The organism is Sphingobium sufflavum (assembly GCF_021403115.1).
In the GTDB taxonomy this organism is placed as follows: domain Bacteria; phylum Pseudomonadota; class Alphaproteobacteria; order Sphingomonadales; family Sphingomonadaceae; genus Sphingobium; species Sphingobium sufflavum.
Window position 1 is genome coordinate 1 of sequence record NZ_JAJSSH010000003.1, and the last position, 226,290, is coordinate 226,290.

General features: G+C 66.9%; 205 protein-coding genes, 2 tRNA genes, 3 pseudogenes and 3 riboswitches (1 of these 213 only partly in view). Of the genes and pseudogenes, 111 read left to right on the forward strand and 99 right to left on the reverse strand.

What is annotated here, in order from left to right; all coding sequences use genetic code 11:
• Positions 1-124: 124 nt before the first annotated feature.
• The gene (locus LWE61_RS05685) at positions 125-1,267 is read right to left on the reverse strand and encodes an NACHT domain-containing protein (protein ID WP_234149083.1); all 1,143 of its coding nucleotides are present in this window, start codon (positions 1,265-1,267) and stop codon (positions 125-127) included.
• Between the two features lie 600 nt (positions 1,268-1,867).
• Between LWE61_RS05685 and miaB the strand changes: the two genes are divergently transcribed.
• Complete coding sequence (miaB, locus tag LWE61_RS05690; protein ID WP_234149452.1) at positions 1,868-3,154, forward strand: tRNA (N6-isopentenyl adenosine(37)-C2)-methylthiotransferase MiaB; 1,287 nt, start codon at positions 1,868-1,870, stop codon at positions 3,152-3,154.
• 439 nt (positions 3,155-3,593) lie between these two features.
• Here miaB and LWE61_RS05695 read toward each other — a convergent pair whose 3' ends face one another.
• The 3 genes from LWE61_RS05695 to LWE61_RS05705 are packed head-to-tail and all read right to left on the reverse strand — an operon-like array spanning position 3,594 to position 5,760.
• Positions 3,594-4,082 carry a DUF2141 domain-containing protein gene (locus LWE61_RS05695; protein ID WP_234149084.1) on the reverse strand — a complete coding sequence of 163 codons (489 nt, stop codon included), beginning with the start codon at positions 4,080-4,082 and terminating at the stop codon, positions 3,594-3,596.
• Positions 4,009-4,800 (reverse strand): sterol desaturase family protein, encoded by a 792-nt coding sequence (locus tag LWE61_RS05700; protein WP_234149085.1) that lies wholly within the window; start codon positions 4,798-4,800, stop codon positions 4,009-4,011. Before LWE61_RS05700 ends, LWE61_RS05695 begins: the two co-directional genes overlap by 74 nt.
• A 33-nt stretch (positions 4,801-4,833) precedes the next feature.
• Entirely contained in the window at positions 4,834-5,760 is a 927-nt protein-coding gene (locus tag LWE61_RS05705) for an isopenicillin N synthase family dioxygenase (RefSeq protein WP_234149086.1), read from the reverse strand.
• Between the two features lie 426 nt (positions 5,761-6,186).
• A riboswitch (SAM-I-IV-variant riboswitch) is annotated at positions 6,187-6,294 on the forward strand.
• 94 nt (positions 6,295-6,388) lie between these two features.
• Here LWE61_RS05705 and LWE61_RS05710 point away from each other — a divergent pair.
• The 3 genes from LWE61_RS05710 (at position 6,389) to LWE61_RS05720 (ending at position 8,800) form a co-directional block, all read left to right on the forward strand.
• Positions 6,389-7,318, forward strand: a complete 930-nt coding sequence (locus tag LWE61_RS05710) for a homoserine O-succinyltransferase (RefSeq protein ID WP_234149087.1) — start codon at positions 6,389-6,391, stop codon at positions 7,316-7,318.
• 185 nt (positions 7,319-7,503) lie between these two features.
• Positions 7,504-7,911 carry an EVE domain-containing protein gene (locus LWE61_RS05715; protein WP_234149088.1) on the forward strand — a complete coding sequence of 136 codons (408 nt, stop codon included), beginning with the start codon at positions 7,504-7,506 and terminating at the stop codon, positions 7,909-7,911.
• Between the two features lie 592 nt (positions 7,912-8,503).
• Positions 8,504-8,800 carry a hypothetical protein gene (locus LWE61_RS05720; RefSeq protein ID WP_234149089.1) on the forward strand — a complete coding sequence of 99 codons (297 nt, stop codon included), beginning with the start codon at positions 8,504-8,506 and terminating at the stop codon, positions 8,798-8,800.
• 631 nt (positions 8,801-9,431) lie between these two features.
• Here the strand turns inward: LWE61_RS05720 and LWE61_RS05725 are convergent.
• Complete coding sequence (locus LWE61_RS05725) at positions 9,432-9,752, reverse strand: glycine zipper 2TM domain-containing protein (protein ID WP_234149090.1); 321 nt, start codon at positions 9,750-9,752, stop codon at positions 9,432-9,434.
• A gap of 229 nt (positions 9,753-9,981) precedes the next feature.
• Here LWE61_RS05725 and queF point away from each other — a divergent pair, with 229 nt between their 5' ends.
• Positions 9,982-10,428: a preQ(1) synthase gene (queF, locus tag LWE61_RS05730; RefSeq protein WP_234149091.1), complete on the forward strand. Its 447-nt coding sequence runs from the start codon at positions 9,982-9,984 to the stop codon at positions 10,426-10,428.
• A gap of 586 nt (positions 10,429-11,014) precedes the next feature.
• Here the strand turns inward: queF and LWE61_RS05735 are convergent.
• Together LWE61_RS05735 and sorA are read right to left on the reverse strand one after the other, a co-directional pair.
• On the reverse strand, positions 11,015-11,389 hold the full coding sequence (locus LWE61_RS05735; RefSeq protein WP_234149092.1) for a cytochrome C: 375 nt from the start codon (positions 11,387-11,389) through the stop codon (positions 11,015-11,017).
• Positions 11,386-12,597 carry a SorA family sulfite dehydrogenase catalytic subunit gene (sorA, locus tag LWE61_RS05740; RefSeq protein ID WP_407696208.1) on the reverse strand — a complete coding sequence of 404 codons (1,212 nt, stop codon included), beginning with the start codon at positions 12,595-12,597 and terminating at the stop codon, positions 11,386-11,388. The genes LWE61_RS05735 and sorA overlap by 4 nt, the downstream gene beginning before the upstream one ends.
• Positions 12,598-12,914: 317 nt before the next feature.
• On the opposite strand from sorA, the gene LWE61_RS05745 reads away from it, so the two are divergent.
• The 3 genes from LWE61_RS05745 to LWE61_RS05755 all read left to right on the forward strand — a co-directional run bounded on the left by LWE61_RS05745 (position 12,915) and on the right by LWE61_RS05755 (position 16,185).
• Positions 12,915-13,514, forward strand: a complete 600-nt coding sequence (locus tag LWE61_RS05745) for a hypothetical protein (protein ID WP_234149453.1) — start codon at positions 12,915-12,917, stop codon at positions 13,512-13,514.
• Positions 13,515-13,711: 197 nt separating this feature from the next.
• The gene (gene argS / locus LWE61_RS05750; protein WP_234149094.1) at positions 13,712-15,436 is read left to right on the forward strand and encodes an arginine--tRNA ligase; all 1,725 of its coding nucleotides are present in this window, start codon (positions 13,712-13,714) and stop codon (positions 15,434-15,436) included.
• Positions 15,436-16,185, forward strand: coding sequence for an SPOR domain-containing protein (locus LWE61_RS05755; RefSeq protein ID WP_234149095.1), 750 nt, complete (start codon positions 15,436-15,438; stop codon positions 16,183-16,185). Before argS ends, LWE61_RS05755 begins: the two co-directional genes overlap by 1 nt.
• Positions 16,186-16,386: 201 nt before the next feature.
• Here LWE61_RS05755 and LWE61_RS05760 read toward each other — a convergent pair whose 3' ends face one another.
• The 3 genes from LWE61_RS05760 to LWE61_RS05770 form a co-directional block, all read right to left on the reverse strand.
• Positions 16,387-16,800 (reverse strand): hypothetical protein, encoded by a 414-nt coding sequence (locus LWE61_RS05760; RefSeq protein WP_234149096.1) that lies wholly within the window; start codon positions 16,798-16,800, stop codon positions 16,387-16,389.
• Positions 16,801-17,298: 498 nt separating this feature from the next.
• Positions 17,299-18,726 (reverse strand): succinylglutamate-semialdehyde dehydrogenase, encoded by a 1,428-nt coding sequence (locus LWE61_RS05765; protein ID WP_234149097.1) that lies wholly within the window; start codon positions 18,724-18,726, stop codon positions 17,299-17,301.
• Positions 18,727-18,792: 66 nt separating this feature from the next.
• On the reverse strand, positions 18,793-20,211 hold the full coding sequence (locus tag LWE61_RS05770; protein ID WP_234149098.1) for a protein adenylyltransferase SelO family protein: 1,419 nt from the start codon (positions 20,209-20,211) through the stop codon (positions 18,793-18,795).
• 37 nt (positions 20,212-20,248) lie between these two features.
• Here LWE61_RS05770 and LWE61_RS05775 point away from each other — a divergent pair, with 37 nt between their 5' ends.
• From LWE61_RS05775 to LWE61_RS05790, 4 genes are all read left to right on the forward strand, one after another.
• Positions 20,249-21,145, forward strand: coding sequence for an alpha/beta fold hydrolase (locus tag LWE61_RS05775; protein WP_234149099.1), 897 nt, complete (start codon positions 20,249-20,251; stop codon positions 21,143-21,145).
• Positions 21,142-22,281: a glycosyltransferase family 4 protein gene (locus tag LWE61_RS05780; protein ID WP_234149100.1), complete on the forward strand. Its 1,140-nt coding sequence runs from the start codon at positions 21,142-21,144 to the stop codon at positions 22,279-22,281. The genes LWE61_RS05775 and LWE61_RS05780 overlap by 4 nt, the downstream gene beginning before the upstream one ends.
• Before the next feature lie 222 nt (positions 22,282-22,503).
• Positions 22,504-23,907, forward strand: a complete 1,404-nt coding sequence (locus LWE61_RS05785; protein ID WP_234149101.1) for an NAD(P)H-dependent flavin oxidoreductase — start codon at positions 22,504-22,506, stop codon at positions 23,905-23,907.
• A gap of 5 nt (positions 23,908-23,912) precedes the next feature.
• The gene (locus tag LWE61_RS05790) at positions 23,913-24,116 is read left to right on the forward strand and encodes a DUF2093 domain-containing protein (RefSeq protein WP_407696194.1); all 204 of its coding nucleotides are present in this window, start codon (positions 23,913-23,915) and stop codon (positions 24,114-24,116) included.
• 348 nt (positions 24,117-24,464) lie between these two features.
• Here the strand turns inward: LWE61_RS05790 and LWE61_RS05795 are convergent, their stop codons facing one another.
• The gene (locus tag LWE61_RS05795; RefSeq protein ID WP_234149103.1) at positions 24,465-25,619 is read right to left on the reverse strand and encodes a GGDEF domain-containing protein; all 1,155 of its coding nucleotides are present in this window, start codon (positions 25,617-25,619) and stop codon (positions 24,465-24,467) included.
• Between the two features lie 327 nt (positions 25,620-25,946).
• Here LWE61_RS05795 and LWE61_RS05800 point away from each other — a divergent pair, with 327 nt between their 5' ends.
• From LWE61_RS05800 to LWE61_RS05810, 3 genes are all read left to right on the forward strand, one after another.
• Positions 25,947-27,371 (forward strand): DEAD/DEAH box helicase, encoded by a 1,425-nt coding sequence (locus tag LWE61_RS05800; protein WP_234149104.1) that lies wholly within the window; start codon positions 25,947-25,949, stop codon positions 27,369-27,371.
• A gap of 766 nt (positions 27,372-28,137) precedes the next feature.
• On the forward strand, positions 28,138-29,859 hold the full coding sequence (locus LWE61_RS05805; RefSeq protein WP_234149105.1) for an ATP-binding protein: 1,722 nt from the start codon (positions 28,138-28,140) through the stop codon (positions 29,857-29,859).
• Positions 29,860-30,085: 226 nt separating this feature from the next.
• Positions 30,086-30,742 (forward strand): hypothetical protein, encoded by a 657-nt coding sequence (locus tag LWE61_RS05810; RefSeq protein ID WP_234149106.1) that lies wholly within the window; start codon positions 30,086-30,088, stop codon positions 30,740-30,742.
• A 146-nt stretch (positions 30,743-30,888) separates the two neighbouring features.
• On the opposite strand, the gene LWE61_RS05815 is transcribed toward LWE61_RS05810, so the two are convergent.
• The 3 genes from LWE61_RS05815 to LWE61_RS05825 all read right to left on the reverse strand — a co-directional run bounded on the left by LWE61_RS05815 (position 30,889) and on the right by LWE61_RS05825 (position 33,614).
• The gene (locus LWE61_RS05815) at positions 30,889-31,827 is read right to left on the reverse strand and encodes a hemolysin family protein (RefSeq protein ID WP_234149107.1); all 939 of its coding nucleotides are present in this window, start codon (positions 31,825-31,827) and stop codon (positions 30,889-30,891) included.
• A 69-nt stretch (positions 31,828-31,896) separates the two neighbouring features.
• Positions 31,897-32,406: an rRNA maturation RNase YbeY gene (ybeY, locus tag LWE61_RS05820; protein ID WP_234149108.1), complete on the reverse strand. Its 510-nt coding sequence runs from the start codon at positions 32,404-32,406 to the stop codon at positions 31,897-31,899.
• Between the two features lie 209 nt (positions 32,407-32,615).
• Complete coding sequence (locus LWE61_RS05825; protein WP_234149109.1) at positions 32,616-33,614, reverse strand: PhoH family protein; 999 nt, start codon at positions 33,612-33,614, stop codon at positions 32,616-32,618.
• A gap of 299 nt (positions 33,615-33,913) precedes the next feature.
• Between LWE61_RS05825 and cobA the strand changes: the two genes are divergently transcribed.
• Genes cobA through LWE61_RS05850 form a run of 5 tightly spaced genes read left to right on the forward strand, consistent with a single transcriptional unit; the run spans position 33,914 to position 37,869 of the window.
• Positions 33,914-34,759 carry a uroporphyrinogen-III C-methyltransferase gene (gene cobA, locus LWE61_RS05830; RefSeq protein WP_234149454.1) on the forward strand — a complete coding sequence of 282 codons (846 nt, stop codon included), beginning with the start codon at positions 33,914-33,916 and terminating at the stop codon, positions 34,757-34,759.
• The gene (locus LWE61_RS05835) at positions 34,756-35,043 is read left to right on the forward strand and encodes a DUF2849 domain-containing protein (protein ID WP_234149110.1); all 288 of its coding nucleotides are present in this window, start codon (positions 34,756-34,758) and stop codon (positions 35,041-35,043) included. The genes cobA and LWE61_RS05835 overlap by 4 nt, the downstream gene beginning before the upstream one ends.
• A gap of 4 nt (positions 35,044-35,047) precedes the next feature.
• Complete coding sequence (locus tag LWE61_RS05840; RefSeq protein WP_234149111.1) at positions 35,048-36,679, forward strand: nitrite/sulfite reductase; 1,632 nt, start codon at positions 35,048-35,050, stop codon at positions 36,677-36,679.
• A complete protein-coding gene (locus tag LWE61_RS05845) occupies positions 36,672-37,097 on the forward strand; it encodes a DUF934 domain-containing protein (RefSeq protein ID WP_234149112.1) in 426 nt (141 codons plus the stop codon). Before LWE61_RS05840 ends, LWE61_RS05845 begins: the two co-directional genes overlap by 8 nt.
• Positions 37,090-37,869 carry a phosphoadenylyl-sulfate reductase gene (locus LWE61_RS05850; RefSeq protein ID WP_234149113.1) on the forward strand — a complete coding sequence of 260 codons (780 nt, stop codon included), beginning with the start codon at positions 37,090-37,092 and terminating at the stop codon, positions 37,867-37,869. Before LWE61_RS05845 ends, LWE61_RS05850 begins: the two co-directional genes overlap by 8 nt.
• Positions 37,870-38,085: 216 nt before the next feature.
• On the opposite strand, the gene LWE61_RS05855 is transcribed toward LWE61_RS05850, so the two are convergent.
• From LWE61_RS05855 to LWE61_RS05865, 3 genes are all read right to left on the reverse strand, one after another.
• A complete protein-coding gene (locus LWE61_RS05855; RefSeq protein ID WP_234149114.1) occupies positions 38,086-38,895 on the reverse strand; it encodes an alpha/beta fold hydrolase in 810 nt (269 codons plus the stop codon).
• A gap of 10 nt (positions 38,896-38,905) precedes the next feature.
• Positions 38,906-41,281, reverse strand: a complete 2,376-nt coding sequence (gene clpA / locus LWE61_RS05860; RefSeq protein WP_234149115.1) for an ATP-dependent Clp protease ATP-binding subunit ClpA — start codon at positions 41,279-41,281, stop codon at positions 38,906-38,908.
• 218 nt (positions 41,282-41,499) lie between these two features.
• Positions 41,500-41,748 carry a DUF1192 domain-containing protein gene (locus LWE61_RS05865; RefSeq protein WP_267961610.1) on the reverse strand — a complete coding sequence of 83 codons (249 nt, stop codon included), beginning with the start codon at positions 41,746-41,748 and terminating at the stop codon, positions 41,500-41,502.
• Between the two features lie 62 nt (positions 41,749-41,810).
• Here LWE61_RS05865 and LWE61_RS05870 point away from each other — a divergent pair, with 62 nt between their 5' ends.
• From LWE61_RS05870 to LWE61_RS05895, 6 genes are all read left to right on the forward strand, one after another.
• Entirely contained in the window at positions 41,811-42,815 is a 1,005-nt protein-coding gene (locus tag LWE61_RS05870) for an NAD(P)H-quinone oxidoreductase (protein WP_234149116.1), read from the forward strand.
• Positions 42,816-42,818: 3 nt separating this feature from the next.
• Positions 42,819-43,442, forward strand: a complete 624-nt coding sequence (locus LWE61_RS05875) for a glutathione S-transferase family protein (protein WP_234149117.1) — start codon at positions 42,819-42,821, stop codon at positions 43,440-43,442.
• Positions 43,443-43,540: 98 nt separating this feature from the next.
• Positions 43,541-44,392 (forward strand): UDP-2,3-diacylglucosamine diphosphatase, encoded by an 852-nt coding sequence (locus LWE61_RS05880; RefSeq protein WP_234149118.1) that lies wholly within the window; start codon positions 43,541-43,543, stop codon positions 44,390-44,392.
• Positions 44,392-45,513 (forward strand): glycosyltransferase family 4 protein, encoded by a 1,122-nt coding sequence (locus LWE61_RS05885; protein WP_234149119.1) that lies wholly within the window; start codon positions 44,392-44,394, stop codon positions 45,511-45,513. Before LWE61_RS05880 ends, LWE61_RS05885 begins: the two co-directional genes overlap by 1 nt.
• A gap of 138 nt (positions 45,514-45,651) precedes the next feature.
• Positions 45,652-46,341 carry a DUF1013 domain-containing protein gene (locus LWE61_RS05890; protein WP_234149456.1) on the forward strand — a complete coding sequence of 230 codons (690 nt, stop codon included), beginning with the start codon at positions 45,652-45,654 and terminating at the stop codon, positions 46,339-46,341.
• A gap of 101 nt (positions 46,342-46,442) precedes the next feature.
• Positions 46,443-48,128: a long-chain-fatty-acid--CoA ligase gene (locus tag LWE61_RS05895; RefSeq protein ID WP_234149120.1), complete on the forward strand. Its 1,686-nt coding sequence runs from the start codon at positions 46,443-46,445 to the stop codon at positions 48,126-48,128.
• 98 nt (positions 48,129-48,226) lie between these two features.
• Here LWE61_RS05895 and LWE61_RS05900 read toward each other — a convergent pair whose 3' ends face one another.
• A complete protein-coding gene (locus tag LWE61_RS05900) occupies positions 48,227-48,436 on the reverse strand; it encodes a hypothetical protein (RefSeq protein ID WP_234149121.1) in 210 nt (69 codons plus the stop codon).
• Between the two features lie 150 nt (positions 48,437-48,586).
• Here LWE61_RS05900 and LWE61_RS05905 point away from each other — a divergent pair, with 150 nt between their 5' ends.
• Both LWE61_RS05905 and LWE61_RS05910 read left to right on the forward strand, forming a co-directional pair.
• The gene (locus tag LWE61_RS05905; protein ID WP_407696195.1) at positions 48,587-48,874 is read left to right on the forward strand and encodes a hypothetical protein; all 288 of its coding nucleotides are present in this window, start codon (positions 48,587-48,589) and stop codon (positions 48,872-48,874) included.
• A gap of 291 nt (positions 48,875-49,165) precedes the next feature.
• Complete coding sequence (locus tag LWE61_RS05910; RefSeq protein ID WP_234149122.1) at positions 49,166-50,497, forward strand: PQQ-dependent sugar dehydrogenase; 1,332 nt, start codon at positions 49,166-49,168, stop codon at positions 50,495-50,497.
• Positions 50,498-50,761: 264 nt separating this feature from the next.
• Here LWE61_RS05910 and LWE61_RS05915 read toward each other — a convergent pair whose 3' ends face one another.
• A complete protein-coding gene (locus tag LWE61_RS05915; protein ID WP_234149123.1) occupies positions 50,762-51,598 on the reverse strand; it encodes an ATP-binding protein in 837 nt (278 codons plus the stop codon).
• A 72-nt stretch (positions 51,599-51,670) separates the two neighbouring features.
• On the opposite strand from LWE61_RS05915, the gene LWE61_RS05920 reads away from it, so the two are divergent.
• The gene (locus LWE61_RS05920; protein WP_234149124.1) at positions 51,671-52,627 is read left to right on the forward strand and encodes an L-threonylcarbamoyladenylate synthase; all 957 of its coding nucleotides are present in this window, start codon (positions 51,671-51,673) and stop codon (positions 52,625-52,627) included.
• Positions 52,628-52,675: 48 nt separating this feature from the next.
• Here LWE61_RS05920 and LWE61_RS05925 read toward each other — a convergent pair whose 3' ends face one another.
• The 7 genes from LWE61_RS05925 to LWE61_RS05955 form a co-directional block, all read right to left on the reverse strand.
• On the reverse strand, positions 52,676-52,909 hold the full coding sequence (locus LWE61_RS05925) for a hypothetical protein (protein WP_234149125.1): 234 nt from the start codon (positions 52,907-52,909) through the stop codon (positions 52,676-52,678).
• A gap of 55 nt (positions 52,910-52,964) precedes the next feature.
• On the reverse strand, positions 52,965-53,498 hold the full coding sequence (gene msrA / locus LWE61_RS05930; RefSeq protein ID WP_234149126.1) for a peptide-methionine (S)-S-oxide reductase MsrA: 534 nt from the start codon (positions 53,496-53,498) through the stop codon (positions 52,965-52,967).
• 62 nt (positions 53,499-53,560) lie between these two features.
• A complete protein-coding gene (gene argC / locus LWE61_RS05935) occupies positions 53,561-54,490 on the reverse strand; it encodes an N-acetyl-gamma-glutamyl-phosphate reductase (protein WP_234149127.1) in 930 nt (309 codons plus the stop codon).
• Complete coding sequence (locus LWE61_RS05940; RefSeq protein ID WP_234149128.1) at positions 54,487-55,410, reverse strand: C40 family peptidase; 924 nt, start codon at positions 55,408-55,410, stop codon at positions 54,487-54,489. Before LWE61_RS05940 ends, argC begins: the two co-directional genes overlap by 4 nt.
• Positions 55,367-55,705 (reverse strand): MarR family transcriptional regulator, encoded by a 339-nt coding sequence (locus LWE61_RS05945; protein ID WP_234149458.1) that lies wholly within the window; start codon positions 55,703-55,705, stop codon positions 55,367-55,369. Before LWE61_RS05945 ends, LWE61_RS05940 begins: the two co-directional genes overlap by 44 nt.
• Before the next feature lie 141 nt (positions 55,706-55,846).
• A complete protein-coding gene (locus LWE61_RS05950; RefSeq protein ID WP_234149129.1) occupies positions 55,847-57,262 on the reverse strand; it encodes a leucyl aminopeptidase family protein in 1,416 nt (471 codons plus the stop codon).
• A gap of 193 nt (positions 57,263-57,455) precedes the next feature.
• Positions 57,456-59,552: a RelA/SpoT family protein gene (locus tag LWE61_RS05955; RefSeq protein ID WP_234149130.1), complete on the reverse strand. Its 2,097-nt coding sequence runs from the start codon at positions 59,550-59,552 to the stop codon at positions 57,456-57,458.
• A 154-nt stretch (positions 59,553-59,706) separates the two neighbouring features.
• On the opposite strand from LWE61_RS05955, the gene LWE61_RS05960 reads away from it, so the two are divergent.
• From LWE61_RS05960 to LWE61_RS05970, 3 genes are all read left to right on the forward strand, one after another.
• Positions 59,707-60,246 (forward strand): winged helix-turn-helix transcriptional regulator, encoded by a 540-nt coding sequence (locus LWE61_RS05960; RefSeq protein WP_234149131.1) that lies wholly within the window; start codon positions 59,707-59,709, stop codon positions 60,244-60,246.
• Positions 60,247-60,320: 74 nt separating this feature from the next.
• The gene (locus LWE61_RS05965; RefSeq protein WP_234149459.1) at positions 60,321-61,418 is read left to right on the forward strand and encodes a sensor histidine kinase; all 1,098 of its coding nucleotides are present in this window, start codon (positions 60,321-60,323) and stop codon (positions 61,416-61,418) included.
• On the forward strand, positions 61,415-62,218 hold the full coding sequence (locus tag LWE61_RS05970; RefSeq protein ID WP_234149132.1) for a LytR/AlgR family response regulator transcription factor: 804 nt from the start codon (positions 61,415-61,417) through the stop codon (positions 62,216-62,218). Before LWE61_RS05965 ends, LWE61_RS05970 begins: the two co-directional genes overlap by 4 nt.
• An 81-nt stretch (positions 62,219-62,299) precedes the next feature.
• Here LWE61_RS05970 and LWE61_RS05975 read toward each other — a convergent pair whose 3' ends face one another.
• Complete coding sequence (locus LWE61_RS05975) at positions 62,300-62,734, reverse strand: glycine zipper 2TM domain-containing protein (RefSeq protein ID WP_407696209.1); 435 nt, start codon at positions 62,732-62,734, stop codon at positions 62,300-62,302.
• A 251-nt stretch (positions 62,735-62,985) separates the two neighbouring features.
• On the opposite strand from LWE61_RS05975, the gene LWE61_RS05980 reads away from it, so the two are divergent.
• Entirely contained in the window at positions 62,986-64,086 is a 1,101-nt protein-coding gene (locus tag LWE61_RS05980) for an esterase-like activity of phytase family protein (RefSeq protein ID WP_234149133.1), read from the forward strand.
• Positions 64,087-64,121: 35 nt separating this feature from the next.
• Positions 64,122-66,827, forward strand: a complete 2,706-nt coding sequence (locus LWE61_RS05985) for an EAL domain-containing protein (RefSeq protein WP_234149134.1) — start codon at positions 64,122-64,124, stop codon at positions 66,825-66,827.
• A 374-nt stretch (positions 66,828-67,201) separates the two neighbouring features.
• On the opposite strand, the gene LWE61_RS05990 is transcribed toward LWE61_RS05985, so the two are convergent.
• Entirely contained in the window at positions 67,202-67,975 is a 774-nt protein-coding gene (locus LWE61_RS05990) for a CsgG/HfaB family protein (RefSeq protein ID WP_234149135.1), read from the reverse strand.
• Positions 67,976-68,179: 204 nt separating this feature from the next.
• Here LWE61_RS05990 and lepA point away from each other — a divergent pair, with 204 nt between their 5' ends.
• The 7 genes from lepA (at position 68,180) to LWE61_RS06025 (ending at position 73,662) form a co-directional block, all read left to right on the forward strand.
• The gene (lepA, locus tag LWE61_RS05995; RefSeq protein WP_234149136.1) at positions 68,180-69,988 is read left to right on the forward strand and encodes a translation elongation factor 4; all 1,809 of its coding nucleotides are present in this window, start codon (positions 68,180-68,182) and stop codon (positions 69,986-69,988) included.
• Positions 69,988-70,182, forward strand: a complete 195-nt coding sequence (locus LWE61_RS06000) for a hypothetical protein (protein WP_234149137.1) — start codon at positions 69,988-69,990, stop codon at positions 70,180-70,182. Before lepA ends, LWE61_RS06000 begins: the two co-directional genes overlap by 1 nt.
• A gap of 203 nt (positions 70,183-70,385) precedes the next feature.
• Positions 70,386-71,873 carry a peroxidase family protein gene (locus LWE61_RS06005; protein ID WP_234149138.1) on the forward strand — a complete coding sequence of 496 codons (1,488 nt, stop codon included), beginning with the start codon at positions 70,386-70,388 and terminating at the stop codon, positions 71,871-71,873.
• A gap of 372 nt (positions 71,874-72,245) precedes the next feature.
• Positions 72,246-72,452, forward strand: a complete 207-nt coding sequence (locus tag LWE61_RS06010; RefSeq protein ID WP_234149139.1) for a cold-shock protein — start codon at positions 72,246-72,248, stop codon at positions 72,450-72,452.
• A gap of 92 nt (positions 72,453-72,544) precedes the next feature.
• Complete coding sequence (locus tag LWE61_RS06015) at positions 72,545-72,871, forward strand: DUF6481 family protein (protein WP_234149140.1); 327 nt, start codon at positions 72,545-72,547, stop codon at positions 72,869-72,871.
• A 373-nt stretch (positions 72,872-73,244) separates the two neighbouring features.
• Positions 73,245-73,388 (forward strand): hypothetical protein, encoded by a 144-nt coding sequence (locus tag LWE61_RS06020; protein ID WP_234149141.1) that lies wholly within the window; start codon positions 73,245-73,247, stop codon positions 73,386-73,388.
• 64 nt (positions 73,389-73,452) lie between these two features.
• On the forward strand, positions 73,453-73,662 hold the full coding sequence (locus tag LWE61_RS06025; protein WP_234149142.1) for a hypothetical protein: 210 nt from the start codon (positions 73,453-73,455) through the stop codon (positions 73,660-73,662).
• A 326-nt stretch (positions 73,663-73,988) separates the two neighbouring features.
• On the opposite strand, the gene LWE61_RS06030 is transcribed toward LWE61_RS06025, so the two are convergent.
• Positions 73,989-74,660: a spermine/spermidine synthase domain-containing protein gene (locus tag LWE61_RS06030; protein ID WP_234149143.1), complete on the reverse strand. Its 672-nt coding sequence runs from the start codon at positions 74,658-74,660 to the stop codon at positions 73,989-73,991.
• Positions 74,661-74,878: 218 nt separating this feature from the next.
• Here LWE61_RS06030 and LWE61_RS06035 point away from each other — a divergent pair, with 218 nt between their 5' ends.
• Together LWE61_RS06035 and LWE61_RS06040 are read left to right on the forward strand one after the other, a co-directional pair.
• The gene (locus LWE61_RS06035; RefSeq protein WP_234149144.1) at positions 74,879-75,325 is read left to right on the forward strand and encodes a 3'-5' exoribonuclease; all 447 of its coding nucleotides are present in this window, start codon (positions 74,879-74,881) and stop codon (positions 75,323-75,325) included.
• Between the two features lie 99 nt (positions 75,326-75,424).
• Positions 75,425-76,093: a CDP-alcohol phosphatidyltransferase family protein gene (locus LWE61_RS06040; RefSeq protein ID WP_234149145.1), complete on the forward strand. Its 669-nt coding sequence runs from the start codon at positions 75,425-75,427 to the stop codon at positions 76,091-76,093.
• Between the two features lie 275 nt (positions 76,094-76,368).
• On the opposite strand, the gene LWE61_RS06045 is transcribed toward LWE61_RS06040, so the two are convergent.
• The 4 genes from LWE61_RS06045 to LWE61_RS06060 form a co-directional block, all read right to left on the reverse strand.
• Positions 76,369-77,478 carry a rhodanese-like domain-containing protein gene (locus tag LWE61_RS06045; protein WP_234149146.1) on the reverse strand — a complete coding sequence of 370 codons (1,110 nt, stop codon included), beginning with the start codon at positions 77,476-77,478 and terminating at the stop codon, positions 76,369-76,371.
• 125 nt (positions 77,479-77,603) lie between these two features.
• Positions 77,604-78,959: an MFS transporter gene (locus tag LWE61_RS06050; protein ID WP_234149147.1), complete on the reverse strand. Its 1,356-nt coding sequence runs from the start codon at positions 78,957-78,959 to the stop codon at positions 77,604-77,606.
• An 18-nt stretch (positions 78,960-78,977) separates the two neighbouring features.
• Positions 78,978-80,831 (reverse strand): ABC transporter ATP-binding protein, encoded by a 1,854-nt coding sequence (locus LWE61_RS06055; RefSeq protein WP_234149148.1) that lies wholly within the window; start codon positions 80,829-80,831, stop codon positions 78,978-78,980.
• The gene (locus LWE61_RS06060; protein WP_234149149.1) at positions 80,828-82,726 is read right to left on the reverse strand and encodes an ABC transporter ATP-binding protein; all 1,899 of its coding nucleotides are present in this window, start codon (positions 82,724-82,726) and stop codon (positions 80,828-80,830) included. Before LWE61_RS06060 ends, LWE61_RS06055 begins: the two co-directional genes overlap by 4 nt.
• A gap of 281 nt (positions 82,727-83,007) precedes the next feature.
• Between LWE61_RS06060 and LWE61_RS06065 the strand changes: the two genes are divergently transcribed.
• Together LWE61_RS06065 and LWE61_RS06070 are read left to right on the forward strand one after the other, a co-directional pair.
• The gene (locus LWE61_RS06065) at positions 83,008-84,405 is read left to right on the forward strand and encodes an FAD/NAD(P)-binding protein (RefSeq protein WP_234149150.1); all 1,398 of its coding nucleotides are present in this window, start codon (positions 83,008-83,010) and stop codon (positions 84,403-84,405) included.
• 132 nt (positions 84,406-84,537) lie between these two features.
• Entirely contained in the window at positions 84,538-85,245 is a 708-nt protein-coding gene (locus LWE61_RS06070; protein ID WP_234149151.1) for a glutathione S-transferase family protein, read from the forward strand.
• A gap of 97 nt (positions 85,246-85,342) precedes the next feature.
• On the opposite strand, the gene LWE61_RS06075 is transcribed toward LWE61_RS06070, so the two are convergent.
• The 4 genes from LWE61_RS06075 to LWE61_RS06090 all read right to left on the reverse strand — a co-directional run bounded on the left by LWE61_RS06075 (position 85,343) and on the right by LWE61_RS06090 (position 91,968).
• A complete protein-coding gene (locus LWE61_RS06075) occupies positions 85,343-87,955 on the reverse strand; it encodes a TonB-dependent receptor plug domain-containing protein (protein ID WP_234149152.1) in 2,613 nt (870 codons plus the stop codon).
• A 248-nt stretch (positions 87,956-88,203) separates the two neighbouring features.
• Positions 88,204-89,250 (reverse strand): aliphatic sulfonate ABC transporter substrate-binding protein, encoded by a 1,047-nt coding sequence (locus tag LWE61_RS06080; protein WP_234149153.1) that lies wholly within the window; start codon positions 89,248-89,250, stop codon positions 88,204-88,206.
• Positions 89,251-89,296: 46 nt separating this feature from the next.
• The gene (locus LWE61_RS06085; RefSeq protein WP_234149154.1) at positions 89,297-90,895 is read right to left on the reverse strand and encodes an ABC transporter substrate-binding protein; all 1,599 of its coding nucleotides are present in this window, start codon (positions 90,893-90,895) and stop codon (positions 89,297-89,299) included.
• Complete coding sequence (locus LWE61_RS06090; RefSeq protein ID WP_234149155.1) at positions 90,892-91,968, reverse strand: alkene reductase; 1,077 nt, start codon at positions 91,966-91,968, stop codon at positions 90,892-90,894. The genes LWE61_RS06085 and LWE61_RS06090 overlap by 4 nt, the downstream gene beginning before the upstream one ends.
• A 173-nt stretch (positions 91,969-92,141) precedes the next feature.
• On the opposite strand from LWE61_RS06090, the gene LWE61_RS06095 reads away from it, so the two are divergent.
• The 3 genes from LWE61_RS06095 to LWE61_RS06105 are packed head-to-tail and all read left to right on the forward strand — an operon-like array spanning position 92,142 to position 95,362.
• The gene (locus tag LWE61_RS06095; RefSeq protein WP_234149156.1) at positions 92,142-93,863 is read left to right on the forward strand and encodes an FAD-dependent oxidoreductase; all 1,722 of its coding nucleotides are present in this window, start codon (positions 92,142-92,144) and stop codon (positions 93,861-93,863) included.
• On the forward strand, positions 93,860-94,207 hold the full coding sequence (locus tag LWE61_RS06100) for a 2Fe-2S iron-sulfur cluster-binding protein (protein ID WP_234149157.1): 348 nt from the start codon (positions 93,860-93,862) through the stop codon (positions 94,205-94,207). The genes LWE61_RS06095 and LWE61_RS06100 overlap by 4 nt, the downstream gene beginning before the upstream one ends.
• Before the next feature lie 27 nt (positions 94,208-94,234).
• Positions 94,235-95,362, forward strand: coding sequence for an LLM class flavin-dependent oxidoreductase (locus LWE61_RS06105; RefSeq protein ID WP_234149158.1), 1,128 nt, complete (start codon positions 94,235-94,237; stop codon positions 95,360-95,362).
• Between the two features lie 288 nt (positions 95,363-95,650).
• Here LWE61_RS06105 and LWE61_RS06110 read toward each other — a convergent pair whose 3' ends face one another.
• The gene (locus LWE61_RS06110) at positions 95,651-96,118 is read right to left on the reverse strand and encodes a hypothetical protein (RefSeq protein ID WP_234149159.1); all 468 of its coding nucleotides are present in this window, start codon (positions 96,116-96,118) and stop codon (positions 95,651-95,653) included.
• A gap of 351 nt (positions 96,119-96,469) precedes the next feature.
• On the opposite strand from LWE61_RS06110, the gene LWE61_RS20590 reads away from it, so the two are divergent.
• The 8 genes from LWE61_RS20590 to LWE61_RS06145 all read left to right on the forward strand — a co-directional run bounded on the left by LWE61_RS20590 (position 96,470) and on the right by LWE61_RS06145 (position 102,887).
• Positions 96,470-96,592 carry a hypothetical protein gene (locus tag LWE61_RS20590; RefSeq protein WP_267961612.1) on the forward strand — a complete coding sequence of 41 codons (123 nt, stop codon included), beginning with the start codon at positions 96,470-96,472 and terminating at the stop codon, positions 96,590-96,592.
• Entirely contained in the window at positions 96,592-97,674 is a 1,083-nt protein-coding gene (locus tag LWE61_RS06115) for a PhnD/SsuA/transferrin family substrate-binding protein (RefSeq protein ID WP_234149160.1), read from the forward strand. Before LWE61_RS20590 ends, LWE61_RS06115 begins: the two co-directional genes overlap by 1 nt.
• Positions 97,671-98,531 (forward strand): ABC transporter permease, encoded by an 861-nt coding sequence (locus LWE61_RS06120; protein ID WP_234149161.1) that lies wholly within the window; start codon positions 97,671-97,673, stop codon positions 98,529-98,531. The genes LWE61_RS06115 and LWE61_RS06120 overlap by 4 nt, the downstream gene beginning before the upstream one ends.
• Positions 98,504-99,259, forward strand: a complete 756-nt coding sequence (locus LWE61_RS06125; protein WP_234149162.1) for an ABC transporter ATP-binding protein — start codon at positions 98,504-98,506, stop codon at positions 99,257-99,259. Before LWE61_RS06120 ends, LWE61_RS06125 begins: the two co-directional genes overlap by 28 nt.
• A 26-nt stretch (positions 99,260-99,285) precedes the next feature.
• On the forward strand, positions 99,286-99,615 hold the full coding sequence (locus LWE61_RS06130; RefSeq protein WP_234149163.1) for a hypothetical protein: 330 nt from the start codon (positions 99,286-99,288) through the stop codon (positions 99,613-99,615).
• A gap of 92 nt (positions 99,616-99,707) precedes the next feature.
• Positions 99,708-100,358: an NAD(P)-dependent oxidoreductase gene (locus LWE61_RS06135; RefSeq protein ID WP_234149164.1), complete on the forward strand. Its 651-nt coding sequence runs from the start codon at positions 99,708-99,710 to the stop codon at positions 100,356-100,358.
• A gap of 11 nt (positions 100,359-100,369) precedes the next feature.
• Positions 100,370-101,707 carry an acyl-CoA dehydrogenase family protein gene (locus tag LWE61_RS06140; protein ID WP_234149165.1) on the forward strand — a complete coding sequence of 446 codons (1,338 nt, stop codon included), beginning with the start codon at positions 100,370-100,372 and terminating at the stop codon, positions 101,705-101,707.
• A 46-nt stretch (positions 101,708-101,753) separates the two neighbouring features.
• Positions 101,754-102,887: a rhodanese-like domain-containing protein gene (locus LWE61_RS06145; protein WP_234149166.1), complete on the forward strand. Its 1,134-nt coding sequence runs from the start codon at positions 101,754-101,756 to the stop codon at positions 102,885-102,887.
• 195 nt (positions 102,888-103,082) lie between these two features.
• On the opposite strand, the gene LWE61_RS06150 is transcribed toward LWE61_RS06145, so the two are convergent.
• A complete protein-coding gene (locus LWE61_RS06150) occupies positions 103,083-103,544 on the reverse strand; it encodes an RrF2 family transcriptional regulator (RefSeq protein WP_234149167.1) in 462 nt (153 codons plus the stop codon).
• A 456-nt stretch (positions 103,545-104,000) separates the two neighbouring features.
• On the opposite strand from LWE61_RS06150, the gene LWE61_RS06155 reads away from it, so the two are divergent.
• The 10 genes from LWE61_RS06155 to LWE61_RS06200 all read left to right on the forward strand — a co-directional run bounded on the left by LWE61_RS06155 (position 104,001) and on the right by LWE61_RS06200 (position 115,682).
• Positions 104,001-104,996 (forward strand): ABC transporter permease, encoded by a 996-nt coding sequence (locus LWE61_RS06155; protein WP_234149168.1) that lies wholly within the window; start codon positions 104,001-104,003, stop codon positions 104,994-104,996.
• Positions 104,986-106,008 carry an ABC transporter permease gene (locus tag LWE61_RS06160; protein ID WP_234149169.1) on the forward strand — a complete coding sequence of 341 codons (1,023 nt, stop codon included), beginning with the start codon at positions 104,986-104,988 and terminating at the stop codon, positions 106,006-106,008. Before LWE61_RS06155 ends, LWE61_RS06160 begins: the two co-directional genes overlap by 11 nt.
• Positions 106,005-107,033, forward strand: a complete 1,029-nt coding sequence (locus tag LWE61_RS06165) for an ABC transporter ATP-binding protein (protein WP_234149170.1) — start codon at positions 106,005-106,007, stop codon at positions 107,031-107,033. Before LWE61_RS06160 ends, LWE61_RS06165 begins: the two co-directional genes overlap by 4 nt.
• Positions 107,011-107,943: an ABC transporter ATP-binding protein gene (locus tag LWE61_RS06170; protein WP_234149171.1), complete on the forward strand. Its 933-nt coding sequence runs from the start codon at positions 107,011-107,013 to the stop codon at positions 107,941-107,943. Before LWE61_RS06165 ends, LWE61_RS06170 begins: the two co-directional genes overlap by 23 nt.
• A 27-nt stretch (positions 107,944-107,970) precedes the next feature.
• Positions 107,971-109,041 carry an aldo/keto reductase gene (locus tag LWE61_RS06175; protein WP_234149172.1) on the forward strand — a complete coding sequence of 357 codons (1,071 nt, stop codon included), beginning with the start codon at positions 107,971-107,973 and terminating at the stop codon, positions 109,039-109,041.
• A 106-nt stretch (positions 109,042-109,147) separates the two neighbouring features.
• Positions 109,148-110,395 carry an FAD-dependent oxidoreductase gene (locus LWE61_RS06180; protein WP_234149173.1) on the forward strand — a complete coding sequence of 416 codons (1,248 nt, stop codon included), beginning with the start codon at positions 109,148-109,150 and terminating at the stop codon, positions 110,393-110,395.
• A gap of 36 nt (positions 110,396-110,431) precedes the next feature.
• Entirely contained in the window at positions 110,432-111,742 is a 1,311-nt protein-coding gene (locus LWE61_RS06185) for an NtaA/DmoA family FMN-dependent monooxygenase (RefSeq protein ID WP_234149174.1), read from the forward strand.
• A 182-nt stretch (positions 111,743-111,924) separates the two neighbouring features.
• Complete coding sequence (locus LWE61_RS06190) at positions 111,925-112,965, forward strand: ABC transporter substrate-binding protein (RefSeq protein WP_234149175.1); 1,041 nt, start codon at positions 111,925-111,927, stop codon at positions 112,963-112,965.
• Between the two features lie 318 nt (positions 112,966-113,283).
• The gene (locus LWE61_RS06195) at positions 113,284-114,897 is read left to right on the forward strand and encodes an ABC transporter substrate-binding protein (protein WP_234149176.1); all 1,614 of its coding nucleotides are present in this window, start codon (positions 113,284-113,286) and stop codon (positions 114,895-114,897) included.
• Positions 114,898-115,382: 485 nt separating this feature from the next.
• Positions 115,383-115,682 carry a Dabb family protein gene (locus LWE61_RS06200; protein ID WP_234149177.1) on the forward strand — a complete coding sequence of 100 codons (300 nt, stop codon included), beginning with the start codon at positions 115,383-115,385 and terminating at the stop codon, positions 115,680-115,682.
• 178 nt (positions 115,683-115,860) lie between these two features.
• Here LWE61_RS06200 and LWE61_RS06205 read toward each other — a convergent pair.
• The 8 genes from LWE61_RS06205 to LWE61_RS06240 all read right to left on the reverse strand — a co-directional run bounded on the left by LWE61_RS06205 (position 115,861) and on the right by LWE61_RS06240 (position 124,837).
• Positions 115,861-115,945: transfer RNA gene (locus LWE61_RS06205), tRNA-Leu, on the reverse strand.
• A 451-nt stretch (positions 115,946-116,396) separates the two neighbouring features.
• Positions 116,397-117,242: a TauD/TfdA dioxygenase family protein gene (locus LWE61_RS06210; RefSeq protein ID WP_234149178.1), complete on the reverse strand. Its 846-nt coding sequence runs from the start codon at positions 117,240-117,242 to the stop codon at positions 116,397-116,399.
• Positions 117,243-117,376: 134 nt separating this feature from the next.
• The gene (locus tag LWE61_RS06215) at positions 117,377-118,558 is read right to left on the reverse strand and encodes a BaiN/RdsA family NAD(P)/FAD-dependent oxidoreductase (RefSeq protein WP_234149179.1); all 1,182 of its coding nucleotides are present in this window, start codon (positions 118,556-118,558) and stop codon (positions 117,377-117,379) included.
• Positions 118,555-120,177 carry an NAD(P)/FAD-dependent oxidoreductase gene (locus LWE61_RS06220; RefSeq protein WP_234149180.1) on the reverse strand — a complete coding sequence of 541 codons (1,623 nt, stop codon included), beginning with the start codon at positions 120,175-120,177 and terminating at the stop codon, positions 118,555-118,557. Before LWE61_RS06220 ends, LWE61_RS06215 begins: the two co-directional genes overlap by 4 nt.
• A 9-nt stretch (positions 120,178-120,186) precedes the next feature.
• On the reverse strand, positions 120,187-121,119 hold the full coding sequence (locus tag LWE61_RS06225; RefSeq protein WP_234149181.1) for a beta-1,6-N-acetylglucosaminyltransferase: 933 nt from the start codon (positions 121,117-121,119) through the stop codon (positions 120,187-120,189).
• 389 nt (positions 121,120-121,508) lie between these two features.
• The gene (locus tag LWE61_RS06230) at positions 121,509-122,138 is read right to left on the reverse strand and encodes a hypothetical protein (RefSeq protein WP_234149182.1); all 630 of its coding nucleotides are present in this window, start codon (positions 122,136-122,138) and stop codon (positions 121,509-121,511) included.
• 157 nt (positions 122,139-122,295) lie between these two features.
• Positions 122,296-123,672 (reverse strand): cytochrome P450, encoded by a 1,377-nt coding sequence (locus LWE61_RS06235; protein ID WP_234149183.1) that lies wholly within the window; start codon positions 123,670-123,672, stop codon positions 122,296-122,298.
• Entirely contained in the window at positions 123,665-124,837 is a 1,173-nt protein-coding gene (locus tag LWE61_RS06240; RefSeq protein WP_234149184.1) for a hypothetical protein, read from the reverse strand. The genes LWE61_RS06235 and LWE61_RS06240 overlap by 8 nt, the downstream gene beginning before the upstream one ends.
• A 21-nt stretch (positions 124,838-124,858) precedes the next feature.
• On the opposite strand from LWE61_RS06240, the gene LWE61_RS06245 reads away from it, so the two are divergent.
• Both LWE61_RS06245 and LWE61_RS06250 read left to right on the forward strand, forming a co-directional pair.
• The gene (locus LWE61_RS06245; protein WP_234149185.1) at positions 124,859-125,143 is read left to right on the forward strand and encodes a hypothetical protein; all 285 of its coding nucleotides are present in this window, start codon (positions 124,859-124,861) and stop codon (positions 125,141-125,143) included.
• A 216-nt stretch (positions 125,144-125,359) separates the two neighbouring features.
• Entirely contained in the window at positions 125,360-127,969 is a 2,610-nt protein-coding gene (locus LWE61_RS06250) for a TonB-dependent receptor (RefSeq protein ID WP_234149186.1), read from the forward strand.
• Between the two features lie 188 nt (positions 127,970-128,157).
• Here LWE61_RS06250 and LWE61_RS06255 read toward each other — a convergent pair whose 3' ends face one another.
• From LWE61_RS06255 to glk, 3 genes are read right to left on the reverse strand one after another with little or no spacing between them, the layout of a single operon-like run.
• Positions 128,158-130,923, reverse strand: a complete 2,766-nt coding sequence (locus tag LWE61_RS06255) for a phosphoenolpyruvate carboxylase (RefSeq protein ID WP_234149187.1) — start codon at positions 130,921-130,923, stop codon at positions 128,158-128,160.
• Complete coding sequence (eda, locus tag LWE61_RS06260) at positions 130,920-131,546, reverse strand: bifunctional 4-hydroxy-2-oxoglutarate aldolase/2-dehydro-3-deoxy-phosphogluconate aldolase (RefSeq protein WP_234149188.1); 627 nt, start codon at positions 131,544-131,546, stop codon at positions 130,920-130,922. The genes LWE61_RS06255 and eda overlap by 4 nt, the downstream gene beginning before the upstream one ends.
• Positions 131,543-132,574, reverse strand: coding sequence for a glucokinase (glk, locus tag LWE61_RS06265; protein WP_234149189.1), 1,032 nt, complete (start codon positions 132,572-132,574; stop codon positions 131,543-131,545). Before glk ends, eda begins: the two co-directional genes overlap by 4 nt.
• 251 nt (positions 132,575-132,825) lie before the next feature.
• Here glk and LWE61_RS06270 point away from each other — a divergent pair, with 251 nt between their 5' ends.
• Together LWE61_RS06270 and acs are read left to right on the forward strand one after the other, a co-directional pair.
• Positions 132,826-133,305 carry a VOC family protein gene (locus LWE61_RS06270; protein ID WP_234149190.1) on the forward strand — a complete coding sequence of 160 codons (480 nt, stop codon included), beginning with the start codon at positions 132,826-132,828 and terminating at the stop codon, positions 133,303-133,305.
• Positions 133,306-133,745: 440 nt separating this feature from the next.
• Positions 133,746-135,689, forward strand: coding sequence for an acetate--CoA ligase (acs, locus tag LWE61_RS06275; RefSeq protein ID WP_234149191.1), 1,944 nt, complete (start codon positions 133,746-133,748; stop codon positions 135,687-135,689).
• A 206-nt stretch (positions 135,690-135,895) separates the two neighbouring features.
• Here the strand turns inward: acs and LWE61_RS06280 are convergent, their stop codons facing one another.
• Positions 135,896-136,474, reverse strand: a complete 579-nt coding sequence (locus LWE61_RS06280; RefSeq protein WP_234149192.1) for an outer membrane beta-barrel protein — start codon at positions 136,472-136,474, stop codon at positions 135,896-135,898.
• A gap of 548 nt (positions 136,475-137,022) precedes the next feature.
• Here LWE61_RS06280 and LWE61_RS06285 point away from each other — a divergent pair.
• Together LWE61_RS06285 and LWE61_RS06290 are read left to right on the forward strand one after the other, a co-directional pair.
• The gene (locus tag LWE61_RS06285) at positions 137,023-137,313 is read left to right on the forward strand and encodes a DUF6894 family protein (protein ID WP_234149193.1); all 291 of its coding nucleotides are present in this window, start codon (positions 137,023-137,025) and stop codon (positions 137,311-137,313) included.
• Between the two features lie 60 nt (positions 137,314-137,373).
• Positions 137,374-137,517: a hypothetical protein gene (locus LWE61_RS06290; RefSeq protein WP_234149194.1), complete on the forward strand. Its 144-nt coding sequence runs from the start codon at positions 137,374-137,376 to the stop codon at positions 137,515-137,517.
• A gap of 76 nt (positions 137,518-137,593) precedes the next feature.
• Here LWE61_RS06290 and LWE61_RS06295 read toward each other — a convergent pair whose 3' ends face one another.
• The 4 genes from LWE61_RS06295 to LWE61_RS06310 all read right to left on the reverse strand — a co-directional run bounded on the left by LWE61_RS06295 (position 137,594) and on the right by LWE61_RS06310 (position 139,942).
• Positions 137,594-138,172, reverse strand: a complete 579-nt coding sequence (locus LWE61_RS06295) for a DNA-3-methyladenine glycosylase (RefSeq protein WP_234149195.1) — start codon at positions 138,170-138,172, stop codon at positions 137,594-137,596.
• 3 nt (positions 138,173-138,175) lie between these two features.
• Entirely contained in the window at positions 138,176-138,472 is a 297-nt protein-coding gene (locus tag LWE61_RS06300) for a GNAT family N-acetyltransferase (RefSeq protein WP_234149196.1), read from the reverse strand.
• A gap of 126 nt (positions 138,473-138,598) precedes the next feature.
• Entirely contained in the window at positions 138,599-139,177 is a 579-nt protein-coding gene (locus LWE61_RS06305) for an alpha-ketoglutarate-dependent dioxygenase AlkB (RefSeq protein ID WP_234149197.1), read from the reverse strand.
• Positions 139,178-139,303: 126 nt separating this feature from the next.
• Positions 139,304-139,942 (reverse strand): YbhB/YbcL family Raf kinase inhibitor-like protein, encoded by a 639-nt coding sequence (locus LWE61_RS06310; RefSeq protein WP_234149198.1) that lies wholly within the window; start codon positions 139,940-139,942, stop codon positions 139,304-139,306.
• A 246-nt stretch (positions 139,943-140,188) separates the two neighbouring features.
• Between LWE61_RS06310 and LWE61_RS06315 the strand changes: the two genes are divergently transcribed.
• On the forward strand, positions 140,189-141,607 hold the full coding sequence (locus LWE61_RS06315) for a carboxylesterase/lipase family protein (protein WP_407696196.1): 1,419 nt from the start codon (positions 140,189-140,191) through the stop codon (positions 141,605-141,607).
• Positions 141,608-141,794: 187 nt separating this feature from the next.
• Here LWE61_RS06315 and LWE61_RS06320 read toward each other — a convergent pair whose 3' ends face one another.
• The gene (locus LWE61_RS06320) at positions 141,795-142,736 is read right to left on the reverse strand and encodes a hypothetical protein (protein WP_234149199.1); all 942 of its coding nucleotides are present in this window, start codon (positions 142,734-142,736) and stop codon (positions 141,795-141,797) included.
• A 4-nt stretch (positions 142,737-142,740) separates the two neighbouring features.
• Positions 142,741-144,165: a porin gene (locus tag LWE61_RS06325; RefSeq protein WP_234149200.1), complete on the reverse strand. Its 1,425-nt coding sequence runs from the start codon at positions 144,163-144,165 to the stop codon at positions 142,741-142,743.
• A gap of 384 nt (positions 144,166-144,549) precedes the next feature.
• Here LWE61_RS06325 and LWE61_RS06330 point away from each other — a divergent pair, with 384 nt between their 5' ends.
• Entirely contained in the window at positions 144,550-145,506 is a 957-nt protein-coding gene (locus LWE61_RS06330; RefSeq protein WP_234149201.1) for a metal-dependent hydrolase, read from the forward strand.
• 186 nt (positions 145,507-145,692) lie between these two features.
• Here LWE61_RS06330 and LWE61_RS20770 read toward each other — a convergent pair whose 3' ends face one another.
• The gene (locus LWE61_RS20770) at positions 145,693-146,844 is read right to left on the reverse strand and encodes a TonB-dependent receptor plug domain-containing protein (protein ID WP_326490610.1); all 1,152 of its coding nucleotides are present in this window, start codon (positions 146,842-146,844) and stop codon (positions 145,693-145,695) included.
• On the reverse strand, positions 146,829-147,701 hold the full coding sequence (locus tag LWE61_RS20775; RefSeq protein WP_326490611.1) for a TonB-dependent receptor: 873 nt from the start codon (positions 147,699-147,701) through the stop codon (positions 146,829-146,831). The genes LWE61_RS20770 and LWE61_RS20775 overlap by 16 nt, the downstream gene beginning before the upstream one ends.
• Positions 147,702-147,884: 183 nt before the next feature.
• A riboswitch (cobalamin riboswitch) is annotated at positions 147,885-148,126 on the reverse strand.
• Between the two features lie 231 nt (positions 148,127-148,357).
• Positions 148,358-148,614: riboswitch (cobalamin riboswitch) on the forward strand.
• 187 nt (positions 148,615-148,801) lie between these two features.
• On the opposite strand from LWE61_RS20775, the gene LWE61_RS06340 reads away from it, so the two are divergent.
• From LWE61_RS06340 to LWE61_RS06365, 6 genes are read left to right on the forward strand one after another with little or no spacing between them, the layout of a single operon-like run.
• Positions 148,802-150,994 (forward strand): TonB-dependent receptor, encoded by a 2,193-nt coding sequence (locus LWE61_RS06340; protein WP_234149202.1) that lies wholly within the window; start codon positions 148,802-148,804, stop codon positions 150,992-150,994.
• A 20-nt stretch (positions 150,995-151,014) separates the two neighbouring features.
• Positions 151,015-152,142 carry an ABC transporter substrate-binding protein gene (locus LWE61_RS06345; protein WP_234149203.1) on the forward strand — a complete coding sequence of 376 codons (1,128 nt, stop codon included), beginning with the start codon at positions 151,015-151,017 and terminating at the stop codon, positions 152,140-152,142.
• Positions 152,139-153,248 carry a FecCD family ABC transporter permease gene (locus LWE61_RS06350; RefSeq protein WP_234149204.1) on the forward strand — a complete coding sequence of 370 codons (1,110 nt, stop codon included), beginning with the start codon at positions 152,139-152,141 and terminating at the stop codon, positions 153,246-153,248. Before LWE61_RS06345 ends, LWE61_RS06350 begins: the two co-directional genes overlap by 4 nt.
• The gene (locus tag LWE61_RS06355) at positions 153,245-154,060 is read left to right on the forward strand and encodes an ABC transporter ATP-binding protein (RefSeq protein WP_234149205.1); all 816 of its coding nucleotides are present in this window, start codon (positions 153,245-153,247) and stop codon (positions 154,058-154,060) included. Before LWE61_RS06350 ends, LWE61_RS06355 begins: the two co-directional genes overlap by 4 nt.
• Positions 154,057-154,233, forward strand: coding sequence for a hypothetical protein (locus tag LWE61_RS06360; RefSeq protein ID WP_234149206.1), 177 nt, complete (start codon positions 154,057-154,059; stop codon positions 154,231-154,233). Before LWE61_RS06355 ends, LWE61_RS06360 begins: the two co-directional genes overlap by 4 nt.
• A 55-nt stretch (positions 154,234-154,288) precedes the next feature.
• Positions 154,289-155,056, forward strand: a complete 768-nt coding sequence (locus LWE61_RS06365) for a (2Fe-2S) ferredoxin domain-containing protein (RefSeq protein WP_234149207.1) — start codon at positions 154,289-154,291, stop codon at positions 155,054-155,056.
• A 157-nt stretch (positions 155,057-155,213) separates the two neighbouring features.
• Here LWE61_RS06365 and LWE61_RS06370 read toward each other — a convergent pair whose 3' ends face one another.
• Entirely contained in the window at positions 155,214-156,131 is a 918-nt protein-coding gene (locus tag LWE61_RS06370) for a LysR family transcriptional regulator (RefSeq protein ID WP_234149208.1), read from the reverse strand.
• A 98-nt stretch (positions 156,132-156,229) separates the two neighbouring features.
• Here LWE61_RS06370 and LWE61_RS06375 point away from each other — a divergent pair, with 98 nt between their 5' ends.
• Entirely contained in the window at positions 156,230-156,472 is a 243-nt protein-coding gene (locus LWE61_RS06375; protein WP_234149209.1) for a hypothetical protein, read from the forward strand.
• A 32-nt stretch (positions 156,473-156,504) separates the two neighbouring features.
• Here the strand turns inward: LWE61_RS06375 and LWE61_RS06380 are convergent, their stop codons facing one another.
• The 3 genes from LWE61_RS06380 to LWE61_RS06390 are packed head-to-tail and all read right to left on the reverse strand — an operon-like array spanning position 156,505 to position 158,213.
• Positions 156,505-157,125 (reverse strand): DUF1190 domain-containing protein, encoded by a 621-nt coding sequence (locus tag LWE61_RS06380; RefSeq protein ID WP_234149210.1) that lies wholly within the window; start codon positions 157,123-157,125, stop codon positions 156,505-156,507.
• Positions 157,126-157,132: 7 nt separating this feature from the next.
• The gene (locus LWE61_RS06385) at positions 157,133-157,552 is read right to left on the reverse strand and encodes a DUF350 domain-containing protein (protein ID WP_234149211.1); all 420 of its coding nucleotides are present in this window, start codon (positions 157,550-157,552) and stop codon (positions 157,133-157,135) included.
• A 28-nt stretch (positions 157,553-157,580) separates the two neighbouring features.
• Complete coding sequence (locus LWE61_RS06390; RefSeq protein WP_234149212.1) at positions 157,581-158,213, reverse strand: DUF2491 family protein; 633 nt, start codon at positions 158,211-158,213, stop codon at positions 157,581-157,583.
• Positions 158,214-158,351: 138 nt separating this feature from the next.
• Here LWE61_RS06390 and LWE61_RS06395 point away from each other — a divergent pair, with 138 nt between their 5' ends.
• Genes LWE61_RS06395 through LWE61_RS06405 form a run of 3 tightly spaced genes read left to right on the forward strand, consistent with a single transcriptional unit; the run spans position 158,352 to position 160,794 of the window.
• Entirely contained in the window at positions 158,352-158,789 is a 438-nt protein-coding gene (locus LWE61_RS06395; RefSeq protein WP_234149213.1) for a YjfI family protein, read from the forward strand.
• Between the two features lie 39 nt (positions 158,790-158,828).
• Complete coding sequence (locus tag LWE61_RS06400) at positions 158,829-159,569, forward strand: PspA/IM30 family protein (protein WP_234149214.1); 741 nt, start codon at positions 158,829-158,831, stop codon at positions 159,567-159,569.
• 58 nt (positions 159,570-159,627) lie between these two features.
• Positions 159,628-160,794, forward strand: coding sequence for a glutathionylspermidine synthase family protein (locus LWE61_RS06405; protein WP_234149215.1), 1,167 nt, complete (start codon positions 159,628-159,630; stop codon positions 160,792-160,794).
• Positions 160,795-161,020: 226 nt separating this feature from the next.
• Here the strand turns inward: LWE61_RS06405 and LWE61_RS06410 are convergent, their stop codons facing one another.
• Together LWE61_RS06410 and LWE61_RS06415 are read right to left on the reverse strand one after the other, a co-directional pair.
• Positions 161,021-161,932, reverse strand: coding sequence for a hypothetical protein (locus tag LWE61_RS06410; protein ID WP_234149216.1), 912 nt, complete (start codon positions 161,930-161,932; stop codon positions 161,021-161,023).
• A 74-nt stretch (positions 161,933-162,006) separates the two neighbouring features.
• Complete coding sequence (locus tag LWE61_RS06415; protein WP_234149217.1) at positions 162,007-163,302, reverse strand: S8 family serine peptidase; 1,296 nt, start codon at positions 163,300-163,302, stop codon at positions 162,007-162,009.
• 48 nt (positions 163,303-163,350) lie between these two features.
• On the opposite strand from LWE61_RS06415, the gene LWE61_RS06420 reads away from it, so the two are divergent.
• Together LWE61_RS06420 and LWE61_RS06425 are read left to right on the forward strand one after the other, a co-directional pair.
• On the forward strand, positions 163,351-163,881 hold the full coding sequence (locus tag LWE61_RS06420) for an RNA polymerase sigma factor (RefSeq protein ID WP_234149218.1): 531 nt from the start codon (positions 163,351-163,353) through the stop codon (positions 163,879-163,881).
• On the forward strand, positions 163,878-164,612 hold the full coding sequence (locus LWE61_RS06425) for an anti-sigma factor (protein ID WP_234149219.1): 735 nt from the start codon (positions 163,878-163,880) through the stop codon (positions 164,610-164,612). Before LWE61_RS06420 ends, LWE61_RS06425 begins: the two co-directional genes overlap by 4 nt.
• Positions 164,613-165,040: 428 nt before the next feature.
• Here LWE61_RS06425 and ilvD read toward each other — a convergent pair whose 3' ends face one another.
• Entirely contained in the window at positions 165,041-166,894 is a 1,854-nt protein-coding gene (gene ilvD, locus LWE61_RS06430; RefSeq protein WP_234149220.1) for a dihydroxy-acid dehydratase, read from the reverse strand.
• Positions 166,895-167,005: 111 nt separating this feature from the next.
• Here ilvD and LWE61_RS06435 point away from each other — a divergent pair, with 111 nt between their 5' ends.
• The 3 genes and pseudogenes from LWE61_RS06435 to LWE61_RS06445 form a co-directional block, all read left to right on the forward strand.
• Positions 167,006-168,022 (forward strand): LysR family transcriptional regulator, encoded by a 1,017-nt coding sequence (locus LWE61_RS06435; RefSeq protein ID WP_234149462.1) that lies wholly within the window; start codon positions 167,006-167,008, stop codon positions 168,020-168,022.
• Positions 168,023-168,302: 280 nt separating this feature from the next.
• Complete coding sequence (locus LWE61_RS06440; RefSeq protein ID WP_234149221.1) at positions 168,303-168,542, forward strand: hypothetical protein; 240 nt, start codon at positions 168,303-168,305, stop codon at positions 168,540-168,542.
• Between the two features lie 308 nt (positions 168,543-168,850).
• Positions 168,851-169,567 (forward strand): annotated as a pseudogene (locus LWE61_RS06445) (3-keto-disaccharide hydrolase); the annotation flags it as partial.
• A 278-nt stretch (positions 169,568-169,845) separates the two neighbouring features.
• Here the strand turns inward: LWE61_RS06445 and LWE61_RS06450 are convergent.
• Positions 169,846-171,564 carry a fatty acyl-AMP ligase gene (locus LWE61_RS06450; protein ID WP_234149222.1) on the reverse strand — a complete coding sequence of 573 codons (1,719 nt, stop codon included), beginning with the start codon at positions 171,562-171,564 and terminating at the stop codon, positions 169,846-169,848.
• A 114-nt stretch (positions 171,565-171,678) separates the two neighbouring features.
• Between LWE61_RS06450 and LWE61_RS06455 the strand changes: the two genes are divergently transcribed.
• The gene (locus LWE61_RS06455; RefSeq protein WP_234149223.1) at positions 171,679-172,227 is read left to right on the forward strand and encodes a regulatory protein RecX; all 549 of its coding nucleotides are present in this window, start codon (positions 171,679-171,681) and stop codon (positions 172,225-172,227) included.
• Between the two features lie 62 nt (positions 172,228-172,289).
• Here the strand turns inward: LWE61_RS06455 and LWE61_RS06460 are convergent, their stop codons facing one another.
• A complete protein-coding gene (locus LWE61_RS06460; protein WP_234149224.1) occupies positions 172,290-172,598 on the reverse strand; it encodes an SEL1-like repeat protein in 309 nt (102 codons plus the stop codon).
• A gap of 124 nt (positions 172,599-172,722) precedes the next feature.
• Between LWE61_RS06460 and LWE61_RS06465 the strand changes: the two genes are divergently transcribed.
• The 3 genes and pseudogenes from LWE61_RS06465 to LWE61_RS20780 form a co-directional block, all read left to right on the forward strand.
• Positions 172,723-173,283, forward strand: a complete 561-nt coding sequence (locus LWE61_RS06465) for a DUF192 domain-containing protein (protein ID WP_234149225.1) — start codon at positions 172,723-172,725, stop codon at positions 173,281-173,283.
• Positions 173,284-173,736: 453 nt separating this feature from the next.
• Positions 173,737-174,135 carry an NADH:ubiquinone oxidoreductase subunit NDUFA12 gene (locus tag LWE61_RS06470; RefSeq protein WP_234149463.1) on the forward strand — a complete coding sequence of 133 codons (399 nt, stop codon included), beginning with the start codon at positions 173,737-173,739 and terminating at the stop codon, positions 174,133-174,135.
• Between the two features lie 350 nt (positions 174,136-174,485).
• Positions 174,486-174,656: pseudogene (locus LWE61_RS20780) on the forward strand (DUF2155 domain-containing protein); the annotation flags it as partial.
• Between the two features lie 35 nt (positions 174,657-174,691).
• On the opposite strand, the gene aat reads toward LWE61_RS20780, so the two are convergent.
• The gene (gene aat / locus LWE61_RS06480; RefSeq protein ID WP_326490619.1) at positions 174,692-175,420 is read right to left on the reverse strand and encodes a leucyl/phenylalanyl-tRNA--protein transferase; all 729 of its coding nucleotides are present in this window, start codon (positions 175,418-175,420) and stop codon (positions 174,692-174,694) included.
• Positions 175,421-175,591: 171 nt separating this feature from the next.
• On the opposite strand from aat, the gene LWE61_RS06485 reads away from it, so the two are divergent.
• From LWE61_RS06485 to LWE61_RS06530, 10 genes are all read left to right on the forward strand, one after another.
• Positions 175,592-175,667, forward strand: a tRNA-Trp gene (locus LWE61_RS06485).
• Positions 175,668-175,816: 149 nt separating this feature from the next.
• Positions 175,817-176,020: a preprotein translocase subunit SecE gene (secE, locus tag LWE61_RS06490; RefSeq protein WP_234149226.1), complete on the forward strand. Its 204-nt coding sequence runs from the start codon at positions 175,817-175,819 to the stop codon at positions 176,018-176,020.
• A 53-nt stretch (positions 176,021-176,073) separates the two neighbouring features.
• Entirely contained in the window at positions 176,074-176,610 is a 537-nt protein-coding gene (gene nusG, locus LWE61_RS06495; RefSeq protein WP_234149227.1) for a transcription termination/antitermination protein NusG, read from the forward strand.
• A gap of 109 nt (positions 176,611-176,719) precedes the next feature.
• Complete coding sequence (locus LWE61_RS06500) at positions 176,720-176,947, forward strand: DUF4287 domain-containing protein (protein WP_234149228.1); 228 nt, start codon at positions 176,720-176,722, stop codon at positions 176,945-176,947.
• A gap of 208 nt (positions 176,948-177,155) precedes the next feature.
• Complete coding sequence (gene rplK / locus LWE61_RS06505) at positions 177,156-177,587, forward strand: 50S ribosomal protein L11 (RefSeq protein ID WP_234149229.1); 432 nt, start codon at positions 177,156-177,158, stop codon at positions 177,585-177,587.
• A gap of 3 nt (positions 177,588-177,590) precedes the next feature.
• Complete coding sequence (rplA, locus tag LWE61_RS06510) at positions 177,591-178,289, forward strand: 50S ribosomal protein L1 (protein WP_234149230.1); 699 nt, start codon at positions 177,591-177,593, stop codon at positions 178,287-178,289.
• A gap of 365 nt (positions 178,290-178,654) precedes the next feature.
• Positions 178,655-179,461: an SDR family NAD(P)-dependent oxidoreductase gene (locus LWE61_RS06515; protein ID WP_234149231.1), complete on the forward strand. Its 807-nt coding sequence runs from the start codon at positions 178,655-178,657 to the stop codon at positions 179,459-179,461.
• A 47-nt stretch (positions 179,462-179,508) separates the two neighbouring features.
• Positions 179,509-180,588, forward strand: coding sequence for an NAD(P)H-dependent amine dehydrogenase family protein (locus LWE61_RS06520; RefSeq protein ID WP_234149232.1), 1,080 nt, complete (start codon positions 179,509-179,511; stop codon positions 180,586-180,588).
• A gap of 408 nt (positions 180,589-180,996) precedes the next feature.
• On the forward strand, positions 180,997-183,456 hold the full coding sequence (locus LWE61_RS06525) for a TonB-dependent receptor (RefSeq protein WP_234149233.1): 2,460 nt from the start codon (positions 180,997-180,999) through the stop codon (positions 183,454-183,456).
• On the forward strand, positions 183,456-184,607 hold the full coding sequence (locus LWE61_RS06530) for a glycerophosphodiester phosphodiesterase family protein (protein WP_234149234.1): 1,152 nt from the start codon (positions 183,456-183,458) through the stop codon (positions 184,605-184,607). Before LWE61_RS06525 ends, LWE61_RS06530 begins: the two co-directional genes overlap by 1 nt.
• Before the next feature lie 24 nt (positions 184,608-184,631).
• Here the strand turns inward: LWE61_RS06530 and LWE61_RS06535 are convergent, their stop codons facing one another.
• The 5 genes from LWE61_RS06535 to LWE61_RS06555 form a co-directional block, all read right to left on the reverse strand.
• Positions 184,632-185,732, reverse strand: a complete 1,101-nt coding sequence (locus tag LWE61_RS06535) for an extracellular catalytic domain type 1 short-chain-length polyhydroxyalkanoate depolymerase (protein WP_234149235.1) — start codon at positions 185,730-185,732, stop codon at positions 184,632-184,634.
• 243 nt (positions 185,733-185,975) lie between these two features.
• The gene (locus tag LWE61_RS06540; protein ID WP_234149236.1) at positions 185,976-186,875 is read right to left on the reverse strand and encodes a GDSL-type esterase/lipase family protein; all 900 of its coding nucleotides are present in this window, start codon (positions 186,873-186,875) and stop codon (positions 185,976-185,978) included.
• A gap of 88 nt (positions 186,876-186,963) precedes the next feature.
• Positions 186,964-190,065 (reverse strand): efflux RND transporter permease subunit, encoded by a 3,102-nt coding sequence (locus LWE61_RS06545; RefSeq protein WP_234149237.1) that lies wholly within the window; start codon positions 190,063-190,065, stop codon positions 186,964-186,966.
• Between the two features lie 4 nt (positions 190,066-190,069).
• Entirely contained in the window at positions 190,070-191,203 is a 1,134-nt protein-coding gene (locus tag LWE61_RS06550) for an efflux RND transporter periplasmic adaptor subunit (RefSeq protein ID WP_234149238.1), read from the reverse strand.
• Positions 191,200-192,669, reverse strand: coding sequence for an efflux transporter outer membrane subunit (locus tag LWE61_RS06555; protein WP_234149239.1), 1,470 nt, complete (start codon positions 192,667-192,669; stop codon positions 191,200-191,202). The genes LWE61_RS06550 and LWE61_RS06555 overlap by 4 nt, the downstream gene beginning before the upstream one ends.
• A 168-nt stretch (positions 192,670-192,837) precedes the next feature.
• Here LWE61_RS06555 and LWE61_RS06560 point away from each other — a divergent pair, with 168 nt between their 5' ends.
• Entirely contained in the window at positions 192,838-193,515 is a 678-nt protein-coding gene (locus tag LWE61_RS06560; protein ID WP_234149240.1) for a TetR/AcrR family transcriptional regulator, read from the forward strand.
• A gap of 25 nt (positions 193,516-193,540) precedes the next feature.
• Here the strand turns inward: LWE61_RS06560 and LWE61_RS06565 are convergent, their stop codons facing one another.
• The 11 genes from LWE61_RS06565 to LWE61_RS06615 form a co-directional block, all read right to left on the reverse strand.
• The gene (locus LWE61_RS06565; protein WP_234149241.1) at positions 193,541-194,878 is read right to left on the reverse strand and encodes a HAMP domain-containing sensor histidine kinase; all 1,338 of its coding nucleotides are present in this window, start codon (positions 194,876-194,878) and stop codon (positions 193,541-193,543) included.
• Positions 194,875-195,597, reverse strand: coding sequence for a response regulator transcription factor (locus tag LWE61_RS06570; protein ID WP_234149242.1), 723 nt, complete (start codon positions 195,595-195,597; stop codon positions 194,875-194,877). The genes LWE61_RS06565 and LWE61_RS06570 overlap by 4 nt, the downstream gene beginning before the upstream one ends.
• A gap of 72 nt (positions 195,598-195,669) precedes the next feature.
• The gene (locus LWE61_RS06575; RefSeq protein WP_326490612.1) at positions 195,670-196,389 is read right to left on the reverse strand and encodes a cytochrome b/b6 domain-containing protein; all 720 of its coding nucleotides are present in this window, start codon (positions 196,387-196,389) and stop codon (positions 195,670-195,672) included.
• Positions 196,362-196,757 carry a high-potential iron-sulfur protein gene (locus tag LWE61_RS06580; RefSeq protein WP_234149243.1) on the reverse strand — a complete coding sequence of 132 codons (396 nt, stop codon included), beginning with the start codon at positions 196,755-196,757 and terminating at the stop codon, positions 196,362-196,364. The genes LWE61_RS06575 and LWE61_RS06580 overlap by 28 nt, the downstream gene beginning before the upstream one ends.
• Positions 196,729-197,316, reverse strand: coding sequence for a VOC family protein (locus LWE61_RS06585; protein ID WP_234149244.1), 588 nt, complete (start codon positions 197,314-197,316; stop codon positions 196,729-196,731). Before LWE61_RS06585 ends, LWE61_RS06580 begins: the two co-directional genes overlap by 29 nt.
• Entirely contained in the window at positions 197,313-198,653 is a 1,341-nt protein-coding gene (locus LWE61_RS06590) for a DUF1552 domain-containing protein (protein ID WP_234149245.1), read from the reverse strand. Before LWE61_RS06590 ends, LWE61_RS06585 begins: the two co-directional genes overlap by 4 nt.
• Positions 198,650-200,443, reverse strand: coding sequence for a DUF1592 domain-containing protein (locus LWE61_RS06595; RefSeq protein WP_234149246.1), 1,794 nt, complete (start codon positions 200,441-200,443; stop codon positions 198,650-198,652). Before LWE61_RS06595 ends, LWE61_RS06590 begins: the two co-directional genes overlap by 4 nt.
• A complete protein-coding gene (locus LWE61_RS06600) occupies positions 200,440-201,717 on the reverse strand; it encodes a hypothetical protein (protein WP_234149247.1) in 1,278 nt (425 codons plus the stop codon). Before LWE61_RS06600 ends, LWE61_RS06595 begins: the two co-directional genes overlap by 4 nt.
• Positions 201,718-201,813: 96 nt before the next feature.
• Entirely contained in the window at positions 201,814-202,719 is a 906-nt protein-coding gene (locus LWE61_RS06605; RefSeq protein ID WP_234149248.1) for a COG4315 family predicted lipoprotein, read from the reverse strand.
• Between the two features lie 50 nt (positions 202,720-202,769).
• Positions 202,770-203,234 (reverse strand): c-type cytochrome, encoded by a 465-nt coding sequence (locus LWE61_RS06610; RefSeq protein WP_234149249.1) that lies wholly within the window; start codon positions 203,232-203,234, stop codon positions 202,770-202,772.
• Positions 203,235-203,673: 439 nt separating this feature from the next.
• The gene (locus LWE61_RS06615) at positions 203,674-204,366 is read right to left on the reverse strand and encodes a FadR/GntR family transcriptional regulator (protein WP_234149250.1); all 693 of its coding nucleotides are present in this window, start codon (positions 204,364-204,366) and stop codon (positions 203,674-203,676) included.
• 180 nt (positions 204,367-204,546) lie between these two features.
• On the opposite strand from LWE61_RS06615, the gene LWE61_RS06620 reads away from it, so the two are divergent.
• Genes LWE61_RS06620 through LWE61_RS06640 form a run of 5 tightly spaced genes read left to right on the forward strand, consistent with a single transcriptional unit; the run spans position 204,547 to position 209,236 of the window.
• Positions 204,547-206,016: an aldehyde dehydrogenase family protein gene (locus LWE61_RS06620; RefSeq protein ID WP_234149251.1), complete on the forward strand. Its 1,470-nt coding sequence runs from the start codon at positions 204,547-204,549 to the stop codon at positions 206,014-206,016.
• A 50-nt stretch (positions 206,017-206,066) separates the two neighbouring features.
• Positions 206,067-206,849 carry a carboxymuconolactone decarboxylase family protein gene (locus tag LWE61_RS06625; RefSeq protein ID WP_234149252.1) on the forward strand — a complete coding sequence of 261 codons (783 nt, stop codon included), beginning with the start codon at positions 206,067-206,069 and terminating at the stop codon, positions 206,847-206,849.
• 11 nt (positions 206,850-206,860) lie between these two features.
• Positions 206,861-207,616 carry an SDR family NAD(P)-dependent oxidoreductase gene (locus tag LWE61_RS06630; protein ID WP_234149253.1) on the forward strand — a complete coding sequence of 252 codons (756 nt, stop codon included), beginning with the start codon at positions 206,861-206,863 and terminating at the stop codon, positions 207,614-207,616.
• A gap of 4 nt (positions 207,617-207,620) precedes the next feature.
• Positions 207,621-208,454, forward strand: coding sequence for an NAD(P)-dependent oxidoreductase (locus LWE61_RS06635; RefSeq protein WP_234149254.1), 834 nt, complete (start codon positions 207,621-207,623; stop codon positions 208,452-208,454).
• Positions 208,451-209,236, forward strand: a complete 786-nt coding sequence (locus LWE61_RS06640) for an SDR family oxidoreductase (protein ID WP_234149255.1) — start codon at positions 208,451-208,453, stop codon at positions 209,234-209,236. Before LWE61_RS06635 ends, LWE61_RS06640 begins: the two co-directional genes overlap by 4 nt.
• A 231-nt stretch (positions 209,237-209,467) precedes the next feature.
• On the opposite strand, the gene LWE61_RS06645 is transcribed toward LWE61_RS06640, so the two are convergent.
• The 3 genes and pseudogenes from LWE61_RS06645 to LWE61_RS20910 all read right to left on the reverse strand — a co-directional run.
• Positions 209,468-210,571: a Gfo/Idh/MocA family protein gene (locus tag LWE61_RS06645; RefSeq protein WP_234149256.1), complete on the reverse strand. Its 1,104-nt coding sequence runs from the start codon at positions 210,569-210,571 to the stop codon at positions 209,468-209,470.
• 174 nt (positions 210,572-210,745) lie between these two features.
• Positions 210,746-212,683 carry a TonB-dependent receptor domain-containing protein gene (locus tag LWE61_RS06650; protein WP_407696210.1) on the reverse strand — a complete coding sequence of 646 codons (1,938 nt, stop codon included), beginning with the start codon at positions 212,681-212,683 and terminating at the stop codon, positions 210,746-210,748.
• 57 nt (positions 212,684-212,740) lie between these two features.
• A pseudogene (locus LWE61_RS20910) lies at positions 212,741-213,190 on the reverse strand (TonB-dependent receptor plug domain-containing protein); the annotation flags it as partial.
• Between the two features lie 325 nt (positions 213,191-213,515).
• Between LWE61_RS20910 and LWE61_RS06655 the strand changes: the two are divergent.
• Both LWE61_RS06655 and LWE61_RS06660 read left to right on the forward strand, forming a co-directional pair.
• Positions 213,516-213,836 carry a DUF485 domain-containing protein gene (locus LWE61_RS06655; protein ID WP_234149257.1) on the forward strand — a complete coding sequence of 107 codons (321 nt, stop codon included), beginning with the start codon at positions 213,516-213,518 and terminating at the stop codon, positions 213,834-213,836.
• Positions 213,833-215,617, forward strand: a complete 1,785-nt coding sequence (locus LWE61_RS06660; protein WP_234149258.1) for a cation acetate symporter — start codon at positions 213,833-213,835, stop codon at positions 215,615-215,617. Before LWE61_RS06655 ends, LWE61_RS06660 begins: the two co-directional genes overlap by 4 nt.
• A gap of 60 nt (positions 215,618-215,677) precedes the next feature.
• Here LWE61_RS06660 and LWE61_RS06665 read toward each other — a convergent pair whose 3' ends face one another.
• The 11 genes from LWE61_RS06665 to LWE61_RS06715 form a co-directional block, all read right to left on the reverse strand.
• Positions 215,678-216,427: a cupin domain-containing protein gene (locus LWE61_RS06665; RefSeq protein ID WP_234149259.1), complete on the reverse strand. Its 750-nt coding sequence runs from the start codon at positions 216,425-216,427 to the stop codon at positions 215,678-215,680.
• Between the two features lie 226 nt (positions 216,428-216,653).
• Positions 216,654-217,280: a hypothetical protein gene (locus LWE61_RS06670; RefSeq protein ID WP_234149260.1), complete on the reverse strand. Its 627-nt coding sequence runs from the start codon at positions 217,278-217,280 to the stop codon at positions 216,654-216,656.
• Entirely contained in the window at positions 217,277-217,945 is a 669-nt protein-coding gene (locus LWE61_RS06675; protein WP_234149261.1) for a HupE/UreJ family protein, read from the reverse strand. The genes LWE61_RS06670 and LWE61_RS06675 overlap by 4 nt, the downstream gene beginning before the upstream one ends.
• Positions 217,946-218,159: 214 nt before the next feature.
• The gene (locus tag LWE61_RS06680; protein ID WP_234149262.1) at positions 218,160-218,537 is read right to left on the reverse strand and encodes a hypothetical protein; all 378 of its coding nucleotides are present in this window, start codon (positions 218,535-218,537) and stop codon (positions 218,160-218,162) included.
• 25 nt (positions 218,538-218,562) lie between these two features.
• Complete coding sequence (locus LWE61_RS06685; protein ID WP_234149263.1) at positions 218,563-219,306, reverse strand: DUF4198 domain-containing protein; 744 nt, start codon at positions 219,304-219,306, stop codon at positions 218,563-218,565.
• Positions 219,307-219,451: 145 nt separating this feature from the next.
• Positions 219,452-220,558: an alanine dehydrogenase gene (gene ald, locus LWE61_RS06690; protein ID WP_234149264.1), complete on the reverse strand. Its 1,107-nt coding sequence runs from the start codon at positions 220,556-220,558 to the stop codon at positions 219,452-219,454.
• A 593-nt stretch (positions 220,559-221,151) separates the two neighbouring features.
• Positions 221,152-221,829 carry a TetR/AcrR family transcriptional regulator gene (locus LWE61_RS06695; protein WP_234149265.1) on the reverse strand — a complete coding sequence of 226 codons (678 nt, stop codon included), beginning with the start codon at positions 221,827-221,829 and terminating at the stop codon, positions 221,152-221,154.
• 398 nt (positions 221,830-222,227) lie between these two features.
• A complete protein-coding gene (locus LWE61_RS06700; RefSeq protein WP_234149266.1) occupies positions 222,228-223,700 on the reverse strand; it encodes an aldehyde dehydrogenase family protein in 1,473 nt (490 codons plus the stop codon).
• Entirely contained in the window at positions 223,697-224,545 is an 849-nt protein-coding gene (locus tag LWE61_RS06705) for an SDR family oxidoreductase (protein WP_234149267.1), read from the reverse strand. The genes LWE61_RS06700 and LWE61_RS06705 overlap by 4 nt, the downstream gene beginning before the upstream one ends.
• Before the next feature lie 35 nt (positions 224,546-224,580).
• The gene (locus LWE61_RS06710) at positions 224,581-226,275 is read right to left on the reverse strand and encodes an amidohydrolase family protein (protein ID WP_234149268.1); all 1,695 of its coding nucleotides are present in this window, start codon (positions 226,273-226,275) and stop codon (positions 224,581-224,583) included.
• Positions 226,276-226,285: 10 nt separating this feature from the next.
• A protein-coding gene (locus LWE61_RS06715) for a nuclear transport factor 2 family protein (RefSeq protein WP_234149269.1) crosses the window boundary here: on the reverse strand, positions 226,286-226,290 show its 3' portion. It continues 1,081 nt past the right edge of the window; the window shows 5 of its 1,086 coding nt (coding positions 1,082-1,086); its start codon lies off the right edge, out of view; it ends in the stop codon at positions 226,286-226,288.

A 226,290-nucleotide genomic window follows, 5' to 3' on the forward strand; every position in this document is an offset into this window, starting at 1 on the left:
CGCCTGCCTCAGCTTCCCGCAGAACCCCGATAATCTGCTCTTCCGTAAACCGTATCCGCTTCATCAGTCCGTCCTTCCATGGGCCGGACTCTAATCGTATCTGGAGGAAAATCAGGGGGTCAGGTCAATCTCTCTGAAGCATGGATACGGATTCTATCATGTCGAGATGAAAATCAGTATGATCTATTTCTATTCCTTGTATTTCCGAAGCTTTAGATACGTATCTAACAACTTCATCTTCTGTAAAAGAAACTTTATGATCAGCAAGGGATTTATAGCAGAATGCCGCAAATATCGCTCGAAAACGATCTGCAGGTAGGTCACAAAAATGCTTTCTTCTCAAACCTTTGGTCCGGTCATGACGGCGGTAAAGTACTTCAAAAGCTTGATCATAAAATGCAGTTGTAGTTTCCCCAAGCTGTAGGTGCTCACCATAGCACATCAGAAGCAAAACGGCGAGAAGAGGAATTTGAAGGAAACTAGTCCTGTCATCGAAATCCCCTTCTTTTAATTTTTTTAGAAATTCTTCCTTAGCTTCCTCATCTTGGAATGGCACTTTCTCTATCAGGAGGATCGTTTGATCCTTGGTCAATGGTTCTATCGCCATTGTGTAGAATCCCTCCCAGCCACTAAAATCAACATCGGGGCGTGATGAGAGTATGATTTGCAGTTTCGGAAACCTGACGGTTAAGCGTTCAACTTGCTCTCTGAACGCAATCCGGTGCTGCGGAGGCACTTCATCCACACCGTCGAGGAACAGACAGAACCCTCCGGATTTCAGTGCTTCGTCAAAAACCTCACGATTTCCCCTTTGATTCTCTGGCGTAACAAGGTCGAAAATACTGTCTAGAATGGGCAAGTCTGAAGGATTTGCCATGTCGCGCAGATCAATAAAGAGTGGCACTTGAGGGATTTCGTCAGTCAGCGCTCGCAACGCCAAACTGCGCATTAGCATGGTTTTCCCAGCGCCAGCTGTTCCTTTTATTAAAATAAGACCAGTTTCTCGTAATATTTCCAAAATATCTTCGTCTCTAACAGTATTTCCATCACTCGTTACATACAAATTTACATAAATATCATTTATCTTCGTAAGATGATCAGGAAAGTTTATAGTTCTTACGGCAGAGCATTTGCGCTTTGTTGCTTCAAGATGATCCCTAAAAGTATCTGTGAAATGGATCAGGACTTTGTCACGTCCCCAAGTTAAAGCGCTAGCGACACCTTTTATAGCTTGTGGAGCGAGCATCTTAAGTATCGGCGTTGCCACCTCAATTTCCTGTCCCGTAATCATTCGCAACATCTCCGCAGCATTGATGTTGCAGTTACAGCGATTTTTGACACGCGAATACCCTTTTCCAGATCGGGCGCACCAGAATGTAGATTCGGGGCACCCGCTCATAACCATCTCTGGTTAGCTCGGAGATTTCGTATTTTGTTCCGGCAATGAACAATGAATTCTGCAGCGTAGCAGAATGCGCGCGAACATTTCCCGCCTGGAATAGCAACAATTAGTCGCCGACGACCGAACAGATATCAAGCGACCCGAAAGTTGCGAAGCCCGATAGTCGATAGCAGCTATCGGCTGATGATCGCCGCGTTCCGGACAGTCCGCTATCGGCCATTCTCTCCAAGGTCGCGCGCTCCCGGATCAGGTCCGGGATGACGATAGGAACAGGCCCGGTTCTCTTGTGCCCCACCGTCCCGCACCACCCCCGCCACGCCACCCCTTTCCGCCGACCCCGCGCGCCTGTATAGGGCCGCGATGACTGCATCCCCCCCATCCGTTCCCGAATCCGCGCCGTCCTTTGCCGGGGCGCCGGCCCGGCCCGACCCCAAAACCTATCGGGTCAAGTCGTTCGGCTGCCAGATGAACGTCTATGACGGCGAGCGCATGGCGGAGATGCTGGCCGCGCAGGGGCTGAGCGAGGCGGGCGAGGGGGCGGAGCCGGACCTGGTCATCCTGAACACCTGCCACATCCGCGAGAAGGCGGTGGACAAGGTCTATTCCGACATCGGCCGCCTGAAGCGCGAGGATGGATCGCGCCCGATGATCGCGGTCGCGGGCTGCGTGGCGCAGGCGGAGGGCGCGGAGATCATGCGCCGGGCCAGGACGGTGGACATTGTGGTGGGACCGCAGGCCTATCACCGCCTGCCCGACCTGGTGGCGAAGGCGGCGGCGGGGCAGGCGGCGCTGGACACCGACATGCCCGCCGATTCCAAGTTCGACGCGCTGCCGCGCCGGTCGAAGAATCCGCGTGTCTCCGCCTTTCTGACGGTGCAGGAAGGGTGCGACAAATTCTGCACCTATTGCGTCGTGCCCTATACGCGGGGGGCAGAGGTCAGCCGCCCATGGGCCGCGGTGATGGACGAAGCGCGGGCGCTGGTCGATGCGGGCGCGCGGGAGATCACGCTGCTGGGCCAGAACGTCAACGCGTGGACGGGCGAGGACGAGGCGGGGCGGACACAGGGGCTGGACGGCCTGATCCGCGCGCTGGATCGGCTGCCGGGGCTGGCGCGCATCCGCTACACCACCAGCCACCCCAACGACATGGCCGACGGGCTGATCGCCGCGCATGGCGACGTGGCGTCGCTGATGCCGTTCCTGCATCTGCCGGTGCAGTCGGGCAGCGACCGCATATTGAAGGCGATGAACCGCAGCCATGACAGCGCCAGCTACCTGCGCCTGATCGACAGGGTGCGGGCGGTGCGGCCCGACATCGCGCTGTCGGGCGACTTCATCGTGGGTTTCCCCGGAGAAACAGAGGCGGATTTCGAGGCGACGATGCACATCGTGCGGGAGGCGCGCTATGCCCATGCCTTCAGCTTCAAATATTCGCCGCGCCCCGGCACGCCCGCCGCCGACATGGATGGCATGATCCCGCTGGAGGTGATGGACGCACGGCTGAAGGCGTTGCAGGACGAGATCATCCAGGGGCAGGTCGCGTTCAACCGGGCGAGCGTGGGCAAGGTGACACAGGTGCTGCTGGAGCGCGCAGGCCGTCACCCCGGCCAGTTGATCGGCAAGTCGCCCTGGCTGCAATCGGTGGTGGTGGAGGAGCCGGGCGCGACCATCGGCGACCTTGTCACGGTGGAGCTGGTGTCCGCCGGGCCGAACAGCCTGGGCGGCCGGATCGTGGCGCGCGCGGCGGCGTGAGCTGACGGGCGGGTGGTTGGCAGGTTCTGACGGGTGCCGGGGGCAGGCGTTTTTTTGCCCTGACGGCCCGCAAGGGGTGGGGCGAGGTCGGTGGCTTGCTCCGGGGCGTGGCACAGGGCCATGTCCGGGGTGCCTTCGTCTGAAGCGTGATACCGCCTGGGGCCATCGCCCTTCAGACGATGACGAGCGGACAATGGTGGTTTTTCCGAGAGCCTTGAAGCGAGGCGCGTGACTCGCTTCAACGGAGCGTACCTAACGCACGGGAGCACCGGAAGATCGGACATTGAACCGAGCCACGTGCCTCCGTTCAACCATTTGCAGGCCGTCGGGGCGGCCCCAGACACCGGTGGTTGCCGCGGCGTTGTCCCACAGAGACGCGCACGCCCGGCTATCCTGATGCCGCAAGGCCCGGGCCGCCAGCGGTCCATGCGACCCCGCCCTAGAGGAAATATTGCAGCCGGACCTCCTTGGTCAGGTCGCCCGTGCCGATGTGAAAGCGGGCGGCGGCGAATTTGGGCGGGCCGAAGCGGATGCGGGGGTTTTCGGAGAAGCCGAACCCCTCCCGCGGGATGCCCAGCAGCATGTCGGCGCGGGCGTTGCCATTCTCGTCATGCAGGACGCTGAGCGCATAGTCGCCGCTGGCGACGGCGGAGAAGCTGATCCGCGCAGGGGGCGTGGCGGCGACGCTTTGCTTCAGCGCGTGCGGGTCTTTCTCGCAATTGGGGAAGAAACGCGGGTCGCGGGTCAGGCAGGCGCGCACATAGCCCTTTGCCGAGCGCAGGCCGGTGAAGCTGACGGTGAGGGTCGCGCTCTGGCCGGTCGTCTGGCCAGCGGGGCCGGAGGGCGCGGGCGCGTCATTGGCGGCGAGCAGCAGCGGCAGGGCGAGGAGGGCGGCGATCCTGCGCGTCCTGGTCCGGCGGGACGCCATCCCATCGGCCCAGCCCCTTGTCGGTGCCGCACAGCCTGTCCCAGAAGCGGAAATAGAGACCATAATTTCCCCGATAGACGTCATGATGTTTCTGGTGATGGGTCGCGGTGATGATCCAGCGGCCCATGCGGCCCTCTACGATGCGGCGGGGGAAAAGCTCCCACCCCATATGGTTGGTGACGCCCATCAGCGTCATGATCGCCAGCACGCACCCCAGCGCGGCGACATGGATAGGGACGAGGAAGACGAGAGCGGGGATGACGAGGGCGCCGGTCAGCGCCTCCCACGGGTGAAAGCTCATCGCGGCCCAGGCGGTCGGCGGGCGGCTGTCATGATGGACGGCATGGGCGACGCGGAACCACCAGGGGCGGTGCATCAGCCGGTGCGTCCAGTAGAACCATGTGTCGTGGACCGCGAGGTAGAGCAGCAGCGACAGCGGCAAATACCACAGCGGCCATGCCTGCACATCGGTGTAGATGCGGGTCCATCCGTGCGCCTGCCACCCCCATGCGACGACCCCGGCGGGGATGCCGTAGAGGAGGGCGCTGAGCAGCGACCAGCCGACCTCCCGCCGCATCTGGCGCGACAGGCCGGCATAGAGGCCGGGGCGCACCCGGCGCGTCGCCAGCGCGAAGGCGCCGCTGGTGAGGAGATAGCGGACGCCGACAATGACGCTCATCACCAGCGCGGAGGCGATCAGGCCGGGCTGGCCGGTCATGATGCCTGCACCATAGTCATGCCGTGCTCGCGCTCACGCCTTGACCAGCCCGATTTCCGCGAGCCGTTCGTGCAGATAGGCCTGCGCGGTGATCGGTGGGTGGCGGGCGGGGTTGGCGGCGTCGGTGCACTGGGGCAGCGCTTCGATCAGCCAGTCGGGGCGCAGGTGCAGAAAGAAGGGCATGGAATAGCGCGGGACGCCCGCCCGTTCCGCCGGGGGATTGACGACGCGGTGGCTGGTGGAGGGCAGGGCGTGGTTGGTCAGCCGTTGCAGCATGTCGCCGACATTGACGACCAGCGCGCCCGGCGGCGGGGCGACGTCGATCCATTGCCCGTCGCGGGACAGAAGTTGCAGCCCGGCCTCCTCCGCCCCCAGCAGCAGGGTGATGAGGTTGATGTCCTCATGCGCCTCCGCCCGGAGGCCGGCCGGGGTGGGGGCGACGGGGGGATAATGGAGCAGGCGCAGGATCGAATTGCCGTCGCGGACCGGATCGGCGAACCAGTCCGCATCGAGGCCGAGGTCGACGGCGATGGCGGAGAGGATGCGGCCCCCCACCGCGTCGAAGGCGGCGAAGAGGGCGCGGAAGGTGGGGGCAAAGCCGGGGATCTCCGCCGGCCACAGGTTGGGCGGCATGGTGCCCGCCAGCGGCGACCCGGCCGGCAGGTCGCGGCCGACATGCCAGAATTCCTTGAGGTCGCTCACCGCCGCGCCCTTGGCCGTCTCCACCCCGAAAGCGGTATAGCCGCGCTGTCCCGCGCCGCCGGGGACGATATGACGGCGTTTGGCCGCGTCGGGCAGGGCGAAGAAGGCGCGGGCCTGATCCCAGCCGCGCGCGATCAGCGCATTGTCCATGCCATGGTCGCTGACCATTGCGAAACCATAGGTGCGGAAGGACGCGCCGAGCGCCCGCGCGAAGTCCGGGGCGGGCAGGTCGCGCATCGAGAGTATGGGAATGGCCATGCGGCAACCCGTGTAGAGGCTGGCGGGGCGGGGGAGAAGGCTCTTTCGCGCCGAGCGGGCGATTGCGGCGGTGGGGTGCCCTGACGATGGGCGGGCATGATGGACGGGCCGGGGACTGCCGGCTGGCGCTTCCTGTCGGGTGCCAGTGTCTCCCCTGAAGCTGTCAGGGCAAAGCCCCCGCTACGGCGGGCAGATGATTCACCGCGTCAGCCCGTCCAGAACAGAGAATAGCAGATTATGCACGGCGAGAAAGAGCAGGCTCGCTTCCGGTAGGGCGATGGCTGGGAATGTCGGCCAACGGACGGGGCTGCCGGGCCATGGCTATGCAGCCCCTCTGCGCGCAGGGCAAGGTCACGGCAGGCCGCGTCACGACCGGCATCGCCGCGCCGGGGGCATTGCCAAAACCGGCGCGCGTTCCTAAATACACCCCTGCATCAAGAGTTGGGGCGACGCCCAACGCCAACCTGCCGTCCGGGCAAGGTGGTGCTCCCCCAACGGGGAGGATGTGGCCGACCGGCAACCAAGCGGACCAGCCACATCATCCAGCGTCCGCCGCGCCTTTTGGTGACGCGCATCGCCGACGGGCCTGACGGTTCCGGGCGGGCGATGCACCAGAGGAGATGTGTGCATGCCGATTACCATTCCCGACGACCTGCCCGCCCGCCGCACGCTGACGGCGGAAGGCGTGGTGGTGATGGGACAGGCGGACGCGGTGCGGCAGGACATACGGCCGATGCGGATCGGCCTGTTGAACCTGATGCCGGACAAGATCAGCACGGAGACGCAGATCGCCCGGCTGATCGGCGCGACGCCGTTGCAGGTGGAACTGACGCTGGTCGGCATCACCGGCCATGTGCCGCGCAACACGGCGGCGGACCATATGGCGGCTTTTTATCGGCCCTGGGCGGACGTGCGCAAGGAACAGTTCGACGGCTTCATCATCACCGGCGCGCCGGTCGAGAAGCTGCCGTTCGAGGCGGTGCTGTATTGGGACGAGATGCGGCGCATCTTTGACTGGACGCAGACGCATGTCCACCGGCTGTTCACCATCTGCTGGGCGGCGCAGGCGGCGCTGCACCATTTCCACGGCCTGCCCAAGCATGTGCTGGGCGAAAAGCTGTTCGGGGTGTTCCCTCATCGCAACCTGGCGCCCTGTTCGCCCTATCTGCGCGGCTTTTCGGACCGTTTCTCCATCCCCGTGTCGCGCTGGGCCGAAACGCGCGGGCCGGATATCGCGGCGGGCGGCGGCCTGACCGTGCTGGCGGACAGCGAGGATGCCGGGCCATGTCTGGTCCACGACCCGCGCCACGGGGCGCTGCACATGTTCAACCATGTCGAATATGACACGGGCACGCTGGCCGACGAATATGCGCGCGACGTGGTGGGCGGGGCGTCCATGCGGGTGCCCGCCCATTATTTCCCCGGCGACGACCCGGCCCGCCCGCCGGAAAACGGCTGGCGCAGCCATGCCCATCTGCTGTTCGGCAACTGGATCAACGAAATCTATCAGAGCACGCCGTTCGACCTGACCGAGGTGGGCCGGGACAGGCTGGGGTGAGCTGGGCGGGCCAGTAAGCGGTGGGCCATTACGGGGCGGGACATGGCGGGATCGCGGCACGATGAGCGCGGCACGATGAGCGGGGCCGCGCGCGCCATCCCGCCCCGCATCCCGTCTTGCATCGCGGCCGGCGGCGTGAAAGAGACGGCGCAGCACCGCATATCGCGCACGAAAGGCAGTCCTCGATGAACTATTGGCTGATGAAATCGGAACCGGACGCCTTTTCCTGGGACGAGTTCGTCGCCAAGGGCCGGGCCGAATGGGACGGCGTGCGCAACCATGCGGCGCAACTGAATATGAAGGCGATGAAGATCGGCGACCGCGCCCTCTTCTACCACAGCAATATCGGGCTGGAGTGCGTGGGCATCATGGAGATCGTGCGCGAGGCGGCGCCCGACAGCACCGACGACACGGGCCGCTGGATCGCGGTGGAGGTCGCACCGGTCGAACCGCTGAAGAAACCGGTGACGCTCAAGACGGTGAAAGCTGACACATTATTGTCACAGATGGCGATGGTTCGGCAGTCGCGCCTGTCCGTCTCCCCCGTCACGGCGCAGGAATATGCCCGGATTCTGGAGCTTGCGGGCCACTGAGCGGTACGATTGCAAAAACTGCAATAACCCCGGTTAGCTTTGCACTTGTCGCTTTGTGCGTTGCAACATATCTGGCCTCCAACGAGCCAAGAGACTCGCTGCTTTCCGTTGGAGTTTGACATGAAGATGGTCCCGATGCTCAGCGCCGTTGCGCTGTCGTCCATGCTCACGCTGGTTCCTGTCGCCGGTTATCTGTTCGGCGGTATCTGATCCCAGCCTGATTTCAGGATGTATCAAAACCGGGGGTGTCCACATTGTGGGCGCCCCTGTTTTGTGTCCGGCGCCGATGGATTGTGGTGCGGGCGGGTTGGGTAGCCGGAATCCGCTGCGTCACCACTGCCGTGACGGGTGAGGGACGCGCGACCCATGGATCGGTCCGGGATGGCGATGGCGGATTGAGTTCCTGTGGCCGGGCAGGGCGGGGCTGTCGCCCTCTGGCGACGAGGCGGCGGCAAGTGCCGGCCCCGGTTGCAAAATCTGCAAGTTTACCGGTTCACTTTGCATTTGCTGCGTTGCACCAAATGATCCAGTCTCGGTTTTGCGAATAGGACCGAGGAAAAACTGAAACGGCTTCTCAAAAGGGAGATCGTTCATGACATCGCCAATTTTCAAGCTTGTTCTCGCCGCCGCTGCAATCGCTGTCTCCGTTCCGGCCCTGGCCAAGACGGAAGAAACCAGCTTCCAGCGTGACGGTTACACCTATGTCTATAGCGTGACCGAGAAGGGCAGCACGAAGCATATCCGTGGCAAATATTATCCGGGCGGCCGCTCGTTCGCACTGGAAGTGCGCAACGGCCGGGTCGAGGGTACGGTCGCCGAATCCGGCGTGTCCTTCCCGCTCAGCGCCATCGCACGCCCGACCGGCGATGCGCTGGCCAGCGCCGACTGATCCGGTCCTGACGGACCCGGCCCGGCGGTTCGGCTGAGAGGCCGATCCGCGGGTCGATCGGTCCGCAGGGTGACAGGCAGGAAAGGGCGGAGGCTTCGGCGCCCGCCCTTTTTGCTGGGGTTTGGGTGGTGGCCGTGTGGGGTGTGGCAGTGTCGGGCCGCCTGACGGGTGGTCAGGTCGCATCCCTTACGCTGGCGGCGCGTTGGGGGCGGCTGGCCGCTCAGTTCCGGCCGCGCCCTATCGCTCCTCCAGATCAACCGCCATTCAGCGGATGGTGTGGCGAAAAGGTTGGTTTGCCGCAATCGTTGACGCAAGGGGGTGGCGCGCGCTGCGAGGGCGCGTGCTCAAGGGCCATGCGTAGCGGAAGCTGGGAAATGGGGCGGAGGCCCGCGCCTCGGGTCCGCCATTCGCAGGGCGGAATGGCGATTAGCCCTTGTACATCCGTTCGCCGCGCTGTTCGGGCGCACCCGCCATCCCGCGCCCAAAGGGCAGGGGGTGCGCCGACTTAGCGGCGCCAAAGGGGCGAGGCGGTCGATGCCCGGGGGGGCGGGTTGATCAGGCCGCCGAATGAAACGGCCGGCCAAACCCGGCGGGGGGCGCGGCGGGGGCGCCCGCCCCCCGGCCGCCCCGCTCAGCGGCCGCTGCGCGTGGAGTGGATCGACTTGCCGATCAGCGCGCCCGCCGCCGCGCCCAGCAGGGTGCCGGTGGTGCGCTCGCCGCGCGTGTCGATGGCGCGGCCCGCCAGTGCGCCGCCGACGCCACCGATGATGAGGCCGGTCGTGCCGTCCGACTTCTTGCAATATTGGCGACCGTCGCGGCCCCGCCATTCGCTGCGATAATTATCGTCGCGCCAGTCGCGGTCGCGGCGGGCCTGCGCGCCCTCGACGGGCAGCGCCATGCTGGCGGGAACGGCGAGGGTGGCGGCGGCAAGGCCGAGAATGAGATTACGCATGATGGCTCCTCCATAGTCAGGTCGGGTCGCTGTTCAGGCCGGGTGGTCCATGGCCCGAACGGCGATGTGTGATCTGATGTTTGATCTGGGTTGGTAATGCCCCTATCATGGCGCAGGTTGCATGAACCTGATACAACGAACCAAGGTGTTGATAAAACAGGGGATAAATTGGACCGCGGTATGCGCTGGACGGTTGGCCCGGCGCGACAAACAGGCTATTCGGGGCGACATGACACCCAAATTCCTCGGTCAATCGACGGGCCTGCCCGCCGCCCCGGAGCAGGCGGAACTGGACTATGTGCCCAATCCGCGCCCCGGATCGCCCTATCTGGTCCGCTTCACCGCGCCGGAATTCACGTCGCTGTGCCCCGTCACCGGCCAGCCGGACTTCGCCCATATCGTCATCGACTATGCGCCGGGCGAGACGATCGTGGAGTCCAAGTCGCTCAAGCTGTTCCTCGGTTCCTTTCGCAACCATGCCGCCTTTCACGAGGATTGCACGGTGGGCATCGCGCAGCGGCTGGTGGCGGAGATGAAGCCGCTGTGGCTGCGCATCGGCGGCTATTGGTATCCGCGCGGCGGCATCCCCATCGACGTGTTCTGGCAGACCGACGAACCGCCACGGGGGCTGTGGGTGCCCGCGCAGGATGTGCCGGGGTATCGCGGTCGGGGGTGAGGGGAGACGGGGGCGACCAGTTGTGCTGGGGTGGTCGAGCCGAAGGATGGGCAGGTTCTGGCGGCTGACGACCAGTTGCGGATGTTTACTTCTTACGCTGCGTCGTCCGAAAGCAATCTATCGACTAACAAATCGACGCCGGAGTTTCCCCACGACTGAAACGATCAAAGCGGCAGGCAATCCGCCGACAAGACAGCCTATCGCAACCCAGAGCGCGAGCATGACAAGCATGACAGCGAACATACCTAGATGCTCCCACGTTGATATTCTCCATGGTTCCATGAAGATCACGCCCAATCCATAGGAGAGCAGAAACGGCGAGCGAAAGCCGGGGCTAGGTTTTGACAGAATGCTAGCACCAATAATCCACACGGCCGTAATGACCGCAGCGAGTGGGATCAGGAGTAGGCCGGAGAAATCCATAGCCTCGATCTAGCGTCCACTTTCTCGACTTTCCAGCATGTAAGCAGCCAGTCCGCTTCCCACCCAATCCGGTCATTGCGCGTGCAGCGAACCGCAGGCAGGCGCAGTATGCCCCCGAAAATATAGACCGAGGGGGCTGCCACCACACCCCCATCCTCCACCCCTACCCCGCCTTCCCCAGCCGCGCGTCGAGCAGGGCGGTGAGGGCGTCGATGTCGGCGGGGGCGATGGGGGCGCCATAGACGGCGATCATTTTGTTCACCGAATCCCGCCAGAATTGCGCGCCCTTGCCGCGCGGCTGGGTGGTGAGATAGTCGAGCGAATGGCAGCCGGAACATTGGGCTACCACCGCCTGCGCGCCCTCGTCGGACAGGATGGCGGGCACGGTTTCGGGCGCGGGGGTATAGGTCAGCGACCACGCCGCGCCGCTCGCACCGAGGCTGCCCGCGCAGAGGATGAGCGCGGCGGCGAGGGGGGCGAGGCGATGGGCGCGGTGGGAGAGGGGGCGAAGGTGGCGGCGGGCGGCGGCGCGCATCATGCGACCTCCAGCCGGATCGTCTCGACATTGTTGCGCATATAGCCGGCGGGCTGCCAGCGGGGCTGGAGCGGCTGCGCCTCCCCATCCGTGCCGATGGCGCGCACCATCACGGCCTGAGTCCCGCTGGGCAGGGTCAGCGGCAGGCGCCATTCGCGGAAGGAATAGCGGCCCAGATCCTGGCCCAGCTGGGCCTCCTGCCAGTGTTGCCCGCCGTCCGACGATAGCAGCACTTTGGCGATGCCGCCGCCGCCGTTGAAGGCGATGCCGCCCAGCGCCACGGGCCGCCCGGCGCGCACCGCCTGGCCGTCGCGGTGGCTGGTGAGGAAGGCGCGGATGTTGAGGCGGCCGATGGGGCGGGTCTTGTCCGGCTTTGCCCCCGGCTCCACGCAGGCGCAGTCATTGTCCGGTATGCGATAGGCGGTCTTCATCCAGTAACCGTCATAGCGGGCGTCCACCACATTGATCTCGCTGAGATGCTTGATCCAGTAGGTGCCATAATGGCCGGGCACGACGAGGCGCAGCGGATAGCCGTTGAGGAAGGGCAGGTCCGCGCCGTTCATCGCCCAGGCGACCATCACATCGCCGTCGCGGGCATGGTCGATGTCCAGCGCCTTGATGAAATCGGGGATGCTGTCGACCGGCGGGTTGTCGAGACCGTTGAAGGTGACCTGCCGCGCGCCCGCCCGGACGCCCGCCCTGTCCAGCAGCGCGCGCAGCGGCACGCCGCGCCAGCGGGCATTGCCCATCGCGCCATGGCCGAGTTGCCCGCCGCCGACGCGCGGGGTGGAGAAGCCGCGGCTATTGCCGGAGCATTGGTTGACGGCGACAATCTCCTGCACCGGGAAATCGCGCTTCAGCTCGGCCAGCGACAGGGACAGCGGCGTGCCGACATGCCCGCCCAGCGACAGGCGATAGGTGGCCGGGTCGATGGCGGTGGGCAGGCCCGACAGATGATAGCGCACGAAAAAGGCGTCGTTGGGCGTGACCGGCCCATCGGCGAAGACCGCGAACGGGGTTTCCAGTTGCGGCGGGCGGCTCGTCAGCCCGATCAGCGGGCGCTTTTGCGGCAGGCGGACGAGGGGCCGCTCACCATTGTCGAAGGGCAGGCGCAGCCGGTCGGCGCGGGCCAGCGCGGGCGTAGTCGCCAGCGCGCTCGCCACCCCCGCCACGGTCCCCGCCGCCGCCGTCAGAAAATCCCGCCGGGCCATCACCACCATGTCGCACCATCCCACGCCGCCATCACCCGACCCATATCATAATCGGATCGGTAGAGAAGGGGTGTCGCGTCCCGATGCGTCGAAGGGGTTGCCTGCCCCGTCGTGGCGGTCACGCACCCGTGCCACCCGTGCCACCCGTGCCACCCCATGGCATCGGGCGATCAGGCAGCGGTTGCCACCTTTCATCCCCCTCTCTAATGAAACATGCGACTGTGCCGCGTCGTGCGGCAAGAGGGTAAGGACACGCACAGGTGCTCAATCGTACAATCGTCGGCCGCACAACGATCGGCCTGGGCCTGGTGCTGGCCATGCTGTCGGGCTGTTCGCGCAAGGGAGAGGTCGATGAAACCGGCGGTATCGTGCAGATCCGATCCGCCTGCCCCTCTGCCGCGATCCCGGCCGGGACCGGCGACATCACCCTGTTCAACCCGGCGGGCAGCAGTGATTCGCGCGCGATCGACGTGGTCGGCGTCATCTCCAACCTGACGTCCACCTGTTCCGACGCGGGCGAGCAGCTTGCCACGCAGGCGACCTTCACCGTGACCGCGACCCGGACGGACACCGGCGCGGCGCGCGAGGTGGTGCTGCCCTATTTCTCCGTCGTGGTGCGCGGCGCGACGTCCGTCATCGCCAAGCGCGTCGGGCAGGTCCGCCTGAACTTTGCGCCCGGCGAGGCGCGGGCCAGCGTGACGGCCAGCGCGGCCAGCTATGTCGACAAGAGCGCGGCGACGCTGCCACCGGAGATCGACAAGGAAATCCGCCGCAACCGCAAGCCGGGCGACGAGGATGCCGCGACCGATCCGATGGCGCGCCCCGACGTGCGCGACGCGATCACCCGCACCAGCTTCGAACTGTTGGTGGGGTTCAACCTGACGGCGGCGCAGTTGCAGTATAACGCGACGCGATAAGCCTATCGCCCGTTCGCGCCACCCCGCCGCGACCCGCTCCATTCCGTGAAGGGAGGAGCGGCGGCAGGACCGGCCCGGACGGGACAGACCGGAGCATTGCCGGGCGGGCCATGGTGATGGCCAGCGACCCGGCCATGCCGCATGGAAAGACCGAGCGTTTCCGCCCATCGGACACGCTCCAGGTTCGGGAATTCACAGTGACCCTTTACGCACGTTTCGCCGCCCATCTGGACAGCATCCTCGACGGAATGGAGGAGCGGGGGCAGTTGCCCGCCGCGCTGGACCGCCGCGCCATCGCCATCGAACCGCCGCGCGACGCCAGCCATGGCGACATGGCGATCAACGCCGCGATGGTGCTGGCGAAGCCCGCGAAGACCAACCCCCGCGCGTTGGCGGAGCTGCTGGTCGCGGAGCTGGAGAAACTGGACGAGGTGGAATCGGTGGCGATCGCCGGGCCGGGCTTCCTGAACCTGACGCTGACCCGCGCGACATGGGAGGCGGAGCTTAACGCGATACAGGCGGCGGGCGAGGATTTCGGCCGGTCGGACCTGGGCGCGGGCCTGCGCGTCAATGTCGAATATGTCTCCGCCAACCCGACCGGCCCGATGCATATGGGCCATTGCCGGGGCGCGGTGGTGGGCGACGCGCTCGCCACGCTGCTGGCCTATACCGGCCATCAGGTGACGCGCGAATATTATGTGAACGACGCGGGCGGGCAGGTGCAGGTGCTGGGCCGATCCGCTCATGTGCGCTATCGCGAGGCGCTGGGCGAAACCGTCGAAGTGCCGGAGGGCCTGTATCCGGGCGACTATCTGGTGCCGGTGGGTCAGGCGCTGGCGAAGGAATTTGGCGATCGCTATGTCGGCGCGCCGGAGGCGGAATGGCTGGCGCTGTTCCGCACCCGCGCGGTCGCGGCGATGATGGACATGATCCGCGACGACCTCGCGCTGCTGGGCATCCACCACGACCTGTTCTCGTCCGAGGCGCAATTGCAGGCGGCGGGCAAGCCGGAGGAGGCGGAGGCGACGCTGCGCGCCCGCGACCTCATCTATGACGGCGTGCTGGAAAAGCCCAAGGGTCAGGCGGACGAGGAGTGGGAGCCGGTCGAGCTGCCGCTGTTCCGCTCCACCCAGTTCGGCGACGACCAGGACCGGCCGATCAAGAAGTCCGACGGCACATGGACCTATTTCGGCGCGGACATGGCCTATCATTACCAGAAGGCGGCCACGGCGGACCAGCTGATCGACATCTGGGGTGCGGATCATGCGGGCACGGTCAAGCGCATCACGGCGGCGGTCGCGGCGCTGACCGGGGGCAAGGTGCCGCTGGACGTCAAGCTGATCCAGATGGTTCGCCTGCTGCGCGACGGCGAGCCGGTGAAAATGTCCAAGCGGTCCGGCAATTTCGTGACCCTGGCCGAGGTGGTGCAGGAAGTGGGCAAGGATGTCGTCCGCTTCACCATGCTGACCCGCAAGCCGGACGCGCAGATGGATTTCGACTTCGCCAAGGTGGTGGAGGCGTCGAAGGACAATCCCGTCTTCTACGTCCAATATGCCCATGCGCGGATCAGCTCGCTGGGGCGGCGCGCGGCGGAGACGTTCGGCGAACTTCCTGCCGTGGACCTGTCCCACCTTGGCACGGACGAGATCGCCTTGGTTAAGGCGGCTGCCAATTTCCCCAGAATCGTTGAATCTGCGGCCAAGAACCGTGAACCGCACCGCGTCGCCTTTTATCTTTACGATCTGGCGGCGGCGTTTCATGCTTGGTGGAACATGGGGAATGACGACCCGGCAAAACGGGTCATCGTGGCAGAGGCACCGGAGGTCAGCGCAGCGCGGCTCTATCTGGGCCGGGCCGTCGGGCAGATCATTCGGAACGGCCTGATGCTGATGGGTGTGGCAGCGTTGACGGAGATGACGTGATGACGAACGGCGAGGGGGGCGGCCTCAATCTGGAGGATGGCGATCGTCTGCCATGGCTCGAACCCGCGGATGTCGCGGATGACGGGCAAGTCGTGTCCCCCGCCAAGATCATCGGGCTGGTGCTGATCGGCCTTCTGCTGCTGGGCGTGATCGTCGGCGGCGGCTACTGGCTCAAGAACCGCGCGCCCGGCGATGCGGGCGGCGAGGCCCGGCTGATCCCCGCGCAGGGCGGCGATTACAAGATCGCGGCGAACGAGAGCGCGGGCAAGGATTTCAAGGGCACCGGCGACACCAGCTACGCCACCAGCGAGGGCGTGGACACCGACGGCAAGGTCGACGCCAGCCGGATGCCGGAAGCGCCGCTGGAAGGCATGTCGCGCGGCTCCATCGCCAAGGAGGACGCGCCGCGCGTGCAGACCGCCAGCGCCAAGCCCGCCGCGCAGGTCAGCGCGCCGGTGAAGGACGAAACGAAGCGGCCCGCCGCCGCAGCCCCTGCCGCAGGGTCGGCGGGCGGCGGTGCGCTGATCCAGCTCGGCGCCTATGGCAGCGATGCGGTCGCCAAGGATGCGTGGAAGAAGCTGTCCAAGCGGTTCGACTATCTGGCCAGCCTGTCCAGCGCCGTGGAAAAGGCCGAAGTGGGCGGCGCGACCGTCTATCGCCTGCGCGCCGGTGCGGGCAGCGCGAGCAATGCGACCACCCTGTGCGGCCGGTTGAAGGTCGCGGGCGAGAATTGCATCGTCGTGAAGTGATGCGGGCGGCCATGGCCGGGGGCGAGCGGGTCGGTCGGTGAAGGGACGCATGTCCGGCGGTGTGGTGGCATCGCCTGGGGATTGCCCGTTTCACGCGTGGGCCGGGGCCGCTCAAACAATCCTACAGGGTTCATGTCAGGGGCAGAAAGCGGACGGTCGGAAAACGACCATTTGTGGCCACTCAGCCACAAAGTTCTGTTATCAGAAGCCGACTGTCCGGTCCGGCATCCTTGCTCCTATCAACTTGCGTGCCGACTCAAAATTCTGCTTCACCTCCTGAGAAAGTGGGCTTTCATCCTCATCGCGCGCCAACTTTCGCATAATTTGCGCCGACCGATCGTCAATTAGCACAGCGATGCTCTCGAATCCGGCTGTTTGGCCATCGTGGATGCCGAAGCCTAAAAAGGCCGAAGCCAGTTTCTGCCGGTCCCATCCACAACTGTCTGGAAGGCTGGTACTCAACACGGCCTGCTTGCGCTTCTTCTGCTCCGCTTCGGACATCAGCTTTTTCTCTGTCAGCCACGGCTTCATCTTCATGAAGCGAGGGCTCTCTATAAAGCTATCATAGACGCGCTGAAGGCCGATTTGCTCGCCCAAGCTGTACAGCGACTGCATGAAGGCCTGACCGTGAAGCGTGCAGGAGTTACTTACGAACGGAGCAGGCGAAGTAGACGGCATCACGCCCTGGGCCCGGGCTGTTGGCACGCTTATGGCAAGGCAGAGTACCATCATACATCTCGCCAGATTCTGGAATAAAGGCACGTTGGTAATAGGGGCATTGTTGGCCAACAAGGCATACTCCTGCAATATGTACGTAAGCTGTGGCAGCTTCAGAATTTGGGCAAGGTCTATTGCGCCGCCACGCATCTGATTAGGAACTGTTTACGCGTAATGCCAATAGCCGAGGCTATAAGATTTCCAAGTGTCCTGCGGAAATAGACTACATCTCAAAGTCAGCTTTGTTTAAACCCACACCGTACACCCGACAGTCCGCAATCCACCCAAGCCAGCCCTCACGCGATCCGCAAAGGATTTCAGCGGAAAACGTCGGCATTTTCCGTCCTACAACCGGTTCACATTGCTCGTTGAAAACCCCCGGCCCATCGCGGCGGATCAACGGTCGGCGATGACTTCGACCGAGCGCAGGCCGACCCCCACGGAGGCGCGGGCCTGTGCGATCTCCGCCGAGGCGACGGGATAGGCGCAATAGTCGGCGGCATAGGCGCCGCCCGCGCGGTGATTGCCCGACAGGCCGACCCCGCCCGCCGGAAAGCCGGGAGCCGATCCGGTCAGCGGTCGGTTCCAGTTGACCAGCCCCGCGCGGCTCGCCGCCCAGAAACGATCATATTGCTCCTCCGACCCGCCGAACAGCGCGGCGGACAGGCCAAAGCGCGTCGCGTTCGCCTCCGCTATCGCCCGGTCGAAATCGTCGACCCGCACGATCTGGAGGATGGGACCGAACAATTCGATGTCGATGCGCTTTTCCATCGCCGTCACGTCGATGATGCCGGGCGTGACGAAGGGCAGGTCGTCCTTGGGCCGGCGCATATGGGTGATCGGCCTGCCGCCGTTGCTCATCAGATAGAGGAAGCTCTCGGTCAGCCCGTCCGCCATCTCCATGTCGATGATCGGTCCCATATAGGGCGAGGGGTCGGCGTGGGGCGCGTCGATGACGAGGCGGTTGGTCGTCTCGCGCAGATTTTCGATGATCGCGTCGGCCATGCTGTCGCGCACGATCAGCCGCCGCCCGCTGGTGCAATTCTGCCCGGTCGACAGGAAACTGGACTGGATGATGAGCGCGGTGGCGGTGCGGATGTCGGCCATGTCCCACAGGATCATGGGGTTGTTGCCGCCCATGTGCAGCGCCGCGATCCGGTCCGGCCGGGTGGCCAGCGCGCGGTTGATCGACAGGCCGACATGGGCCGATCCGGTGAAGACGATGCCCGCCACGCCATCATGCGCGACCAGCGCCTGCCCGGCGGCGGCGTCCCCGATGATGCAGGACAGCACGTCCTGCGGCACGCCCGCCTCGTGCATCAGCGTGGCGATGAACTGGCCGGTGGCGGGCACTTTTTCCGACGGTTTGAACAGCACGCCATTGCCCGCGATCAAGGCGGGCGCGATCTGCGCGACGGGCAGCAGCGCGGGGGTGCAATGGGGGGTGATGATCGCCATCACGCCATGCGGTTTGTGCCGCAGCGCGGCGCGCGCGCCCATGGTGCCGTCCAGCCGCTTCTGCCCGGTGCGGGCGCTATAGGCGGTGATGCTCTGTTCGACGGATTCGAGGAGGGTGGCGACCTCCCCCTTGGCGTCCCACACCGGCTTGCCGGTTTCGCGCGCGATCAGGTCGGCCAGATCCACCTCCCGCCCGCGCACCAGATTGGCGAAGCGGCGCATCGCCTCGATGCGGTAGGAGAAGGGACGGGCGGCCCATTGCGGCCATGCGGCGGCGACACGGGCCACCGCTGCGCCGACGTCGCTCTCCTCCCCCTGCCAGAGCGGGAGGCCCGTTGCGGGTTCGGTGGACGTCAGCGTGGCCATGGCCGGTTGCGGCGCCCTCCATGGCGCGAAAGGATAAGGGTAACAGCCCCTTATCCTTGAAAGGGCTTAATATTGCATTGCCCGCGGCCCCGGTCCATGCGCCGCCCCCATGGCGCGGATCGCCGCGACCTTCGCCGCGACGGGCGCCCAGTCGTCCTGCGTGTCGATGGCGGACCAGAGCGCCTCCACCTCCTCGATCAGCATGGAGCAGGGGTCGCCGGACCAATAGGGATGGTCCAGCGCGCCCGGCACCGGGGTGCAGCGGTCGACCAGTTCGCGCAGCCCGTCCCAGCCCGCGCCCGCATACAGGTCGCCGGACACCGCGCGGCCACCGCGCCAGTCGAAGAAGAAACGGTCGATGGGCGATCCACCCTGCGCCAGCGCGTTCACCGCCGCACCGGTCAGCGCGCGGGCCAGCACGCCATCGTCGGTGGCCAGCCCCAGCCGCCAGAGGAAACGATGGTCCAGCCGGGCGCGGAAGCGGTCGGGGTAGCTGTGGAAGGCGGCGACCAGCGTTTCCTCCGTCGCGATGCCGGACAGGGCGACCGCCAACTGCGCGAGATTCCAGTGGATCGCCTCCGCCTGCCGCCCGAAGGCGTAGAGGCCCTGATGATCGAAATAGGCGGCGGTGAACCCCTCGTCCCAGCGCGGCGCGAACCGCCACGGGCCATAGTCGAAGCTCTCCCCCGTGATCGCGATATTGTCCGTATTGAGGACGCCGTGGACGAAGCCGGCCACCATATAGCTGGCGGCGAGGTCGGCGCAGCGCGCCACCACCTGTCCGAACAATTGCACGGCGGGATCGTCGCCCGGCTCCTGCCCGTACAGGTCGCGCAGGCTGTAATCGACGAGACGGCGAAGATGGTCCGGCTCCTCCAGCACCATCAGCCGCTGGAAGCTGCCGATGCGGATATGGCCATGGCTGAGCCGCACCAGCACCGCCGCGCGGGTGGGCGACGGTTCGTCGTTGCGCTCCAGCGCCTCCCCCGTCTCGATGATGGAGAAGGTGCGCGAGGTGGGCACGCCCAGCGCCTCCAGCATCTCCGACGCCAATATCTCCCGCATACCGCCTTTCAGGGTCAGGCGGCCATCCCCGAAGCGGCTGTAGGGCGTCTGGCCGGACCCCTTTGTGCCGAGGTCGAGCAGGCGGCCGCCCGCCTCTTCCCGCTCCCGCACCTGCGCGTAGAGGAAGCCGCGCCCGTCGCCGATGTCGGGGTTGTAGTTGCGGAACTGGTGGCCGTGATAGCGCAGCGCCAGCGGCTGCGGCAGCGATCCGTCGAACGGGACGAAGCGCCCGAAGCGTTCGATCCACGCGGCATCGTCCAGCCCGTCCAGCCCGACCGTCGACGCCGCCCGGTCGTTACGGAACCGGATGGTGTGATCGGGAAAGGACGCCGCCCGGACAGGCTCTGCGATGAAGTCGGCGATAGTGGCTATCGCGTTGACGGGCCGGGGGAAACTGGCCGCTTGCGGTGACAGGGTCATGGGGCGATAGTGGGGCCGGGTTGCCAAAGGATCAAGTGTGGCGGGTTATGAAGACAGATATTGGTGGTCGCGCGACGGCCTGCGCCTGCATTTTCGCGACTATGGCGTTCGCGACCATGGCGCCGCATCGACCGAGCAGCCGCCCATCCTGTGCATCCCCGGCCTGACCCGCAACGCCCGCGATTTCCATCCCCTGGCGCAGGGGCTGGCGGAGCAGGGGCGGCGCGTGCTGTGCGCCGAATTGCGCGGACGCGGCGAAAGCGCCTTTGCCAAAGACCCGATGACCTATGTGCCGCTGACCTATTTGCAGGATCTGGAGGCGTTGCTGGAGGAGACGGGGATCGACCGCTTCATCGGCATCGGCACGTCGCTGGGCGGGATCATGCTGATGCTGCTGGCGGCGACCGGGCCGACGCGGCTCGCGGGCGCGCTGCTCAACGACATCGGCCCGGCGATCGAGGAGGCGGGGCTGGACCGCATCCGCCAGACGGTAGGCACCGGCGGCGGCTATCCCACATGGGTCCATGCCGCCCGCGCCCTGTCGGAGGTGCAGGGCGCGCTCTACCCCGACTATGGGCTGGAGGAGTGGCTGGCCTATGCCAAGCGCCTCTATCGCCTGAACAGCAAGGGGCGGGTCGTGCTGGACTATGACGCGCGGCTGGCCGAGCCGTTCAAGGTGCCGGGCGGCGAATCCGGCGTGGACCTGTGGCCCGCCTTCGACGCGCTGAAAGCCTGCCCGACGGTGCTGGTGCGGGGCGCGATGTCCGACATATTGTCGGAGGAGACGGCGCAGGCCATGCAGGCGCGCCATCCCGACCTGGAGCGGGTGACGGTGCCGCGCACCGGCCATGCCCCGACCCTGTTCGAGCCGGAATGCGTCGCCGCCATCGACCGGCTGCTGGAGCGGGTCGCCGCGTCCCAGCCCGTCCTGTGAGCGCGCCGCTTAACATCCTGCACATTCAGGGCAGTTTCGACCTGGGCGGCAAGGAAGCCCGCACCGCCCGGCTGATGAACATCTGGGACGGACGCGCCCGGCACAGCCTGCTGATCGGCAACCCGGCCATGCGCGGGGCCTGCGCCGCGATCGACGCGGAGGTGGACGCGCAGGTGGTGGAGGACGGCCCGTCGATCATGGGCGCGCCCTCCTATGCCCGGCTGTCCGCCATCGCCCGCTACATGCGCCGGTTCGACCTGATCCTGACCTATAACTGGGGCGCGATGAACGCGGTGATGGCGCACCGCCTGTTCGGGCGCGCGATGCGTCTGCCCGCGCTGATCCATCATGAGGATGGCTTCAACGCGGACGAGGCGGCCCGGCTCAGCCCCAAGCGCAACCTGTTCCGCCGCATCGCGCTGGGCCGGGCGCAGGGGCTGGTGGTGCCGTCCTGTCAACTGGAGCGGATCGCGGTCTGCGCCTGGGGCCAGCCGACGCGCAGGGTGCATAATATCCCCAATGGCATCGACGCCGCCGCCTATGCCCGCCGTCCTTTTCCCGATGCGATTCCCGGCCTCCACACATCCGCCGACCGGGTCGTGGTCGGCACGCTGGCGGGGCTGCGCGCGGTCAAGAACCTCAGCCGCCTCGTCCGCATCGCCGCGCCGCTGGCCGACCGCATCACGCTGGTCATCGTGGGCGAGGGGCCGGAGCGGGAGCGAATCGCGGCGGAAGCGCGGACGCTGGGGCTGGATTCGCTGGTCATGCCCGGATTCATGGCGCGGCCGCAGGATTTCATCGGCCTGTTCGACATTTTCGCCCTGACGTCGGACAGCGAGCAATTCCCCATCTCCCTGGTGGAGGCGATGGCGGCGGGCCTGCCCGTGCTGTCCACCGATGTCGGCGACGTGAACCAGATGCTGTCGCCCGGCAACCGCCCCTATCTGTTCGCGCCGGATGACGAGGCGGGACTGGCGCGGGGGCTGGCCGAACTGGTTGCGGACCCGGTGCTGCGCGCCCGGCTGGGCGCGGCGAACCAGCAGCGGGCGATGGACGCTTTTGACGAGCGCGGCATGGTCGCCCGCTATGCCGCCCTCTATGGCGCGGCCGCCGGGAGCGTCGCGCTGAGTCGCTGATGCGGCGCGCTCCCACGGGCGGCCCCTCCACCATGAGCGGTTCGACGTCCGGTTCGTTGACCCGTCCCATGGCCCTCCCGCGCCACGGCCCGTCGCCCTGTGCCGCGACGATGGCCGCATGGAGGAAAAACAGGCGCGTGCTGAACAATTTCTTGCTATGGGCCGGCTTTCGATGGGCGTAGTACGGTGGGGTACGCGCGTTTTCGCACTAGGGGATATGGATTGTTCAAGGGTTTGAAGCCGATCGTATATGGCGGGCATGAGGTCTGGCCGTTGATCGAAGGCGGCAAGGGCGTTGCAGTGTCCAACCATCAGAGCAGCGGCGCATGGGCCGCCGCCGGCGGCATCGGCACGGTGTCGGCGGTCAACGCCGACAGCTATGACGCGGATGGTAATCCCATACCCCAGGTCTATCATGGCCGCACCCGTCCGCTGCGCCATCAGGAACTGATCCAGTATGCCATCGACGGCGCGGTCGAGCAGGTGAAGCGGGCCTTCGAAATCTCCGGCGGCAAGGGCGCGATCAACATCAACGTCCTGTGGGAAATGGGTGGCGCGCAGCCGATCCTTCAGGAGGTGCTTTCCCGCACCAAGGGCATGATCGCGGGCGTCACCTGCGGCGCGGGCATGCCGTACAAGCTGAGCGAGATCGCCGCCCAGCATGGCGTGAGCTACCTCCCCATCGTCAGCTCCGGCCGCGCCTTCCGCGCGCTGTGGAAGCGCGCCTATTCCAAGGCGGCGGAGTGGCTGGCGGCCGTGGTCTATGAAGACCCGTGGCTGGCGGGCGGCCACAACGGCCTGTCCAACGCCGAAGACCCCAACAAGCCCGAAGCCCCCTATGCCCGCGTCAAGGCGTTACGCGACGTGATGCGCGAGGGCGGTATTCCCGATACCACGCCCATCGTGATGGCGGGCGGTGTCTGGCACCTGCGCGACTGGAACGACTGGATCGACAATCCCGAACTCGGCTCCATCGCCTTCCAGTTCGGCACGCGCCCCCTGCTGACGCAGGAAAGCCCGATCCCGCAGGCGTGGAAGGACGAGCTGACCAAGCTGGAGGAAGGCGACATCCTCCTCCACAAATTCTCGCCCACGGGATTCTACTCCTCCGCCATCCGCAACCCCTTCCTGCGCGATCTGGAAAGCCGGTCGGAACGTCAGATCGCCTTCAGCCTCGAACATGCGGGCGATCATACGCACCAGCTGGACGTGGGCGTGAAGGGCAAGAATTTCTGGGTCACGCGCGGCGACCTGCTGCGCGCGCGCGAATGGTTCGGCCATGGCTACACCAGCGCGCTCAAGACGCCCGACAACACGCTGATCTTCGTCACGGACGAGGACCGGGCGATCATCCGCAAGGATCAGGCCGATTGCATGGGCTGCCTGTCGCACTGCGGTTTCTCCGCATGGAAGGACCATGACGATTATTCGACGGGCCGCCTCGCCGACCCGCGCAGCTTCTGCATCCAGAAGACGTTGCAGGACGCGGTCCATGGCGGCGACGTGGACAAGAACCTGCTGTTCGCGGGCCATGGCGCCTATAAGTTCAAGAAAGACCCCTTCTACTCCAACGGCTTCGTGCCCACCGTCGGCCAGCTCGTCGACCGCATCCTGACCGGCGATTGATGGACATGCGCGCCCCCGACCAGCCCGGCCTCGCCATCCTGCACTATCGCGCGTCCGATTATGAGATCGTGCGGCCGGGGCGCTTCGTGCTCTGCGCCGTCAGCGGCGCGACCATCCCGCTGGGCGAACTCACCTATTGGAGCGGCGCGCGGCAGGAAGCCTATCGCGGGCCGGAAGAAGCGACCAAGGCGCTGCTGCCCACGCCCTGAGCGGGGCGGCCGTGCGGGTGGCCGGATGGAACGGGGGTGCTGAACGGCACAGCCTGAATGGCACGGCCGGAGCGTGACGCGGCGTTGTGGCGGGAACGGAAAGGGCGGCGCGCCGGCCGATCCGGCTCGGCCGGATGCTGCTTCGGCCTGACGCTGCTTCGGTAGAGCGTGATGCCGTCACATTCACCCACCTCGTCATTGCGAGTGCAGCGAAGCGGACGAATAGGTGTCACGTCCAGAGCGGGTTCCGATCCGACGGCATTGGGTAGGCTGCTCCCGTCCTTCGATTTTCCGCGTTTTTTCGAGTCAGCCGATAAGTCCATCGGCTTCGAAAACGCTCCGGAAGCGTCAGTCGCTCTCCCGCGCGATATAGACGCGGTTGCGGCCATGCTCCTTGGCGAGGTAGAGCGCGCGGTCGGCGGCCTTCAGCGCGTCGCGCGGTTCGGGATAGCCGAACACATCCGCCACGCCGCCGGAGAAGGTGACCTGCTCCATGCGCTCGCCGGTCTTGCGGTCGACCAGATTGCGTTCGGACATGTCCTGCCGCGCCTCGTCCACCACGACGCACGCTTCCGCGACGGTCTTGCCCCGGAACAGCATCACGAACTCCTCGCCGCCATGGCGGGCGACATGGCACCGGTCGTCGGACACACGGGCCAGCAGGCCCGCCACGAATTTCAGCACGCGGTCGCCCGCGTCATGGCCGTGCGTGTCGTTGATCGTCTTGAAATGGTCGATATCGCAGAAGGCGACGCTGAGCGTCTCATTCTGCTCGCGCGCGACCTGCGTCTCCTCGCGCAGCACCGTCTCGAACGCGCGGCGGTTGGGCAGGCCGGTCAGATGGTCCTGCTCCGCCGCCTTGCGCGCGGTTTCCAGATTCTTTTGCAGCAGGCGGGTCTGCTTCTGCCCGTCGCGCAGCTTGCTCTCCACCTCGCGCGTATGCTCGATCATGGTGCGGGTGACGGCGACCAGCTTGGCGATCACGTCGCCGCCGCTGGCATCGCTCGCCAGCTCGCTGGCCTCCCGTTGCAGGGCCGCGCCATAATCCTTGGCGGAGGAGGTGGACTGGTCCGCGATGACGCTCAACGCCTCGACGTTCGCCTCCACCTGGTCCAGCATCTCGGCCAGGCCGTCGGCGGTGATCTCGTCCACCCGCTGCTGCGCGATGATATTCTCCGCCAGCCCGTTGGTCAGCGTGCCCCGGTCCTGAAGGATCGCGCGCACGGCCTTCTCGATCTGGAGGTCGTTGCCGGTGATATAGTCATGCGCCAGCCCGAAATTGAGCGGCGTGAGGTCGAGGTCGTGGGAAAAGAGGAACTGGCCGATGTCGTCGTACAGCGCGCGGCGGCGATCCACCTCGCGGCGCAGGCGGCCATTCCCCTGGTCGCGCGGGGGCGCGGGCAGCGGCTCCGGGGCCACGGCGCCGTCGCGTCCCAGAAGGCCAAAGCTCCATTTCGCGAGCTTGCCTCCCAGGCCATCTTCATTCGCTTGCACAGCAGGCATGTCGTGACTTTCCCTATGTCCCGCGGCCACCCTACAGACGGCCGGTAAAGCGTGCGTAAAGATTTCGCAGATGCAATAGACTTTCGTCGCCCTTGCGTATCGAACGGAAATGGCCTAGGGGCACTTCCACGCATGACAGTGTTGGCGGCGTGATCATCCATCCTCGACTCGACCGGGCGAATACCGGCAGACGAAGTGAATGGAGCGCCAACCATGCGATTGACATATCGGACCTTCCCTCGTCACGCGGATCGTCTCCATCACCCGGATGGAGTATCGCGCGCCCTGTCGGCTGTGCTCTCCGTCCTTGACGAGGACTAAAACTCAATGACCGAATTCTCCACGCTCGGCCTGGCCGAGCCTGTGCTGAAGGCGCTCGTCGCCAAGAAATATGTGACCGCCAGCCCGATTCAGGCGCAGGCGATCCCGCCGCTGATGGAAGGCCGCGACCTGTGCGGTATCGCCCAGACCGGCACCGGCAAGACGGCGGCGTTCGCGCTGCCCACGCTGCATTATCTCCACAACAACCCCGGCCCGCGCAAGAGCGGGTCGTGCCGCGTCCTCATCCTCTCGCCCACGCGCGAACTGGCGGCGCAGATCGCGCAGAGCTTCCGCGACTATGGCCGTTTCCTGCCCTTCACCGTGGACGCGGTGTTCGGCGGCGTGCCGATCAACCGCCAGATCCAGAAGCTTAAGGAAGGCCTCGACATCGTCGTCGCCACGCCGGGCCGCCTGATCGACCTGCTGGAACAGCGCGCGCTCAAGCTCGACGATGTCGAGATCTTCGTGCTGGACGAGGCCGACCAGATGATGGACCTGGGCTTCATCGTGCCCTTGAAGCGCATCGCCAAGCTGCTGCCGAAAAAGCGCCAGAACCTGTTCTTCTCCGCCACCATGCCCAAGGCGATCAAGGATCTGTCGACCCAGTTCATCACCGATCCGGTGCATGTCGAGGTCGCGCCCCAGTCCACCACGGCGGAGCGGGTCAAGCAGTTCGCGACCTTTGTAAACCAGAAGGAGAAGCAGGCGCTGCTGACCCTGACCATCCAGTCGGAGACGATCGAGCGCGCGCTGATCTTCACCCGCACCAAGCATGGCGCGGACCGGGTCGTGCGCCATCTGGTTGGCGCGGGCATCCAGGCGATGGCGATCCATGGCAACAAGAGCCAGGCGCAGCGCACCACCGCGTTGCAGGCCTTCCGCTCCGGCCAGATCAAGCTGCTGGTCGCGACGGACATCGCGGCGCGCGGTATCGACGTGCCGGGCGTCAGCCATGTCTTCAACTTCGAACTGCCCAATGTGGCGGAGCAATATGTCCACCGGATCGGCCGCACCGCCCGTGCGGGCGCGGACGGCCTCTCCATCAGCTTCGTGGCGGATGACGAGCGTCCCTTCCTCAAGGCTATCGAGCGCGCGACGCGCATCAAGCTGGAGGTCGTGCCCCTGCCGGAGAATTTCGTGGAGAATGCGGCCAAGCTGCCCGCTCCCGCCGCCGTGCGCCATGCGGAGCCGGGTCGCGGCGAAGGCGGCCGGGGTCGTCCCGGCGGCGGTGGTCGCCAGGGCAGCGGCGGCGGTCGTGGTGGCGAGCAGCGTTCGGGCGGCCAGCGCCCCGGCGGGCAGGGTCATGCCGCAGGCCACGCGCAGAATGAGGATGAGAATCGCGCGCACCGCCCGCGTCGCCGCAGCGGCGGCCCGGTCGGCGCCCACCGCAATGCGGTGCAGCGCACCGGCGGCAGCAAGGCGGGCCGCTAAGGCTTTCCCGACTACGGGAGCAGGGGACGCCCGAGTGTGTCGGTCCCCCGCTCCGGTGGTTTGGTTGCCGGAGTTTCGACTGACCGCGTTTTCCGGGTTGGCAGAGGGTCGCTTCCGCTTCGGAGACACTCTGGACATGGACAAGAGCCGCCATGCCGCGCGACAGCGGGCGTGGCGGCTTTTTTCGTGCGGGATTGTAGGGGTGGAAAGGGGAGGGTTGCATCCGGGCTTCTCCCACCCCTCCTATCGCAGGGTTTAGGACGACTGGGCCGGAAGGGTGGTGCGAGTGGACTCTCCCATCTCCCCCCTCATCCCGACCCGGACTTGATCCGGGATGGCGCTTTGTATCGTGATGCCTCCGCTGGAGCATGTACGCATCATCCGTTCGCCCTGGGCGTGCCGAAGGGCAACAACAGCCCTTCGGCACGCTTAGGACGAACGCTGTTTCTATCTCGCATGCACAAGCGGGATAATGGCTGATTTGGTCCGGGGTGACGATGATCGGGACGACAGGGGATGGCCCTGACGCTGCACCTCCCCCCCCCCCCCGTCACCCGCAAACGCCTCCCCCGCCGTCCGGCCACAGCAACGGACGCCCCGCGGAACCCGGCGATCCCGGCCCGCACCAGTGGAGTGCGGCCCCACCCATGCCTCCAATATGGAGGATTTCCTGTAACATGCTGGCGATGTTGAACTATTCAAACCCGCCGTCTCTGCGATAGGATGCGCTCCACCAGTCGCACAGCGACGATTCGAGAGGCGCAGCATGGCACAGGATCGGCTCAGGGAGGTGCAGGACGGCCGATCGTTGCAGGCGGCGCGCTGGGCCGATGCCGCCAACGCCATCGAACGGCTGGCGCAGGCGCGCTCCATCGACGATGTGGTGGAATTGCTGCGCGCTTCCGCCCGCCGCGTGGTCGGCGCGGACGGCATCGCGGTGGTCCTGCGCGAAGGCGACCAATGCCATTATGTCGCGGAGGACGCGCGGGAGCCATTGTGGGCGGGGCAGCGTTTCGCCGCCGAATTCTGCGTCTCCGGCTGGGCGATGGCGCACCGGCAGACGGTCGCCATCCGCAACGTGCTGCTCGACCCCCGCGTGCCGCAGGACGCCTATCGCGCGACCTTCGTGCGCAGCATGTTGATGGTGCCTATCGGCGCGGGCGACCCGGTGGCGGCGGTCGGCGCCTATTGGTCGGACACCGGCCAGCCCAGCGGCACCGAGATCGCCCTGCTGGAAAGCCTGGCCCGCGCGGCGTCGACGGCGCTGGAGAATGGCCGGCTGCTCTCGTCGCTCGAACGGCTGAACGGGGAGCTGGAGCAGCGGGTGGTGGACCGCACCGCCGAACTGGAACGCACGCAGGAAAAATTGCGCCAGACCCAGAAGATGGAGGTGATCGGCCAGCTGACCGGCAATGTCGCCCATGACTTCAACAATCTGCTGGCGCCCATCATGGCCGCGCTGGACCGGGTGCTGGCCGCCGATGCCCTGTCCCCGTCGATCGTGCGCAGCGCCGCGCTGGGCATGCAGGCGGCGGAAAATGCCAAGACGCTGGTGCAGCGCCTGCTGGCCTTTGCACGCCGCCAGCCGCTGATTTCCACGGCGGTCGATCTGGGCGCGCTGGTCGAGAATATGCGCAGCCTGCTGGCCAGCACCATCGGCCCTTGCGTGACGCTGGACCTGTCGGTCGCGCCCGACCTGTCCGCCGTCCGCGCCGACCGGCACCAGCTGGAGATGGCGATCCTGAACCTGGCGGTGAACGCGCGCGACGCGATGACCGGCAGCGGCGATTTCGCCATCGCGGCGGAGGCGGCGCGCGGCCCTCTGCCCGACGGCCTCGCGCCCGGCCACTATGTCCTGCTGACGGTGCGCGACAGCGGGTGCGGGATGGACGCGGCGACGCTGCGGCTGGCGACGGAGCCGTTCTTCACCACCAAGGATGCGGGCAGCGGCACCGGCCTCGGCCTGTCGATGGTCGACGGGCTTATCAGCCAGCTGGGCGGCGCGATCCGCATCGACAGCGCGCCGGGGCAAGGCACGAGCGTCCGGCTGTGGTTGCCGGTGGTCAAGGCGGCGGCCGCGCCCGCCACGCTGGCCAGCCCCGATTCCGACGCGGAGACGGCGCAGGGCACGCTGCTGCTGGTCGATGACGATGCGCTGGTGCGGATGGGCACGAACGACATATTGACCGACATCGGCTATCGCGTGACGGAGGCGGAGGACGCGCAGCAGGCGCTGGCGCTGATCGAGGACGGCTTCCACCCCGATGTGGTGGTGACGGACCATGTCATGCCCGGCATGACCGGCGCGGAATTCGCCCTGCGCCTGCGGTCCGACCATCCCGACATGGCGGTGATGATTATCTCCGGCTATCAGGGCATCGACCTGATCGCGCCGGACATCGTGCGCCTGTCGAAGCCATTCCGGCAGGTGCATCTGAAAACCAGCCTCGCCGCCGCACGGGCGCAGGTGGAGTCTGCGCGGCTGTAGGGTGCGGGAGATGTGTGGGGAGCGGGACAGTTTGCCACCGTCTTACGTTGCTGCGCTCGCAATGACGAATTGGGGTGGTTAGCGGAAAGTCCGCTATTGTGCCGCTAAGCCTCAGGTGGGCAGCAATATACAAACGATAATCGCTGAACAAGCCCGAAATGCGGTTACTCGACAGGATCAGGCTCGGCAATTATTCAGCATGAAGCATTGCCGCGAGGGGCCGTTCATGTCGCGATATCAAGTAACGTTCTCCATACTGTGCCTCGCGGCAATTCCAATCGGTCTTTTCGGTCTCATTAGCAAGTTTCTGAACGGCATGAATGACCGGGTATTTTGGGCGTATTTGCTGGCGACATTGCTAGCAGCGGCTGCGATGTACGTTAAGCGCAAGCAGTCCATGGCTGACGAGGCGATTTTTCGTTTGGCCAGTGCGCCGAAATGGCTTGCGCTTTCTCCTGTGCGCCGCATGCAGATGATGTGGCTTGATTGGCCGCTTTTCTCGAAAGTACGTGAAGCGGAAGCGCAACGTCTCAAGGTCGAACCTTTGACCAGAGTCTCGTTTGAAGCGGACAGTTTGAAGCTCATTCCCGTCCATGCCCAGCATCGCCGCCGATATTTTTTGAAGAGGATCGCGGAGATGACCCGGGTTCGGGGAATACAAGTCCGCAGTTCGACAAACGGCGTCTTTGGGCCCGGATTTTTTGCGGATAAAGTAGAGTTACACTGGCAAGGGGGCGATAAGCGTATCTGGAGGCACATCCGAACCCAGATAATCGATGGAGAGCCTATATCCCTCAGGCATTTCTACGACACACTTGCAAGCGGATATCTTTTGACGCTGTCGGATGAAGAGCGGCATAATTACATGATAGGCACGAGGTAATTCATAGTCTGCTCTTGGGAAAGAAGAAACGGCGACCGAACGTCCAAAGAGCTCGCTTTCAGACCCTCTGCACCCGATGCGATCGGCACCCCGGATGGTGTCCGCGGTGCCCATGCAGGCCAGCCTCCACACACCCCGCCGCGCGGCTATTCCTCGTCATCCTCCGCCACTTCGACGGGTGGGTGGAGGCGCAGGCGGGTGACGCGGCGGGTGTCGCCTTCCAGTATCTCCAGCCGCCAGCCGCTTTCCGGGTGGAGCAGGATCTCGCCCTTCGCCGGGACATGGCCCGCGATAACGAAGGCCAGACCGCCCAGCGTGTCGATGTCTTCCTCGACCTCCGCCAGGCGCGCGTCGCCCACGTCGCGGGCCACATCGTCCAGCTCGGCGCGGGCGTCCGCGTCCCAGCAGCCCGCATCGCCATGCGCGACGAGCAGCGCCTCCGGCTCCTCGTCATGTTCGTCCTCGATCTCGCCGACGATCTCCTCCATCAGATCCTCGATGGTCAGCAGGCCGTCGGTGCCCGAATATTCATCGACCACGATGGCGAGATGGGTGCGCTTGGCCCGCATTTCGGCCAGCAGGTCCAGCACGCCCATGCTTTGCGGCACATAGAGCGGCTGGCGGATCAGGCCCTCCAGCGTCTCCGGGTGGGCCTGTCCCTGCGCCAGGATGGCGAAGGCGTCGCGGATGTGGATCATACCGGTGACGGTGTCGAGGCTGTCCTTGTACACCGGCACGCGGCTGTGCCCCGCCTCCACGAACAGCGCCATCAACTGGGCGAAGCTGGCGTCCTGCGAGATGGCGATGATCTCGCCGCGCGGCACGGCCACGTCATCGACGGTATGTTCGCCGAAGTGGAGGAGATTCTTGAACATCTGCCGCTCGACGAGGGAGAGGTCGCCCTTGGCCGGCGCGGCGCCCGCCTCGTCCTCATATTCGTCAATCGTATGTTCCAGCTCTTCGCGGAGGCTGGTCTCCGGCTCCTCGCCAAACAACAGGGCGCGAAGCCCGCGCCATATTCGGCCGCCTTCGTTGCTACTGTCCGCTTCCTTCGACGTTGAGGAGGCGTTGCCGGCTTCAGCCATCGGTCGTCTGGTCCCTGTTTGCGGGGCAGATGCGCCCCCGATATTCCATGTCAGAGCGCAAAGACGCCCTTAATGATCCGCATATGGATCAGCGATGCCCAGAGATGCAAGGGCCGCCGTCTCCATCGCCTCCATCGCCTCGGCCTCCGCCTCGTCCTCGACATGGTCGTAACCCAAGAGGTGGAGGACGCCATGCACCATCAGATGCACGGCATGATCCGTCACGCTGACGCCCTTTTCCGCCGCCTCGCGCGCGCAGGTCTCCTGCGCCAGCACGATGTCGCCGACCAGTATCTCGCCATCGTCGGCCATCGCCGTGGCTTCCATGAAATCCGGCTGGAGCATGGGAAAGGACAGGACGTTGGTCGGCTTGTCCTTGTTGCGATAGGCGGCGTTGAGAGCCTGCACCTCCGCATCGTCGGCCAGCTTGACGGAGAGTTCGAAGGTGGCGGGATGGGTCAGTATCTCGCCATGGGGCGTCTGCGCGATGGCGGCGCGGGCGGCCTTTTCCGCCAGCACGGTCCATTCCTCCACCGGGCCGTCCCACAGGGGGATGGAATCGACGATGACGTCAAGCATGGCGAAGACCGGCCCTGTCATGGGGGAAGCGATGCGGCAAAGCGAAATCCCTGAGCGCGTCGTGCCGGTGACGGTCGGGACGCCCTGTCATGGCGCAGCGGCGGAACCGCGACGCAGCGACAGGCCGTCCCTTCCCGCGCCGGGAGGACGAGAAAATATGAAGGCTGGCCCTAGGGCGTGGATGTGACCGGCGCAAGACGCTGGCCCGGTCAGGCATCCGGCCCCTCATAGGCTTGCACGATACGACCCACGATGGGATGGCGCACCACGTCCGCCGCGCTGAAGCGGACGGTGCCGAAACCCTCGATCCCCTCCAGCTTGTGCACCGCGTCGTTCAGGCCGGAAGCGCCCATTCCGCCGGGAAGGTCGGTCTGGTTGGGATCGCCGCACACCACCATGCGGCTCTTCTCGCCGAAACGCGTGAGGAACATCTTCATCTGCATGGGCGTGGTGTTCTGCGCCTCGTCCAGGATGATGAAGGCGTCGGCCAGCGTGCGGCCGCGCATGAAGGCGATGGGCGCAATCTCTATCTCGCCCGACGCGATGCGCCGTTCCACCTGTTCGGGCGGCATGCAGTCGTTCAGCGCGTCATAGAGGGGGCGAAGGTACGGATCGACCTTCTCCTTCATGTCGCCGGGCAGGAAGCCCAGCTTCTCCCCCGCCTCCACCGCCGGGCGGGAGAGGATGAGGCGCTGGACGGAGCCGCTCATCAACTGCGACACGGCCTGCGCGACGGCGATATAGGTCTTGCCCGTGCCCGCCGGCCCGAGGGCGAAGATGATGTCGTCGCGGATCAGCGCTTCCATATAGGTGGCCTGCGTCGGGGTGCGCGGGACGATCGTCTTCTTGCGCGTGCGGATCATGATGGACGGGGGGGTATGGACGTCGTGGCGGATGATGCCGTCCAGCGTGGGTTCGTTCGACATGCCGATCAGCGCCTCCACCACGCCGGAGTCGATATCCTGCCCCTGCACGATGCGGTTGTAGAGGCCGGTCAGCACGTCGCGGGCGCGCGCGGCGGCGGAGGCCTCCCCCTCTATCTGTATCTTGTTGCCACGGGCGAGGATGTACACGCCCAGCCTGTTCTCGATGCTGACCAGATTCTGGTCATATTGGCCGAAAAGCGTGCCGAGAAGTTGAGGACGGTCGAAGACGACCTCTATCCGGCTGCGGTCGCCCGATTGGGCGGGTACAGGCTTGCGGCTCATCTGGTCCTTTCGAGGTTGCTCGACTCGGACAGAGGATGGAGCGGCTTGGCCGGGATTGCCAGAGCTATTGTGGGGTATGCGGCGGGTTGCGGCGGATATGTTGCCCCCATGCCATCGGAGGAGGACGGGGCACAGGGGGGAGGCGCGTGGCGAAGGGGCGTCTGACCCGATGGCGAGGGGGCCTGCTGGTCCCGTGGATCGCCCGGCGGATGGTGCCGGAGGGGCGCACAAGTTTAGCTAGGGCTGGCCCAAGACTTGATGGCTTGGCCTTTTCCGGCACCATCGCCATATCGCGCATCATGAGCGATTCCTCCCCTTTTTCGCCCGCTGCCGGACCCTCCGCCGCTGGACCCGATGCGGGGACGGTCTATCTGGTCGGCGCCGGTCCCGGCGACCCGGACCTGCTGACCGTGCGCGCGGCGCGGCTGATCGCGACCGCCGATGTCATCGTGCATGACGGGCTGGTCGGTGACGGCGTGCTGGCGCTGGCTCCGGCGGGTGCCGAACTGATCTCCGTCGCCAAGAAGCGCGACCGGCACAGCGTCCCGCAGGAGGGCATCAACGCCCTGCTGGTCGAACATGCGAAGGCGGGCCGTGACGTGGTGCGGCTCAAGGGTGGCGACCCCTTCATCTTTGGGCGCGGCGGTGAGGAACTGGAAGCCTGCCGCGTGGCGGGCATCATGGTCGAGGTCGTGCCGGGCATCAGCGCGGCCATGGGCTGCGCGGCGGCGGCCAACCTGCCGCTGACCCATCGCGACGTCGCCAGCGCCGTGACCTTTGTCGCGGGCCAGTGCAAGGGCCTGTCCGACCAGAATTGGGCGGGGCTGGCCGGGGCCGGCCGCACCCTCGTCATCTATATGGGCGTCGCGACGGCGGACGATATTGCGGACAAGCTGATGGCCGACGGCCTGTCGCCCGACACGCCCGTCGTCGTGCTGGAGAATGGCACGCTGCCGGAGCAGCGCGCGCTCCGCACGCTGCTTGCCGATCTGGGCGACATGGTTCATCGGGAGGACGTACGCAGCCCGGCTGTGATCGTCGTGGGGAATGTGGCGGGTCTGGCTGACGCATCCGACAGACTCGGCAATCGTGCGGGCGGGTTGCAGATGCTCGATATATTGAGGGGTAAAGAGGGACTGTCATGATTATTGCGACAGGTAATGACCTGGGCAGCGGCGACGTCATCTGGTGGACCGGCAACGGCTGGTCGCGCCATGTGGGCGAGGCCGTCGACGTGGGCGACGAGGGCGAGGCGATCATCGCGCGGGAAAGCGCCGCGCGCCGCGTGAACGTGGCCTATCTGGTGGAGGCGGACGCCGGTCCCAACGGACCGCTGCCGCAGCATATCAAGGAGCGCATCCGTGCGTCCGGTCCCACGGTGCGGACCGACCTTGCCATCAACACCGATATTCCGATCGTGAAGGCCTGACGCCATGTATCAATATGACCAGTATGACCAGGCGATGGTCGATGCGCGCGTCGCGGATTTCCGCGACCAGACGCAGCGCCGCCTGTCGGGCGAGATGACGGAGGAGCAGTTCCGCCCGCTCCGCCTGATGAACGGCCTGTATCTGCAATTGCACGCCTATATGCTGCGCGTCGCCATCCCCTATGGCACGCTGAGCGCGAAGCAGATGAAGATGCTCGCCCATATCGCGCGCAAATATGACAAGGATTACGGGCATTTCACCACCCGCCAGAACATCCAGTACAACTGGATCAAGCTGGAGGATGCGCCCGACATCCTGGCCGACCTGGCCAGCGTGGAGATGCACGCCATCCAGACCAGCGGCAATTGCATCCGCAACATCAGTTCGGACCAATATGCCGGTGTCGCCGCCGACGAAGTGTCGGACCCGCGCCCCTGGGCCGAACTGCTGCGCCAATGGTCGAGCTTCCACCCGGAGTTCACCTATCTGCCGCGCAAGTTCAAGATTTGCGTGATCGCGTCGGAGGAAGACCGCGCCGCGATGCGCCTGCACGACATCGGCATCGAGCTGGTGAAGCGGGACGGTGTCGTCGGTGCGAAGGTCTTTGCCGGTGGCGGCATGGGCCGTACGCCGATCGTCGGCCCGGAGATCAAGGATTTCGTGGCCGAGGACGAGATCATCTCCTACGTCGAGGCCGCGCTGCGCGTCTACAATCGCTACGGCCGCCGCGACAATAAGTATAAGGCGCGGATCAAGATCCTCGTCTCCGAGATCGGCGTCGAGGAATATAAGCGGCAGGTCGAGGAAGAATGGGCGCATATGAAGACGCTCGGCATCGACCCGCCACGGGCCGAGCTGGACCGCATCCGCGCCCATTTCGTCGATCCCGCCTATGAAACCGGCCTGTCGGACGACATCGACCGCAGCAACCGGGACTTTGCCCTGTGGGTCGACAGCCAGGTCATCGCGCACAAGCGGCCGGGCTATGCCATCGTCAATATCTCGCTGAAGCCCATCACCGGCATACCCGGCGATGCGTCCTCCGCGCAGATCGACCTGATCGCGGATCTGGCGGAGCGGTATAGCTTCGACGAACTGCGCATCACCCATGCGCAGAATGTAGTGCTGCCGTCGGTGAAGAAGGCGGACCTGCCCGTCCTGTGGCAAAAGCTGGTCGAGGCGGGTCTGGCCGAGGCGAACCTCGACCTCATCACCGACATCATCGCCTGCCCCGGCCTGGACTATTGCAGTCTGGCCAATGCGCGGTCGATCCCGCTGTCGCAGAAGATCGCCAAGCGGTTCGCCGATCCGGTGCGCCAGCGCGACATTGGCGAGCTGAAGCTGAAAATCTCCGGCTGCATCAATGCCTGCGGTCATCATCATGCCGGGCACATCGGTATCCTTGGCGTGGATCGGCGCGGCAAGGAGAATTACCAGTTGCTGTTCGGCGGATCGGGCGCGCAGGATGCGAGTCTGGGCAAGATCGTCGGCCCTGGCTTTGACGAGGACGGCGTGGTCGACGCCATCGAAAAGGCGACGAACCTGTATCTGGACAAGCGCGAAGAGGGCGAGCGTTTCCTCGACACCTATCGCCGGATCGGCATGGAGCCGTTCAAGGAGGCTATCTATGGCTGACATCATCAGCTTTCGCGACGACGCCGCCAGCCAGGAGCCGGCGGTCAGCGTCGAGAGCTTTGCCGGGCAGAACAACGCCACCGCCGTCCGTATCGAGCCGGGCGAGGATGCGCGCGCGCTGATCCCCGATCTCGACCGGTTGTCGCTGGTCGAGGTGAATTTCCCGGCGTTCGGCGACGGGCGCGGTTATTCGGCGGCGGCCATCCTGCGGGAGGCAGGGTACACCGGCGAATTGCGTGCGGTGGGCGATGTACTGGTCGACCAGATCCTCGCCATGCGCCGCTGCGGCTTCGACACTTTCGCTCCCAAGGCACCGGTCGACCGGGCGGTTCTCGATGCGGCACTGGCCCGCTATCCGCAGGTTTATCAGAAAGTCGCCGTGTCCGAGCGGCCGATCTGGTCCCTGCGTCATGGCTGAGCCGGCGCGCAGGATCGACATCATCGACACGAAGCCCCGCTTTACGCAGGCGGACGCCGACGCGCTGAACGCGCGGTTCGAGGGCGTGGATACCGCGACCATGCTCCGCACGGTGTTCGCCGAACGGCTGCTGGGCCGGGTCGGCGTCGTCTCCTCCTTCGGGACGGAGAGCGCGGTGCTGCTCCACCTGATCGCCACGGCGGACAAGAGCGTGCCGGTGATCTTCGTGGACACGCTCAAGATGTTCCCGGAGACGCTGGAGTATCGCGATACGCTGGTCGCGCGGCTGGGCTTTACCGACAGCCAGACGATCACGCCCGATCCGGTGGTGCTGGAGAAGAAGGATGCGACCGGCCTGCGCTGGTCCTTCGACCCTGATGGCTGCTGCGAAATCCGCAAGGTCGAGCCGCTGGCCCGCGCCAAGGCGGGGCTGGACAGCTGGATTTCGGGGCGCAAGGCGTTCCAGTCGCAGACCCGCGCCAACCTGCCCCGGTTCGAGGTCGAGGATGGCCGGATCAAGCTGAACCCGCTGGGCGATTGGGACAAGGCGCGGCTGGAAGCCTATTTCGCGGAGCATGACCTGCCACGCCATGCGCTGGAGGCGCAGGGCTATCTGTCGGTCGGCTGCGAGCCGTGCACGTCCAAGGTGCTGCCGGGCGAAGACCCGCGCGCGGGCCGCTGGCGCGGGTGGGACAAGGTGGAATGTGGCATCCACACCATTTCGACGCCCATCGGCGATCCCGACGATCCGGCGAACGAACCGGTGTTCTGACGACTGTCGGATTGCGGGTCATGGGTCATGCGCCGGATGGGAAACCGTCCGGCGTTTTGTTTGGGGCGGTGGGTTTTGGGGTGATGCGGCCTGTCGAGGGCGGTGCGACGGATGTCGGGTCGATGGGCCTGCGCGGGCCGTTCTGGTCGGCTGGAGTGCGATGACGTTGGATTGACCCGCCTCGCAAATGACGATTCGAGGAAAAGTCATCATGCCCTATCGCAGGAAGCGGCCGTCGGTCAGGAAATGCGCGGTCTGTCGCTGGACGGCGGGGCTGAACGGCATGATCGCGTGGGAGACGGGGAGGGTGACATGGTCCGCTTCCCCAGCCAGATGGGTGGAGGCCACGCTGACCTTTCCATCATGGGGATGGGGCATGACGCGCAGCGGCGTGGGCAGGGGGCTGTCGCCCGCGATTACGCCGACCGGATAGGTGGGCAGGTCCAGCCCGTCGAGCGCGGGCAGCCTGCGCTGCGTGACCAGCGCCGGACCCGCCCGGCCCAGTAAGGGACGGAGCAGGCGTTGACCGGTGCAGAAATCCGCCAGCTCGCTGCCGCCATTGGGCGTGCCGATCATCACCATATGGCCCATGCCGGCGGGCTGGAGCCGTTCCACCACCGAACGGGCGATCAGGCCACCCATGGAATGGCCCACGAAATGCACCGGGCCTGCGTGGCCGATGCCGCGCTTCTCCAGCGCGGCGGCGACGCGCGCGACGATGGTGTCGAAGGGCGCGGCCCAGCTTTCATACCAGGGGCAGAAGGGCCGGAATCCCTGCGCCCGGAGCGCGCGGCCCATGGCGCGCATCGTCCAGGGCGCGCCCATGAAGCCGTGCAACAGGACGACAGCGCCACGATCCGGTGGCGGGGTGGGATCATCATCGGGGCTGAGATCCGGGCCACGATCCGGGGCACGGTTTGGACCATGGTCGGGGCGTTGCGCCGTCCCGTGCCCCTGTGCCGGATAGGACAAACCGGGCGGAGCATGGCCCCGCCCGGTTTCCTCCTGATCGTCGATCCTACCCAAAGGGGTGCGATCAATCCTTGGCGGCATCGGTCCCGGACGTGTCCTCACCCGATACGCCGTCCTTGGCAGGCTTTGCCTTGGGCGTGCGGGGGGCCTTGGGCACGTTCTTCGCCTTGGCCTTCTTGGGCGCGGAGGGCGCGATCTCGAAGGCCAGCACCTCGTCCTTCAGCCGGACCGTAACCTCGCCGCCGTGGACCAGCTTGCCGAACAACAGTTCCTCGGCCAGCGGCTGCTTGATCTTCTCCTGCATCAGGCGGCCCATCGGGCGCGCGCCATACATGCGATCATAGCCACGGTTGGTCAGCCATTTGCGGGCGTCCGCCTCCAGCGTGATGTGGACGTCGCGGTCGGCCAGTTGCAGCTCCAGCTGGAGGATGAACTTGTCGACGACGCGTTCCACCACTTCCGGCGGCAGATAGCCGAAGGGGACGATGGCATCGAGACGGTTGCGGAATTCGGGGGTGAAGAGATTCTTCACCGCTTCTTCCTGCGCATCCTCGCGGGTCAGCTCGCCGAAGCCGATGCTTTCCTTCGCCATGTCGGAGGCGCCCGCATTGGTCGTCATGATGAGGATGACGTTGCGGAAGTCCACCGTCTTGCCATGATGATCGGTCAGGCGGCCATTATCCATCACCTGCAACAGGATGTTGAACAGGTCGGGATGCGCCTTCTCGATCTCGTCCAGCAGCAGCACGCAATGCGGTTGCTGGTCGATGGCGTCGGTCAGCAGGCCGCCCTGGTCATAGCCGACATAGCCCGGAGGGGCGCCGATCAGACGGCTGACCGAATGACGCTCCATATATTCGGACATGTCGAACCGCTGGAGCGGGATGCCGAGCAGGGTCGCCAACTGGCGCGCCACCTCCGTCTTGCCGACGCCCGTGGGGCCGGAGAAGAGATAGTTGCCGATCGGCTTGTCGGGATCGCGCAGGCCAGCCCGCGACAGCTTGATCGCGGACGACAGCACCTCGATCGCCTTGTCCTGGCCGAAGACGACACGCTTCAGGTCCGTGGTCAGCGATTCCAGCACCGACTTGTCGTCGCTGGACACCGACTTGGGAGGGATGCGGGCCATGGTCGCGATGACCTGCTCGATCTCCTTGGGCGTGATGACCTTCTTGCGCTTCGACGGCACCACCAGCATCTGCATCGCGCCGACCTCGTCGATCACGTCGATCGCCTTGTCCGGCAGCTTGCGGTCGTTGATGTAGCGGGCCGACAATTCGACGGCGGCCTTGATCGCCTCCGGCGTGTAGCGCACCGAATGATGGTTTTCGAAGGCGGACCGCAGGCCGGTGAGGATCTTGATCGTATCCTCGATGGTCGGCTCGTTCACGTCGATCTTCTGGAACCGGCGCAGCAGGGCGCGGTCCTTCTCGAAGTGATTGCGGAACTCCTTGTAGGTGGTCGAGCCGATGCAGCGGATCGTGCCGCCGGACAGGGCGGGCTTGAGCAGGTTCGATGCATCCATCGCGCCGCCGGACGTCGCGCCCGCACCGATGACGGTGTGGATTTCGTCGATGAAGAGGACCGCGTGGGGCAGCTTCTCCAGCTCCGTGACGACCGCCTTCAGACGCTCCTCGAAATCGCCGCGATAGCGGGTGCCGGCCAGCAAAGCGCCCATGTCGAGCGAGTAGATGACGGCTTCCTTGAGCACTTCGGGCACTTCGCCCTCGATGATCTTGCGGGCCAGACCCTCCGCGATGGCGGTCTTGCCAACGCCCGGATCGCCCACATAGAGCGGGTTGTTCTTGGACCGGCGGCACAGGATCTGGATGGTGCGGTCGACTTCCGACGCGCGGCCGATCAGCGGATCGACCTTACCCTCCATCGCTTTTTCGTTGAGGTTCACGGTGAACTGGTCGAGGGCGCCATCCTTCTTCTTTTCCACCTTGGGTTTTTCCTCGCTGCTCTCGCTCTTGGGCGTTTCCGGCGCGGAGGCCGTGGCACCCTTGCCGACGCCGTGGCTGAGATAGCTGACGGCATCGAGGCGGCTCATGTCCTGCTGTTGCAGGAAATAGACGGCATAGCTGTCCCGTTCGGAGAAGAGCGCGACCAGGACGTTGGCGCCCGTCACCTCTTCCTTGCCGGAGGACTGCACATGCAGGATGGCGCGTTGCACGACACGCTGAAAACCGCTGGTGGGGGAGGGATCGACCGTCCCCTCGACCTTCAGGCTCTCCAGCTCCGTATCGAGATAATGGGTGACGGCATCGCCCAGCTCACCCAGTTCGACGCCGCACGCCTGCATCACCTTGGACGCATGTTCGTCATCAATCAGAGCGAGAAGCAGATGTTCGAGCGTGGCATATTCATGGTGCCGATCCGACGCATGGGTCAGCGCGTTATGGAGGGTGGATTCCAGGGCGGAGGCAAATGACGGCATATTCTTATACTCCAACAACCCGTACCGGGCTGAATACAACCCGATATCCTGCGGGTTGAGACCAACCCCATGTCGGCATGCCGTCCTGTCCCTTCAAGGGCTTGAGCACCCTTTGCAGAGCATGGCCGACGAGCGACCGCGACAAGTTTCGGTTCCGGCGGATTGACGATCCGCCGTCTCCTCGACCCCATCTCTCCTATATCCAGCCTTTTTGCAGGCTATTGTTTCCTGAATAACGCATCAGCGCTTGCTTTATGGTTAACGGCCTTAAAGATTTTCTGTTGCGTCCGTTCGATTTCGGCCGTCAACGCGGTAATCCTTTCCTCCAGTTCCGCAACCGAGAAAGGATCGAGATCCTGCCGCGCCAGCAGGCCGATGATGTCGCTATTGTCGCGACGGGGCAGAAAGTCGTCCGCATCCACGGCTTGAATGTTGACCCATAAGGTTCCGCTGTCAATAAGCGACATAGGTATGGGATCGGGGTATGAGGCCGGGGGCATGAAGCCGGTCGCCACGGCGGGGGGATAGTATGAACGGCACGGCCAGCATCCCGGCGGACATGACCGCGATCGGCATCAGCCAGCCCGGCGGGCCGGAGGTGCTGACGCCGGTCACCCTGCCCACGCCCGTCCCCGCCAGCGGCGAAGTGCTGATCCGCGTGGCCGCCGCGGGGGTCAACCGGCCGGACGTCATGCAGCGGCAGGGCAAATATCCGCCGCCGCCGGGCGCGCCGGTCACGCCGGGGCTGGAGGTCGCGGGCGACATCGTGGCCATCGGCCCGGACGTGGACGCCGCGCTGATCGGCCGGCGGGTCTGCGCGCTGCTGCCGGGGGGCGGCTATGCCGGCTATGCGCTGGCCCATGCGGACCATTGCCTGCCGCTGCCCGACAGCCTGTCCTATGTCGAGGGCGCGGCGATCCCGGAGACGCTGTTCACCGTCTGGTCCAACCTGTTCGAGCGTGCCTATATCGTGGATGGCGACAGCGTGCTGGTCCATGGCGGCACCAGCGGCATCGGCACCATGGCCATCGCGCTGTGCCGCCTGTTCGACATCCGCATCTTCGTCACCTGCGGCACCGAGGAGAAATGCGCCGTCGCGCGGGATCTGGGCGCGGTCGCGATCAATTACAGGACACAGGATTTCGTCGAGGTCGTCCGGGCGGAGACGCAGGGCAAGGGCGTCAATGCGGTGCTGGACATGGTCGGCGGCGACTATGTGCCGCGCAACCTGCAATGCCTGGGCGAGGATGGCCGTCATGTGTCCATCGCCGTGCTGGCCGGGCCGAAGACGACGCTGTTCCTGCCGGAGGTGATGCAACGGCGGCTGACCCTGACCGGGTCGACCCTGCGGCCGCGATCCGCCGGGTTCAAGGCGATGCTGGCGCTGGAGATCGGCCGGACGGTGTGGCCGATGGTGGAGTCGGGCGAATTGCGCCCCGTCATCGACCGGGTCTTTCCGCTGGCCGATGCCGCCGCCGCCCATGCGCGGATGGACGCGGGCGAGCATGTCGGCAAGATCGTGTTGCAGGTCTGAACGATGGCGGAGCGGCTGATCCTGCATGAAGATGCCGTGTCGGGCAATTGCTACAAGATCCGGCTGACCGCGGCGTTGCTGACCATCCCGCTGGAGCGGCGCGGCTATGACATATTGGCCGGGGAGACGCGCACGCCAGCCTTCCTCGCCACGGTCAATCCCAATGGCCGAATCCCCGTGCTCCAGATCGGCGACAGGTTCCTGCCGGAGAGCAATGCGGCCTGCCACTGGCTGGCCAGCGAATCGGCGCTGATCCCGTCCGACCGGTTCGACCGGGCGGACATGCTGCGCTGGATGTTCTGGGAGCAATATAATCATGAGCCGAACATCGCGACCCTGCGCTTCTGGCGGTCCATCGTCGGGGAAGCGCGGCTGACCGAGGTGCAGCGCGCGCTGGTGCCGGGCAAGGAGGCGGCCGGTGCGGACGCGCTGGCGCTGATGGAGCGGCACCTGGCCGGGCAGGACTGGTTCGTGGGGGAGGGGGCCAGCCTCGCGGACATCTGCCTGTTCGCCTATACCCATGTCGCGGGGGAGGGTGGTTTCGCGATGGCGGCCTATCCCGCGATCGGCGCATGGCTGGACCGGGTGCGGCATTTACCCGGTTTCGTGGCGCTGGACGCGCGCTGACCGGCCGGCCCGGCGTCTCGCAACCGTCATATTCCGCAAAAAACTGTCACACTCCGGGGTTATGAACCTGTCTCCAGGAACAGGAACCGGGGGCTTGGATGAACGCGATCAGCGCGATACCGATGCGGTCGATGCAGACCGCAGAACCGAAGCGGTCACAGGACCGTCGCCGCTTCCGCACCATCTGGATCAGCGACATTCACCTTGGCACGCGCGGGTGCAACGCGCAGATGCTGATCGACTTCCTGGACAGCGTGGACAGCGACACGCTCTACCTCGTCGGGGACATCATCGACGGCTGGGCGCTGAAAAAGCGGCTGTACTGGCCGACCGCGCATAATGACGTGGTGTGGCGCATCATGAAGCGCGCCCGGCGGGGCACGCGCGTCATCTATATCCCCGGCAACCATGACGAGATGTTCCGCCAGTTCACCGGCCTGAATTTTGGCGGGGTGGAGGTGCGGCGCAAGAAGATTCACATCACCGCCGACGGGCGCAAGCTGCTGGTCCTGCACGGCGACGAGTTCGACGCGATCATGCTGGCCCACCGCTGGCTGGCGGTGGTGGGCGACGCGGCCTATACGGCGCTGATGGCGCTCAACCGCCATGTGAACCGGGTGCGACGCTGGATGGGGATGCCTTATTGGTCGCTGTCCAAGATGGCCAAGCACAAGGTCAAGAACGCCGTCGCCTTCATCTCCCGCTTCGAGGAGATCGTGGCGCATGAAGCGGAGCGGCGGCACATCGACGGCGTCGTGTGCGGCCATATCCACACCGCCGAAATCCGCCAGTTCGGCGACATCACCTATTATAACGACGGCGACTGGGTGGAGGGTTGCACCGCGCTGGTCGAACAGGCGGACGGCAGCATGGAAGTGCTGCACTGGGCCGAGGAAATGGCGGCCCGCGCGGGTGTGACGCTGCAGGGCGCGATGGAGATGGCGGCCTGATGCGCGGCCGGCCTGCACCGCCGTTTTTCGGGCAGCTTGCCGGGCGCATCGCCCCCCACGCCATCACCGCCCGTCCTGTCCCGTCCCGCATCGTGGTGGTGACGGACGCCTGGACGCCGCAGGTCAACGGGGTGGTCCGCACGCTCTGCGCGGTCCGCAAGGAGCTGGAGTCGCGCGGGCATGCGATGATCGTCATCTCGCCCGACCGCTTCACGACGCTGCCCTGCCCGACCTACCCGGAAATTCGGCTGGCCATGTCCACCCCGCGCAGCGTCGGGCGGATGATCGCCCAACTGGCGCCGGACGCGATCCATCTGGCGACGGAAGGGCCGCTGTGCCTGGCCGCGCGCTATTGGTGCCTGCGGCAAGGGCTGCCCTTCACCACCGCCTTCCACACCAATTTCCCGGACTATATGGCGAGCCGGACGGGTCTGCCCGCGCGCCTGTTCTGGCCCTATTTCCGCTGGTTCCATGGCGCGGCCAGCGTCGTCCTCGCCTCCACTCCCTCGATTCGCGAGGCGCTGGCGGAGGCGGGCATCCGCCAGACCCAGCATTGGGGGCGCGGCGTCGACCTCGCCCAGTTCTCGCCCGATGGTCCCCGCCATCCGCGCATGGCGGGGCCGGCGGACGGGGCGGGACCGGTCCTGCTCTATGTCGGCCGGGTGGCGGTGGAGAAGAATGTGGAGGCGTTCCTGGCGCTGGACCATCCGGGCGCCAAGGTGGTGGTTGGCGACGGCCCGGCGCGGGAATCGCTGCAGGCCCGCTTTCCCGATGCGCTGTTCCTGGGCGTGCTGGGTGGGCAGGAACTGGCGAGCGCCTATCGTGCGGCCGACGCCCTTGTCTTCCCCAGCCTGACGGACACGTTCGGACTGGTGATGATAGAGGCGATGGCGTGCGGAACGCCCGTCGCCGCCTATCCGGTGACAGGCCCGAAGGACATCGTCACCGAACCGGTGGGTTGCCTCGACGAGGATCTGGCCCGTGCCGTGGCGGGCGCATTGACGCGCGACCGGGCGGCCTGCGCCGACTATGGCAGCGCCTTTACCTGGGACCGTAGCGCCAGCGAATTTCTGGCGGGGCTGCACCCCATCGTGCCGATGGACCTGCGGCAGGCGGCCTGATCCCGCTCCTGTCGGGGGCCTCTTGCCCTCTGCGTTGGGATTCATTAGATAAGACAGAACCGGCCGCTCCTCAAAGGGGCGGCCCTTATTGTTTCTGTCCTTACGTTCGTCAGGAGACGCTCCGTGGCCCAGCCGCTCATGCCCCATGCTACCGCCAGCTGGCTGGTCGATAATACCGCTCTCGGTTTCGACCAGATCGCGGAGTTCTGCGGTCTGCACATCCTCGAAGTCCAGGCGATCGCCGACGATACGGCGGCGACCAAATATACCGGCCGCGATCCCGTCCGCGCGCATGAACTGACGCAGGAGGAAATCCAGCGGGGCGAGAAGAATTCCGACTATCGCCTCAAGATTCTGGCTGGCCCGGAGCCGGTGCGCCGCACCAAGGGGCCGCGCTACACCCCGGTCAGCAAGCGTCAGGACAAGCCGGACGGCATCGCGTGGATCCTGCGCAACCACCCCGAAATCTCCGACGGTGCGATCGGCAAGCTGATCGGCACCACGCGCACGACCATCGCTGCGCTGCGCGAGCGGACGCACTGGAACATCGCCAATATCGTGCCGAAAGACCCGGTGACGCTGGGCCTGTGCTCGCAGCGGGAGCTGGACGGGCTGGTCGCCAAGGCCGCCAAGAAGGCGGGCATCGAGGCGCCGACCGACAATCGCCTGGCGGGCGACCGCGAGGCGCTGATCACCGAACTGCGCCGCGAGCGTGACGACGCACAGCGCCGCGCGGACGAGGCCCATCTGGCCGAGGCGCAGGCGATCAACCAGGTCGCGACGCTGATCGACCCGTTCAGCAACAACAAGGGCCATGTCGGCAACTGAGGCGCGATAGTCCCGCCGTGGCGCGGGACGGCCGAAGGATTGTAGGGCCGCTGGCATCCACCGGGATTGTCAGCGGCCTTTTCCATGCCTAGCTTGCAGGGATGGAGAGTGATGCAGCCACGGTCTGGCGCGAGCAATATCGTCATCCCGTGCCGTGGGAGACGGAATTTCCGGTCCTTTCGGTCCCCGACATGCTGGCGCGGAGCGTGGCGCGCGATCCCCATGCGCCGATGCTGGATTTCTATGGCCGCCTCTACAGCTATGAGGCGGTGCAGGGCGCGGCGCGGCGGCTGGCGCGCGGGCTGATCGACCATGGCATCCGGCCCGGCGACCGGGTCGGCCTGTTCCTGCCCAACGTCCCCCATTATGTCGCGGCCTATTATGGGGCGATGATGGCGGGCGCGGTGGTCGTCAATTTCTCCCCCCTCTACAGCGTCGAGGAACTGGCGCATCAGGTGGAGGACAGCGGCACGCGGCTGCTCTTCACCCTGACGGCGAAGGCGTTGTTGCCCACCGCGCTGGCGGTGCTGGATCGCAGCGGGCTGGAGACGCTGGTGCTGGGGTCGGTGGCGGGCGCGCTGCCGTTGGGCAAGGCCATCGGCTATCGCCTGTTCAAGCGCAACGAGGATGCGGCGCGGCCCGCCGACCCCCGCGCGCTGGCGATGTCCGACCTGCTCCACAATGACGGCGTGCTGCCGGAGCGGACCATCGACCCGGTCCGGGAACTGGCCCTGCTGCAATATACCGGCGGCACCACGGGGCGGCCCAAGGGCGCGATGCTGACCCACCAGAACCTGACCGCCAATGCGCGCCAGTCCAACGCCATCGACCCGCTGGCGGACCAGCCGGAACGGGTGATCGGCGTGCTGCCCTTCTTCCATGTCTTTGCGAACACCACCGTCCTGAACCGCACCATCGCGCGCGGCGGGGAGATTGTGATGCTGCCGCGTTTCGACGCCGGGCAGACGCTGGCCGCGATTCGCCGGACGCGGGCGACGAGTATGCCGGGCGTGCCGACCATGTATCAGGCGTTGCTCGACCACCCCCACATCGCCCGCACCGATTTTTCGGGACTGCGCGTCTGCGTGTCGGGCGGCGCCCCGCTGGCCCCCGCACTGAAGGAGCGGTTCGAGGGTGTGACGGGCGCGAAGCTGGTGGAGGGTTATGGCCTGACCGAGACGAGCGGCGTCGTCTCCGCCAATCCTTACGCCGCCGAGGGGAAGGCAGGAACCATCGGCCAGCCGGTGCCGGGCACGGACGTGCGCCTGGCCGACAAGGGCGACCCGCATCGCCCCGCGCCGCCGGGTGAACCGGGCGAGATACTGGTGGCAGGCCCGCAGATCATGCAGGGCTATTGGCGGCGGCCCGATGCCACGGCGGATTGCATGGTCGATGGCTGGCTGCGCACCGGCGACGTCGGCGCGATCGACGCGGACGGCTTCATCCGGGTGGTGGACCGGATCAAGGATATGATCGCCGTGGGCGGTTTCAAGGTCTTTCCCAGCGAGGTGGAGGCGGTGCTCTATCGCCATCCCGCCGTGCGCGACGCCCTGGTGATCGGCGTGCCCGACGCCTATCATGGCGAGATGCCCAAGGCGTTCGTCACCCTCCAGCCCGATGCGGAGGAGACGGCGGAGGGGTTGAGGGCGTGGCTCAATCCGCAACTGGGCAAGCATGAACGGGTGATCGCCGTGGAAATCCGGGACAGCCTGCCGCGCACGCTGATCGGCAAGCTGTCGCGCAAGGAACTGGTGGCGGAGGAGCGGGGGAAGGCCCGTCCGGTCTGATTTCGCCCGCCTCTATAGCGGGATGACGTCAGATTGACCCACCGCGCCATGACGATTCAGGGAAAGGTCCAGACTCCAGCAGGCCCGGCCTCAGCCGATCAGTGGACGGTGCCCAGCGCCCGGTCCACGCCGAGCAGCAGGATCATCCGTTCAATCTGTCGCCAGTGGCAGAAATGGATGTGGTTGCCGACGTCGCGGCTGGCATCGGCGCGGTTCGCGGCCTCCGTCCCGGCTTCCTCGCCGAACAGTTCGATCAACGCCCGCGCATCCTCATAGCTTTTCCGGTCGGGAAGAATGGGCAGGTGCATCGGCGACTCCTTGTCGTCGGGCTTGCAGGATCCCGACATTTTCGATGGCCGATCCTTAGGGCGTCATTCCCCATTATGTGTGGAGGAGAGCAGTGAAGAGGGCGTTAGCTATCTTGCCCCGCCCGGACCCCCGCATGGAGGACGGGCGGCATGGACGAAGGGTGGCATGGGGAAGGGGACCGGGAGAGGGACGATGCGGGCGGGTGGCATATGGACGTGAAGCATGGCATGAGGGCGCGCATGAGCATCGACCAGCCTGACCCACATTCCGACAAGCCCGGCAGCCCCATCGGCGTGGGCGCGCCCATCGCCATCCTCATCGTCGGCGGCGTTATCGTGGGCGGGCTGCTGGGCCAGCCGAGCATCGGCCTGCTGGCCGGGGTCGTGCTGGGCATAGCGGTCGCGCTGATCGCCTGGCGCGCGGGTACGCGCAAATAGGCTGAACGCGCGGGTACGCCCAGATAAGCGGAGCGCGCGGGCACGCGTAGACAGGCTTGGCACGCCGGGAAGCCCGGATCAGGTCCGCGCATCGGCAGGCGCACATGGGGTCGTGCGGCGGCCCGCGCAAACAGGGCAACTTAAACAGGACAATATGGTGGGGCGCGGTCGGTCTGGCTGCGTGGGTGGCGTCGCTGCGGTCGCCGCGCCTGCACGGAATCGCGCCGTCGACCCGTCGCAGCCATCATCTCGACCGTTGCCCAAGGCGGGCACACAGCCTAGACCGGGCGCATGAAAAAATATGCGCTCATCGCCATCGCATCCCTGCTGCTCGCGCTGGGCGGCACCTATTTCTTTCTGTCGCGGGGGCAGGTCGCCCAACTGCCGGAAAGCGCGCTGGAAGGGCGGGAGCCGAAGTTCACCGACCCGCGCAAGGAAATCTTGCCGACCGTGCGGATCGCGGACGCGGTGGGCTGGGCCGCCGGAACCGCACCCACGGCGGCCAAGGGGCTGGCCGTCACCCGCTTCGTCGAGGGGCTGGACCACCCCCGGTCGCTCTATCGCCTGCCCAATGGCGATGTGCTGGTGGCGGAAAGCCGCGCGCCGTCGCGTCCCTCCACCGGTGTCACGGACTGGATCCAGTCGAAGCTTATGGCGCAGGCCGGGGCGGGGGGCGTGTCCGCCAACCGCATCACTTTGCTGCGCGACGCCGATGGCGACGGGCGGGCGGAGGTGCGGTCGGCCTTTCTCACCGGTCTCAATTCCCCCTATGGCATGGCGCTGGTCGGTGACACGCTCTACGTCGCCAACACCGACAGCCTGATGGCCTTTCCCTACAAGAGCGGCGATACGCGCATCACCGCAAAGGGCCGCAAGATCATCAACCTGCCCGCCAACGCGCCCAATAATCACTGGGCGCGGCCGCTGGTGGCGAGCAAGAATGGCAGGCTGCTCTATGTCGGCATCGGGTCCGCCACGAACATCGCGGACGAGGGGCTGGACGCCGAGAATACGCGCGCGGTGATCCTGGAGGTCGAGCCGAAGACGCGCCAGTATAATATCTACGCCAGCGGCCTGCGCAATCCGTCCGGGCTGGCGATCAACCCAGTCGATGGCGCGCTGTGGGCGACGGTGAACGAGCGGGACATGCTCGGCCCCGACCTGGTGCCCGACTATGTGACGCAGGTGGAGTTTGCGGCCTTCTATGGCTGGCCCTGGAATTATTGGGGCGGTTATGAGGACAGGCGGGTGCAGCCGCAGCGGCCGGACCTGCGCGAATATACGCGCCGTCCCGACTTCGGGCTGGGCGCGCATGTCGCCCCACTCGGCCTGGCCTTCGGCACGGACAGCGCGCTGGGCAAGGCGTGGACGCAGGGCGTCTTCATCGCCCTCCACGGTAGCTGGAATCGCGACCCGCCGGGCGGATACAAGCTGGTGTTCGTTGATGTGGACGCGAAGGGCAAGGCGCAGGGCAAGCCCCGCGACGTGCTGACCGGCTTCCTTGATGCCGCGAAGGGAGAGGCGCATGGCCGCCCGGTCGACGTGACCGTTGCGGGTGACGGCGCGCTGCTGGTCAGCGACGATGTCGGCAATATCGTCTGGCGCGTCGCCGCCGTGAAATAGCGCGGCGACGGGTGACGGGGCCGGCCGCCATTCAGAAGATGACGGGCTGAAAAGGGTCGAACCGGGCCATGTGCTCCAGTTCGACCCTTTTCAGGCCATCAGGGCGGACTGTCCATCGGGGCTAGAGCATGAAGACCTTAGATTACCCCCTCGTCATTGTGAGTGTAGCCAAGCAATCCATGGACGCCGAGTGGATTGGTTGGGCTTCGCCCGCCTGCGGCTCGCTACGCTCGCAATGACGATTCACGGAAAAGTCATCCCACCCTAGTCGATCAGCGCCGTGCCCGTCCGCCCCGCCAGCTCGACGATATATTGCCAGGCGACCCGACCCGACCGGCTGCCGCGCTGGGTGGCCCATTGCACGGCCTCGTCCGGCTGGAACGGCAGGCCGAAGCGCGCGGCATAGGCACTGACGATGCCGACATAGGTGTCCTGATCGAGGGTGTGGAAGCCCAGCGACAGGCCGAATCGGTCGGCCAGCGCCAGCCGGTCGTCCACCACGTCGCGCGGGTTGATCGGGTCATTCTGCTCCGACAGGCTGCGCGGCACGATATGGCGGCGATTGGACGTGGCGTAGAGGCGCACCAGCCCGCCCCGCGCCGTCGCCCCGCCTTGCAGGATGGAGCGCAGCGTACGCGCGTCCGCCACATAATTTTCGTCGAAGCCCAGATCGTCGAGGAACAGGACGAAAGGTCGCCCCGCGCCGCGTAACTGGCCCAGCAGCAGCGGCAGGCTGTGCAGGTCGCTGCTGGCGAAATCGACCAGCGCCACCGTGCCGCCCTCGCCGCGCACCTTGCCGATGCAGGCCGCGACCGTGGCGGACTTGCCCGTGCCCCGCGCGCCCCACAGCAGCACGTCATGCGACGGCAACCCCGCTGACAGGCGGCGTGTGTTGTCGAGGCAGGCGGTCTTTTGCGCGTCGATGCCGGTCAGCAGGTCATAGTCCGGCGGGGTGAAATCCGCGATCACCTCTATCGCTGTGCCGTTCCAGCGATAGGCGGCATGGGCGCCAAGGTCGGCGGAGGGCAGGGGCGGCGGCGCGATACGCTCCAGCGCCTGCGCGATGCGGGTGAGGAGGCTGTGCGTGTCAGTGTCGGTCATGGCGACGGCTCTAGAGCGATTGCGCGCTTTTGGGAACTTCCCGCGCGCGGCCATCGCCGGTATAGGCCGCGCATGTCCGCCCGATGCCTGCCTTTCGACGATGATGGAGTGGCCGAGGCCGCGCGCCTGATCCGCGCGGGCGAGCCGGTCGCCCTGCCGAGCGAGACGGTCTATGGCCTCGCCGCCGACGCCACCGATGCGCGCGCCGTCGCGGCCATCTATGCGGCGAAGGGACGGCCCAGCTTCAACCCGCTGATCGTCCATGTCGCGGACCGGGCGATGGCGGAGACGATTGCCGATTTTTCGGCGGAGGCGCGGCGGCTGGCCGATGCCTTCTGGCCGGGGCCGCTGACGCTGGTGCTGCCCCGGCGCAGCGATGGCCCGGTGTGCGATCTGGTCGCGGCGGGCCTGTCCACCATCGCCATCCGCATGCCGTCGCACCCCGCCATGCTGGCGGTGATCCGGGCGAGCGGGCGGCCCCTCGCCGCGCCGTCCGCCAATCGCAGCGGCGCGATCAGCCCGACCCGCGCGCAGCATGTGCTGGTCAGCCTGGGGGATCGCATCGCGCTGGTCCTCGACGCCGGGCCGACGGTGGCGGGGATCGAATCGACTATCGTCGCGCCGGGAGCGAGCGGCATCCGTATCCTGCGCCCCGGTCCCGTGACCGCCGCGCAACTGGAGGCGCTGTCCGGCCTGACCGTGGTCGGGGCCGTGACCGGTACGGAGGCTGGTGCGGGCGGGGGCATCGAATCCCCCGGCCAGCTCGCCAGCCATTATTGCCCGGACAAGCCGGTGCGGCTGGCGGCCGAGCGGGCGGAGGCGGATGAATATCTCATCGGATTCGGCGCGATGGCGGCGGATTTCAACCTCAGCCCGGCGGGCGATCTGGTGGAGGCGGCCGCCCATCTGTTCGCGGCCCTGCATGAGGCGGACGCCAGCCCGGCGCGCGCCATCGCCGTGGCGGCGATCCCGCACGAGGGGATAGGCATCGCCATCAACGACCGGCTGGCCCGCGCCGCCGTCCGCTGACGGGGCGGGTCGGGCTGGCCGATCAGATTGCCGGGTCAGGCTGGCGCCTCAGTCCCGGTCGCAATAGTTGGGGTCATAATCCTTCTTGCACCGCTTGCGCAGGTCGCGGCCATGGTTGCGGTCCGCCTCGTCCTGACTGGTGGTGGCCCAGTCGGCGGCCTTCGCCCCCGCCTTCACCGGTAGAGTGACGACATTGAACGCCGTCTTCGCCACGCATCCGGGCAGCAGCAGCGCCATGGCGCCGACCGCCGCCAGCGTTCCGGTCCTGATCGAATCTCGCATGTCCTGTCCCCTCACAAAGTCCGCCGGACCATAGGCTGTCCCGGTGAACGGCGCATTACGCGCGTACGCGGTCGCCGAACGTCTTGCGGAGCTTCTGGAGCTTGGGCGGGATGGACGCCACGCAATAGGGATTGCGCGTGCCGACCCGGGCCCAATATTTCTGGTGATAATCCTCGGCGGGATACCAGGGCGCGTCGGCTTCGACGCTGGTCACGATGGGATGGGGCCAGTCGGCCTGTGCCCGCGCGATCGCTGCGCGCGCAGCGGCTTCCTGCGCCGGGTCGTGCGGGAAGATGGCGGAGCGATACTGGGTGCCCGTGTCGTTGCCCTGCCGGTTCAGCGTCGTCGGGTCGTGGGTCGCGAAGAATATGTCGAGCAGGTCGCCATAGCTGACGATATCGGGGTCGAAGACCACGCGGATCGCCTCCGCATGGCCGGTCGTGCCGCTGCACACCTGCTCATAGGTCGGATTCGCGCCGGCACCGCCGATATAGCCGCTCTCGACCGATTCGACGCCCTTCAGATCCTGATAGACCGCTTCGGTACACCAGAAGCAGCCGCCCGCCAGCGTCGCCGTTTCACTTGCCATATACGCTCGATCCTTCCGTTGGCCGAAGCCCTAGATAGGAAGCGCAAGGGGCGAACGCCAGCCTAGAGGCGCAGCCCCTCGGTCTCCGGCCTGCCGGTCAACAGGTTCAGCGACTGCACCGCCGCGCCGGACGCGCCCTTGCCCAGATTGTCGAGCGCCGCGACGAGGCGGACCTGCGTGCCGTCCTTGTCGCCGAACACGAACAGGCGCAGGGCGTCGGTGTCCGTCATCAGTTCGACGGGCAGGGTGGCACCATCATGATCGGCCACGCTGACGATGGGCGATCCGGCATAATGGGCGGCCAGCCGGTCGCGCAGGGAAGTCGTCGTCTCGCCCTGTGCAAGCTGGGCGATGTGCAGCGGGACATCCACGATCATGCCGGAATAGAGCGGCGCGACGGAGGGGGCGAAGATGGGGCTGTGGGCCAGGCCCGCATGTTTGCGCATTTCCGGCACATGCTTGTGCGCCAGCGTGAGGGCGTAGGTGTTCCACGCCGAAGGCGATGCCCCCTCGCCCTCATAATCCGCGATCATCGCCTTGCCGCCGCCCGAATAGCCGGAGACGGCGTTGCAGTTGAGAAGCGCGTCCGCCGGGATCGCGCCCGTCGCGACCAGGGGCGCGACGAGGGCCAGAAAGCCGGTGGGATAGCAGCCGGGATTGCTGATCCGCCGGGCCGCCGCCACCCGGTCCCGCCCGATCACTTCGGGCAGGCCATAGGTCCAGTCGTCCGCCGTGCGAAAGGCGGTGGAGGCGTCGATCACCCGCGTCCGCTCGTTGCGGATCAGCGCGACCGATTCGCGCGCCGCATCGTCGGGCAGGCACAGGATCACCACGTCCGCGTCGTTGAGCGCTTGCGCCTTCGCCGCCGGATCCTTGCGCTGGGCATCGTCCAGCGTGATGAGGCGGAAGCCCGACCGGCCTTCCAGCCGATCACGAATCTGGAGGCCCGTGGTGCCTGCTGCCCCGTCGATGAAGATGCTGCTGTCGCTCATGGTTCGATCCGCCGCCGTGCTGTGATGGGTTGAGGATGGGTGGGGACCAGCCGCGCCACCACGTCCGCCAGCGGTTCCTCGACCACCCGCATCCAGTGGGCATTGGCATGCAGCAGGGTCTGCGCATCGCTCATGATGCCGACATGGCCCGGAAAGAAGAGGATGTCACCCCTCGCCAGAGGCTCGCCCTCGTCCAGCGCGCGGCCGATGGTGCCGGCCTGCTGGTCGGTGTCGCGGGCGACCGCCACGCCGCACTGGGCCAGGGCTATCTGGACGAGGCCGGAGCAGTCGATGCCGCCGTCGCCGCGGCCGCCCCACAGATAGGGCATGCCGAGGCAGGCGCGGGCCGCATCGACCCAGTCGATTTCAACATGACCCACCAAAGCGATGTGGCGGTTATGAATATAACCGTTTGAAATCGCAAGAAAATCATCTTCAAAAACGCCTTTTACCCGTGCATTGCCAGGCAGCCGGGCGACCAGCGGCGATTTGATGTCGGGGCGCGAGAAGAGGAGGGCGCCGCCCCCCTGCGGCAGGACGCGGTGCGTCGCCGCGCCGCCGTCATCCCGGTGCAGCGCGTCGATGGCGACATAGCCGACATAATGGTCGTGCGCGCAATAGCCCCACGCCCAGCCGGCCCGCACGTCGAGGACGTGAAAACCCTCGCCATGCAAAATCTGCGTCACCGCGCTGTCGCTGTCGACCGGCTTGCCGCGCACGATGGCGGACGGCGCGGCGCAGACATAGGGCACGGCGGCGGCATAATGGGGCGAGAAATATTGCGTGGCCTCCGCCACATCAGCGAGGTCGACGCGAATCGCCGTAGTGCGCGCGTCATAGGCGTGCGACGGGCCGCTGAGATGCAGGCGAATACGGTTATGCGGCTGGCTGAACACCTCGGCCGTGCTGTGCTGGTTCATCGCGGACGGTCCCTGCGACGAATCCGGCGAAGGCGTCAAGAAATTCCGCACCCTTTGCCGTGCGCTGCACAAATATGTTGCGGCGGTCGGCCGAATCCCGCTCCCGTCGAACGAAGTCCATGGTGCCCAGCTTGTTGAGCGCGCGGGTGATGACCGGTTTCGACACGTTCAACCGTTCGGCGAGACCGCGCACCGTATGCGGGCCGTTGCTGCGGTGGACCAGCATCATCAGCGCCATCTGGCGGTTGGTCAGGTCGGGCTGGCCGGACCGGACATAGCTTATCAGGGCGTTCATCCAGCGATTGACGTTGTCGCCCGCCGCCTGTGCATGTGTATCGTCGAGGATGATCGCTGATGCCCTTGCCATGTCCAGATGAACACACAACCGCGATGTTGGTTGCGTGGTCGTTCCGGCGGCTGGCATTTTTGTTCGCGATCAGAGCGTTTGCCGACCATATCGGTCGCGCAGGACCGCCGCGACAGCCCGCAATCCCAGCGCATCGCCGCCCTTTGGCCGCCCCGGTTTCGCCGCCGGTCGCCATGCGAAGGTATCGAGATGCGCCCATGCCACCCCGTCGGGGACGAAGCGTTGCAGGAACAGCGCCGCCGTGATCGCGCCGCCGAAGCCGCCCTCCGCACTGTTGACCATGTCCGCGATGTCGGACTTCAGCATATCCTCATAATGGGGCCACAGCGGGAGACGCCACAGCGGGTCGTCGCCCGCGGTGCCCGCGTCGGTCAGGGCGGTCGCCAGCGCATCGTCATTGGCGAACAGCGCCGGCAGGTCCGGCCCCAGCGCCGCGCGCGCCGCCCCGGTCAGCGTGGCGAAATCGACGATCAGTTCCGGCTGCTCCTCCCCCGCGCGGATCAGCGCATCGGCCAGCAGCAGGCGGCCCTCCGCATCGGTGTTGCTGATCTCCACATGGGTGCCGTCGCGCGCGGTCAGCACGTCGCCGGGGCGAAAGGCGTGCGCGCCCACCGCATTTTCCGCGATGGGCAGCAGCAGGTGCAGCCGCACCGGCAGCGCGCCCGCCATCAGCAGGTCCGCCAGCGCCAGCGCATGGGCCGCCCCACCCATGTCCTTCTTCATCAGGCGCATCCCCGACGATGGCTTGATGTCCAGCCCGCCGCTGTCGAAGGTCACGCCCTTGCCGACGATGGCGACGCGCGGATGATCCTCCCGCCCCCAGCGCAATTCGACAAAGCGGGGCGCGTGGGCGCGCCCGGCGGCGCGGCCCACCGCATGGACCATGGGATAGTCCCGCTCCAGCGCGTCGCCGCGCACCACCTCTATCGTCGCGCCATGGCGGGTGGCGATGGCGCGCGCCACATCCTCCAGCGCGTCCGGCCCCATGTCCTCCGCCGGTGTGTTGACGAGGGTGCGGACCAGCGCGGTCGCCTGCGCCTGCGCGCCAAGGGCGTCGCGCAGGTGCGGCTGGCGGGTGAGCAGGATGCGCGGTCCCTTGGTCGAGGGCGTCTTGCGGTAGCGGTCGAAGCGATACTGGTCGGTCATCCAGCCGAACAGGGCGGGTCCGGCGTCGCCGTCTGCAAGGCGATAGGTGCCCTCCGGCAATATCTCCGCCAGCTTGGCGAGGCACCAACTGGACAGGCTGTCCACATTCGCGACGCTGGTGACGACGGACCAGTCCTCCGGCGCATCACCGGGCAGGATGGCGTGGGCGAAGGGACGGGGGCCGAAGCCCTGCGCTTCGATGGCGGCGCGATGGCGGGCGGGCTGCGCGGCCAGCCATGCGTCATAGCCCGCCGCGTCGATCAGGTGGATGTCGCGGGCGGCCTGTCCCCGGTCGATCTGGAGAAGGTCGATCTGGAGGCGGTCGGCGGGGTGGGGCATGGTCTACTCCAGACGGATCGGGGAAGGGGGCGGTGCCGGGTCGGGGTGTTCAGAGCGGGGTGTTTGGGGCCGAACGCTCAGTCGGGACGGGGCGGTCGGCGCGTCATGGGCACCGTGGAAGAGGCGCCATAAGGCAGGCGGGCGGGCAAGAGCGGGCGGGGCAAGGCGGGGGAACGGCCATCGGCGGCTGCCCCTATACCCGTTCCGCCTGCACCACCGTCTCCACCGCGCGCAGCGCCGACAGGATGCGGGCAAGATGGGCCGTGTCGTCCACCTCTATGTCGATGATGTCGGTGTGGAACGGCCCGTCGCGGTTGACCAGTTGCAGGTTGAGGATGTTCGCCTTGTTGGTGGCAAAGATATGCGCGACCGTCGCCAGCGCGCCCGGCTGGTTCTTGACGATGACCGACAGGCGGGCGGTGCCGCCGCTGGACTTGCTGTCCCACGACAGGTCCACCCAGTCGGCATCCTGCCCACCCTCCAGCGCGAGGCAGTCGATGGTGTGGACCTCGATCGGTTCACCGGGGCGGCGCAGGCCGACGATGCGGTCGCCGGGCACGGGATGGCAGCACTCGCCCAGCCGGAAGGCGATGCCCGGCGTGAGGCCGAGGATGGAGACGGCCTCCACCTGGTGCGTGCGGTTGCGGCCGCCCTTGCCCCCTTCGTTGCTGCTGCCGGGGACGAGCGCCTCCATCACCTCCGCATCGCTGATGCGGTTGGTGCCGATGGCGATCATCAGCGCGGCTTCATCGTCCACCTTTAGCCGCTTGAGAGCGCCCTTCAGCGCCTTGTCGCCCACTTCGCCGGGAAAACGGCCGACGATCTCCGCATAGAGCTTGCGCCCCAGCGCGATGGTCTCGCCCCGCTGTTTCTGGCGGATGTAGCGGCGGATGGCGGCGCGGGCCTTGCCGGTGATGGCGAAGCTGAGCCAGCCGGGCTGCGGCTCCTGCGCGTCCGACTTGAGGATCTCCACCTGATCGCCATTGTCGAGCTGGGTGCGCAGCGGCACCACGCGCCCGTTGACCTTTGCCCCCACCGTCTGGTTGCCGAGGTTGGTGTGCACCGCATAGGCGAAATCGACCGGCGTCGATCCCTTGGGCAACTGGTGCAGCTCGCCCTTGGGCGTAAAGGCGAAGATGCGATCCTGATACATCGCCATGCGGGTATGTTCGAGCAGCTCGTCCGCGTCCTGGCTCTGCTCCAGGATTTCGATCAGGTCGCGCAGCCAGCCGGCCTGGCTGTCCGGTGCGGCCTCATGCTGCTTGTACGCCCAGTGCGCGGCCAGCCCATATTCGCTGTCGCGGTGCATCCGGTCCGACCGGATCTGGATCTCGATGCGGGCATTTTCCTCATGCACCACGGTCGTGTGCAGCGACTGGTAGCCGTTGCGTTTGGGCGTGGAGATGTAATCCTTGAAGCGGCCTGGCACCATCTTGTACCGCTGGTGGATCACGCCCAGCCCGCGATAGCAATCCTCCGTACTGTCGGTCACGACGCGGAAAGCCATGATGTCGGAGAGCTGCTCGAAGCTGATGTGCCGCTCCTGCATCTTGCGCCAGATGCTGTAGGGATGCTTTTCCCGCCCCGACACGGTGACATGCATCCCCGCCGAGGCCATGAGCTTGCTTAGGCTCTCCGCGATGCGCGTGACCTTGTCGTCGCCATCCTCCTTCAGCAGGGCGAGGCGGCGCGTGATGGTGGCATAGGCTTCGGGTTCGAGCTGTTCGAAGGCGAGAAGCTGCATCTCGCGCATGAAGTCGTACATGCCGATCCGCTCCGCCAGCGGGGCATAGATGTCCATCGTCTCCCGCGCGATGCGGCGGCGTTTGTCCGGGTTCTTGATGAAATGCAGCGTGCGCATATTGTGCAGCCGGTCGGCCAGCTTGACCAGCAGCACCCGGATGTCGTCCGACATGGCGAGCAGAAATTTGCGCAGGTTCTCCGCGGCGCGCTCATTCTCCGTCTGCGCCTCGATTTTGCTCAGCTTGGTGACGCCGTCGACCAGCCGCATCACCTCCGGCCCGAACAGTCGCTCGATCTCCTCCGGCGTGGTGAGCGTGTCCTCCAGCGTGTCGTGCAGCAGGGCGGTCACGATGCTGGTGTCGTCCAGCAACAGGTCGGTCAATATGCCCGCCACCTCGATCGGGTGGCTGAAATAGGGGTCGCCGCTGGCCCGCTTCTGGCTGCCATGTTTGGCCACCGAAAACACATAGGCGCGATTGATCAGCGCCTCGTCGGCGTCTGGATCGTAACGGCGGACCTTCTCAACCAGTTCATATTGTCGCAACATCGTCGGGCAGGATGTGGGTTTTGTGATGCACAGCGCAACAAAAAACAGGCCTGCGCGAAGAAAAACGCCATTTTGGGGGCGCGGTGATGCGCGAAAGCCCATTTTTACCCTTCGCTCTTTTGCGTATCCTGCGCTTTTGGGCTAGCAATGGATCATGGGTCCAAGACAGGAAATCACGGGTTTCGAGGGATGCTCTCTCCCGTCCGCGCTGGAGGTGATGGGAGAACGCTGGTCGTTCCTGATCCTGCGCGCGGCGGTGAACGGCATCGTCCATTTCGAGGATTTCCAGGCCGCGCTGGGCATTGCGCGCAACATATTGTCCAACCGGCTGGTCAAGCTGGTCGAGCATGGCATCCTGTCCCGCGAGCCGGTGGAGGAGGACAAGCGCAAGGTCGCCTATCGCCTGACGTGCAAGGGCCGGGGGCTGCTGCCCGCGATGATCGCGCTGCGCCAGTGGGGCGAGAAATGGGGCAGCGGCGTGCCCTGCACCCCGATCCTGACCGACAAGCGGGACCAACTGCCCATCCGCCCCATCGCGATCCTGTCGGCCGACGGGCGCGAGCTGGAACTGGACGATCTGTGCTGGGTCGAGATCGACGGTGCGGATGGCGGGCGCGAGAGCGGACGCGGGTGTGGGGGCGATCCTGCGGTCGGGACGGCTGACGGCAGGTGCGGTAAAGCGACTGTGGTTTGAGGGGCAGGTTGACGGGCATGCAGCAGAGAATCGCGCGGGACGCCGGGGGCGGCGACACGCATAAGGTGCATGGCATCCCGGTCATCCACATCCAGCCCAAGCCGTTTTTCGAGGACAAGAGCCGCGCCTTCTGGAACCTCCAGACGCTGGGCTGGCTGGGCGCGTTCATCCTGCGCGCGCTGTCCAGCATCGCCAATGGCCAGCCGGCCGTATTCCTGGTGCCGGTCTTCATCTCGACGGTCAGCGGCTATTCGCTGACCCTGCTGATGGGCGTCGGTTATCGCTATCTGTTGTCGCAGCGGCCGCTGATTACGTGGACCACGTCGATCCTCGTCACCTTCGTCGCGGCGATGGCGTCGGCGTTCATCGACGCCTGGGTGTTCACTACGCTGAACCCGATGATCGAGGCGCCGGGGGTGAAGCTGTTCCTGGGCGCCTTCTACCTGACCTTCACCCTGCTCGCGGCCTGGTCGGCGCTCTATTATGCGATCAACTTCTTCCTGACGGTGGAGGAGCAGCAGGACCAGCTCCAGCGGTTGGAATTGCAGGCGTCGAGCGCGCAACTGGCGATGCTGCGCTATCAGCTCAACCCGCATTTCCTGTTCAACACGCTCAACTCCATCTCCACGCTGGTGCTGCTGAAGCAGACGGAGCGGGCCAATGCGATGCTGTCGCGCCTGTCCGCCTTCCTGCGCTACACCCTCATCAACGAGCCGACCGCGCAGGTGAGCCTGGAGCAGGAGGTGGAGACGCTGAAACTCTATCTCGACATCGAGAAGATGCGCTTCGAGGACCGGCTGCGCCCCGCCTTCATCATCGACCCGGCGGTGGCGAAGGCGCGTCTGCCCTCCCTGCTGCTCCAGCCGCTGGTCGAAAACAGCATCAAATATGCGGTCACGCCGCTGGAGGAAGGGGCCGACATCACCATCAGCGCGCATCCTGTCGGTGAAAACGTCCGCATCATCGTTTCGGACACGGGTCCGGGATTGCAAGATGGGCAGGTCCGGGAACATCTATCCACCGGGGTCGGGCTGGCCAACATCCGCGACCGTCTCGCCCAGGCCTATGGGGAACGGCAGAGCATGGATGTGCGTTCGACACCTGAAGGCGGTTTTTCGGTCATCATCGAAATGCCGTTCGTCCTGGAAGAACAACCGAAGGTAGCCGCATGACAATTCGTACCATTCTCGTCGATGACGAGAGTTTGGCGATCCAGGGTCTCCAGCTCAGGCTGGAGCCGTTTGACGATGTTGAAATAATCGATACCTGCACCAATGGTCGCGAGGCGATCCGGTCCATCAAGACCCACAAGCCCGACCTTGTCTTCCTCGATATTCAGATGCCCGGTTTCGACGGATTTTCCGTCGTGCAGGGGATGATGGACGTGGAGCCGCCGCTGTTCGTCTTCGTCACCGCCTATCATGACCATGCGCTGCGCGCGTTCGAGGCGCAGGCGGTGGACTATCTGGTCAAGCCGGTGGAGCCGCAGCGACTGGCCGATGCGCTGGAGCGGGTGCGCCAGCGCCTGTCCGAAAAGCGCAACGGCGCGGAAGTGGAGCGGCTGCGCGAGGTGCTGGCCGAGGTCGCGCCCGACGCGATGGACGATTTCGTGCCGGACGACAATGCGCCGGCCGCCTCCAACCGTTATGAGAAGCTCATCAACATCAAGGATCGCGGCCAGATTTTCCGCGTCGATGTGGACAGCATCGAGCGGATCGACGCGGCGGGCGACTATATGTGCATCTACACCGCCGACAACAGCCTGATCCTGCGCGAGACGATGAAGGATCTGGAGAAGCGGCTGGACCCGCGCAATTTCCAGCGGGTGCATCGCTCCACCATCGTCAACCTGAGCCAGGTGAAGCAGGTCAAGCCGCACACCAATGGCGAGTGTTTCCTGGTGCTGGAATCGGGCACGCAGGTGAAGGTCAGCCGGTCCTATCGCGATGTGGTGGCGCGCTTCGTGCATTGAGCGGCGCGCTTTTATTCCCTGATACGGAAAGGGGCCGGGATCGTTGCTGATCCCGGCCCCTTTTTGTCGTCACTGCCCGGTTCAGCAGCGGCCATCGCCCTTGTCGATCGCACGGCCCGCCAGAGCGCCGACCGCGCCGCCGACGATGGTGCCCGCGGTGCGGTCGCCCCGGCGGCCCACCACGCTGTTGCCGAGCAGGCCGCCCGCGATGGCGCCGATGATAGTGCCGGTCGTGCCGTCGTTGCGGCAGCGATAATATTGGCGGCCCCGGTTGTAACTGTTGCCATTATAATAGGCGCGCGAGCCGTTATAATAACCGGAGTCGCCGCTGCGGTAATAATCGCCGCGCTGATGGCCACGGTTATAGTCACCGCGATAATAATCGCCCCGGCCATAATCGCCGCGACCATAATAATCGCCACGTCCATAGTCGCCCCGCGCCATGGCGGGGGCCGCGCCGAACGATCCGATGACCATGGCCGCGACGGCGGCGGCGCTCACTATCTTTGCCTTCATCATAAATCCTCCTCGATCCCGCCGATGGCCCCGGTTGGGGGGCGGGCGGCCGATCATGAGGAATGGTGTGCCATGCCGGGCTTGAGCCGGGCCTGAACATCGCTGACAGCCGCCGTTCAGCAAGCGAGGGAGGGGCAGGACGGGGCGGGTTTCGGGCGGGGTGCGCGCCGGAATGGCGCGATTTTCCGGCGGATCTGCACAGAATCCGCATTTTCCCCCGGCGCGGATTTTCCTTGTATAGGGGTGGGGCAATGCAGCGTGCCGTCCTGATCCTCTTCCTCTTCATAGCGTTGATGAACGGGCGTCACCCGGTCCTGCGCAAGCCCCAGAAGCCCGAAACGATGCAGATCGTGGCGACGCCGCTGGTGCCGGTCGCGCCGATTCCGGCGATTCCCGGCGGGCTGCGCTATCTGGGCGGCTGGTCGCTGGTCGCGAATCATGCGAGCTTCGGCGGCCTCTCCGCCATGCGGATGGACGCGGACGGCACCATCATCGCGCAGAGCGATGCGGGGGAGGTCTTCACCTTCCGCCCCGGTCCCGACCCGTCCACCACCCCCTTTCGCGCGCATATGCGGCTGCTGCCGGTCCTGCCGGAGGAGAAGGAGGCGCCGCGCCATTATTGGGACACCGAATCGCTGGCCTGGGATCCGGCCAGCGGGCGCTATTGGGCGGGCTTCGAGGGGCGCAACCGCATCTGCCGCTACGCCGCCGGGTTCAGCCGGGTCGAACGATGCGCCCGGCCCCCCGCGATCCGCGAATGGCCGGGCAAGACAGGGATGGAATCGCTGGCCCGGCTGCCCGACCGGCGCTTCGTCGCGGTGGCGGAGGATGCGCCGGGACCGGGCGGCGTGGGCGACGACATGCTGTTGTTCGCGGGCGACCCGGTCGACGATGCGACCCCACCGCCGCTGCGTATCGGCTATCGCCGGCCACAGGGCTATCGCCCCACCGACGTGCTGGCCATCGGCGGCGAGCGGCTGCTGATCCTGCATCGCCGCCTGACGCTGGCCGATGGATTCACGGCGGTGGTGACGCTGGTCGACCTGCGCCACCGGCGGCCGGGGCGGTTGCTGGAGGGGCGCGTCGTCGCGCGCATCGCCGCGCCGGTGCCGCAGGATAATTTCGAGGCGATGGCGATACACTGGGAACGGTGCGGGGACGAGCGCGGCGGGAGTCTGCGCCCCATTTTGTGGATCGCGTCGGACGATAATCACCTCTTCTTCCAACGCACACTGCTGCTCAAATATGCGATGCCGCCCGGCTGGTTCGACGGCGCGCACGGTGGCGGGGACGGTCGCGTAACCCCATCCCATTCCCCATCCCCTGCGCCATCCTTTTCGGGGCGACCGTAACGCTTTTTCAAGCAGGGGAATGGCATGAGGGGCGCATGCGCGTGTCCCATGATCTTTCCGCCCGCGACGCCACGCCCTCCCTGCTCGTCGCGATGGGTCTGGTGGAGTCTCCATCGGGCCGTCCGCCTGCATGGCTGGTGCGGGCCTTGTCCACCATATCGCTGATGTGGCCGCTGGTCGTCATCGCGCGGATGAGCATCTTTCTGGCGCTGGCCGGTCCCGCCATCGGCATCTGGCTGGCGCAGGAGATGATCGTCGGCACCGCGCTGACCGCCCTGCTGTTCGCGGTCGATGGCGCGATCATCGTGGTGCCGAGGCTTGGCCTGCTGCAATGCCGCCCGCCGCATATCCAGTTGCGCTGGCTGATGCCGCTGATCTTCGCGTCGGCGGCGCTGTACGGCATGTTGGGCCATGCCGTTTTCTCCGCCACGGGACAGGGAAACAGCGCCGCCCTGCTGTTCGCCATGGTGCTGCCCGCCACGGTCGCGGTGAGCATATTCGGCGCGCAGCGTATCCTGGGCTTCCTCTATTGCCTCGCCACCATGGCGCCCTTCCTGCTCTCCGTCCCCGAAGGATTGCCGCAGGTCGTCCCCGTCGCGGGCCTGCTGGGCCTGTTGCTGGCCGCCGTGATGCAGGCGCGGGCGGATCAGGAGAATTTGCAGGACAAGCAGCTCAACCAGATGCGCGGGGAACAGGCGCTGGCGCTGCTGACCGATTTCGAGGAGGCCGGGCAGGGCTGGTTCTGGGAAAGCGACCGGGCGGGCCGCCTGACCTATGTGTCGGAGACGCTGGCCGCGAAGCTGGGCCGGACGGTGGCGGAGCTGATCGGCCAGCCGGTGGCCGTGATGATCGATCAGGATGCGGACAGCCGGAGTGCGGGCCGGGCGGGCATAGGCGCAGGCGGCCATGCGGGCGACGGCCAGCGGACGGTGGGGTTCCACCTGTCGGCGCGCGCCTCCTTCGCCGACATGCCGGTCCGCGCGGCCACGGCGGAGGAATGTTGGTGGTCGCTGTCCGGGCGGCCCGTCATCAATGAATTCGACCAGTTCATGGGATTCCGGGGCAGCGTCGCCGACCTGACCGCCATGCGCCGGTCGCAGGCGGAGATCGCCCGGCTCGCCCGCTTCGATTCGCTTACCGGGCTGGCCAACCGGGCGCAGATGGCGACCACGCTGGAACAGGCGATAGACGGGCAGAAGGGGCGGCGGGGCGATTGCGCGCTGTTCCTCCTCGACCTCGACCGGTTCAAGGCGGTGAACGACAGCATGGGCCATCCGGCGGGCGACGCGCTGTTGCGGCAGGTCGCGCAGCGGTTGCAGCGTTCGGTCGGCACGCTGGGCACCGTGGGCCGTCTGGGCGGGGATGAATTCCAGGTCGTGTTGCCCGCGATGATCGACCGCGCCGACCTGGCCAAGCTGGCCGAGACGATCATCCACAGCGTGTCGCAGCCCTATGCCGTGGAGAGCGCGCAACTGGTCATCGGCGTGTCTATCGGCATCGCGATCGCGCCGTTCGACGGCACCGACGCCGACACGCTGATCCGCAACGCCGACCTTGCCCTGTATGACGCCAAGGATGCGGGGCGGGGCGTCTGCCGCTTCTACTCGCAGGAAATGCACGCCGATGCGGAGGATCGCCGCCGTCTGGAGCAGGATTTGCGCCATGCGATCAGCACCGGCGGCCTGCATGTCGAATATCAGCCGGTCGTCTCCACCGCGACGGAGAAGATCAGCGGGTTCGAGGCGCTGGTCCGATGGGACCATGCCCAGCGCGGCGCGATTTCCCCCGCCGTCTTCATCCCCATCGCGGAGGAGGCGGGCCTGATCGCGCAGATCGGCGAATGGGTGCTGCGCACCGCTTGCGATGATGCCATCGGCTGGCCGGAGGGCACGCGGGTCGCGGTCAATGTCTCGCCGATCCAGTTCCGCAGCCCCGCCTTTCCGTCGCGCGTGTTGCAGGCGCTGGCCCGATCCGGCCTCAGCCCGGAACGGCTGGAGCTGGAGATCACCGAGAGCGTCTTCCTGGACGAGGGAACGGACAGCGACGCGATGTTCGCGCAGTTGAAGGGGCTGGGCGTGCGGCTGGCGCTCGACGATTTCGGGACCGGCTATTCGGCGCTGCGCTATCTGCGGACCGCGCCGTTCGACAAGATCAAGATCGACCAGAGCTTCGTGCGCGGCGCGGCGATCAAGGGCAGCCGCAATGGCGCCATCGTGAAAGCCATCGTCAGCCTGGCGGAGGCGCTGTCCATGGAAACCACGGCGGAGGGCGCGGAGACGCTGGACGAGCTGGACCTGATCCGCTCGCTGGGGTGCAGCCATATGCAGGGCTATGTCTATGGCCGCCCGACGCGCAACGCATTCGTGATGGAACGGTTCGCGACCCATGGCGTCTATGCGACCGCCAGCGGGCCGAAGGCGAGCCGCGAACCGCGCCGCGTCACCCTGCGCTCGGTCAAGCTGGGCCATGGCGGCCACAACTATGACGCGCGCATCCGCAACATCTCGCGCGGCGGGGCGATGGTTGTGGGGCTGGCCGACGTGCCGGTGGGCACGGTGTTCGACGTGCAGTTCGCCAACAGCGTGGCGGTGCGCGCGACCTGCCGATGGTCGTCGGAGGACAAGATGGGCATCGAGTTCGAACAGGCGCCCGACATCGACCTGCTGCTGTCGCCCGCGGATGTGCAGCGCCCGCCGCTGGCGATTGCGGCGCAGGGCGAGGGATGGCGACGCGCGGGGTGAGCGGGGTGAGCGGGGTGCCGCGAGGGTGGGGTCATCCCTGCCCGTTACCGTGCACCTGATCCGGGATATGGCTTTCTGTCTCGATGCTGTGCCCGAAGGAACAGCGCGACGCCGGGTCTCGTCCGGGGTGATGTGTGGGCTTCGTCCGCCTGCGGCTCGCTGCGTTCGCAATGACGCGATGGATCAATCTAACGTCGCGCATCACCCGGACGCAGAACGGTCCTTCGACAGGCTCAGGACGAACGGACCTCTGTTGCCTTGAAGGTCTTCATGCCCCGCTAACGGCTGCCGACAGCTCGCCCCCGACCGACACGAAAAAGGGCGCGGCAGGTGTCCCGCCGCGCCCCCGGATCGCCGCTATGGCGTGGGGTGTTTTACTTCGTCGCCTTGGGCGCGGCGGCGGCCGCGTTGACCGGCAGGCCGCCGAGCTGGGTGACGAGCTTGGTATAGGCGTCGAGGTAGCTCAGCACGATGATCTGGCCGATCGCCGTGTCCTGATAGCCGCCCGCGCCCGCCGCGCCGAAGGCTCCGCCACCGAACAGGCCGCCGCCACCGCCGAAGCTGATGTCCGACTTGCGGGCATAGCCCTCCGTCATCGCCTCTTCCTCGGTCGTGCGGGCGTTGACGATGCTGAGCGTCGTCTTGGCCTCGCCCTTCTTGACGCTGATCGCGCCGGCCAGCGCGCCGAGCGTGCCGCCCATGAAGCCGCCCAGCACGCCGCCGATGCCGCCACCGCCGCTGTTGCGGTTGGCAGTCACGATGTCAGGCTGGAGGAAATAGTCGGCGGCCTTGACCTGGCCCTTGCCGAGGTTCGACCCGCGCTGCAATTCACCGGAGTCCGCCATGGCGCGTTCCAGATTGCGGCTCTGGAGCGAGCGGCCACGGTTGACGATGCCGAAGCAGCCGGATTTCTGCACGAAAATCTTGATGATCGCTTCCGGGCTGCCGAGGTTGAACTCCCGCCACCACTGATTGTCCGGCTCCACGATCGCGACGGTGCCGAGACGACGGGTGCAAACGGGAATCTCCGCTTCACCCTTCTGCTGCTTCTGGTGGGCGGAACTGCCCTTGTCGGCGGCGAACGCCACCGGCGCGCCCAGCGGCGCAAGCATCGAAGCCAGAGCAACGAGCGAAACAAACTTACGCATTCTGTCATTCCCCCGAACAGGACTGTTGGACTTGCTATGTCCCGGAACCTTGCCTCAATCCACAGGGCTTCCGGTCTTTCTTGTGCGCCCGAGCCTTATATATGCTCCGATCATTATCACGGCTTTTGCCCTTTGCCTACAGGCGGCGGGGCACGATGGCGCTGCGGTGCTGACAGAGGCCGCATCCCCTGCTATCGGCGCGGGATGACCGATCTCTCCCTCATCCGCAATTTCTCCATCATCGCCCATATCGACCATGGCAAGTCCACGCTGGCCGACCGGCTGATCCAGCGCACCGGCGGCCTGTCCGACCGGGAGATGACCGCGCAAGTCCTTGATAACATGGACATCGAGAAGGAGCGGGGCATCACCATCAAGGCGCAGACCGTGCGTCTGGATTATAAGGCCAGCGACGGGCTGACCTATGAGCTGAACCTGATGGACACGCCGGGCCATGTCGACTTCGCCTATGAGGTCAGCCGGAGTCTCGCGGCGTGCGAGGGGGCGCTGCTGGTCGTGGACGCGGCGCAGGGGGTGGAAGCGCAGACCCTCGCCAATGTGTACCAGTCCATCGAGCATGACCATGAGATCGTGCCGGTCATCAACAAGATCGACCTGCCCGCCGCCGAACCGGAGAAGGTCCGGGCGGAGATCGAGGAAGTCATCGGCATCGACGCCAGCGAGGCCGTGCTGGCCAGCGCCAAGTCGGGCATCGGCATCGACGACATCCTGGAAGCCATCGTCAAGAAGATCCCGCCGCCCAAGGGGGACCGCGACGCGCCGTTGAAGGCGATGCTGGTCGACAGTTGGTACGACCCTTACCTGGGCGTCGTCATTCTGGTGCGCGTCATCAACGGCGTCATCAAGAAGGGCCAGCAGGTCAAGTTCATGATCGGCGGCACCGAGCATCTGATCGACCGGGTCGGCTGCATGCGGCCCAAGATCGAGCAGCTGGCCGAACTCGGCCCCGGCGAGATCGGTTTCATCACCGCGCAGATCAAGGACATCAGCCAGACCCGCGTCGGTGACACCATCACCACGGTCAAGGGCGGCGCGACGGAACCGCTCGACGGCTTCAAGGAAGTGCAGCCGGTGGTGTTCTGCGGCCTGTTCCCGGTCGACGCCAACGACTTCGAAAAGCTGCGCGAATCGATCAGCAAGCTGCGCCTGAACGACGCCAGCTTTAGCTTCGAGATGGAGAGCAGCGCGGCGCTGGGCTTTGGTTTCCGCTGCGGCTTTCTGGGCCTGCTGCATCTGGAGATTATTCAGGAGCGGCTGACCCGCGAATATGACCTCGACCTCATCACCACCGCGCCGTCGGTGGTGTACAAGATCCAGCTGACCCACGGGAATGGCGAGATCGAGCTGCACAATCCCGCCGACATGCCCGACCCCACCCGTATCGCGGACATTGAGGAGCCGTGGATCGAGGCGGTCATCTATTGCCCGGACGAATATCTCGGCTCCATCCTGAAACTGTGTCAGGATCGGCGCGGTATCCAGAAGAACCTGACCTATGTCGGCGGCCGTGCGCAGGCGACCTATGAACTGCCGCTCAACGAGGTGGTGTTCGACTTCTACGACCGGCTCAAGAGCATCAGCCGGGGCTATGCCAGCTTCGACTATCACCAGATCGGATACCGGGAGGGCGATCTGGTCAAGATGAGCATCATGGTGAACGCCGAACCCGTGGACGCGCTGTCCATGATCGTCCACCGCGGCACGGCGGAAACGCGCGGGCGCGGCATGTGCGAGCGGCTGAAAGACCTGATCCCCCGCCACCTGTTCAAAATCCCCATTCAGGCGGCGATCGGCGGCAAGGTGATCGCGCGCGAGACGATCGCGGCGATGCGCAAGGACGTGACCGCCAAATGCTATGGCGGCGACATCAGCCGCAAGAAGAAGCTGCTGGACAAGCAGAAGGAAGGCAAGAAGCGGATGCGCGAATATGGCAGCGTGCAGATTCCGCAGGAAGCCTTCATCGCGGCGCTGCGCATGGGTGACGACAACTGATGGCCAAGGGCGGCGGGTCCGAACGGTTCGAACGGCACAAGCAGCCGTGGACGGGCGACGAGGTGCAGAAGCTGCACACGCTCGCCGCCAAGGGCATGGCGTTGAAGGCCATCGCCAAGGCGCTGACCCGCAGCGAGGAATCGGTCAAGGATCGCGCCAAGGCGGACGGGCTGAAGATCGCCAAGTTGCGGTAAGTCGTTGGACAGGTGGAACCATAGTCGATCCGCCCTGAATTTGCGCATTTCATCCCGATCCTGTCACCGTCCATCGTCCGATGGGCGGGCGGACTTATTCCCAGTCCGAAACATACTATGACGGATAATTGCCGTCCTCTACCCCGATCATCGGGCCGTACATTGAAAACATAAGAAAATCACAATGTTGCTTAGGAGGACTTATGGCTCGTCACGGTATCTATCCGCACGATATTATCCCCCCGCGTTCGAAATATTTCGATTCCGGGCGGTTCGGCCGGATATTCGCGGAACTCCCGGCCTTTTCATCGGACACGCCGGAAATACGGGAGGCGCTGATCGACATCGGCAAGGCCGGCGGCATCATGGACGCCAAGGACAAGCTGTCCGAAGGGCCGATCAAGCTCATCACCGAACCGGCGCTGTCCGCCAAGAACCCCAATAATCCGCAACTGACCGCAGGCTTCACCTTCCTCGGGCAGTTCCTGGACCATGACATGACGTTCGACCCCACCTCCAGCCTGGAGCGGCAGGCGGACCCAGAGCATATCTCCAACTTCCGCACGCCCTCGCTGGCGCTGGACAATGTCTATGGCGCTGGGCCGGGCGGCAGCCCCCACCTCTACGATCAGGGCGCGGGCAAGGGGATCAAGTTCCTGCTGGAGCCGACCGGCACGGCGGGCAAGTTCGACGTGCCGCGCAACAGCCAGAATGTCGCGCTGATCGGCGACCCGCGCGACGACGAGAACCTCATCATCTCCCAATTGCAGGTGGCCTTTCTCAAATTCCACAACGAGGCGGTCGATTATGTGAAGGCGAAGATCAAGCTGACCAACCCCGACCAGATATTCGGGGAGGCGCAGCGTCTGGTCCGTTGGCATTATCAGTGGATCATCATCCATGAATTCCTGAAGAAGACGTGCGGCGCGGAGATTGTGGACGACATTCTCGCCAACGGCCGCAAACATTATAAATGGCATAATGAGCCGTTCATCCCGGTCGAATTCTCCGTCGCGGCCTATCGGTTCGGGCATAGTCAGGTGCGCCCGTCCTACCGGGCCAATTTCACGGGCAATCCGGGCGGGCAGCCGTTCTTCGGCATGATCTTCACCCCCAACCCGTCCGACCCCAACGATCCGGACGACCTGTCCGGCGGCCATCGTGCGCCGCGCCGGTTCATCGACTGGCCGACCTTCTTCGACTTTGGCGACGGTAATGTGCGGCCGAACAAGGCGATCGACACGATCCTGTCCACCGCCATGTTCAAGCTGCCGGGATCGGTGGTGCCCAATGCGGCGGCGAAGACCAACCCGTCCTCGCTGGCGCAGCGCAACCTGCTGCGCCACCTGACCTTCTCCCTGCCGTCCGGGCAGCGCGTGGCCAAGGCGATGGAACTGCCGGTCCTGTCCAAGGGCGATCTGGCCGACCTCCAGCCCTATGGGCTGGATGACCGCACACCCCTGTGGTTCTATATCCTGCGCGAGGCGGCGGTGCTGGCGGGCGGGCAGAGGCTCGGCCCGGTCGGCGGGCGAATCATCGCGGAGGTGTTTATCGGTCTGCTCCAGGGCGACGGCACATCCTATCTGTCGCAAGACCCGGAGTGGCAGCCGTCCCTGCCGACCATCGACCCGGCGCACAAGGGTGACGATTTCAGGATCATCGACCTGTTGCGGTTCGCGCAGGTCGCCTGAACGGTGCGACTGCGGCATCGCCCGGCGCGGCTTTGCGCCGGCGCCGGGCGATGCCGCGAATCGGCGGGGTCGACAGGGAAGCGCCTGTGGTCGGGGCGGCGGGCATCGGGGCTGGCGAAGCGGGCCGTGGCGACCCGATGCACGGCCGCTGGAGCCAGCATCTGCGGCCTTTCCGCCGGTCGTTCCGGCACCGGACGGGAAGGGGGGCTTTCCATTTGGCGGCGATAGGCCTATATACGCCCTGCTTACGTCGACTTTTGACGGATATCGGGCCGCCTCGGCTCACCCCTTGTCCCCCATCAGACTTACGAAGCCGGGATGTGCGACCGTCGTGCATGCCCGTCAACCATGCGGACTAAAGGATATCCGATCATGATCACTGGCACAGTCAAGTTTTTCAATGCCGACAAGGGCTATGGTTTCATCGCGCCTGAGAGCGGTGGCGACGATGCGTTCGTTCACATCTCCGCCGTCGAGCGTGCAGGCATGTCGACGCTCCAGAAGGAGCAGCGCGTGTCTTACGAGCTGGAAACCGACCGTCGTGGCAAGACCTCGGCCGTCAACCTTCAGTCGGCCTGAAGTTGAATGATGCACCGGGCGGGGGTTGCCTCGCCCGGTGCTTTTCGGCGAATATGCCGGAACTGGTTTGAATAGACGTATGGCGAGACATTTTGGCAAAATATCAGGCACCTGATTTTCAAGAGCGCGTTTCCGCAGCGAGCCGCGCCCGTGGCGAGGCCCTGGCAGGCTACAAGGCCAAGCCCCCTGTGGACGAAGCCGTCGTGGCCGCTCGTGCCGCTGCCCGCGCCGCCAAGGAAGCCGCGCACCGCGAGAAGGTCGAGCAGAAGCGGATCGCCCGCGCAGAGGAGCAGGCCGCCAAGGCCGCCGCTCGCGCAGAGGCGGACGCCAAGGCTGCGGCCAAGGTCGAACTGACCGAGGAAGAACGCAAGGCCGCGCGCGATGCGCGTTACGCCGCGCGCAAAAATCGCAAGAAGTGACCGCTGCACGATAATAGGGCGGATCGCCGCGCGAACTCATGGGGCTGTGGTCCGAATGGGGTGCGGCGGCCGCTACAGGACCGGGACTATCCCGGAACCCGCATCGGGCGTTTGGCCCGGTGTGACATTAGGGTCGGGTAGCAGCCGCTATCCTGCAAGCCGGGAATCGCCCGGTGACAGGAAAAGCCGGGCATATCCGGCATCATCAAGAGCCGGGCACGACCCGGTATCAAAACAAAGCCGGATATATCCGGCAAGGACGGGCGGGACATTCGGTTCTGCCCGACGGAATGGAGAGGTCCCTTGCGCACTATCATGCGCCCTGACGGCCGCCATTCCCATCAGAGAAGTGGCGACGATCGCCAGGAACAACATGCAGACTATGATTGATATTACCCACCGCCCCACCCTGTCCCTGTCGTTCGACAGGAAGGCACGGCGGTCCCACGACACCCTACCCACCGGCACATTGTCGCGCTCCGAACTGAAGCGTATCGTGGCCGAGATGGTCGGGTAAAGAAAAAAAGCCGGTCCCGGCGGGCAGGAGTCCCACCGGATTATCCATTGAGCGAGGTCCACCCATGAGTAAGTCCGAAATCCGCCCCTTCCTGATCACCAAGGACGAAGAGGGCAATTTCCGCCTGACCGTGCGCGAGACCCGTTATAATTCGCAGGGCTATCCGCTGGTCAAGAGCAGCCTCCAGGAGGAATTGTTCAAGACCGCGACCGCCGCAAAGGCGTTTGCCCGCGACCAGTTCAAGGCCGAACCCGGCCAGTACGCCACCAAGTAAGGCGGCGTCAGGACAGGAAGAGAGAGGCCGGGCATTGTCCCGGCCTTTTTTGTTGGTTGGAGGGGGAAGGCGCCGGGCTGTCGCTCTTCCCTCTTCGTCACGCCGGAGCTGATCCAGGCTTCCGCTTGCGTCGAGCCGGTGGGTTGCCAAGGAAAAGCGGGATCACGGATCCAGGTCCGGGAGGACGTGTGGTGGGGGTCGTCGCCGCCCCCATCGGGGCGCATGAAGATAGGGGCAGTCGCTGGGCTTCGCCTGCCCTGCGGGTCGACAGGCCCAGGACGAACGGTGGGGATCGGCGCTGCCGCCCACACCGAAGAACCTGCGCCTCAACGCATCTGCGCGAACCAGATGACATGGCGCGGCCCCTTGCCGTTGGAGCGGGCGCGCACGGCGACCTCGTCCACCAGGAAGCCCGCCGAACCCAGCCGCCGCTTGAAGACATCGTCCTGCCCCGCCGACCAGATGGCCAGTATGCCGCCGGTCTTGAGCGCCTGCTTCGCCGCCGACAGCCCCTCGCGCGAATAGAGGCGGTTGTTGGCCCGCCGCACCAGGCCGTCCGGGCCATTGTCAACGTCGAGCAGGATGGCGTCATAGCTTTGCCGCGCGTCGGCGATGACATTGGCGACATCGTCCATCTCCAGCGTCAGCCGCGCGTCGTCGAGGCAGCCGTTGGTCAGGTCCGCCATCGGGCCGCACGCCCATTCGATGATCTCCGGCACCAGTTCCGCCACGGTGATCCGCGCGTCGGCGGCGAGGCGGGCCTGCGCCGCGCGCAGGGTGAAGCCCATGCCATAGCCGCCGATCAGCATGTGCGGCGCCTTGCGCCCGCGCAGCCGGTCGCAGGTCATCTCGGCCAGCGCCTCCTCCGACCCGCTCATCCGGCTGTTCATCAACTCGTTGCGGTCGAGCACGATCATATGGTCGTTGCCCCGGCGGTACAGGCGCAAATCCTCGCCACCGGGCACATGGGCGGTTCCGATCAGTTCGCGCGGTTGCATGGGCGGTCTTTCTGGCTGGCGGGGGCAGGGAGGACGGCGGTGCGCCCCTTTCTGCGCGCCATGCCGCAAGCGGCCCGCGCCGTAAAGTCGCGTGGTTGGGGGAAAGGCCAACGCCGCGCGAGGACGGTTTACGAGCGGGCGCGGGGACGGCATAGGGGCGGCCTGCCACGTCCGGGTCTTTCCAGTCTCGGCCCCCCGACAGGACGAGTCCCACCGCCATGCGCTATTTCCTCGACACAGAATTCAACGGTTTCGGCGGCGCGCTCATCAGCATCGCGCTGGTGCCGGAGGAGGGGGATCAGGAATTCTACACCTCCCTGCCGCTGCCCGACGAGATTCATCCGTGGGTGGAGCAGAAGGTGGTGCCCTATCTGCGCCATGTGCCGCAGGGCGTGGACTATCATCTGACGCGCGAGGATGCGGCCTTTCATGTCGCCAAATATCTGGAAGGCGACAGCGACCCGGTCATCATCGCGGACTGGCCGGAGGATGTCGCGCAATTCTGCATGTTGCTGCTGACCGGTCCGGGCGAGATGGTGAATGTGGAGGGGCTGCGGTTCGAACTGCTCCGCACGCCGGGGTTCAGCTCCGCCGCGAACAGCCGGGTGCCGCATAATGCGCTGCACGATGCGCGGGCGCTGAAGGTGTTTTATTGCGGGGAATGAGCCAACTCGCTCGATAACGAGCAAAAATTGCGTCGCATCGGCACGGCGGCAACTCTATTCCGCTGGACTTTCCGTTCGCGGATGTCACAGAGACGTCACATGTCACGCACTACGAAGCCGGTCAACCGCATCCAGCAAAATCTCCTCGCATCCGCCGAACGGCGGTTGCTGAACTGGATGTGCGCGCGCCTCCCGGCATCCATCAGCCCGGACGACCTGACCACGCTGGGCTTTGTCGGCGCGATCATCATCTCGGCGGGCTATATCTTCAGCCTGTGGAACGTGCATTGGCTGTGGTTGTCCATCGCGGGCTATTTCGTGCACTGGCTGGGCGACTCGCTGGACGGCAGCATCGCGCGCTATCGCAAGATCGAACGGCCCAAGTTCGGCTATTTCATCGACCATAGCACCGACGCGCTGGCCAATATGATCTTCCTGATCGGGCTGGGCGTTAGCCCGTTCGTGCGGCTCGACGTTTCGCTGTTCGCGCTGGCCGGCTATTTCATGCTGTCGATCCACGCCTTTCTGGCCGCGCGGGTGGTGAGCGAGATGCGCCTGTCCTACCTTGCGGGCGGGCCGACCGAATTGCGGCTGATCCTCATCACCATGACGCTGCTGATGATCTTCGTGGGCAAGGCCCCGTCCTTCGTTGCGGAATTTTCCTCCTACGACCTGTTCGTGGGCGGGGTGGGCATATTGATGGTCGTGCTGTTCATCATCCAGACGACCAAGACGGCGCGCGACCTGCTGCGACATGGCGAACTGTAAGGGCCGCTGACCGGGGCCGGGTCTTTGGGCCTGTGTTGCCCATGCCCCGGAATGGTTGGGTACTCCTCAATCCCTTCCTAAAAAGAGAGCCGCTGCCGAATGATCGGGAGCGGCTCTTTCAGTTGGGCAGGAGAGGGTCAGGCTGGATCGACGGTCCAGACAAGCGAATGGCGGGGAAGGGGTTTTCCCATGCTCTGTTCGAAAGTCGGATCGTCGATGTCGATTAGTCCACGCCGGTTCCCCGGAGAGAAGGAGGGAACCGGCGTGGTGCTCCGTCAGGCGGCGGCTTCTGCGGGTTCGGCCGCGACGTCTGACTGGGAGAAGGCATGGCGAAGGATGACGATCTCGAAATTGCGGCGGGACAGCCAGTGCGCGACCGTCTGCGCGCGGATGCCATCGCTGTCGTCGATCAGGACGAGGCGCGCCCCGCGCGTGGCGATGGTGCGGCTGGAGAGGCCGAGGAGCTGGCCACCCTCCGACGAAATGGAACCGGGGATATGCTCCGCAGCGAATTCATCGGGCGTGCGGACGTCGAGCAGATAGGTGGTGCGCTCTTCATCGGCGGCCCATTTCTGTGCGGTTTCCAGGTCGATCTCCGGGAAGCGCCCGGCGGTGGAGAAGCGGGCGGCATGGTCGCGGCCAAAGGCGCGGCTGTCCTCCGTCGTGTCGCCGTAGCGGGCGGTGAGGCCCTCCTCCAGATCCCATCCGGCGCGCCGCCATGCGCCGGTGCCATCCTCCAGATAGGCGACCTTGTTCGGTACGCCCGCGTCGATCAGCGTCTGCGCGCCGAGGATGGCGCGGGGCAGGCCGGCGCAGGAGACGATGACATGGGTGTCGGGCGAGGGCACGACATTGGTGAAGTGGCGCAGCAGTTCCGCACCGGGGACGCTGACCGCGCCGGGGACGTGGTTTCGCTCGAACTCCGGCAGGGTGCGGGTGTCGATGACGATCAGGTCGTCGCCCTTCTCGCGCCGTTCCTTGAGTTCCTGCACGGTGACGACGGGGGTGCCGCGCTCTTCCTTCACGCCCAGCGAGAAGTCGCGGCCGGGAATGTCGAAGGAGCGGTTCGCGGACTCGCTGCTGGCGGTCCAGGCGGGGAAGCCGCCGTCGAGGGCGTGGATATGCTCCCAGCCCTGCGCATGCAGCGTGCCCGCCAGTTCGACGCCGCGCCCGTCGCCGCCATCGACCAGCACGGTGCGGACGAGACGACGGGGAACATGGCGACCGATCTGCTCCAGCAGCGTGTCGGCGGGGGCATTGGTGCCGAACAGCGGCTGGCCATAGCCGGTGACATCCTCCTTTGCGCGGAGGTCGAGGATGGCGAGTTCGGCGCCGTCGTCGAGCCATTGGCCAAGGGTGCGGCTATCAATGCTGCGATCAGTCATGATGGGGTCTCCTGCGAACGATGGGGAGAGCCTATCGGATTGCGCGGCCGGTTCCACATATAAATCCTACTGATATAGTAGAGATTATCTTTAGGGGGTGGCGGACGGCGCGGAGCGGAGGCGGTTCAGGCTTTTTCCTCCAGCAATTCCTCGATCACGACGGCGGTGGTCAGGCGCGTCGGCTGGATCGGGGCGGGCGGGGAGCCGTCGGCTTTCTGCGGCAGGTCGGCAAAGGCGTCGTCGAATCGGTTGGCGTTGCGCAGCGCCGGGAACAGCCAGGCCCATAGCCCGGCCACGACCAGCGTGCAGGCTCCGCCCAGCACGACGGCGGGCACGACCCCGATCAGGGATGCGACGAAACCCGACTGCACGTCGCCCAGCTCGTTGCGGGCGCTGCCGAACATCATGTTGATGGAGGTGACGCGCCCGCGCATGTCGTCATGCGTGGAAAGCTGGACCAGCGTCTGGCGGATGAAGCCGCCGATCATCTCCGCCGCGCCCAGCAGGATCAATACCAGCACCGAGAGGATGAAGATACGGGAGATGCCGAACAGGATGACCGTCCCGCCATAGAGGGTGACGGACGCGAACAGCCATGTGCCGACCTTGTCGCGCAGGGGGCGGTGGGCGAGCAGCAGGCCGGTCGCCGCCGCGCCGATCGCGGGGGCGCTCCGCAAGATGCCAAAGCCGCCCTCGCCGACGTGCAGAACTTCATGCGCGTAGACCGGCAGCATCGCGGTTGCGCCGCCGAGCAGCAGCGCGAACAGGTCGAGCGTGGTCGCGCCGAAGATCAGGCGGTTGCGCCAGATATAGCTGAGACCGCTGAACAGATGGGCGATGCTGGCCTGCCGGTTGTCCGCCCCCCTGCTGCGCGTCCGCACCAGCGCGGCGAAGAGGAAGGAGGCGAAATAGCAGGCGGCGGCGAGCGCATAGGTCGGCGCCTCGCCAAAGGCATAGAGGGTGAAGCCGACGATGGCCGGGCCGACGACGTTGGAAATCTGGAAGGCGGAGGAGGTCCAGGCGACGCCATTGGGGAAATGGGCGCGGGGCAGCAGGTGCGGCATCCACGCCATGGCGGTGGGCATGGAGAAGGTCTTGCCCGCGCCGAACACCGCCGCGGCCAGATAGAAATAGAGGGGCGTCGTCGCATGGCCGAGCGACAGGCCGACAAAGCTGAGCGCGGAGAGCACCAGCACGAGCTGCGACATCTGGTAGACGCGCCGCCGCTCCAGCCGGTCGGCGGCCTGTCCGGCGGGCAGGGTGGACAGCACCACCGGGATGAACACCGCCATGCCGATCAGGCCGAGCGCCAGCGGATCGCGGGTCAGCGTGTAGATCTGCCACCCCAGCGCCGGCATCATGATGTTGGTGCCGAAATTATTGGTGATCCGCGCCAGGAAGAACATCCGGTAATCGCGAAAGGCAAAGGCGGCGTAGGGATGGTCGACGGGGGGAAGGGCGGCGGTCGCCGGGCTGGTCATGGTAACGGGGATTCCCGGTCAGAGTTCGTCGAAGGACGAGAAATTATGGCGATGCAGGCTGGCGTAGAGGCCGCCCTGCGCCAGCAATTGCGCGGGCGAGCCTTCTTCCAGTATCGCGCCGTCCTTCAGCACGATGATGCGGTCGGCGTCCTTCACCGTGGCGAGGCGGTGGGCGATCAGGATGCTGGTGCGCCCCTCCATCAGGACGCGCAGCGCCTCCTGTATCTGCGCCTCGACGAAACTGTCGATGCTGGCGGTCGCCTCGTCCAGGATCAGGATCGCCGGGTCGGCGACCAGCGCGCGCGCGAAGCTGAGCAACTGGCGCTGGCCGATGGAGAGATTCTGGCCGCGCTGGTCGAGCAGCGTGTCATAGCCGTCGGGCAGCCGCTCGATGAACTCATGCGCGCGCACGGCCTTCGCGGCGCGCACGATGTCCGCCAGACTAGCCCCGGCGGTGGTGAAGCGGATATTCTCCTCGATCGTGCCGGTGAAGAGGAAGGGTTCCTGCAACACCATCACCACCTTGCGGCTGATCGACTGTTGCGCCACGTCGCGCACATCCTGCCTGCCGATCAGCAGTTCGCCCGACCATATGTCGTAGAGGCGGCAGATGAGGGCGGCGATGCTGCTCTTGCCCGATCCGGTCGGCCCGACCAGCGCCACCACCTCCCGCGGGGCGATGGAGAGGTTGAAATTGCGCAGGATCGGCTGGCCACTGCGATAGCCGAAGGTGACGTCGCGCAGGTCGATGGAAGGTTCATGGGCGTCGAGCGCGGGCGCGCCGGGCTTGTCCACGATCTCCACCGGCACGTCGATCACCGCGAAGATGCGATGGGCGGCGGTCGTGGCGCGCTGCGCCATCGTATATTGCTGCGACAGGGTGCGGATCGGCTCGAAGAAGCGTTGCACATAGAAGAGGAAGGCGACCATCACGCCGACGTCGGTGCGCCCGTCCAGCACCAGCCATGCACTGCCCAGCGCGACGATGCCCATGGCGAAGCCGGTCAATATGTCGATGGTCGGCACCATGATCTGCGCCGCCCAGGCGGATGCGATCTGCGCGTCGCGATTCTCCGTCGCCTTGCGCTCGAAATCGGCGAGGTTCGTCTCCTCCCGCCGGGTCGCCTGCACCACGCGCACGCCGCCGATATTCTCCGCCAGCGCGCCGTTGACGATGGAGCTGGTGTCGCGCGCCCGCGCAAAGACGAGGCGGGCATGGGGCAGCCACAGCGCGCGCACGCCGAACAGGACGGGCAGCAGCAGCAGGGTCAGGCAGGCCAGCCGCCATTCCAGCGCGAACAATACGCCGATGATGCCGATCAGCAGGGCGAGGTCGCCGACCGCCGTGACGGAGGTTTCGAAAAACTCCTGAAGCGCGTTCACGTCACCCTGAAGCCGGGACATGATCCGCCCGACATGGCTGCGGTCCATGAAACCCTGCGACAGGCGTTGCAAATGCGCGAACATGGCGCGGCGCAGGTCGAAGATGATGCGCTGCGCCAGCCGGGCGGCGGTGAAGTCGCTGGCATAGTTGGCGGCGCTGTTGAGCAGGATCACCCCGCCGAACGCGATCAGGATGAGGGGCAGGCCGAGGCTGCCCGGCTTGTCCATCAGGCTGTCCACCGCGCCCTTGATGAGCAGCGGGATGGCGATCTGCGCCGCGACAAAGGCGAGGATGGCGGCGATGGCGGCAAAGGCGAGGCGACGGTGCGGCCGGATGAAGGGCATCAGGCGCGAGACGGCGCCGGAGTCCATCTCCACAAATTGTTCGTCGCGGTCGTCCCGTTCGGCGATCGCGTCCGGGTCATGCTCCGCGCCGTCGGGGATGGGCAGGCGGCTGTCGTCCGGTTGCAGGGCGGCGGCGATGTTCATGCGACCTCCTCATGATGCTGGTCGGCCTCCGGGCCGGCGGATGTTGTCTGGAGCGCGTAGAGCAGGGCGTAATAGCCGTCCGCCGCCACCAGAGCGGCATGGCTGCCCCGTTCTATGATCCGCCCGGCGTCGAGCACGATGATCTCGTCCGCGTGCATCAGTGAGGAGAGGCGATGCGAGATGATGATCGTCGCCTTGTCCGCCGTCGCCGCGCGCAGGGCGTGGCGCAGGCGATGCTCGGTCGCGGCGTCGACGGCGGAAGTGGCGTCGTCGAAGATCAGCACCGCGCTGTCGGGCAGCAGGCTGCGCGCGATGGCGGCGCGTTGCCGCTGGCCGCCGGACAGGCGCGAGCCGCGCTCCCCGATGGCGGTCTGGTAGCCGCGCGGCAGGCCCGCGACATGATCGTGCAACTGCGCCGTCACCGATGCCTGTTGCACGGTGGAGCGGCGCGTCGTGGGTTCGGCATAGGCGATGTTGCGCTCCACGCTGTCGTCGAACAGGAAGATGTCCTGCGCGACGAGGCTGACGGCGGTGCGCAGCGAGTGCAGCGTGGTGGTGCGGATGTCCTGCCCGTCGATCAGGATGCGGCCCTGTTGCGGGTCGTAGAAGCGCGCGGCGAGATGGGCGAGGGTGGACTTGCCCGACCCCGCCGGGCCGACGATGCCCAAAGTGCGGCCCCGCTCCACCGCAAAGCTGACATCGCGGACCGCCCAGGGCGCATCCGGGTCATGGCGGAAGGCGACATTCTCGAACCGCAGCGTGCCCGCGCGCAGGGCGAGGGGCCGCGCGCCGGGGGCATCGACGATGTCGGCGGGCCGGTCCAGTATCTCGAACAGGCGGCTGCCGGAGGAGACGGCGCGCGCGCCCGCGTTCATGACCATGCTGATCTGCCGCACGGGCATTTGCAGGATGGTCATGAAGGCCAGGAACTCGGCAAGCTGGCCGATGGTGATGGCCCCTGCGGCGATCCGGTACGATCCCAGCCACAGCACCACCAGCATGGCGGCATAATAGGTGCCGTTGATCTGCGCCATGGAGCGCGCGCGGATGCGGATGCGCTGGTTGGCGTGGTGCAGGGCGGCGTTGCCCGCCTGATCGAAGGCGTCCATCTGGTGCGCGCGCGCGGGGAAGGCGCGCACGACGCGGGCGCCCTGCAAATTCTCCTCCATCACGCGGGTCAGCACGGCCATCCGTTCCTGAAGCCGGGTCCAGGCGAGGCGCAGGCGGATGCCCATGCGGCCCGCCAACATCCCCACGACGGGCAGGAACAGCAGGGTCACGGACGCCAGCAGGGGGTCGCGGGTAAAGAGGAGCCACCCGCCCACGCCCGCCAGCAACACGAGCTGGACGATGCGTTGCAGGCCGACCTCCAGAAAGCCGCGCACCCCCTCCAGATCCAGCATACCGCGCGTGATGAGGTCACCGGAATGGATGCGGTCGTGAAAGCCGAAGTCGAGCCGTTGCAGCTTTTCGAAGAAGGTCAGGCGCAGGTCGCGGCCGACGCTCTGGCCGACATGCTCCGCATTATAACCCGCCGTCATCTGGAACAGGCCGCGCAGCACGCTGGCCCCGACCAGCAGCAGCGCGGTCCAGGCGACCGGCGTCAGCGCGACCGTCCATGGCTCGTGGCGATGCTGGGTCACGGCCACGGCCTGATCGACGGCATGGCCTAGCAGCCGGGGCAACATCAGATTGGCCAATGTCCCGCCGAGGCAGGCGCCCATCGCCAGCGCAAAACGCCAGCGATAGCGAAACGCCTGCTGGATCACCCGCCACAATATCTGCGGCGCGCGCGCAGTGTCGATCCCCAGCGCGGCAACGGCCTCGCTGGCGGTGTAGGCGCGCAATTCCTTGTCGCGCGCGCTTGCCGATTTTGCGCCTTCCACTGGCGCCATAACCCGTCCCCAAATTCCCTTAATTCATACCAGTATTATAGACATATATTGGATGCAAATGTCCCCTGCCCTTTTCCCTTTGTGAAAATTTTATAAAAATCCTTTTTGTGCAATATGTTGGGATGGTGGTTCGGGTGTGTGCGATCATGGCTTGAGAATTTTCTATCAAATCGGTAGTGAATTTGGATCGTGACAAGGACGGCAAGGTCCGGGGCGGGAATCAGGCAGAGCGATTCCCGCGTTCCGGGCGCGTCGATCCCGGAGACTCTGGAATTTTGACTATGTATCAGGACAGCCATCATGCGGGCCGGGAGCGGACCATTGCCGTCATCGGCGGGGGATTCAGCGGCACGCTGCTGGCGATCAACCTGTTGCGCCATTGCCGCGGCCGGGTGCTGCTGATCGAGCGGGAGCCGGACCGGCTGGGCCGGGGACTGGCCTATGGCACCGACAATCCCGAACATATGCTCAACGTGCGCGCGTCCAACATGAGCGCCTTTCCCGACGACCTCGACCATTTTTCGCGCTGGCTGAGCGCGGATGGCCGGGAGGGGGAGAAAGAGGGCACCAACCGTTTCGTGCCGCGCCGCGTCTATGGTCGTTATCTGGCGGAGCAACTGCATGCCGCGCGGGCCGAGGCGCCGGGTCGGCTGGAGTTGGTCGACGGGCAAGTGGTGTCCGCGAATCCGCAGGGGAATGGGCAGGGGGAGGGCTGGTCGCTGGGGCTGGCCGACGGCACGGTGCGGGCGAGCGACATTGTCGTACTGGCGCAGGGCAATTTCGCGCCGGGCGACCTGGCGGTCTTCGACACGCTCGGCCCCGACATTTATTTCCCTAGTCCCTGGGGCCAGCGACTGACCAACCGGCTGGGGCGGGAGGACAGCGTGCTGCTGATCGGCAGCGGGCTGACCGCGATCGACGCGGCGCTTTCCATGGAGGCGGACGGGTTCGACGGGCGGATCACCGCGCTGTCGCGGCGTGGATTGCGGCCCCGCCCCCATGCGCTGGTCGGGCCGCATGTCGACCGGGTGGACCGCCCGCGCGAGACGGGGACGGCGCTGCTCCGCGCGGTCCGCAACCGGGCTGGCGTCATCGGCTGGCGCGGCGCGGTGGACGAGCTGCGCCCCTATACGCAGGACATATGGCGCGGCATGTCGCTGGACGACCGGCGGCGCTTCCTGCGCCATCTGCGCCCCTATTGGGACGCGCATCGCCACCGGCTGGCCCCCGCCGTGGACCGCAAGATCTGCACGTTGCAGATGGAAGGGAGGTTGAACTTCGTCGCGGGCAAGATCGTCAGCGCCACGCGCAAGGGTGACAGCGCGCGTATCGAGTGGCGCGTGCGCGGCACCGACCTGATCCGGGTGGAGACGGTGCGCCGGGTCATCAACTGCACCGGGCCGTCCGGCGACATCGCGCAGAACAAGGATGCGCTGCTCGACCATCTTCGCCGGCGCGGGCTGGTGCGGCAAGACCCGCTGCGGCTGGGGGTGGACGTCGACCGGCAAAGCCATGTCGTGGATGCGGAGGGCAAGGCCCATCGCAGCCTGTTGGCGGTAGGCCCGATGACCCGTGCGGAAAGCTGGGAGATCATGGCGGTGCCGGACATCCGGCGGCAGGTGTGGGAGGTCGCGCGGCGGCTGGGCAACGCCCATTGGGTGGCGGGCGAGGGCCTCTGACAGTAATTCCTACCAATATGATAGAATATATGTTGATCGGGGCCATGCAGGCCGGTTAGAGCCGATGGCGGAACGGCCATTCCGCCCACGCGATATGGGATCGCGGCGGCAGGAATGGCGTGGAGAGTCTTCATGGCACGCTATCGTCTCATCAGTTTCAAGGCCTGCCCCTGGGTGCAGCGCGCCGCCATCGTGCTGCGCGAAAAGCAGGTGGAGTTTGACTTCGTCCATATCGAGTCCGGCAACCGGCCCGACTGGTTCAGCGGCATCTCCCCCCATGGCAAGGTGCCGGTCCTCCAGATCGACGATGGCATCGCCCTGTTCGAATCCAACGCCATCGCGGAACATCTGGATGAGGCGGCCGGAACGCGCCTGCACCCGGAAGATCCGGTAACGCGCGCGATCAACCGGGCATGGACCGACTATATCCCCAGCTTCTCCGCCGCGACCGGCGCGGTCGTGGGTGCGCCCGATGCGGAGGCGCATGGCAAGGCGCGGGCGGCGCTCGCCACCATCTTCGGTCGGCTGGAAGAGGCGCTGGTGCGGCAGCAGGGCGATGGCGGCCCCTTCTTCAACGGTGAACGCTATTCGCTGGTCGATGCGGGCTATGCGCCCTTCCTTCAGCGGTATCTGATTGTCGAAGATCTGTCCGGCGACCGGCTGATCGCGGACTATCCGCGCCTTCAGGCCTGGGCCACCGCGCTGGTCGAGCGGGCGAGCACGCATACATTCCCGCCGGAGGAGTTCCGTGGTCTCTATACCGAGAATCTGAAGAAGCGCGGCGGCTATCTGTTGCAGGAGGCATTGCAGGCCACGGTCAGCGCTGACATGACAGGCTGATACAAAAAGGGGCCGGGCGCTGATTGCAGCGCCCGGCCCCTTTTTTGTGTGCGGAAGAGGGGGACGCAGCGTGCCGCGTGCCTCCCCCGTCGCTGTCTTACCAGCTCAGTCCGATGCGGGCGTAGTAGAAGCCGCCGTTATAGCCATAGGGCGAGGTGAGATTGTACACTGGGTTCTGCGCCCACCAGCCATAATAGAGTTGGGCGTCCGGGTTGATCTGGCTCGGCATCTTGTTGAACAGATTGTTCGCGCCAACCGTCAGGCGGATATTGCTGGTCGCCTGATAATTGACGTCGAGGTCGGTGATGAAGGCCGGGCTGTTGCGGCTGTCGCGGCCCGGCGTCGTGGTGTCGGTGGACCATGTCGCGCTATAATAGGCCTCCCGCACCGTGGCCGAGAATTTGCCCACCTGCCAGTTGGCGCTCAGGATGGTGCGGTTCTTTGGATAGGCCTTGGTCAGGTCGCCGATGCGGCCCCGGTCGAATAGGGACAGGCCGGAGCCGGACAGGACGGCGGGGGTGGGGGCGAGCTTGCGGATCGTCGTTTCGTTGAACGCACTGGCCAGCGACCAGTTGATCTTGCCCGCGTTGCCCAGATCCTGCTGATACTCCACCACCAGGTCGAGGCCGCGCGTGCGCGTGTCGGCGGCGTTGGTGAAGTAGGAGAAGGTATCGCCGGGATTGGCGCCCGCCGCGACCAGCGCCTGCTGGAGCGGGGAACCCGCCGTCAGCGAGAGCAACTGACCCGTTGCGAGGATGCGGTCGTTGATGTCGATCTGATAGGCGTCCAGCGAGACGGACAGGTTGCGCAGCGGCTGGAGCACGATGCCCGCCGTCAGGTCCAGCGACTTTTCGGGGCGCAGGGCAGAAGCGCCGATGGCGCGCGCCACCGTGCTGTCCGCCGGGATGTAGCGCACGATGGACAGAACCTGCGCCGTGCCCTGCGTCACATAATTGGGCAGCAGGGAGGTGTAGGTCTGCTGTTGCAGCGACGGCGCGCGGAAGCCGTTGCTGACCGATCCGCGCAGGGCCACGCCCGGCAGGACTTCGACGCGGGTGGAGAATTTGCCGCTCCAGGTCGAACCGAAATCGCTATAATGTTCATAGCGCCCGGCAAAGCCGACTTCCCAGCCCTGCGTCAGCTTCTGCGCCAGGTCGAGATAGAGCGAGACGTTGCTGCGCGAACGATTGCCCAGCGCCGCCGGATCGAAACCGCCGAGGCCCGACGCGCCGCCGCTGGGCCGCTTGCCCGCATTGGCCGCCGAATAATTGGGATCGGTGGGATCGGTCGGGAAGACATAGGTGCCGATCTGGTAGGAGGCGGGTTCGCCCGCCTGCTGTTCGAAATGGTTGCGCCGATATTCCGCGCCGATGGCGAAGTTCAACGGCTCCGCGAACAGCCCGGTCTCGATCTGGCGCTTCAGGTCGAGGTTGGTCGTCCATTCGGTGAACAGCGTGTTGCCGAGGAAGATATCGCGCGGGCTGGTCGGGCCGAGCGAGGGGTTGAGCGAGGCGTTATTCTCCAGCCGCGCCTTGTTGTTGGCGTAGCTGGTGCTGAAATCCCAGTCCCAGCCGAGCAGGTCGCTGCCCTTCAGCCCGAACACGCCCTGCCATGCCTGGGTGTTGACGGTGAACTGCGGCAGATAGCCCTCCGGGTAGACTGACGGCAGGTTTTGCAGCGATGCGGGCGGACGGTAGATGCCGAAATTATAGCTGTTCTGGTCGGAGAAGGTCGCGAAGGAATAGGCGGTGATGTCGCTGCCCAGCGCCACCTCCGCATTATAGCCGACGTTGATCGTCTGCGTCTGCGGCAGGCCCTGCTTGCCGCGATAACGGCTGGCGGTCTGCTCGCGAGGGTCGCCCGCGGGATAGAGGCAGGTGCGCGCCCGGTCAGCGGTGGTGCAGGCGGCGGTTGCCCCCAGCCGGTTGGTGTAATTCTGGTGGTTGTAATTGCCGAAGACGCGCAGGAAGCCCTGCTCACCCAGATTGAAGCCCTGGTCGAAGTTGATCTGGATCGTCTCGCCCAGCTTGTCACTCACCCCGTCATGCTTGGTGTACTGGCCAGCGGTGGCGCTGAACGATCCACCCTCGCCCTTGTCCTTCAGGATGATGTTGATGACGCCCGCGATCGCGTCCGATCCATATTGGGCGGCGGCACCATCGCGCAGCACCTCGATCCGGGAGACGGAGGAGGAGGGAATATAGTCGAGGTCGACCGGCGATGCGCCAAGGTTGCCGCGCGCCGTCACGAAGACGATGGAGTGGCCCGCCCGGCGCTTGCCATTGACCAGCACCAGCGTCTGGTCGGAATTGAGGCCGCGCAGGCTGGCGGACTTGACCGCCTCGCCCGTGCCGCCGGTCCAGCCGGAAGCGTTGTTGTAGGAGGGGACGAGCTGCTGGAGGATGTCGCGGACATTGACCTTGCCGGTTGCCTGCAACTGCTTTTCGCCGATCACGTCGATGGGCACGACGCTTTCCGCCACGGTGCGGCTGACGCGCGATCCGGTGACGATGATGTCGCCGGGACCGGCGTCTGACGCTGCGTCAGCGGCTGCGGTATCGCTGGCTGCTGCGGCCGCGTCGGCGGCATGGGCCGACAGGGGGGCGAAGGCGGCGAGGGCGGCCAGCGCCAGCCAGCCGGTTCCCGCCAGCAAAGAAGGCGCCCGCCGCGCCCGTGCATCCCCCGAAACACTGCTAATCTGAGTCGTCATGATATTCCCTGCTTAATATATGCAATCTCCATAGAAGCAGTAGAGATTATCGCAAGGGCCTATCCGGGTAGATGTTGTTTAGGACGCCAAAGCCAGGCTGTGGGGCTTTGGCTGGCGATAGCGTGTCGGACCGCTGTGTGGATGGGTAGAGGAAAGGGGGTCCGCCTCGCGAGGGAAGGATCGCGAGGCGGACAACACGGACGGGCCGGAGGGGGGAGGCCGTCCGTGAGGGGTATGCCGTGAAAGGATCAGGCGTCGGCGCTTTCCAGCGACGGGATCGTATCCAATAGGATGCCGGGCGCGATGTCCGCCGCCAGCGCCAGCGGCGCGGGGTCGATCCAGTTGTCGAAGTCGAAGTCCTGGATGAAGCCTTCGGCGACGAGGAAGTCCTTCTGCTGGCGCAGGCCCTGCACGTTCAGCGGGGACAGGGCGACGGTGAAGCGTTCGTGCAGGTGCGGGCCGAAGCCGCGACGGACGGCCGCCTCGCTGGCATGGGTTTCCGCCGCGATGGCGCGAACGACCTCTTCGGGATGGGTGGCGGCCCATTCGGCCGTTTTTTGCAAGACGGCGAGATAGCGGGCGACGATTTCCGGGTGTTCGCGCGCCAGCGTGCCATCGACGGTGATGGGGCGGGGCGTCCCGGCGTTGACGCGGGCGAGCGGATTGTCCTGCGCGTTGATGTCGAGAATGGCGCGGAAGCCATGTTTCTCGATCAGGGTCGCGCTGACCGCGCCCTTGGCATAGATGGCGTCGGCCTTGCCGGACAACAGCGCCTCTGCGCCGAGGTGGACGCGCTCGCCGTCGCGCTGCTCGCGCAGGTCGAAGTCGCCGCCCCCTAGATCGACGATGGTCACTTCGTCGCGACCGATGCCGCCAATCTCCAGCGCGGTGAGCAGGCCGCGCAGATCCTGCGCGCGGCCGATGTCGACGATCTCGCTGTCATGGAGCGGCAGGCCGAGGCGCGCGCCGCGCAACTGCTCGACGGTTTCGATGGCGCTGTCGGCACGCACGAGGATCAACTGCTCCTCATCGACCCAGGTGATGCCCACGACCACCGTGTCGCGGCCCAGCCCCCGCGCCCAGAGCGGCGGCACATTGCCACCCTCCCGGAACATGTTGGGATGGGTATGGTCGTAATGCGAACGGCGGACAGCCTTGTTCTCCGCCGCGCGGATGGATTCCAGCGCAATGCCCGCCTGCGCAAATTCCGCATGCAGCCAGCGGAAATGCTGGGCGATGCCGGATGTCGTTGGCACGGGGCAGCGCGTGTACCAGAGGGCGTTGGGTTGGGTCATGACAGTCTCCTGACGCTTTCGGAAGAGGGAGAGAGAGGGGCGGCGATCAGGCCGGGGCAAGGGATACCCCCGCGAAATTGTCCAGCGTGGCATAGGCCGTGTCGGGCAGGTTGCGGACGCGCGGGCTGGCCAGCGTGACGATCGCGCCGGAGATCAGCGGGATGCGGGGCAGATCCTGATTCACCTGCTGCTGGAACGTGCGATAGAGGGTGTGGCGCACCTGTGGATCACTCTCCTGCTGCGCCTGTTCGAGCAGCCGGTCCACGGTGCGGTTCGCGTAATGCGAGCCATTGGAGAAGGCGACGCCCGGCTTGAAATTGGGCGACCAGTAGAAACGCTGCGTGCCGATGGCCGGGTCGGGACCGGAGCTGGCGGAATATTGGATCGTGTCGAAATCCCGGTCGGTATAGACACGCTTGAGGAAGCCGGGGAAATCGGATGCACGGATTTGCAGGTCGATGCCGACGCGACGGAGCTGGTCGCGGATCGCCAGTGCCGACTGGCGCAGCATGTCGCCGGTCGGGGCCGGATCATGGTTCAGGCGCAGGCGGATGCCCTGCGCGTCGGGCTTCAGCCCCGCCGCGTCGAGCAGCGCAATCGCTTTAGCCGGATCATAGGCATAGCCATGGACGGACGGGTCGGTGAAATCGGCCATCGCCTGCGGAATCGCCGAATTTTCGATGGTGCCGAAACCGTGCCAGACCTTGTCGAGCAGGAACCGCTTGTCGATGGCATGGGCAAAGGCCTGCCGCACGCGGGGGTCGCGCAGCGCGGGGCGGTCGAGGTTGAATTCGAAGACGGTCAGCGTCGCGGTGAAGCCGCTGGGCCGTTCCAGCGTCTGGATGCCGGGCAGGGCCTTCAGCCGCTTGACGTCGTTCAGCGCGATCTGGCTGTTGGTGACGAGATGGACCTCGCCGGTTTCCAGCGCCGCCGCCGCCGATGCGGGGTCAGCCGCCAGCCGATAGATGATGCCGTCCAGCTTGGGCGCACCCGCGAGCCAATAGTCGGGGTTGCGCTCCAGCCGGATGAACTCGCCCCGCCGCCATTCGGCGAAGCGGAACGGGCCGGTGCCGATGGGCGCGTTGTTGGCGGGGTTGGAGAGGAAATCCTTGCCCGCATAGATATGGCGCGGGACGATCTGCGATTCCGGCGATCCCAGTGCCGACAGCAGATAGGGGGCCGGAGTCGAGAGGCGGATGACGACGGTCAGCGGATCGGGTGTCTCCACCGCGGAGACGGGAGCGAAGGTCGAGCGACCGCGCCCATGCAGTTTCTTCCACACCTCCAGCAGCGAATAGGCGACATCGGCGGAGGTGAAAGGCTGGCCGTCATGCCATTTGACGTTGGGGCGCAGCTTGAAGGTCAGGCTGTGGCCGTCCGCTGCCGTTTCCCAGCTCAGCGCCAGTTGCGGTTGCGGCTTGCCAGCCGCGTCGAAAGTGACGAGGCCGTCGAAAATCTTGGTCGAGACGGATTGCGTCGGCCCGGCGGTGGTGGCGGCGCTGGTGAGCGTGGGCGGTTCCGGGCTGAACCCGATGACCAGCGTGCCGCGCTCACCCTCCTGCGCTGACGGGGAACAGCCGGCGAGACCAAGAAGGCCCAACGCGCCACCGGCGAGCAGCGCATTGCGGCGGGAAATGTGAATCACAGAACTACCTCTTGTGCACCAAGCGTCGGATAATCGGTATAGCCGGCCGCGCCGCCGCCGTAGAAAGTCGAGCGGATCGCGGGGTTGAGTGGCGCGCCCTGGCGAAAGCGTTCGGGCAGGTCGGGATTGGCGATATAGCTTTCCCCGAAGGCGACGAGGTCCGCCGTGCCATCGGCGATCACCGCTTCCGCCCGATCCCGGTCATAGCTGCCCGCCACGATCAGCGCGCCGCCGAAGATGCGCCGAAGCCGGGGGGCGAGCGCCCGCTTCTGCCCGACGGGTTCGATGAGGTGGAGATAGGCGATGCCGAGCTGGTCCAGCGCCTCCGCCGCATATTGGAACGTCTCGACCGGGTTGGCGTCGGCCATGCCGTTGAAGTCGTTCCATGGGGAAAGGCGCACGCCGACACGCTCCACGCCCCAGATGGCGGCAATCGCCTCGGTCACTTCGAGGAGGAAGCGGATGCGGTTCTGGATCGGGCCGCCATAATCGTCGGTGCGCTGGTTGGAGCCGGAGCGCAGGAACTGGTCGATCAGATAGCCATTGGCGCCATGCACCTCCACCCCGTCGAACCCGGCCTCACGCGCGAGGATGGCGGCATGGGCGAACTGGTCCACGATTTGGGGGATTTCGGCCAGCGTCAGCGCGCGCGGTACGGGAAAGGGCAGGGGGCCTTCGCGGGTGAAGGCGTTGCCTTGCCCTGCGATGGCGGAGGGAGCGACAGGCTCCGCCCCTTCGGCGAGCAGCAGCGGATGGGATGCGCGGCCGAGGTGGGAGAGTTGCACGAAGATGCGGCCACCGGCGAGATGGACGTGGTCGGTGACGCGGCGCCATCCCGCCACCTGATCCGCGTTGAACAGGCCGGGCCGGGTCGGCACGTCGATGGCGCTGCGCGGGTCGACCTCCGTCGATTCGGAGATGATGAGGCCCGCGCTGGCGCGTTGTGCATAATGATCGGCCATCAGGCTGGTCGCAATCTTGCCATGCCCCGCGCGACGGCGCGTCAGCGGCGCCATCACGACGCGGCTCGGCAGCGTCAGTGCGCCCAGATTGAATGGCTCAAGCAATTTCATTCACGCCTCCCAGAACGTGGGTCGAGCTTAGGGGCGGCTTATCGACAAGCAAATAAATAAAACCTATAGGGTCAGTAGAATATTCTTTCGCGCCCGTGACGAGCCTCTACCCTAGGGGGGGACGGCCCGACCGGGCCGCTGGCCGGACGCAAGGCGCGTGATCGGGGAGATATATGGGCAGTTCGCGAATCTGGGACGTTGTGGTGGTCGGGGCCGGCGGTGCCGGGCTGACGGCGGCCCGGCGTGCGCGCGAGTCCGGGGCGGACGTGCTGGTCCTGAACAAGGGGCTGGTCGGACGCACGGGTGCGACCATCACCTCCGGCGGTGGCATTTCCGTATCGGGCAATGTGCTGGCCGGATTGGGGCTGGACGTCGATCCCACCGACACGGAGCAGGATTTCGCGGAGGACACGATTCGGTCCGGCCGCTTCATCAGCGACCAGTCGCTGGTCCAGTCGATGGTGGAGGATGTCGGCGCGGAACTGGGCGCGCTGATGGCCATGGGCGTGAAGCCGCGCGTGTCCAAGCGCGCGCCCGGCCATAGCAGCGGCCGGGGCGTTCATGTCACCGGGCCGGACATGCAAAAGGCCGTGACGACGGGCGCGACGCGCGCGGGCGTGCTGTTCCGCGAGGATTTCCTGTCCGCCGGGCTGCTGCGCGATGCGGAAGGCGCGGTGGTCGGCGTCACTGGCCTCGACCGGCGCACAGGCGAGGTGGCGGAGATTGATGCGCGCGCTGTCGTGATCGCGACGGGCGGCACCACATCCAACTGGCGGCTGCGCACCGCGCCGGAGGAACTGGCGGGCGAGGGCCATGCCATGGCGCTGGAAGCGGGGGCGGCGCTGATCGAGTCGGAAATGCTCCAGTTCCTGCCCTGCTGCGTCATCGCGCCAGAGATATGGAAGGGCATCCAGTTTCCCTGGACCATCGGGCCGCAGGCGGGCGTGCGAGCCTGGCTGCTGAACCGCTATGGCGAACGCTTCCTGCAACGCTGGGATCCGGTGAACATCGAACTGGCAACGCGCGACGTTGTCGCGGCGGGCAGCGCGGCGGAAGTCGCGGCGGGCCGGGGCAGCCCCAATGGCGGCGTCTATCTGTCCTGGGCGCATCTGCCGCGCGACATCATCGACAATATGCCGCTGTGGTCCAAGAGCCTGTCGCGCGACGGGCGCTATCAGGGGTTCGACTTCACTCCACTGATCGAGCGGATCAAGGCCGGCTATGCGATCGAGGTCGCGCCCGCCGCCCATTTCTCGCTGGGTGGCATCCACATCGACGTGGACGGGGATACCGGGGTGCCTGGCCTCTATGCCTGCGGCGAGGCGGCTGGCGGCGTGCATGGCAGCAATCGTCTGTCGGGTAATGCGGGCGCGCAGATGCTGGTGCAGGGCGCGCGCGCGGGGCTGGCCGCCGCGCGGGCATCGCGTCGCAACGGCCTGCCCGCACCGGCGGTCAATCGCGCCGAATTGCAGGAGAGGGTGCGCGCGCCGATGGAGCGGGAGGCGGGCATCGCCCCGCTGGAGGTGGCCGAGCGGTTGGGCGCGTTGACCGATAGCGCGCTGTCCCCGGTGCGGGACGGCACGCGCATCGACGCGGCCATCGTGGAGATTGGCGACATTCGCCGTTCCGTCCTGCCGCAACTGGCGGTCCGGCAACGCGATCCCGGCTATAACCGCGACTGGAGCACGGCCATCGAATGCCGGGCGGCGGTCGATGTGCTGGAGGCGGCCCTGCTGGGCGCCCGTGCTCGCGGCCATTCGCTGGGCGCGCATCAACGGACGGACAGCCTGGACGAGGCGGCGCGGCCTGCACCCTTTCACGGGCTGGTCCGCGCGACCGGCGGTGCGCTGGTCCATGAGACGCGCGCGGTGGCTTTCCCCGTGCTGGCGCCATGACCCATATCCGCTTGCGCCTGAACCGCGACGGTTCGGAGGAGATCGCCCGTTTCGACCTGCCGGACGATCCAGCGGAATCGGGGATCAGCGGCACATGGGAGGGGGCGAGCGTCAGCACTGCGCTCCAATATCTCCAGCGCAAGGTCGACCCCTCGCTGGCCTATGTGCTGTCGTGCCGCCGGGGCCTGTGTGACCTGTGCGCGGTGCGGATCGACGGCAAGGTGGAGACAGCCTGCACCACGCCGCTGCGCGACGGGATGCTGATCGAGCCGACCCGCGCCTCCCTCCAGCTCCGCGATACGGTGGTCGAGCTGAGCCTCGTGCGCCGTCACCGGGTCGCCTGATTTTTTGGATAGAGAAGGAATAAAGACATGCCAGTGGAATTTGTCGGTCATGTCGGCAGCCGCGCCGGATCGGACGTGGTGCCCGCCAGCGGTCCCGTCGTCGACAAGGAGTATATCCGCCGGATCGCCCGTGCGGCCGAGGATCATGACTTCGACCGCCTGCTGATCGGCTCCTTCTCGACCATCGCCGACAATAACCAGATCGCGGCCTTCGTCCTGCACGAGACGCAGCGGCTGGGCGTGATGCTGGCCCATCGCACCGGCTTCGTACCGCCGACGATCGGCGCGCGGCAACTCGCCACGCTGGACCATTTCAGCGATGGGCGGCTGGGCGTCCATATCATCACCGGCGGCACGGACGAGGACCAGCAGCGCGATGGCGACTTCCTGAACAAGGACGACCGCTATACCCGGACCGATGAATATCTGGACGTGCTCAAGCGGGTCTGGTCGTCCGACACGCCGTTCGATCATGAGGGGCGCTTCTATAAGTTCAAGGGCGCTTTCTCGACGGTGAAGCCGTTCCAGCAGCCGCGCATCCCCATCTATTTCGGCGGGTCGTCGGATGCGGCGATAGAGGTCGCGGGCAAGCATGCCGATGTCTATGCGCTGTGGGGTGAGCCGCTGGACGGGACGCGCGAGACGATTGCGCGGGTGCGGGCCGCCGCCGCGAAGCATGGCCGGGCGGACCAGATCCGCTTCGTCCTGGCCTTCCGCCCGGTGGTGGCGGAGACGGAGGCGAAGGCGTGGGAGCGGGCCGACCGGATATTGGAGGCGGTGAAGGCGCGGGGCGGCGTGGACTCGCCCAACGCCCGGACGCAGGGCCTGCCGATGAATGTCGGATCGGTGCGGCTGCGCGAGGCGGCTGCGCGGGGCCGGGTGCTGGACAAGCGACTGTGGACGGAGGTTGCGGCGGTGTCCGGCGCGGGCGGCAATTCGACCGCGCTGGTCGGCACCGGCGAGCAGGTCGCGGAGTCGCTGCTCGACTATTATGATCTGGGCGTGACCACCTTCCTCGTCCGCTGCTTCTACCCGGAGGAGGACACGGTGACCTATGGCCGGGAGGTGATCGGGCTGGTGCGGCAGGAGGTCGCCCGGCGCGAGGCGCAGGCGGCGGTTCATCAGGCGGCGGGACAGAGTGTCGCCGCCGAATAAGCGGAGCGCCCCCAAAGGACAGCATAGCCCCGCCGGTCAGATCGACCGGCGGGGTTTTTCATGATGGGACTTTTGGGGAGATGGGAATCGCAGGTCCAGTTTCCGGGGGTTTGGGAGGGGTGGCTTTTCAACATGACCGACCGAAAGGGTGTTTTGTAAAAGCGGCGGGTTAGGCGGCGGGGCCGGGCGGGGTTATTTGTGGAATGTATGGTTTTTACGGAAAATGTATAATTTCAAAGGGATGGGATAGATGGGCGGGGTGAGGGATGGGGTTCGGAAGGCGGGCTTTCACCCGCTGTAGAAAATATGAATGTCTATCGAACTAATAGGGATATAGGGTAAGGTCTCTCCATGAGGGATGCCATGCCTGTTCAGCCGCCGTTTCCACTGTTTTTGCGCCGCCCGGAGTCGGGGCGCGGCCATGGCTGTCCTGTCCATCGGCTGGCATCCCCCGGCACAGCCTTCCATGACGTTGTCTTCCCTGACGCCCCAGTCCCTGACGCCCCAGTCCCTGACGTCGCAGTCCCTGACGTCGCAGTCCTTGGCGCCGGGTGCCATGACGTCCGGCACGATGATCCCGCGGCCCTTGATGCCGCCTGCTCTGGCGTCGCTCGCGCTGATGCCGCAGTCTCTGATGCCGCAGTCCCTGACGCCGAGTGCTTTGATGCCGCACGCAGTGACGCCGGGCGCGCTGGCCGCGCGCACCTGCCGTCCGCGCAGCCTGATGCCGCGCGCGGTGCGCGTCCTGTCGATCACCGCAGGGGTGAGGCCGATCCGTTTCTTTCGCAGTCGCCCCGTGCGGGCGCTGTCGCATGGCGCCGGTCGGCCGGGCGCGGGTCGCGGTTTGCCGTCGAAGGGGCTGTGTTTTTGCGCGGCCGGGGCGGCGGCTTGCGGTTTGGGGCTGGTCTGCGCCGGGGTGGCGATGGGGCGTCGGGCCTCCGTTCGCTTGGTCCTGACCTTCGCCCTGCCGACCTTCGCGCGCCCGATCTGCGCGTCATGGCGCAGGACTTTGATGGCGACGCGCCGGTCCGCTCCGGTTCGGACGGTGGTTTTGGCGCAAGCGCAGGGCCGTGCCTGCCCGGCGTCGGGACACGGAGGGATATGCCCATGGCCAGCGCGGTTGTGCGAGGGAGCGTGAAGGCTCGCGCGATTTCCCCAACTCCAGCGATCCAGCCGGGGCGCCCCGTGCGCGCCATCCCCTCCGCCGTCGCCATCCGGGGTCTGCGCTGATGGCCGTGCTGTCCACGGGCGGGCGTCGCGGGCTGATCGCGCTGGGGACCGTGCTGCTGTTGGCGCTGGCGGGCTGGGCCTTGCTGCGCCCCGCGGGGAGCACGGCGGTCGGCGACCCCGATGACCTGTCCGACGTGGTGATCGTGGTCGGCACGCCCAACAAGACGGGCCTGCGCCGCCAGTTGATCGCATCGGGCGAGGCGGAGAATCTGCCCTACACGGTCAAATGGGCGGTGTTCGATTCCACCCCGCCGCTGACCGAGGCGCTGAAGGCCGGGCAGGTCGACATCGGCGGCGGCGGCGAGACGGGCGTGCTGTTCGCGCTGGCCAATGGCGCGCGGATCAGCCCGCTGGCCGGGACCATATCCGATTCGGCGGACAGCAAGAGCGACCTGCTGGTCCCCAAGGACAGCCCGGCGCGCAGTCTGGCCGACCTGCGCGGGCGCAAGATCGCCATCTCCTATCGCACCGCGCAATATTATCAGCTCGCCAAGGCGTTCGACCAACTGGGCCTGGAACGGGACCGCAAGCTGTTGCTGAACCTCAACACGGTCGACGGGCTGTCCGCGCTGCTGAACCATCAGGTCGATGCCGTGGTGCTGTGGGATCCCAATGCGGCGATTGCGGAGGTGCAGTTCGGGGCGCGTGGCATCGCGTCGCTGCGCAGCGTCGTGCCCACGGCGGGTATGCTCTATGCCGCGACCGCATCCGTGCAGGATCCGCGCAAGAATCGCGCGCTGAAGGATCTGGTGCGCCGCATCGTGCGGGCGCAGCACTGGGTCGATACGCATCCCGACCAATGGGCGCAGGAAATGGCGAAGCAGGCGCAGATTCCGCTGGCTGCCGCCCAGCTCGCCATCTCGCGCGGGCGCACCCATTATGTGCCCGCGACCGACGCGGACGTGCAGCAACGCTGGCAGCGGGAAATCGACTATTTCCACGAACAGGGCGAATTTCGCCATCCTTTCCTGATCCGTGACCATATCGCGCCCGGCTTTGACAGGGTGGTGGCCGATGAAGTGGCGCGGTTGCGCGCGGGTGGGACGGTGGCCGGGCAGGCCGCCGGAAAGGCTGCGTCATGACACAGGCTCTGGCCGCCACGGGCGCCACCGTCACCCCCCTGCATCCCGGCAGCGCGCTGGTGCAGATCGAGGCGCAGAGCGCGGCGCACAGGCGCGGCGTGCCGCGCACGGTGCGGCGGCTGAGCGGGGTGCTGCTGCTGCTCGCCATCTGGTCGTTGGCCGCCGTCCAGCAATGGCTGTCGCCGGACCTGCTGCCCGGACCGCTCACGGTGATCGCCGCGCTGCGCGAACTGGTGGTGACGGGGCAGTTGGGCGACGCGCTGCGCGCCTCCCTGCTGCGGGTCGTGGTCGGCGCGAGCATCGGGATGAGCGCGGGCGTGGCGGCGGCGCTGTTCGCGGGCCTGTTGCGGCTGGGCGAGGATCTGATCGATGCGCCGATCCAGATGGTGCGGACGCTGCCCTGGGCCGGGCTGGTGCCGTTGCTGCTGATCTGGCTGGGTATCGACGAGGGGTCGAAGGTGGCGCTGGTCGCGCTGGCGTCCTTCTTTCCCATCTACCTCAACCTGTTCGCGGGCATTCGCAACGTGGACGAGACGCTGGTGGAGGCCGCGCGCACCATGGGCCTCCGCCCGGCGGCGGTGATCCGCCATGTCGTGCTGCCCGGTGCGCTGCCCAATGCGCTGGTCGGGTTGCGCTATGCGTTGGGGTCGTCCTGGCTGGCGCTGGTCTTTGCTGAGACGGTGAACAGCCAGACCGGCATCGGCTACCTCACCACCTACGCCCGCGAGACGTACCGGACGGACATCATCTTTGTCTGCCTGCTGATCTATGCCGCGCTCGGCCTGTCCGCCGACATTGTCGTCCGCACGCTCGAAGGGAGGCTCCTGTCATGGCGACCCAGTTTCAAGGCCGCCTGACCCCGGCGGTCCAGCCCGCCGCCCAGCCCGCCACACGGTCGCTGGCGGTGCGGGTGCGCGACCTGACGCGGCGGTTCGGTGAGCGGGCGGTGATCGACGGGCTGAACGTCGATATTCATGCGGGCGAGTTCGTCGCGCTGCTGGGCGCGAGCGGGTGCGGCAAGAGCAGCCTGCTGCGCGTGCTGGCCGGTCTGGACCGGGAGATTACAGGCGAGGTGATGGTGTCGTCGCGCCGGGGCGTGGCCTTTCAGGCGCCGCGCCTGCTGCCGTGGAAGCGGCTGAGCGAGAATGTCGGGCTGGGCTATGCGGGCGAAAAGCCGGCGGAGCGGGTCGCCGCCGCGCTGGCCGAGGTCGGCCTGTCGCATCGGGCGGGGGCGTGGCCCAAGGAATTGTCCGGCGGGGAGGCGCAGCGGGGATCGCTGGCGCGCGCGCTGATCCGCGATCCCGAACTGCTGCTGCTGGACGAGCCGTTCGGCGCGCTGGACGCGCTGACCCGGATGAAGGCGCAGGCGCTGGTGGGGGAATTATGGGCCGCGCGCGGCTGCGCCGTGTTGCTGGTGACGCATGATGTGGAGGAGGCGGTGCTGCTGGCCGACCGCATCCTGATCATGCGCGACGGGCGCATCCGGCATGACATTGCAAACGACACGCCCCGCCCGCGCGACCCCGCCGATGCGGAATCGGTGCGGCGGCGGCGGGACATATTGTCGCTGATCGGGGTCGCGTGACGATGCGGGGCTTGATGCGGGCGGCCATGGCTTTGGAGGATGAGAGGGTGACGATGGAGCGTATGTTCATGAGGCCGGTCGTCCGCCGGGCTGCCGCCGCGCTGCTGATGCTGGGCGTGGCGGGCGCGCCGCTGCCCGCGGGCGCGCGGACGATCGCGATCGCCGCCGACGAGGGAGACTCCAGCGGCTGGGCCAGCCAGGATTCGGGCGATGCCGCCCGGGACATCGCCGACGCCCGCGCGCAGGAGGTGCGGGCGGAGCCGCGTCCGGTGGTGGTCGATCCCCATCCGCTGGCCGACCTGCCGTCCCACCCGAAGGTCGCCGCCGCCGGTCCCCGGTCGCTGTCCCCGGCATAGGGGCAGCCCGCGCCACCCCGCTTTTTTCAATCCCGCCTTTTTTCAATCCCCTGTTTTGACCCAATCCCCTGTTTTGACGGAGTCGTCCGATTATGAGCATTGCACTGTTGGGAGCCGCCGGTCGCATCGGTTCCGAAATTCGCCAGGAGGCGCTGCGGCGCGGGCATGACGTCACCGCCATCGTCCGCACACCCGGCCGGATCGAGGCGGCGGACGGCCTGAGCGAGGCGGTCGCGGACGCCTATGACGCGGACTCCATCGCGGCGGCGCTGGCGGGGCAGGAGGCGCTGATCAGCGCGTTCAGCCCCGACCCGTCCGAACCGATCGAGGGCAAGCCCGAACGGCTGCGCCAGTCCCATGCCGCCATATTGGCGGGCGCGCGCAAGGCGGGGGTCAAGCGGGTCATCCTGGTCGGCGGCGTCGGCAGCCTGTGGGCCGCCCCCGGCCTGCTGGTCGTCGACTCGCCGGAATATCCGCAGGCCAACCGGGGCCACACGCTGGCCAATATCGAGATTTTGCGCGGCTTGCGGGAGGAGGGCGACGATCTGGACTGGACCTATGTCTCGCCCCCGCGCCGGATCGAGGCGGGCGAGCGCACCGGCATTTTCCGCCTGTCCAAGAACGATCTGCTGCGCGACGACGCCGGGGAAAGCCGCATCTCCCGCGCCGACTTCGCCATTGCGGTGATCGATGAGCTGGAAAAGGGCGCGCATGTCCGCGGCCGCTTCACCGTAGCCTATTGAACGGACGCCCCATGACCCAGCATCAATCCGTCGCCACCCATATCGACGCGGGCAAGGTGGAGCGGCCCGATCAGGCCGCCACCCAGATCGCGCAGGGGTGGGGGCAGGGGCCGAGCGCCCGATACGAGGAACTGGCCGCGCCCTTTCGCCCGATCTTTCGCCGTATCCGGGAGGATGCGGTGGTCCGCGACGCGGAACGCCGCCTGCCGTTCGAGGAGGTGGGGTGGCTGAAGCAGGCGGGCTTCACCACGTTGCGCGTGCCGGTGGAACTGGGCGGCTATGGCGTCACCCTGCCCGAACTGCTCAACCTGCTGATCGAACTGTCGGAGGCGGACCCCAATATCACCAACATCCTGCGTCCCCATCTGGGCGTGACGGAGGATCTGCTGAACAGCGGCAATGCGGCGCACCGCACCCACTGGCTGACGCGGATCGCGGCGCGGGAAACCTTCGGCAACGGCTTTTCGGAGACGACCGGCAATGTCGGCGCGATCAGCACCAGCCTGGTGCAGGACGGCGACGAGTGGGTGCTGAACGGCAAGAAATATTACACCACCGGCACGCTGTTCGCGGACTGGATCAACCTGGGCGCGGTGGATGAGAAGGGCGAGTCCACCGGCGGCATCATCCCGCGCCACGCGCCGGGGGTTGAGGTGATCGACGACTGGAACGGCTTTGGCCAGATGCTGACCGGCAGCGGCACGACCCTGTTCGACAATGTCCGCATCCCCGCCGCGCTGGTGAACCCGGAGAAGGGCCGCGCCCGCTATGTCGGCGGCCTGTTCCAGCTCATCCACCTCGCCACGCTGGCGGGGATCGGGCGGGCGGCGGCCAATGATGTCGCGCGCCTCGTCGCGGAACGATCCCGCGCCTATGGCCATGGCAACGCCGCAGAGGCGCGGCACGACCCGCAGATACTGGCCGTCGTCGGGCGGGTGCGCGGCGCGGCCTATGCGGCGGGCGCCACCGTGCTGAAGGTCGCGGAGGCGCTGGAGCGTGTCCATGAGCATAATCGTTCGGGCGACAAGGCGGCGGAGGAGCTGGCGGGCGCGCTGGCCGATGTCGAGATCAACGAGACGGTGACGGTCATCAGCGAGCTGATCCTGAACGCCACCACCGCCCTGTTCGATGCGCTGGGCGCGTCGGGGACGGACCGCAACCATGGCCTCGACCGGCACTGGCGCAACGCCCGCACTATCACCTCGCACAATCCGCGCATCTACCGCGACCGGATCGTGGGCGCGTTCGCGGTGAATGGCGCGCTGCCCGCCCTCGTCCGGCGCAACGTCAAAGATGACGGCGCGGCCCCCGGCGGCAGCGACAACAGCGCATCGCCGCCGATCCTGTGACCCGCCGCCGCCGCTTCACACCCTTTCCTGCACCGGGAGTCCTGCCATGACCATACGCACCATCCACCGCGCCACGCTCCAGACGTGGCTGACCACCGGCACCCCCGGCCAGAGCGCGGAGTTCGCGTTGCTGGACCTGCGCGATGAGCAGGATTTCGCCAAGGGCCAGCCGCTGTTCGCCACCAACCTGCCGCTGCGTCGGCTGGAGGCGGACGTCGCCCGCTTCGTGCCGCGCAGGAGCGTGCGGACCGTGCTGGTCGATGACGGCAATGGCGATGCCGCCAAGGGCGCGGCGATCCTCGACGCGCTGGGTTATGACGATGTCGCCATCCTGTCCGGCGGCGTGCCGGGCTGGCTGTCGGACAGCCCCAATGGCCTGCCCACGTTCGATATTGCGGGCAATATCTTCACCGTCGCGGTGGCCGACCAGCGCGGCACCCCGGCGCTGACCGTGGCGGCGCTGAAGGCCGCGCAGGATGCGGGCGAGGATATTCTCGTCCTCGACACGCGCACGCCGGAAGAGTTCGCCCGGTCGCACATCCCCGGTTCGCGCAGCCTGCCGGGCGGGGAATTGCTGCAACGCTATCTCGACTATGTGCCGTCGGCGCAGACGCATGTCGTCGTGACCTGCGCCTGGCTGGCGCGCGCGATCATCGGGGCGCAGACGCTGATTTCGGCGCGGGTGCCGAACCGCGTCTCCTATCTGGTGGAGGGCACGCAGGCCTGGTCCCGCGCCGGTTATGCGCTGGAGACGGGGATCAGCGACAGCTTCGACGGCTATAGCGAGGCGGCGGCGGCCTTTGGAGCGGCTCATGCGCGCAATCTGGCGGACGAGGCGGGCGTGCAATGGATCGACGCGGCGGCGGTCGGCCAGTGGCAGGGCGAGGCGGACCGGACGACCTATCTGCTCGACGTGCGGCTGCCCGCGCCGTTCGAGGCGGGGCATCTGGCGGGGTCGATCTCCGCCCCCGGCGGCCAGTTGCTGGCGGTGTCGCATCGCACCGTGGCGGTGCGTGGCGCGCGCATCGTGCTGATCGACGACAGCGAGGGCGATGTGCGGGCGATCACCACCGCCTATTGGCTCAAGCAGCGCGGATGGGATGCGCGCGTTTTCGACGGGACGATTCAGGACCGGTTGCCGGGAGCGGATGCGCGGGAGCGGATCGCCCAGCCGGCATGAGGGCGCGATAACGGACGCCCCGTGCCGGGAAAGCGGTATGGGGCGGTCGTTGGCGGGTTGCGTGGGGCGCTGGCTGGCGCGGGTTTGGCTCGCGTGGCCTTGGAACGTGATGACGTTGGACTGACGCACCTCGTCATTGCTTCGCTGCGCTCGCAATGACGATTGAGGGGGAGGTCCGCTCCGGTTTGCGCGGCCTTAACTGGCGCGGGAGGTCAGCAGGCCCGTGTCGTCTTCCGGCGCGAATTCGGCGGAGAGCGCATCCGCGATGGTGCGGTTGTCGAGCACGGCGGAGAGCTGCTCGCGCGCCTCGATCATGATGCTGCGCAGGTTGCACGCCTGCTCGTCCGGGCAGTCGAGGCAGCGGCGGTAGAATTTCTTGCTGGCGCAGTGAATGAGGGCCAGCGGGCCGTCGGTCACGCGGATCACGTCGCCAAAGGTGATCTCCTTCGCCGTGCGGGCCAGCGCATAGCCGCCCGCCTTGCCGCGCGTGCTGTGGACGATCCCGGCGATCTTGAGGTCGAGGAGGATCGCCTCCAGAAATTTGCGCGGGACATTGGCCGCCGCCGCAATTTCTGCCGTCGGATGGGGCTTGTCGGGATTTTGTGTGGCGAGATGGATGAGCGCCTTCAGAGCATAACGCGATTGCTGCGACAGCATGATAAAGCCCTAACCACCCGAAACACGCCCTCTGGCGCGATATTGCTGCACCCCAAGTAGAGGAGAGCCGCCAACTATTCAAGGTCGGCGGGTGGCGGCGCGCGCGGGGACGGCGGGGCGTCGATGCCCTAGGGTCGACAAGCTCAGGGCGAACGATGTTCTATCCTGGATGCTCAAGCGCGATCCCGGATCAGGTCCGGGGTGATGGGAATGGGGTGCCAAGGACGGACCGCAGGCACCGGGCGCGGGGGGAGCGCCCGGACAGGCCGCCCAGGCTGTGCCGGGATGGGGCGGATAAGCTGGCGTTGGGCGGCTGAAATTTCTTCTTCGCCGTCGCCCCCGTCGACTCATCATTGACAATCTCTATCGTTTTAATCAAGTTTATGGATATTCAACAACAGCACGCCCATTGCCGTTCCCCGGCGCATGGCCGTTGCCCCGGAACCCAACTCAGGCATGCCCACCCTTTCGCGTACAGCCCGCATCGCGGTCCGAACCGGACTGCACGCCTTGCCGACGGCGCTGGGAATCGTCATCATCAGCTTCCTGCTGCTCCAGTTCGCGCCCGGCGACGCCGTGGACGTACTGGCGGGGGAGGCCGGCTCTGCGACGGCGGAGGGCATGGCGGAGATGCGCGCCCGCTATGGTCTCGACCAGCCGGTGCTGACCCAGTTGTGGGCTTATCTGTCCAATCTGGTGCATGGCAATCTGGGCTGGTCGCCGCGCTACAACATGCCGGTCACGCAACTCATCTGGGACCGGGTGCCGGAATCGCTGGTGCTGACCGGTGCGGCGCTGGTGCTGGCGCTGATCGTCGGCATCGGGCTGGGCGCGGTGATGGCGGCGCGGGAAGGGCGGCTGACCGACCGGCTGCTGTCGGTGCTGTCGCTGGTCTTCTACTCCGTGCCCGCCTTCTGGATCGGCCTGATGCTGATCGTCCTCTTCTCCATCAAGCTCGGCTGGCTGCCCAGCGGCGGGGCGGGGACTATCGGTTCCTCCGCCACCGGCGTCGCGGCGTTGCTCGACAAGTTGCGCTACATGGTGCTGCCGACCATCTCGCTCTCGCTCTTCTACATCGCCATCTACGCCCGGCTGGCCCGCGTCTCCATGATCGAGGCGAAGGGGCAGGATTTCGTGCGGACCGCGCGGGCCAAGGGGCTGAGCGAGCGGCGCATCCTGTTCCGCCATGTGCTGCGCAACGCGCTGCTGCCCGTGACCACGGTCGCGGGCATGCATGTCGGCGGGATGCTGGGCGGGTCGGTGGTGATCGAGACCATCTATGGCTGGCCGGGTCTCGGCCGGCTTGCCTATGAGGCGGTGATGGGGCGGGACTTCACCGTCCTGCTCGGCATCCTCCTCTTCTCATCCTTGCTGGTGATCGTCGCCAATGCGCTGGTCGACGTCCTGCACAGTATATTGGACCCACGGGTCGGGGGTAGCGATGCAGCCTGAGAGTGTGACCCAGTTCCAGCCGGTCCCCGCCAAGCCATCCGGCGAGCCGCCGCTGGTCGCGGTGCCGGTCGAGGCGACGCCCGCCCCGTCCATAATAGTGCCGCTGCCGGGCCTGTCCGTGCCCGCCATTCCCGTGCCCGCCATCCCCCTGTCCGGGCCGCGCCCGCGCGGGGCGAAGCGGGCGCTGGCGACGGTGCGGCGCAACCCGCTGGCGCTGGCGGGCGGCACGATCCTGATCCTGATGGCGCTGATCGGCCTGTTCGCGCCATTGTTGTTCCCCGGCGACCCGCTGGCCATCGTGGCGGAGCCGTTCATCTGGCCGGGCAGCGATGCGGCCCATCCGCTGGGCACGGACTCGCTGGGCCGCGACCTGCTGTCCGGCATCGCCCATGGCGCGGGGGTGTCGCTGCGCGTCGGCCTGTCGGCCACGGCGCTCGGCCTCGTGATCGGCGTGGGTATTGGCGCTGTCGCGGGCTATTTCGGCGGCTGGACCGATGCGGTGCTGTCCCGCCTGATCGAGATTTTCCAGACGCTGCCCAATTTCGTGATGCTGGTCGTGCTGGTCGCCATCGCGCAGCCGAGCGTCACCACCCTGTCCATCGCCATCGCGGTCGTCACCTGGCCCACCGTGGCGCGGCTGGCGCGGGCGGAGTTCCGCTCCATCCGCGAAAAGGATTTCGTGATGGCGGCGCGCAGCCTGGGTTTCGGCCATGGCCGCATCATCCTGTCCGAAATTCTGCCCAGCGCATTGCCGCCGCTGATCGTCACCGCGTCGGTCATGGTCGCGTCCGCCATCCTGATGGAATCGGCCCTGTCCTTCATGGGGCTGGGCGATCCCAATGTGGTGAGCTGGGGCAGCATGATCGGGTCGGGCCGCGAATATCTGCGCACCGCCTGGTATATGTGCGCGCTGCCCGGTTTCGCGATCATGCTGACCGTGCTGGCGCTGAACCTGATCGGCGACGCGCTGAACGAGATCCTCAATCCGCGCAGCCATGAGGACCGGCGATGAACGGTCCCATCGTGCAGCCGCGCGTGCCCGCCGTACCCCTGCTGGCGGTCGAGGATCTGCGCATCGGGTTCGGCGCGCACCAGCCGGTGAGCGGCGTGGGATTCGACGTGCGCGAGGGCGAGACGCTGGCCATCGTCGGGGAATCCGGGTCCGGCAAGTCGCTGACGGCGCTGTCGATCATGGGTCTGTTGCCGTCCTCCGCGCGGATCGCGCCGGGCAGCAGCATAAGGTTCGAGGGGCGGGAGATCAGCGCCCTGTCGGTCAAGGACGCGCGGGCACTGCGCGGCGGGTCGATCGGCATGATCTTTCAGGAACCGATGACCTGCCTCAACCCGGTCATGACCATCGGGGACCAGGTGGCGGAGGCGCTGCGCCAGCACCAGCCGCTGACGCGCAAGGCGGCGAAGGCGCGGGCGGTCGAGCTGCTCGACCTCGTCCGCATCCCCGACCCGCACCGGCGCGTGGCGGACTATCCGCACCAGTTGTCGGGCGGGATGCGCCAGCGGGTGATGATCGCCATCGCCGTCGCCTGCGGCCCGCGCCTGTTGATCGCGGACGAGCCGACGACCGCGCTGGACGTGACCATCCAGGCGCAGGTGCTGGACCTGATCGACCGGTTGCGCCGCGAACTGTCGATGGCGGTGCTGCTCATCACCCATGACCTGGGCGTCGTCGCGCAATGGGCGGACCGGGTGGTGGTGATGTACGCGGGCCGCAAGGTGGAGCAGGGCGAACCGGACCCGCTCTTCGCCCGGCCGCTGCACCCCTATACGCAGGGCCTGCTGACCGCCTCGCCCCGGCTCGACGACAATTTCCATTACAGCGACGGGCCGCTGAACGAGATTCCGGGGTCGATCAGCTCCGTCGCGGGGCAGGTCGGCTGCGCCTTTGCGCCGCGCTGCGCCCATGCGTGCACCGCCTGCCGGGAAACCATTCCCGTGCTCCACCACCTCACCGACGGGCGGCAGGTCGCCTGCCCCGTCCTCATTACGGAAGAGCATCGTGTCGCTGCTTTCCATCGCTGATCTCAGCACCCATTTCCGCCTGCCCAACGGGGCGCTGCGCGCGCTGGACGGCGTGTCCCTCGACCTTCAGGCGGAAGAGACGCTGGGCATCGTGGGCGAATCCGGGTGCGGCAAGTCCACGCTGGGCAAGACCATCCTGCGCCTCGTCCAGCCGACATCCGGGTCGATCCGGTTCGCGGGCGAGGATGTGACGACGGTCCCCACGCGCAAGCTGGCCCAGTTCCGCCGCCGCGCGCAGATGGTGTTCCAAGACCCGTTCGCCTCGCTCAACCCGCGCCACACGATCCGCAAGATCCTGACCGATCCGCTGGTCGTCCATGGCATCGGCGACAAGCCGGAACGGGCGCGGCGGGTGGAGGACATCGTGCAGCGGGTCGGCCTCGACGCTGGTGCGCTCGACCGCTATCCGCATGAATTCTCCGGCGGCCAGCGGCAGCGGGTCGGCATCGCCCGCGCGCTGATCCTCGAACCCGATCTGGTGATCTGCGACGAGCCGGTGTCCGCGCTCGACCTGTCCATCCAGGCGCAGACGCTGAACCTGCTCAGCCGGATGAAGGCGGACCTCAACCTCTCCTATATCTTCATCTCGCACGACCTGTCGGTGGTCCGCTATTTCACCGACCGGGTGCTGGTCATGTATCTGGGCCGGGTGGTGGAGAGCGCGCCGACGCGGGCGCTGTGGTCCGCGCCGCGCCATCCCTATACCCGCGCGCTGATGGACGCGGTGCCCGATCCGGCCCGCCGCCGCCATGCCGCGCCGATCAAGGGCGACCTGCCCAGTCCGCAGGATGTGCCGACCGGTTGCCGCTTTCACCCGCGCTGCCCGCTGGCGACGGAGATTTGCACGCGGGTCGAGCCGACGCTCGACCGGCTGGGCGACGGCCATAGCGCCGCCTGCCACCACGCCTGACCCCCCTTTATTTCCACAGGAGCATATATGGTAGACTATAGCTATCTCGGCCGTTCGGGCCTCAAGGTATCGCCGCTGACGCTGGGCACGATGATGTTCGGCGGCGAGACGGACGAGGCCACGTCGCACCGCATCATCGACAAGGCGCGCGAGCAAGGCATCAACGCCATCGACACCGCCGACGGCTATGCCAAGGGCGCGTCGGAAGAGGTCGTCGGGCGCGGCATCAAGGCGAACCGCGACCATTGGGTGCTGTCCACCAAGTTCGCCAATCCGCGCGGCCCCGGCCCGAACCAGCGCGGCCAGTCGCGCAAGTGGATCATCGAGAGCGTCGAGGCCAGCCTGAAGCGTCTGGGCACCGACTATATCGACCTGCTCTATTTCCACCGGTCGGTCTTCGACGCGCCGCTAGGCGAGGCCGTGCGCGCGCTGGGCGACCTGATCCAGCAGGGCAAGCTGCGCTATTTCGGTGTGTCCAACTTCCGCGGCTGGCGCATTGCGGAGGTGTCGCAACTGGCCGACCAGTTCAACATCGACCGGCCCATCGCCAGCCAGCCGCTGTATAATATCTTCAACCGTCAGGCGGAGGCGGAGCAGTTGCCCGCCGCCAACTATTATGGCCTGGGCGTCGTCTCCTACAGCCCGCTGGCGCGCGGCGTGCTGACCGGCAAATATGCACCGGGTCAGGCCGCGGCGGCGGACACCCGCGCGGGCCGCGCCGACAAGCGCATCCTGGAGACGGAATGGCGCCCGGAATCGATCGCGCTGGGCCAGAAGGTCGCGGACTATGCGCGCGGTCGCGGCGTCGACCCGGTCCACTTCGCCATCGCGTGGGTGCTGAACAACCGGCTGCTGACCTCCACCATCACCGGCCCGCGCACCGAAGCGCACTGGGACAGCTATATCGGCGCGCTGGACGTCAAGCTGACGGCGGAGGACGAGGCGTTCATCAATGATCTGGTGCCGACCGGCCATCCGTCCACCCATGGCTTCAACGATCCGAGCCACCCGGTCGAGGGCCGCGTGCCCTATTCGGTGCCGGGCGTCGTGCCGGCCCTGCCGATCGAGCGCGCGGTGCGCGAGGCGGTCGTCGCCTGATGATCCGTCCCGGCCCGCGCCCCGGCCCGACCGGACGCGCGGGCCGGGACGCCCGTCTTCTCCCCATGCGGCCCGGGCCGCTGCCGTTCCCTGCCGAGATGCTGCCATGACCATCCCCTTTGTAGATATTGCGATCATCGGCGGCGGACCGGGCGGGCTGGCGCTGGCGCAGGGGCTGCGCAAGCATGGCATCGACGTGGCGGTGTATGAGCGTGATCCTGTCCGCGCCGATTATGTGCAGGGTTTCCGCCTCGGCCTGCGCCAGCGCGGGCTGGATGCGCTGGAGGCGAACCTGCCGCCGCACCTGCTGGAGGCGTTTCTGGGCACGCTGGGCTATGCCCCTTCGGAAAGCCTGATCTTCGACGAATATTTCCATCCGCTGGCCGCGCCGGAATGGGCGCGCGGGCCGGAGGACCGGCATGGCGAGAAATCGGTCAGCCGGATCACGCTGCGCCAGATATTGCTGTCCGGCCTTGACGACATCGTCCATGTCGGCCGCGTCTTCGACCATTATGCGGAACAGGCGGACGGCACGGTCGTCGCTCATTTCACGGACGGTTCGGCGGTGCGCGCCAATGTGCTGGTTGGCGCGGATGGCGCGAATTCGGCGGTGCGCCGGCAACTGCTGCCCGATTTTCGCATCGTGGACACCGGTATGCGGCGGCTAGCGGGCAAGATGACGCTGGACGCCGCCGCGCGGCACGCCATTTCGCCGCTGCTCCTCGACTATCGCACCTCCATCCGGCCGACGGCGGGGCGGCGGATCATGTTCTCGGCGCATCGGGTCGATCCCGCCGCCTATGCCCGGTTCGGCCTGATCGGGCAGGACGACGCCACCCACCGCGACATCGCCGGTTTCCATTTCGACAACACCACCAGCTATGTCTGGTGGAACACCGCCTATGCGCTGAACGAACTGGCGACGGACGCGGAGCTGGCGCGGCTGGACGGGGCGGGGCTGATCGAGCTGCTGCTGCGCCATGTCGGCCATTGGGACGAGCGGATCGTGACGCTGATCCGCAACAGCGACCCGTCGACCGTCGCGATGCTGAAGGTCCGCACGTCCGAACCGGGCGCGGTGTGGGAGACAGGCCCCGTCACCCTGCTGGGCGATGCGATCCACAGCATGACCTATTTCCAGGCGCTGGGCGGCAACAGCGCGCTGCATGACGCGGGGCTGCTCGCCGCACAATTGGTCGCGGCGCGCAATGGCGGCAAGCCGCTGCTCCCCGCTCTCCACGACTATGAGGAGGCGATGCGCGAGCATGGTTATGAGGCGGTGCGAACCTCCCTCTCCGCCATGCTGCGCAACGCCGCCGCCGATCCCGTTTCCGGCAGCGTCGCGGCCGCGTAGCCGCGTCTGCCCTGCGATCTTTCAAGAAGGCCCATCATGACCGACACCACCCGCCGACTGAATCTGAACGTCGGGATCAACACCACCGGCTATCTGGGCGCGGCCTGGACGCATCGCAGGGACGGCACGCGGCAGGACGTGTATGACCCCGCTTATTATCTGCGGATCGCCCGGCTGGCGCATCGCGGGGTCTTCGACGCGCTGTTCCTGTCCGACATGCCGTTGCTGCGCCCCGAACCGGGCAGCCGACCGCTGCACACGCTGGACCCGCTGATCCTGCTGACGTCGCTGGCGGCGCAGGTGCCGGACATCGGGCTGGTCGCCACCGTCTCCTCCACCTATAACTCGCCCTATAATCTGGCGCGGCGGGCGCAGTCGCTGGATATATTGTCGGGCGGTCGGCTGGTCCTGAACATCGTGTCCAACTTCGTGCCGGAAGTGGCGGCGAATTTCGGCAACGACCCGCTGCCCCCGCGCGAGATCCGCTATCCGCGCGCCGACGAATTCCTCCAGGTCGCCAAGAAACTGTGGGCAAGCTGGGATCCGCGCCGTGACGGCGATATCGACCCCGGCCAGTTCTGGGGACCGGATTCGGCCCATCCGATCGAGCATGACGGCGATTATTTCGCGGTGCGCGGCGCGTTGAACGTGCCGCGCGGGCCGCAGGGCCACCCCGTCATCGCGCAGGCGGGCGCGTCCGACTGGGGGCTGGACCTCGCCGCCAAGCATGGCGAGATCATCTATTGCAACATCCTGTCCCGCGCCGCCGGGCAATCCTTTCGCCAGAAGGTCAATGAACGGGCGGTGCGGTTCGGGCGTGATCCGTCGACCATCAAGCTGGTCCCCGGACTGGTCGCGATCATCGGGGAGAGCCGGGAGGAGGCGCTGCGCAAGCATGAGCTGTTCAGCGGCGCGGGATCGGAGGACGGCCTGCTCGCCCGGTTCGCGCGGGAGCATGGCATCGACCCCGCCGATTTCGACCCGGATGCGCCGCTGGACGGCGAGGATTTCATCCCCGACGGCGACCGCATCCAGGCGGTGGGCATGGGGCGCGGCTGGGCCGAACTGCTGACGCATGAGCGGCTGACCGCGCGGCAGGCGGTGCGGCGGGCGGAAGGGAACCATCGCCTCGTCCTCGGCACGGCGGAGGAGGTGGCCGACCAGATCATCGACCTGTGGGCGGATGGCACGGTGGACGGATACACTTACCAGCCGCCACGCGCGCCGGACGACATCGAGGAGTTCGTCGACAAGGTGGTGCCCATCCTTCAGGATCGCGGCGTCTATCCGCGCGCCTATGAAGGGCGCACCGTGCGCGACCGCTATGGCCTGCCCTATCCCGACTGACAGGCGCCGTCCGGTGGGGGCGGGGTAGCAGGGCTTGGCCGGGGCATAGATAATCTAAATTCCTATGGATATTATAGGAGATATAGCTGTCCTCCTGTTATCTGGTCCCGTCAGTGGGAGTCGCCCGGCCCGCATCGTCGCGGACGGAGGCTTCGGCGGCGGGTCTGCTCCGGGAGGGCGGCATGGCGATCAAGAATGATGTTTCCGAAATCTGGTACACCCGTTGCCCGGTGCCGACGCCGGTCGGGCTGGCGGTGCAGCTCGGCTATCTGGACGAGGCGTTCGGGAAGGAGGGGGTGACCCTCAATTCGATCATCGACAGCCAGGATCGGAGCATCCGCACCAGCCATTTCGACCATCATCTGGCCTACAGCTTCCGCCATGGCGGCAATGTGCCGCCGATCCGCGCCCGGTCGGAGGGTGCGCGCACCCGGCTGGTCGGCATCACCTGGACCGACGAGTTTCAGGCGATCATCACCCTGCCGCACACCGGCATCCGCACCACCCGCGATTTGATCGGCCGCCGTTTCGGCGTCGCGCGCCGTCCGGCGGGCATCGTCGATTTCATGGCGGCCACCGCGCTGAAGGGGCTGGTCTCCGCCCTCTCGCTGGAGGGGCTGACGACCAGCGACGTGGAGATCGTGGATATTCCGCTGACCCTGTCGGTGCTGGACGAGCGCGAAGGGCCGCAACTGCACGGCCTGCGGTCGCGCCATCCCTATGGCGCGGAGGTCGCCGCGCTGATCCGGGGCGATGTGGACGCGATTTATGTGAAGGGCACCGGCGGCGTCACCGTCGCCAACCTGCTGGCGGCCCATGCGGTGGCGGAGTTCGGCTTCCACCCCGACCCCAAGATCCGCATCAACAGCGGATCGCCGCGCGTGCTGACGGTGGACGAGGCGCTGGCGGAGGATCGCCCCGACCTCGTCACCACCATCCTTGCCACGCTGCACCGCGCCAGCGCGTGGGCGGAGGCGCATCCTGACGAGGTTCGCCGCTTCGTTGCGCGGGAGGTGAATGCGTCGGAGGAGGTGGTGGCCGCCGCCAACGGTCCCGACCTGCACCGCCATCTGGGCATCGGGCTGGAGCCGGAGTTGCTGGACGCGATCAGCCACTACAAGGATTTCCTCCACGAATGGGGCTTTCTGGCGGAGAATTTCGACGTGGCCGAATGGGTGGATCATCGCCCCTGGGCCGGGCTGGACGCGCGCGCGGTCGCCTGATCCCGCCGCACCGCGTCCGCCGTACGCGGTGCGGCATGGTTGCCCCCGTCTGGCGGGTGAGCGGCAGGGCCGGGGGCGGCGGACGCTGACGGGTGGCAGGAGCGTTCCGTTCTCGTCCGGCCTCCGCCCTTGCCGTCCTGTCCGGCGACCCTGACTTTTGCGGGGCGTGGCGCTTCATTGGCCTGTGGGTGGCGGATCGCTGTCCACTCCTCCATCGGGCCGGTCCTTCACCAGCCTAGCCCTCCACCAGCCTAGCCCTCCACCAGCCCGGTTCTCGACCGGTCTGGTCCTGCACCAGCCTATCTTTGGGATTATGCCATGACCCGTGACCCCCGCCATGCGATCAGCCGCCGCGCCCTCCTGGCCGCAGGGGGCGTGTTGCTGACCCTGCCGCTGCTGGAGGCCTGCGCCGGCGGTGGGGCGGGCGGGGCGGACGCCGATACGCTGATCGTGGGCATCACCGCCGACCCGACCACGCTGACCGCCGCGACGACATCCGCCGGCACCGCGCAGACGGTGTCGACCAAGATTTTCGACGGGCTGCTGGGCTATGCCACCGACCTGAAGCCCGTGCCCCGGCTGGCGCAGTCCTGGCAATTGAACGCGGACAATCGCGAACTGACGCTGAAGCTGCGGCCCGGCGTCAAATGGCATGACGGGCGGGATTTCACCTCCGCCGACGTCGCCTTCTCCGCCTTGAAGGTGTGGCGCGTCTATCATAGCCGGGGCCGGTCGACCTTCGCCAATCTGGTCGCGGTGGACACGCCCGATCCGCTGACGGCGGTGCTGCGCTTCTCCAAGCCCACGCCCTATATCGTCAGCGCGCTGGCCTCCAATGAATCGCAGGTCATCCCGCGCCATGTCTATGAAGGGCAGGATATTCTCAGCAATCCCGCCAATATCAAGCCGGTGGGGACGGGGCCGTTTCGCTTCGTGGAGTGGGAGCGGGGGCAATATGTCCGACTGGAGCGCAACCCCGATTATTGGGACGAGGGCAAGCCGCGGCTGTCCGGCATCATCTTTCGCGTGCTGGGCGACAGCGCCAGCCATGCCGTCGCGCTGGAGACGGGGGAGATCCATTTCACCAACGCCATCGCGCCGGGCGACCGCAACCGCATCGCCAAGCTGGCGAATGTCCGCGTCGACGAGCGCAATTATGGGCTGGTGACGTCCGCGTCCGGGCTGGAGTTCAACCTGGACTTGCCCAAGTTGCAGGATGTGCGCGTGCGCCGCGCCATCGCCCATGCCATCGACCGCGATTTCGTGCTCAAGAATATCCTGTACGGTGACGGGGTGATCGACACTGGCCCGATCCCGGCGGTGTACAAGGCGTTCCATTCCGACGACGTGCCGCTGTATCCCTATGATCCGGCAAAGGCGACGGCGCTGCTGGACGAGGCGGGGTTGAAGCCCGACGCCAGCGGGACGCGGCTGAGCTTCATTCTCGATCCCACGCCGGGCACCGACCGGTCGATCAAGCTGAGCGAATATATCCGCAGCGCGCTGGCCAAGGTGGGCATCAAGGTGCAGTTGCGGAACCAGGATTTCGCGACCTTCGTCAAGCGCGTCTACACCGACCGCGACTTCGAGGTGGTAATCGCGGGCGGGCAGGTGGGACCGGACCCGGCCATCGGCGTGCAGCGGTTCTTCTGGTCCAAGAATTTCCAGAAGGGCGTCGCCTTCTCCAACGCGTCCCACTACGCCAGCCCGGAGGCGGACCGCTTTCTGGAGGACGCGCAGACGGAGATCGACCCGGCCACTCGCCGCGCCCTGTATGCGGGGTTCCAGAAGGTGGTGCAGACCGACCTGCCGCGCATCCCGCTGTTCACCAGCAGCAGCACCGTCTTCTACAGCGCGCGCCTGTCGCCCATGCCGGACAATGCGGAGGGGACGTTCGGCAATTTCGGGACTTTGCAGCTGACGCCTGCCTGATTTTGGAGGCCTGATTGGGAGCCTGATCGGCGGGCGGGGTGCCGGGGTGTGTCCGGTTGCCTGACGGGTTGGCAGAGGCTGCCTGCGTCGGTTGCCGTTGGTGCAAAGAGGGGTTGAGGAGGGCGCTTGCCTTCGGTTGTGCCCCGGTGGACGCGCGTGGGTGGGTCACCCGGTCGCCTGGCACAGGATAGCGCAGGATCGCAACGGGTGCGGGCTGGCTGGCCGGTTGCGTGCCGATGGGCAATCGGGTGAAGGGCGGGGGTGGGGGCCGATTGCGCGCCCTGCCCGTCCATTCCCATCGCGGGATCGGCGTGCGGGTCGGCGCTGGCCGCGTGGCGTTGTGCTCCCTCCATGGCCGCAGCCGTGCGGGAGCGTGTGGGCGGCGTTCTTTTGCCCACCGGCCTCTCCACCGGGGCTGGTCATGGCGCGCGGACTGCGGCAGTCAGCATGGCATCGGATCATCGAGACAGCGGGAAAGGCCCATCATGTTCGTGCATATTTTCTCCTTCATCTGGAAGGCCGAGGCGACCGCGGCGGACAAGGCGCGCGCGGTGGAGGCGATTGCAGCCTTTGGCGGCGCCATCGACGGGCTGGACAGCGTGCTGGTCGGCGACAATGTCTCGCCCAAGGCGGCTGGCTATACCACGACGGGGGTGATGAGCTTCACCAGCGAAGCGGCGTTCGACGCCTATGCGACCCATCCGCTCCACCTTGCGCTGCTGGACTGGCTGGTGCCGCTGATCGACGCGCTGGAGATTGATTTTACGGTCGCGGCACGGGGGTAGCGCCGGGGGGCGGCAGGGCGGTGATAGGGTGAGCGTCTGAGGGGCCAGCCTGAAGGGTGAGAGCGTGATCGGGAAAGGCGCTGATCGTGGCAATGCGATTGCGCCGACCGCGCCGCTGGCCCGGAGCGATCGGGCCGTCGTCCGGGGTGGGAGCGGCCTGAAAAGTGCAGGGGGAAAGTGGTGCGGGCGGTCGGAATCGAACCGACACTCCTTGCGGAACCGGATTTTGAGTCCGGCGCGTCTACCAGTTCCACCACGCCCGCATCCGGGGACAGCCTATAGCCGCTCGTCGGGCGGGTGCAACAGAAATGACGCGGGCGGAACAGGCTTGTTACGGCGGGCGGTTCGAGGGTGGCGTGGCTGCTCCGTCGTGCGGGCCTTGGAGCGAGTGTTTGGGGCGGGCATCGTCAGCGGGCATGGTCAGCGGGCAGGGGGGGGGCGTGGGCAGGCGCGCGGCATGGGCGGGCGATGCCGCTACCCTCTCGGTCCCGAAGCTGCATGGCCCTGGCGAAAGATGGTCTTTCCGTGAATCGTCATTGCGGCGTAGCGAATCGAAGGCGGTGGAAGACCAGCCAATCCATGAGCGCGCCGTTGATTGTTTCGCTGCGCTCGCAATGACGAAGCCGGTCAAGCCAAGGTCATCACGCCCCAAAACGCAAAAGGCCCGGCCTGATCGACAGGCCGGGCCTTTTCATGGGGGTCAGCGCGAGGCGCTTATGCCCAGGGCTCCTCGCCCTCCAGCTTGGTGCGCAGCATCATGCGGCCGCAGTCGGGATCATAGGCCTCCGCGCGGTGCATCGTGCCGGTGTTGTCCCAGATCACGAGATCGCCGACCGACCATTCATGGCTGTAGCTGAATTCCTCGCTGGTCGCCCATTCGCGCAGGCCGACGATGATCCGCGCGCTTTCCGCATGGTCGACGCCGATGACATGATGCGCGGTGCAGCCGAGGACCAGCGACTTGCGGCCGGACTTATGCTTCCAGACGAGGGGCAGTTCCTTCTCGCCGATGGACTGCATCATCTTGAGCTTGGCGAAGCTCGGCTCCGGCTCATAATAGAAGAGCGATGCCCAGGGGGCGTGCAGCACGTTGAGCGACTCATAGCGTGCCTTGTCCTCGTCGGACAGTGCCTCATAGGCGGCATAGGTGTTGCAGAAGCCGGTGTTGCCGGTGCCCTTGGGGCTGGGCACCTTGCAGGTCAGCAGCGAGGCCAGGATCGGCACGTCGTTGCGCGTGCCGTCGATGTGCCAGTAGAGCGAACCCTTCAGATATTCGGCGGCGGACGGGTTTTCCTTCACGTCCAGCGTGATCTTGGACACGTTGCGGCCATCGGCGCCTTCCGGCGCGAAGGTGCCGAGCGTCTCGGTGAAGGCCACCTGCTCCTCATTGGTGAAATTGATCTGCGGAAAGATCAGGATGCCGCGCTGCTCCAGCCGTTCACGGATCTCGCTGGCGAAGGTGCCGGCGAGCAGATCGGCCTTGTTGTTGAGGATGCGGCTGCCGATGTTAGGCTTGACGTCTTCGTAGAGGAACTGGGTGGTTTTGGCGGCGGTGGCCATCGGGAAATCCTTTGAAACAAAGGGGAGAACATGGTTCTATTTTCGCGCGAATAGCTATGCAGGTCAAGCGCATGATTTCGCCATATCGAATATCGCATGGACGCTGAACGGGGCCTGACCTGTTCCGGGACGGTTCAGATCGCCTCGCCGGCCGCCCGTCCGCTGGCCCAGGCCCATTGGAAATTATAGCCGCCGAGCCAGCCGGTGACGTCCACCGCCTCGCCAATGGCATGGAGGCCCGGAACCCGGTTCGCGGCCATGGTGCGGGAGGAAAGCTGGGTGGTTGCGATGCCGCCCGCCGTCACTTCCGCCTTGGCATAGCCCTCCGTCCCATTGGGGGTGAAGGGCCAGTCGGCAAGGCGGCCCTGCACGCCGCGCAGCACCTTGTCGGTCAGCGCGCCCAGTTCGCCCGCCACGCCCAACTGTTCCAGCAGCGCGTCGGCCAGACGTTCGGGCAGATGCTGCGCCAGCACGCGGCGGATGGGGGTGCGGGGGCGGACCTTCTTCTCGTCCAGCAGCCAGTCGGCCCAGCCGTCGGGCAGGAAATTGACGCCGATGGCGGTGCGATGCTCCCAATAGGAGGAGATTTGCAGCATCGCCGGGCCGGACAGGCCGCGATGGGTGAAGAGGGCGGCCTCGCGGAATTTCACCTTGTTCCAGCGCACGATCACCTCCGCCGACACGCCGGACAGCGACTGGAAAAGGGCGTCCTCCGCGCCGAGGGTGAAGGGGACGAGGGCGGGGCGGGGCTGCACCACGGACAGGCCGAACTGGCGCGCCAGGTCATAGGCGAGGCCGGTCGCGCCCATCTTTGGAATGGAGGGGCCGCCGGTCGCGAGGACCAGCGCGGGCGCGATCGCCTCCTGCACGCCGATGCTGACGCGGTACAGGCCATCGGCATGGGTGACGGCGTCGACGGAGCGGCCCAGCGACCACTCGACGCCGCCCTTGGCGCATTCCTCCACCATCATGTCCACGATCTGGCGCGCGGGACCGTCGCAGAAGAGTTGGCCCAGCGTTTTCTCATGATGGGCGATGCCATAGCTGTCGACCAGCGCGATGAAGTCGCGGGGCTTGTAGCGGCCCAAGGCCGACTTGGCGAAATGGGGGTTGGCGGACAGGAAACGGTCCGCCGCCGTGTTGACGTTGGTGAAATTGCACCGACCGCCGCCGGAAATCAGGATCTTCTTGCCCGGTGCATCGGCATGGTCGACCAGCAGCACGCGCCGGCCGCGCTGTGCCGCCGTCGCCGCGCACATCATGCCGGCCGCGCCCGCACCCAGGATGATCGCGTCGAAGCTGTTGGTGTCGGTCATCGGGTCATGATGCTCTGTGCTACGGCTTCCGCCAGTTTGATGCCGTCGATGGCGGCGGACAGGATACCGCCCGCATAGCCCGCGCCCTCCCCGCCGGGAAACAGGCGGGCGACGTTGAGGCTCTGCAAATCCTTGCCGCGCGTGATGCGAAGCGGGGAGGAGGTGCGCGTCTCCACGCCCGTCATCACCACGTCGGGATGGTCGTAATGTTTGATCTGGCGGCCAAAGGCGGGCAGCGCCTCGCGCATCGCCTCCACCGCGAAGGCGGGCAGGCATTGGGCAAGGTCGGTCGGCGTGACGCCGGGCTTGTAGGAGGGTTCGACCTGCCCCAGCGTGGTGGAAGCGCGGCCCGCCATGAAGTCGCCCACCGTCTGCCCCGGCGCGGCATAGCTGGAGCCGCCCGCGACATAGGCCAGGCTTTCCCATTTGCGCTGAAACTCGATGCCGGCCAGCGGCCCGCCGGGATAGTCCCGCTCCGGCTCGATGCTGACGACGAGGCCGGAGTTGGCGTTGAACTCAGCGCGGCTATATTGGCTCATGCCGTTGGTGACGACGCGCCCCTCCTCCGACGTGGCGGCGACAACGCGGCCGCCGGGGCACATGCAGAAGCTGTACACCGTGCGCCCGGAGTCGCAATGGTGAGTGAGGGAATAGGCGGCGGCGCCCAGCACCGGATGTTTGGCATATTTGCCATAGCGTGCCTCGTCCACCCACGCTTGCGGATGTTCGATACGGACGCCGATGGAGAAGGGCTTGGCCTCCATATGCACGCCGCGCGCGTGCAGCATCTCAAAGGTCGGGCGAGCGGAGTGGCCGATGGCGAGGACGACATGGTCCGCCTCCAGAAAGCTGCCGTCGGCCATGTGCAGGCCGCGCATGGCGAACGTGCCGTCGGGCCGCCGGTCCATCGCGACATCGTCCACGCGCGTCTGCCAGCGATATTCGCCGCCGAGCGCCTCGATGGTCTGGCGCATGGACTCGACCATGGTGACGAGGCGGAAGGTGCCGATATGGGGGTGCGCCTCGGTCAATATGTCTTCCGGCGCGCCCGCCTTGACGAATTCGGTGAGAACCTTGCGCCCCAGGAAGCGGGGATCCTTGATGCGGCAATAGAGCTTGCCGTCCGAGAAAGTGCCCGCGCCCCCCTCGCCAAACTGCACATTGGAGTCGGGGTTGAGTTCGGAGCGACGCCACAGGCCCCATGTGTCGCGCGTCCGCTCCCGCACCACCTTGCCCCGGTCGATGATGATCGGGCGGAACCCCATCTGCGCGAGGATGAGGCCCGCGAACAGGCCGCACGGCCCCGCGCCGATGACGACGGGGCGCAGGCCGGACCAGCCCTCCGGCGCGTGGGCTACCGGATGATAACCGGTGTCCGGGCGCGGGCGGACGTCATGGTCCTTGGCGAACCGGGCCAGCGCCTCCGCCTCGTCACGCAGGGTCAGGTCGAGCGTATAGACCAGCAGGATCGCGCTCTTGCGCCGGGCGTCATTGCCGCGCCGCACGACCTCCCAGTCCAGCAGGTCGTCGCGGTCTATCGCCAGCCGCGCACAAATGGCGAGGGGGATCGCCTCGTCCGCATGGTCGAGGGGCAGGGTCAGTCCGGAAAGGCGCAGCATACGCTGCCCTTATAGGGGATCGCCGCTCACGCCAACCGCTTCTCCATCACGGGCGATACTATCGGCCCGCGCCGGTTCGGTGTAGGAACTGCGCTGGAACAGCCGCGCCTTTGGCGTTTCCAGATGGGCCTCCAATATGTCGAGGATTTCCGCATCCTCCGTCGCGTCGAACTTGCGCGCGAACAGGTCGGGGCTGAGCGTCAGGCGCATCGTGTCGTCGGCGGTGAATGTGCGGGGGCGCAGCTTGATGTCGCCGTCGGGCACCCAGTCGATGGTGCGCAAGTCGTCGTTCGCGGCAGATTCGTGGGGAAAGGCGTTCTTCATCACGGTCTGGAAAAAGCCTTCGTCGGCGATCAGCGTGCCGCGATAATAGCGTTTGTAGCGATTGATGGCGGGATCGTTGCAGACGAACGCGCAGAAATCGCGCGTGACCGCCTTCCATTGGGTGCCGATGAAGGGGGTGACGCCTCTCATATATTTGCGTGGAATACCCGTGCGCCAGATGCGGCTGAAGGCTTCGAGGAAATAATGGCTGAGGCGGTTCATCGTGTCGGGCCGGATCAATCGCTGGTCCACGGCGCGGATGAACTGGGTGCCGTCATGCTCGGTCAGGAAGTCGGCGATATAGGCCTGCGATTTCAGCGGAAAATCCTGGCCGCTGAGGTTGATGAAATATTTCCAGTCCGCCCCCATCGCCAGCAATTGCTGCATCCCGCGCAGCTCCGCATCGACGAGGCTGTAGCCGCCCCACACGGCCTTCTTCGCAGGAAGGATGGCGGCGTTCTGATAGGGGGCCAGAAATTGCGTGATGCTGGCGGCAAAGGCCGGACCGGAGCTTTTGTCGATATGGATCAGATAGTGGTTGCCGGGGACATAGATCGCCCGGAACATGCGTTTGAACTGTTCGGGATAGCGATGGACGAGGATGAGATAGGCGATCACAGGACGTACTCCAGCGAGCGCGCGCCGGGTCTCTTCCCTGGCGCAACGCGGGTGTTTCCAGCCTCTGGAAATTCGGGCGGGCGATCCGACCGGATAGATTGTGCAGGGAAGCGACGAGGAGTCGTGACGAAGGGTCCGCTCTCACCCTGATATGGGGTGAGGGCGTGGCATTTGTAAGGAGCGTGTCACAAAAGGTTTCTGCGGGTCCGGCCACAGGGGCATGGACTGCGTTCGTCAGGCGGGGGGCAGGCAGGCCGCCGCCGCCCCGGCATCACAGGTCAGGGCGGGGGATCAGGGCCGGGGGATCAGGATCGGTATCTCAGGGTCGGGAGTTCAGGGTCGGGAGTTCAGGGTCGGGAGTTCAGGGCCGGGAGTTCAGGGCCGGGAGTTCAGGGTTGGGTTGGGGCCTGCGGCGTCTCGAAGCGGATCAGGACGGTCTGGACGGAGCGCGCCGCCTCGCCCGCCGCGTTGTGGGCGGGCGCGGGGCGATAGTCCTTCACCGCCTTCTCGCACGCCGCCGGGACCAGCGTACCGACATTCTGCGCGGAACGCCGCCGTTCTGCCGCCGCAGCGGTGCAGTCGCTGATCGCGCCCGTGCCGTCGACCAGGAAGGCGACCTTCACGAAGGCGGGGCTGTTGACGCCATCCGGCAGCCGGTCGACGGTCACCGCCAGTTTCGAACGGTCCCGCCACTGGCTCTTACCGGGGAAGGCGAAGTTGGCGAATCCGTCATGCACGCCCAGGATCGGATTGCCCTGATCGTCCTTTGCGGGGAGGAAACGGGCATTACGCATCAATATCCGGCAGACATCGCGGTCGATGCGGTTCGTCTTCTCCGTCTCGCAGCGCAGCAGCGCGCCATCCGGCCCGACGGCAATCGTGTAGCCGACGCCGCCCCGTTGCGAGACCTCCAGCGTCAGTTCCTGATGTTCCGGCGCGAGGATCCATTTATTCGCCCCGACCGGTGCGGGGGCGGTGACGGCTGCGGTCGCAAGGATGATGGAGATAAGCCCGGACATTGCAAACGCCTCTCAATTTCATTACGCTGACGTCGCCCATGGCACAGGAGCCGTGGCGATGACAACGGCGATTTGCGCGATGGTGTGCGGATGACATGTGGTCGGCGTGCGAGGGAGCGGGGAGGGGAATGGAATGGCTGCCCCTGCGCCCCGGACTTCACCCCCGCGGGGAGAGGCGCAGGCGGATGCCCTTTTTGGGCCGCAGGGTCAGGCGGCTCACCGGTTCCGGCTTTGGCCCCGCCGGATAGTCCAGCCGGAAGGCGCGGATGATGGCGGCGAGGACCAGCATCGCCTCCTGCTGGGCGAAGCCCGCGCCGACGCAGATGCGCGGCCCCTTGCCGAACGGCATATAGGCGCTCTTCACCGCCTCCGCCTCTTCCGGCCGGGTAAAACGGTCCGGGTCGAAGCTGTGCGGGCAGGTGAAATTCTCCTTGTTCCGCTGGATCAGCCAGGGGGAGATGACGATCATCGCGCCGGGCTTCATCCGCTTCTCGCGCATCACGGTCGGCCGGGTGATGGTGCGCGCGAAAAAGCCGATGGGCGGGTAGAGGCGCAATGTCTCGCGGAACAGGTTGCGGACGCCGTCCAGCCCCCGGAGATGCTCGAAACCGATGGGGCCGTCGCCCGCCGCCGCCACGATCTCGGCATGGAGCCGGTCCTGGAGGTCGGGGCTTTCGGAGAGGAGGTAGAGCGCCCAGCTCAGCGCGCTGGCGGAGGTTTCATGGCCCGCGAGGAAGATGAGGGCGATCTGGTCGATCAGTTCCTCAAAGCTGAAGGGCGCGCCCGTCTCCGGGTGGCGGGCCTCCAGCAGCGACTGGAGGATGTCCGGCTGGGCGGGCGTCGCGCCGCGATGATAGGCGTCGTAGCGGGTGCGGACGAGGGGCGCGAACACCGCATGAATTTGCGCCGAGGCGCGGAGTGCGCGGCGGGGAAAGCCGAAGCTGGGCAGGCCATAGACGCGCAGCATCGCGCCGGGCTGCGCGTTTTTCTGGAAGCGGGTGAAGGCGTGGTGGATCTGGAGCGCCTCGTCCCGGTCGAGACTGACCGAGAACATGGTGCGGAAGATGACGTCCGCCGTCACATGGGTCATCACCGGGTCGATGTCGATGGCGGCGTCATGATCCTGCGCGCGCAGATGCGCCAGCATGTCCGCCACCGCGTTGCTCATCAGTTCATAGACGCGCTTGAGGTTGGTGTGGGCGAAGGCGGGGTTTATCATCCGCCGCTGGTCGTCCCACACCTTGCCATTGGTGTTGAACACGCTCTGTCCGATCAGCGGTTCGACAAGGTCGCTCAGAAACTGGTGCTTGGGAAACTCCCGGTCGGCGTCGGTCATCACCCGGTCTACGATGGACAGTTCGTTGGCGATGTAGAAGTCCAGTTTGGGCAGGTGAATCTCGCCCATCTTCATCGTGTAGCTGCGTTTGAACAGCGTGTGGATCCAGCTCGACCAGCCGGTGAAGAAGCGTTTGACGAGCGACGCCTTGCTGCGGTGTGGGACCGGATAGGGCGGGGTGAAGGGGCATTCAGACATGGGCGAGGACCGTCTTTACCGGGCGGACGTCCACGCCATTTTCCGCCTGAAAAGCCGCGATGGACAGGGGGAGCGGCCGCGCGCCGCAGGTGATGCCGATATAGTCCAGCGGCGACGGCCGGTCGAGACGGCGCAGATAGTTGAAATGCGTCTCATATTTGTCGCGGCGCTTGGCGGCGTAGGTGGCGGGATCGCTGTAGCGGAACCAGCGCGGGCTGACCTGCACCAGCCCCGCCGGGCGGGTGACGGGCCGGGTCAGGCAGGGATCGACCAGCGGGATGCACGCCCCGTCGGTCAGCGAGCCGATGTCGAGCCAGCGATAGCGCCCGGCCGCCACCACATCCAGCATTGCGCCATAGGCACGGGCATCCCGGCGGCAGGCGATCAACTGGATCGTGCCGCCCAGCGTCACCGTGCTGAACCGGTCGGGCAGCGTGCCGCCGCGCCGGGCGAGCAGGTCGGCCATGATGGGCACGGACAGGACGGAACCGTTGCTGTGCGTCAGGAAGACGATCTCGTCCCACTCCTCCTCGTCCAGCGTGGCGTGGATGCGGTCGGCGAAGCTGGCCAGCCGGGCGGTGAGCGCATCGCCCGCCGCATCGCGCGCGAGCAGGTCGTTGAAGACGATGAAGCGCAACAGCCAGAGGCTGTGCACCCGTTTCAGCAGGGTCGGCGTCACCGCGACCCCGGCGGCCAGCGCGACGGGAAAGGCGAGCCATGCCGGGATCAGCAGCGACAGCAGCGTGCCCAGCACCGCCATGACGAGCAGCGGCGCGAGCAGCATCGACGCGCCGGGGTAGAAGAGGGTGACCTTGCTGCCGCCGGGCACGGCGCGCGCGGCGCGCCAGTCGATCTGGCTGATAAACCAGCCATAGGCGCGCAGGCCATGGGAGAGGAGGGTGAAGGCGCCCTTGATCCAGTGATGCCGGACAAGATCGTCCCAGACCAGACATTCGAAGTCGGTGCGATAGGCGGTGCCGTCCGCCGCGCACCCGCCCTCGACCCGCCAGTGGATGTTGCCGCCGCGCCGTTTGGGATCGGTGATCGTCGCGGCATCGTCGCCCGCCAGCGCCGTGACCTGCTCCGCGCACAGCCAGTGATAGAAGCGCGCGCCCCGCGGATCGAAGCCGCCCAGATACAGCACTTTGCGCTTGAACATTTGCATCGCGCGATGCTTAGCGGGGCCATGTCTGAAAAGGAACGTCAATATTGCCTGTTCATGGACGGGCGGAAGTATAACCGCAACGCCGGGTGTCGGCGCCACGACAATGCCTATGGCATCAATGGCGGCGGGCGGGAGCGGGACCGGCTGAGCGCGGACATGGCGCTGTTCCGCCACATGCGGGCGCAGCGCGACCCGATGGCCCCGGTCGTGCTGTATTTCACCCGCGTCTATGGCTGGTTCTTCTTCAACTATCATGGCTTTCCATGGCGGGGGCAATTGGTGCGGAAGGTGTTCCCGCGCTATTGACGGCGGCGGCGCAGAAGAGGCCGCCGCAGAAGATTGGGGGCCTCCTCTACATTTTGCGACAAATTCGCATTATGGCGACAAGCCCATGATACAATCGCGGCGTAGAGCCGCGGGGTGAAAGCCGGACCGTGCCCCTGTGGCCGGCCGGAACTGTGGCGGATGCACGCGCAAAGAGGCGGCATCCGGCCATCGGGGGCAATCGGGGAAGGGGTTCAGGTGAACAAGCTATCGTTTACGGGCGCATTGCTGGCGTCCGCCGCGCTGATGCCGCATATGGCCGTCGCGCAGGAGGGGGAGCAGCCGCTGCGCCGCGACACGTTGTCGGCGTCGGAGGATGAGGAGATCGTGGTCCAGGGCCAGCGTCCGCGCGGGTCCGTGGTCGGCGATTTCCAGCCGGAATTGACCATGAACCCCGGCGACGTCCGCGCGCTGGGCGTCAGCGATATTTCGGAACTGGTGTCCGAACTGACGCCGCAGTTGACCAGCGGCCGGGGCGGGCAGCCCGTCGTGCTGCTGGAGGGCCGCCGCGTCTCCAGCTTCCGCGAAATCGCGACCATCCCGACCGAGGCCATCCAGCGGGTCGAGATATTGCCGGAGGAGGTCGCCCTGAAATATGGCTACCCCGCCGACCAGAAGGTGATGAACATCGTGCTGCGCCGCCGTTTCCGCGCCTTCACGCTGGAGGGCAAGGACCGGATCGCGACCGCCGGCGGCGCGAACCAGGCGGAGGGGGAGGTCGGCTTCCTCGCCATCCGCCGCAATGGCCGACTGAACCTCAACGCCGAATATCAGCGGACCGAGAGCCTGCTGGAATCGGAACGGGGTGTCGTCAACCCCGTCACCGGGGCGGACACGCGCCGCACCTCCATCCCGTCCGGCAAGCAACTGACCATCACGGGCACCTATGCCCGGCCGCTGGCGCCGTGGCTGAACAGCTCGCTCAACCTCGAACTCGTCACCGATCAGTCGGCGGCGCTGACCGGACCGTCCCGGTTCACGGACAGCGGCGCCCTGGCGCGCAGCGGCAGCGCGCAGACCGCGCGGGTCGGCTCCACCCTGAACGCCGACGGCAAGGCGTGGCGCGGGACGCTGACCACCACTTACACCCATGATGAATCGCGCACGCTGACGCAGCGCGACTATCTATTGAACAATATGACCGATGTTGGGCGCAGCCGTACCGATCTGGCCGCGACCGACCTGACGGTGAACGGCAATCTGCATCGCCTGCCCGCGGGCGAAATCTCGCTGACCGCGCGGATCGGCGGCAGCTATAATGGCTTCGAGTCCGAATCCACCCGCGCCACCGTCTATAATATGGCGACGCTGGACCGCTCCATCGGCGTCGGCTCGCTCAGCCTCGACCTGCCACTGGTCAAAAGCTCGTCGCCCTTCATCGGCAAGCTGTCCGCCAACGGCAATGTGGAGGTGCAGTCGCTGTCCGACTTCGGCACGATCAAGGGCTATGGCTTCGGCCTCAACTGGCGGCCGCGCAACGGGGTGGCGCTCATCGCGTCCTTCAAGGGCGCGGAGACGGCGCCGACCGTGCAGCAACTGGGCAACCCGACCATCGTCACGCAAAATGTGCAGGTGTTCGATTACCAGAAGGGCGAGACGGTCAACATTACCCAGACCAGCGGCGGCAATCGCGGTCTGCGCGAGGCGGAGCAGAACGACATGCGGCTGGGCCTGACGCTCAAGCCGTTCGGGACGAAGACCGACCTGACCTTCAGCCTTGACTATAACCGCCGGGTGGCGCGCAACGGCGTCGGCTCCCTGCCAGGCACGACCGATGCGTCGGAAGCGGCCTTTGGCACTCGGTTCTCCGACGAGCCAAACCTGGGCCAGCGGTTCGAGCGTAACCGGGCGACGGGCGAGCTGGTCAGCATCGATACCCGTTCGATCAACATCGCCCGGCGCGAGAACAGCTCGATCCGCTGGGGCCTGAACTTCACCAAGACGCTCAAGACGCCGCAGTCGCTGATCGACGCGATGCGGGCGGAGCGGGAAAAGCGGTTCCCCAATGGCATGCCGCCCAATTTCGGGCGCGGCGGCGAGGGTGGCCCGCCCCCCGGTGAGGGCGGCGGCGAGGGCGGTCCCCGTCCCGACGGCAATCCGGGCGGCCAGCAAGGCGGGCAGCAGGGTGGCCAGTCCGGCGGCGGCACAGGCGGTTCCGCGACCAGCGCGGTCGCGGGCAGCCTGGGCGGCGGGGCGAACACTGGTGGTGCGCGGACAGGTGGCGGTGCCGGTGGTCCGGGCGGCGGCTTTGGCGGCGGACCGGGTGGCCCCGGCGGCGGTGGCGGCTTCGGCCGCGGCCCCGGTGGCGGTCCCGGTGGGGGCGGGCGCATCCAGTTCGCCGTCTATCATACCGTCAACCTGACCGACAAAGTGCGGCTGGCCGCGATGTTGCCGGAACTCAACCTGCTGAACGGCGATACGCTGGGCGAGCGGGCGGGCCAGCCCCGGCACGAGATCGAGGTGCAGAGCGGCTTCTCACAGGCCGGGTTCGGCGCGCGGCTGACCGGCAAATGGGAGGGCGCGACGCGGGTGGTCGGCACGGCGGGCACGCCCACGTCGAACCTGCGCTTCTCCAGCCTGGCGACGTTCAACCTGCGCCTGTTCGCCAATCTGGGCGCGCGGCCGGAGCTGGTCGGCAAGATGCCGTGGCTGCGCGGTGCGCGGATACAGCTGGGCGTGAACAATATCTTCAACACGCGCCAGAGTGTGACGGACGGGACCGGCGCGACGCCGCTGGCCTATCGTCCGGGGCTGGTCGACCCGCTGGGCCGCACGATCACCCTGTCGCTGCGCAAGCAATTGTTCTGATGGGGCATCCCCTCTCCGGCTCTGGTCGGGGAGGGGGTTTTGCTGGATATTGGTCACCCGTCACCCGGATTAGGTCCGGCGTGATGGCAGGGGCGGTTGTCCGCCCCGCCCGCTTCAGCGGCGCGGCGGCGGGCGGAAACGACAGGGGAATTCTCCCCCGCGTCCGTCCCGATCAGCCCTGACGGTCCCTAGCCGAAGGCCCCGAACACATTGGCCACCGCGCTGGTGATCTGGCGGACCAGCATGTCGGCCTGCTCGATGGGGTCGATCAGGCGGGCGCGGATGTCGGAATAGGGCTGGCCGGGGCGGTCGGGATAGTCGCTCGGCTCCTCCACCGAGAAATCGCCCTGTTCCGGCGCGGAGATGGGATAGGCGCGGCGCAACTGCGCCACCGCTTCCTCCGTCCGCAGCGCGAAGACCATGTTGATGACGTCGTCGCGGCTGATGTCGTTGGAGCGGGCGAAGGCGGGCACCTGCACCACATGCAGGAACATATGCTGGATCAGCGCGACGCGCAGCGAATGGAGCACGCCCAGCGACCGCCGCACCGCCTCGCGCCGGTCGTCCGGCTCATAGACGGGCAGCAGAGCGAGCAGGCTGTGCAGTTTCGTCCCGTCCACCCGCAAGCGCGAGGCGAGGCGGCGATATTCGCCCGCCCGGTCGTCCGACTCCAGCCGCTCCGCCAGCGCCAGGCAGGCGGCGGACAGATGCGGCTCCATGTCGCGATAGGGGCGGCTGGCCCAATAGGCGGAGTTGAACAATTCGCCATAGGCCGCAACCGTCTTGATGCTGGACAGGCGGTTGGCGGCGCGCAGCAGGCCGATGATCTGCCGCCCGCGCACGGATTCGCCCAGCAGGGAGGCGATCAGTTCCGTCTCCTCGCCCGACGCCGTGCCGACGCCCGCGATGATGTTGATCGGATAGCCGAGTTGCTGGAGGATGGCGTTGTGCGGGATAGCCCGGATCTGGCGCAGGCCCATCTCCCGCTCCGCCGCGAGGTCGGACTGGCGGCGGGACTTGCGCGAGCCGGTCTGGGGCAGCAGCGACAGGCCGAACGCCGTGATCGAACGGGCATAGCTGCGCCATTCGAGGAAAGTCGTCTGCACCGTGCGGATTGAGCGGTAGAAGTCGAGGGAGACGTCGGTCCGTTCGTAGAAGGGGTCGGACTCCGGCGCCTTGATGGCGAAATGCGCCTCTGCGATGCGGGTCAGCGTCGCCAGCGCAATCTCCGGCGCCTTGAAATAGAGGAAGCCGTCGCCGCCCTGGAAACTGACCTCCGTTTCCAGCGGTACCGCGCGCCGGGCGAACTGGTCGCGCGCCCAATGGCTCATCGGCCAGGTCAGCCGGTCGGCGATGCTGCCGGGATAGCCGCCGCGCCCCATGCTCTCGCCATGGGTGTTGAAGATGAGGGCGGAGACGCGCTCCAGCCCGTTCTTCTCCATCGCGCGGGCCAGCCGCCCCTGCAACCGTTCCAGCGCCAGCGCGGCCGGTATCTGCCCCACGAAACGCCCGGCGTCCGAATAGCCGGTCTGGATCGCCACGCGCCCGCGCAGGCGGGCATAGTCGCGATAGACAGGTTCCGCGAGGAGGGCGTCGAGGAAGCGGCCGCCATGTTCCAGTGCGGTCTGCGTCTCGAACAGGGGGGACACGTCCACCTTGTCGTCGATGCCGAACAGCTTGGCGAAATAGAGGGCCGCCATGACCGTCTGCGGGTCTTCGCACTCCGCGATCAGCAGGCGGATCGGCGCGTCGCCGTCAATATGGTGCAGGATCTGCGCCATGGTGATGAACTGGCGCAGCGCGGTCGTCGTCTCGATCGCCAGCGCGGCGAAATTGGTGCGAAGCGGCTTCGCCTTCTTGATCTCGTCGCGCAGCAGGCTGAGCGCGGTGCCGCTGGCGAGGTCCAGCGTGCCGTCCGGGTCGATGCGGGTGCGGATCGCGTTATGCAGTTGCGATGCGTTCATGCGGAAATGAATCCAGCCCATGCCCAGCCCGTCCGCGCGCATGGAGGCGGCGAGGGTCAGCAGGCCCTTGGCATCGTGCAGATCGGCGCGCTTGGAGCGTTCCTCCAGCAGGTCGATGATCGGGTCGAGCGACAGCAGCTTGTCGGGATGGGCGGCGGTCAGCGCGTTGGCGGCGGTGGACAGGTCGCGCGGGTCGTCGAGGTTCCCCTCGAAATGGGCGGCCATGGTGAGGCTGTAGGTGGCGGCGGCCTCCAGCCGGCCCGTGATCTCCGCCAGCCCCAGCGCGCGGGCGCCGTCGGCATAGCCGGTCAGGCGCATCGCCTTTTCACGCAGGCGAAACAGCGTGTTGGTCTGCCAGTTGAGGTCGGTGCGCCCGTCCATGTCATAGCCGATCCAGGTCGCGAAGCGGAAGGGCATGGGTTTCAGGTCGCGCCAGTCCTGCGGCCATTTTGTGGCGGCGACGTCGAACAGGACGCGGAGCAGGGCGTCGCGGCCCTTGTGCGCGTTGGTCAGCGCGGCCATCGCCTGGCGATGTTCATCCTCCAGCGCGATGGCGGGGCGCGGACCGTCGGAGGCGGGGATGGCGGCGTCGGGCGCGCCGGACAGGACGGCGGCGGCGACGCCGTCGCTCTGCGCCTCGGTCAATAGGAAGGTGGGATGGCCGGTATAGACGGCGTGCAATATGGGGTGCGCCCATTTGCGCGCGAAGGCGGAAAAGCCGTTGGCGTCCTTTTCCGCGACGGTGCGGAAGGCGGCGAGATTATCGTCCCAACCGATCGGCGAGAGTTTCTCGCGCAAGGTGGCGGCCCTGTCGCGCAACGTCTCCTGCTCCAGAACATTGACCAGTTCGCCGAGCTGGGCGAGGGTAATCTTGCCCGCTTCCAGATCGCGCGACAGCTCCAGCCCCAGTTGGAAAACCGGGTTATAGAGCGGTGTCTGCGTTGTCAGCGCATGGAGTTGCTGGAGACGATCGCGCAGGGCCGCGATCATCGGGCCAGCCCCGCGGCGGCGCGGGCCGCAACCTCGATACGGATCGGGTCCGGCGGTCCCTTGGGCACCAGCCAGCTGCCGCCGACGCACAGCACGGGTTCGACGGCCAGCCAGTCCGGCGCCGTTTCCGGGGTGATGCCGCCGGTCGGGCAGAATTTGATGTTGCCGAACGGCCCGGCCAGCGCCTTGAGCGCCGGGATGCCGCCGCTGGTCGATGCGGGAAAGAATTTGAAGTGGGTGAGGCCGAGGTCGAGGCCAAGCATGATGTCGCTGGCGTTGGCCGTGCCGGGCAGGAAGGGGATGCCGCTGGCGACCGCTTCCTTGCCCAGCGAGGGGGTCAGGCCGGGGGAGACGATGAACTCCGCCCCCGCCTCCAGCGAGGCGTCGAGGTCGGCCGCGTTCAGCACGGTGCCCGCGCCGACGATGGCGCCGGGCACATCCTTCATCAACCGGATCGCCTCCAGCCCGGCGGGGGTGCGCAGAGTGACCTCCAGCACCTTAAGCCCGCCCGCGACCAGCGCCTGCGCCATGGGGATGGCATGGGCCACATCCTCGATCACGATGACCGGGATGACGGGCGCGGTGCGCATGATGGTTTCGATTGGCTTGATGGCGGCGGTCATGCCGTTTCCCTTGCAAAGGCGGCAGCGGCGCCGAACAGGCCCGGTTGCGGATGGGTGATGAGTTTGACGGGCATCGCGGCCATCATGGCCTCGAACCGGCCCTTGGCGCGAAAACGGTCGGCAAAGCCGGAGCGGACGAGATTGTCGCGGATGCGCTGGCCGAGGCCGCCCGCGATGACGACGGCCGATCCGCCCTGCGCCAGCGCGATGTCGCCCGCGGCGCTGCCCAGCGAGAGGCAGAAGCGTTCGACGGCGGCGGCGGCAAGGCTGTCCTCGCCGGTCATACCCAGCTTCCAGATCGTCTTGTCATCCCGCAGTTGCACAGGGCGCCCCTCAATGACTGCCAACGCCTCGTAAATCTCCACTATTCCTGGTCCCGAAACAACCCGTTCGACCGACACGCGGCGATATTTTTTTCGCAGTCGCGAAAGGATTGAATCTTCAATGGGATCGAGCGGCGGGAAGTCGAGATGGCCGCCCTCTGTCGCCTGAACCCGATACTGGTCGCCATCGCGCCAGATGTGCGCGACGCCCAGGCCGGTGCCAGGACCGACGATGCTGATCGTGCCGGTTTCGGGCAGCGGCACGTCCGGCCCGCACAGGGTCGCGAAGTGGGAAGGGTCCGCCTGCGCCACGGCATGGCCGATCGCCTCGAAATCATTGACCAGCGTGAAACGGTCGATGTCCAGCTCCTCGCGCAGGGAGGCGGGGCGGATCACCCAGGGGTTGTTGGTGAAGCGGATCGTCTCGCCGCGCACCGGCCCGGCGATGGCGATGGCGACCGCGCGGGGCAGGGGCGTGCCCACCGTCTCCGCGAATTTCTCCCACGCGGTGCGGAAGGTCGCATGGTCGGCGGTGTGCAGCGTGACCGGATCGTCGAGCGAGACGACGCGGCCGCCCTTTACCGCCGCCAGCGCAAAGCGGGCGTTGGTGCCACCGATGTCGAGCGCGACGAGGGGCGTCGCGCCGTCCGTCCCTGATGCCGTACCCGGTGCTGCCCCCGATGCCGTCCGTTGTGAATCTGTCATTGAAACCCGTTCTGCATGATCGTGCCTGTCCTCTATGCCGCGTGTCGGGCGTCCGGTCAGTTGGAAAATAGAGTTCCGGGTGCAACGTTCCGTCGGAGGGGAAGGGCGCGCCGGTGCAGGGGCGGGTGATAACGCCGGCCAATGGTCCCTCGCTGCGTGGCGACAATGCTGTACCGGCAAGCGCGTGCGCCCGATATTGCCCTGCCCCGGCGGCCACGCCATCCTGCCGCAAAAGCTGACGGGAGAGAGCGATGATCCGGGGTATCCACCATGTGTCGGTCCATGTCCGCGACCTCGACCGCATGGCGCGTTTCTATCGCGAGGCGTTCGGGTTCGAGGAGGTGGGCGAACGCTTTGCGTGGGAGGCGGGGCAGGAGAAGCTGGACCAGATCCTCGACGTACCGGAATCGGCGGCGCAGGGCGTGATGCTGCGCGCGGGGACATGCTATATCGAATTGTTCCAGTTTGCCGCGCCGCAGCCGGAATCGACCCGTCCCCTGCGGCCCTATGACAGGGGCTACACCCATTTCTGCGTCGATGTTACGGACATAGAGGCGGAATATGTGCGGCTGAAATCGGTCGGCATGACGTTCGGCCATCCCGAGCCGGTGGACATGGGCCATGTGAAGACCGTCTATGGCCGCGACCCCGAAGGCAATGTCATCGAGGTGCAGCAATGCGCGCCCGACAATGGCATGACGCTGGAGGATCTGAAGACCGCGGCGCTTTAAGTGTCATCGGCATCCTGTCCTGACGGTCTGCGAATGGTCAACCGAGGCTGGTGGCTCGTCTTCAAGACTCTCGAAGCACCGCCATTTCGGCCCGGGCATCTCCGAAATGGCGTTCGGCCCCGTGCGAGGGCGGCTGCGGCAAGGACAGGGTGCCCTGCCAAACCTTCGTTCGGGACATCCTGCCGAACCCGGCGGTGACACGGGTGCAGTAGGGCAGGCGGCGCCCCGTTTTCGCGCACCGATTGCCCCGATCCGGACTATGATCCCGCTGATCCGGGACAGCTTTTCCACACAGGCCGGTTGCGATTGCGTTTTGTGCAATCATGGTTGTGAATTTGCTTGTTTTCGGAAGCGTGCGCCCGACGTAGACAGGGCGCCATAAGGCAAGCAGGCCGGAAACCGGGACACGGCACGACGGCGAGACGACCGAGAGGATGTGGATGACCAACAGCTACCCCGTGCCCGCCGAATGGGCTGCCCGCGCGACGATCACATCGGATCGTTATGAGGAGATGTATTCGCGTTCGGTGGCGGACCCGGAGGGGTTCTGGCGGCAGGAGGCGCAGCGGCTGGACTGGATCAAGCCGTTCACCACGGTCAAGCAGACCAGCTTTCATGAGGCCGATTTCGGCATCCGGTGGTTCGCGGATGGCGAACTCAACGTCTCGGTCAACTGCCTCGACCGGCATCTGAAGGATCGCGGGCAGGAAACGGCGCTGATCTGGGAAGGGGACGAGCCGGGCGAGGGCCGCCGCTTCACCTATGCACAACTGCATGAAGAAGTGTGCCGTTTCGCCAATGTGCTGAAGGGGCAGGGCGTCAGGAAGGGCGACCGTGTCACCCTCTACATGCCCAACATGCCCGAAGCGGCCATGGCGATGCTGGCCTGTACGCGCATCGGCGCGGTCCATTCGGTGGTGTTCGGCGGCTTTTCGCCCGACAGCCTCGCGGGGCGCATCCAGGATTGCGACAGCGTGTGCGTGGTCACGGCGGACGAGGGCGTGCGTGGCGGCAGGAAGATCCCGCTCAAGGCCAATGTCGATGCGGCGCTGCACCGCTGCACCAGCGTCAAGTCTGTGATCGTGGTGGCGCGCACCGGTGGCGCGGTGCCGATGGTGGAGGGGCGCGACCATGCCTATGCGGACCTGCGCGCCGCCGCCGCCCCGGATTGCGCGCCGGAGGCGATGAACGCGGAAGACCCGCTGTTCATCCTCTACACCAGCGGTTCGACGGGCAAGCCCAAGGGTGTGCTGCACACCACCGGCGGCTATCTGCTGTGGGTCGCGATGACCTTCGACTATATCTTCGACTATAAGCCGGGTGAGGTTTTCTGGTGCACCGCCGACATCGGCTGGATTACCGGGCACAGCTATCTGATCTATGGACCGCTCGCCAATGGCGGGGCGACGGTGATGTTCGACGGCGTTCCCAACTATCCCGACCATGGCCGCTTCTGGGAGACGTGCGACCGGCTGGGCGTCAATATCTTCTACACCGCCCCCACGGCCCTTCGCGCGCTGATGCGCGAGGGCGACGCGTGGGTGAAGAAATATGACCGCTCCTCCATCCGCCTGCTGGGGTCGGTGGGCGAGCCGATCAACCCGGAGGCGTGGGAATGGTATCATCGCGTCGTCGGTGACGGGCGCTGTCCCATCGTCGATACCTGGTGGCAGACGGAGACGGGCGGTGCGCTCATCTCCCCCCTGCCCGGCGCGACGGCGCTGAAACCGGGCAGCGCGACGAAGCCGCTGTTCGGTGTGCAACTGCAACTGGTCGATGGCGAGGGGCAGGTGCTGGACGGCGCGACCGAGGGAAATCTGGTCATCACCGATAGCTGGCCGGGCCAGATGCGCGGCGTGTGGGGTGACAGCGAACGATTCTTCCAGACCTATTTCACCACCTACCCCGGCAAATATTTCACCGGCGACGGCTGCCGCCGGGACGAGGATGGCTATTACTGGATCACGGGCCGGGTCGATGACGTCATCAACGTGTCGGGCCATCGCATGGGCACGGCGGAGGTGGAGAGCGCCCTCGTCGCCCATGCCAAGGTGGCGGAAGCGGCGGTGGTCGGCATGCCCCATGCGGTGAAGGGGCAGGGCATCTACGCCTATGTCACGCTGAACGTGGGTGAGGCGGAGAGCGAGGAGCTGCGGCAGGAATTGCGCAAATGGGTGCGGATGGAAATCGGCCCCATCGCCACCCCCGACGCCATCCAGTTCGCGCCGGGCCTGCCCAAGACGCGGTCGGGCAAGATCATGCGCCGCATCCTGCGCAAGATCGCGGAGAATGAGGTGGAGGCGCTGGGCGACACGTCGACGCTGGCGGACCCGTCGGTCGTCGACAGCCTCGTCGCGAACCGGGTGATCGCTGCGGACGCCTGACCGGGGCTGAGCGCCGGGCTGGTGCCGAGGCAGATGGAAACGTCGGCTGGCCTGGAAACGCCCTGGTCTTTCGAGCCGATGCGATCGGTTCGGACGCTGTCCAAACCAAAAAGAAGGGGGCATCCCGTGCGTTGCCCGGATGCCCCCTTCTTTATTCCGGTCCGTCCGGCGCACCCTGTCAGGCGCGCCGGACCTGCCCTATCCTATCAGAAACGATAGCCGAGGACCGCGGCGACCTGATGACGGTTCAGGTTCACGCCCTGATACTTGCCATAGTCGGAATAGCGATATTCGACACGGCCGGTCAGGCCGCGATAGGTGGTTTCCACACCCGCGCCCAGACGATAGCCGTCGAGGTTCTGGCCGGTCTTGGTGAAGGTGCCGCCGGTCGAGTCATGCAACTCGAAACGGGCGTTGGTGTAGCCGCCCTTGGCATAGAGCAGCACATTCTGCGTCACCTGGCCGCCGAGACGTGCGCCGGCATACAGGTCGCGGTCGGTGCGCAGCGAGGCGGCGCCGACGTTATACTTGGTGTCGCTGTCGGTGAATTCACCTTCCACGCCGATGACCGCGCCGTTCAGATTGACGTCATAGCCCAGCACGCCGCCGTACAGCAGGCCCTCGCGCTTGGCCGACGGGCCAGCGGGGATCGCGCCGCGCACATTGTCATAGCCGAGGATCGCACCGACGAAGGGTCCGTTGAACGGGGTCTTTTCCCCATCCTGAGCAAAAGCAGGCGTGGCGAGAGAGACCGCCAAAGCAGCCGTTGCGATAATAAACTTCATGATATTCTTCCCTTGGTAATGTTCCTGAGAACGGGTGCTAGCTAGGGATTGATTAATTCACAGGGAAGGGGGAAGGTCCATTTGTCATAAAGTTGTAGGATTGATGTGACATGATTGCATCATATCTGCCTGTTATCGCAGGCATTGTTACGATTTATTTCCAACCTGAACAGAATATGAATCGCATAGTGACCTGCGACGAACCGAGGCTAATGAGAGCTTTGTTTCGGACGGGTTAAGGTTGCGTTGCGATGAGGCCCCATAGCTCCGCTCTTCGCGTATCGGGCGGATTCCTGCCCCCGGCGTCGTGCAGGGAAAGAGCATCGCTCCCCTCTGTGGCGCGATGGGAAAGCGATGCCGTGCGACGGTTCTAACAGGGGCCTCGCGGCGGAAAGGGGCAATTGCCGGAAGGGCAATCGGTCCGGCTTTTTCCCCGAAGGTCCGCCACCCGGCGCGGAATGTCCTGCGCCAGCGCGTTGCCTTCCTGCATTTCGTCCGATTGTGCCGAACCGCCGGGAACGCCGCGCCCGCAACGACATTTCTCCTTCATGGCGCATTATTATATCCATATCGACAATGGCATGGGCTTTGTGGCCGACGACACCGGGCAGGAGTTCCCCGATTTCGAGGCCGCCCGCCTCTATGCCATCCGCAGCGGCGCGGAGATCATCGGCGAGGAACTGGTCGGGCAGGCGCAGCGCGTGGCCCTCACCCTCTATATCGAGGATGCCGATCATGTGCCGCTGGCGACATTGCCCATCCATGCCGCCATAGACTGTCGATCGCCGCCGGATGATGGTTTGGAGGGCGACATAGGCACCGTGCCGCTCTATCCTTGAAACCCGGCCCGGACGAAAGCATGGCGCAGTGGCAGGCCCCTTCTGGCCGAAAGGATCGACATGGACGACAGGATGATCGACACGCCCGACGGGCCGATAAGCTGGGCGGAATGGAAGAAGAAAAATCCCGTCCAGATCCCGTCGCGCCGGACCAAGGGCAAGAAGCTGCCCAACAAGGTCAAATTGCGCACGGATGAGGCGTGATCCCGCGCCGGTAAGCCGACGGTCTGTGATGGGAAAGCCACTCCGCAGGGCCGGATGTGGCGACGGGCCAGCCCCATCAGGCGACGGGAACGGCGCGGACCGGCTTGCTAAGATAGAGTGATCCGGTCCGGCAGAAGCGCCAGAGGACGTCCGTCGCGACGCGAATCCCGATGCGGGGGGCGGTGGTGACGGGCACATCCTGCGCCCCGGCGCGCAGGTCGAATGGCGGGCGGTCCAGTGGCAGGCCATCGAAGCCGCCGTCGATGCCCAGCGCCTGACACAGCCGCCCCGGTCCCGCGCACCACAGCCGCCGCACGGACGTGCCCCGCCGCGCCGCCATTTCCTCCAGACCCGCCACCGGCTCGATGGCGCGGATCAGCACGGCGGAGCCAGGAGCGCAGACGATGTTGACGCACCAGTGCAGGCCATAGCTGCGATAGACATAGGCATGGCCAGGCGGTCCGAACATGGCGGCGTTGCGCGCGGTAGGACCACGGAAACTGTGGCTGGCCGGGTCGTGCGCGGCATAGGCTTCCGTCTCCACGATCGGGCCGCCGACCCCCGCGACCAGCAGGCGGCAGCCGATCAGGTCGTGCGCCACCCGGTCGACATCGCGGGAGAAGAACGCCCTGTCGAGGCGCGTCCCCGGCTCCATGGATCAGCCGGGCGCGCCGGTTGCCAACAGATCCTGATCCTCCGGGTGGCGGTCGATATAGGCGGCGACGAAGGAGCAGAGCGGAATGACCTTCAGCCCGCGCGCCCGCACATCGGCCAGCGCCCCGGCGATCAGGCGGCTGCCATATCCCTTGCCCTCCAGCGACGGCGGGACTTCGCTGTGGGTGAAGGCGAGGGCACCCCCGCGCGCGTCATAGGCGGCAAGGCAGAGCGCATCCCCCACCGCCAGCTCATACCGGCTGCGGTCGGGATTATCGTGGACGGTGAGCGTGTCGGCCATGGGAGGACATCCTTATAGAATGGAGGGCTTATCCCATGGAGAGGGGAAGCCTTTGCGAAGGGGAACGCGGCGGGGCGGCTTTGGCTCCCGTGCCTGGTTCCGGTGGTGGAGTCCGCGCGCGCTCCCTTAGCGCAGGGTGCGAAAGGTGATAGACCAGCGTGTCACATCCATTTCCGCGATGCTATGCTCCCAGTCTCGCCGCGCCTCACCGCCGAGATGATAGACGGAGCGCGGCGCCAGCGGCAGCGCGGCCCGGTCGAACCCGCGATCGCGGCGGCGGCGCAGGCGCAGCACGGCGGGCACGCCCAGCGACACGCCGATCACGTCCCCGAACACCGGCCTGTCCCGATGCCAGCCGATCCCCGCACCGGGATCGTAGCGGATTAGCAGGCACTGGACGAGGGCGGCGTCGGGCAGGCCCGCAAAGGCGGCCGCCCGCGCCTTGACCGGGGCCAGCCAGTCCGGGATCGGCTCCGCCGCGTCGAAATCGCCGTTGTCGAAATCATAGCGCCAGCCGAAACTATGGGTCAGCCGCTTGCCCAGCCACCCCTGAAAACGAAAGGGGGTGAGCGGCTGTGCGTCGATATGGCCGATCAGCGCCCGTTCCTCGTCCGGGGTGATGAGGGCGTCGGTATGGGTGAGGCCGGGCGGGAAGGCCGCGGGCCGGCCAGCATCGGCCGGGGCGAACAGATCAGGCTGCGACATGGGGTGAACACTCTTGGCAGGCACGGGTGTGGAAGGGGCTGGCGTGGACGATGCGGGGTTGCCCCTCATATGGGGACGATCCCGCACAATCGCACCCGCCCGGTCCGCGCGTCCGTCGTCAGGGTATCAGGCCATAGTCCCCGCGCCATAATCCCCCGCCCGCTGTTCTGCGGCGATGGGGGCGTCCTCCCCGCGCGAATAGGTGCCGACGAGCATACCCGCCGCCAGCACCCGCCCGGCAAGCGCGCCGACCAGTTCGCTGCGCCCCGGATTGCTGCCCAGCCGCGCGGTTTCGGACAGGGCGAACAATTGAAACACATAGTCATGGCGGCCATGGCCGGTGGGTGGATCGGGGGGCAGCCAGCCTTCGAAGAAATAGCTGTTGCGGCCCACGTCGCGGCCATCGCGCGCGCCGCCGTCGTCGACCGCGATGGCGCCCTCCGCCAGTCGCCTCTCGTCGGCGGGCAGGTTCCACACGATGGCATGGACGAGCGGGCTGGCCGCCGGAGCGTCCGGGTCTTCCACGATTAGCGCCAGGCTTGCCGTGCCCGCGGGCGGCTCCCCCCACAGCAGCGGCGGGGAAACCCCCTCGCCATCGGCGGTGAAGCGTTCGGGCAGGCGCGCGCCGTTGGCAAAGGCGGGGCTGCTGAGCGCCAGATAGGCGTCGGTACGCACCACCTCCTCCTGCACGATCACCAGCTTGCTGTGGCCCGCCCGGACATTGTGCAACATATGGCCGAGCCAGTTGGGGACATGTTCGAGCATCGCGGCCTCCGCCTCCATCATGGTCCGGCGGGTTGCCGGCCTCTCCCCGGTACAACGCATGGCCCCCCATTCGTTGCCCGATCCGCTGCGGTAACGGCAAGTTTCGGCGCGCCGTCGCCGCGCCGTGCGCCTTTCCGGTTGCGGGGCGGTGATTTTGGGGTGAACATGGTTGTGCGGTGAACCGGGAGGAGCGTCCAGAGAGGCGCTGGTCCCGCGCGGACCATGGCCAGTCGGAGAGGAAGAAATATGCCGGGCAGGATGATGCGGATGATGGCGGCGGCGACCTGTCTGGCGGTGGCGGCCCTGCCGGCGATGGCGCAGACCGTCGCCACGGACGCAGGATCGGTGCGCGGGGCGGTGGACCAGGATGTGGAAAGCTGGAAGGCGATCCCCTTTGCCGCGCCGCCGGTCGGCCCGCTGCGCTGGCGCGCGCCGCAGCCGGTCGCGAGGTGGACGGGCGTGCGCGATGCGACCGCTTATGGTCCCGACTGCATGCAGAAACCCTTTGGCGGGGATGCCGCCCCGCTGGGCACGACCCCGGCGGAGGATTGCCTGCTGCTCAACGTCTGGCGGCCGGCCGGGACCGCGAAGGCCGCCCGGCTGCCGGTGATCGTCTGGATCTATGGCGGCGGTTTCGTCAATGGCGGGTCTTCGCCGCCCACCTATGCTGGCGCGGCGCTGGCGCGGCAGGGGGTGGTGCTGGTCAGCTTCAACTATCGGCTGGGCCGCTTCGGCACCTTTGGCCATCCCGCGCTGACCCGCGCCGGGGCGGACGGCGGCCTGATCGGCAATTATGGCTATCTGGACCAGATCGCCGCGCTGAAATGGGTGCAGCGCAATGTCGCGGCGTTTGGTGGCGACCCGCGCAACGTCACGATCATGGGGGAGAGCGCGGGCGGGATGAGCGTCCATGCGCTGACCACCTCTCCGCTGGCAAAGGGTCTGTTCCAGCGCGGCATCATCCTATCCGGCGCGGATGGCACCGCGCATGACCCCGTGACGCTGTCGCAGGTGGAAAAGACCGGCGCGGACTTCCTCCAGGGCAAGGGCATAGCGCCCGACGATCCGCAGGCGCTGGCGAAGATGCGCGCGCTCCCGGCGGAGCAGGTGGTCGATGGCCTGAATCTGGCGGGGCTGTTCGCCAAGGGGCCGCGCACCTTCTCCAGCCCCTTCCCGGACGGGCGGATCGCGGTGGACAATGGCGCGGCCTATGCCAGTGGGCGCTTTGCCCATGTGCCGGTGATGATCGGCGCGACCAGCGACGACATCGGCGGCAAGGCGGGCTTCATGGTCGCGGGCGCACGGCGCAGCGCGGTGGCGCTGGCCGGGGCGAAGCTGCCCGTCTTCTATTATCGTTTCTCCTATGTGGCGGAATCGATCGGCAAGCGGGGCGCCCCCCATGCCAGCGACATCCCCTTCTTCTTCGACACCGCCGGGATCAAATATGGCGCGGCGACGACGGAGCGGGACCGGGCGGTGGCGCGCACGATCAGCCGCTATGTCGTCAACTTCGCGCGCAGCGGCAATCCCAATGGCGCGGGCCTGCCCGACTGGCCTCGCTATGACCCCGCCGCTGACCGCCTCATGGACTTCACCGCCGATGGACAGGCGGTGGTGGGCAAAGACCCGTGGACGGCGGGCGGCGGCGCGAGCGCCGCGCCATAGGGGGGTCTCGGGGGGCTAGGCTCCTTTCGTCCACGCCCGCCCTGCTGGCGTTCGTTGGGATGACGGGTGTGGAAAGGCTCTCCCCGATACGATCCGGGTCGCACCCTGCTGCACGCCGGGACAACGGCCGCTGAGCCGCAGAATATGCGAGCAGCGATCAGCGCATCCTGCCCCGGCTGTTACCGGATCATCGCCCGTCGTGCCGGAGTTCGATGCGCAATCCGCCGACCCGCCACAGCCGCCTGTCCCCGGTGGCCACATAGAGGGGCAGGCGCAGGGCGTAGGATGCAAAGACGTGGATTTCCGTCGGGACCGCCTCCTGCCCGTCGGTGGCAAACAGGGCGACAGGCCTCGTCGCGTCGGACCTCGCTCCGCCGGCTTTCATGTCATCGGGCATGGTCGGCACCGCGATGTTCAGGCAGGCGGCGCCGAAGGTGCGGCTCGACAGTATGGCACCGTCCGGGCCGACGACGATGCGGTAATGGCCGCCGACCGGATAATGCGTGGGCGTCGTCGGCACGGTCATCAGATAGACGGCGATCGACCCACTGGACGACGCGATGGCGACGCTGTTGAATGGCGATGCGGTGCAGGGCCGGTAGCCCTTCGCGAAGGCGGCCCCGATCGCCGTCTCACGGGCGCGGGCCAGCGCGGCCTGACCGGTGGTGAGCGGGGCGGGCGTCGGCAGCCATTGGGCGCGGACCACCGCATCCTTCTCCACATCGGTCACGAAATAGGCCCGCGCGCCCGCGTCCACCCCCCGATAGAAGGTGACGCGAAGCCGCTGTCCCGCCGTCATTTCGACCACATGTCTACCGCCCGTCTCTGCGGTGGGTGATCCATCCGCCTGTGCCGCCAACGTCCGGCGGCTCACCCATGCCGCCCGGTCGTGGGCATGGAGGAGCATCCCGATCGACGCCGACTGGCGCAGCCGCTGGTGATCGGCGGGGGATATGGTCGTCACTTCGGGAACCCTGGCGTTGGCCGATGGCGCGAGTGCGAGCAGCGCCAACAGGGTCGCGAGCAGCCCTGTCGTCCGCACCTTCTGTGGCCGGATCATCTGTGGGGCACGGGCGGCGGCCCGGCGAGAGGGCGTCGCCGCCTGTACCGCCGCCCGTGCCGCCGCCATCACCTCAATAGTTGAACTGGACCTGCGTGCGGATCAGGTCGCCCTTCGCCTGTCCAAAGCGGCGCTCATCCGCCTCGCGCCGTTTCATATTGGCATAGGCGACGGTGAACTCCAGCGCGCTGGACACCTGCCATTCGACGCCCAGCTCGATCTCCTCCGTCTCCAGCCGCGGCGCGTTGGTGCTCGCCTTCCAGCCGCCGCGATAATGCTGCCACCGGCCATAGGGGATGATCTTGCCGAGGCCCACGTCACCCACATTATACATGGCCTGCACATAGCCGCCCTGCGCCTTCGTCGAGCGGATCGCGAGGCGGCTGTTGTCATATTGCGGCGCGCGGCCCCAGTTCCATTCCGCCTGGAAACCGAACGGCTGGGGATAGAGCATCGCATGCACCCCGTAGCGATCGTCCGTGAAGTCGATGGGGGTGACGCCGCCCGCGCGGATTTCCGGACGCACCTTGTTGAGCATGGCGGAGCCGCCCAGTTCGAACACCTGCCCTTTGAACGCGCCGCCCAGACCGTCCAGCTCGAACGGCCAGGTCGCCATGGCGACCTTCATCAGGCCCTTGTTCTGCTCCGGTCGATTGACGCCCTGCCCGTTATAGACGGCCACGCCGAACGCGCCATAATTGCCGAACAGCTTCTGCCCGTCCCTCGCGAGCCGGTCCCAGACCTTCTGCACGCGGGTGGGGGTGTAGAAGGCGACGATGCCGAGGTCGCGCTCGCTGGGCACCGCGCTGTTGACAGCGTCCGACCGATCCAGCGTCAGACGGTTGGAGGATGACTGGAGATTCTCCCAGCCGAACGGCACCTTCGACTGGCCGAAGCGCAGCTTGAACTCATGGTCGCGGTCCAGGAAGACATCGACATAGGCGTCGCGCAACTGGCCGAAATGCTCACGCCGTTCGCCGTTCGACTGGGCATTGACCGCCGATGCGAAATCCGTCTGGAAATAGAGCGCGACATTGTCGGTGACATTGCCCTGAAGGATCAGGCGGGCGCGGCGCAGCGTGAAGGCGCTGTTTTCCGTGATCGACCCGTCATGGACGGAGCGCAGGCGGGACCGGCCGGCCGGGGCGACATCGTCGCCGCTCAACAGGCCATTATAGCGCATCTGGGTGTAGCCGCGCAGTTGCAGGCGGTCGTACCACGCCTTCTTCTTCGCTTCGGCCATGACCACGGGCTTGGTGGGCGCGGCGGGGGTGCCGCCGGCAGTCGCGGCGGGTGCGGTCGTGCTGCTCGCCAGCGGAGAGGGCGCGAGCGTGGCGGGCGGGATGGCGGCCTGCGGGGCCTGTGCGGACCGGAGTGCCTGGATTTCCGCCTTGAGCTGGTTGATCTGGCTCTGCAAATCCGCGACGGTTTGCGCCATGGCCAATGATGGGGCGAATAGAGCGGTGGTGCCCGCCAATAATGTTGCGATTTTCTGCATTAATGCCCCCGGAATTCAGAATTACGGGGCGCGGTACAGGCCGGTTATGGTAGCTATGTTACAGTTTTGCTTCTGATTATTTCCCAATTTTTTTATAATATTGCTAAAAGCCATGTTTCCTGTCTTTCCGGTAATGCCATCGCCCGATGGAAAGACCGGGCTGATCCATTTTCTCAGGGATGGATTGCCCCGCACAATGTCTGTGCTGGCAGGGGCGGTCGGGACAGGGGAATGGAATGGCTTGAAACTTGCGGGCCGATGGGGATGTATCGGCCTTTCGGGCCGCGCCGGATGGCCCAAGGGACAATGAACGGGGAGGCGGTCCTGTGATGCGGATTTTTGGGACGGATATTTCCGGGTGTGCGGATGCGCGGAGCGTGTGCCTTGGATAATCTGGCCCATACGCTGGCGGGGGCTGCGCTGGGACAGGCGGGGCTGAAACGCCGGACCGGGCTGGGCATGGCGACGCTGATGATCGCCGCGAACCTGCCCGATCTGGACGGCATCACCATGCTGACCGGGCGCAGCCTGATCTGGCGGCGCGGATGGACGCATGGGCCGATCAGCATGGTGTTGATGCCGGTGCTGCTGACCGCGGTCATGCTGCTGTTCGATCGCTGGCAGGCGCGGCGGGGAACGCGCCCGGCGGATCGGCTGCCGGTTCGCCCCGGCTGGGTGCTGGTGCTGGCCGGGATCGGCATGTTGTCCCATGTGCTGATGGACCTGCTCAACACCTATGGCGTGCGCTGTCTGATGCCCTTTGCCGATCGCTGGTTTTATGGCGACATGCTGTTCATCGTCGATGTGTGGCTGTGGAGTATGCTGGCCATCGGCATCTGGCTGTCGCGGCGGCGGGAGCGGCGGGGAGGCGCAAGGGCGGCGCGGCCCGCGCTGGTCGCCCTGATCCTGACCACGGCTTATGTCGGCGCGATGGGCGTCGCGGGGCGCGCGGCGGAACGATACGCCACGCAGCAGATCGTGGCGCAGGGGCTGCCCGTCCCGACGCGGGTACTGGCCAGCCCTGTACCGATCGACCCGTTCCGCCGTCAGATTTTGTTCGAGGTGGGTGACGCCTATGGCTTTGGCGATGTGCGCTGGACACCGGGGCCGCATTTCACGCGCGCGCCGGGACTGGTGCCGACGAACATGGGCGATCCGGCCATTGCGCGGGCACGGGCGCAGGATACTGCGGTCGCGGACTTCCTCTACTGGTCGCGTTTCCCCTTTGCGACCGTGCGAAAGGACGCCAAGGGCACGGAGGTCGTCATCGGCGACGCGCGCTATAACCAGAATCTGGGGGGTAGCCAGTTTGTGGTGCGGAGCCGGGTGGCGGGGAAGTAGGGCGCTATCCGGCGGGACGCGTCCCAGGCCGGTTTGCGCGAGGCCCCTGGCTGTTCGGCGGGCAGGAGGCGGGGATAGTCCGCATAGAGCATCACGAAACCGGACAGGCACCAGAGCGTCATGATCGCGCCCACGACCACGCCCAGCCAGCGATGCAGGATGATGAGGACCATCGTCAGCATCGGATCAGAAACCGACGCCATAGCTGACGCGCAGCGTCCGGGGCGTGCCGCGCCAGTAATAGAGGAACTGGCTGTTCGATCCGTCCACGCGGCCCGCGTCGCTGACCGTGCGGCCATAGCCGCGCGAGGCATAGTCGATGTCGAACAGCTTTTCGACATTGACGCCCAGCCGGTGCCGCCGCGCGGCGTCCGGGTAGACATGCAGCCCGGTATCGACCAGCGCATAATTGCGCCGTGCGAACGCGCCGCCGGGGGTGGACCATGTATCGCCGGTCCACTCGACCGAGACATTGGCCCCGAATGGCCTGTCGGCGGGTGCAAAGCCGATGGTGCCGCGCGCACGCTGTTCCGGCGTGCGGTCGAGCTGGAGGTCGCTGCCCTGCCGGCGCAGGCGCGAATAGGTGTAGTTCGCGCCCAGCGACCAGCCGCCGCGCAGGGTGGCGGCCAGTTCCAGATCGACACCGCTGGCGTTCACCCTGTCCCGCACATTGATGAACGTACCGAAATAGGTGACGCCCTTATAGTCGATCTCCGCTTCCGCATCGACGGCGATCAGGTTGGTGATGCGGCGGCGGAAATAGGTCGCCTTCCACTGCACGCCATTCTCGCCAAAGCGCAGGTTGCCGCCCAGCGAGGCGTTGATGTTCAGGCTTTCCTCCGGCCGGAGGTTGGGATTGCCCAGTTCGCAGCACGGATCGACCTGATAGAGGGAGGACGCGTCCGGCAACAGGAAGGACGTGCCGCCATTGGCCTGCACGAACAAAGCGTCGGAAAAGTCGTAGCGGCCGGAGACGGTCCAGGCCGTCTTTTTCGCCCCGCCGGTGCTGTTGTGGCGCAGGCCCGCGGTGAGCCGCCCCTTTTCCGACAGTTCGTCGGTGGTGCGGACCTGAAAGATAGCGGCATGCACCGGCTCGTTCGTCGGTGCGATCAGCAGCACGTCGTCGCGCCCGCTGAACTGCTGGAAATCATAGCCCGCCAGATATTCCAGATAGGGGTGCAGGTGCAGCTTCACGACCGCCGTGCCGCCATAATCCCTGTACCCCCAGAAGGTGCCGGGGGCGTAGACGGTGACGGGCGCGGTCGCGGGGACGGTGTTGCGGATGCTGAAATATTCCGTCTTCCAGTCGTGGAAATAGCCCTTCAGGAAGAATTGCACCGCGTCGCTGCGCGTATAGTCGAGGCGGACGCTGCCGATCTCTTCGTTCCGGTCGTTGCGGCTCTAGTTGATGAGTGAGGGGGAGAGATTGTCGATCTTCGCCTCGGTATGCTGCCAGAAGGCGTTGAGGGTGAGGTCGGGGGCGAGTTCGACCTGATATTCAGGCCCGCCGACCACAGGTCGTAGCCACGCCTGCGATCCGTGGCGCTGGGTTCCTGACGGCTGAACGGCTGGAAGCCGAGCGACTGGTTATGGGTGGCATAGGCGACGAAATGATGGTCGCCGATGCTGCCCCGCGCATAGCCATCCACCGCATTGCCGCCAAAGCTGTCGACGGCGGCGTTGACCTGTCCGTTCAAGTTGTCGGTGAAGCCGCGCGTCACCACATTGATGACGCCCGCCGCCGCCTGCGTGCCGTAGAAGAGGCTCTCGCCGCCCTTGAGCACCTCGATCCGCTCGATCATGCTGGCGGGCAGCGTGTCCGTGGGCGGGGTGGTGCTATAGAGGCGGTTGTTGAGGCGGATGCCGTCCCACTCCCACAGCACGTCCTGCCGCCGCGACCCTTGGAGGGACAGGTCCACATAGCTGAACGGGCCGCTGCTGTTGCGGATGTAGAGGCCGGGCACGGCCTGTAGCGCGGTGGCGAGGTCGACCGCGCCGCCATCCTTGATCTGCGCGGCGGAGATGGTGACGAGATCGCTGCCGTAGCGGGCCAACTCCTGCGGCTGCGTCTCCTCCAGGCTCTTGCCCACCACGATGATGGCGTCGGCACCGGAATCGTCGGCGACGAGGGCGGGCGTGGTGGCCGCCGCAGACAGGGCCACGGCGAGCGCGGCGGATGAAATGCGTGTCTTCACGATATTCCCCTTCGAGCGCCTCAACGACAGGAAGGCAGGGGCGTACCGCACACGAACGGTCGGCGCAGGGGGACGTTCGGGCGCCCATCGGCAACCGACCCCATGCAACCGTGCGGCTCCCGCTGCTTCGTTCGTCGCTCAGACGGAGAATTGCCGTGCCGCAGCCATCCTCTGGACCAAGGCAAGAGCGACCAGACGCTGGCAGGTCTCCTGGCTCACGGGTCACCGCTCGATGCACGGCCTTCCCAGGCCTCGCAGGATTTAGCGTCCGGCCCAGTGGCTGGCGGCTCAGGTATAATCCTGTCCGCGCATGTTCATCTCACTCACCGCTTACAGTTGCAGGGACAGCCGTGGATTTGGGCCAAGGCCCGCACCACATTCCTATTTTAAGCCCCTTTCGGGGCACCAGCGCGATCATGAACGCAGGATGTTTCCTCCGTTCGCCGCCGCCCATAGGGAAAGGGGACGGGTTGCCAAGATGGTGCGATGGAAGGGCTTTCGGGTGATGGAAAGGGTTGCGGGCCGGGAAGGGGGGCGGCCGTCCGCCGGTCCTGCGACGCCCTGTGCGAGGGGGCTTGCGACGGGCCGCGTGCGGGCGGGAGTTGCAAACCCGGCCCGCTGCGCCTAGACAGCGCCCGCCCGGCCGACCACCATTGGCCGGGCAAGATCGCGCCGGTGCCCCGAAAGGGGCTTAAAATGGGAATGCGGTGCGGGGGCCGGACTTGTCGAAAGTCTCCTCCAAATCCGCAGCTGTCCCTGCAACTGTAAGCGGTGAGCGCGATGCATATGCGCGGCGGACAGAGGTCCAGCCGCCAGCCACTGGGCCGGACGCTAAATCCTGCGAGGCCTGGGAAGGCCGTGCATCGAGCGGTGACCCGTGAGCCAGGAGACCTGCCAGCGTCTGGTCGCTCTTGCCTTGGTCCAGGGGATGGCCGCGGCACGGTGAGTTTTCCGTCGAGCGACGAAGCCATGCGGCCGGGGCCGCAGGATCATGCACGGCCGACGCCTGTCCGGGCGTCCGTCGGTCGTGCGTGCGCCGTCGATCGCTCATGCGCGCGACAGGCCCCGCCGTGAATCGCAGACGCAAGCGGGGACTTATCATGACCAAGACCATTCTGAACTCTCTGGCCGCTGTCCATCTGGCGGGTGTGGCCGGGACCGCCATCGCGATGGCGCTGGCGACGGGCGCATCGGCGCAGCAGACATCCACCACCACCATCCAGAACGACGCCGCCGACATCCTGGTCACCGGCCAGCGGATCGGCGGCATCAGCCTCGATACGCCGTCCACGGCGGGAACGCGCCTTGGCCTGACGGCGCTGGAGACGCCCGCCAGCGTGGCCGTGCTGTCCGGCGACATGATCCGCGATTTCGGTTATCAGACCATCGCGGACGCCACCAGCCGCGCGCCCGGCATATCGTCGGTACCCTTCCCCGGTACGGGCAATAATGCGCTCAGCACGCGTGGCTTCTATGGCGTCAATTCGATCACTCAGACCTATGACGGGATGCAGTTGTACAATGCGGGCGGTGTCATCACCTTCCCCTTTGACCCATGGAATGTGGAGCGGGTCGAAATCCTCTACGGTCCCGCCTCCGTCCTCTATGGGGCGGGTGCGATCGGCGGTGCGGTCAATGTGGTGTCCAAGAAGCCGGATACCCAGAACAGCCGGATGCAGAGCCAGTTCTCACTGGGGTCGTGGAACAGCGTCCGCGTGGCCGCCGATGTCACCGGGCCGCTGTCCGACCGGATCGCCTATCGCGCGAACGTCAGCTACAACCGCAGCGACGGCTGGATGGACCGGGGCCGCAGCCGCAGTTTCGCCGCGTCCGCCGCGCTGCGCTTCCAGCTCACCGACACGCTTTCGCTCAGCATCGTGGACGATTATGGCGACAACCGTCCGACCACCTATGAGGGCACACCGCTGGTCAACGGCGCCATCGACGAGCGTTTCCGCCGCCAGAACTACAATGCCGCCGACGCGCGCATCCGGTTCGAGGAGAACCGGGCGCGGGTGAATGTGGAATGGACGCCGTCGGACAGCTTCTCGTTCCGCAGCGACGCCTATGCCATCCATCAGTATCGCGAATATTTCGAAACCTACACCTATGCCTATGTCCCGGCGGCGGGCCTGTTGCCGGAGCGGGTGCGGCGCACCCAGTATCGCGACATCGTCGGCTATCAGCATCAGTTCGGCGACCATGGCTTCGCCACGCTGAAGAGCGGGCTGGGCCGGGGCGTGGACAATGCGCTGGTCGTCGGGTTCGATATCAACCACAACCGTTATGACCGGCGCGACAATGGCAGTTTCCCCGGATCGTCCACCGTCCCGGCCTTTGGCTTCAACCCCGGCAGCTATGCCGACGGGACGGGCATCGCCTATCTCCGCCCGCAATATATTGCACAGGTGGACCAGCTCGGCTTCTTCGCGCAGGACCGGGTGACGTTCGGCGAGACGCTATCGCTGGTCGCGGGCGTGCGCTGGGACCAGTATCGCATGAAGCGGACCAGCCAGCCCGCATCCCCGTCCGACCCGGCACCCAACACGGTCAGCGGCGCGGGCTGGAATGTCGGCATCGTCTATAATCCGGTGCCGACGATTTCTCTCTACGCCCAATATGCGACCGCCAACGATCCGGTGACGTCGCTGGCCAGCATTTCCGCGTCGCAGATCCTGTTCGACCTGTCGCCCGGCCGCCAGTTCGAGGTGGGGGCGAAGGGATCGCATGCCCATGGCGCGCTGGAGTGGACGCTGGCGGCCTATCGCATCGTCAAGAAAGACCTGCTGGTGCCGGTGCTGGGCAATCTGTCGCTGACCGAACAGGTCGGGCAGCAGTCGTCGAAGGGTATTGAGGCGTCGGTCGCGGTGCGGCCGGTCAAGGCATGGACCATCGTCGCCAATGGCGCGATCCTGAACGCGAAGTTCGACGATTTCTTCGCCAGCGTCGGCGGCGTCCGCACCTCCCTGGCCGGGTTGCAGCCGCAGTTCGTGCCGGAGGAGATGGCGAACGTCCGCAGCACCATCGACCTGACCCCCGCCCTGCAACTGCGCGGCGAATGGCAATATGTGGGGCGGCGCTTCACCGACAACAGCAACACATTCCCGCTGCCCGCCTATGACGTGACGGCGGTGGGTGCGCGCTGGCTGGTCGCGCCGCAGTTGAAGCTGGACCTGCGCGTCGACAATGTCTTCGACACCACCTACGCCGTGTCCAGCTATGCCGGAAACGGGACGCAGGTGATATTGGGCGCGCCGCGCAGCGTCACCGGCACGCTCAGCGTCGCCTTCTGATCCAGCGGGAGGCCGGTCCGATGCGATACAGATCATGGTCGTTCCGCCTCGCCATCGTCGCGCTGCTCCTGATCGGGGGCGGCGCGATCTGGTGGAGTGGGGGCTGGTGGAGCGGGAGCCGATGGCGCACCGGCGATCCGGCGGCGACCGTTGCCGCCGGGCGGGCCGACTTTCGCTTTACCGACGATGTGGGCCGCACGGTCGCCATTCGAAAGCCGGTCCGGCGCGTCGTCATCTTCAACCGCTATGATGTCGAGTTCGTGCGCGCCATCGCCGGGACCGGTCCCATCATGGGCATCGACGCGGGAACGGCGAAGGAACGGGCCTATTGGCCCGGACTGGAGAGGGTGGCCGTGGTGGGGCAGGGGCAATCCACCCCCAATTATGACGCCATCGTCGATCTGGCCCCCGACCTGGTGCTGATCCCGCGCAACGGCAGCTGGGCGGAGGCGGACAGGATACTCGCGCCGCTGGGCATCCCGGTGGCGGTGATGACGGCGTGGGACGTGTTGAAGCATGAGGAGAATGTGACCCTGCTGGGCCGCATCTTCGACCGGCCGGACGAGGCCGCGCGGCTCAACGCTTTCTATCGCAAGTGGCGCGACCTGCTGGCCGTGCGGCTGAAGGGCGTGGAGCGCAAACGCGTCTATCTGGAGGAGGTGGGTGAGTATCGCACCCTGCTGCCTGGTTCCGGCTGGCACGACATGATCGAGACGGGCGGGGGCCTGAACATCTTTCGCGACGTAGCGATCACCGGCGCGAACCGGTCGCGCGGCACTGTGCAGGGCTTTACCGTGGACCCGGAGGAGGTGATCGCGCGTGCGCCCGATGCGATACTGAAGCTCCAGCCGGGGCAATATGAACCCCATCCGCGCGCTTTCTCCGCGGGCGTTCTGGAGAGGATCGCCGCCCGGCCCGGTTTCGACGCCATTCCCGCCGTGCGGAGCGGGCAGGTCTATCATATCTCCTATTATCTGGCGGGCGGCTGTTCCAAGATCGTCGGCGCGCTTCAGATCGCCAAATGGCTGTACCCCGACCGGTTCCGCGATGTGGAGCCGGAGGCGGTGATGGCCGAATGGCTGACCCGCTTCCAGCACGTGCCCGCGCGCCATGGCTATAACGTCAGCCTGGCGGAGGTGCGGCGATGAGCCTGTCGGGCCAAGGGCCGGATGGCCTTCCGGGTGGTCTGTGGGGACGCCTGCCGAATATCCGGCGTGGCGCCGCCGCGCGGAGGGCCGCGACCTTTGCGATCCTGGGCCTGTTGCTGGTCGTGGTGGCGCTTTATTCGACATTCCATGGCGTCGCCCGTATCCCGGTCGGGACCGGCGTGGCGGCGCTGCTGTCGCCCCTGCTGCCCGCAGGGTGGCGGCCCGATGTCCCCGCCGCCTCTGTCGCGATCCTCACCACCTTGCGCTTGCCGCGCACCCTGCTGGCGCTGATCGCCGGGGCCGGGCTGGCGGTCGCGGGGGCGGCGATGCAGGGGATCACGCGCAATCCGCTCGTCAGCCCCTACACCATCGGCATATCCCCCGCCGCCAGTTTTGGCGCGTCGGTGGCGATATTGATGGCGGCCGACCATGGCATGGCCAGCTATGCCCCCGTCGTGGTCGCGGCCTTTCTGGCGGCGCTCGCCTGCGCGGCGTTCGTGCTGGGCCTGTCCGCGCTGCGGGGCGTGACGGGCACCGTCCTGGTGCTGGCGGGCGTGGGGCTGTCCTATCTGTTCGGCGCGCTGGCCGCGACGCTCCAGTTCATCGCGACGGAGCAGCAACTGGCGGTCATCGTCCACTGGGCGTTCGGGTCGGTGAACGGCGCCACATGGCCCGCCGTGCAGGTCACGGGGGTCGTGCTGGCCATCGTGCTGCCGGTGCTGGCGGCCCATGCCTGGGCGCTCAACGCCTTTGCGGCGGGGGGTGACGAGGTGGCCAGCTCGCTGGGCTTTGCGGTGGCGCGCACGCGGATCGTCGTGACGGTCTGCGCGGTGCTCATCACCGCCGCGATCGTCAGCTATGCCGGGGTGATCGGCTTTGTCGGGCTGGTCGCGCCGCATATCGGGCGGCTGATGGTGGGGGGCGACCATCGCGTGCTGCTGCCCTTCTCGGCCATGGCGGGGGCGTTGCTGTTGCTGCTGGCGGACCTGACCGGGCGGCTGCTGTTCGCGCCGGTCGTGGTGCCCGCTGGCATCGTCGTCGCCTATCTGGGCGTGCCGGTCTTCCTCCATCTGCTGCTGGGCCGGACGCGGGGGGCATCGTCATGACGACCCCTGACATTGTCCCTGACATTGCCGCTGCCGCTGCCGCCGCCGGTCTGGCCTGCACCGCCCTGTCGCTGCGCCGACGCGGGCGCGCCATCTTGTCCGATGTCACCCTGTCGCTGCGGCAGGGCGAGCTGGTCTGCCTGGTCGGTCCCAATGGCGCGGGCAAGAGCAGCCTGATCCGCTGCCTCGACGGGCTGTGGCGGCCCGGCGGGGGGACGGTGGCGGTGGAGGGCAGGCCGCTGCACAGCCTGTCGCGCGAAGCCGTCGCCCGCCTGATCGCCTATGTCCCGCAGGCGGCGGGGGAGACGATGGCGCTGTCTGTGGCGGAGATGGTCGCGCTGGGCCGTGCGCCGCACCGCCATCGCGAAAGCGCCACCGAGCGGGCCGGGCGCGTGGCGGCCGCGCTGGCGCGTTTCGGCCTGGGCGCGATGGCGGAGCGGGCCTTCGACGAACTGAGCGGTGGGGAGCGGCAGCGCGTCCTCCTCGCCCGCGCCTTCGTGCAGGATGCGCGCTACCTGCTGCTGGACGAGCCGACCAGCGCGCTCGACCTGCGGCACCAGCTCGACGCGCTCCAGATCGTGCGGGGGCTGGTCGACGAGCTGGGCGTGGGCGTGATGGTGGCGATCCACGACCTCGCCGCCGCCGCGCGCTTTGCCGACCGGATCGTGCTGCTGTCGGCGGGGCAGGTGCAGACGGAGGGGGCGTGGCAGGATGTGCTGACCCCCGACCATATCCGCACCGCCTTCGGGGTGGAGGTGACGGTCGGGTCGGCGGACGGCCTGCCCTATATCATCCCGGCGGCGGTGGCATGATGGCGCTGCTCCGCCCGGACCTGTCCCCCGCCCTGCGCGGCCTGTGGGGCAGCATCGCCCGGCGGATCGGTAGGGACGAGCAGGGGCCGATGACGGGCGCGCAGGGCATGATGGAACGGGCATGGCCCTGCGCCACGATCTTTACGGAAGTGGAGCGATTGCAGCATGGATGACAGGTCGGATAGGAGCAGGCCAGACGAGGGCGGGTCGGACGGGGATAGGCCCGACGTGATTATCATCGCCCGGTCGGCCATCGCCGCCGCACCGATCGAGGAGATGCGCGCCGCCGCCGCCCATGTGCTGGCGGCGGGGGTAGCGAGCCATGCCAGCCATGCCAGCCATGCCTTTACCGAGCAGGGCGAACCGGCGCTGAAGGAACGGCTGTGGGAGCGGATCGCGTCGGGTGCGCGGAGCATCGTGCTGGTGCCGCTGATCGTGCCGATGGAGCCGAGCTTCGCCATCTGGATCGGCAAGATCCTGGCGCGCTGGGAGCGGGAGTGGAGCCGGGAGCATGAACAGGAACCAGGACAGCCTTGGCCGGAGATACGGCTGGCGCCAGCGCCCTTCGCCCTACCGCAGGCGCGCGACCTCCTCGCCGCCGCGGTGAGCGCGGCGGGCAGCCATCCCCAGCCCGCCCGGCCCCCGGCCAAGCGCGAGGGGTCGATCATCCCCGCGCAGAAGCGGCGGGTGCTGGTGTGCCATGGTGCGCCCTGCACGGCGGCGGGGGCGTCGCTGATCTGGGGCCATTTGCGCAACGTGCAGGCGCGGCGGTCGCTGCGGACGCAGGGCGAGGGAATGATGAGCGCGAAGGCGAGCTGCCTCGGCCCCTGCAATCTGGCGCCGGTGGTGCAGGTATGGCCGGAAGGGACCAGCTATGGCGGGGTCGATGAGGCGGGGATCGACGCGATCATCGACGCGCATGTGCTGAACGGGGCGATTGCGGAGGACTATGCCTATCCGGCGGACGGTCGCAAACATGTGCTGCGGGATCGCTGAGGGGCAGGGCGCGGCACGCAAGGTGCAGGGCCGGGCGGAGGTGGGCGCGGAGGCCGGCCATGCCAGCGAACCGGGCCTGCAACGGCCTTGCGCCTGATCTGCGCCGGGATCGGACAGGGAGCGTCACGGGCAACGGGGCCGCGTCGCCAGTCCTGTTTTACGGGTGCGGCGTCGGTGGCGAGGAGGGTGTGCCGTCCGCGTCCTCCTGCCCGCCCGCCAGCTTGAGCCAGGCGAGGGCGGCGTGGGAGAGATAGCCGCTTTTGCGCCACGCCATCGCCATATGCCATGCGGCATCCTGTTGCCGCAGCGGAATACAGCGCACATTGGCGCGCTTGCGCGAGCGGGCAATGGACAGGGGTAGGAAGGAAATGCCCAGCCCGGTGCCGACCAGTTCCACGACAAAGTCGATCTGGTTGGACGTGGCGACGATCGACGGTTCGAACTTCTCGCGCCGGCAGGCCGCGACGATCAGGTGGTGGATGGCGAAACTGTCGTCGAACAGGATGAAGGCATCCTCCCGCAATTCCCCGATGCCGATCTCCTTCGCGCCCGCCAGCCGATGGCCGCGTGGCAGCAGCACGGTCAGCGGTTCATGCTGGACCTCGATGAAGTCGAACTCCTTGGACACGGGGAGCAGCAGCCCGGCCAGATCGACCTCGCCCGTGCGCAGCGCCTGTTCCAGCCGGTCGCTGCCATGCTCCACCAGTTCCACCGTAATGGCCGGGAATTTGCGGCGATAGGCCGCGAAGACGGGCGCGAACAGGATATGGCTGCCGATGGGGGGCAGGCCGAGCCGCAGAACGCCCTGCCGGATGCCTTGCACGTCGGCCACTTCGGCCAGCAGGTCGTCCCGCTCGATCAACAGGGTGGTGCCGCGCCGGAACACGACCTCCCCGATGGCGGTCAGCAGGTTTTTCTGCCCGACCCGGTGGAGCAGGCGGGCACCGATTTGCTCCTCCAGCAGTTGAACGGACTTGCTGACCGTGGACTGGGTCGAGTGAAGGGCGCGCGCGGCTTTGGTGAAGCTGCCCTGGCGGACGACCTCGATGAACACGCGAAGGGGGCGATATTCCATGGCCATTCCATAATCGAATGGCAGTTATCCGATCAATTCATTTTCCGCATGACCGGCGATTGGCTAAGACTGCGCGCAACAAGGATCAGGAGTGGACGATGCCGATCAAACGGGCCGTGGCGCCGGATGCGAAATATAAGGGCTGTTCCGTTCCGCCCGCATCGCTGACCCACAAGGTCGAGGCATTGACGCATATCCGCACGGAAAAGGCCGTGCGCGACCGTTTCGGCATCAGCTATTATACGTGGCGGCGGATTTGCGAGGGCGCGCCGGTGCGGACCTCGCTGCTCCACCGGCTCCAGATCCGGGTGGACAAGCTGGAACGGCCGGCCGCCGGTTGAACAGGCAGGCGTTATTCGGCAGGCGGGGCAGCTCAGCCGCCCCAGCCACCGCCGAACGAACGACCGCCAAAGCCGCCGCGCGAGATAACGGAACTGCGCGATTGCACGCGCGGCGTTGCGCGGGGCACCTCCATCGCACGGCTGCCCGCATAATAGCGGTTCGCGCCATAGCCATAGTTCAGCCGGACGCCGCCGCCGGTGTAATAGCTGCCATCGTCCTGCCGCCGATAAAGCGGCGCATAGCGATAGCCACCCCCGCCGCCATTGAGCAGTTGCCCGACCAGAAAGCCGGTGAGCAGCGGCGAGAAATAGCTCTGGTTGTTGGCGGTGGCGGGCACGCATTTGCCGACGCCGAATTCCTCCTCGCAGGTCTTGCTATCCTCGAAGCGGGGCGCCTCGCTGGCGCTGGCCTTGGCGGCGGTGTCCTGCGCCGTGCGGCACTGGACCTCCGTGAAATTCTGCGAGCGGACACATTCGCCCACGTCGGAGAAGGCGGCGACCTCCACCGGCGGCCCGTCGTCCACGGCATAGTCGGCCGGGCCGTCGCACCCGGCGAGCAGGGTCGCGCCGCCCGCCACGGCGGTCATGGTGGTCAGGCGGACCAGTCGCGAGCGCTTCCGGCGTCCGGCGGAGGGGAGGAGGGTGTCGGTCATGCCGCCCTCAATAGCTCATGCTGACGGCATTTATCATGCCGACCGCCACGGATGTCGCGGCCAGATAGAGGGCGGTGGCGACATTGCCATCGACGATGCGCTGCGACAGGTCGCGGATGACGAAGCGGCGCACGAACAGCGAGGCCAGAATCTGGATGATGCCCGCGATGACGGCCCAGATGGCGAATTCCAGCGGCGATGCGGTGTTGGCGATGGCCGACGCCAGCGGCAGGGCGAAACCGATGATCGCGCCGCCCAGCGCGGTCGCCGCCGCGACATTGCCCTGTGCCACCAGTTGCGCCTCGTCATAGGGCGTCGATAGCTGGTAGAGCCGCTTGAACAGCGCCAGCAGCGCGCAGCCCAGCACGAAGGCGAGGAGGAACCAGCCTGCGCCGATGGCCAGCAATTGCCAATCCGTATGCGTCATTTCACCCTCGTTTCAGCCAGTGACCGCGTCAGGCGGACAATTCGCCGGGGGCCAGCGGCACCCCGATCATGATTTCATGCGTCAGCTCGCCGCGCTCCGGCTTCATGGCGATGGCGAGCAGCAGCTCGCTGTCCTCGCCCAGATCGCGGCTGTAGAGCATGCACGCCTGCTCGATATGGCGGGCGGGCGGGCCGCTGCGCGCCTCATGCACCGCTTCCCACAGGCGCACCGGGGGTTGCGGGCCGTCGTCGCCGGGATACCAGAAGCGCCCGAACGTCCCCACGTCCGGCTCGTCCCACCGCGCCTGTTGCAGCCGATCCTCGAACCCCGCCCGCTCCCCGGCGCGCGGATAGGCGCTGGACCAGGGGATGAAGAGGGTGAAATCATCCGCGTCATGCCCGTCCGCCGACGCGCTGACCGCTTGCAGCATGATGTCGTCCTGCGTGTAGAAGCGGTGGACATGGCCGCCGCCGTCATCCAGCGTGATGCGGCCCTGCGCGACGATTTCCAGCGTGTCGCGGTCCAGCGTGAAGGCCGTGCCCTGCAACCGCCGCCATGCCAGCGTATCCAGTTGCACGCCGCGCCCGATGGTGATGTTGCGCACCACCGGCAGTTCGGGCGCGGGCGGATCGCCGCCGCCGAAAAGACGCCGCAGGATCATGATGTGCGCCCGCCCCGGCCGCCCCGGTCGTTATGACCATGGCGGCTCATCACCTGTGGATGCGGATGCAGCCTCTTCCCCATGGGCGGGAGAAGTGCGATATGCGCGCCGGACAAGTCAAGGACGAAAGGCTGCCCTATGAGCGAAGCACAACCCGGCGCATGGACAACGACCAGCCTGCTGGCCGCGCTGTCCGGTCCCGATTATGCCGAGGAGTTCCAGGTCGAGCGGCTGGACGGCAGCGATCCGGTGCTGGTCGTACGGATGATCGAGCATGGCGACCTGTCCATCCTGCTGAACGTGGGCGAGGAGCAGATCGTCGCCGCGACGCTGCTGTGGCCCGTCGACGAGCAGCCCGACGCCGCCGCCTTCAACATCTTCATCCTGAAGGCGCAGAAGCTGGTCCCCCTCTCCAACTTCGCGATCACCGAGGTGGGCGGGCGCGATTATTATGAACTGATGGGCGAGCTTTCCACCGAATCCCGGCTGAGCACGATCGTGCTGGAGTTGAAGGTGCTGGCCGAAAACGCCATCTCCGCCGCCGGAGAATTGCGCGAAGCCTTCGCCGCCGCCTGACCGACCCCGAAAGACTATCAAGACAGGAACTGACGCATCATGTGGAAGCAACTCGTCACTCTGATCCGTGGCACCGCGCATGAGGCGGGGCAGGCGGTCGTCGATGCCAAGGCGATGACGATCCTCGACCAGCAGATTCGCGACGCGGCGACGGCGCAGGCAAAGGCGCGCGACGACCTCGCCACGCTGACCGCGCGCCGCCGCCTGCTGGAGAAGGATGTGGACGCGCTGGCCGCGCAGCGCAGCAAATATGAGAATAGCGCCCGCGCCGCCATCGCCAAGGGCGACATGGCGCTGGCCCGTGAAGTCGCGGAACGGCTGGCCAGCATCGAGGCGGAGGGCAGCGCCAAGCAGCCGCAGGCGGAGGAGATGAAGGCCGCCGAGGACCGCATCCGCGCCATCATCAAGCAGGGCGACACCAAGATCGACGCGTTGCGCCGCGAGGTGGAGATGGTGCGCGCCAACGAGAGCCTGCAAAAGGCGCAGGCGGCGGTGACCAGCAGCTATAATGGCAGCGTCTCCTCGCTGGGTTCGGCGGCGGACAGCATCAAGCGGATCAAGGAACGGCAGGCGATCCAGGACGAGAAGTTCAAGGCGTCGGCGGAGCTGGAGGATATGCGCACCGGGGCCGACCTCGACGCCAAGCTGCGCGATGCGGGCCTGTTGGAAGGGCATACCAGCGCCGACGATATTCTCGCCCGCCTGTCCGCGCCGCCCGCCGGCCAGCCCATCGCCCTGCCCGACGGGTCGCGCGACGCGCCCTTCCTGCCGCGCAAGTGACCCGCACCGGCGGTCGTCGTGATGCGCGTCCGGTGGCGCAACCTGTGAAGCGCGTCCCATGAAGCGCGTGGCCATCGCCCCGCGACCCGACTGGGAGGAGATTGCGCGCGCCAGCGGCTTTACCTTCCACCATGTCGCGGGGGAGCGATATTGGGACGAGAGCGCCTATTGGCAGTTCACGCTGGAGGAGGTCGAGCGGGACATAGAGTCGCCCGCGGCGGAGCTGCATGAAATGTGCCTGAACCTGTGCGACGAGGTCGTCGGGTCGGAGGCGCTGATGGACCGGATCGCCATCCCGCCCGCGATGCGCGACATCGTCGCCCGGTCGTGGCGGGAGGGCGCGCCGTCGCTCTATGGCCGTTTCGATTTCGCCTATGACGGCACCGGCCCGGCCAAGCTGCTGGAATATAACGCCGACACGCCGACCAGTATCTACGAAACCGCCTATTTCCAGTGGGAATGGCTGGAGGATATGGTGGCCCGCGGCAACCTCCCCGCCGGGACGGACCAGTTCAACCGCCTGCATGAGGCGTTGATGGAACGGTTCGGCACGCTGCTGACGCCGGGCAGCCTGATCCATTTCTCCTCCTCCGCCGATCATGTCGAGGATCGGCAGACGGTCGCCTATCTGCAGGATCTGGCCGGGCAGGCGGGACTGGATACGGAATTTGTGGCGATCGACCGGATCGGGCTGGATGGCGACGGGCGGTTCGTGGACGAGCGGCAGACGGTGATCGGCGCCTTGTTCAAGCTCTACCCGTGGGAGGACATGCTGCGCGAACCCTATGCCGCCGCCGTGCCGGGGTCGAAGACGCTGTTCCTGGAACCGGCGTGGAAGGCGATCTTGTCGAACAAGGCGATCCTGCCGCTGCTGTGGGAGCGGCACAAGGGCCATCCCAACCTCCTCCCCGCCGCCTTTGTGGGCGATGGGCAGGCGGACGCGATAGAGGCGGGCGCGCATGTGGTGAAGCCCTTCTTCTCGCGCGAGGGGGCGGATGTCGTGCTGGTTGACGGCGCGACGCGCCTGACCGGGACGCAGCAGGGCTATGGCGCGGAAGGGCGCATCGTGCAGGCGCATGCGGCGCTGGCGCAGGGCGGCGGGCAACATGCGGTGATCGGCGCGTGGATCGTGGGGAATGAGCCGGTCGCGCTGTCCGTGCGCGAGGACGATCATCGCATCACGCGCGACCTTGCCCGCTTCGTGCCCCATGTGATCGCGCCGTAGCGGGTGAGGGGCATTGAGAAAATGACGTGCCGGGAATGATGGTGTTCCGAGGCGCTTGAGGCGAGGCGGGAGACTCGCTTCAAGCGGGTACGCGAGCACCGTAGGATCGGACAAGCGCGATTGGCGACCGTCAGGGGCTGCATCTCGATAGGCTCTGGCGCGCGGACATGAAAGATCCGCCGGACGATCATCCGGCGGACCCGTCATGGTTCAATCGGCGGGGGTGTCAGTGGGTGCTGGCCGCCGCATTGCCCGCACCCTGCGCGGTGCCGGACCCCTGCGCCTTCTTCGCAATCTTGCCGATCTGGCCCACACCCATGGCGGAGACCAGCGCGCCGCCCTGCCCGGAGAAATTGGCGGCGGGCAGGGTGGCGGTGCGGCCTTTCACATCGACCAGCAGCGACTGCACCCGGCCCCGGCTGTCCGCGACGACCTGCCGCACGCGGCCGATGGTCTGGCCCCTGACCGACTGGACCGCCATGCCAGGTTCGATGGCGAACGCGCCGGAGGCATTGGCCGCCGCGCTGTTGGCTAGGGCGAGCTGATTGCCGGTCGCGTTCAGCGCGCCGCTGTCGCTGCCGGTCGCACTGCCGCTGGCCGCGCCGGATGCGCTGCCCGCCGCATTGCCGACGGTGCGGGTCACCGCGCCGCTGGTGCCGCGCACGGTGTCGGAGGCGGTGGAGCGCACCGCGCCCGTGGTCGACGCGGCGGACGAGCGTGCCGAGGAGACGGCGCCGCGCACCGCGTCCGTGCCCACCAGTTGCGCGTCGCCGGAGGCATTGACGCTGCCCGCCGCATTGCCGGACGCCGTGCCGTTGACCGTGCGGGCCGGCGTGTCGAGCGTCTGGCCGACGTTGCCGCCGACCGCGCCATCGACCGAACGGTCGACCGCGACGGAGCCGCTGCGACGATCCACGCGGGTCTGGCCGGTGGTGCTGCCTGCGCCGGACAGGCCGCCCTGCGTCGTGCCGCGCACGCTGTCCATCGTGCCGCCGACGCCGCCGACGCCGCCGATGCCACCGCCCAGACCGCCGCCGACACCGCCAGCGAGGCCGCCGCCGCCGCCCAGAAGCTGTGCGGACGCCGGCGTCGTCGCCGCGAGGATCAGAGCGCCGGTTGCGAGGAGAATCTTGTTCATGACATGTCCTTCCTTGTATCTTGAGCGCCTTTTCCCGGCACTCTCATCAAGGCAAACGGACCCTCTTTCCGATTTCATCCATCGGGCGGAAATTTTTCAGCACGGGGCCGGCAATCGCCGCACAGCAGCCCGCGCCCATACAGCGCATCCGGCCCTTTGGGACCGAGATCGCGGGCCTGCGCGTCCAATGCGGCGCGCAAGGCCGCCCCGTCCCGCCCGGCATCCTTCATCGCGGCGACGCGGGCGGCGACCAGCGGGACGGCGAAGGATGTGCCCCGCACCCTGTGCCAGCGACGGCGCGCATCCATCGCGGCCATGTCCGCCGCCGGGGCGGCATAGTCGAGATGCGCGGCGCGCCCCGCCTCGATCAGCGCGCGGTTGCGGCCATCCACTCCGGTCACGGCCAGCACGGCGGGATAGGAGGCGGGATAGGCCGGCGGCGCGGCGGGACCGTCATTGCCCACCGCCGCGACAATCACCATGCCGCGCGCGGCGCATAGGCCGACCGCGCGGGCGAGCAGCGGGTTGCTCGGCCCGGTCAGGCTGATCGAAACGACGGGCACGCTCTGCCCCTGCATCCAGTCGAGCGCCCGCACAATGGCCAGCGCGCTGCCGCCCGCCGGATCGCGGCCAAAGACATCGGCGGAGACGATGGCCTGCACACCGGCATAGCGCAGCAGGGAGGCGATGGCGGTGCCATGGTCGCTGGCGTTGGGTGCGCCGGTCGCGAAACCGCGCGCGGCGCGCACGGCAACCGCCGATCCCACGCCGCCGTCGATCAGGCCGACGGGGGTGCGGATCGCGCCCTTCCCCGCGGCGGTTGCGAGCGGGGCGGCCCCGGCTCCTTCGCCGCTGGGGAACAGCAACTGGTCGGCGGTGAATGTCCGGTCCGGCAGCGCGGCCCGCAATCGGGCGAGCGCGGCGGGCAGGGCCAGCCCCTGCGGCACGGTCAGTTGCGTGGCGGAGAGGCCGAGATTGCCGAAATCCTCCGCGCCCTGCGTCAGGAAGCCCAGCGTCCGCACTTTGTCCAGCGCCGCCGCGTCCCCATCCAGCATCAGCACGACCCCGCGCCGGGCCGGTTCGCCCTGTTCGTCGGCCTCGACGCTGGCCCGGTTGAGGCGCAGGAAATCGCGCAGGCGCTCGATCCGGTCGCGCGCCATGCCCGCGACGGAGCGGACGGGCGCGGTCACGCTCTCCACCGGGGCTATGCGGCCCAGCGTGTCGCCCGTGCGGTCCAGCGTCGACCCCACCGTCCCGCCCACCGCTTCCCCCACGTCGGGCACGCCGATCTGCGCGACGGCAGGCCCGTCGGCGACAAGGGCCGGGGCGGTGCAGAGGAGCAGGGCGGGGATCAGGCGGCGCGTCATCATTCTTCATCCTGTCACGCGAAAAAACGCGCTATGCAATGGATGAAACGGATGACCCGGCCCGTTGCATCCCCAGACAGGAAGGCATTTGTTCTGAGCACGCAATTCGAGGATGGCATAGTGGCCCTGCTGCCCCGGCTCCGCCGGTTTGCGGCGAGCCTGTCCCGCGACCTCGCCACGGGCGACGACCTTTGCCAGATGACCATAGAGCGCGCGCTCAAGGCCCGGCAGCAATGGGCCGAGGGAACGCGGCTCGACAGCTGGATGTACCGGATCATGCGCAATCTGTGGATCGACGAAGTCCGCGCGACCAACCGCCGCCGGCAGACCTTTGCCGAGGCGGCGGCGGGCCTCGCCGTGGGAGCGCCCGGCCAGCAGGAAGCGCGCACGGAGCTGGCCTTCGTCGACCGCGCGCTGGCGCAACTGCCCGACGAACAGCGCGAGGCGGTGCTGCTGGTGATGGTGGAGGGATATGGGTATCAGGAGGCGGCCGACATCATCGGTTGCCCGGTGGGCACGCTGAGTTCGCGGTTCGCGCGGGGTCGCGATGCCCTGTATTCGCTGTTGGAGGGCCAACAATGACGATCGATCGGGACACGCTCGCCGCCTATGCGGAGGGGCAACTGGACGAGGCGGACCGGGCACGGGTGGAGGCTGCCATGGCCGCCGACCCGGCCCTGGCGGAGGATGTGGCGCGGCACCGGGCGTTGCGCGCGCGGTTGCAGGCGCGCTTTGCGCCCGTGCTGGACATGCCGGTGCCGGACAGGCTGCTGGATGCCGTGCGCGCGCCCGTCGCGACGGCGCAGGTGGTCGATCTGAACGCGGTCCGGGTGGCGCGCGCCGAAACGGTGAGTCGCGCGGCACCCGCGCGCCGCATCACCGGCTGGATCACGGGCGGGGCCATCGCGGCGTCGCTCGCCATCGGCCTGATCCTGGGGGGGCAGATTCCGGGGGGCGGTCCCGTCGGCACGGTGGGCGGGCGACTGGTGGCGCAGGGTGCGCTCGACACGGCGCTGACCACGCAACTGGCCTCCGCCGATCCGCAGCCCGTGCAGATCCTCCTGTCCCTGCGCAATGGTGAGGGCCGCTATTGCCGCGTGTTCCAGACCGATGGCCTGTCCGGTCTCGCCTGCCGGGACGAGGGGCGCTGGGCCGTCGAGCGCTTGCAAAACAGTGGCGCGGCGACGGGCGGCCAGTATCGGCAGGCGGGCAGCGCGATCGGTGAGATCATGGCGGCGGCGCAGGCGATGGCCCCGGATGGCGCGCTGGACCGGCAGCGGGAGCAGATCGCGCTGGAAATGGGCTGGCGCTAGGGCGGGGCCGAGTCAGGGCCTCGGCTTCAAAAGGGCAGGGAAGACCCATTTTCGGCAGCGTCTGGCCTGCATGTCGATTGCGGGACCGGGCTGTCTGACGCGGGTGGCTCCGTTCCGGCAGGGCGAGGGAAGGCGGAGCATCAGCGTGGAATGTGGCGCGGCCAGAGCCGGATGGCATGAGATCACCCATCGCGTCATGGCGAGCGCAGCGAAGCAATCCATCGCGGCCCGATGCCCTCTGCATTGCTTCGCTACGCTCGCAATGACGGTCCCAAGGGAAGGTATCACGCTCTAAGGCAGGGTCATGTTCTGTGCCCCGGCCACATGCGGGCGCGCAAGATGGGATGCTGGACAGCCTATCCCCCGGCCGATCCGCCGGAAGTCGCGTCCGGACCGGATAGGGCGCCCCCGCAGAAGCGCCCTGCCGTTCAGTCCTTTTCGACCTGGCTGACGTCGCGCACCGCACCGCGCGCGGCGTTGGTGGTCAGGGCGGCATAGGCGCGCAGGGCGGGCGAGACGGCGCGGACCCGGCCGAACGGCTTCCACGCCTTCTTGCCGCGCTCCACCATCGCCTCATGCCGGTGCGCCAGTTCGGCATCGTCCACGTCCAGCCGGATGACGCGGTTAGGGATGTCGATGACGATGGGGTCGCCAGTGTTGACCAGCGCGATCAGGCCGCCCTCGGCAGCTTCGGGCGAGACATGGCCGATGGAGAGGCCCGACGTACCGCCGGAAAAACGCCCGTCGGTGATGAGCGCGCACGCCTTGCCCAGCCCCTTCGACTTCAGATAGCTGGTGGGGTAGAGCATTTCCTGCATGCCCGGCCCGCCCTTCGGCCCTTCGTAGCGGATGACGACCACGTCGCCCTCCACCACCTCGTTGCCGAGGATGCCCGCGACCGCCGCGTCCTGGCTTTCATAGACGCGGGCGGTGCCATGGAAGGTCAGGTTGGAATCGTCCACGCCCGCCGTCTTTACGATGCAGCCTTCCGGCGCGATATTGCCGAACAGGACGGCCAGTCCACCATCCTTGGAGAAGGGATGCTCAGCGCTGCGGATCACGCCCGCCTCCCGGTCGGTGTCCAGTTCCTTCCAGCGGTTGCTGGTGCTGAACGCGACCGTGGTGCGGACGCCGCCCGGCGCGGCCTTGAAGAACTCGCGCACGCTCTCGCTTTCCGTCCGGCTGATGTCCCAGCGGTCGAGCGCGTCGCCCAGCGTGGGGGCATGGACGGTGGGCAGCGATGTGTCGAGCAGGCCCGCCTTGTCGAGCTGGCCCAGGATCGCCATGATGCCGCCCGCGCGGTGAACGTCCTCCATATGCACGTCCTGCTTAGCGGGCGCGACCTTGCACAGGCAGGGCACGCGGCGCGACAGCCGGTCGATGTCGGCCATGGTGAAATGCACCTCCCCCTCATGCGCGGCGGCGAGGAGGTGGAGGACGGTGTTGGTCGACCCGCCCATCGCAATGTCGAGGCTCATCGCATTTTCGAACGCGGCGAAGCTGGCGATGGAGCGGGGGAGGGCAGTGGCGTCGTCCTGCTCATACCAGCGCTTGGCGAGGTCGACGATGGTGCGGCCCGCCTCCCGGAACAGTTTTTCGCGGTCGGCGTGCGTGGCGAGGACGGAGCCGTTGCCGGGCAGCGAGAGGCCCAATGCCTCCGTCAGGCAGTTCATCGAATTGGCGGTGAACATGCCGGAACAACTGCCGCAGGTCGGGCAGGCGGAGCGTTCGATGACGGCGACTTCCTCGTCCGTATATTTGTCGTCGGCGGCGACGACCATGGCGTCGACCAGGTCGAGGGCGAGCGTCTGGCCGCGAATGTCCGCCTTGCCCGCCTCCATCGGCCCGCCGGACACGAAGATGGCGGGGATGTTCAGGCGCATCGCGGCCATCAGCATGCCGGGCGTGATCTTGTCGCAGTTGGAGATGCACACCAGCGCGTCGGCGCAGTGCGCGTTGGCCATATATTCGACGCTGTCGGCGATGAGGTCGCGGCTGGGCAGCGAATAGAGCATGCCGCCATGGCCCATGGCGATGCCGTCGTCGACCGCGATGGTGTTGAATTCCTTGGCGACGCCGCCCGCCGCCTCAATCTCCCGCGCGACGAGCTGGCCGAGATCCTTGAGGTGGACATGGCCGGGCACGAACTGGGTAAAGCTGTTGACGACCGCGATGATCGGCTTGCCGAAATCCTCGTCCGTCATGCCTGTGGCGCGCCACAGGCCGCGCGCGCCGGCCATGTTGCGGCCATGGGTGCTGGTGCGTGAACGATAATGGGGCATGTCCGCGGTCCTTGGTCATTTCTGGTTTAACAACCGAAATAGGCTTTCCGTCAAAGGTTGTGAAATATATTATGGAGCCATCATTAAGTCGTTAGGAGACTTTGTTCGATGCTGGACCTGCGCCCGTTGCGCCATTTCATCGCGGTGGCCGACACGCTGCATTTCGGCCGCGCCGCCGAACGGCTGGGCATGACGCAGCCGCCGCTGAGCCAGTCGATCCTGGCGCTGGAGCGGGCGGTGGGCGCGCCCCTGTTCGTCCGGTCGAAGCGCAGCGTGGCACTGACCCCCTTTGGCCGCCAGTGGCTGGCGCATGTCCGCCCTGCGGTGGAGGGGATCGACGCGCTGCCCACGCTGGCGCAGCGGTTGCAGACGGGGCTGCTGGGCCGCCTCTCGCTCGCCTTCGTCAGCACCGCCGACTACAGCCTGCTGCCCCGTCTGGTGCAGCACTATTCGGCGGCCTTTCCCGATGTGGAGCTGGAACTGGTCGAGGCGACGAGCGACATACAGGTCGCGGCGCTGGTGGCGGGGGAGATTGACGCGGGCATCGTGATTTCCGCCCGCGCCACCCTGCCGTCAGCGCTGGACTATCGGCCGCTGCTGCGCGAGCCACTGGTCGCCGCCGTGCCGGAAAGCTGGATTGCGGACGGATTGCTGGACGTGGCGGGCGCGGGGGGCGGAACCAGCGCAAAGGACAAGGATGGCTCCGGCGCCGATGACAGGGCGGCGCGCGTCATCGCACCCGGAGGCGGAGGCGGAGGCGGGGACGGCGGTGGCGAGGCGCTGTTGCTGCACGGCGATGGCTGGATGACGCGGCCGCTCATCATCTTTCCGGCGCGGGTGTCGCCCGATTTCCATGAGCTGGTGCTGGGCTATTATCGGTCGCGCGGGCACGAGCCGGTGATCCGGCAGGAGGCGATCCAGATGCAGACGATCATCAGCCTGGTCTCCGCAGGGCTGGGCATGGCGCTTGTCCCCGCGTCGCTGCGGCATCTGGCGCGGACGGGCGTGCGCTACATCGCCTTTGCCGAGGGCGCGCCGGAACTGGAAACCGGGCTGGCGTGGCGCCGGGAGGATGACGCGCCGACCGTGGCGGCGCTGGTCGCCATCGCGATGGGGCTGGAGGGGTAGGGTCGGCGGAATGGGCGCGCAGGGACAGAGGGGCAGAGACGGGGGGCAGGGGGCAGGGGCAGAGGCGTGCGACTCCTGTCCCCGGATTCTTCGGAGGGGGGTGGAGGCGCGGCTGTCCTTTCCGCGCCGCCTATGATAGGGTCGGGCATCACGTCGGCGGATGCGACCGCCCATGACCATGGCTGTGACAGGGAGGCAGGCGTTTTGAAAGCGCCGCGCCGCCCGGTTGACGGAGGGTATTGGCGCTGCGGCCCTCTCCCTTTTCGAAAAGGACAGGCCCATGCAATTGTCATCCGAATTCTGCGGTCTTCAGGAAAAGGCCCATCTGGAAAAGGCGGCCCGGGCCACGTTGCCCAATGTGCGCGACATTGCGGAAAAGGCGGCGCTGGTGTGGCGCGCCGAGGCGGAACTGGCGCGCAAGCGCGAAGGGCGGCGGCTGGCGGCGGAAGTCGGCACCGGCTTGCCGGAGGACGACATGTCCGGCCCCGATCCCGATGAATATGTACCGCGCGAGCGGTGAGGGGCGGGAGGCGTCCCAGACATGGGACCGACGATCAGGGACGCCCTTTGACGCCTGCAACCGCCGCACGACCCGCGCATAGTCTCTGACAGAGATACGACTGACATGCCATGGTGAGGTAGAAAAGCACTGCGCCACGGCATGAAATAGAATGATAATTATAAGTATAACGTGATCGAGAGGATGTCCTGAATCCGCGTGATAGGCTGTGCGGCTCACTGTCCCTTGCTGCGCTGACGGCATTGTCTTTTCAGGCTTCCTCAGCGGCTGTCGATGAAGGATGACGGCCCCGTTCTGACGGCAATTCGCTCAACGACTGGCACTTCTACCAGGAGGGTGTCGGCACCGTAGATACAAGACATGCTGTCTCCATCGAGGATGGGATTCTGTCATTTCTTGGCCCGGGATATGTTGGTGACGATGCGCCTCCCGGACATATTTCCACGAAGGCGGCATGGCAAAATTACCATCTCCGGCTGCAATTTCGATATGGCAGCCGGAGATGGTCCCCGCGAAAGCTGCAACGACGGAACAGCGGCATTTTATACCATATGGGTCAGGAGACGGACCGGCTCTTCCCCGATTGCGTGGAATTCCAACTGGAAGAGGGGGATGTCGGTGACGCGATCATGGTCAACACGCTTGCGTTGCAAGGGCCGCTTCTCGGCGGCACGCCGCTTTGGCCCAATGGGATACCGGCGTTTCCCGCTGTCTATCAGGAGCCGGTTCAGGCGGGGCCATATCGGCGGCAATGGCACCGCCACGCGGGTGAGTTCGCACGCCTGGACGACTGGAATGAGGTCGATCTCTATGTGTTCGATGATCAGGCCGCACAGCTGGTCAACGGCAGGATCGTCAACACCTTGTTCAAGATGCGCAAGGATGAACGCGGCAAGCAAGTGCCCCTGACCGGCGGCAGAATAGCGTTAGAGCTGGAGATGGCCGAAATCATGTTCAGGAATGTGCAAATCCGGCCGCTGTCTCCAGCTTCGATCGCGCAATTGAAACAATATGGATCGGATTAGCGCCTTGTGGGCCGTTGCCTGTTAGCGGGATTGCCGCGACTGGCGATGCGTGGACTGGCCGGACGGCTGTCCCTGAACCGGCTGCCCGCCGGGCGGTCTATAGTTCGGAGCGCAAGAAGGTTGGCCCAATGACCGGCAGGCTGATGAGATCACAGCCCGTCCGGCCCAGACGTACAACGCCCGATCCGGCCAGGCGGACCGGACCCGACAGCGTCCTCTTCGCTGGCTCTCGTCGCCGGCCGACACTCCGGGGCCGCGAACGCCGCCCCGGCGCGGCGTCAGGCCGCGATGGCGTAGGGGACGATCTCACCCTCAAGATACAGCTTGCGCGCCTTTGAACGGCTGAGTTTGCCGCTGCTGGTGCGCGGCAGGGTGCGCGGGGGAACCAGTTCGACGACGCAATGCATGCCGGTAATCGCCCGGACACGCTCGCGAATATCGTCGCGCAGGCGGGTGCGCTCGGCATCGTCCGACGTGCGGCAATGGACCAGCACGGCGGGCGTTTCCTCACCGCCCGGCGTGGTGATCGCAAAGGCCGCGATGTCGCCCTGCTTGAAGCCGGGGAGCTGCTCCACCGCCCATTCGATGTCCTGCGGCCAGTGATTCTTGCCGTTGATGATGATCATGTCCTTGGCGCGGCCGACGATGTAGAGATAGCCGTCGGACAGATAGCCCATGTCGCCGGTGTCCAGCCAGCCATCGAACATGCAGGCGTCGGTCGCCTCCTGATCGCGGAAATAGCCGGTCATGAGCGAGGTGCCGGTGGTCCAGACCTTGCCGATCTGCTTTTCGGGCAGGACGCCGCCATCCTCGTCGCGGATTTCCACGACCATGCCCTGCACCGGCTTGCCGCAGTTGACGATGGCGCGGAACCGCTGCGGCCGCTCGCCATTGACTTCGCCGCCGCTGAGGTCGGTTTCCTCGACCAGTTCGACCACAATGCCCTCGCCCGGCGGCATGATGGTGACGGCCAGCGTGGTTTCGGCAAGGCCATAGCTGGGCAGGAAGGCACCGGGGCTGAACCCCGCCTCCGCAAAGGCGTCGACGAAGCTCTGCATCACGTCAGGGCGGATCATGTCCGCGCCATTGCCTGCGATGCGCCAGCGCGACAGGTCGAAACGGTCGGACGCCTTCGTCTGGCTCGACATGCGGCGCGCGCAGATGTCGTAGCCGAAGGTGGGGGAATAGCTGGCGCTGGTCCCCTCGTTCCGGCTGATCATGTCCAGCCAGGCGAGCGGACGGCGGGCGAAATCCTCCGTCTTGAGATAGTCGGTCGAAATCTGGTTGGCGACGATGGACAGGAAGCAGCCGACCAGCCCCATGTCATGATACCAGGGCAGCCAGCTGATGCAGCGATCCGTCTCGATCACCTGCATCGCATGGCTGTGCGCGGCGAGGTTGGCGAGGAGGGCGCGGTGCGTGACCGCGACGCCATGCGGGAAACGGGTCGAGCCGCTGCTGTACTGGAGGTAGCAGACATCGTCCGGCTCCGCCTGCGGCAGGGCGCCGGGCACGACGGGCCGTGCGAGGAAGCTGGTGTAGTCGACACCCTCGACGTTGCACTGGCGCGCGGCCTCGCCCGCCATTTCGGACAGTTCTTCGGGGTAGAAGAGCATCAGCGGGTCGCTCGACTGCAACTGCACCGCCAGCTGGTCGATATAGCTTTCCTTGCCGCCGAAGCTGGTCGGCAGCGGCAGCGGCACCGGCCATGCGCCCGCATAAATGGCGCCGAAGAACGCCTGCGCGAACTGCTCGCCCGTCTCCGCGACCAGCGCGATGCGGTCGCCCGGCTTCACGCCATGGGCGATCATGCGGTGGGCGCAGCCGATCGCGTCCGCCCGCATTTCCGCGAAAGGATAGGCGCGGCGCAGGTTGCCGCGCGGATCATGGAAATTCAGGCCGCGCTGGCCCGCCGCCGCATAGTCCAGTGCTTCGCCCAGCGTGCCGAAATCGGCAAAGCGGCGTGGCAGGCTATCGTGGGTGGGCGTGGCAAGCATTTGCGTCATTTTCCTTATGAACCTGTCGTCCGGCCCCCAATCAATCCGGGTGCGACCCAGGGGCGGAATACGACCCCTGCACATATACGGCCGAAAGTGGCATAAAGATGGCGCATGACCCCAAACCGTCAAAAACCCGCGCCCAAACCGCTGGATTCCACCCGCCTGGAGGAGCTGGCGCTGCATTATGCCGCCCGCTACGCCACCAGCCGGGCGAAACTGTCCACCTATCTGCGGCGCAAGCTGCGTGAGCGGGGATGGGCGGGGGAGGATGCGCCCGACGTGGCGGCGCTGGTCGGGCGGCTGGCGGATCTGCGCTATGTCGATGACGGGGCGTTCGCGACGATGCGGGGCACGGCGCTGGCCCGGCGCGGCTATGGCACGCGGCGCATCGCGGCGGCGCTGGACGAGGCGGGCATAGCGGAGGAGGACCGGGGCGAGGCGATGGCCCGTTCGGCGGGGGAGGGCTGGCAGGCGGCCAATATATTGGCCCGGCGCAAGCGGATCGGCCCCTATGCCGGGGAGCGGGTGGCGCGGGAGGACCGGCAGAAGCAGATCGCGGCCTTCATCCGCGCGGGCCATGATTTTGCGACGGCGGCCCGCTGGGTCGATGCCGCGCCGGGGGAAATGCCGCCCGGCGGGGAGGATGGTGACGAGGACTGAGGGTGCAGGGCTGTCCGGCTCAGGCCCGGTCGAAATTCAGGCCCCCAGCTCAGGCCCCCAGCTCAGGCAAAGACGGAGGCGGAGAAGCGGGCGACCTGACGGACGTGCGACAGTTCGATCAGGCGCAGGCGGCGGCGCGCCTCCGCAATCTCGCGCCGGGACATGTTGCGGGCGACCTGCGCCCGATATTTCTCGGCGGAGGAAAAACCGCCGATCGCGGCCAGATCGAACCATTTATGCGCCTCGACCAGATTGGTTTCGGCCAACGTCCCGCAACTGTGCGCGACGCCCAGGTCGAAACAGGCGCCGGGATCGCCACCCAGGGCATCCTGCATACGGCTTTCGATCAGTAGTTGGGCACTCATGGCCATGTCGGCCTCCTGTTGTATCCCCTGCGGGATCACTATCCGCCTGCCCCCGCTAAAGGATGGTTAACGGCAGCGGGGCATGGTTATCAAGCGCGACCAAAGTCTTAGGGGATGGTAGGACGCGGCGATGCGCGCGCTTTCCCTGCCTCTTTCGGCCCTCGCCCTCTCGCTCCTCCTGTGCGGTTGCCGGGGGGCGTCCGGGCCGCAGGAGGATGGAGCGAATGGCGCGGCGGCGCAGTCCGGCGCGACCGCGCGATCCACGGTGCCGCTGCGCGTCGCCACCACCGGCGGCACCCGCGCCTTCACCATGGAGGTGGCGGTGACGGCGGCGGAGCAGGAGCAGGGGCTGATGCACCGCGCCGACCTGCCGCAGGGGCATGGCATGTTGTTCCCCTTCACCCTGCCGCGCACCGCCAGTTTCTGGATGAAGGACACGCCGCTGCCGCTCGACCTGCTGTTCATCCGCCCGGACGGGACGGTCGCGGCGGTCCTGCATGGCAAGCCGCAGGATCTGCACCCCCTGTCGGCGGGCGAGCCGGTCAGCGCGGTGGCGGAGATCGGCGCGGGGGAGGCGGCGCGGCTGGGCATCGCGGCGAACGACCGGGTCGAATGGGGCGATTGCCGGGAAGGGCGCGGGCAACCGGGCGCGCCGATCAACCCGCTGGCCTTCTGCCCCGCCGCACCTTGAGTCTGGTCGCTCGCTCGCTGAAGGCAGGAGCGTCATCCCGGCCATCACGCCCCGGAGCCAGGCCAATGTCGAGACGGAATCAGAGCGTTTTCGCAGCAGGTGGCATCCTCTGCTGGCGCGGAAAACGCGGTAAATCATAAGGCTGGGGCAGCCGACGCGATGCAATCGGACGAGGGCCTGCTGTCTCGTCCAACGGTCCGGCAAATCGGATGACGATCCCGCGCCATCTTCGTCCTGTCCATCGCCCCGCTCCCACGATAGCCGCAATCTGCGGCGGCATCGCCGCTGTCCTGCTCGTTCGCCCCCGATCTGGCTCGTGCGGTCAGGCCTGTGGATCCTGGTCGTGTCATCAGGACCACGCGTCAGCGTTGCAGCCCTCTTTCCCCGCCGCGCGCTATTCCCCCCCCCATAGCGTCTTGCCAATGCCCCCCCCGAACGGCTAAGCGCGTGGCCATGGGAATCCTCGGCAAGATCTTCACCTGGTGGGACGGCGCCACCATTGGCACGTCGCTTTTCAGCGCCCGGAACGGCAGCAAGGTGGGCGAGGACCATCAGGGCAACGTCTATTTCGAGGGCGGCAAGGACGTCCATGGCAATCCGCGCCGCTGGGTGATCTACAATGGTCCCAACGACGCCAGCCGCGTGCCCGCCGAATGGCATGGCTGGCTGCACGGCACCATCGAGGGCGCGCCGGAGAGCAACCTGCCGCCGCCGCGCATCTGGGAAACCGAATTCACCCCTAACCTGACCGGCACGGACCGGGCCTATCGCCCGTCCGGCGCGCTGGAGCAGGGTGGTCGCCGCCAGGCCGCGACCGGCGATTATGAGGCATGGGCGCCCGACGGCCAATGAGCCATGCTGTTCCGGGCCGTTTGACGGACGGCGTTCCGGTGGGGATTCTGGGGCCGGTCGGGATTCTTGGCCCGGTCGCGCTCCTGAAACCGGTCGATGCTTCCGGGCGCGCCAGAGCTTCCGCGCCGATTTGCGCCGCCGGTGCGTTGCTCGCGCTCGCCCTGCTGAGCGGCTGCGGCGACAGGAAAGATCCGATTCAGGGCGATCCCGCCGCCAACCGGGTGACGGCGGTCCAGTCCGGCCCGTCCACCGCCCCCATCGCCGAATCGCTGCCCGGCACGCCCATGGCGGAGCGGGTGGCGGTCGTCGGGCTGCTGAACAAGCGCAACGGCCTGACCCGCGACCTGACCATGAAGCCGGGGCAGGCGCTGCGCGTCGGCGCGGCCATCGTGCGGCTGCGCGCTTGCGAGCAGACCGCGCCATGGGAAGACCCGCCGGAGACGGGCGCCTTCGTCCAGCTCGACGTGCAGGAAACGCGCGACAATAAATGGCATCGCGTCTTTTCGGGCTGGCTGTTCCGCGAACGGCCCGACCGCAACGCCGTGCAGCACCCGATCTATGACGTCTGGGTCAAGAGCTGCACGATGAGCTGGCCCGAAACCGGCCCCGATACGGTGAAGGCGTCCGGCGACGGCAAGCCATCCGGCAGGAAGCCCGGCACGGACGGCGCGGCCAGCCCGTCCAGCGCGGAAAAATCGCCCGCGCCGACATCCGGCAGCCCCGGCACCGATTCGGCCACCGCGGGCGCCAGCAGCGCGGAATAGGCCCGCCCGCTGATCTCGCGGGCGCCCATCGACGCCAGATGATCCGTCATGAACTGGCAGTCGAGCAGGGCGAATCCACCCGCCTTCAACCGCGCGACCAGCCACGCCAGCGCCACTTTCGACGCATCCGTCCGGCGCGAGAACATGCTCTCGCCGAAGAAGGCGCGGCCCAGCGATATGCCATAGAGGCCGCCGACCAGCTCGTCCCCCTCCCAGCATTCGATGCTGTGGGCGTGGCCCATGGCGTGGAGGCGTCGGCACGCTTCGAAGATCGGTTCGTTGATCCATGTGTCCTGCCGGTCGCCGGTGATTGCGGCGCATCCCTGCACCACCTGCGCAAAGGCCCGGTCCGCCGTGACCCGGAAACGGTCGGCGCGGATCGTCTTGCGCAGCGAGCGGGAGACATGGAGCGCGTCCAGCGGCAGAATCGCCCGCCGCCGTGGCTCCACCCAGAAAATATCGGGATCGTCGGCCGAATGGGACATCGGGAAAATGCCGATGCCATAGGCTCTGAGGAGCATGATGGGGTCGATGACGGTATGATGCACGGCGGCGGGCAGGCTAGCCCGGCCCGGCCGCGCCAGCAAGCCGTCGCAGGATGCGCGACCATGCTTTTGCAAACATCGCCGCCGAATGGCGACTCACCCCTTGCACCGTGCGGCAGGTCCGGCTAATGGGCGCTCGTCGGCCGGAGGAGTGTAGCTCAGCTGGTAGAGCGTCGGTCTCCAAAACCGAATGCCGTGGGTTCGAGTCCCTCCACTCCTGCCAGACCTTGCGCCCCGTTATGTTCCCGCGTATGGGGCGACTTCCATATTCAGACGGATATGATGGGCTGATCCGGCGCGGGCCGGAATCGGCCTGCCGATTCGTCCGTCAATCGTTTTAGCCGTCCATCGTTTTAGAAGGTGCAAGTCATCGTGGCGAAGACATCCCCCGGCGAGTTCATCCGGCAGGTCCAGACCGAGCGGAAGAAGATCGCATGGCCGAGCAATCGGGAAACCATGATGACGACGGTGATGGTGGTCATCATGACGACGACGCTGGCCCTGTTCTTCTTTGGCGTGGACAGCTTCTTCGGCTGGATCGTCAAGGGCCTTCTGAAGCTCGCCGCGGGTCAGTAATCCGGCCCGTTACCTATGGTGGGCGATTATCAATTGGAGTTGCAGGGACAATAATGGCGCGCTGGTACATCATCCACGCCTATTCAGGCTTTGAGAACAAGGTGCGTGATTCGATCACGTCGGAGGCGACCCGTCTGGGCCTTGACCAGCTCGTGGAGGCCGTCGAGGTTCCCACCGAGACCGTCACGGAAGTGCGGCGCGGCAAGAAGGTGCAGTCGGAGCGGAAGTTCTTCCCCGGCTATGTCCTCGCCAAGCTGAACATGAACGACGACGTCTATCACCTCGTCAAGAACACGCCCAAGGTGACGGGCTTCCTCGGCTCCTCCGGCAAGCCGCAGGCGATCACCGAGGCAGAGGCCGCGCGCATTCTGAACACCAAGGAAGAGGCCGCCGCCGCGCCCCGCCACAAGGTCAATGTGGACTATGAAATCGGCGATTCGGTCAAGGTTCTCGGCGGACCCTTCGCCAGCTTCGTCGGCACGGTCGAGGAACTGGATTTCGAGAAGAGCAAGGTCAAGGTGTCGGTGTCGATCTTCGGTCGCGCTACCCCGGTCGAGCTGGACTTCGAGGAAGTCGAACTGTCGAAGTAACGACGGTCCGACGACAGAATTTGAAAAAGGGGATCGGGCGAGCGCTCTGGTCCCCTTTTTCGTGGTCAGAAAAGATTGTAGCCAGACGAGTGTGTGGAAGGAGAGGATCATGTCGTTTCAGGCCTATCTCGATACGATCCAGGCAAAGACCGGGCATGATGCGGATGGTCTGAAACGCGCGGCGGACGCCGCGAACCTTTCCGATGGCGGAGTCCTGAAACCGGGCGTCAAGGCGGGGGCGGTGGTGGAATGGGCCAGGGCCGATCTGGCGCTGGGGCATGGCCATGCCATGGCGATCTACGCGCTGCTGTCCGGCAAGAAGAAACCGGGCGACTGACCATAGGCATTGGGCGCGACGATGGGCGCGAAAGGCCCGTGATTCACGGCTTTCCTTTTGACCCCAACGCCGCTATAGGCGCCGCTTCGCTCGCGTCTTCACGCGGGCGATTCTGTCGCGGGAGGCCCTTCGCCGGGCCGTCTGACCGCTAAACTTGAACCGGGCCGAAGCTGAAACAGGCAACGGCCCATCTATAGAGTGAGTGACAATGGCCAAGAAGATTACCGGCTATATCAAGCTCCAGGTGCCGGCTGGAGCCGCCAACCCTTCGCCGCCGATCGGCCCGGCGCTGGGTCAGCGCGGTGTGAACATCATGGAATTCTGCAAGGCGTTCAACGCGCAGACGGGTGAACTGGAGAAGGGCACGCCGCTGCCCACCATCATCACCGTCTATGCCGACCGCAGCTTCTCGTTCATCACCAAGCAGCCGCCCGCCACCTTCCTCATCAAGAAGGCGATCAACCTGAAGTCCGGTTCCAAGGAACCCGGCAAGGTGTCGGCCGGAGAGATCAAGCGTTCGCAGCTCAGCGCGATCGCCGAGTCCAAGATGAAGGATCTGAACGCCAACGACATCGATGCCGCGACGCGCATCATCGAAGGCAGCGCCCGCGCAATGGGCCTCACCGTGGTGGAGGGCTAACACATGGCCAAGATCAGCAAGAAGGCGAAAGCCCTGTCGGCAGCCGTCGACGCGAACAAGCTGCATGGCGTTGACGAGGCGATCGCCCTCATCAAGACCCATGCGACCGCCAAGTTCGACGAGACGGTCGAAGTCGCGCTGAACCTGGGCGTCGATCCGCGCCACGCCGACCAGATGGTCCGTGGTGTCGTCACGCTGCCCGCCGGCACCGGCAAGGACGTTCGCGTCGCCGTGTTCGCCCGCAACGACAAGGCTGCCGAGGCGACGGCCGCCGGTGCCGAGATCGTCGGTGCGGAAGACCTGCTGGAGAGCATCCAGGCTGGCAACTTCAACTTCGACCGCGTCATCGCGACGCCCGACATGATGGGCCTCGTCGGCCGTCTCGGTAAGGTTCTCGGTCCCAAGGGCCTGATGCCGAATCCGAAGCTGGGCACCGTGACCCCGAACGTCGCCGACGCCGTGAAGGCCGCCAAGGGTGGCCAGATCGAGTTCCGCGTCGAGAAGGCCGGCATCATCCACGCGGGTCTGGGCAAGGCCAGCTTCTCCGAAGCCGACTTGCGCAAGAACTTCGACGCCTTCGTCGATGCGATCGTCAAGGCGAAGCCTTCGGGCAGCAAGGGCAAATATGTCCGCAAGATCGCCCTGTCGTCCTCGATGGGTCCGGGCGTGAAGGTCGATGTGGCGGAAGTCGCTTCGATCTGATCCGACACTGCGTTCGATCCAAACGCTGCAGAAGCCCCCGCCCGGTTCGCCGCGCGGGGGTTTTCTTTTGGGTGCTGTGTTGCGGTGGATGAGGGGCAGCGGGGATGGTGCGTTTTCAGGCCCGCCCTCTTCATGCAGATGAACATCCGCATCCATCCAGAGCGATGATCGCGATGGAACTCTGCGTGGCGCGCGACTGTGGTAAGCATGACTGGAAGTAGAAGCGCCCCTCCGCTCCCATACCCGTGTCCCCATATGGGAAGCGAGGCCGGACGCGAGCTGTGCGAGAAGTCGGCAACGTCCTGCCCCCGCGTACAGCGGGCAACATTGCGCAGGCCAGAGATTCGACGGGAAGGGGATGCCGCATGGACCTGCAACTGAGCGGAAGACGGGCGTTGGTGACGGGCAGCAGCAGCGGCATCGGCGAGGGGATCGCGCGCACGCTGGCGGCGGAGGGCGCGCGGGTCGTGGTCCATGGCCGCAACCGCGAACGGGCCGAAAAAGTGGCGGCGGAGATTCAGGCGGCGGGCGTGGCCATCGGCGATCTGTCGACCGATGAAGGCGCGGCCAGCGTGCACGCCGAGGCCGTGGCCGCACTGGGCGGTCCCATCGAAATCCTCATCAACAATGCGGGCGGCAGTTCGACCGGCAATACGACGAAGACGCCGATCGAGATCGACCTGCCCGACTGGATTTCCAACTATCATGCCAACATGCTGGGGTCGGTGCGCCTGTGCCGCCTGTCCGTGCCGGACATGGTCGCGGCCCGCTTTGGCCGGGTCATCAACGTGTCCAGCGCGGTGGCGGTGCAGCCCAACAACATGGGCGCGGACTATTCGGGCGCGAAGTCGGCGCTGAACAATTTCACCGTCAGCCTGGCGGGATCGCTCAAGGGGGTGGGGGTCACGGTCAACACCGTCTCGCCCGGCATCATCGCGGTCGATGGCCTGTTGCGGTTCGGTCGGGGCAAATATGGCAACCCCGACCTGACCATTGAGGAGGTCACGCACAAGCTGGCCGCCGATGGCGCGTTCGACCTGCCGCCCGCCGGTCGGCTGGGCACGCCGCAGGATCTGGCGATCATCATCTGCACGCTGGCCAGCCCGCTGTCCGGCTTTGTCACCGGCGCCAATTATCGGGTGGATGGCGGGCAGGTGCGCAGCCTGAACTGACGGTTGCCGCCGTCCCCGACCCGCCCCCCGCGAACAGGAAACTCCCCATGTCCGATCAGAAGTCCGAGCAGAAATATCGCGTCATCCAATGGGCGACCGGCGTCGTCGGGTCGGCCGCGCTGAAGCATTTCATCCGCAATCCCGCCATCGACCTGGTCGGCGTGCTGGTGTTCAACCCGGACAAGGTGGGCAAGGATGCGGGTGATCTGGTCGGCCTGCCCGCCACGGGCGTGCTGGCGACGGACGATCAGGAGGCGATCATCGCGGCGGAGGCGGACTGCGTCTTCTTCTCGCCGCTGAACATGGTGGACACGACGCTGGACACCGTCTGCCGCCTGCTGGAATCGGGCAAGAATGTCGTGTCCCCCGCCGGGCCGTTCCTGCCCAACCGATGGTTCCCGAACGAGACGGCGCGGATCGAGGCGGCCTGTGCGAAGGGCGGCAGTTCTTTCCACGGATGCGGCGTGCATCCGGGCTTTGCGGGCGACATATTGCCGCTGACGCTGGTGCGCCTGTGCGACCGGATCGACACGATCGAGGTGACGGAGATCATCGACAAGGTGCGCAGCCCGATGATCTACACCAATGTCGCGGGGTTCGGCATGGACCCGGCGGAACTGCTCGCCAATCCCAAGCGGTCGCCCGAAACCTATAAATATTTCTATGCCTCCATGAACATGCTGGCGCAGGGGCTGGGCAAGGCGATCGACGAGGTTACCGTCCAGTTCGAGGTCGCGACCGCGAAGCGCGACATCGTCCATGAATTCGGCGAGGTGAAGGCGGGAACCGTCGGCGGCCAGCATTATGAATGGACCGGCTGGTGCGAGGGCGCGCCGCTCATCATCTATCGTTTCTACTGGCAGTTGGGCGAGGACATCGAGCCGCGCTGGGAGGTGGGCGAGGATTGCTATCGCGTCCGCATCATCGGCGATCCGGGGCTGGAGGTGAAGCTGATGGGCGCAGAGGCGGCGGACGGTCGGCGGCCTTTCCTGGGCCTGCCCTGGACCGGGCTGGTCGGCGCGACGGCGGTGCAGGCGGTGTGCGACGCCGCGCCGGGCGTGGTCTCCCACCTCGACCTGGGGATCGTGCAGCCCAAGGGGATGGTGCGCCGCCCGGTCGCGGGCTGACCCATGGCTGAGCCGGGCGGGCCGGGACGAGTCGCCGCGGCCCGCCGTCCAGCGGGGCGCAGGCGGCCTCCCACGCGGCGGGGTTGCATCGTCTCCGGTCCGGCGATGTCCTGTGACACAGGGTCGCGGGGTGTCTCTCGCGCAGCCCTACCTCCGGCGGCGTCGCGCTTTGGGGGGGCGCCAAGGATGACATGACGGGCGGGGTCGCCGCGACAGGCTTTGCCCCCGTGTCGCCCCGCTGCCCATGCCAGACGCAACCCAGCCGGATCGACGCATGAGGCAACCCCCTCATCAAACTGCGCGCCCGTAACAAAACTGCCAACGCCACGCCCATAAAGCGTCATGGACCCCCGCTAACGCCGCGCTGCACGTGCGAAGGCGCACGGCATCCTAGGGGAATTTCAGACTATGAACGCTCACTCGCTTTCGCGGGCTTTTTGGCTTGCCGGTGCCGGACTTCTGTCGCTCGCCATCAGTGCGCCCGCCTTTTCGCAGACGGCGGCCCCCGCCGATGACAGCGCCGCCGAAGCGGACGCGCCGCATGGCGACGCCGCCACCATCGTCGTGACCGGCGTCAAGGCGACCCGTTCGGCCACCGCCATCCCCGCCGCTGAAATCCAGAAGATCCTGCCCGGCGTCGCGCCGTTCAAGGCGATCCAGACCCTGCCCGGCGTCATGTATGTGACCGCCGATCCATGGGGCAATAATGAGCAGAACGCCTCGCTCTTCATCCATGGTTTCAGCGCGCAGCAACTCGGCCATACGCTCGACGGCGTGCCGCTGGGCGACCAGAGCTATGGCAATTTCAACGGCCTGTCGCCGCAGCGCGCGATCATTTCGGAGAATGTCGGCAGCGTCGTCGTCGCCACCGGCGCGGCGGAACTGGGCATCGCGGCCACCAGCAACCTCGGCGGCGCAATCGAGAATTTCTCCAGCGATCCGCGCAAGGAGCGGAGCGTGCAGATCAACCATACGGCGGGCAGCTATGGCACCGCCCGCACCTTTGTCCGCGTGGACAGCGGCGAATTTGGCAGCGGCAATTCGGGCTATGTCTCCGTCGTGCGCCAGCGCGCGCGGGCGTGGGACTTCAACGGCCGTCAGGGTGGCTGGGCCGCCAACGCCAAGTTCGTCCATGACGACAGCAACGGCAAGCTGAGCGCCTATTTCGCCTATTCGGACAAGCAGGAGCCGAACGAGGACGCGACGGTCGTGTACAAGACGCCCGCCAACGCGGCGCAGGCGTACCAGCCCTATGTCCGCCCCTTCTTCTACCCGGATTTCAACGCGGCGGTCGCCTATCTCGACGCCAGCGGTAACGTCCCCTCCGCCGAATCCCAGAATTACCGCAATTTCTACAGCGCCGCGCTGCGCACCGACTATCTGGGCTATATCAAATATCAGGCGCATCTGACCGACGCGATCGACTGGTCCAACCAGGTCTATTATCACCATAATGACGGCGCGGGCATCGTGGCGGGGCCGATCACGGTCGCGTCGCTGCCGACCCTGTTCGCGCTCTATTTCCCCGGCCAGAATTTGAAGGCCGCGACCGGCAATTCCGGCTATGCGATCCGCACCACCGAATATCGCATCGACCGGGGCGGCATGATCTCCACCCTGGACGTGCATCTGGGCGACCACACCATCCAGGCGGGCGCATGGTATGAGTATAACAGCTCCGCCGCCTATCGCCGCTGGTACGGCCTCGACGTGACCCGGCCGCAGGACTACAGCCCCTATGCGGTGCCGTCGAACCCGCTGTTCACCCAATATGGCAGCGAGATGCGGACCAACACGGTGCAATTCCATGTGCAGGATGCCTGGCAGGTGACGCCCAGCCTGCTGGTGCAGGGCGGTTTCAAGTCCAGCCTGCAATTCGCCAGCGGCAATTTCACCGTGCAGCCGATCATCGGGTCGCTGGCCGGTTCGTCCAGCGCGCTGCCCAATGGCGAGATCAACACGAAACGCTGGTTCCTGCCCGCCATCGGCGCAAAATGGGACGTGACCGGCAGCGAGCAGCTGTACGTCAACGTCCAGAAGAACCTGCGCCATTTCCAGCCCTATGGCGCGGGCGGCGTCACCCCATGGAGCACGGGCAGCCAGGCGGCGTTCGACAATCTGAAAAACTATGGCCGCCCGGAAACCGCATGGACCTATGAAATCGGTTTCCGCACCCGCCGCACCATCGACAGCTCGTTCCTGACGGGCATCGAGGCGCAGGTAAACTATTATCATGTCGATTTCCGCAACCGCCTGCTGGGCATCACGGCGGCGGTCGGCGGTATCGGCGGCGGCTCCATCTCCGGCGGCACGCCGGCGGTGTTCAACGTCGGCAGCGTCAAGACGGACGGCGTAGACGCGGCGGTCACCTTCCGCTTCGGCTCCATCTTCTCGCTCTATAACGCGCTGTCGTACAACAACAGCCGCTATGACAGCGACTATAGCACCGTCACCGGTCAGGCGACCGGCACGCGCATCGGCGGCATCGCCACCGTGGGCGGCGTGGTGCCGACCGGCGGCAAGCAGGTGCCGGTCAGCCCGAAATGGATGAACAAGACGGTCGCGACGCTGACGCTGGGCGATTTCGACGCGCAGGTCATCGGTGACTATGTCGGTCGCCGCTTCACCACCTTCACCAATGACGCGTCGGTCAAGCGGGTGTTCCAGGCGAGCGCGCGCATCGGCTATCGCCTGCCCACCGAGTTCATCGGGCTGGCGGTGCAGAAGGCGGAGATCAGCCTGAACGTCAGCAACCTGTTCGACGTGACGGGCGCATCGACGGTGCAGGCAAGCTCCAACACCAACAGCTTCAACGCCTATCCGATCCCGCCGCGCCAGTGGTTCGGCACCTTGTCGGTGACGTTCTGATGCGCGCGGGGCCAGTATCGCGCCGGAGCCTGCTGCGTGCGGGTGCTGGCCTCGCCGTTGCAGGGGCGACGGCCAACATGGGAACGGGGGCGGCGGTGTTTGCCGCCCCCGCACCTGCCCCCACCCCGATCACGCCGCCGCGCCGGGCGCTGCTGATCGCGCACCGGGGCTGTTCGGCGCTGCGGCCCGAACATACGTTCGCCGCCTATGCCAAAGCGATCGAGGATGGCGCGGACTTTATCGAGCCAGATCTGGTCGTGACGCGGGATGGCGTGCTGGTCGCCCGGCACGAGAATAATATCGCGGACACCACCGATGTCGCCGCCCGCCCGGAGTTTGCGGGGCGCCGGACGGTGAAGACCATCGACGGTGAACGGCAGGAAGGCTGGTTCACCGAGGATTTCACCTTTGCCGAGTTGAAGACCCTGCGCGCGAAGGAGCGGCTGGGCGCGATGCGCCCCGAAAGCCGCCGCCATGACGGCGCGTTCCAGATCGTCTCGCTGGAGGAAATCGCGGATTTCACCGCGGCGGAGGCCAGTGCGCGCGGCCGCACCATCGGCCTGATCCCGGAGATCAAGCATGGCGGCTATTTCGCGTCCATCGGCCTGCCGCAGGAGGGGCGGCTGCTCGACCTGATCGGCCGGAGCGCCTGGCTGCGTCGTGCGCCGCTCATCATCCAGTCTTTCGAGACGGCCAATCTGCGTGCGCTGCGGCCGCGTATCGCCGCGTTCGGCAATATCCAGCTGATGCAGTTGATCGGCGATCCGTCGCGCCCGCCCGCCGATGTGGCGGCGGCGGGCGGCACGCGCACCTATGGCGCGATGATCGCGACCGGGCTGGCCGACATCGCCAGCTATGCCGATTATCTCGCGCCACCGACACGCATGGTCATCCCGCTGGGACCGGACGGGCGGCTGGGCCGGCCGACGGGTCTGGTCGAGGCGGCGCACAGGGCCGGGCTGCGGGTCGGCGTCTGGACGTTCCGGCCTGAAAATCATTTCCTCGCCGCCGACTTTCGCGATGACAAGGGCGATGCCGCGCGCAACCCGGCGGGCAGCGTGGCGGAAATGCGGCGCTATCTGGCGACGGGGCTGGACGCGATCTTCACCGACGATCCGGCGCTGGGGCGACAGGCGCTGGCGGGCGGCTGACGGGTCTTTCCCCCTTCATCCGCGTCAGGCGCCCCGGCGGTAGGAGAGGAAGAAGCGCAGCATCTCGCGCGACGCGCTCGGCCCGGCGGGGTCGGTGTGCGACCCGGTGGCGCGCCCGCCCGACCAGCTATGGCCGCTGCCATGGATCGTCCAGTCCTCCAGCAGCACTTGCCCGGTGCCGGTGCGATAAAGTTTCCGCGTGAAATCCCGCCCGCCCTCCGACCGGCCCGATATGGATTGGGAGAGGAGCGGACCGGCGCGCGACCGCTCCAGATTGCTCAGGAATCCGCCCGCGTTGGACGGGTGGACCACCCGGTCGCTGTCGCCATGGAAGACGATGGTGGGCAGCGGACGCGGCAGGCCGCCGGTCGGACGGGGACCGGCCCTGCCGCGCATGGCGGACAGCGCGGCCCCCAGCGAGCGGATGTCGCCCCGCGCCACCCCGGAATGGACGCCCACCGCGACATAAAGGTCGGGATAGGCCGCCCCGACGATCGCCGCCGCCGCACCCCCGGCGGACAGGCCCGCGATATAGATGCGGGCGGGGTTGGCCCGCGTGAGGGCGATGGCGTGGCGGGTCAGCGCCGCGATCATCGCCGGTTCGCCCCGGCCACGCGCCTGATTGTCGGGATCGTGCCAGTTCCAGCAGCGCGCCAGATTGGCCGCCTGCGATTGCTGCGGATAAAGTATGACGATGCCTAATTCGTCCGCCAGCCGGTTCATGTCGGTGCCCGCCGCGAAATCCTCCGCCGATTGGGAACAGCCATGCAGCATCACGACCAGCGGCAGCCGCTGCCGCGCCGACCCTCGCGGCACATAGAGGCGGTAGCGCACGAGGCCTTGCGGGCACGCCAGTTCATCGCTGGTGAAGCTGCCCGGTGCGGGACGCTTGGCGATACCCGGCGGTTTCTTTGGGCGGATGGGCCGGGCTGCGGCGGGTTTGGAGCGGGGTTTTAGCTGGGGTTTTAGCTGGGCCGGGGCCTTGGCCGCTGGCTTGCGCCGCGATTTGGCCTTGGGCTTGCCCAGGCTCGCCAGGCCATCGCCCAGCGCAAAGGCGGCGGAGAGCGGGCGTCGTCTGCGCGCCAGCCGCGTCGCCTTCAGGAACGAAGTGATGAAATCGGCCATGGAGTCCCACCGCGCACAGGGTCATCCCTCCCAAACGATGGATGGCGCGCTTCGATCCTGCCGGCGATGGCGAATCCGGGAAGGGGCGGAATGCGCGCGCCATCCGCCGGGTGGGGCGGTGCAGCCGGAAAGGGTCGGGGCGAGGCATCCGGTCGATCCGGGCGCAGGCCAGCGGAGGTTCCGTCCCGACCCGCCAACACCCGATTCAGTCGTGCCGGACGTTGGCCGCCATCGCCCCGCCGGTCACCGCTCCGCCTGCGCGATCGCCTTCTGCGTCACCGGGCGCATCACCGCATAGCCGTCGCGGTTGGGGTGCAGGCCGTCATTGGCGAGACCCGCGCGCAGGCCGCCCTGTGCATCGGCCATCGGCGCATGATAGTCGGCAAAGGTCACGCCCTGCTCCGCCGCCAGTTGCCGCAGCAGGCCGTTGACGCGCATGATGCGGGTGGCGGGGTTGGCGCCGGGGCGCATGGTGAAGCCGCTCGACGGGGTGATGCTGCCCAGCACCACCTTGATCCGGTTCGCCTTGGCCAGAACGATCATCGCGCGCAGATTGTCGACGATGGTGCGGTCGGTGGTCGGGCCGGTGTTGCCGCTGATGTCGTTGGTGCCCGCCATGATATGCACGACGCGGGGATGCAGGGCGATGACGTCGGGATAGAAGCGCAGCAGCATCTGCGGCGTCGTCTGGCCGCTGATCCCGCGCCCGGCGTTGCCGCCGCCCAGCAGGACGGGATCGCCCTTCACCCAGTTTTCGGTGATGGAATCGCCCATAAAGACGACATGCGGCCGCTGCCCGCTGGCGACCAGCCGGGCATTGTCGGCGGCATAGCGGCACAGATAGGGCCAGTCCTGACTCTTGCGTTTCTGCTCCTCCGCCATCCACGCGCCCGCCTGCTGGCGCACGGCGGGGGAGAGGCGGGCGGGGCTGAAGCTTTCGCCGGGCTTCAGGAACATCTCCGCCCATTCGTCGCTCGCCTGCGGGGAGGGCGGGAGCGGCGCGCAGACCGGCTCCGCCGTCGGGTCCGCCGGTTGGGCATGGGCGAGCGGCGGCGCGGCCATCGCCAGCGCGGCGAGCAGGGCCATGGCCGATAAGGAGAGGGCGGGCATCCTCATGGTCGCCATGCGGGCGTTCGGCATCATCGTCTCTCCTCATCCTGTCTTTGCGGGGCCTTTGTCGCCTTCGTGCCCGTCATCTTCTGTATCACGCGCCAGCCCGCGCCCTTCACGCTCAAATCCCGCTGACCTCGCCGGGCAGCGGATCGTCGTCGCCCGGCTGCTTCTGCGTCACGAAGCGGCTGAGCTTCGGCAGGATGCGCCGCTCGATCTTGTCGACGATCTCATAGATCACCGGCACCAGGATCAGCGACAGCAGGGTGGAGCTGAGCATGCCGCCGATGACCGCCGCCGCCATCGGCTGGCGCGTTTCGGAACCTTCGCCCAGCGCCAGCGCGGTGGGGACCATGCCCGCGATCATCGCGACGGAGGTCATGATGATCGGCCGGGTCCGCTGGACGCAGGCGTCGCGCAGCGCCTGCCGCATCGGCACGCCCGCCCGCTCCTCCTCGATCGCATATTCGACCAGCAGGATGCTGTTCTTGGCGCACAGTCCCATCAGCATCAGCAGGCCGATCAGCACCGGCAGGTCCAGCGCAAAGCCGCACAGCTTGAGGGAAGCGAATGCGCCCAGCATGCTGAGCGGCAGCGCGCCCATGATGACCGCAGGCTTGAAGAAGCCCCGGAACAGCAGCACCAGCACGGTATAGGTCAGCGCGATACCCGCGATCAGCGCCAGGATGAAGCCGACGAACAGGTCGCCGATCATCTCGCTCTGCCCTTCCTGCGCCTGATGGATGCCGGCGGGCAGGTTCTTCATCGTGGGCAGCGCGCGCACATCGGCAAGGGCGGAGCCGACCGCCGAGCCGACCGCCAGATCACCCTCCACCGCGACGCGCCGTTCGCGATTATAGCGGATGATCTTGCCCGGACCGGCCTGGAAACGGATGTCCGCCACGCTCGACAGCGGCGTGGTGCGCCCGTCCAGCGTCGGCACGCGCAGCGCGGCGATGGTGTCGAGGTCGTCGAGGCTGTCCTCCGCCACGCGCACGCGGATCGGCACCCGCTGCTCGCCCGCCGAATATTTGGCGACCGATGCGTCGATGTCGCCGATGGTCGCGATGCGCAGCACATTGGCGAGGGATCGGCTGTCCACGTTCAGGCGCGCGGCCTCCGCCGGGCGGGGGGTGATGATGAGTTCCGGGCCGGGGGCCGCGGGCGTGGCGCGGGGGTCGGAGATGGACCGCACGCCGCGCATCTCGCGCAGCAGCTTCATCTGCACCCGCTCCAGTTGCGCGCCATCCTGCCCGGCCAGCACGACGGAGACCGCCGCCTGCCCGAAATTGCCCTGATTATAGAAGCGCGCTTCGGGGATGGCGCGCAGTTTCGGCCCGATCATCGCCTGGAATTTTTCCGACGACATCGACCGCTTATGCTTCAGGACGACGGTGATCGTCCCCGCGCGCAAATCGCCGCCGCCGCCGGAGAAGGAGCCGCTGGTCGATCCCGCCTGCGTGAAGACATGCTCGACATCCGGTTCGCGCAGGATGAGCTTCGCGGCCTTCTGCACCGCCTCGTCCATCACCGCGCGGCCGCTGCCCGGCGCGCCCTCCACCGCCACATAGACATAGTTGCGGTCCGGGGTCGCCTGAAAGCCGACCTGCAACGTGCCCGCGATGATGATGGCGAGGACGAACATTCCGGCGCCCAGTCCCGCGCACAGCCAGGGCCGGTCGAGCGCCCAGTCCATCACCTTCGCCTGTGTCGGGCTGAAGGCCGGGCTTTCATGCTTGGTCGTGCGCTCGTGCCGGGGCTTCAGGAAATAGGCGGCCATCAGCGGCGTGAGCAGGCGCGCGACGACGAGGGAGAAGGAGACCGCGGCGGCCACGGTCAGGCCGAATTCCTTGAAGAACTGCCCCACCTCGCCCGGCATGACGGACACGGGCGCGAACACGGCGATGATCGTCGCGGTGGTGGCGATGACCGCCAGCCCGATGGCGTCCGCACCGATCAGCGCGGCGCGATAGGGGGATTCGCCCGCCTCGATCCGCTTCTCGATATTCTCGATCTCCACGATGGCGTCATCGACCAATATGCCGATGACCAGCGTGAGCGCGAGCAGGGTGATACCGTTCAGGCTGAACCCCATCGCCGCCATGAAGATGAAGGTCGGGATCAGCGACAGCGGCATGGCGGCGGCGGCGATGGCGGTCGCCCGCCAGTCGCGCAGGAACAGGAAGACGACGATGATCGCCAGCAGCACGCCCTCGATCAGCACATGCACGGTCGCGCGGAAACTGCGCTGCGTCAGGTCGGCGGTCGACATGATGGGGGTGAAGGACACGGCCGGATGCGCGACGACCAGCTGGTCGATGGCGCGCTGCACGTTGCGCGCGACGGCGACGTCGCTGGCCGCGCTGGTCTTGGAAATCTGGATGGCGACGACGGGACGGCCGTCGAGGCGCGCGAAACCGCGCACGCTGCTCTGCCCGTCGCCCACCTCCGCCACGTCGGACAGGCGGACATAGCGGCCCTGCACCGGGATGGTCAGGTCGCGGATCGCCGCCACGTCCTGCGCCGATCCGATGACGCGGATGGTCTGTTCCACCGCGCCGACGGTCGCCCGGCCGCCGGGGTTGTCGCTGTTGAAGGCGAAGAGCGCGCTGTTGACCTGCGCGGCGGTGATGTTGAGCGCGGCCATGCGTTCGGGGTCGAGGACGACGTTGATCTCCCGGTCCGCGCCGCCGATGCGCAGCACCTGCGCGACGCCGCCCTCCGCCTGCAACGCGCGGGCCACGTCATTGTCGATGAACCAGGCGAGCTGCGTCGCGGTCATCGACGGCGCGGCGACGGCGTAGGTGATGACCGGCGCGCTGTCGAGGTCGAGCCGCTGCACGGTCGGCGGGTCGATGCCGGGCGGCAATTGCACGCGCGTCCGCTCGACCAGCGTCCGCACGTCGTCGGTCGCCTTTTGCAGGTCGGTGCCCAGCTCGAACTGGACCGTGGTGTTGGACACGCCCAGCGTGACGTTGGAACTGATCGACTTGATGCCCGCCACGCCGGTCAGCGCGTTTTCGATGGGCCGGGTGATCTGGTTCTCCACCTCGCTCGGCGCGGCGCCATTCTGGCTGACGGTCACGTTGACGATGGGCAGGGCGATGTTGGGGAACTGCTTCACCGGCATCTTCAGATAGGCGATGCCGCCCGCGAAGGTGAGCAGGATGAAGAGTAGCGCAACCGGGATCGGGTTGCGGATGGCCCAGGCGGAAATGCGCATCGCGTTACCGTCCCGCGCCGGTGCTGGCGGGCGCGGTGGAGGAGGAGGCAGCGGCCCCCCGGCTCATGGCGGCGTCCGTCACGATACGCACCACGTCATTGTCCAGCGTGAAGGCGCTGCCCTTGACCGCGATTATGGTGCCGGTGGGCGGTCCCTCGACCAGTTCGACCCAGCCGTTCGCGCGCCGCCCGGTGCGGACATGGACGCGGTGGACGCGGTTGTTGCGGTCGACGGTCTTGACCGACGCGCCATCGGCGTCGAACTGCACCGCTGCCTCCGGCACCGCCTGCACCGTCGCGGTGCGCAGGAAGCGGGCGCGGGCAAAGCCGCCCTGCCGCAGCGCATCGTTGCGGGGCAGGGCGATGCGCGCGATGACCAGCCCGGTCTGGTTGTCCACCCGTTCGCCCAGCAGGCGCACGGTGCCGCGCACGGTCTGGCCGGACGCCAGCAGCACGTCCGCCGGATCGCCGATGGCGATCTGCGCCACGTCGGCCTCCGGCATTTCGGCGTAGAGTTCGATCAGGCTGTCACGGGCGAGGCGAAAGAGGATGGTGCCGCTGCTCGACGTTTCGCCGGGGCGGGCGGCGCGTTCCAGCACCACGCCGTCCATCGGCGCGCGGATCGCCATATGGTCGCGTCGGACCAGCAGGTCGCGCAACTGCGCGCGTGTCACCGCCACCGCCGCCTCCGATGATTTGACGGCGATGCGGCGGTTCTGGATGGCTTCCTCCGACAGGACGCCCTGCCCGTCCAGCCCGCTGACCCGGCCCGCCTGCTGGCGCGCCTGTTCGGCGGCGATCTGCTGTTGCGACAGGGCCGCCTGCAACTGGTCGACCTGCGATCGGAGCAGGCTGTCGTCCAGCGTCGCCAGGATCTGGCCCCGACGCACCACCGCGCCTTCCTCCACCAGCACCCGCGCGATGCGATAGCCGTTGAGGTCGGAGGCGATGGCCACCTCCTCGCGCGGGGTCAGGCGGCCCGACGCGGTGAGCGCGCCGGACAGCGCATGGGGCGCGACGCGGGTGACGGTGACGGCGGGCGGGGGCAGTTCCTGCCGGCCCTTGTCGGCGCCGCCGCAGGCCGCCAGCAGCAGCACCGATACCAGGATCGTGGAGGAGGCGAGAGAGAGGCGCATCATGGGTTTCCGGCGGTTGCGGGCTGGGACGGGGCGGGCTGGGGCGCCGCCTGAATGGCGGGGTCGGTGATCCGGGCGGGGTTCCACCCGCCGCCCAGCGCGCGGATCGCCGCGACGCTGTTGGTCAGCAGGCCGACGCGCGCGCCGTTGAGCGTGGTGCGGTTCTGCCGCCATGTCCGCTCCGACTGGAGCAGGGTGGTAAGATCGGTCAGCCCCGCGCGATAGCCGCGCCGCGCGGCGTCCAGTGCGATGCGGCTCTCCCGCTCCGCCCGGTTGAGCTGTTCGCTGCGCCGGGCATCGGCGGCGACGCTGGTCAGGCTGTTCTCCGCCTCGCCAAAGGCGGTCTGCACCGCCTTCTCATAGGTGACGACGGCCTGTTGCCCGCGCGCCTCGCTGACCCGCAGCGTGGCGAGCAGCCGGGCGCGATCGAGGATCGGCAGCGTGGCCCCGGCGACGATGGACCACAGGCCCACGCCGGTCGGCCCGCCGGTCGCGGTCAGGCCGACGCCGGGCGTCAGGGTGAAGCGGGGGAAGAGGCCCAGCCGGTCGATCGTCACCGTGGACGCGGCGGATTGCAGCTTCAGCTCCGCCGATCGCACGTCCGGCCGCCGCATCAGCAGTTCGCCCGGCGTGGCGACGGGCAGCGACGGGGGCGGGTCGAGCGTGTCGGCGACGGGCAGGCTGTCGGTCGTGGCGGCGGGCGTGCCGATCAGGATCAGCAGTGACCGTTTGGCGACCTGCAATTCCCCGGTCAGGCGCGTGACCTCCGCTTCCCGGCTCGCCGCGTCGGCGCGCAGGCGGGCGACATCCTGCGCGGCGGTCAGGCCGCGCGTCGCGCCGATCGCGCTATTGTCCGCCAGTTCCTGCGCGATGCGCAGATTGTCGCGCGCGTCGGTCAATTGGGTGGCGAGGAAGCGCGCGCGGAACAGCGATGTGGCGACATCGGCGGCCAGCGCCAGCCGCACGGCGTAGAAATCCAGCGTGGCGGCGTCATTGTCCAGCGCGGCCCGGTCGCGGATTTCCGCCAGCCGGCCGAACAGGTCGACCTCCCAACTGGGCGCGAAATTGGCGAGATAGCTGTCGTTGCCGGGGATGGTGACGCCCGGTCCCCACACGGGGCCGCTGCCCTGTTCCGTCGCGCTGCCGGTCAGGCTGCCCGACGGCAGGGTGGCGGCGGTGGACTGGCGGCGCACCGCCCGCGCCTCCGCGATGCGGGCATAGGCCATGCGGATGGTTGTGCTGCGCTCCAGCGCGGTGGTGACGAGGCCGCTGAGCTGCGGATCGCCAAAATCGTCCCACCAGCGGTCGAGGGTGAGGGCGGCGGGAGTGGCCGGGGAAGGGGAAATCGCGGGCCGTGGTTCAAAGGCGGCGGGCAGCCCCACCTCCGGCGTCGGCAGGCGGACGGAGGGCGCGCAGGCTCCCAGAACCGCGACGGCGGCAAGGGGCAGGAGGCGGAGGGTGGGTTCCAAATCGGCTCTCGTTCGCGTGCGGTTCTGAGACAGGAGGCTCTAGCAGCGCCGAATTTAATATACAATCATGTCCCTTTATTTAATATACAAAAATGTATCTTATTTTCGATGCCGGGCGTTAGCGAAAAACTTGCAGCGCCCACGCAGGCCGTTCAGGACGGATTTGGTATGGATGAACCGACACATTCGGCGGGTGGCGACGCCGGGGCCGCCCCGCCCGCCGACGCCCGGAGCCGGGGCCGCCCCCGCCTGCGCGAGGCGGCGGCGATCGACGCCGCGATTCGGGCCGCCGCGCTCGACATGCTGCTGGAACATGGTGAGGCGGCGACGCTGAACGCCGTGGCGCAGGCGGCGGGCCTGTCGCGCAAGAGCGTCTATGCGCGCTTTTCCAACAAGGCGGACCTGTTCATCAGCGTGATCCGCGACGACCTGCTCCAGGACAAGCAACCTGTCGAATATAGTACGACCGGCACGGCGGAGGATCGGTTGGCCAGCTATGTCGAGGCGGCCTTCCTTCTCGTCAATGCGCCCAAGGCGCGGGCCATCCAGCGACTGCTGGCGGTCAATCCCAATTATATCGCCGCGCTGAAGGTGCAGATGCACAAGGCGACGCGCCGCCATTTCTTCGAACCGCTGATCGCCCTGCTGGAGGAGGCGCGGCGCACCGGCGCGCTGGCCATCGTCGATGTGGAGGCGACCGCGACGGTCATCATCACGCTGATCTTTGCCGAAACGGTGCACCGCAGTCATGAGGACGCCTTCTTCCCGCCGCGCCGCACCCTGACGGAGCAGGCGCGGTTCATCACCGAGCTGATGCTGCGGGGCCTGCGCCCGCGCGCGGAGTAGGGCCGGCGCGAGCGGGACAGGCCGACTATCCATCCCGTTCCGCCTCTCTCTCTCCTTCCACAGTGTCGAACATCTGCTCGCAGGGCAGGCAGATGGTGACGCACAGGCCGGTGGGGTCGCGGTTTTCGGCGGAGATGCGACCGCGATGGGCCTGCACCGCGCGGCGGGCGATGGCGAGGCCCAGGCCATATCCGCCCGTCTCCCCCCGCACGAAGGGTTCGAACATGCGCTTGAGCTGGCCCTGCGGGATGCCGGGGCCTTCATCCTCGATCATGATCCAGTCCTCCACGCCCTTATGGGTCAGGGTGACGCGGATGCGGCCCTCCGGCGGCGAGTGGCGCAGCGCGTTGCGCACCACATTCTCCACCGCGCGGCCGATCAGCCGGGCGTCGCCCCGGATGCCCTTCGCCCCCGGCCGGTCGCCATCCTCCACCCCCGCCAGCAGGATGCGCGCCTCGCCCCCTTCGAACCGGGCGTCGGCGACGATGGTGCGCAGCAGTTCGGGCAGGTCGAAATAGCCCTGCGGGTCGGTCACGTCGCTTTCCAGCCGGGACAGGGTGAGCAGTTCGCCGACCAGCTCGTCCAGCCGCTTCGCCTCCGCTTCCACCCGGTCCAGCGCGGCGGGCACGCGGTCGCTCTTCTGCCGGGCCAGCGCGATGGCCAGTTGCAGCCGGGTAAGGGGGGAGCGCAGTTCGTGCGACACATCGTCGATCAACTGGTCGCGCACCCGCACCAGTTGTTCGATCCGGTCGGCCATGCCGTTGAAGTCCTGCGCCAGATCGGCGATCTCGTCCCGCCCCCGGTCGTCCAGCCGGGTGGTCAGGTCGCCTTTCGCAAAGGCGCGCATGCCGTCGCTGAGCAGCCGGATGCGGCGGGCGAGGTAGAAGGCGAGGCCGGTGGCGAAGATCAGGCCGCAGATCATGCTGGCCGTGACCGATATGACGCGGGTGTCGAGCGAGAAGAAGCGGCTCTTGGCGGCGGGCGGTGCGTGCAGCGCGACGCGATAGCCGACGCCCGCCGGGTCGCGCGCGGTGACGCTGTGCAGCATCTCCCCCTGCGCGGTGGCGTCGACGGCGGCGGATGAATCGGCGGCGGACGGGAGCGCGGCGGGCGACAGGCGCTGGATCGACACCGGCGCATGTGGCCCGTCGATCAGCGTCCGGTCGACGCTGTCGATCCGCCCCGCCTCTATCGCGCGCACGACCAGGTGCAGCGTGCCCCGGTGCAGCCGCGTATAATGTTCCTGCGGCACCGACGGCACGCTGGGATAATAATAGACGAAGAAACGCGTCACCGCGAGCGACTGGATATTCAGCACGATCAGGAAGGCGATGAAGATCTTCCAGAACAGCCGGCCCTTCATGACGGCAGCTCCATCTTCCAGCCGATGCCGCGCACCGTCGCGATTTTCAGCCGGTCGCCGGACACCTGCGCCAGTTTGTGGCGCAACTTGCTGATATGCACGTCCATGCTGCGGTCATAGCTTTCGTAGCGGCGGCCAAAGAGCTGCACGGAAATATCCTCCTTGGCCGACACCCGGTCGCCACTGTCGAGCAGGAGGACCAGCAGGTTGAATTCCGTCGCGGTCAGTTCCACTGGCTGGTCGTCCCACCGCACTTCGCGCCGCGCCGGGTCGCAGGACAATCGGTCGAGGCGCAGCACGCCTGCGGGCCGCTCGTCGCGCAGCGGGCGGCGCAGCACGGCGCGCAGCCGCGCGACCAGTTCGGGCGGAAAATAGGGCTTGCTGACATAATCGTCCGCGCCCAGCTCCAGCCCCAGCACCCGGTCGGTGCCGCCCCCCTTGGCGGTCAGCATGATGACCGGCACGTCGCTCTTGGCGCGGATGGCGCGCAGCGCGTCGATCCCGCTGCTGCCGGGCAGCATCACGTCCAGCACCACCACGTCATACTGCCCGGTCAGCGCGGCGGCGACGCCGGTGGCGGCGTCATGACGCCGGTCCGCGACGAACCCCTCGCCAGACAGATATTCGGTGAGCATCGCGGTCAGGTCATGGTCGTCATCGACCAGCAATATCTTCACCGCGCCGCTCCCTGCGGCCATCAGCGGCCGTGCGTCGATCATAGGGTCATGCCGGGTCGCCGTCGATTGGCCCGTTCGGTTTGCCCGGTTCCGGTCGTCCGTCCGTTCGTGCGTTCAGGGCGCAAGCGGGCCGGGCAGGCCGTTATAGACCAGCGCCACCACCCCCGCCCCGACCGCCACCGCGACGATCAGGCCGATGCGCGACGCCGGGGCGACCGCCGCCTGCGCCGTCATGACCCGCCGGTATCCGGTGAGCATGGGCGTGATGAGGTTCCGCCGCTTGACGACCAGGTAGAAGAGGATGGCCGCGACATGCAGCGCCGCGACCAGCTTCAGCAGGGCGAAGGCCGCGCCATGAATCGCCGCCGCCTGCCGTCCCCGGTCGAAATCGACGAGGTAGGAGAGGGGGCCGCTCTCGATCCCGTCGATGTCCACCGCGAACAGGCCGGAGAGGGTCTGCACCGTCAGCAGCAGCAGCAGCAGCGCGACGCTCCACCCGCCCAGCGGATTGTGCCCGGCGACGCTCTCGTCATGGCCCTTGCTCCGCAGATAGGCGAGGGCGGCGCGCGGTCCTTTCAGGAAGCCGCCAAAGCGGGCGGTGCCGGACCCGACAAAGCCCCAGACGATGCGAAAGGCGACCAGCCCCAATATCGCCAGCCCGCTATAGCGGTGCCATTCCATCTGGTACGTCTCCGCGCTGTACCAACTGAAACCGAGCAGGCCGACCAGCAGCCAGTGGAACAGGCGCGTCGGCGCGTCCCACACATACTGGCGCAGCCGGGCGATGCGGGTGTCGGCCACCGCCATCAGCCCTTCGGCGCCCAGCTGTCGCACACGCCCGCCGCGGGCACCGCCCCGCCGCTGAGCAGCGCGCACTTGCCGCAATCGCTGCCCTTGGCCCCGGTGAAGAACATGCAGGTGCCGCATGTCTTCTTGGGATCGGTCGACGCCATTTTAAAGCCGAGCGAGCGGCGCATACTTGTCTGGCTGGCGGGCAGCTTGGTGGGGTCGATGCACACCTCCCCCGTCGCTCCCGCCGCCGCCCCGGCCGCCATGGCCGCGCCGCCGCACGACAGGCCGATGGCCAGCGCGGGCAGGGTGGCGAGCAGGCCCAGCATCCGGCGACGACCCGGATTGCCCGGCAGGTCGTCCGTCGCGTCGGGAATCAGGGCGTCAACGGGCAGGGCGCTGGACGATTTCATACGCATATCCATCAGGGTCTTTGATCCAGAAGTTCTTGGTTTTCGTCAGGGCGTCGGCATGGACCGCGCCGGGCGCATATCCCGCCGCCGTCAGCCGCGCGACCAGCGCGTCGGCATCGGTCACGGACAGCATGACATGGCCATAGTCGGGCGCGACGGGCTTTGCCACCGCGCTATCCTTCGGCAGGTTCAGCAAGATTGCCGGACCCGGCGACCCGAAGGTGAAGATGAGTTCCGCGCCATCCGGCCGGTCGATCCGCCGGGCCAGCGTCATGCCCAGCCCCTGCGTGTAGAAACGGGTGGAGCGCGCGCCGTCGGTGATGCGCAGCGCGGTCCCGATGACTCCCATGCCCGCCGGGGTTGTGGTGGCGGATGTGGCTGGTGCTGTGGATGCCGCTCCCGATGCGGGCGCGCCCACGCCCACGCCCACGGCCACGGATGCTGCCGTACCCATGGCGGTCCGTGCCCCGTTGGGGCCGGGCGCGGCCAGCGCAGGCTGCGCGCCCATGCCCAACAGCAGGGGCAGCAGGCTCCACGCCAGCCGCAGGGGCCGGATCATATCAGCAATTCCTTGATGGTCTTGTTCGTTTCCATGCTGTTGGTGCCCCAGCGGTCGACCGAAACGCCCATCGCCTGTTGCAGGGTCAGGCCGACGCGGCTGACCGGCGTGCCGTCGCCCGCGACATGGATGCCGGTCCGGATTCGTCCGCCCGCGCTGCCCGCCGTCATCATCGGGATATTGTCGATGGTGTGGAACTTGGCGAATTCCGTCTCGCTGTGGGCAAAGACCAGGCTGTTGTCGAGCATCGTGCCATTGCCCTCCTTCACGCTGTCCAGCGCGTTCACGAAATAATGCCAGGCCTCCATGCATTTGGCGACGAAGAAGGTGGCGTCGGGCTGGTATCCCAGCATGCTGTCCAGCGGTTCCTCATGGGTCAGCTGGTGGTGGGTGATGGTGCTGCCGATGCGGGTCAGCGACGATGCGCCATTGTTGAAGTTCATGTTGAACACGCGCGTATTGTCGCACGCCATGGCCATGACGAGCAGGTCGGTCATCAACTGGTGATTGACCATGACATTCTCGATCTCCGCGTTGACCGGCCGTTCCGCCACGCCCTTGGGCAGGATGCACGCCTGCATCGGTTCCGGCTTGGTCAGTTCCACGTCGAGCTGTTTTTCGAGCTGGCGCAGCGAGGTGAAATACTGGTCCAGCCGCTGCCGGTCCGCCGTGCCCAGCCGCGCGGCCAGCGCTTGCCGCTGGTCGGTGATGCCGGACAGGACGCTGCGCCGCGCCATCGCCAGCGTGTCGGGGGTGAAGGTCGCGCTGTTCGGGTCGCGGAAGCCGGGGCCAAAGATGCGGGTGTAGAGCGACGCGGCGGACACTTCGGCGGGGTTGAGGTTGCCGTTGCCCCGGCCGCTCAGCGAATTGCGCGGGTCGCCGGTGGCGGACAGTTCCAGCGAGCGGAAGCGCGAGCGGGTGCCGATCTGGTCGCTGATGAGCACGTCGAAGGACGGGCCGGGCAAGCCGCGCTCCGCATCCAGCGCCATGCCGGTGCGGATGCCCACGCCGCCGCTGGTGTGCGGCAGGTTGGGCTTGCCGTCCAGCGGCACGGAAAAATCGCTGAGGATGTTGATCTTGTGCTTCAGCGCGCGGATCGGCTCCAGCTCGACCTTCAGGTCATAGTCCGCGCCAACCTTGTCCGGGAACCAGCGCGGGGGATTGACGCCCAGGCCCCAGAACCATGTGCCGAAACGGATGGGCAGCGGTGCGCCGGTCGCGGCCATCGCCTCGCCATGATTGTCGAGGAAGATGTCGAGCAGCGGCAGGCCGACGGCGACCATGCTGCCGTGGACGAATCCCCTGAGCGCGGTGCGGCGATCCAGTCTGAAGGTCATGGCTGTGCTCCAATCTTGGTGGGTCCGCCGGGCGTTGCGCCCAGGGCTGCGATGGCGGCGGGGGTGGTGCCCATGGCGGGCGCCTTTATGCGATAGGCCTGCGGCAGGGTGGCGATCTGAAGGAACAGGGACCGCATGCGATAGCCCTGCTTCTCGAACCCCTGCTCGATGCCGGTAATCAGGTCCGTCTCCTCGCCGGGATGGCGGCCGGTGGCATATTCCAGCGCGCGGCTGGCGACGCATTCGGTGGTGGACTTGCTGGCGGCCAGCGCCTTGCCCAGCCCCACTGCGCCGCTGAAGGCCACGCCCTCGAACACGCCATTGGTGTCGATGGGGGCCTTGTTCTCCGTGTAACGGAACGCGCCGATGCCGTCGAACTTCTCCAGCGGCAGGCCCAGCGGGTCGGTGATCTTGTGGCAGGCGGCGCACACCGGGTCGGTGTTATGCGCGTTCAGCCGCATGCGGGCGGTGTGCAGGGTCTTGCTGTTCACATCCTGCACGGCGGTGAAATTGACGTTGCCCGGCGGGTTGGGCACTGGCTGGCACAACAACAGCTCGCGCACCGCACGGCCGCGCAATGTCGGCGAACTGCGGCCCGAATGGGAATAGAGCGCCAGGAAGCCCGCCTGCCCCAATATGCCCGCCCGCTCGTCCGCCGCGGGCAGTTCCAGCGGAACCCAGCCCTGCGATTGGCTGACCGGCACCTGATACAGCGGGCCGAGCGCCCGGTTGACGAAGGTGTGGCGGGTGGTGAACAGGTCGCGATAGTCGCCGTCGCGGAAGATCAGATGGTCGACGATGGTGCGCAGCATCTGCTCCGGCAGGGCCTGCGCCACATCGGCGTTGAAGCGCGGATAGACGACATTGTCCTTCGCCATCTCGTCGAACTTCTCGAACAGCAGCATGTCCTCGAAGAAGGCGCGCACGCCCGCCTCGATGCGCGGCGATTGCACCATCTTCTGCGCGATGGCGGCCATCTGAACCGCGTCGGTCAGGCGACCCTCGGCGGCGGCGGTCAACAGAGCCTCGCCGGGCGTGCTGTTCCACAGGAAGAAGCTGAGCCGCGCCGCGCGCGAATAATTGTCCAGGCGCAGGTCGCCGGGGCTGGCCGGGTCGTCCTCCCCGCTCTCCACGATGAACAGGAAATTGGGGGAGGTCAGCATGGCGGACAGCGCCAGTTGCAGGCCCATGTGGAAATCGCCGGTCTGGGTCGCGGCGGCGTCGGCCATCTTGACATAGGCGGCCAGCTCGCCGCCGGTCATCGGGCGACGGAAAAGGTAGCGGCCCAGCGGGGTCAGCGCCTCCGCCGCGCACGCGCTGTCGGCCAGCTTCGGGTTGCGCGGCGTGCATTTGACGAACCAGCCGCGATGGTCGGCGTCGAACACCTGCGCCGCGATGCCGCGCGCCATGGCGTCGAACTGCTCCAGCCCGGCGGGGGAGATGGTCGATGCGCTGCCGCCGGTCGCGATCAGTTCATGCACCGGGCGCACGATCGGTTCGAACCGGCCCGCGACCTTGATGTCCGTGCCGAATATGTCCGCGATGCTGTTGCGATATTGCGATTCGGTGATGCGGCGCATCGCCACGACCTGCGCCAGCGCGCCGGTGAAGAGCGGCGCGGGCGGGGCGGACAGCGCGCTGGCCTGCGCGCCGCCGGGGGCCTTGTCCGCCGTGCAGGCGGCCAGGGCGAGGGGGGAGGCGATCAGGGCCAGCGCCGCCAGCCAGCGCGCGGGGGAACGGCGGCCGGAGGGGGAAGGCGAGAGCGAGCGGGAGGAGAGGGCGCGGCTCATCGTTCGGCCACTTTCTGCCCGGCGGGGCGGTCGTTGATGAAGGCGGGGATGGCGCTGGCCTCGATCGCGGTGGAGATGGTGGTGCACTGGCCGCCCGCGTCGCGGTCGCCATCCGCCGCCAGCTTCAACGCCTTGTAGATTCCCGCGCAGTTGATCCCGGCGGCGGTGGCCGCGCCGATGCCGCCGATGGACGGGCTTTGGATGACGTTCAGCAGCGGTTGATAACCCGCCACGATGCCATGGAGCGACCCGTCCGGCTGGAAGGTCAGGCGCAGTTGCGACCGGCGCAACGCCCATTCGGACCGCGCGCCGCGAATGTCGCGCCCGCCGCCCTGCCCCCATGTCTGCCGCAACCGGATGTCGACCGGCTGCGTTGTCAGCACGCCGTTGACGATCCGACCGCGCAGCACGTTGCGATACTGCGGCGTCCGGGTCACGCTATAGCTCGCGCCGGGCAGGAATTTCTGGTTGCTGTCCACGATGGCCCGGTCTTCGGTGTTGGCGTAGATGATCTCGACATCGTCGTCGCGCACCAGGCTGTCGACGCCGCGCAGGATCAGCACCTGCGAATGTTCGCCCGACAGCAGGAACTGGTTGAGGCCGCGCGTCGTCTCGCCCGGTGCGTCGTTGACGCCGCGCACGCCCTCGGCGCAGCCCTGCACCCGCCAATATTGGTTATCCACGCCCGGCTCGCCGTCGGGACCAAAGAAATTCTCGTGCGCGCAGCCATTGGGGACGCCCGCGCCATTGCCGCTGTCGCCGTCCAGGTTGATGCCCTGCGCGACCTTGCCCTTCAGGAAGCGGGTCGGCGGACGGTCGAACAGTTGCGGCTGGGAACAGATATTGGTGTCGTCCGGGCCGACCGCATATTTCTTCCAGCGGCTGGTCAGCTCCTCCTCATTCACCTTCAGGCGCAGGCGGGTCGCTTCGGGCGCGGGCAGCGTCTCCAGATAATGGTCGCGCAGCACGCCCTGCGGTCCTTCCGGGCAATCATCCTTGCCGATATGCACGGCGGGGGAGAAGGATGTCATGACAAAGCCCATGATGCCGTCGGCGGGCGGAGCGGGCAGGGGTGCGGGGGTGGCGGCCTTCGCAGCGGCGGGAGCCTTCGTCGCGGATACCTTGGTGCCCGACACCTTGGGCCCCACCTTGGCCATCACGGCATGGGGCGCGGCGATGGTCAGGAACCCCGCCGCCAGCAGCGCGGCGGCACGGCGCGCGTGTCGCCTGCTCCGGGCGGGGTCGCCCTCTCCGATGGTCGACGATGGGATCATGTCATCCTCACATGCTGGTGCTGGCCGTGGCATCGTGCCTTATCCTTCGATCTTCTCTCGCCCGTCGCCGCGCCCGTGGGGCGGCAGCGTGCGCGGTCAGGGTCGCAACACCGACCCGCCCGTGGGAATGGCGCTCATCGCATCGCTATCGCCGCCGACGGGCGGAGCGTCCGCGACAAAGACCGGCTTGCCCCGGTACAGCCATTGCGCCTGCTCGCCCGTGCGCCCGACCGACCAGTCGCCCGACCCGCCATTGGCGAAACCCGCCGGGAAGGGGGACCAGCCGCCTTGCGCCGGTGCGTCGCCGGTGAACAGCAGGCGGCCCTTGCGGTCGGCCATCACATAGCCGTCACCCAGGAAACGGGCCGTCACCGCGCCGGGCGTCGACAGTTTCGGCGCGGGCGGTACATATTTCAGGCTGTTCCACGCAAAATCCTCCGCCCCGTCAAAGGCGGCGGTGCCCGGCGCCTCGCCCCGGCGGGTGAAGACCAGATGGACCTTCTTGTAGATCCACTGGAGGCCCTGCGCGCCTTCGACAATGGCCCAGTCGCCGTTCCACGAGTCCTTGCGCGCCGCAGAGGCAGCGGGAGCTTCCGCCTTCTCTTCCGCCTTGCCTGCGCCCGCCGGGTCCGGCCGGGTGCGGCGCTCCGTGCCCGGCACGACGATGCCCGGCGTCGCCTTTGCGCCCGCGGGGGCGAGCAGGGGCTGCCACATCTCCGCACAGGCATCCTTGCAATAGGTGAAGGGCGTGCCCGTCTTGCCCGCCAGCGCGCGCGGGTCCATGCCATACAGGGTCTGCCCCCGCGCATCGACATAGACCATCCTGTCACCGACCCGCCGGGTCGTGATGCCGGCGGGGAAATGGTCGGCCGCCACCGCCGCCGGAATCGGCAGGTCCGATGCCTGCCCCCAGGCCGGGGCCGACAGGCCGGACAGGGCGATCATCGCCAGTCCGGGAATGGCAACGCCGGGAATGGCAAGGACGCACCTCTGCCTGTTCATCCGATCAGCTCCTCTTCCAGTCACTCTGCGCGCCCGGCCAGTCGGTCGGGTCAATCGCGGCTTTCCGTGCGGAACGCGCGGTGGCACGCGCCACAGCTTTGCCCCAGCAGCTTGGCCTGCGCCCGGATATTGGCTGTGTCGCCGGTGCCCGCGACCTTGGCAAAGGCGTCGGCCTGCTTGGCGAAATTGTCCTGCGCGGCCTTGAACTCCGCACCCTTGGCCCAGATGTCGGGCTTGGCGGCGGTCTTGACGCCAGCCTGCGGCCCGCTGCCCTGCGGGAACCAGCTATATTGCTGGCGCGCAAAGTCACGGATCTGGCGGGCGGAAAGCTGCATCACATAGGTTTGCGGCGCGCTGCCCTTCAGTTCGTCGTTCACATTCTTGAAGGCCGCGCCCAGCTCGCGAAAGCCCGCGATGCGCGTCTTGACGACATCGCCGGGGGCGGCGGCCACCGGGGCTGCCAGCGCTGCCAATGCCAATGCGGGAATCGCAAACCGTCGCGTTGCGCCTGTCATGTCCATCGTCCTCGGTCAGTTCTGTTCTGTTCGGGACAATCATCCCGTCTGATGAGGCTGTTTTAGGGCGTGGGTCGGCGGCGGGACAATCGCTTTTACGCAATGCTTACATTGGGGCGGCGGGGGCGGTGGCGGGCCGTGCGGTCAGGCGGGCCGGGCTTTTCGGGGAAGGAAGCCCTCGCCCGACCCAGCGGCCGGTTGCGCGATAAAGGGCCACTGGTTGCATTTCATGCAATCGTCCTGACGTTGTTCGCAGTTGCACAATTTCCGGGTGCGGCGCACAAAGCCAGTGCCTTTCAGGCATCCTCTCCTAAAACTCTCAAGGGCTGGTCCAACGACCGGCCCTTTTTTTTGTCCTCCGCCGTTCGGGGTTGCGGCCGCCCCTCTTTCCGTCCGCGCATCCGCCTTGGTCGGCCCCGCCCCTCTCAGGACGCGCCCGTCAGCCCGCCTCCCGCAGTCCGTTCATCACGGCCCGCCGGTTGCTGCGATCCGCCTCGAACCGGGCCAGTTCCCGGTCGCCGGTCAGGATGGCGGCGATGATCCGCTCCCGCCCCCCGCGCCATTCCGACACTGCCGCCCCGCCGCCGCGCATCAGCCGCGCCTGCTTGGACACGCCGACTCGCAACGTCACCACGGTCAGCAGCTTGAACAGCGGCGAATCGACCATGCGGAACAACAGGTCCTGGAACTTCTCCTCGAACGCGCCGCAATCCTGTTCCGTGACGCAATCGGGCAGCGTCGCGGACAATTGCACCAGTTCCTCCCGCTTGGCCGCGTCGGAGCACTCGGCGGCGGCGGGCACCAGCTCGTTGAACAACAGGGAGGTGATGTTCACCGCTTCCTCATAGGACGACGGGTGGGACCGCAGATAGGCGCCCAGCGACCGGGCGACCGCCGCCGGGCCGGGGCGCGTGCCATAAAATCCGCCGCCCGGCCCGCGTCGTCCTTCCAGCAGCCCTTCATGCTCCAGGATGCGCGCGGCCTGTTGCAGGGTGACGATCCCCACCTCCAATGTGCGGGCCAGATCCTGCAACGACCCGATCAGGCTGTCGGGTTCGGCCGCGAACACCCTGTCGCGCAGGCGGTCGGCGGTGATGCTGACGAGATTTTTCTTCTGAGGCTCCAGGTCCATAGGTCCAGCTTTTTCCTGATTTCGGCTAATTCATAGCATATAATTATCCGATGAAAAACGAATATCCGCCGTAAATCGCATTGACCTGCCATTACTATGCATATTACTGTCCGCCATCACAAAAGGGTTTGCGGCAGCGCCAGATCAGGATGCGCGCCGTCCCGGCAAGGAGGCGATGCCATGACTTTCCAGCAGCCCGTGGGCGATACGCTGCCCCGTTATCCCGTCATCATCGGCGATTCGCTGGAAGAGCAGGGCAGCGGTGAAACCGCCGCGCATATCTATCCCGCCACCGGCGCGGTAACGCGGGAGATCCGCTTCGCCAGCCCCGCCGACGTCGATCGGGCGGTCGCCGCGGCGCAGGCCGCCTATCCCGCATGGCGCGCGCTGCCGGGTGACAAGCGCCGCGACCTGATGTTCAAGCTGGCCAGCCTGTTCGAGGCGCAGGCGCAGGAGATGGCGCCGATCCTGGTCTCCGAAAATGGCTCGCTGTCGCTGGCCGCGCCCTATATCTCCTATGATGCGGCGCAGAAGTTCCGCTATTATGGCGGCTGGGCGGATAAGATCGAGGGGCGCACCGTCGCCACATGGGGCGGCCCGGCGCATGACTATGTGTCCTACGAACCCTATGGCGTCGTCGGCGTCATCGTGCCGTGGAACGGTCCCTTGTTCGCCGCGACCATGGTGCTGGCCCCCGCGCTGGCGGCGGGCAACTGCATCGTCATCAAGGCGCCCGACTTGGCCCCGTACAGCGTCATGCGGCTGGTCGAGCTGATCCGCCAGGCCGGTTTCCCGCCCGGTGTCGTCAACCTCGTCACCGGCGGCGCGGATGTGGGTGCGGCGATGGTCGCCCATCCCGGCATCGGCAAGATCGAATTCATCGGCAGCGGCGCGACCGCGCAAAAGATCCTCGCCAATGCGGCGCAGACGCTCAAGCCCGTCGGGCTGGAGCTGGGCGGCAAGTCGGCGGTGCTGGTGTTTGGCGATGCGGACCTCCAGTCGGCGGCCAAGCGCGGCCTGACCGGCGCGGTCAGCGCCAATGGGCAGGGCTGCGTCAACGGCACGCGCCTGTTGGTCGAACGGACGATCTACGAACCCTATCTCCAGATGCTGACCGCCATGGCGGGCCATATCAAGGCGGGCGATCCCTTCGCGGGCGACACCATGCTCGGCCCGGTGATTTCGGAGGCGTCGCTGAACCGCATTTCCGGCCTTGTCGACCGCGGCGTGGCGGCGGGCGGCCGGCTGGTGACGGGCGGCGGCCGCATGGGCGGCGATTTCAGCGACGGCTATTATCTGCCGATCACCGTGCTGGCGGACGTGGACCCGGCGAGCGAGATCAGCCGCACCGAGGTGTTCGGTCCCGTGCTGGTCGTCACCCCCTTCGACAGCGAGGAGGAGGCGGTCGCGCTGGCCAATGACAGCGATTTCGGCCTCGGCGCCTATGTCCACACCACCAACCTCGCCCGCGCGCACCGCGTCGCCGGGCAGATGCAGGCCGGTCAGGTGCAGGTCAACGGCTCCGGCGAGGCGATGACGCCCTGCGTGCCCTTCGGCGGGATGAAGCACAGCGGTCATGGCCGCCTCGGCGGGATCGAGGGGATGCGCGAGTTCCAGCAGGTCAAGAATGTGTGGGTCAACCTCGCCTGACCGCCAGAGCCGCCGACACTGCAAAAGCATAAGAGACTTAGGAGAATCGCATGAGCCTGCTCGACCCCGCAGACCGTTCCGCGCGCGGCGCCGCCATCGGGGGACAGGTGACCGGCGCCCCGTTGCCCGCGCCCGTCACCCCCTATCAGGAAAGCTGGCGCGATTTCATCTTTGCGGAAGTCTGGTCGCGCGAGGGGCTGGACCGGCGCGCGCGCTATCTGGTCGCCATCGCGGGATCGTCGCTCACCAACGGCGCGGCGGAGCATCTCGACGGCTATGTGCGCGGCGCGCTGACCGGCGGTGAGCTGAGCCTGTCGGAACTGCGCGAGGCTGCGCTGCACCTGTCCGTCTATGGCGGCTGGACGAAGGGGGCGGAGCTGGACCGCGCGGTCACCCGCGTCGCCGCCGACCTGGGCCTTGCCGAACCCGCGCACCCGCCGATCCGCGCCGGTGCATGGGATCCGGCGGTGCGCAGCGAGGAGGGCGCGGCGGAATTCATCCATGTCATGACCTTCCCCGGCGGCCCGCCCGCGACCCCCTATCTGGAGGCGATTCGCAACTTCGTGTTCGGGGAGATGTGGTGTCGTCCCGGCCTCGACCAGCGGTCGCGCCGCTGGCTGACCCTCGTCGGCGTGTGCGAGTCCGCCGCCGAGACGCCGATCAAGAGCCATATCCATGCGGCGATGGCCAGCGGCAACTGCCAGCCGGACGAGATGCAGGAATTTGTACTGGCCTATGGCATCCATGCGGGATGGCCAAAGGCGTCGGTGATTCAGGGCGTGGTCTTCGAAATGTCGAAGAAATTCGCCGCCGGATTGCCCTGGAACGGATGAGGGATGCAAGCATGAGCAAGACCGACATGACCGGCAAGGTCGCCATTGTCACCGGCGCGGCATCGGGGCTGGGCCGCGCCACCGCGCTGAAACTGGCGGAAGCCGGTGCGAAGTTGGCGCTGGTGGACCTGAACGAGGCCGGACTGGCCGAAACCGCCGCCCTTCTGGGGGCGGGGGTGGAGGCTCTGATCCATCCCGCCGACCTGTCCGACGCGGCGGCCAGCGCGGGCGTGGTGCAGGCGGCTGTGGCGCGCTTCGGCCGTCTCGACGCGCTGTGCAACGTGGCGGGACTGATCTATCTCGCCAACACGCCGGAGATGCCGCTCGACCAGTTCCAGCGCACCTTGAACGTCAATCTCCATGCGCCCTTCCTGCTCTCGCAGGTCGCGATCCCGCACCTGCTCGAAACCAATGGCGCGATCGTCAATGTCGCCTCCTCCGCCGCCTTCATCGGGGAGGCCTATGCCGCCGCCTATTGCGCCAGCAAATGGGGCCTGCTGGGCATGACCAAGGCAATGGCGATGGAATATTCGAAAAAGCCGATCCGCATCAACGCCGTCGCGCCGGGCGGCATGGTGACGAACATCGCCGCCAATTTCGTCCCGCCCGAAAATTGCGATTTCGAGCTTATCACGCGCTTCTCCGGTATGCGCGGCGTCGTGGAGGTGGACGATGTGGCCGACATGATCCTGCTCCTCTCGTCGGAGGCGGGGCGTGGCTATCATGGCGCCTGCATCAACATCGACGCCGGCATCACGGCGGGTTGATCGGATGACGGACAAGAGCATCCGCGCGGGCTTCATCGGCCTGGGCAGTCAGGGCGGCCCGATGGCCGAACGCATCCTCGCCAACGGCTATCCGCTCGCCCTCTGGGCGCGGCGGCCGGAGGCGCTGGAGCCATTCGTGGCGCAGGGCGCGACCGTCGCCGCTTCCGTGGCGGACCTGGGCGCGACCTGCGATTTTGTCGGCGTCTGCGTCGTGGACGATGCCGGCGTGGCGGCGGTGTGCGCGGATCTGATCCCCGCGCTGCGCCCCGGCAGCCTGCTTGTCATCCACTCGACCATCCTGCCGGAAAGCTGCGCCGCTCTGGCGGAGCAGTGCGCGGACAGGGGCGTGCATTTCCTCGACGCGCCGGTCAGCGGCGGCGGTCCTGCTGCGGCGGCGGGCACGCTGACCGTCATGTGCGGCGGCAGCGAGGACGCCTTTACGCAGGCGCGGCCGGTGCTGGAAAGTTTCGCGGGCGCGCTCGTCCATCTCGGCCCGGCCGGGGCGGGGCAGCGGGCCAAGATCGTCAATAACGCGCTGATGGCGGCCAACATGGGTCTGGCCCATGCCGCCCTGTCGGCGGGTGAGGCGCTGGGCATCGATCGCAAGGCGCTGGCCGACCTTATCAAGGTCAGCAGCGGGCGCAGCTTCGGGTTCGAGGTGTATGCCCGCCTGCCGACCCCGGCGGCCTTTGCCCATGGCGCGCCGCTGCTGATCAAGGACGTCAATCTGCTCGGCGCGATCGCGCCGGGCAACCGGGGCACGGACACATTGCGCGAGGCGGCCTCCGGCTTCCTCGCCGCCGCCACCGGCGGTTTAGCTGAGGAGCACAAGGCATGACATTTTCCATCGACCAGTTCCGCCTGGACGGCAAGGTCGCCATCGTCACCGGTGCGGGCGGGCGCGGCAACAGCATCGGGCGCGCCTATGCGGTCGGCCTCGCCGCCGCCGGGGCCGCGGTCGTGGTGGCGGACATCAACGAGGAGGGCGCGAAAGCCGTCGCGGACGAGATCGTCGCATCGGGTGGCAAGGCCATCGGCGTGCGCGTCGACATCACCGACCCGGCCTCCGCCGCCGCCATGGTGGACGCGGCAAAGACCAGCTTTGGCGGCCTCGACATCCTCGTCAACAACGCCGCGCTGATGGCCGAACTGGGTTATCAGAATATTGTCGACGTGCCGCTCGAAAGCTGGAACCGCACGCTGAACGTCAACCTGACCGGCGCGCTGATCTGCGCGCAGGCGGCGGTTCCCGCGATGCGCGAGCGTGGCGGCGGCCGCATCGTCAACCAGACGTCCGGCGGCGCTTTCCCGGCGACCGGCGTCTATGGCATCGGCAAGCTGGCGCTGGTCGGCCTGACCACCACCCTCGCCAAGACGCTGGGCAAGGAGAACATCACCGCCAACGCCATCGCGCCCGGCAATGTGAAGTCGGACGCGGGCAAGCAGTTGGTGCCCGACGATTCCCCTTTCCTCCAGTTCCTCAACATGACCGTCGCCAGCCGCGCGCAGGGTGAGCCGGATGAGCTGGTCGGCGCGCTGCTGCTGCTGTGCTCCGACGCGGGTGCGTGGATCAGTGGCCAGACGCTGCATGTCGATGGCGGCTGGGTGCTGCGCCCCTGATGCCGTGTCCCCGGCGGGTGTTCTCATCCGCCGGGGGTCGCGGGGTCTGAACTCTGCCGCGGGATGCGGTGGATCGCGCGGGATCGACATAGTCCGCATGGATGGCACAGCCTCCCATCGCGCCGGCCCTCATGGTCCCGCGATGCGCCGGCGCGCGCCATAGTCTCTTCCTGTCGTCCTGGGCGTGTCGAACGGCGGCCCGCCTCCCGCGCGCGCCGCCACGCCCACCCGTCACAGCGTCTGCAACGCGCCCCCGCTGGCGGAGGAGGCGCGCATCGCGTCCATGACCCGCATCGTCGCCAGCCCGTCCTGAAAGCGGGGCGGGGGGATCGCACCGGGGACGGGCGCGCCCTCTATCGCGGCCTTCATCGCCTCGCACAGCCGGATGAAGGGACCGGTCTCGAACGCGGCCGGTCGGCTCACCCCCTTGGCGTCGGTGACGGCGGGCGCGGGCGGCAGGCGCAGATCGTCGTCGATCGCCAGTTCCCGCGTCCCATCCCGGTCCGCGACAAAGACCTTGCCCGCGTCGATCCACACCGTCCCGGTCGATCCGGCGCAGCGGGTCAGGCTGGCGGGCGGCCCCCAAGCCCCGGCGCTCTGCTGCATCGACCCCTCCACGCCATTCTTCAGCCGAAAGCGCATGGAATAGCTGTCCTCCGCGCCGCCCTGCCGGTCCGAAACGGTCAGCAGGCTGGCGCTGATCGAGTGGAAATCACCCAGCCAGCACCGGATCTGGTCGATCAGATGCGATCCCCCCGCGCCCAGCCAGCCACCGCCCGCCGTCGGGTCAAACCACCAGTGGGGCAGGCGCGCGGCGGGGTCCGCGCAAAAGGGGATGAACTGGTCCAGCGCCAGGAAGCGCGGTTCCCCGATCAGCCCCCCGGCGATGGCCCGGCCGAACATCGCCCGTTCGGGCAGCCAGCGGAACTCGTGCGACAGCATATGGACGACGCCCGCCCGCTCCGCCGCCTCGACCAGCCGCTCCCCCTCCGCCGCGTCGAGCGCGAATGGCTTTTCGCACAGCACATGGCAGCCGCGCGCTATGGCGCGTTGGGAGAGGGCGGCGTGCGTGTCCGGCGTGGTGGCGACCGTGACCAGCGTCGCGTTGGCCCCGCCGCTGGCGGCATCACCCGCGCCGCTGGCGGCGTCAATCGCCGCGTCCAGATCGGTGAAGCTGGCGGGGATGCCCTGTTCCGCCGCCTTGCGCGCCAGCCGGTCCGGGTCGCGCCCGACCAGCGCCACCACCTCGAACCCCGCCGCGCGCAGTGCGGGCACATGGACGCGACACCCAAAGCCCGTGCCCACGACGATTGCCGCTATCGTGCCAGTTGCCATCCGCCGATCCTCTCGCCTGTTTGGCCGACACTGGCATAGATAGTATATACTATCAAGAGAAGCTGGCGGAACGGCCGTCAGGCAAGGGATCGACACCGCAAAGCCAAAAAAAAAGGGGGCGCCCGATCATCCCGACCGGACACCCCCGCTTGGCGTGTCAGCGACAAACCGGCGTCAGAAATTATAGCGCAGCGACGCCGACACGGTTCGCCCGTTGATCGCCCGGCCTGAACCGATGCCATTGGTCGGCACCGTGCTCTGCGAGATTTCGAACAGACCCACGGCGTTGAACAGGTTGTTGGCGTTCACCATCAACTGCACCCGCGGGATCGGCCGATACTGGACAAAGGCGTTGACCACGGTGAAGCCCGGCATCTTGAGCAGGTTGCTGTCCTGCGCATAGCTGCTGGTGATGGTCACGATGTTCGCGCCCACGGTCGCCTGCTCCGTCTCGATCTGCGGCGTCGCCTCGAACGTCCAGGCGGGCTGGTGGCGCGGTTCCTTGCCGGTCAGCGTCGGGTCCAGCTTGTCCTGCGTGATCTTCGCCTTGGTGTAAGTCGCGCCGCCGGTGATGCTGAAGATGCCCCGGCGATAGCTGCCCTCCAGTTCCAGGCCCGACGCGCGATAGGCGCGGATGGTCTGGTTGGCGGAGCCGTTCAGCACATTATGATCGTCGGCATGGGCCAGAAAGGCGGTGGCGTTCAGCGTCGCATTGCCGGTGCGCAGCTTGATGCCGCCTTCGAGCTGGCGCACCTCGTCATAGGTGTCGCTGTTGCTGGCGACGCTGCCGTCCACGGCGCTGACGATGGGGGTGAACAGGATTTTGTCGGCATTGGCCCGCCCGCCCCGGCTGTATCGGGCAAAGGCCGACAGCGCTTGCGCGATGCGATAGTTCACGCCCGCCGAGTAGCTGACATAATGATAGTTGTAGTTGACCGGTGCGGGCTGGGACAGCGGCAGGAAGGCCACCGCCGCCTCCGGTGCGGAGATCAGGCCGTCGCCATTCACGTCATAGGCGACCTGCCCGACCCGGCCACCGCCCAGGTCCGCGCCATAGAGCGAACCGCGCACCCGCCCGCTGTCATAGCGCAGGCTGCCGCCGATCGCGATCTTGCCGACATGATAGTTGATCGATCCATAGGGGGCCGTGATGTCATAATCGACGTCGAAGATGCGGCGGAACTTGCTGGTCCGCCCACGTCCGAAGGCATAATAGCCGTCCAGCGTCTGCGCCACGCCGCCCGCGCTGGTGATGTTGACCATCGCGGTCTGGCCATTGCCCGCCACATCCACGTCGATGGCGGAATGGAGCCACTCGGCGCGCAGCTTCTGGATCGCCTTGTACAGGCCGGCGGTGACGGTCAGGTTGCCGCCGCCGATCGGCCACACCCTGGTGGCGCGGAAATCATTGGTGAAATTGTCGAGCGACCGGGCGCGCGTCTCCGCCATATAATAGAGGGCGAGCAGGCCGTTGCCGTTGATCGGCGATCCCGCCGCGATCGGCCGTCCGGCGTTGGGGCCGCTGGCATAGCTGGCGGTCGCGCCCGCCCCGGCCTGCGACGCGGCGAAGGCGGCGACCGTATCCGCGCTGTTGGCGAACACGCGCAGGAAATCGCCCGAATTGATCGAATAGCGGACACGGTCGCTCAGCGTCCATCCCGCGATGTCGAACTGCGCCTCCAGCCCGACCGACTTCGACACCGCATGTTGCCCGTCGGATGTCGGGAAACGGGTGAGCTGGTTCTGGCCGTTCAGCGTCGTGACCGGGCCGATATAGGGGGACAGGACGGAGTCCGTGCGAATGTCGAAATTGGGCAGGTTGGCGATGACCGGCTTGTCGTTGGTCCCGGTCAGGCTGAAGAAATAGGGCGCAAAGGTGGGCGAGCGGTCGTCCAGATATTTGCCATAGACGCGCACATAGCCATTGCTGAACTGTTTGGTGATGTTCAGCTTGATCTGGCCGCCCTTATAGCCGTCGAAGCCGATGTTGCGCGGCCCTTCGCCCCAGCGATAGAAGCCGCCGACATGAAAGCGCAGGCTGTCGCTCAGCTTGCCGCCATAATCGGCGTCGAGCCGGTTCTCGCCATAGTCGATGCCGCGCGTGATCTGCACCGCGCCGCCCTGCGTCTCGCCGGTCTTGGACAGGATGTTGATGAGGCCGCCGGGCGAATCCGACGCAAAGGTGGAGGCGGAACCGCCGCGGATGGACTCGATCTGCGCCACGTTGAAATCGGTGCGCAGGAAGACGTCGCCGCCAAAGTTGAAGAAGTCGCCGAATTCGAGGGCGGGCAGGCCGTCCTCTTGCAACTGCATATATTTGGAGCCACCGGCGGCCAGTGGCAGGCCGCGCACGGTGTAGTTGGCGTTCCCCTCGCCAATGCCGGATTCCACGCGCAGGCCGGGCATGGTGCGCAATATGTCGGCCAGCGGGCGGGGGCCGAGCTTTTCATATTCGCTGGCCCTGATCGCGCTGGTGGAGGTCGCGCTGTCGAGCCGGTCGCGGCCCTTGGCGACGCCAGTGGAGAAAATCTCCTTCTGCGGCGCCTGCGGCTTTGCCTTGCCCTTGGCGGCGGTGTCGCCCTGCGCCCATGCGGGGGCGGCGACGGCCAGCAATTCCATTCCGACGAGTAGGTACGCGGCCTTCTTCACCCCAGCTCTCCCTGATTATGTGCGCCTGTTCCGGTGTCCTGTTGGCGATCTATAAGACAGCTATCGCAGACTTGCCTAAAGATAGGATTAAGCAAGAAACACACCGCTATCCGGCCAAGCATCGGACCAGCCTATTTTGCTTGATTTCAAGATATTGGACGAACCGCCACAGTATCGCCGCCGCGCCGCCGCCGAACAGAATCAGGCCGGCCGACCGCATAAAGCGCGTCCCATCCCTTGCAATCGCCGCCGCTGGCTCTAGCGTCGCGGCAGGATAGTGGGGGAGAATGACGGGATGAGCGACCGGGATGAAGACGCATTGGTCGCCGCCGTCGCGGCGGACCCGCGCTATGCGGCGCTGGTGCGGCAGCGGTCGCGGCTGGGCTGGAGCCTGTCCGCGCTGATCTTCATCGCTTTCGTCGGCTATCTGCTGCTGATCGCGTTCGACAAATCCCTGCTGGCGACGCCCATCGGGGCGGGCGTGACCTCGCTCGGCATCCCGGTGGGGCTGGGCCTCATCCTGCTCGCCATCGCGCTGACCGGCGTTTACGTCGCCCGCGCCAACAGCGATTATGACGCCCGGATGGCCGCGATCCTGAAGGACCATGGCGCATGACCGCCCGCGCCTCCGCCGCCACTCCAGCCGCGAGCCGCACGCCAGTTGCTGCCCCCGTGGCGGCGCTCGCCTCCACCGCTCCCGCTGCGGCCCTCGCTTTTGCCGCTGCCGCCCTGCTCGTCCCCATGCCCGCCCTCGCGGCGGCGCTGGAGGGGCAGGCGCAGCAACAGCCGCTCAACTGGGCCGCGATCCTGATGTTCGTCGCCTTCGTCGGGCTGACTCTGTGGATTACCAAGCTGGCGGCGGCGCGCACCCGCACCGCGTCCGACTTCTACACCGCGGGTGGCGGGATCAGCGGTTTTCAGAACGGCCTCGCCATGGCGGGCGACTATATGTCCGCCGCCTCCTTCCTCGGCATTTCGGCGCAGATCTTCACCGATGGCTATGACGGCCTCATCTATTCCACCGGCTTTCTGGTCGGCTGGCCGATCCTGCTGTTCCTGATGGCGGAGCGGCTGCGCAATCTGGGCCGTTTCACCTTTGCGGATGTCGCCTCCTATCGCTTTGCCCAGCCGCCGGTGCGCACCTTCTCGGCGGTCAGCACGCTGCTGGTCGTCTCCTTCTATCTGATCGCGCAGATGGTCGGCGCGGGACAGCTCATCAAGCTGCTGTTCGGCCTGCCCTATGGCGTGGCGCTGGCCATCGTCGGCGTGCTGATGATGCTTTACGTCCTGTTCGGCGGGATGCGCGCCACGACATGGGTTCAGATCATCAAGGCGGTGCTGCTGCTGGGCGGCGCGACCTTCATGGCGCTGATGGTGCTGGCGCACATGGGCTTTTCGTTCGAGGCGCTGTTCGCCCGCGCGGTGGCGGTCAAGACGGACGCGGCTCTCTCCGGCGGGGCGGGCGTGGCGGAGGCGGCGGAGCGGGGCCGGTCGATCATGGCCCCCGGCAATTTCATCAAGGATCCGGTGTCCGCCATCTCCTTCGGCCTTGCGCTGATGCTCGGCACCGCCGGCCTGCCGCATATCCTGATGCGCTTCTTCACCGTCCCCGACGCGAAGGAGGCGGGCAAGTCCGTGCTGTGGGCGACCGGCTGGATCGGCTATTTCTATATCCTCACCTTCATCATCGGCTTTGGCGCGATCGTGCTGGTGGGGACGGATGGCCACTATCTGGACGGGGAGGGCGCGTTGCGCGGCGGCGGCAACATGGCGGCGATCCATCTCGCCCATGCCATCGGCGGGGACGCCTTCCTGGGCTTCATCTCGGCGGTGGCCTTTGCCACCATCCTTGCGGTGGTGGCCGGGCTGACCCTGTCGGGCGCGTCGGCGGTCAGCCATGATCTTTATGCGACGCTGTTCAAGAAGGGGCAGGCGAATTCGGCGGACGAACTGCGCGTCTCCCGGCTGACCACGCTGGCGCTGGGCGCGCTGGCGGTGGTGCTGGGGCTGGTGTTCGAGAAGCAGAATGTCGCCTTCATGGTCAGTCTGGCGTTCGCGCTGGCGGCGTCGGGCAATTTCCCGGTGCTGGTCATGTCGCTGCTGTGGAGCGGCTGCACCACGCGCGGCGCGGCATGGGGCGGGGCGATCGGCCTGCTGACCGCCTTCGTGCTGACGATGCTGTCCCCCACGGTGTGGACCAACAGCCTCCATCTGGGGGATGCGCCCTTCCCCTACAGCTCGGCGGCGATCTTCTCCGTCCCGGCGGGTTTCCTCGCGATCTGGCTGATCTCCTTGCTGGACCGTTCCCCGCGCGCGGCGGTGGACAAGGCGGGCTATCCGGCGCAGCGGGTGCGGGCGGAAACCGGGATCGGGGCCTTCGGCGCATCCGACCATTAGGGTCATCATGGAACGGAGGAAGGCCGCCCTATGGGGACAGCCTTCCTCCGATAGCGGGTTTCAGCCCAGCCGATAGATGGCGAACGCCTTGGCGACATGCTCCCGGCTTTCCCAGCCGCAGTGCGATCCGCGCTCGGCCAGCACCACGTCGCCCGTGGCAAAGCTCTGCGCCCGGCCATTCTCGTCGCTGAAGGTGACGCTGCCGGTCAGGATATGCATGATCTCATGATGGCCATAGAGGAAGCCGTGCCGGTGGTAGGGCGTGCTGTCCCAGGTGCCGCACACGAACTTCCCGTCATCGACGCGATAGTCGTTGAAGTTGCGGCAATCGGGCGCGGGGCCGATCAAGATGTCGGCGGCGGGCTTGGCGGAGGGTTCCAGCGGCGGGTTCTTCGTGATCGGGGTGATCGCCGCGCCGCTCGGCTGGCTGTCGGCATAGGTCATGACGATGGCCACCGTGCCCGCATCGGCGCTCCACGCAAAGGCCGCGCCATGGGGGATGACCGCCGCGTCGCCATCGGCCAGAACATGCGCCCCGGCCGCATCGCTCAGGCGCAGCGCGCCGGCGACGACGATCAGGAACTCATCATTCGGCAGCGCGTCGACCCGGCCCTCGCCCGCGTCCAGCGTCAGGGCGCTCACCGGGCTGGGCGCGCCGGAGGAGAGCAGGACGGTGCGGCTGGCCAGAAAGTCGCCGCGCGCCGGACCGGCGGTCGCCGCCGCCTGTGCACCAAAGGCGCGCAGGTCGAGGAAGGATGGCGCGCGCGTCGCCGCGTTCGGGGCTTCGGGGGATTGGGTCTGGGTGTCCATGGGCGCCTCTGCGAATGGGGATGGGGATGGAGCAAGGAAGGGAAATGCGCGGCCAGCTTAGGAAGCGCCGCCGACAGGTGATGCGCTTATGCCCGCCATTTTCCGCAGCCATGCCGGATCGGGCGGCTGCGATGGCAGTTTCTGTCGCCCCTGCGCGCCGCCGCGCAAGACAAGGGGCGGACCACCGCCCGCCGCCGCCCGCCGCCGGTCCGATGTCAGGCCCCGTTTACTCGACCGGCGGCTCGAACAGATCCTTGTAGAATCCCGATGTCTTGAGCGTGATCGTCACCGGCGTCTCGCCGCCATTGCGCCAGTAAAAGCCGTGCGTGCCGTCGAAGGGCGCGGTGAACGACCCCTGCGCCTCGCTCAGATTTTTCTGCTTCCAATAGGTGCTGAACGCGCCCGCCGGGCCTTTGCTCGGCTCGCCATGCATGTCCTGACGGATGGGCGCGGTGGAGGTCCAGCGGAAGATCAGATGATCGCCTTTCGCCATATGCGCCTTGACCTCTATGCCGCTGTGCGGCGCGAGGGTCAGCGTCTTTTCGTCGGAGCGCAGCGGCGTGCGCGCTTCGATATTTTCCTTCACCTGCGCCGGGATCGTCAGAGTCTGTGTTGGGGCCTGCGTCGCGGCGCTTTGCGGCGTCGCGCTGTCCGGCGCATCCTCCGCCTCCGCGCCCGCCGCCATGCGGGTGAGGCCCAACGCCTTGCCCACGCCGGTCGGGTCGATGCCCCATTCGGCGGGCAGGACGACCAGCGTCAGGATGACGGCGGCGGCGGCGGCCGCGCCCAGCGTGGCACGGCCCAGCGCGCCGCGCGATGCCTGATAGGGAAGCGTGCTGTTGGCGGCGGTCATGATGCAGTCTCCGCGAAATAGCCGGCGATCTGATAGCCGGTGAGGACGAAACCCGCGCACATCAGCGCGGCGTTGGCGACGACGACGCTGCGGTTGAAACTGGGCGTCGTGCGCCACAGCGTCATCAGGATCAGGATGATGGACAGGGCGATCACCTGTCCGGTTTCCACGCCGATGTTGAAACTGATCAGGTTGGTGAGCAGTCCGTCGCGAGACGAAACCAGATCCTGCAATTTCGTGGCGAGGCCGAAGCCATGAAAGAAGCCGAAGATGAGGACGGCCGCCTTCTGGTTCGGCTGGAAACCGAACAGGGTCGGAAAGGCGCCCAGATTGTCGAGCGCCTTATAGACGACGGAAAGCCCGATGATCGCGTCGATGATGAACGGGTTGGCGTGCAGGTTGAACATCACGCCCGCCAGCAGGGTGGTGCTGTGCCCGATCGCGAACAGGGTCACATAGGTCCACACATCCTTGAGGCGGTAGAGGAAGAAGATGACCCCGAACAGGAAGAGCAGATGGTCGTACCCCGTCACCATATGCTTGGCGCCCAGGTACATGTAGGGGATGATGTTGACCCCCGGATTGGCCATGATGAAGGCCTTGTCCCCTTCCGCCACGCCATGGGCCAGTGCGTCACCGGCAAAGGCGAGCAGGGCGACGGTCATGAGGGCGGTTGCGGGCAGGCTTCGAAGTCGGGGAGGCATGAGGCGCATCGCAAGGCCCTTTGCGGGAGGGAAGGGGGAAGACGGCTGACGGCTGGCGGATCGTGGTGATGTGGCCCGCCCGGCCTTCTCCGGTGGGGAGGAAAGGCGTTCGCGACACCCCCTTCGAAGGGACGGCCCGCCATCATTTCTGACAACGGGCCGCAGGGGGAGAGGCTTATTTGATGAGGAAGGTGGCCCCGTATCGCGCCTTGCTGGCGTTATCGACGACCATCACGCCGACATTCGCGCCCTTGGGCAGCTTCAGCCCCTTGGCGAAGAATTTATGGCCGCCCGCCGGGGCCAGCGCCACTTCGCTCTTCTTGCCGGCGGCGGAGATGGTCAGCTTGCCGGTCATGGCGGCGGCGTCCACCGGCTCGTCCTCGTCCAGCACATAGACGGTGACGCCCGCCGGGGCGGTGACCAGTTCGAACAGGGTTTCACCGGTCATCTGCACGACGCCGCCATGCTGCGGCTTGGTGATGCCATGCGCCAGGGCCGCACCCGAAAGGCCCAGCGCGGAGAGGCAGAGGAGGAGGGGGAGTGTCGTCTTCATCGTCATTCTCCGATCAGGGTGGCCATCATTCCGGCGCGTGGGCCAGGGTGAAGTTCAGCGTCGCCGTATGCTCGATCTTGCGGTACTTGGTCGGCGCGTCGGACGGGCCGTTATAGACCGCGCGGATCACGTTCAGGCCCTGGTTGCGCACCGGCAGGGTGATGGTGCCGTCGGCGGCGGTCATCTGTTCCTTCGCATCGGGATCGTTGACCATGTCGTTGATGACCCGCGCGCCCGCGATGGGCTTGCCCTGGAACAATATCTGATATTTCAGCGGCTGGCCCAGCGTGGTGGGGATGGCGCCGACCGGCACGATCTGGAGCGTCTGGGTCGGCAGCGCGGGGATGGGCTTGCTCAGCGGCCCCTGGATGCTGACGGCGTATTTGATGTTCTTTTCGGACACTTTGGCGCCGGGCATTTCCTCCAGCGTCTTCTTCTCGAACTCGCCGCCCTCCATGCGCGACCAGATGCCGTTCTGGAGCACGCCGGTCACGACGGTCGGCGGCGCGTCGGCGTCGATCAGGACGATGGGCCCCGCGATGCGGGGCGTGGCCTTGATCGGCTGGTAATCGGCGTCATAGGCGGTGACATTCTCGATCAGCCCGAACCGCTTCACCATGTCGAGGTCGTCCGACCCGACGCCATAGATGATGGCCAGTTGCTTGGCGCGCTGGGCGAACCAGATGCCATGGGCATCGGCCGCGATCGGGGCGAGGGCGGTCGCGGCGAGCGCGGCGACGAAGCTGGGGGAGGAAAGCCTGAGTTTCATGCGCTAACTCCTTCTGGGCGGGTGGTTTTGTGCGACCCTGTGAGGAACAGGCTATGGCCTGCGCCCGGACTTTTATATCGCAGTAGGCGGCATGGCGGCAGATTCGGGCGTTTTGGGACCGCCCACGGAATCGGCCGCCCGCCGGTCAGTGGACCGCCACCGGGGCGAAGGCATCGCCCAGGCTGTGCGCGACGGAGGCGTTGACGATGGCGCCGCGATGGATGTTCAGCCCCTCGCGGAAACCCGCATCCTCGTCCAGCGCGGCCAGCCCCTTGTTGGCCAGCGCCAGCGCATAGGGCAGGGTGGCGTTGTTGAGCGCATAGCTGGACGTCTGCGGCACCGCGCCGGGCATGTTGGCGACGCAATAATGGATGATGCCGTCCACCACATAGGTCGGGTCGTCATGGGTGGTGGGCCGCGACGTCTCGAAACATCCGCCCTGGTCGATGGCGACATCCACCAGCACCGCGTTGCGCTTCATCAGGCCCAGCATGGCGCGGGTGACCAGTTTCGGCGCGGACTTGCCGGGGATCAGCACCGCGCCGATCACCGCGTCCGCCTCCGCAATCTCCTGCTCGATGGACTCGAGGGTGGACAGGCGGGTGCGGACCCGGCCGTCGAACAGCTCGTCGAGCTGGCGCAGGCGATTGAGCGAGCTGTCGATGATCGTCACCGCCGCGCCCATGCCGACCGCGATGCGCGCCGCATGGGTGCCGACGACGCCGCCGCCGATCACCAGGATGCGCGCCGGGGCCACGCCGGGCACGCCGCCCAGCAAGATGCCCGACCCGCCCGCATGGCGGCGCAGCGCCGCGCCCGACGCCTCGATCGACAGGCGACCCGCCACCTCGCTCATCGGGGCCAGCAGGGGCAACGCGCCGCGCGGGTCCACAATGGTTTCATAGGCGATGGCGGAGCAGCCCGACGCCATCAGGCCGCGCGCCTGATCCGGGTCGGGGGCGAGGTGGAGGTAGGTGAACAATATCTGGTCGGGGCGCAGCATCGTCCATTCCGACGGCTGCGGTTCCTTCACCTTCACCACCATGTCGGCGGTGGCGAACACGTCGGCGGCGGTGCCGACGATCTGCGCGCCCGCGCGAATATAGGCGTCGTCATCCATGCCGATGCCCGCGCCTGCGTCGCGCTCGACCAGGACGCTGTGTCCCGCCGCGACCATCTCCCGGACGGAACCGGGCGTCAGGCCGACGCGATATTCGTGAGTTTTGATTTCCTTGGGAACGCCAACGATCATGAGTGCCTCCGAGCGTCTTGCTGTGCCGTCAGGCTAGGGCGGCGCGGGCGGCATAGGCCGTCGAATGGCGGGGATTTGAAGGATGGTTTGGCCGTTATGGTGCGGCACGGCGATATGATCGCGCGGTGGGCGCCTGTCAGGCCGCGCCCGCACGACCCTGTGCACGGGGAGAGGGAGGGCCATTATCCTGTTTGGATATGTAGGACAGACGAACGCGAAAGGATGGCAGGCTCAAGCAGGATAATGGCCAATAGGAAGGGGGATTTGCCCCGTTCCGCCACGCGCCACTTGAAACGTGATGACGGTAAATGCGCCCATCTGGGGCTTGCTACGCTCGCAAGGACGATTCCAGGAAAAGTCATCATGGTCTAAATCCGCACCGGTGCGATGGATGCGCGCGGGACCAGCGCGCGGGCGAGGATAGGTGGCACAGCAATCAGCGGGGTCATCCCCCACCTGCCCGGCGATCCATCCCTGAACTGTCGCCCCGCTCCGGCTCCGTTCCCGCGTCAGCCATGCCCGCCTCAGCCACGCCCGCGCCAGCCACGCCCGCGCCAGCCACGCCCTTGCCGGGCGCAGGCTCGGTATCCGGTTCAGCCCTTGGTCTTCGCGCCCGCTTTCTTCGCGGAGGGTCTCTCGCTGATGACCACCGACCCCACCAGATCGTCGAGGATCCCGGCAACCTCCTTCGGGGAATAAGCGTCCACGTCCTGCGACAGCCACCAGGCGATCGTCTCCACGATCAGCGTCGTCGTGCTGATGATCGACAGTTCCAGCGGCAGCCAGCTCTGGTTGCCGGGATAGGTGCTCGCCACCGCTTTGGAGACGCGCATCAATTCCTCGCGCATCGCCCCGCCCGCGCCGCCGATCAGCAGCGCGCTCCACAGGACGCGATGCTCGCCGACATAGTCGCACAGCGCCTGATAGCCTTCGCGGTTATGGCCGGCGGGCAGGGAAATGGCGACCAGCCGGTCGATCTCCTCCGCCGCCACATGGTCGAGCAGGGCGTCCTTGTCCGGGTGGTGGCGAAAGAAGGTCGCATTATGGACGCCCGCTTCCTTGCAGATTTCCTTGACCGTGATCTGGTCGAAACCCTTGCGCTCCAGCAGGCGCAGCAGCGCGCTGCGCAGGGCCTCCGCGCTGCGCACCTGCCGCGGGTCCAGCCCCCGCGTGGACGCGATGCGGGAGACGCGCTGCGCACTGCGATAGGGGGGCGGGGTCGGAACCGGGGTCTGGCTGGGCATCGGATGGTCGCTTGTCTTTTTCGTCACGGCACGCACTCCTGCGCAATCCCCCTGTGAAGGAGGACGCAGCACCATTCGTCAAGGGGCGGCGTGCACGGGACGGAAAAACTTTGGGCGGCGGGGTTGGGGCGCGGGATCGGCTGCAATGGGCGGTTGGGGGATATGCGGCGGGGTTGGGGCGGGGTGTTCGTGGACAGGGGGAAATAGAAATCCGTTCGCCCTGAGCGTGTCGCAGGGCGGCTTTTTCCTCTGGGTGCGGTGCTTGGGAGAAAATTACCGTCCTTCGACACGCTCAGGGCGAACGCTGTTTTCTATCCGACATGCTCCGGCGGGATGATGGCCGACCTGATCCGGGGTCCAGCCTCCTCCTCACCCGGTGTCAGGAGAATGACCGCAATCCCTGACACCACCCGCCGCTCTCCCGTCTATCCCGCCACCGGCACCCGCACGTTCAGCAACATCGGGCGGCTATGCTCCGCGACGCCATAATGGGCATAGTCCATGCCGATCCCCGACTGCTTGGCAAAGGGCATGGGCAGCGCGGCGGTGAAGGCGCCATGCTGGTTCACCCAGGCGGTGCCGCACTCCATGCGCCCGGCGAGCGCAAGGCCGCGCTCCACGTCCGCGGTCCACACCGACCCGCCCAGTCCCATCTCGCCGCTGTTGGCGTCGGCCAGCGCGGCCTCCACGTCGCGGAAGGGCAGGATGGGCAGCACGGGGCCGAACTGTTCCTCGTCCACCAGCGCCACGCCATGGCCCACGCCCATGAACAGCGTCGGCGGGATGAACAGCCCCCTGTCCAGCCGTTCGCCGCCGGACAGGATGGTCCCGCCCCGCACGGCCGCGTCGTCGATCAGGCCCCACACCCGTTCGAACTGCTTGCGATTCTGCACCGGCGTCATCGTCGTGGCGGGGTCGAGGCAGGGGCCGATCCGCGCCGCCGCCAGCCTCTGCGTCAGGCCCGCCACCACCGCATCCCGCACCGCTTCATGCACATACAGGCGCTTGATGCAGGCGCAGAACTGCCCCGCATTTTCGAAGGAGGTGCGGTAGAGCGTGTCGCACAGCAGGTCGATGTCCGCGTCGGGCAGCACGATGGCCGCGTCATTGCCGCCCAGCTCCAGCGTCAATCGCTTCAGGGTCGGGGCCGCCGCCGCCGCGATCACCCGCCCGGTCGCGGTCGATCCGGTAAAGCTGATCTTGGCGATGCCGGGGTGGGTGGTCATCGCCGCGCCCACATCCGCGTCGCCGGTGATGACGTTGAAGACGCCGCGCGGGAAGATGCCCCGCCCGATCCGCCCCAGCATCAGCGCGGACAGCGGCGTGAAGGGCGACGGCCGCAGGATCATCGTGTCGCCGGACAGCAGCGCGTTGGCGATCTTGGCCGCCGCCAGTATCACCGGCCCGTTCCACGGCGCGATCGCCCCCACCACGCCCAGCGGCCGGTGGACCAGCCGCGCCTGCATCCCCGCCACCTGATAGGGCACTTCCGCCAATGTCTGCGCCGCCAATGTGCGGATATAGCCGACGGCGAAGACCACCTCGCTCAGCGCCCGGCGCAGCGGCCGCCCGGCCTCCGCCCCGATCAGCAGCGCCAGCGGCGCCCGCGCCGCCCACAGCGCATCCGCGAACGCCTCCAGCATGGCGCGCCGCTGTGCCCATGGCGTCGCCGCCCAGCCGGGAAAGGCCGCCCGCGCCGCCGCCACCGCCGCATCGACATGCCGTGCGCCCGCATCAGGGGATCGGGCGATCAGCCGCTCGTCACAGGCATGGATCACATCCTGCACACCATCGGGGTCCGCATCCGCCCCGTCGATGGTCATGGCCAGCGACAGGTCCGCGATCCATCCCGCCAGATCGGCGGGGACATGACCGTAAATCTCCTCGAAATCCATCATGCCGTCGCTCCTTCCTGCGTGCCCGTCGCGGGCGATCCATCCTCGTCGCGCAGGTAGCGGGAGAGTATGTCCCGCCCCGGCTCGTCCCGCTGCCGCGCCGCGATCTTTTCCGCCGACAGCCAGACGAATTCCGCGCCCTGCTCATGCCTGGACGCGAATATGTCGCAGGCCCAGTGCGCGATGGTGCTCACATGGTCGCCGATCACATTGACCCAGCGTTCGCGCGCCGCCCGTTCCGGCCCCGCCACCATCCGCCGATGTTCGCGCAGGAACCCCTCGGTCATCACCAGCCCCGGACTGATCGCGCCGATGCGGACCGGCCCGCCCGCCGTCTCCTGCGCCAGACTGTGCGTCAGGAACTGGAGCGCGCGCTTGGTGGTGGCATAGCCTGTCATGCCCGGCACCGGCTGGCCGTCCGCCCCCGCGCCCAGCACAGTGTAGATGCGACCCGCCCGTCCGCCGGTCGCTTGCGCCGTCATGCCGCGCAGCGCGACCTGGCACCCCTGCATCGCGCCGATCAGGTTGATCGACAGCATCGTGCGGAAATCCTCCGGCGGCAGGGTGGCCAGCGGCTGGCCGGTCAGCGCCAGCCCGGCATTATTGACCCACAGGTCCACCGCGCCGAACCGCGCCACCGCCCGGTCCCACAGACGCTGCACCTGATCCGCGTCGCTGACGTCGCAGGGGACGCCCAGCGCATCGGGCGACACCTCCGCCGCCGCGCGCACGCTGTCCTCCTCCCCCTGCGCGCTGACGACGACCTGGTAGCCGCGCCGCGCCAGTTCCTCCGCCAGACCGCGCCCCAGCCCCCGCGTGCTGCCCGTGATGACCGCCGTCTGCCGCATCGTTCCCATATCCCGTTCCCTGTGCCCCGTTTTGTTCACTGATACGTCCAGCCGCGAAAGCGGCGGCCCGGCACGCGCGGGGGCAGCAACCCGTCCAGACCCGCCTCCGCGATCAGGGCGGACATCACGTCCCGCGCCTCCGCCATCACGGCCTCCTCGTCCCACCGGGTCGATCGGCCCTGCTCCAGCAGCGCCTCACCCGCGACAAAGACGCTATCGACATTCACCGTCGACCCGGCCCACACCACTGTGCCGATGTCCCGCCGCCTATCCGCGCCCGGCCCGGTGGTGGCGCGGGAGAGGTCCAGCATCACGCAGTCGGCGGCCTTGCCCACCGCCAGCGATCCGGTCCGATCGTCCAGGAACAGCGCCCGCGCCCCGCCCAGCGTGGCCATCTCCAGCATCGTCTCCGCCACCGCCCAATGCGCCGGGTCGGGCGGTGGCAGGCCCGCCGCCTTGTCCCGCTTCACCGCGATATTCTGCGCCAATATGGCCATCCGCATCGCCTCGAACGGGCTTTGGCAATCGCTGACCAGCGGCGCATCCGTGCCGATGCCGGGCATCATGCCCTGCGCCAGGAAATCATGGATATGCAGGCCGGTGCCGTCGAAGAAGCGCAACATCGGCACCAGCGCGACCCGTGCGTCCGCCTGCGCCAGCAACCCATATTCATGGGGCAGGATGGACACCGCCTTGCCGGCATAAAGGGGCTGGTCGAGCAGGCCGTGGCGCGCATAATAGTCCACCTGTCCCCCCTCGAACCCGCGCGCGCGCAACGCCGCCCCCCGGCTGTTGTCGGTCATGTCCACATCGACGCGCATGGCCATCGCCGCCGCGCCGTCGACGATGCGCCGCATGTCGCCCGCATCGTTCAGGAACTGGAAGTTCAGGAACCCGGTCGCCACCTCGATCCGGTCGGACGCAAAACGGGCGCGCAGCCGCTCCGCCTCCTGCAACCCCTTCTCCACCGTCTCCCGCCCGTCCGCCGCCATCCGGTCGGCGTTGACGATGCAGCGGCACAGGAAGCCGCGCAGGCCCGACGCCTCCACCGCCGCCCAGCTTCCGTCGGCGCTGTCTTTGCGGATGTTGGTGAAATGCTCGTCATGGGTCGCGGTATAGCCGGACCGCAGCAGGTCCAGCGTATGGGCGCGGGTCAGGATAAACGCCCGTTCCGCGTCCAGCCGGGCGGTCAGCGCCTGCAACTGGTGGAGCAGCGCCACGACCGCCGCCGGTATGTCCAGCACCGGCCAGCGGTCGTCATTATAACCGCGAAACGCATTCTGGACGAGGTGGTTATGGGCGTTGGCGATGCCGGGTATCACCATCCGCCCGCGCGCGTCGATGCTGCGCCGCCCCACAAAGCCGCAATCGCCCATGCGCGCCCCGTGCGTTGGCACCCTGTCCGTCTGCACTCCGTCGGCCCGCGCCCCGTCGCTAGGTGCCCCTTCGGCCTGTGCCCTGTCGGCCCGCGACCTATCGCCCCCTGCCTCGTCCGCCCATGCCTCGTTCGCCCGCGTCCCATCCGTCGGCGCTCCATCCGGCCGCGCCTCATCCGTCCATGCCCCGTCCGTCGGCGCACGGTCCATGCTACTCCCGCCCATGCTTCCGACACCGACGATCCGCCCGCCGTCGAACGCCAGCCAGCCGTCGGTGAACACGCGCCGGTCCCGGTCCATGGTCACGACATAGGCGTTGTGGATGAGCGTATCGACGCTGCGCGGTTCCGGCACGGCGGGAGGCTCAGC

Excerpts from the sequence above, each read along its gene's own strand:
- msrA (WP_234149126.1), bottom strand. The coding sequence starts at position 53,498 with ATGGCAAGTGAAACGGCGACGCTGGCGGGCGGCTGCTTCTGGTGTACC.
- LWE61_RS05695 (WP_234149084.1), bottom strand. The coding sequence starts at position 4,082 with ATGGCGTCCCGCCGGACCAGGACGCGCAGGATCGCCGCCCTCCTCGCC.
- LWE61_RS05710 (WP_234149087.1), top strand. The coding sequence starts at position 6,389 with ATGCCGATTACCATTCCCGACGACCTGCCCGCCCGCCGCACGCTGACG.
- LWE61_RS05745 (WP_234149453.1), top strand. The coding sequence starts at position 12,915 with ATGCTGTCGGGCTGTTCGCGCAAGGGAGAGGTCGATGAAACCGGCGGT.
- LWE61_RS06315 (WP_407696196.1), top strand. The coding sequence starts at position 140,189 with ATGCCGGGCAGGATGATGCGGATGATGGCGGCGGCGACCTGTCTGGCG.
- LWE61_RS05895 (WP_234149120.1), top strand. The coding sequence starts at position 46,443 with ATGGAGAGTGATGCAGCCACGGTCTGGCGCGAGCAATATCGTCATCCC.
- LWE61_RS06070 (WP_234149151.1), top strand. The coding sequence starts at position 84,538 with ATGGCACGCTATCGTCTCATCAGTTTCAAGGCCTGCCCCTGGGTGCAG.
- LWE61_RS06245 (WP_234149185.1), top strand. The coding sequence starts at position 124,859 with ATGTCTGAAAAGGAACGTCAATATTGCCTGTTCATGGACGGGCGGAAG.
- LWE61_RS05720 (WP_234149089.1), top strand. The coding sequence starts at position 8,504 with ATGACATCGCCAATTTTCAAGCTTGTTCTCGCCGCCGCTGCAATCGCT.
- LWE61_RS06705 (WP_234149267.1), bottom strand. The coding sequence starts at position 224,545 with ATGCGGCAGACGGCGGTCATCACGGGCAGCACGCGGGGGCTGGGGCGC.
- LWE61_RS06550 (WP_234149238.1), bottom strand. The coding sequence starts at position 191,203 with ATGATGCGCCTCTCTCTCGCCTCCTCCACGATCCTGGTATCGGTGCTG.
- LWE61_RS05840 (WP_234149111.1), top strand. The coding sequence starts at position 35,048 with ATGTATCAATATGACCAGTATGACCAGGCGATGGTCGATGCGCGCGTC.
- LWE61_RS06045 (WP_234149146.1), bottom strand. The coding sequence starts at position 77,478 with ATGACTGATCGCAGCATTGATAGCCGCACCCTTGGCCAATGGCTCGAC.
- LWE61_RS06155 (WP_234149168.1), top strand. The coding sequence starts at position 104,001 with ATGCCCACCCTTTCGCGTACAGCCCGCATCGCGGTCCGAACCGGACTG.
- LWE61_RS05985 (WP_234149134.1), top strand. The coding sequence starts at position 64,122 with ATGCGCGTGTCCCATGATCTTTCCGCCCGCGACGCCACGCCCTCCCTG.
- LWE61_RS06410 (WP_234149216.1), bottom strand. The coding sequence starts at position 161,932 with ATGAACAAGATTCTCCTCGCAACCGGCGCTCTGATCCTCGCGGCGACG.
- LWE61_RS06600 (WP_234149247.1), bottom strand. The coding sequence starts at position 201,717 with ATGATCCCATCGTCGACCATCGGAGAGGGCGACCCCGCCCGGAGCAGG.
- LWE61_RS06415 (WP_234149217.1), bottom strand. The coding sequence starts at position 163,302 with ATGATGACGCGCCGCCTGATCCCCGCCCTGCTCCTCTGCACCGCCCCG.
- LWE61_RS06055 (WP_234149148.1), bottom strand. The coding sequence starts at position 80,831 with ATGAACATCGCCGCCGCCCTGCAACCGGACGACAGCCGCCTGCCCATC.
- LWE61_RS06165 (WP_234149170.1), top strand. The coding sequence starts at position 106,005 with ATGAACGGTCCCATCGTGCAGCCGCGCGTGCCCGCCGTACCCCTGCTG.
- LWE61_RS05940 (WP_234149128.1), bottom strand. The coding sequence starts at position 55,410 with ATGAACCAGCACAGCACGGCCGAGGTGTTCAGCCAGCCGCATAACCGT.
- LWE61_RS06515 (WP_234149231.1), top strand. The coding sequence starts at position 178,655 with ATGGACCTGCAACTGAGCGGAAGACGGGCGTTGGTGACGGGCAGCAGC.
- LWE61_RS06340 (WP_234149202.1), top strand. The coding sequence starts at position 148,802 with ATGACCAAGACCATTCTGAACTCTCTGGCCGCTGTCCATCTGGCGGGT.
- LWE61_RS06590 (WP_234149245.1), bottom strand. The coding sequence starts at position 198,653 with ATGACCTTCAGACTGGATCGCCGCACCGCGCTCAGGGGATTCGTCCAC.
- LWE61_RS06525 (WP_234149233.1), top strand. The coding sequence starts at position 180,997 with ATGAACGCTCACTCGCTTTCGCGGGCTTTTTGGCTTGCCGGTGCCGGA.
- LWE61_RS05975 (WP_407696209.1), bottom strand. The coding sequence starts at position 62,734 with ATGAAGGCAAAGATAGTGAGCGCCGCCGCCGTCGCGGCCATGGTCATC.
- LWE61_RS06395 (WP_234149213.1), top strand. The coding sequence starts at position 158,352 with ATGAGCGAAGCACAACCCGGCGCATGGACAACGACCAGCCTGCTGGCC.
- LWE61_RS06195 (WP_234149176.1), top strand. The coding sequence starts at position 113,284 with ATGACCCGTGACCCCCGCCATGCGATCAGCCGCCGCGCCCTCCTGGCC.
- LWE61_RS05865 (WP_267961610.1), bottom strand. The coding sequence starts at position 41,748 with ATGTCGCTTATTGACAGCGGAACCTTATGGGTCAACATTCAAGCCGTG.
- LWE61_RS06530 (WP_234149234.1), top strand. The coding sequence starts at position 183,456 with ATGCGCGCGGGGCCAGTATCGCGCCGGAGCCTGCTGCGTGCGGGTGCT.
- LWE61_RS06075 (WP_234149152.1), bottom strand. The coding sequence starts at position 87,955 with ATGACGACTCAGATTAGCAGTGTTTCGGGGGATGCACGGGCGCGGCGG.
- LWE61_RS06255 (WP_234149187.1), bottom strand. The coding sequence starts at position 130,923 with ATGATCGCGGCCCTGCGCGATCGTCTCCAGCAACTCCATGCGCTGACA.
- LWE61_RS06585 (WP_234149244.1), bottom strand. The coding sequence starts at position 197,316 with ATGATCCGGCCCCTGCGGCTGGCGTGGAGCCTGCTGCCCCTGCTGTTG.
- LWE61_RS06270 (WP_234149190.1), top strand. The coding sequence starts at position 132,826 with ATGATCCGGGGTATCCACCATGTGTCGGTCCATGTCCGCGACCTCGAC.
- LWE61_RS05845 (WP_234149112.1), top strand. The coding sequence starts at position 36,672 with ATGGCTGACATCATCAGCTTTCGCGACGACGCCGCCAGCCAGGAGCCG.
- lepA (WP_234149136.1), top strand. The coding sequence starts at position 68,180 with ATGACCGATCTCTCCCTCATCCGCAATTTCTCCATCATCGCCCATATC.
- LWE61_RS06100 (WP_234149157.1), top strand. The coding sequence starts at position 93,860 with ATGACCCATATCCGCTTGCGCCTGAACCGCGACGGTTCGGAGGAGATC.
- LWE61_RS06130 (WP_234149163.1), top strand. The coding sequence starts at position 99,286 with ATGGCTTTGGAGGATGAGAGGGTGACGATGGAGCGTATGTTCATGAGG.
- LWE61_RS05805 (WP_234149105.1), top strand. The coding sequence starts at position 28,138 with ATGGCACAGGATCGGCTCAGGGAGGTGCAGGACGGCCGATCGTTGCAG.
- LWE61_RS06020 (WP_234149141.1), top strand. The coding sequence starts at position 73,245 with ATGCAGACTATGATTGATATTACCCACCGCCCCACCCTGTCCCTGTCG.
- LWE61_RS05700 (WP_234149085.1), bottom strand. The coding sequence starts at position 4,800 with ATGACCGGCCAGCCCGGCCTGATCGCCTCCGCGCTGGTGATGAGCGTC.
- LWE61_RS05815 (WP_234149107.1), bottom strand. The coding sequence starts at position 31,827 with ATGGCTGAAGCCGGCAACGCCTCCTCAACGTCGAAGGAAGCGGACAGT.
- LWE61_RS06540 (WP_234149236.1), bottom strand. The coding sequence starts at position 186,875 with ATGATGCCGAACGCCCGCATGGCGACCATGAGGATGCCCGCCCTCTCC.
- LWE61_RS05890 (WP_234149456.1), top strand. The coding sequence starts at position 45,652 with ATGCCCCATGCTACCGCCAGCTGGCTGGTCGATAATACCGCTCTCGGT.
- LWE61_RS05970 (WP_234149132.1), top strand. The coding sequence starts at position 61,415 with ATGACAATTCGTACCATTCTCGTCGATGACGAGAGTTTGGCGATCCAG.
- LWE61_RS06645 (WP_234149256.1), bottom strand. The coding sequence starts at position 210,571 with ATGGCAACTGGCACGATAGCGGCAATCGTCGTGGGCACGGGCTTTGGG.
- LWE61_RS06025 (WP_234149142.1), top strand. The coding sequence starts at position 73,453 with ATGAGTAAGTCCGAAATCCGCCCCTTCCTGATCACCAAGGACGAAGAG.
- LWE61_RS06360 (WP_234149206.1), top strand. The coding sequence starts at position 154,057 with ATGATGGCGCTGCTCCGCCCGGACCTGTCCCCCGCCCTGCGCGGCCTG.
- LWE61_RS06220 (WP_234149180.1), bottom strand. The coding sequence starts at position 120,177 with ATGCTGCGCCTTTCCGGACTGACCCTGCCCCTCGACCATGCGGACGAG.
- LWE61_RS06300 (WP_234149196.1), bottom strand. The coding sequence starts at position 138,472 with ATGGCCGACACGCTCACCGTCCACGATAATCCCGACCGCAGCCGGTAT.
- LWE61_RS06320 (WP_234149199.1), bottom strand. The coding sequence starts at position 142,736 with ATGGCGGCGGCACGGGCGGCGGTACAGGCGGCGACGCCCTCTCGCCGG.
- LWE61_RS06125 (WP_234149162.1), top strand. The coding sequence starts at position 98,504 with ATGGCGACCCAGTTTCAAGGCCGCCTGACCCCGGCGGTCCAGCCCGCC.
- LWE61_RS06375 (WP_234149209.1), top strand. The coding sequence starts at position 156,230 with ATGCCGATCAAACGGGCCGTGGCGCCGGATGCGAAATATAAGGGCTGT.
- ybeY (WP_234149108.1), bottom strand. The coding sequence starts at position 32,406 with ATGCTTGACGTCATCGTCGATTCCATCCCCCTGTGGGACGGCCCGGTG.
- LWE61_RS06215 (WP_234149179.1), bottom strand. The coding sequence starts at position 118,558 with ATGACCGACACCAACAGCTTCGACGCGATCATCCTGGGTGCGGGCGCG.
- LWE61_RS06280 (WP_234149192.1), bottom strand. The coding sequence starts at position 136,474 with ATGAAGTTTATTATCGCAACGGCTGCTTTGGCGGTCTCTCTCGCCACG.
- LWE61_RS06500 (WP_234149228.1), top strand. The coding sequence starts at position 176,720 with ATGTCGTTTCAGGCCTATCTCGATACGATCCAGGCAAAGACCGGGCAT.
- clpA (WP_234149115.1), bottom strand. The coding sequence starts at position 41,281 with ATGCCGTCATTTGCCTCCGCCCTGGAATCCACCCTCCATAACGCGCTG.
- LWE61_RS06370 (WP_234149208.1), bottom strand. The coding sequence starts at position 156,131 with ATGGAATATCGCCCCCTTCGCGTGTTCATCGAGGTCGTCCGCCAGGGC.
- LWE61_RS06675 (WP_234149261.1), bottom strand. The coding sequence starts at position 217,945 with ATGACCGTCGCCCTGCTCGCCTTTGCCGGTGACGCACTGGCCCATGGC.
- LWE61_RS05825 (WP_234149109.1), bottom strand. The coding sequence starts at position 33,614 with ATGAGCCGCAAGCCTGTACCCGCCCAATCGGGCGACCGCAGCCGGATA.
- glk (WP_234149189.1), bottom strand. The coding sequence starts at position 132,574 with ATGACAGATTCACAACGGACGGCATCGGGGGCAGCACCGGGTACGGCA.
- LWE61_RS05885 (WP_234149119.1), top strand. The coding sequence starts at position 44,392 with ATGCGCGGCCGGCCTGCACCGCCGTTTTTCGGGCAGCTTGCCGGGCGC.
- LWE61_RS06390 (WP_234149212.1), bottom strand. The coding sequence starts at position 158,213 with ATGATCCTGCGGCGTCTTTTCGGCGGCGGCGATCCGCCCGCGCCCGAA.
- LWE61_RS06610 (WP_234149249.1), bottom strand. The coding sequence starts at position 203,234 with ATGACAGGCGCAACGCGACGGTTTGCGATTCCCGCATTGGCATTGGCA.
- miaB (WP_234149452.1), top strand. The coding sequence starts at position 1,868 with ATGAACGTCTATGACGGCGAGCGCATGGCGGAGATGCTGGCCGCGCAG.
- LWE61_RS06560 (WP_234149240.1), top strand. The coding sequence starts at position 192,838 with ATGGATGAACCGACACATTCGGCGGGTGGCGACGCCGGGGCCGCCCCG.
- LWE61_RS05850 (WP_234149113.1), top strand. The coding sequence starts at position 37,090 with ATGGCTGAGCCGGCGCGCAGGATCGACATCATCGACACGAAGCCCCGC.
- LWE61_RS06655 (WP_234149257.1), top strand. The coding sequence starts at position 213,516 with ATGAGCGACCGGGATGAAGACGCATTGGTCGCCGCCGTCGCGGCGGAC.
- LWE61_RS06460 (WP_234149224.1), bottom strand. The coding sequence starts at position 172,598 with ATGGCCATGAGTGCCCAACTACTGATCGAAAGCCGTATGCAGGATGCC.
- rplA (WP_234149230.1), top strand. The coding sequence starts at position 177,591 with ATGGCCAAGATCAGCAAGAAGGCGAAAGCCCTGTCGGCAGCCGTCGAC.
- LWE61_RS06635 (WP_234149254.1), top strand. The coding sequence starts at position 207,621 with ATGACGGACAAGAGCATCCGCGCGGGCTTCATCGGCCTGGGCAGTCAG.
- cobA (WP_234149454.1), top strand. The coding sequence starts at position 33,914 with ATGAGCGATTCCTCCCCTTTTTCGCCCGCTGCCGGACCCTCCGCCGCT.
- LWE61_RS06565 (WP_234149241.1), bottom strand. The coding sequence starts at position 194,878 with ATGAAGGGCCGGCTGTTCTGGAAGATCTTCATCGCCTTCCTGATCGTG.
- sorA (WP_407696208.1), bottom strand. The coding sequence starts at position 12,597 with ATGGCCCGGCGGGATTTTCTGACGGCGGCGGCGGGGACCGTGGCGGGG.
- LWE61_RS06570 (WP_234149242.1), bottom strand. The coding sequence starts at position 195,597 with ATGATCGACGCACGGCCGCTGATGGCCGCAGGGAGCGGCGCGGTGAAG.
- LWE61_RS06290 (WP_234149194.1), top strand. The coding sequence starts at position 137,374 with ATGGACGACAGGATGATCGACACGCCCGACGGGCCGATAAGCTGGGCG.
- LWE61_RS06605 (WP_234149248.1), bottom strand. The coding sequence starts at position 202,719 with ATGAACAGGCAGAGGTGCGTCCTTGCCATTCCCGGCGTTGCCATTCCC.
- LWE61_RS06180 (WP_234149173.1), top strand. The coding sequence starts at position 109,148 with ATGACCATCCCCTTTGTAGATATTGCGATCATCGGCGGCGGACCGGGC.
- LWE61_RS06325 (WP_234149200.1), bottom strand. The coding sequence starts at position 144,165 with ATGCAGAAAATCGCAACATTATTGGCGGGCACCACCGCTCTATTCGCC.
- ald (WP_234149264.1), bottom strand. The coding sequence starts at position 220,558 with ATGATCGTTGGCGTTCCCAAGGAAATCAAAACTCACGAATATCGCGTC.
- LWE61_RS06465 (WP_234149225.1), top strand. The coding sequence starts at position 172,723 with ATGCGCGCGCTTTCCCTGCCTCTTTCGGCCCTCGCCCTCTCGCTCCTC.
- LWE61_RS06345 (WP_234149203.1), top strand. The coding sequence starts at position 151,015 with ATGCGATACAGATCATGGTCGTTCCGCCTCGCCATCGTCGCGCTGCTC.
- LWE61_RS06305 (WP_234149197.1), bottom strand. The coding sequence starts at position 139,177 with ATGTCGCAGCCTGATCTGTTCGCCCCGGCCGATGCTGGCCGGCCCGCG.
- LWE61_RS06005 (WP_234149138.1), top strand. The coding sequence starts at position 70,386 with ATGGCTCGTCACGGTATCTATCCGCACGATATTATCCCCCCGCGTTCG.
- LWE61_RS05900 (WP_234149121.1), bottom strand. The coding sequence starts at position 48,436 with ATGCACCTGCCCATTCTTCCCGACCGGAAAAGCTATGAGGATGCGCGG.
- LWE61_RS05960 (WP_234149131.1), top strand. The coding sequence starts at position 59,707 with ATGGGTCCAAGACAGGAAATCACGGGTTTCGAGGGATGCTCTCTCCCG.
- LWE61_RS05795 (WP_234149103.1), bottom strand. The coding sequence starts at position 25,619 with ATGCCTGCTGTGCAAGCGAATGAAGATGGCCTGGGAGGCAAGCTCGCG.
- LWE61_RS06670 (WP_234149260.1), bottom strand. The coding sequence starts at position 217,280 with ATGACCGCCGCCAACAGCACGCTTCCCTATCAGGCATCGCGCGGCGCG.
- LWE61_RS06185 (WP_234149174.1), top strand. The coding sequence starts at position 110,432 with ATGACCGACACCACCCGCCGACTGAATCTGAACGTCGGGATCAACACC.
- LWE61_RS06355 (WP_234149205.1), top strand. The coding sequence starts at position 153,245 with ATGACGACCCCTGACATTGTCCCTGACATTGCCGCTGCCGCTGCCGCC.
- LWE61_RS06105 (WP_234149158.1), top strand. The coding sequence starts at position 94,235 with ATGCCAGTGGAATTTGTCGGTCATGTCGGCAGCCGCGCCGGATCGGAC.
- LWE61_RS06640 (WP_234149255.1), top strand. The coding sequence starts at position 208,451 with ATGACATTTTCCATCGACCAGTTCCGCCTGGACGGCAAGGTCGCCATC.
- LWE61_RS06235 (WP_234149183.1), bottom strand. The coding sequence starts at position 123,672 with ATGTCTGAATGCCCCTTCACCCCGCCCTATCCGGTCCCACACCGCAGC.
- LWE61_RS06520 (WP_234149232.1), top strand. The coding sequence starts at position 179,509 with ATGTCCGATCAGAAGTCCGAGCAGAAATATCGCGTCATCCAATGGGCG.
- LWE61_RS05870 (WP_234149116.1), top strand. The coding sequence starts at position 41,811 with ATGAACGGCACGGCCAGCATCCCGGCGGACATGACCGCGATCGGCATC.
- LWE61_RS06040 (WP_234149145.1), top strand. The coding sequence starts at position 75,425 with ATGTCACGCACTACGAAGCCGGTCAACCGCATCCAGCAAAATCTCCTC.
- LWE61_RS06470 (WP_234149463.1), top strand. The coding sequence starts at position 173,737 with ATGGGAATCCTCGGCAAGATCTTCACCTGGTGGGACGGCGCCACCATT.
- LWE61_RS06160 (WP_234149169.1), top strand. The coding sequence starts at position 104,986 with ATGCAGCCTGAGAGTGTGACCCAGTTCCAGCCGGTCCCCGCCAAGCCA.
- LWE61_RS06685 (WP_234149263.1), bottom strand. The coding sequence starts at position 219,306 with ATGAAACTCAGGCTTTCCTCCCCCAGCTTCGTCGCCGCGCTCGCCGCG.
- LWE61_RS06380 (WP_234149210.1), bottom strand. The coding sequence starts at position 157,125 with ATGACCGACACCCTCCTCCCCTCCGCCGGACGCCGGAAGCGCTCGCGA.
- argC (WP_234149127.1), bottom strand. The coding sequence starts at position 54,490 with ATGAGCGACAGCAGCATCTTCATCGACGGGGCAGCAGGCACCACGGGC.
- LWE61_RS06295 (WP_234149195.1), bottom strand. The coding sequence starts at position 138,172 with ATGGAGCCGGGGACGCGCCTCGACAGGGCGTTCTTCTCCCGCGATGTC.
- LWE61_RS06240 (WP_234149184.1), bottom strand. The coding sequence starts at position 124,837 with ATGCAAATGTTCAAGCGCAAAGTGCTGTATCTGGGCGGCTTCGATCCG.
- LWE61_RS06680 (WP_234149262.1), bottom strand. The coding sequence starts at position 218,537 with ATGAAGACGACACTCCCCCTCCTCCTCTGCCTCTCCGCGCTGGGCCTT.
- nusG (WP_234149227.1), top strand. The coding sequence starts at position 176,074 with ATGGCGCGCTGGTACATCATCCACGCCTATTCAGGCTTTGAGAACAAG.
- LWE61_RS06660 (WP_234149258.1), top strand. The coding sequence starts at position 213,833 with ATGACCGCCCGCGCCTCCGCCGCCACTCCAGCCGCGAGCCGCACGCCA.
- rplK (WP_234149229.1), top strand. The coding sequence starts at position 177,156 with ATGGCCAAGAAGATTACCGGCTATATCAAGCTCCAGGTGCCGGCTGGA.
- LWE61_RS05950 (WP_234149129.1), bottom strand. The coding sequence starts at position 57,262 with ATGCCCCACCCCGCCGACCGCCTCCAGATCGACCTTCTCCAGATCGAC.
- LWE61_RS05905 (WP_407696195.1), top strand. The coding sequence starts at position 48,587 with ATGGACGAAGGGTGGCATGGGGAAGGGGACCGGGAGAGGGACGATGCG.
- LWE61_RS06400 (WP_234149214.1), top strand. The coding sequence starts at position 158,829 with ATGTGGAAGCAACTCGTCACTCTGATCCGTGGCACCGCGCATGAGGCG.
- LWE61_RS05910 (WP_234149122.1), top strand. The coding sequence starts at position 49,166 with ATGAAAAAATATGCGCTCATCGCCATCGCATCCCTGCTGCTCGCGCTG.
- LWE61_RS06595 (WP_234149246.1), bottom strand. The coding sequence starts at position 200,443 with ATGAGCCGCGCCCTCTCCTCCCGCTCGCTCTCGCCTTCCCCCTCCGGC.
- LWE61_RS06350 (WP_234149204.1), top strand. The coding sequence starts at position 152,139 with ATGAGCCTGTCGGGCCAAGGGCCGGATGGCCTTCCGGGTGGTCTGTGG.
- LWE61_RS05715 (WP_234149088.1), top strand. The coding sequence starts at position 7,504 with ATGAACTATTGGCTGATGAAATCGGAACCGGACGCCTTTTCCTGGGAC.
- LWE61_RS06120 (WP_234149161.1), top strand. The coding sequence starts at position 97,671 with ATGACACAGGCTCTGGCCGCCACGGGCGCCACCGTCACCCCCCTGCAT.
- LWE61_RS05800 (WP_234149104.1), top strand. The coding sequence starts at position 25,947 with ATGACCGAATTCTCCACGCTCGGCCTGGCCGAGCCTGTGCTGAAGGCG.
- LWE61_RS06545 (WP_234149237.1), bottom strand. The coding sequence starts at position 190,065 with ATGCGCATTTCCGCCTGGGCCATCCGCAACCCGATCCCGGTTGCGCTA.
- LWE61_RS06230 (WP_234149182.1), bottom strand. The coding sequence starts at position 122,138 with ATGTCCGGGCTTATCTCCATCATCCTTGCGACCGCAGCCGTCACCGCC.
- LWE61_RS06665 (WP_234149259.1), bottom strand. The coding sequence starts at position 216,427 with ATGGACACCCAGACCCAATCCCCCGAAGCCCCGAACGCGGCGACGCGC.
- LWE61_RS06405 (WP_234149215.1), top strand. The coding sequence starts at position 159,628 with ATGAAGCGCGTGGCCATCGCCCCGCGACCCGACTGGGAGGAGATTGCG.
- LWE61_RS05735 (WP_234149092.1), bottom strand. The coding sequence starts at position 11,389 with ATGATGCGCGCCGCCGCCCGCCGCCACCTTCGCCCCCTCTCCCACCGC.
- LWE61_RS06285 (WP_234149193.1), top strand. The coding sequence starts at position 137,023 with ATGGCGCATTATTATATCCATATCGACAATGGCATGGGCTTTGTGGCC.
- LWE61_RS06010 (WP_234149139.1), top strand. The coding sequence starts at position 72,246 with ATGATCACTGGCACAGTCAAGTTTTTCAATGCCGACAAGGGCTATGGT.
- LWE61_RS06140 (WP_234149165.1), top strand. The coding sequence starts at position 100,370 with ATGACCCAGCATCAATCCGTCGCCACCCATATCGACGCGGGCAAGGTG.
- LWE61_RS05810 (WP_234149106.1), top strand. The coding sequence starts at position 30,086 with ATGTCGCGATATCAAGTAACGTTCTCCATACTGTGCCTCGCGGCAATT.
- eda (WP_234149188.1), bottom strand. The coding sequence starts at position 131,546 with ATGACCGCCGCCATCAAGCCAATCGAAACCATCATGCGCACCGCGCCC.
- LWE61_RS06145 (WP_234149166.1), top strand. The coding sequence starts at position 101,754 with ATGACCATACGCACCATCCACCGCGCCACGCTCCAGACGTGGCTGACC.
- LWE61_RS06440 (WP_234149221.1), top strand. The coding sequence starts at position 168,303 with ATGCAATTGTCATCCGAATTCTGCGGTCTTCAGGAAAAGGCCCATCTG.
- LWE61_RS06030 (WP_234149143.1), bottom strand. The coding sequence starts at position 74,660 with ATGCAACCGCGCGAACTGATCGGAACCGCCCATGTGCCCGGTGGCGAG.
- LWE61_RS05945 (WP_234149458.1), bottom strand. The coding sequence starts at position 55,705 with ATGAACGCCCTGATAAGCTATGTCCGGTCCGGCCAGCCCGACCTGACC.
- LWE61_RS05990 (WP_234149135.1), bottom strand. The coding sequence starts at position 67,975 with ATGCGTAAGTTTGTTTCGCTCGTTGCTCTGGCTTCGATGCTTGCGCCG.
- LWE61_RS05955 (WP_234149130.1), bottom strand. The coding sequence starts at position 59,552 with ATGTTGCGACAATATGAACTGGTTGAGAAGGTCCGCCGTTACGATCCA.
- LWE61_RS05725 (WP_234149090.1), bottom strand. The coding sequence starts at position 9,752 with ATGCGTAATCTCATTCTCGGCCTTGCCGCCGCCACCCTCGCCGTTCCC.
- LWE61_RS06620 (WP_234149251.1), top strand. The coding sequence starts at position 204,547 with ATGACTTTCCAGCAGCCCGTGGGCGATACGCTGCCCCGTTATCCCGTC.
- LWE61_RS06630 (WP_234149253.1), top strand. The coding sequence starts at position 206,861 with ATGAGCAAGACCGACATGACCGGCAAGGTCGCCATTGTCACCGGCGCG.
- LWE61_RS05920 (WP_234149124.1), top strand. The coding sequence starts at position 51,671 with ATGTCCGCCCGATGCCTGCCTTTCGACGATGATGGAGTGGCCGAGGCC.
- LWE61_RS05835 (WP_234149110.1), top strand. The coding sequence starts at position 34,756 with ATGATTATTGCGACAGGTAATGACCTGGGCAGCGGCGACGTCATCTGG.
- LWE61_RS05705 (WP_234149086.1), bottom strand. The coding sequence starts at position 5,760 with ATGGCCATTCCCATACTCTCGATGCGCGACCTGCCCGCCCCGGACTTC.
- LWE61_RS06425 (WP_234149219.1), top strand. The coding sequence starts at position 163,878 with ATGACGATCGATCGGGACACGCTCGCCGCCTATGCGGAGGGGCAACTG.
- LWE61_RS05790 (WP_407696194.1), top strand. The coding sequence starts at position 23,913 with ATGCGCGCCCCCGACCAGCCCGGCCTCGCCATCCTGCACTATCGCGCG.
- LWE61_RS05915 (WP_234149123.1), bottom strand. The coding sequence starts at position 51,598 with ATGACCGACACTGACACGCACAGCCTCCTCACCCGCATCGCGCAGGCG.
- LWE61_RS06060 (WP_234149149.1), bottom strand. The coding sequence starts at position 82,726 with ATGGCGCCAGTGGAAGGCGCAAAATCGGCAAGCGCGCGCGACAAGGAA.
- LWE61_RS06625 (WP_234149252.1), top strand. The coding sequence starts at position 206,067 with ATGAGCCTGCTCGACCCCGCAGACCGTTCCGCGCGCGGCGCCGCCATC.
- LWE61_RS05925 (WP_234149125.1), bottom strand. The coding sequence starts at position 52,909 with ATGCGAGATTCGATCAGGACCGGAACGCTGGCGGCGGTCGGCGCCATG.
- LWE61_RS05880 (WP_234149118.1), top strand. The coding sequence starts at position 43,541 with ATGAACGCGATCAGCGCGATACCGATGCGGTCGATGCAGACCGCAGAA.
- LWE61_RS06035 (WP_234149144.1), top strand. The coding sequence starts at position 74,879 with ATGCGCTATTTCCTCGACACAGAATTCAACGGTTTCGGCGGCGCGCTC.
- LWE61_RS05875 (WP_234149117.1), top strand. The coding sequence starts at position 42,819 with ATGGCGGAGCGGCTGATCCTGCATGAAGATGCCGTGTCGGGCAATTGC.
- LWE61_RS06150 (WP_234149167.1), bottom strand. The coding sequence starts at position 103,544 with ATGCTGTCGCAGCAATCGCGTTATGCTCTGAAGGCGCTCATCCATCTC.
- LWE61_RS05760 (WP_234149096.1), bottom strand. The coding sequence starts at position 16,800 with ATGCAGTCGCTGTACAGCTTGGGCGAGCAAATCGGCCTTCAGCGCGTC.
- acs (WP_234149191.1), top strand. The coding sequence starts at position 133,746 with ATGACCAACAGCTACCCCGTGCCCGCCGAATGGGCTGCCCGCGCGACG.
- LWE61_RS06210 (WP_234149178.1), bottom strand. The coding sequence starts at position 117,242 with ATGGCCACCGCCGCCAAAACCACCCAGTTCCTCTACGAAGACGTCAAG.
- LWE61_RS06090 (WP_234149155.1), bottom strand. The coding sequence starts at position 91,968 with ATGAAATTGCTTGAGCCATTCAATCTGGGCGCACTGACGCTGCCGAGC.
- LWE61_RS06450 (WP_234149222.1), bottom strand. The coding sequence starts at position 171,564 with ATGCTTGCCACGCCCACCCACGATAGCCTGCCACGCCGCTTTGCCGAT.
- LWE61_RS06080 (WP_234149153.1), bottom strand. The coding sequence starts at position 89,250 with ATGACCCAACCCAACGCCCTCTGGTACACGCGCTGCCCCGTGCCAACG.
- LWE61_RS06310 (WP_234149198.1), bottom strand. The coding sequence starts at position 139,942 with ATGCTCGAACATGTCCCCAACTGGCTCGGCCATATGTTGCACAATGTC.
- aat (WP_326490619.1), bottom strand. The coding sequence starts at position 175,420 with ATGCTCCTCAGAGCCTATGGCATCGGCATTTTCCCGATGTCCCATTCG.
- LWE61_RS06115 (WP_234149160.1), top strand. The coding sequence starts at position 96,592 with ATGGCCGTGCTGTCCACGGGCGGGCGTCGCGGGCTGATCGCGCTGGGG.
- LWE61_RS20590 (WP_267961612.1), top strand. The coding sequence starts at position 96,470 with ATGGCCAGCGCGGTTGTGCGAGGGAGCGTGAAGGCTCGCGCGATTTCC.
- ilvD (WP_234149220.1), bottom strand. The coding sequence starts at position 166,894 with ATGCCCCATTATCGTTCACGCACCAGCACCCATGGCCGCAACATGGCC.
- LWE61_RS06095 (WP_234149156.1), top strand. The coding sequence starts at position 92,142 with ATGGGCAGTTCGCGAATCTGGGACGTTGTGGTGGTCGGGGCCGGCGGT.
- LWE61_RS06580 (WP_234149243.1), bottom strand. The coding sequence starts at position 196,757 with ATGAAATCGTCCAGCGCCCTGCCCGTTGACGCCCTGATTCCCGACGCG.
- LWE61_RS06455 (WP_234149223.1), top strand. The coding sequence starts at position 171,679 with ATGACCCCAAACCGTCAAAAACCCGCGCCCAAACCGCTGGATTCCACC.
- LWE61_RS06175 (WP_234149172.1), top strand. The coding sequence starts at position 107,971 with ATGGTAGACTATAGCTATCTCGGCCGTTCGGGCCTCAAGGTATCGCCG.
- LWE61_RS06050 (WP_234149147.1), bottom strand. The coding sequence starts at position 78,959 with ATGACCAGCCCGGCGACCGCCGCCCTTCCCCCCGTCGACCATCCCTAC.
- LWE61_RS06000 (WP_234149137.1), top strand. The coding sequence starts at position 69,988 with ATGGCCAAGGGCGGCGGGTCCGAACGGTTCGAACGGCACAAGCAGCCG.
- LWE61_RS05770 (WP_234149098.1), bottom strand. The coding sequence starts at position 20,211 with ATGACCCTGTCACCGCAAGCGGCCAGTTTCCCCCGGCCCGTCAACGCG.
- LWE61_RS06615 (WP_234149250.1), bottom strand. The coding sequence starts at position 204,366 with ATGGACCTGGAGCCTCAGAAGAAAAATCTCGTCAGCATCACCGCCGAC.
- LWE61_RS06700 (WP_234149266.1), bottom strand. The coding sequence starts at position 223,700 with ATGATGGATTTCGAGGAGATTTACGGTCATGTCCCCGCCGATCTGGCG.
- queF (WP_234149091.1), top strand. The coding sequence starts at position 9,982 with ATGACACCCAAATTCCTCGGTCAATCGACGGGCCTGCCCGCCGCCCCG.
- LWE61_RS06065 (WP_234149150.1), top strand. The coding sequence starts at position 83,008 with ATGTATCAGGACAGCCATCATGCGGGCCGGGAGCGGACCATTGCCGTC.
- LWE61_RS06535 (WP_234149235.1), bottom strand. The coding sequence starts at position 185,732 with ATGGCCGATTTCATCACTTCGTTCCTGAAGGCGACGCGGCTGGCGCGC.
- LWE61_RS06420 (WP_234149218.1), top strand. The coding sequence starts at position 163,351 with ATGACCCGGCCCGTTGCATCCCCAGACAGGAAGGCATTTGTTCTGAGC.
- LWE61_RS05765 (WP_234149097.1), bottom strand. The coding sequence starts at position 18,726 with ATGGCCACGCTGACGTCCACCGAACCCGCAACGGGCCTCCCGCTCTGG.
- LWE61_RS06135 (WP_234149164.1), top strand. The coding sequence starts at position 99,708 with ATGAGCATTGCACTGTTGGGAGCCGCCGGTCGCATCGGTTCCGAAATT.
- LWE61_RS06200 (WP_234149177.1), top strand. The coding sequence starts at position 115,383 with ATGTTCGTGCATATTTTCTCCTTCATCTGGAAGGCCGAGGCGACCGCG.
- LWE61_RS06385 (WP_234149211.1), bottom strand. The coding sequence starts at position 157,552 with ATGACGCATACGGATTGGCAATTGCTGGCCATCGGCGCAGGCTGGTTC.
- LWE61_RS06190 (WP_234149175.1), top strand. The coding sequence starts at position 111,925 with ATGGCGATCAAGAATGATGTTTCCGAAATCTGGTACACCCGTTGCCCG.
- LWE61_RS05980 (WP_234149133.1), top strand. The coding sequence starts at position 62,986 with ATGCAGCGTGCCGTCCTGATCCTCTTCCTCTTCATAGCGTTGATGAAC.
- LWE61_RS05755 (WP_234149095.1), top strand. The coding sequence starts at position 15,436 with ATGACGAACGGCGAGGGGGGCGGCCTCAATCTGGAGGATGGCGATCGT.